The 225,871-nt window shown below is 61.6% G+C and carries 222 protein-coding genes and 1 pseudogene (2 of these 223 cut by a window edge); 115 read left to right on the top strand and 108 right to left on the bottom strand.

The features are described from left to right. Positions 1-334, top strand: the 3' end of a protein-coding gene (gene gltX / locus FJQ55_RS17610) for a glutamate--tRNA ligase (RefSeq protein ID WP_140830293.1). It extends 1,124 nt beyond the left edge of the window; the window shows 334 of its 1,458 coding nt (coding positions 1,125-1,458); its start codon lies off the left edge, out of view; it ends in the stop codon at positions 332-334. A 169-nt stretch (positions 335-503) separates the two neighbouring features. Continuing rightward, positions 504-2,000, top strand: a complete 1,497-nt coding sequence (gene lysS / locus FJQ55_RS17615; RefSeq protein ID WP_140830295.1) for a lysine--tRNA ligase — start codon at positions 504-506, stop codon at positions 1,998-2,000. Between the two features lie 164 nt (positions 2,001-2,164). On the opposite strand, the gene FJQ55_RS17620 is transcribed toward lysS, so the two are convergent. Further along, positions 2,165-3,844: a hypothetical protein gene (locus FJQ55_RS17620; RefSeq protein WP_140830297.1), complete on the bottom strand. Its 1,680-nt coding sequence runs from the start codon at positions 3,842-3,844 to the stop codon at positions 2,165-2,167. A 234-nt stretch (positions 3,845-4,078) separates the two neighbouring features. On the opposite strand from FJQ55_RS17620, the gene FJQ55_RS17625 reads away from it, so the two are divergent. From FJQ55_RS17625 to arsA, 5 genes are all read left to right on the top strand, one after another. After that, positions 4,079-4,966, top strand: coding sequence for a metal ABC transporter substrate-binding protein (locus tag FJQ55_RS17625; RefSeq protein ID WP_140830299.1), 888 nt, complete (start codon positions 4,079-4,081; stop codon positions 4,964-4,966). A 2-nt stretch (positions 4,967-4,968) separates the two neighbouring features. Continuing rightward, positions 4,969-5,862 (top strand): manganese/iron ABC transporter ATP-binding protein, encoded by an 894-nt coding sequence (locus FJQ55_RS17630; RefSeq protein ID WP_140830906.1) that lies wholly within the window; start codon positions 4,969-4,971, stop codon positions 5,860-5,862. Next, the gene (locus tag FJQ55_RS17635; protein WP_140830301.1) at positions 5,843-6,748 is read left to right on the top strand and encodes a metal ABC transporter permease; all 906 of its coding nucleotides are present in this window, start codon (positions 5,843-5,845) and stop codon (positions 6,746-6,748) included. Before FJQ55_RS17630 ends, FJQ55_RS17635 begins: the two co-directional genes overlap by 20 nt. After that, positions 6,745-7,605, top strand: a complete 861-nt coding sequence (locus FJQ55_RS17640) for a metal ABC transporter permease (protein ID WP_140830303.1) — start codon at positions 6,745-6,747, stop codon at positions 7,603-7,605. The genes FJQ55_RS17635 and FJQ55_RS17640 overlap by 4 nt, the downstream gene beginning before the upstream one ends. Before the next feature lie 80 nt (positions 7,606-7,685). Beyond that, a complete protein-coding gene (gene arsA, locus FJQ55_RS17645) occupies positions 7,686-9,455 on the top strand; it encodes an arsenical pump-driving ATPase (RefSeq protein WP_140830305.1) in 1,770 nt (589 codons plus the stop codon). Between the two features lie 19 nt (positions 9,456-9,474). Here arsA and FJQ55_RS17650 read toward each other — a convergent pair whose 3' ends face one another. Next, on the bottom strand, positions 9,475-10,371 hold the full coding sequence (locus tag FJQ55_RS17650) for a DMT family transporter (RefSeq protein WP_140830307.1): 897 nt from the start codon (positions 10,369-10,371) through the stop codon (positions 9,475-9,477). A gap of 174 nt (positions 10,372-10,545) precedes the next feature. Between FJQ55_RS17650 and FJQ55_RS17655 the strand changes: the two genes are divergently transcribed. From FJQ55_RS17655 to FJQ55_RS17685, 7 genes are all read left to right on the top strand, one after another. Next, on the top strand, positions 10,546-11,454 hold the full coding sequence (locus FJQ55_RS17655) for a LysR family transcriptional regulator (protein ID WP_062281390.1): 909 nt from the start codon (positions 10,546-10,548) through the stop codon (positions 11,452-11,454). Positions 11,455-11,740: 286 nt separating this feature from the next. After that, entirely contained in the window at positions 11,741-12,901 is a 1,161-nt protein-coding gene (locus FJQ55_RS17660; protein WP_140830310.1) for an ABC transporter substrate-binding protein, read from the top strand. Positions 12,902-13,098: 197 nt separating this feature from the next. Beyond that, positions 13,099-14,088 carry an ABC transporter ATP-binding protein gene (locus FJQ55_RS17665; protein ID WP_140830311.1) on the top strand — a complete coding sequence of 330 codons (990 nt, stop codon included), beginning with the start codon at positions 13,099-13,101 and terminating at the stop codon, positions 14,086-14,088. Continuing rightward, complete coding sequence (locus FJQ55_RS17670; RefSeq protein ID WP_140830314.1) at positions 14,085-15,035, top strand: ABC transporter permease; 951 nt, start codon at positions 14,085-14,087, stop codon at positions 15,033-15,035. Before FJQ55_RS17665 ends, FJQ55_RS17670 begins: the two co-directional genes overlap by 4 nt. Continuing rightward, entirely contained in the window at positions 15,025-15,840 is an 816-nt protein-coding gene (locus tag FJQ55_RS17675; protein WP_140830316.1) for an ABC transporter permease, read from the top strand. The genes FJQ55_RS17670 and FJQ55_RS17675 overlap by 11 nt, the downstream gene beginning before the upstream one ends. A 37-nt stretch (positions 15,841-15,877) precedes the next feature. Further along, positions 15,878-17,302, top strand: a complete 1,425-nt coding sequence (locus tag FJQ55_RS17680) for a gamma-aminobutyraldehyde dehydrogenase (RefSeq protein WP_140830318.1) — start codon at positions 15,878-15,880, stop codon at positions 17,300-17,302. Positions 17,303-17,432: 130 nt separating this feature from the next. Further along, positions 17,433-17,873: an SH3 domain-containing protein gene (locus FJQ55_RS17685; protein ID WP_246085184.1), complete on the top strand. Its 441-nt coding sequence runs from the start codon at positions 17,433-17,435 to the stop codon at positions 17,871-17,873. A gap of 37 nt (positions 17,874-17,910) precedes the next feature. Here the strand turns inward: FJQ55_RS17685 and FJQ55_RS17690 are convergent, their stop codons facing one another. Beyond that, positions 17,911-18,303 (bottom strand): GFA family protein, encoded by a 393-nt coding sequence (locus FJQ55_RS17690; RefSeq protein ID WP_140830320.1) that lies wholly within the window; start codon positions 18,301-18,303, stop codon positions 17,911-17,913. Between the two features lie 198 nt (positions 18,304-18,501). Between FJQ55_RS17690 and FJQ55_RS17695 the strand changes: the two genes are divergently transcribed. Further along, positions 18,502-20,742: a mechanosensitive ion channel family protein gene (locus FJQ55_RS17695; RefSeq protein ID WP_161596996.1), complete on the top strand. Its 2,241-nt coding sequence runs from the start codon at positions 18,502-18,504 to the stop codon at positions 20,740-20,742. A 67-nt stretch (positions 20,743-20,809) separates the two neighbouring features. Here the strand turns inward: FJQ55_RS17695 and tal are convergent, their stop codons facing one another. Beyond that, complete coding sequence (gene tal, locus FJQ55_RS17700; RefSeq protein ID WP_140830325.1) at positions 20,810-21,766, bottom strand: transaldolase; 957 nt, start codon at positions 21,764-21,766, stop codon at positions 20,810-20,812. 175 nt (positions 21,767-21,941) lie between these two features. On the opposite strand from tal, the gene FJQ55_RS17705 reads away from it, so the two are divergent. After that, positions 21,942-22,943: a sugar-binding transcriptional regulator gene (locus FJQ55_RS17705; protein ID WP_140830327.1), complete on the top strand. Its 1,002-nt coding sequence runs from the start codon at positions 21,942-21,944 to the stop codon at positions 22,941-22,943. Between the two features lie 113 nt (positions 22,944-23,056). On the opposite strand, the gene FJQ55_RS17710 is transcribed toward FJQ55_RS17705, so the two are convergent. The 4 genes from FJQ55_RS17710 to FJQ55_RS17725 form a co-directional block, all read right to left on the bottom strand. Then, positions 23,057-23,296 carry a hypothetical protein gene (locus FJQ55_RS17710; RefSeq protein WP_246085185.1) on the bottom strand — a complete coding sequence of 80 codons (240 nt, stop codon included), beginning with the start codon at positions 23,294-23,296 and terminating at the stop codon, positions 23,057-23,059. Continuing rightward, positions 23,289-23,588 carry a ribbon-helix-helix domain-containing protein gene (locus FJQ55_RS17715; protein WP_140830329.1) on the bottom strand — a complete coding sequence of 100 codons (300 nt, stop codon included), beginning with the start codon at positions 23,586-23,588 and terminating at the stop codon, positions 23,289-23,291. Before FJQ55_RS17715 ends, FJQ55_RS17710 begins: the two co-directional genes overlap by 8 nt. 44 nt (positions 23,589-23,632) lie before the next feature. After that, on the bottom strand, positions 23,633-24,517 hold the full coding sequence (locus FJQ55_RS17720) for a methylated-DNA--[protein]-cysteine S-methyltransferase (RefSeq protein WP_140830331.1): 885 nt from the start codon (positions 24,515-24,517) through the stop codon (positions 23,633-23,635). An 81-nt stretch (positions 24,518-24,598) separates the two neighbouring features. Then, positions 24,599-25,093: a DUF2244 domain-containing protein gene (locus tag FJQ55_RS17725; RefSeq protein ID WP_140830333.1), complete on the bottom strand. Its 495-nt coding sequence runs from the start codon at positions 25,091-25,093 to the stop codon at positions 24,599-24,601. A 25-nt stretch (positions 25,094-25,118) separates the two neighbouring features. Here FJQ55_RS17725 and nth point away from each other — a divergent pair, with 25 nt between their 5' ends. After that, complete coding sequence (gene nth / locus FJQ55_RS17730; protein ID WP_140830334.1) at positions 25,119-25,913, top strand: endonuclease III; 795 nt, start codon at positions 25,119-25,121, stop codon at positions 25,911-25,913. On the opposite strand, the gene FJQ55_RS17735 is transcribed toward nth, so the two are convergent. Continuing rightward, positions 25,902-26,615, bottom strand: coding sequence for a sulfate transporter family protein (locus tag FJQ55_RS17735; RefSeq protein WP_140830336.1), 714 nt, complete (start codon positions 26,613-26,615; stop codon positions 25,902-25,904). The two genes, nth and FJQ55_RS17735, sit on opposite strands and share 12 nt — an antisense overlap. 76 nt (positions 26,616-26,691) lie before the next feature. Beyond that, entirely contained in the window at positions 26,692-27,480 is a 789-nt protein-coding gene (locus FJQ55_RS17740; protein WP_140830338.1) for a carbon-nitrogen hydrolase family protein, read from the bottom strand. Positions 27,481-27,685: 205 nt separating this feature from the next. Between FJQ55_RS17740 and FJQ55_RS17745 the strand changes: the two genes are divergently transcribed. Both FJQ55_RS17745 and FJQ55_RS17750 read left to right on the top strand, forming a co-directional pair. Beyond that, complete coding sequence (locus FJQ55_RS17745; RefSeq protein ID WP_140830340.1) at positions 27,686-29,635, top strand: AI-2E family transporter; 1,950 nt, start codon at positions 27,686-27,688, stop codon at positions 29,633-29,635. A 118-nt stretch (positions 29,636-29,753) separates the two neighbouring features. Continuing rightward, on the top strand, positions 29,754-30,236 hold the full coding sequence (locus FJQ55_RS17750; RefSeq protein ID WP_140830342.1) for a hypothetical protein: 483 nt from the start codon (positions 29,754-29,756) through the stop codon (positions 30,234-30,236). A 100-nt stretch (positions 30,237-30,336) separates the two neighbouring features. On the opposite strand, the gene FJQ55_RS17755 is transcribed toward FJQ55_RS17750, so the two are convergent. Next, positions 30,337-31,026, bottom strand: a complete 690-nt coding sequence (locus tag FJQ55_RS17755) for a phosphatase PAP2 family protein (RefSeq protein WP_140830344.1) — start codon at positions 31,024-31,026, stop codon at positions 30,337-30,339. Between the two features lie 264 nt (positions 31,027-31,290). On the opposite strand from FJQ55_RS17755, the gene FJQ55_RS17760 reads away from it, so the two are divergent. From FJQ55_RS17760 to FJQ55_RS17775, 4 genes are all read left to right on the top strand, one after another. Beyond that, the gene (locus FJQ55_RS17760; protein WP_140830347.1) at positions 31,291-32,292 is read left to right on the top strand and encodes a P1 family peptidase; all 1,002 of its coding nucleotides are present in this window, start codon (positions 31,291-31,293) and stop codon (positions 32,290-32,292) included. Between the two features lie 386 nt (positions 32,293-32,678). Then, positions 32,679-34,061, top strand: a complete 1,383-nt coding sequence (locus tag FJQ55_RS17765; RefSeq protein ID WP_208758224.1) for a bifunctional enoyl-CoA hydratase/phosphate acetyltransferase — start codon at positions 32,679-32,681, stop codon at positions 34,059-34,061. Further along, positions 34,058-35,233, top strand: coding sequence for an acetate/propionate family kinase (locus tag FJQ55_RS17770; protein WP_140830349.1), 1,176 nt, complete (start codon positions 34,058-34,060; stop codon positions 35,231-35,233). Before FJQ55_RS17765 ends, FJQ55_RS17770 begins: the two co-directional genes overlap by 4 nt. A gap of 79 nt (positions 35,234-35,312) precedes the next feature. Further along, positions 35,313-36,506 (top strand): alpha-D-ribose 1-methylphosphonate 5-triphosphate diphosphatase, encoded by a 1,194-nt coding sequence (locus tag FJQ55_RS17775; RefSeq protein ID WP_140830352.1) that lies wholly within the window; start codon positions 35,313-35,315, stop codon positions 36,504-36,506. 6 nt (positions 36,507-36,512) lie between these two features. Here FJQ55_RS17775 and FJQ55_RS17780 read toward each other — a convergent pair whose 3' ends face one another. The 7 genes from FJQ55_RS17780 to FJQ55_RS17810 all read right to left on the bottom strand — a co-directional run bounded on the left by FJQ55_RS17780 (position 36,513) and on the right by FJQ55_RS17810 (position 44,458). After that, positions 36,513-37,262: an ABC transporter ATP-binding protein gene (locus FJQ55_RS17780; RefSeq protein ID WP_140830354.1), complete on the bottom strand. Its 750-nt coding sequence runs from the start codon at positions 37,260-37,262 to the stop codon at positions 36,513-36,515. Then, entirely contained in the window at positions 37,259-38,092 is an 834-nt protein-coding gene (locus FJQ55_RS17785; RefSeq protein WP_140830357.1) for an ABC transporter ATP-binding protein, read from the bottom strand. The genes FJQ55_RS17780 and FJQ55_RS17785 overlap by 4 nt, the downstream gene beginning before the upstream one ends. Then, a complete protein-coding gene (locus tag FJQ55_RS17790) occupies positions 38,089-39,021 on the bottom strand; it encodes an ABC transporter permease (protein WP_140830359.1) in 933 nt (310 codons plus the stop codon). Before FJQ55_RS17790 ends, FJQ55_RS17785 begins: the two co-directional genes overlap by 4 nt. Next, entirely contained in the window at positions 39,018-40,085 is a 1,068-nt protein-coding gene (locus tag FJQ55_RS17795; RefSeq protein ID WP_140830361.1) for an ABC transporter permease, read from the bottom strand. The genes FJQ55_RS17790 and FJQ55_RS17795 overlap by 4 nt, the downstream gene beginning before the upstream one ends. 6 nt (positions 40,086-40,091) lie before the next feature. Next, positions 40,092-41,729, bottom strand: a complete 1,638-nt coding sequence (locus tag FJQ55_RS17800; protein WP_140830363.1) for an ABC transporter substrate-binding protein — start codon at positions 41,727-41,729, stop codon at positions 40,092-40,094. A gap of 45 nt (positions 41,730-41,774) precedes the next feature. Then, positions 41,775-42,827 (bottom strand): dipeptidase, encoded by a 1,053-nt coding sequence (locus tag FJQ55_RS17805; RefSeq protein WP_140830365.1) that lies wholly within the window; start codon positions 42,825-42,827, stop codon positions 41,775-41,777. Positions 42,828-42,967: 140 nt separating this feature from the next. After that, a complete protein-coding gene (locus FJQ55_RS17810) occupies positions 42,968-44,458 on the bottom strand; it encodes an amidase (protein ID WP_246085186.1) in 1,491 nt (496 codons plus the stop codon). A gap of 391 nt (positions 44,459-44,849) precedes the next feature. On the opposite strand from FJQ55_RS17810, the gene FJQ55_RS17815 reads away from it, so the two are divergent. From FJQ55_RS17815 to FJQ55_RS17850, 8 genes are all read left to right on the top strand, one after another. Next, positions 44,850-45,950 carry an ABC transporter ATP-binding protein gene (locus tag FJQ55_RS17815; protein ID WP_140830368.1) on the top strand — a complete coding sequence of 367 codons (1,101 nt, stop codon included), beginning with the start codon at positions 44,850-44,852 and terminating at the stop codon, positions 45,948-45,950. A 2-nt stretch (positions 45,951-45,952) separates the two neighbouring features. After that, on the top strand, positions 45,953-46,876 hold the full coding sequence (locus FJQ55_RS17820; protein ID WP_140830370.1) for an ABC transporter permease: 924 nt from the start codon (positions 45,953-45,955) through the stop codon (positions 46,874-46,876). Further along, on the top strand, positions 46,869-47,678 hold the full coding sequence (locus FJQ55_RS17825; RefSeq protein ID WP_140830372.1) for an ABC transporter permease: 810 nt from the start codon (positions 46,869-46,871) through the stop codon (positions 47,676-47,678). The genes FJQ55_RS17820 and FJQ55_RS17825 overlap by 8 nt, the downstream gene beginning before the upstream one ends. 35 nt (positions 47,679-47,713) lie before the next feature. Beyond that, positions 47,714-48,748 (top strand): ABC transporter substrate-binding protein, encoded by a 1,035-nt coding sequence (locus tag FJQ55_RS17830; protein WP_140830910.1) that lies wholly within the window; start codon positions 47,714-47,716, stop codon positions 48,746-48,748. A 72-nt stretch (positions 48,749-48,820) separates the two neighbouring features. Further along, positions 48,821-50,002 (top strand): serine hydrolase domain-containing protein, encoded by a 1,182-nt coding sequence (locus FJQ55_RS17835; protein WP_140830375.1) that lies wholly within the window; start codon positions 48,821-48,823, stop codon positions 50,000-50,002. Positions 50,003-50,027: 25 nt separating this feature from the next. Continuing rightward, entirely contained in the window at positions 50,028-51,710 is a 1,683-nt protein-coding gene (locus FJQ55_RS17840) for an amidohydrolase (RefSeq protein ID WP_140830377.1), read from the top strand. Positions 51,711-51,735: 25 nt separating this feature from the next. Next, the gene (locus tag FJQ55_RS17845) at positions 51,736-53,409 is read left to right on the top strand and encodes an amidohydrolase (protein ID WP_140830380.1); all 1,674 of its coding nucleotides are present in this window, start codon (positions 51,736-51,738) and stop codon (positions 53,407-53,409) included. 5 nt (positions 53,410-53,414) lie between these two features. Continuing rightward, a complete protein-coding gene (locus tag FJQ55_RS17850) occupies positions 53,415-54,092 on the top strand; it encodes a TetR/AcrR family transcriptional regulator (RefSeq protein WP_140830382.1) in 678 nt (225 codons plus the stop codon). Here the strand turns inward: FJQ55_RS17850 and FJQ55_RS17855 are convergent. Both FJQ55_RS17855 and FJQ55_RS17860 read right to left on the bottom strand, forming a co-directional pair. Then, positions 54,089-54,928, bottom strand: coding sequence for an amidohydrolase family protein (locus tag FJQ55_RS17855; protein WP_140830384.1), 840 nt, complete (start codon positions 54,926-54,928; stop codon positions 54,089-54,091). The genes FJQ55_RS17850 and FJQ55_RS17855 overlap by 4 nt on opposite strands. A gap of 39 nt (positions 54,929-54,967) precedes the next feature. Then, on the bottom strand, positions 54,968-55,765 hold the full coding sequence (locus FJQ55_RS17860; RefSeq protein WP_140830387.1) for an IclR family transcriptional regulator: 798 nt from the start codon (positions 55,763-55,765) through the stop codon (positions 54,968-54,970). A 211-nt stretch (positions 55,766-55,976) separates the two neighbouring features. Here FJQ55_RS17860 and FJQ55_RS17865 point away from each other — a divergent pair, with 211 nt between their 5' ends. The 4 genes from FJQ55_RS17865 to FJQ55_RS17880 all read left to right on the top strand — a co-directional run bounded on the left by FJQ55_RS17865 (position 55,977) and on the right by FJQ55_RS17880 (position 58,282). Then, positions 55,977-56,705, top strand: coding sequence for an SDR family oxidoreductase (locus FJQ55_RS17865; RefSeq protein ID WP_140830389.1), 729 nt, complete (start codon positions 55,977-55,979; stop codon positions 56,703-56,705). Between the two features lie 21 nt (positions 56,706-56,726). After that, on the top strand, positions 56,727-57,569 hold the full coding sequence (locus FJQ55_RS17870) for a fumarylacetoacetate hydrolase family protein (RefSeq protein ID WP_140830391.1): 843 nt from the start codon (positions 56,727-56,729) through the stop codon (positions 57,567-57,569). 159 nt (positions 57,570-57,728) lie between these two features. Beyond that, positions 57,729-58,001, top strand: a complete 273-nt coding sequence (locus FJQ55_RS17875; RefSeq protein WP_140830393.1) for a CopG family ribbon-helix-helix protein — start codon at positions 57,729-57,731, stop codon at positions 57,999-58,001. Continuing rightward, entirely contained in the window at positions 57,989-58,282 is a 294-nt protein-coding gene (locus tag FJQ55_RS17880; protein ID WP_140830395.1) for a type II toxin-antitoxin system RelE/ParE family toxin, read from the top strand. Before FJQ55_RS17875 ends, FJQ55_RS17880 begins: the two co-directional genes overlap by 13 nt. 72 nt (positions 58,283-58,354) lie before the next feature. Here the strand turns inward: FJQ55_RS17880 and FJQ55_RS17885 are convergent, their stop codons facing one another. The 4 genes from FJQ55_RS17885 to FJQ55_RS17900 all read right to left on the bottom strand — a co-directional run bounded on the left by FJQ55_RS17885 (position 58,355) and on the right by FJQ55_RS17900 (position 62,074). After that, positions 58,355-58,636 carry a helix-turn-helix domain-containing protein gene (locus tag FJQ55_RS17885; RefSeq protein WP_140830397.1) on the bottom strand — a complete coding sequence of 94 codons (282 nt, stop codon included), beginning with the start codon at positions 58,634-58,636 and terminating at the stop codon, positions 58,355-58,357. After that, on the bottom strand, positions 58,633-58,956 hold the full coding sequence (locus FJQ55_RS17890; protein ID WP_140830400.1) for a type II toxin-antitoxin system RelE/ParE family toxin: 324 nt from the start codon (positions 58,954-58,956) through the stop codon (positions 58,633-58,635). The genes FJQ55_RS17885 and FJQ55_RS17890 overlap by 4 nt, the downstream gene beginning before the upstream one ends. 91 nt (positions 58,957-59,047) lie before the next feature. After that, complete coding sequence (locus FJQ55_RS17895; protein WP_140830402.1) at positions 59,048-60,481, bottom strand: NAD(P)(+) transhydrogenase (Re/Si-specific) subunit beta; 1,434 nt, start codon at positions 60,479-60,481, stop codon at positions 59,048-59,050. Positions 60,482-60,502: 21 nt separating this feature from the next. Beyond that, on the bottom strand, positions 60,503-62,074 hold the full coding sequence (locus tag FJQ55_RS17900; RefSeq protein ID WP_140830911.1) for a Re/Si-specific NAD(P)(+) transhydrogenase subunit alpha: 1,572 nt from the start codon (positions 62,072-62,074) through the stop codon (positions 60,503-60,505). A gap of 261 nt (positions 62,075-62,335) precedes the next feature. Between FJQ55_RS17900 and FJQ55_RS17905 the strand changes: the two genes are divergently transcribed. Then, entirely contained in the window at positions 62,336-62,500 is a 165-nt protein-coding gene (locus FJQ55_RS17905; RefSeq protein WP_140830404.1) for a DUF1328 domain-containing protein, read from the top strand. Positions 62,501-62,571: 71 nt separating this feature from the next. On the opposite strand, the gene FJQ55_RS17910 is transcribed toward FJQ55_RS17905, so the two are convergent. Beyond that, entirely contained in the window at positions 62,572-63,327 is a 756-nt protein-coding gene (locus tag FJQ55_RS17910; RefSeq protein WP_140830406.1) for a Crp/Fnr family transcriptional regulator, read from the bottom strand. Positions 63,328-63,443: 116 nt separating this feature from the next. Here FJQ55_RS17910 and FJQ55_RS17915 point away from each other — a divergent pair, with 116 nt between their 5' ends. After that, complete coding sequence (locus FJQ55_RS17915; RefSeq protein ID WP_140830409.1) at positions 63,444-63,839, top strand: response regulator; 396 nt, start codon at positions 63,444-63,446, stop codon at positions 63,837-63,839. Here the strand turns inward: FJQ55_RS17915 and FJQ55_RS17920 are convergent. Both FJQ55_RS17920 and FJQ55_RS17925 read right to left on the bottom strand, forming a co-directional pair. Then, entirely contained in the window at positions 63,807-64,373 is a 567-nt protein-coding gene (locus FJQ55_RS17920; protein ID WP_062280489.1) for an RNA polymerase sigma factor, read from the bottom strand. The two genes, FJQ55_RS17915 and FJQ55_RS17920, sit on opposite strands and share 33 nt — an antisense overlap. Then, positions 64,370-64,531, bottom strand: a complete 162-nt coding sequence (locus tag FJQ55_RS17925; RefSeq protein ID WP_244474746.1) for a NepR family anti-sigma factor — start codon at positions 64,529-64,531, stop codon at positions 64,370-64,372. The genes FJQ55_RS17920 and FJQ55_RS17925 overlap by 4 nt, the downstream gene beginning before the upstream one ends. 217 nt (positions 64,532-64,748) lie before the next feature. Here FJQ55_RS17925 and FJQ55_RS17930 point away from each other — a divergent pair, with 217 nt between their 5' ends. Further along, positions 64,749-64,913 (top strand): DUF1328 domain-containing protein, encoded by a 165-nt coding sequence (locus FJQ55_RS17930; RefSeq protein ID WP_082511077.1) that lies wholly within the window; start codon positions 64,749-64,751, stop codon positions 64,911-64,913. Between the two features lie 91 nt (positions 64,914-65,004). On the opposite strand, the gene FJQ55_RS17935 is transcribed toward FJQ55_RS17930, so the two are convergent. The 5 genes from FJQ55_RS17935 to FJQ55_RS17955 all read right to left on the bottom strand — a co-directional run bounded on the left by FJQ55_RS17935 (position 65,005) and on the right by FJQ55_RS17955 (position 68,654). Next, entirely contained in the window at positions 65,005-65,229 is a 225-nt protein-coding gene (locus FJQ55_RS17935; RefSeq protein WP_140830414.1) for a hypothetical protein, read from the bottom strand. Continuing rightward, positions 65,226-65,552, bottom strand: a complete 327-nt coding sequence (locus FJQ55_RS17940) for a hypothetical protein (protein WP_246085187.1) — start codon at positions 65,550-65,552, stop codon at positions 65,226-65,228. The genes FJQ55_RS17935 and FJQ55_RS17940 overlap by 4 nt, the downstream gene beginning before the upstream one ends. A gap of 96 nt (positions 65,553-65,648) precedes the next feature. After that, on the bottom strand, positions 65,649-66,734 hold the full coding sequence (locus FJQ55_RS17945) for a zinc-binding metallopeptidase family protein (protein ID WP_140830416.1): 1,086 nt from the start codon (positions 66,732-66,734) through the stop codon (positions 65,649-65,651). A 45-nt stretch (positions 66,735-66,779) separates the two neighbouring features. Further along, complete coding sequence (locus FJQ55_RS17950; protein ID WP_140830418.1) at positions 66,780-67,772, bottom strand: sensor histidine kinase; 993 nt, start codon at positions 67,770-67,772, stop codon at positions 66,780-66,782. A gap of 87 nt (positions 67,773-67,859) precedes the next feature. Continuing rightward, on the bottom strand, positions 67,860-68,654 hold the full coding sequence (locus FJQ55_RS17955; protein ID WP_062280503.1) for a response regulator: 795 nt from the start codon (positions 68,652-68,654) through the stop codon (positions 67,860-67,862). A gap of 159 nt (positions 68,655-68,813) precedes the next feature. On the opposite strand from FJQ55_RS17955, the gene FJQ55_RS17960 reads away from it, so the two are divergent. Continuing rightward, complete coding sequence (locus FJQ55_RS17960; protein ID WP_140830421.1) at positions 68,814-69,005, top strand: NepR family anti-sigma factor; 192 nt, start codon at positions 68,814-68,816, stop codon at positions 69,003-69,005. A 53-nt stretch (positions 69,006-69,058) separates the two neighbouring features. On the opposite strand, the gene FJQ55_RS17965 is transcribed toward FJQ55_RS17960, so the two are convergent. Together FJQ55_RS17965 and FJQ55_RS17970 are read right to left on the bottom strand one after the other, a co-directional pair. Beyond that, positions 69,059-69,505, bottom strand: a complete 447-nt coding sequence (locus tag FJQ55_RS17965) for a hypothetical protein (protein WP_140830423.1) — start codon at positions 69,503-69,505, stop codon at positions 69,059-69,061. Positions 69,506-69,507: 2 nt separating this feature from the next. After that, complete coding sequence (locus FJQ55_RS17970) at positions 69,508-69,873, bottom strand: ElaB/YgaM/YqjD family protein (protein WP_140830426.1); 366 nt, start codon at positions 69,871-69,873, stop codon at positions 69,508-69,510. Positions 69,874-70,110: 237 nt separating this feature from the next. On the opposite strand from FJQ55_RS17970, the gene FJQ55_RS17975 reads away from it, so the two are divergent. Next, the gene (locus tag FJQ55_RS17975) at positions 70,111-70,308 is read left to right on the top strand and encodes a CsbD family protein (RefSeq protein ID WP_140830429.1); all 198 of its coding nucleotides are present in this window, start codon (positions 70,111-70,113) and stop codon (positions 70,306-70,308) included. Positions 70,309-70,375: 67 nt separating this feature from the next. Here FJQ55_RS17975 and FJQ55_RS17980 read toward each other — a convergent pair whose 3' ends face one another. After that, a complete protein-coding gene (locus FJQ55_RS17980) occupies positions 70,376-71,233 on the bottom strand; it encodes an aromatic ring-hydroxylating oxygenase subunit alpha (RefSeq protein WP_140830431.1) in 858 nt (285 codons plus the stop codon). A gap of 116 nt (positions 71,234-71,349) precedes the next feature. Between FJQ55_RS17980 and FJQ55_RS17985 the strand changes: the two genes are divergently transcribed. The 5 genes from FJQ55_RS17985 (at position 71,350) to FJQ55_RS18005 (ending at position 75,087) form a co-directional block, all read left to right on the top strand. Continuing rightward, complete coding sequence (locus FJQ55_RS17985; RefSeq protein ID WP_140830434.1) at positions 71,350-71,631, top strand: hypothetical protein; 282 nt, start codon at positions 71,350-71,352, stop codon at positions 71,629-71,631. Further along, the gene (locus FJQ55_RS17990) at positions 71,628-72,299 is read left to right on the top strand and encodes a Rieske (2Fe-2S) protein (protein WP_140830436.1); all 672 of its coding nucleotides are present in this window, start codon (positions 71,628-71,630) and stop codon (positions 72,297-72,299) included. The genes FJQ55_RS17985 and FJQ55_RS17990 overlap by 4 nt, the downstream gene beginning before the upstream one ends. Beyond that, a complete protein-coding gene (locus FJQ55_RS17995) occupies positions 72,299-72,925 on the top strand; it encodes a glutathione S-transferase family protein (RefSeq protein WP_140830439.1) in 627 nt (208 codons plus the stop codon). Before FJQ55_RS17990 ends, FJQ55_RS17995 begins: the two co-directional genes overlap by 1 nt. Before the next feature lie 59 nt (positions 72,926-72,984). After that, positions 72,985-73,941, top strand: coding sequence for a D-2-hydroxyacid dehydrogenase (locus FJQ55_RS18000; protein WP_140830441.1), 957 nt, complete (start codon positions 72,985-72,987; stop codon positions 73,939-73,941). A 72-nt stretch (positions 73,942-74,013) separates the two neighbouring features. Continuing rightward, positions 74,014-75,087: an enoyl-CoA hydratase/isomerase family protein gene (locus FJQ55_RS18005; RefSeq protein ID WP_140830444.1), complete on the top strand. Its 1,074-nt coding sequence runs from the start codon at positions 74,014-74,016 to the stop codon at positions 75,085-75,087. 18 nt (positions 75,088-75,105) lie between these two features. Here the strand turns inward: FJQ55_RS18005 and FJQ55_RS18010 are convergent, their stop codons facing one another. From FJQ55_RS18010 to FJQ55_RS18020, 3 genes are read right to left on the bottom strand one after another with little or no spacing between them, the layout of a single operon-like run. Beyond that, a complete protein-coding gene (locus tag FJQ55_RS18010) occupies positions 75,106-75,522 on the bottom strand; it encodes a GFA family protein (protein ID WP_140830446.1) in 417 nt (138 codons plus the stop codon). A gap of 45 nt (positions 75,523-75,567) precedes the next feature. Continuing rightward, positions 75,568-76,032: an SRPBCC family protein gene (locus FJQ55_RS18015; RefSeq protein WP_140830449.1), complete on the bottom strand. Its 465-nt coding sequence runs from the start codon at positions 76,030-76,032 to the stop codon at positions 75,568-75,570. Continuing rightward, positions 76,029-76,358 (bottom strand): ArsR/SmtB family transcription factor, encoded by a 330-nt coding sequence (locus tag FJQ55_RS18020; protein WP_140830451.1) that lies wholly within the window; start codon positions 76,356-76,358, stop codon positions 76,029-76,031. Before FJQ55_RS18020 ends, FJQ55_RS18015 begins: the two co-directional genes overlap by 4 nt. 361 nt (positions 76,359-76,719) lie before the next feature. Between FJQ55_RS18020 and FJQ55_RS18030 the strand changes: the two genes are divergently transcribed. Then, the gene (locus FJQ55_RS18030; RefSeq protein ID WP_140830454.1) at positions 76,720-77,418 is read left to right on the top strand and encodes an AbiV family abortive infection protein; all 699 of its coding nucleotides are present in this window, start codon (positions 76,720-76,722) and stop codon (positions 77,416-77,418) included. Positions 77,419-77,513: 95 nt separating this feature from the next. Here the strand turns inward: FJQ55_RS18030 and FJQ55_RS18035 are convergent, their stop codons facing one another. Further along, positions 77,514-78,923 (bottom strand): helix-turn-helix domain-containing protein, encoded by a 1,410-nt coding sequence (locus FJQ55_RS18035; protein WP_140830456.1) that lies wholly within the window; start codon positions 78,921-78,923, stop codon positions 77,514-77,516. Positions 78,924-79,054: 131 nt separating this feature from the next. On the opposite strand from FJQ55_RS18035, the gene FJQ55_RS18040 reads away from it, so the two are divergent. The 7 genes from FJQ55_RS18040 (at position 79,055) to FJQ55_RS18070 (ending at position 84,936) form a co-directional block, all read left to right on the top strand. Then, a complete protein-coding gene (locus tag FJQ55_RS18040; protein ID WP_140830457.1) occupies positions 79,055-80,587 on the top strand; it encodes an acyl-CoA carboxylase subunit beta in 1,533 nt (510 codons plus the stop codon). 107 nt (positions 80,588-80,694) lie between these two features. Next, on the top strand, positions 80,695-81,606 hold the full coding sequence (yghU, locus tag FJQ55_RS18045; RefSeq protein WP_140830460.1) for a glutathione-dependent disulfide-bond oxidoreductase: 912 nt from the start codon (positions 80,695-80,697) through the stop codon (positions 81,604-81,606). A 12-nt stretch (positions 81,607-81,618) separates the two neighbouring features. Next, positions 81,619-81,996 (top strand): hypothetical protein, encoded by a 378-nt coding sequence (locus tag FJQ55_RS18050; RefSeq protein ID WP_140830462.1) that lies wholly within the window; start codon positions 81,619-81,621, stop codon positions 81,994-81,996. A 22-nt stretch (positions 81,997-82,018) separates the two neighbouring features. Then, the gene (locus FJQ55_RS18055) at positions 82,019-82,414 is read left to right on the top strand and encodes a hypothetical protein (RefSeq protein WP_425467550.1); all 396 of its coding nucleotides are present in this window, start codon (positions 82,019-82,021) and stop codon (positions 82,412-82,414) included. A gap of 5 nt (positions 82,415-82,419) precedes the next feature. Next, on the top strand, positions 82,420-82,656 hold the full coding sequence (locus FJQ55_RS18060) for a DUF4160 domain-containing protein (RefSeq protein WP_140830466.1): 237 nt from the start codon (positions 82,420-82,422) through the stop codon (positions 82,654-82,656). After that, the gene (locus FJQ55_RS18065; protein ID WP_140830468.1) at positions 82,637-82,921 is read left to right on the top strand and encodes a DUF2442 domain-containing protein; all 285 of its coding nucleotides are present in this window, start codon (positions 82,637-82,639) and stop codon (positions 82,919-82,921) included. The genes FJQ55_RS18060 and FJQ55_RS18065 overlap by 20 nt, the downstream gene beginning before the upstream one ends. A 5-nt stretch (positions 82,922-82,926) precedes the next feature. Then, the gene (locus FJQ55_RS18070) at positions 82,927-84,936 is read left to right on the top strand and encodes an acetyl-CoA carboxylase biotin carboxylase subunit (protein WP_140830470.1); all 2,010 of its coding nucleotides are present in this window, start codon (positions 82,927-82,929) and stop codon (positions 84,934-84,936) included. Positions 84,937-85,217: 281 nt separating this feature from the next. Here the strand turns inward: FJQ55_RS18070 and FJQ55_RS18075 are convergent, their stop codons facing one another. Continuing rightward, positions 85,218-85,559, bottom strand: coding sequence for a type II toxin-antitoxin system RelE/ParE family toxin (locus tag FJQ55_RS18075; RefSeq protein ID WP_140830472.1), 342 nt, complete (start codon positions 85,557-85,559; stop codon positions 85,218-85,220). After that, the gene (locus tag FJQ55_RS18080; protein WP_140830475.1) at positions 85,549-85,818 is read right to left on the bottom strand and encodes a ribbon-helix-helix domain-containing protein; all 270 of its coding nucleotides are present in this window, start codon (positions 85,816-85,818) and stop codon (positions 85,549-85,551) included. Before FJQ55_RS18080 ends, FJQ55_RS18075 begins: the two co-directional genes overlap by 11 nt. A gap of 112 nt (positions 85,819-85,930) precedes the next feature. Between FJQ55_RS18080 and scpA the strand changes: the two genes are divergently transcribed. Beyond that, complete coding sequence (gene scpA / locus FJQ55_RS18085) at positions 85,931-88,066, top strand: methylmalonyl-CoA mutase (protein ID WP_140830477.1); 2,136 nt, start codon at positions 85,931-85,933, stop codon at positions 88,064-88,066. 22 nt (positions 88,067-88,088) lie between these two features. Beyond that, a complete protein-coding gene (locus FJQ55_RS18090; protein ID WP_140830480.1) occupies positions 88,089-89,684 on the top strand; it encodes a GMC family oxidoreductase in 1,596 nt (531 codons plus the stop codon). A 9-nt stretch (positions 89,685-89,693) separates the two neighbouring features. Here FJQ55_RS18090 and FJQ55_RS18095 read toward each other — a convergent pair whose 3' ends face one another. From FJQ55_RS18095 to speB, 7 genes are all read right to left on the bottom strand, one after another. Next, positions 89,694-90,494: an ABC transporter permease gene (locus FJQ55_RS18095; RefSeq protein WP_140830482.1), complete on the bottom strand. Its 801-nt coding sequence runs from the start codon at positions 90,492-90,494 to the stop codon at positions 89,694-89,696. Next, a complete protein-coding gene (locus FJQ55_RS18100) occupies positions 90,491-91,345 on the bottom strand; it encodes an ABC transporter permease (RefSeq protein WP_140830484.1) in 855 nt (284 codons plus the stop codon). Before FJQ55_RS18100 ends, FJQ55_RS18095 begins: the two co-directional genes overlap by 4 nt. Next, positions 91,342-92,376: an ABC transporter ATP-binding protein gene (locus FJQ55_RS18105; RefSeq protein WP_140830486.1), complete on the bottom strand. Its 1,035-nt coding sequence runs from the start codon at positions 92,374-92,376 to the stop codon at positions 91,342-91,344. The genes FJQ55_RS18100 and FJQ55_RS18105 overlap by 4 nt, the downstream gene beginning before the upstream one ends. A 25-nt stretch (positions 92,377-92,401) precedes the next feature. After that, the gene (locus FJQ55_RS18110) at positions 92,402-92,836 is read right to left on the bottom strand and encodes a type II toxin-antitoxin system VapC family toxin (protein ID WP_140830489.1); all 435 of its coding nucleotides are present in this window, start codon (positions 92,834-92,836) and stop codon (positions 92,402-92,404) included. Then, complete coding sequence (locus FJQ55_RS18115; RefSeq protein WP_140830491.1) at positions 92,833-93,078, bottom strand: type II toxin-antitoxin system Phd/YefM family antitoxin; 246 nt, start codon at positions 93,076-93,078, stop codon at positions 92,833-92,835. Before FJQ55_RS18115 ends, FJQ55_RS18110 begins: the two co-directional genes overlap by 4 nt. 158 nt (positions 93,079-93,236) lie before the next feature. Beyond that, positions 93,237-94,247, bottom strand: a complete 1,011-nt coding sequence (locus FJQ55_RS18120; protein WP_246085202.1) for an ABC transporter substrate-binding protein — start codon at positions 94,245-94,247, stop codon at positions 93,237-93,239. A 167-nt stretch (positions 94,248-94,414) separates the two neighbouring features. Next, entirely contained in the window at positions 94,415-95,470 is a 1,056-nt protein-coding gene (gene speB, locus FJQ55_RS18125; protein ID WP_140830496.1) for an agmatinase, read from the bottom strand. Positions 95,471-95,633: 163 nt separating this feature from the next. Between speB and FJQ55_RS18130 the strand changes: the two genes are divergently transcribed. The 3 genes from FJQ55_RS18130 to FJQ55_RS18140 are packed head-to-tail and all read left to right on the top strand — an operon-like array spanning position 95,634 to position 99,031. Continuing rightward, the gene (locus FJQ55_RS18130) at positions 95,634-96,614 is read left to right on the top strand and encodes a LysR substrate-binding domain-containing protein (RefSeq protein ID WP_140830498.1); all 981 of its coding nucleotides are present in this window, start codon (positions 95,634-95,636) and stop codon (positions 96,612-96,614) included. Positions 96,615-96,634: 20 nt separating this feature from the next. Further along, entirely contained in the window at positions 96,635-97,810 is a 1,176-nt protein-coding gene (locus tag FJQ55_RS18135) for an aminotransferase (RefSeq protein WP_140830501.1), read from the top strand. Positions 97,811-97,816: 6 nt separating this feature from the next. Beyond that, complete coding sequence (locus FJQ55_RS18140) at positions 97,817-99,031, top strand: TIGR03862 family flavoprotein (RefSeq protein WP_140830503.1); 1,215 nt, start codon at positions 97,817-97,819, stop codon at positions 99,029-99,031. Positions 99,032-99,034: 3 nt separating this feature from the next. Here the strand turns inward: FJQ55_RS18140 and FJQ55_RS18145 are convergent, their stop codons facing one another. The 7 genes from FJQ55_RS18145 to FJQ55_RS18175 all read right to left on the bottom strand — a co-directional run bounded on the left by FJQ55_RS18145 (position 99,035) and on the right by FJQ55_RS18175 (position 106,570). Continuing rightward, a complete protein-coding gene (locus FJQ55_RS18145) occupies positions 99,035-99,565 on the bottom strand; it encodes a DUF3833 family protein (protein WP_140830506.1) in 531 nt (176 codons plus the stop codon). A gap of 114 nt (positions 99,566-99,679) precedes the next feature. Next, on the bottom strand, positions 99,680-100,489 hold the full coding sequence (gene iolB / locus FJQ55_RS18150; protein ID WP_140830508.1) for a 5-deoxy-glucuronate isomerase: 810 nt from the start codon (positions 100,487-100,489) through the stop codon (positions 99,680-99,682). A 128-nt stretch (positions 100,490-100,617) separates the two neighbouring features. Then, a complete protein-coding gene (locus FJQ55_RS18155) occupies positions 100,618-100,884 on the bottom strand; it encodes a hypothetical protein (protein WP_140830510.1) in 267 nt (88 codons plus the stop codon). Between the two features lie 105 nt (positions 100,885-100,989). After that, positions 100,990-101,883: a myo-inosose-2 dehydratase gene (gene iolE, locus FJQ55_RS18160; protein WP_140830513.1), complete on the bottom strand. Its 894-nt coding sequence runs from the start codon at positions 101,881-101,883 to the stop codon at positions 100,990-100,992. A gap of 2 nt (positions 101,884-101,885) precedes the next feature. Beyond that, positions 101,886-103,706: a 3D-(3,5/4)-trihydroxycyclohexane-1,2-dione acylhydrolase (decyclizing) gene (gene iolD / locus FJQ55_RS18165; protein WP_140830515.1), complete on the bottom strand. Its 1,821-nt coding sequence runs from the start codon at positions 103,704-103,706 to the stop codon at positions 101,886-101,888. Beyond that, the gene (locus FJQ55_RS18170; RefSeq protein WP_140830517.1) at positions 103,703-105,631 is read right to left on the bottom strand and encodes a bifunctional 5-dehydro-2-deoxygluconokinase/5-dehydro-2-deoxyphosphogluconate aldolase; all 1,929 of its coding nucleotides are present in this window, start codon (positions 105,629-105,631) and stop codon (positions 103,703-103,705) included. The genes iolD and FJQ55_RS18170 overlap by 4 nt, the downstream gene beginning before the upstream one ends. Before the next feature lie 120 nt (positions 105,632-105,751). Continuing rightward, positions 105,752-106,570, bottom strand: a complete 819-nt coding sequence (locus FJQ55_RS18175; RefSeq protein ID WP_140830520.1) for a MurR/RpiR family transcriptional regulator — start codon at positions 106,568-106,570, stop codon at positions 105,752-105,754. A gap of 187 nt (positions 106,571-106,757) precedes the next feature. Between FJQ55_RS18175 and iolG the strand changes: the two genes are divergently transcribed. Continuing rightward, positions 106,758-107,753 carry an inositol 2-dehydrogenase gene (iolG, locus tag FJQ55_RS18180; protein ID WP_140830522.1) on the top strand — a complete coding sequence of 332 codons (996 nt, stop codon included), beginning with the start codon at positions 106,758-106,760 and terminating at the stop codon, positions 107,751-107,753. A gap of 92 nt (positions 107,754-107,845) precedes the next feature. Here the strand turns inward: iolG and FJQ55_RS18185 are convergent, their stop codons facing one another. The 6 genes from FJQ55_RS18185 to FJQ55_RS18210 are packed head-to-tail and all read right to left on the bottom strand — an operon-like array spanning position 107,846 to position 113,912. Beyond that, positions 107,846-108,901, bottom strand: a complete 1,056-nt coding sequence (locus tag FJQ55_RS18185) for a Gfo/Idh/MocA family protein (protein WP_140830525.1) — start codon at positions 108,899-108,901, stop codon at positions 107,846-107,848. After that, the gene (locus FJQ55_RS18190; protein WP_140830527.1) at positions 108,898-109,683 is read right to left on the bottom strand and encodes a ThuA domain-containing protein; all 786 of its coding nucleotides are present in this window, start codon (positions 109,681-109,683) and stop codon (positions 108,898-108,900) included. Before FJQ55_RS18190 ends, FJQ55_RS18185 begins: the two co-directional genes overlap by 4 nt. Before the next feature lie 57 nt (positions 109,684-109,740). Beyond that, a complete protein-coding gene (locus FJQ55_RS18195) occupies positions 109,741-110,766 on the bottom strand; it encodes an ABC transporter ATP-binding protein (RefSeq protein ID WP_140830530.1) in 1,026 nt (341 codons plus the stop codon). 12 nt (positions 110,767-110,778) lie between these two features. Beyond that, the gene (locus FJQ55_RS18200; RefSeq protein WP_208758225.1) at positions 110,779-111,606 is read right to left on the bottom strand and encodes a carbohydrate ABC transporter permease; all 828 of its coding nucleotides are present in this window, start codon (positions 111,604-111,606) and stop codon (positions 110,779-110,781) included. Next, a complete protein-coding gene (locus FJQ55_RS18205) occupies positions 111,606-112,592 on the bottom strand; it encodes a carbohydrate ABC transporter permease (RefSeq protein ID WP_140830534.1) in 987 nt (328 codons plus the stop codon). Before FJQ55_RS18205 ends, FJQ55_RS18200 begins: the two co-directional genes overlap by 1 nt. A 60-nt stretch (positions 112,593-112,652) precedes the next feature. Next, the gene (locus tag FJQ55_RS18210; RefSeq protein WP_140830536.1) at positions 112,653-113,912 is read right to left on the bottom strand and encodes an ABC transporter substrate-binding protein; all 1,260 of its coding nucleotides are present in this window, start codon (positions 113,910-113,912) and stop codon (positions 112,653-112,655) included. A gap of 343 nt (positions 113,913-114,255) precedes the next feature. On the opposite strand from FJQ55_RS18210, the gene FJQ55_RS18215 reads away from it, so the two are divergent. From FJQ55_RS18215 to FJQ55_RS18230, 4 genes and pseudogenes are all read left to right on the top strand, one after another. Continuing rightward, on the top strand, positions 114,256-115,284 hold the full coding sequence (locus tag FJQ55_RS18215) for a substrate-binding domain-containing protein (protein ID WP_140830538.1): 1,029 nt from the start codon (positions 114,256-114,258) through the stop codon (positions 115,282-115,284). Next, positions 115,281-116,138, top strand: a complete 858-nt coding sequence (locus FJQ55_RS18220) for a PfkB family carbohydrate kinase (protein ID WP_140830541.1) — start codon at positions 115,281-115,283, stop codon at positions 116,136-116,138. Before FJQ55_RS18215 ends, FJQ55_RS18220 begins: the two co-directional genes overlap by 4 nt. Before the next feature lie 74 nt (positions 116,139-116,212). Continuing rightward, positions 116,213-116,515, top strand: a complete 303-nt coding sequence (locus FJQ55_RS18225; protein ID WP_140830543.1) for a DUF982 domain-containing protein — start codon at positions 116,213-116,215, stop codon at positions 116,513-116,515. Between the two features lie 21 nt (positions 116,516-116,536). Further along, a pseudogene (locus FJQ55_RS18230) lies at positions 116,537-117,126 on the top strand (cysteine hydrolase family protein). Between the two features lie 5 nt (positions 117,127-117,131). On the opposite strand, the gene treY reads toward FJQ55_RS18230, so the two are convergent. Together treY and FJQ55_RS18240 are read right to left on the bottom strand one after the other, a co-directional pair. Continuing rightward, on the bottom strand, positions 117,132-119,789 hold the full coding sequence (gene treY / locus FJQ55_RS18235; RefSeq protein ID WP_140830545.1) for a malto-oligosyltrehalose synthase: 2,658 nt from the start codon (positions 119,787-119,789) through the stop codon (positions 117,132-117,134). A gap of 75 nt (positions 119,790-119,864) precedes the next feature. Continuing rightward, positions 119,865-120,137 (bottom strand): usg protein, encoded by a 273-nt coding sequence (locus tag FJQ55_RS18240; protein ID WP_140830548.1) that lies wholly within the window; start codon positions 120,135-120,137, stop codon positions 119,865-119,867. A 266-nt stretch (positions 120,138-120,403) separates the two neighbouring features. Between FJQ55_RS18240 and groES the strand changes: the two genes are divergently transcribed. Together groES and groL are read left to right on the top strand one after the other, a co-directional pair. After that, complete coding sequence (gene groES, locus FJQ55_RS18245; RefSeq protein WP_140830551.1) at positions 120,404-120,718, top strand: co-chaperone GroES; 315 nt, start codon at positions 120,404-120,406, stop codon at positions 120,716-120,718. A 37-nt stretch (positions 120,719-120,755) separates the two neighbouring features. Then, complete coding sequence (groL, locus tag FJQ55_RS18250; RefSeq protein WP_140830554.1) at positions 120,756-122,381, top strand: chaperonin GroEL; 1,626 nt, start codon at positions 120,756-120,758, stop codon at positions 122,379-122,381. A 71-nt stretch (positions 122,382-122,452) separates the two neighbouring features. Here the strand turns inward: groL and FJQ55_RS18255 are convergent, their stop codons facing one another. After that, positions 122,453-123,142 carry an EAL domain-containing protein gene (locus FJQ55_RS18255; RefSeq protein WP_140830556.1) on the bottom strand — a complete coding sequence of 230 codons (690 nt, stop codon included), beginning with the start codon at positions 123,140-123,142 and terminating at the stop codon, positions 122,453-122,455. A gap of 271 nt (positions 123,143-123,413) precedes the next feature. Between FJQ55_RS18255 and FJQ55_RS18260 the strand changes: the two genes are divergently transcribed. Continuing rightward, positions 123,414-123,632 (top strand): hypothetical protein, encoded by a 219-nt coding sequence (locus FJQ55_RS18260; protein WP_140830559.1) that lies wholly within the window; start codon positions 123,414-123,416, stop codon positions 123,630-123,632. 101 nt (positions 123,633-123,733) lie between these two features. Here FJQ55_RS18260 and FJQ55_RS18265 read toward each other — a convergent pair whose 3' ends face one another. The 3 genes from FJQ55_RS18265 to FJQ55_RS18275 form a co-directional block, all read right to left on the bottom strand. Then, complete coding sequence (locus tag FJQ55_RS18265; RefSeq protein WP_140830561.1) at positions 123,734-125,254, bottom strand: tripartite tricarboxylate transporter permease; 1,521 nt, start codon at positions 125,252-125,254, stop codon at positions 123,734-123,736. A 29-nt stretch (positions 125,255-125,283) separates the two neighbouring features. Continuing rightward, positions 125,284-125,742, bottom strand: coding sequence for a tripartite tricarboxylate transporter TctB family protein (locus FJQ55_RS18270; RefSeq protein ID WP_140830564.1), 459 nt, complete (start codon positions 125,740-125,742; stop codon positions 125,284-125,286). A 161-nt stretch (positions 125,743-125,903) separates the two neighbouring features. Continuing rightward, positions 125,904-126,878 (bottom strand): Bug family tripartite tricarboxylate transporter substrate binding protein, encoded by a 975-nt coding sequence (locus FJQ55_RS18275; protein ID WP_246085188.1) that lies wholly within the window; start codon positions 126,876-126,878, stop codon positions 125,904-125,906. A 259-nt stretch (positions 126,879-127,137) separates the two neighbouring features. On the opposite strand from FJQ55_RS18275, the gene FJQ55_RS18280 reads away from it, so the two are divergent. The 3 genes from FJQ55_RS18280 to FJQ55_RS18290 all read left to right on the top strand — a co-directional run bounded on the left by FJQ55_RS18280 (position 127,138) and on the right by FJQ55_RS18290 (position 130,287). Next, complete coding sequence (locus tag FJQ55_RS18280) at positions 127,138-127,815, top strand: response regulator transcription factor (RefSeq protein ID WP_140830566.1); 678 nt, start codon at positions 127,138-127,140, stop codon at positions 127,813-127,815. A 67-nt stretch (positions 127,816-127,882) separates the two neighbouring features. Next, positions 127,883-129,193, top strand: coding sequence for a sensor histidine kinase (locus tag FJQ55_RS18285; protein WP_425467556.1), 1,311 nt, complete (start codon positions 127,883-127,885; stop codon positions 129,191-129,193). Further along, positions 129,190-130,287 carry an ABC transporter substrate-binding protein gene (locus FJQ55_RS18290; RefSeq protein ID WP_246085189.1) on the top strand — a complete coding sequence of 366 codons (1,098 nt, stop codon included), beginning with the start codon at positions 129,190-129,192 and terminating at the stop codon, positions 130,285-130,287. Before FJQ55_RS18285 ends, FJQ55_RS18290 begins: the two co-directional genes overlap by 4 nt. Positions 130,288-130,358: 71 nt before the next feature. Here FJQ55_RS18290 and FJQ55_RS18295 read toward each other — a convergent pair whose 3' ends face one another. The 3 genes from FJQ55_RS18295 to FJQ55_RS18305 all read right to left on the bottom strand — a co-directional run bounded on the left by FJQ55_RS18295 (position 130,359) and on the right by FJQ55_RS18305 (position 137,150). Continuing rightward, the gene (locus tag FJQ55_RS18295) at positions 130,359-132,899 is read right to left on the bottom strand and encodes a methyl-accepting chemotaxis protein (protein ID WP_140830571.1); all 2,541 of its coding nucleotides are present in this window, start codon (positions 132,897-132,899) and stop codon (positions 130,359-130,361) included. Positions 132,900-133,117: 218 nt separating this feature from the next. Then, positions 133,118-135,541, bottom strand: a complete 2,424-nt coding sequence (locus FJQ55_RS18300) for a YbcC family protein (RefSeq protein ID WP_140830574.1) — start codon at positions 135,539-135,541, stop codon at positions 133,118-133,120. 4 nt (positions 135,542-135,545) lie between these two features. Then, positions 135,546-137,150 (bottom strand): proton-conducting transporter transmembrane domain-containing protein, encoded by a 1,605-nt coding sequence (locus tag FJQ55_RS18305; RefSeq protein ID WP_140830577.1) that lies wholly within the window; start codon positions 137,148-137,150, stop codon positions 135,546-135,548. Between the two features lie 122 nt (positions 137,151-137,272). Between FJQ55_RS18305 and FJQ55_RS18310 the strand changes: the two genes are divergently transcribed. From FJQ55_RS18310 to FJQ55_RS18330, 5 genes are all read left to right on the top strand, one after another. Further along, entirely contained in the window at positions 137,273-138,178 is a 906-nt protein-coding gene (locus FJQ55_RS18310) for a LysR family transcriptional regulator (protein ID WP_140830580.1), read from the top strand. A 45-nt stretch (positions 138,179-138,223) separates the two neighbouring features. Beyond that, a complete protein-coding gene (locus FJQ55_RS18315; RefSeq protein WP_140830583.1) occupies positions 138,224-139,216 on the top strand; it encodes an NAD(P)/FAD-dependent oxidoreductase in 993 nt (330 codons plus the stop codon). Between the two features lie 4 nt (positions 139,217-139,220). Next, positions 139,221-139,652 (top strand): DUF3429 domain-containing protein, encoded by a 432-nt coding sequence (locus FJQ55_RS18320; RefSeq protein WP_140830586.1) that lies wholly within the window; start codon positions 139,221-139,223, stop codon positions 139,650-139,652. A gap of 88 nt (positions 139,653-139,740) precedes the next feature. Further along, entirely contained in the window at positions 139,741-140,367 is a 627-nt protein-coding gene (locus FJQ55_RS18325) for a sigma-70 family RNA polymerase sigma factor (protein ID WP_140830588.1), read from the top strand. Next, on the top strand, positions 140,364-140,558 hold the full coding sequence (locus FJQ55_RS18330; RefSeq protein WP_140830591.1) for a zf-HC2 domain-containing protein: 195 nt from the start codon (positions 140,364-140,366) through the stop codon (positions 140,556-140,558). Before FJQ55_RS18325 ends, FJQ55_RS18330 begins: the two co-directional genes overlap by 4 nt. Here the strand turns inward: FJQ55_RS18330 and FJQ55_RS18335 are convergent, their stop codons facing one another. The 5 genes from FJQ55_RS18335 to pcaD are packed head-to-tail and all read right to left on the bottom strand — an operon-like array spanning position 140,559 to position 144,209. Next, positions 140,559-141,608 (bottom strand): 3-carboxy-cis,cis-muconate cycloisomerase, encoded by a 1,050-nt coding sequence (locus FJQ55_RS18335; protein WP_140830593.1) that lies wholly within the window; start codon positions 141,606-141,608, stop codon positions 140,559-140,561. It lies immediately after the preceding gene. A 20-nt stretch (positions 141,609-141,628) separates the two neighbouring features. Further along, on the bottom strand, positions 141,629-142,243 hold the full coding sequence (gene pcaG, locus FJQ55_RS18340) for a protocatechuate 3,4-dioxygenase subunit alpha (protein ID WP_140830595.1): 615 nt from the start codon (positions 142,241-142,243) through the stop codon (positions 141,629-141,631). After that, positions 142,243-142,992 (bottom strand): protocatechuate 3,4-dioxygenase subunit beta, encoded by a 750-nt coding sequence (pcaH, locus tag FJQ55_RS18345; protein ID WP_140830598.1) that lies wholly within the window; start codon positions 142,990-142,992, stop codon positions 142,243-142,245. The genes pcaG and pcaH overlap by 1 nt, the downstream gene beginning before the upstream one ends. Next, positions 142,985-143,404, bottom strand: a complete 420-nt coding sequence (gene pcaC, locus FJQ55_RS18350) for a 4-carboxymuconolactone decarboxylase (RefSeq protein ID WP_140830600.1) — start codon at positions 143,402-143,404, stop codon at positions 142,985-142,987. The genes pcaH and pcaC overlap by 8 nt, the downstream gene beginning before the upstream one ends. Further along, the gene (gene pcaD, locus FJQ55_RS18355) at positions 143,397-144,209 is read right to left on the bottom strand and encodes a 3-oxoadipate enol-lactonase (protein ID WP_140830603.1); all 813 of its coding nucleotides are present in this window, start codon (positions 144,207-144,209) and stop codon (positions 143,397-143,399) included. The genes pcaC and pcaD overlap by 8 nt, the downstream gene beginning before the upstream one ends. A gap of 96 nt (positions 144,210-144,305) precedes the next feature. Between pcaD and pcaQ the strand changes: the two genes are divergently transcribed. After that, positions 144,306-145,229 carry a pca operon transcription factor PcaQ gene (gene pcaQ, locus FJQ55_RS18360; protein ID WP_140830605.1) on the top strand — a complete coding sequence of 308 codons (924 nt, stop codon included), beginning with the start codon at positions 144,306-144,308 and terminating at the stop codon, positions 145,227-145,229. Positions 145,230-145,235: 6 nt separating this feature from the next. Here the strand turns inward: pcaQ and FJQ55_RS18365 are convergent, their stop codons facing one another. Beyond that, positions 145,236-145,997 carry an IclR family transcriptional regulator gene (locus FJQ55_RS18365; RefSeq protein ID WP_425467551.1) on the bottom strand — a complete coding sequence of 254 codons (762 nt, stop codon included), beginning with the start codon at positions 145,995-145,997 and terminating at the stop codon, positions 145,236-145,238. Between the two features lie 130 nt (positions 145,998-146,127). On the opposite strand from FJQ55_RS18365, the gene FJQ55_RS18370 reads away from it, so the two are divergent. The 3 genes from FJQ55_RS18370 to pcaF are packed head-to-tail and all read left to right on the top strand — an operon-like array spanning position 146,128 to position 148,751. Then, on the top strand, positions 146,128-146,835 hold the full coding sequence (locus FJQ55_RS18370; protein WP_140830608.1) for a 3-oxoacid CoA-transferase subunit A: 708 nt from the start codon (positions 146,128-146,130) through the stop codon (positions 146,833-146,835). After that, on the top strand, positions 146,832-147,533 hold the full coding sequence (locus tag FJQ55_RS18375) for a 3-oxoacid CoA-transferase subunit B (protein ID WP_140830610.1): 702 nt from the start codon (positions 146,832-146,834) through the stop codon (positions 147,531-147,533). Before FJQ55_RS18370 ends, FJQ55_RS18375 begins: the two co-directional genes overlap by 4 nt. 12 nt (positions 147,534-147,545) lie before the next feature. Then, positions 147,546-148,751, top strand: coding sequence for a 3-oxoadipyl-CoA thiolase (gene pcaF, locus FJQ55_RS18380; RefSeq protein WP_140830613.1), 1,206 nt, complete (start codon positions 147,546-147,548; stop codon positions 148,749-148,751). Positions 148,752-148,790: 39 nt separating this feature from the next. Here pcaF and FJQ55_RS18385 read toward each other — a convergent pair whose 3' ends face one another. Next, positions 148,791-149,393 (bottom strand): DUF922 domain-containing Zn-dependent protease, encoded by a 603-nt coding sequence (locus FJQ55_RS18385; RefSeq protein ID WP_140830615.1) that lies wholly within the window; start codon positions 149,391-149,393, stop codon positions 148,791-148,793. Between the two features lie 167 nt (positions 149,394-149,560). Between FJQ55_RS18385 and FJQ55_RS18390 the strand changes: the two genes are divergently transcribed. Beyond that, positions 149,561-151,573, top strand: a complete 2,013-nt coding sequence (locus FJQ55_RS18390) for a putative bifunctional diguanylate cyclase/phosphodiesterase (protein ID WP_161596997.1) — start codon at positions 149,561-149,563, stop codon at positions 151,571-151,573. A gap of 3 nt (positions 151,574-151,576) precedes the next feature. On the opposite strand, the gene FJQ55_RS18395 is transcribed toward FJQ55_RS18390, so the two are convergent. From FJQ55_RS18395 to FJQ55_RS18425, 7 genes are read right to left on the bottom strand one after another with little or no spacing between them, the layout of a single operon-like run. Beyond that, positions 151,577-152,323 carry a copper homeostasis protein CutC gene (locus FJQ55_RS18395; protein ID WP_140830619.1) on the bottom strand — a complete coding sequence of 249 codons (747 nt, stop codon included), beginning with the start codon at positions 152,321-152,323 and terminating at the stop codon, positions 151,577-151,579. After that, positions 152,320-153,543, bottom strand: coding sequence for an MFS transporter (locus FJQ55_RS18400; RefSeq protein ID WP_140830922.1), 1,224 nt, complete (start codon positions 153,541-153,543; stop codon positions 152,320-152,322). Before FJQ55_RS18400 ends, FJQ55_RS18395 begins: the two co-directional genes overlap by 4 nt. A gap of 56 nt (positions 153,544-153,599) precedes the next feature. Then, a complete protein-coding gene (locus tag FJQ55_RS18405) occupies positions 153,600-155,045 on the bottom strand; it encodes a M81 family metallopeptidase (protein WP_140830621.1) in 1,446 nt (481 codons plus the stop codon). Positions 155,046-155,057: 12 nt separating this feature from the next. Further along, entirely contained in the window at positions 155,058-156,989 is a 1,932-nt protein-coding gene (locus FJQ55_RS18410) for a beta-N-acetylhexosaminidase (RefSeq protein ID WP_140830622.1), read from the bottom strand. Positions 156,990-157,013: 24 nt separating this feature from the next. Further along, positions 157,014-157,790, bottom strand: a complete 777-nt coding sequence (locus FJQ55_RS18415; RefSeq protein WP_140830624.1) for an SDR family oxidoreductase — start codon at positions 157,788-157,790, stop codon at positions 157,014-157,016. A gap of 46 nt (positions 157,791-157,836) precedes the next feature. Beyond that, on the bottom strand, positions 157,837-158,700 hold the full coding sequence (locus FJQ55_RS18420) for a MurR/RpiR family transcriptional regulator (RefSeq protein ID WP_140830625.1): 864 nt from the start codon (positions 158,698-158,700) through the stop codon (positions 157,837-157,839). Positions 158,701-158,716: 16 nt separating this feature from the next. After that, positions 158,717-159,103 carry a RidA family protein gene (locus FJQ55_RS18425; RefSeq protein ID WP_062280737.1) on the bottom strand — a complete coding sequence of 129 codons (387 nt, stop codon included), beginning with the start codon at positions 159,101-159,103 and terminating at the stop codon, positions 158,717-158,719. A gap of 112 nt (positions 159,104-159,215) precedes the next feature. Between FJQ55_RS18425 and FJQ55_RS18430 the strand changes: the two genes are divergently transcribed. Genes FJQ55_RS18430 through FJQ55_RS18445 form a run of 4 tightly spaced genes read left to right on the top strand, consistent with a single transcriptional unit; the run spans position 159,216 to position 162,809 of the window. Then, complete coding sequence (locus FJQ55_RS18430; protein WP_140830627.1) at positions 159,216-159,707, top strand: hypothetical protein; 492 nt, start codon at positions 159,216-159,218, stop codon at positions 159,705-159,707. Between the two features lie 35 nt (positions 159,708-159,742). Continuing rightward, positions 159,743-161,224: a M81 family metallopeptidase gene (locus tag FJQ55_RS18435; RefSeq protein WP_140830629.1), complete on the top strand. Its 1,482-nt coding sequence runs from the start codon at positions 159,743-159,745 to the stop codon at positions 161,222-161,224. After that, positions 161,224-162,324, top strand: coding sequence for a D-TA family PLP-dependent enzyme (locus tag FJQ55_RS18440; RefSeq protein WP_140830631.1), 1,101 nt, complete (start codon positions 161,224-161,226; stop codon positions 162,322-162,324). The genes FJQ55_RS18435 and FJQ55_RS18440 overlap by 1 nt, the downstream gene beginning before the upstream one ends. Positions 162,325-162,374: 50 nt before the next feature. After that, the gene (locus FJQ55_RS18445; RefSeq protein WP_140830633.1) at positions 162,375-162,809 is read left to right on the top strand and encodes a GFA family protein; all 435 of its coding nucleotides are present in this window, start codon (positions 162,375-162,377) and stop codon (positions 162,807-162,809) included. Positions 162,810-162,882: 73 nt separating this feature from the next. Here FJQ55_RS18445 and FJQ55_RS18450 read toward each other — a convergent pair whose 3' ends face one another. The 5 genes from FJQ55_RS18450 to FJQ55_RS18470 form a co-directional block, all read right to left on the bottom strand. Beyond that, a complete protein-coding gene (locus FJQ55_RS18450; RefSeq protein ID WP_140830635.1) occupies positions 162,883-164,013 on the bottom strand; it encodes an ABC transporter ATP-binding protein in 1,131 nt (376 codons plus the stop codon). 101 nt (positions 164,014-164,114) lie between these two features. Then, positions 164,115-165,317: an ABC transporter substrate-binding protein gene (locus FJQ55_RS18455; protein WP_425467557.1), complete on the bottom strand. Its 1,203-nt coding sequence runs from the start codon at positions 165,315-165,317 to the stop codon at positions 164,115-164,117. Positions 165,318-165,397: 80 nt separating this feature from the next. After that, positions 165,398-166,258: a carbohydrate ABC transporter permease gene (locus FJQ55_RS18460; RefSeq protein WP_140830640.1), complete on the bottom strand. Its 861-nt coding sequence runs from the start codon at positions 166,256-166,258 to the stop codon at positions 165,398-165,400. Further along, complete coding sequence (locus tag FJQ55_RS18465) at positions 166,255-167,139, bottom strand: carbohydrate ABC transporter permease (RefSeq protein WP_140830643.1); 885 nt, start codon at positions 167,137-167,139, stop codon at positions 166,255-166,257. The genes FJQ55_RS18460 and FJQ55_RS18465 overlap by 4 nt, the downstream gene beginning before the upstream one ends. Positions 167,140-167,151: 12 nt before the next feature. Continuing rightward, positions 167,152-168,333: a Gfo/Idh/MocA family protein gene (locus tag FJQ55_RS18470; RefSeq protein ID WP_140830646.1), complete on the bottom strand. Its 1,182-nt coding sequence runs from the start codon at positions 168,331-168,333 to the stop codon at positions 167,152-167,154. Between the two features lie 480 nt (positions 168,334-168,813). Between FJQ55_RS18470 and FJQ55_RS18475 the strand changes: the two genes are divergently transcribed. Genes FJQ55_RS18475 through FJQ55_RS18495 form a run of 5 tightly spaced genes read left to right on the top strand, consistent with a single transcriptional unit; the run spans position 168,814 to position 173,259 of the window. After that, positions 168,814-169,581 carry a GntR family transcriptional regulator gene (locus FJQ55_RS18475; protein ID WP_140830648.1) on the top strand — a complete coding sequence of 256 codons (768 nt, stop codon included), beginning with the start codon at positions 168,814-168,816 and terminating at the stop codon, positions 169,579-169,581. A 40-nt stretch (positions 169,582-169,621) separates the two neighbouring features. Beyond that, positions 169,622-170,644, top strand: a complete 1,023-nt coding sequence (locus FJQ55_RS18480; protein ID WP_140830650.1) for an SIS domain-containing protein — start codon at positions 169,622-169,624, stop codon at positions 170,642-170,644. Continuing rightward, positions 170,641-171,825, top strand: a complete 1,185-nt coding sequence (gene nagA, locus FJQ55_RS18485; RefSeq protein WP_140830653.1) for an N-acetylglucosamine-6-phosphate deacetylase — start codon at positions 170,641-170,643, stop codon at positions 171,823-171,825. The genes FJQ55_RS18480 and nagA overlap by 4 nt, the downstream gene beginning before the upstream one ends. Further along, positions 171,822-172,757: an ROK family protein gene (locus tag FJQ55_RS18490; RefSeq protein WP_140830656.1), complete on the top strand. Its 936-nt coding sequence runs from the start codon at positions 171,822-171,824 to the stop codon at positions 172,755-172,757. The genes nagA and FJQ55_RS18490 overlap by 4 nt, the downstream gene beginning before the upstream one ends. Before the next feature lie 13 nt (positions 172,758-172,770). Then, positions 172,771-173,259, top strand: coding sequence for a GNAT family N-acetyltransferase (locus FJQ55_RS18495; RefSeq protein WP_140830924.1), 489 nt, complete (start codon positions 172,771-172,773; stop codon positions 173,257-173,259). Positions 173,260-173,262: 3 nt separating this feature from the next. On the opposite strand, the gene FJQ55_RS18500 is transcribed toward FJQ55_RS18495, so the two are convergent. The 6 genes from FJQ55_RS18500 to FJQ55_RS18525 all read right to left on the bottom strand — a co-directional run bounded on the left by FJQ55_RS18500 (position 173,263) and on the right by FJQ55_RS18525 (position 179,209). Further along, positions 173,263-174,108: a GNAT family N-acetyltransferase gene (locus FJQ55_RS18500; protein WP_342781723.1), complete on the bottom strand. Its 846-nt coding sequence runs from the start codon at positions 174,106-174,108 to the stop codon at positions 173,263-173,265. Positions 174,109-174,110: 2 nt separating this feature from the next. Beyond that, a complete protein-coding gene (locus tag FJQ55_RS18505) occupies positions 174,111-174,854 on the bottom strand; it encodes an aspartate/glutamate racemase family protein (RefSeq protein ID WP_140830661.1) in 744 nt (247 codons plus the stop codon). A 5-nt stretch (positions 174,855-174,859) separates the two neighbouring features. Beyond that, positions 174,860-175,678, bottom strand: coding sequence for an ABC transporter permease (locus tag FJQ55_RS18510; protein WP_140830663.1), 819 nt, complete (start codon positions 175,676-175,678; stop codon positions 174,860-174,862). Position 175,679: 1 nt separating this feature from the next. Then, complete coding sequence (locus FJQ55_RS18515) at positions 175,680-176,585, bottom strand: ABC transporter permease (protein ID WP_140830666.1); 906 nt, start codon at positions 176,583-176,585, stop codon at positions 175,680-175,682. A gap of 219 nt (positions 176,586-176,804) precedes the next feature. Then, entirely contained in the window at positions 176,805-178,091 is a 1,287-nt protein-coding gene (locus FJQ55_RS18520; RefSeq protein ID WP_140830668.1) for an ABC transporter substrate-binding protein, read from the bottom strand. 29 nt (positions 178,092-178,120) lie between these two features. Further along, positions 178,121-179,209 carry an ABC transporter ATP-binding protein gene (locus FJQ55_RS18525; protein WP_140830670.1) on the bottom strand — a complete coding sequence of 363 codons (1,089 nt, stop codon included), beginning with the start codon at positions 179,207-179,209 and terminating at the stop codon, positions 178,121-178,123. Positions 179,210-179,466: 257 nt separating this feature from the next. Between FJQ55_RS18525 and FJQ55_RS18530 the strand changes: the two genes are divergently transcribed. Next, positions 179,467-180,180 carry a GntR family transcriptional regulator gene (locus FJQ55_RS18530; RefSeq protein WP_140830673.1) on the top strand — a complete coding sequence of 238 codons (714 nt, stop codon included), beginning with the start codon at positions 179,467-179,469 and terminating at the stop codon, positions 180,178-180,180. 41 nt (positions 180,181-180,221) lie between these two features. Here the strand turns inward: FJQ55_RS18530 and FJQ55_RS18535 are convergent, their stop codons facing one another. From FJQ55_RS18535 to ytfQ, 5 genes are all read right to left on the bottom strand, one after another. Continuing rightward, positions 180,222-180,956 carry a FadR/GntR family transcriptional regulator gene (locus FJQ55_RS18535; protein WP_140830675.1) on the bottom strand — a complete coding sequence of 245 codons (735 nt, stop codon included), beginning with the start codon at positions 180,954-180,956 and terminating at the stop codon, positions 180,222-180,224. Further along, positions 180,953-181,933 (bottom strand): galactofuranose ABC transporter, permease protein YjfF, encoded by a 981-nt coding sequence (yjfF, locus tag FJQ55_RS18540; protein ID WP_140830678.1) that lies wholly within the window; start codon positions 181,931-181,933, stop codon positions 180,953-180,955. The genes FJQ55_RS18535 and yjfF overlap by 4 nt, the downstream gene beginning before the upstream one ends. Continuing rightward, positions 181,930-182,961 (bottom strand): ABC transporter permease, encoded by a 1,032-nt coding sequence (locus FJQ55_RS18545; RefSeq protein ID WP_140830680.1) that lies wholly within the window; start codon positions 182,959-182,961, stop codon positions 181,930-181,932. The genes yjfF and FJQ55_RS18545 overlap by 4 nt, the downstream gene beginning before the upstream one ends. Beyond that, a complete protein-coding gene (locus FJQ55_RS18550; RefSeq protein ID WP_140830683.1) occupies positions 182,958-184,481 on the bottom strand; it encodes a sugar ABC transporter ATP-binding protein in 1,524 nt (507 codons plus the stop codon). The genes FJQ55_RS18545 and FJQ55_RS18550 overlap by 4 nt, the downstream gene beginning before the upstream one ends. 105 nt (positions 184,482-184,586) lie before the next feature. Continuing rightward, a complete protein-coding gene (ytfQ, locus tag FJQ55_RS18555; protein WP_140830686.1) occupies positions 184,587-185,549 on the bottom strand; it encodes a galactofuranose ABC transporter, galactofuranose-binding protein YtfQ in 963 nt (320 codons plus the stop codon). 337 nt (positions 185,550-185,886) lie between these two features. On the opposite strand from ytfQ, the gene FJQ55_RS18560 reads away from it, so the two are divergent. The 14 genes from FJQ55_RS18560 to FJQ55_RS18625 all read left to right on the top strand — a co-directional run bounded on the left by FJQ55_RS18560 (position 185,887) and on the right by FJQ55_RS18625 (position 204,360). Beyond that, positions 185,887-186,612: a ParA family protein gene (locus FJQ55_RS18560; protein WP_140830688.1), complete on the top strand. Its 726-nt coding sequence runs from the start codon at positions 185,887-185,889 to the stop codon at positions 186,610-186,612. A 643-nt stretch (positions 186,613-187,255) separates the two neighbouring features. Next, a complete protein-coding gene (locus FJQ55_RS18565) occupies positions 187,256-187,900 on the top strand; it encodes a helix-turn-helix transcriptional regulator (RefSeq protein WP_140830691.1) in 645 nt (214 codons plus the stop codon). A gap of 241 nt (positions 187,901-188,141) precedes the next feature. After that, positions 188,142-189,461: a nucleotide sugar dehydrogenase gene (locus FJQ55_RS18570; protein ID WP_140830693.1), complete on the top strand. Its 1,320-nt coding sequence runs from the start codon at positions 188,142-188,144 to the stop codon at positions 189,459-189,461. 11 nt (positions 189,462-189,472) lie between these two features. Further along, entirely contained in the window at positions 189,473-190,948 is a 1,476-nt protein-coding gene (locus FJQ55_RS18575; protein WP_140830695.1) for a glycosyltransferase, read from the top strand. Between the two features lie 18 nt (positions 190,949-190,966). Next, positions 190,967-192,088, top strand: coding sequence for an HlyD family secretion protein (locus FJQ55_RS18580; RefSeq protein ID WP_140830697.1), 1,122 nt, complete (start codon positions 190,967-190,969; stop codon positions 192,086-192,088). 56 nt (positions 192,089-192,144) lie between these two features. Further along, the gene (locus FJQ55_RS18585; protein ID WP_140830699.1) at positions 192,145-193,557 is read left to right on the top strand and encodes a mannose-1-phosphate guanylyltransferase; all 1,413 of its coding nucleotides are present in this window, start codon (positions 192,145-192,147) and stop codon (positions 193,555-193,557) included. 9 nt (positions 193,558-193,566) lie between these two features. Continuing rightward, positions 193,567-195,087: a right-handed parallel beta-helix repeat-containing protein gene (locus tag FJQ55_RS18590; protein ID WP_140830700.1), complete on the top strand. Its 1,521-nt coding sequence runs from the start codon at positions 193,567-193,569 to the stop codon at positions 195,085-195,087. Positions 195,088-195,090: 3 nt separating this feature from the next. Continuing rightward, the gene (locus FJQ55_RS18595; protein WP_140830702.1) at positions 195,091-196,539 is read left to right on the top strand and encodes an MBOAT family O-acyltransferase; all 1,449 of its coding nucleotides are present in this window, start codon (positions 195,091-195,093) and stop codon (positions 196,537-196,539) included. 13 nt (positions 196,540-196,552) lie between these two features. Next, positions 196,553-197,698, top strand: coding sequence for an alginate O-acetyltransferase (locus tag FJQ55_RS18600; RefSeq protein WP_140830704.1), 1,146 nt, complete (start codon positions 196,553-196,555; stop codon positions 197,696-197,698). After that, the gene (locus tag FJQ55_RS18605; RefSeq protein WP_246085190.1) at positions 197,691-198,476 is read left to right on the top strand and encodes a hypothetical protein; all 786 of its coding nucleotides are present in this window, start codon (positions 197,691-197,693) and stop codon (positions 198,474-198,476) included. The genes FJQ55_RS18600 and FJQ55_RS18605 overlap by 8 nt, the downstream gene beginning before the upstream one ends. Next, positions 198,473-199,858 (top strand): alginate O-acetyltransferase AlgX-related protein, encoded by a 1,386-nt coding sequence (locus FJQ55_RS18610; RefSeq protein WP_140830706.1) that lies wholly within the window; start codon positions 198,473-198,475, stop codon positions 199,856-199,858. Before FJQ55_RS18605 ends, FJQ55_RS18610 begins: the two co-directional genes overlap by 4 nt. Beyond that, entirely contained in the window at positions 199,855-200,490 is a 636-nt protein-coding gene (locus FJQ55_RS18615; RefSeq protein WP_140830708.1) for an alginate O-acetyltransferase AlgF, read from the top strand. Before FJQ55_RS18610 ends, FJQ55_RS18615 begins: the two co-directional genes overlap by 4 nt. A gap of 29 nt (positions 200,491-200,519) precedes the next feature. Continuing rightward, positions 200,520-203,267 carry a tetratricopeptide repeat protein gene (locus FJQ55_RS18620; RefSeq protein ID WP_140830709.1) on the top strand — a complete coding sequence of 916 codons (2,748 nt, stop codon included), beginning with the start codon at positions 200,520-200,522 and terminating at the stop codon, positions 203,265-203,267. Positions 203,268-203,271: 4 nt separating this feature from the next. Further along, positions 203,272-204,360, top strand: coding sequence for an alginate lyase family protein (locus tag FJQ55_RS18625; RefSeq protein ID WP_246085191.1), 1,089 nt, complete (start codon positions 203,272-203,274; stop codon positions 204,358-204,360). A gap of 9 nt (positions 204,361-204,369) precedes the next feature. Here FJQ55_RS18625 and FJQ55_RS18630 read toward each other — a convergent pair whose 3' ends face one another. The 6 genes from FJQ55_RS18630 to FJQ55_RS18655 all read right to left on the bottom strand — a co-directional run bounded on the left by FJQ55_RS18630 (position 204,370) and on the right by FJQ55_RS18655 (position 209,348). Next, complete coding sequence (locus FJQ55_RS18630) at positions 204,370-204,597, bottom strand: hypothetical protein (RefSeq protein WP_140830711.1); 228 nt, start codon at positions 204,595-204,597, stop codon at positions 204,370-204,372. Positions 204,598-204,825: 228 nt separating this feature from the next. After that, positions 204,826-205,296 (bottom strand): chemotaxis protein CheW, encoded by a 471-nt coding sequence (locus tag FJQ55_RS18635; protein ID WP_062280871.1) that lies wholly within the window; start codon positions 205,294-205,296, stop codon positions 204,826-204,828. 185 nt (positions 205,297-205,481) lie between these two features. After that, complete coding sequence (locus FJQ55_RS18640) at positions 205,482-206,387, bottom strand: MarR family transcriptional regulator (RefSeq protein ID WP_140830713.1); 906 nt, start codon at positions 206,385-206,387, stop codon at positions 205,482-205,484. 128 nt (positions 206,388-206,515) lie between these two features. Further along, positions 206,516-207,496, bottom strand: coding sequence for a PDR/VanB family oxidoreductase (locus FJQ55_RS18645; protein WP_140830715.1), 981 nt, complete (start codon positions 207,494-207,496; stop codon positions 206,516-206,518). Between the two features lie 48 nt (positions 207,497-207,544). Further along, on the bottom strand, positions 207,545-208,288 hold the full coding sequence (locus FJQ55_RS18650; RefSeq protein WP_140830717.1) for a GntR family transcriptional regulator: 744 nt from the start codon (positions 208,286-208,288) through the stop codon (positions 207,545-207,547). Position 208,289: 1 nt separating this feature from the next. Beyond that, the gene (locus tag FJQ55_RS18655) at positions 208,290-209,348 is read right to left on the bottom strand and encodes an aromatic ring-hydroxylating dioxygenase subunit alpha (RefSeq protein WP_140830719.1); all 1,059 of its coding nucleotides are present in this window, start codon (positions 209,346-209,348) and stop codon (positions 208,290-208,292) included. A gap of 225 nt (positions 209,349-209,573) precedes the next feature. On the opposite strand from FJQ55_RS18655, the gene FJQ55_RS18660 reads away from it, so the two are divergent. The 10 genes from FJQ55_RS18660 (at position 209,574) to FJQ55_RS23355 (ending at position 221,315) form a co-directional block, all read left to right on the top strand. After that, the gene (locus tag FJQ55_RS18660; protein WP_208758226.1) at positions 209,574-209,891 is read left to right on the top strand and encodes an ArsR/SmtB family transcription factor; all 318 of its coding nucleotides are present in this window, start codon (positions 209,574-209,576) and stop codon (positions 209,889-209,891) included. Positions 209,892-210,000: 109 nt separating this feature from the next. Beyond that, the gene (locus tag FJQ55_RS18665) at positions 210,001-210,201 is read left to right on the top strand and encodes a YgaP family membrane protein (protein WP_140830724.1); all 201 of its coding nucleotides are present in this window, start codon (positions 210,001-210,003) and stop codon (positions 210,199-210,201) included. Positions 210,202-210,211: 10 nt separating this feature from the next. Further along, positions 210,212-211,189: an efflux RND transporter periplasmic adaptor subunit gene (locus tag FJQ55_RS18670; protein ID WP_140830726.1), complete on the top strand. Its 978-nt coding sequence runs from the start codon at positions 210,212-210,214 to the stop codon at positions 211,187-211,189. 50 nt (positions 211,190-211,239) lie between these two features. Next, a complete protein-coding gene (locus tag FJQ55_RS18675) occupies positions 211,240-214,431 on the top strand; it encodes an efflux RND transporter permease subunit (protein WP_140830931.1) in 3,192 nt (1,063 codons plus the stop codon). A 162-nt stretch (positions 214,432-214,593) separates the two neighbouring features. Beyond that, on the top strand, positions 214,594-215,631 hold the full coding sequence (gene bchI, locus FJQ55_RS18680) for a magnesium chelatase ATPase subunit I (RefSeq protein ID WP_140830729.1): 1,038 nt from the start codon (positions 214,594-214,596) through the stop codon (positions 215,629-215,631). After that, entirely contained in the window at positions 215,624-217,516 is a 1,893-nt protein-coding gene (locus FJQ55_RS18685) for a VWA domain-containing protein (RefSeq protein ID WP_161596998.1), read from the top strand. The genes bchI and FJQ55_RS18685 overlap by 8 nt, the downstream gene beginning before the upstream one ends. Beyond that, positions 217,513-218,421 (top strand): alpha/beta fold hydrolase BchO, encoded by a 909-nt coding sequence (gene bchO / locus FJQ55_RS18690; protein WP_140830733.1) that lies wholly within the window; start codon positions 217,513-217,515, stop codon positions 218,419-218,421. The genes FJQ55_RS18685 and bchO overlap by 4 nt, the downstream gene beginning before the upstream one ends. Beyond that, positions 218,418-219,986, top strand: a complete 1,569-nt coding sequence (locus FJQ55_RS18695; RefSeq protein WP_140830736.1) for a phytoene desaturase — start codon at positions 218,418-218,420, stop codon at positions 219,984-219,986. Before bchO ends, FJQ55_RS18695 begins: the two co-directional genes overlap by 4 nt. Further along, the gene (locus FJQ55_RS18700) at positions 219,983-221,155 is read left to right on the top strand and encodes a phytoene/squalene synthase family protein (RefSeq protein ID WP_140830738.1); all 1,173 of its coding nucleotides are present in this window, start codon (positions 219,983-219,985) and stop codon (positions 221,153-221,155) included. The genes FJQ55_RS18695 and FJQ55_RS18700 overlap by 4 nt, the downstream gene beginning before the upstream one ends. A 13-nt stretch (positions 221,156-221,168) precedes the next feature. Next, positions 221,169-221,315 (top strand): hypothetical protein, encoded by a 147-nt coding sequence (locus tag FJQ55_RS23355; RefSeq protein ID WP_161596999.1) that lies wholly within the window; start codon positions 221,169-221,171, stop codon positions 221,313-221,315. A 43-nt stretch (positions 221,316-221,358) separates the two neighbouring features. On the opposite strand, the gene FJQ55_RS18705 is transcribed toward FJQ55_RS23355, so the two are convergent. Both FJQ55_RS18705 and crtD read right to left on the bottom strand, forming a co-directional pair. Continuing rightward, entirely contained in the window at positions 221,359-222,090 is a 732-nt protein-coding gene (locus FJQ55_RS18705) for a carotenoid 1,2-hydratase (protein WP_246085192.1), read from the bottom strand. A 116-nt stretch (positions 222,091-222,206) separates the two neighbouring features. Next, the gene (crtD, locus tag FJQ55_RS18710) at positions 222,207-223,790 is read right to left on the bottom strand and encodes a 1-hydroxycarotenoid 3,4-desaturase CrtD (RefSeq protein WP_281285507.1); all 1,584 of its coding nucleotides are present in this window, start codon (positions 223,788-223,790) and stop codon (positions 222,207-222,209) included. Positions 223,791-223,898: 108 nt separating this feature from the next. Here crtD and FJQ55_RS18715 point away from each other — a divergent pair, with 108 nt between their 5' ends. Continuing rightward, positions 223,899-224,768 carry a polyprenyl synthetase family protein gene (locus FJQ55_RS18715; protein ID WP_140830742.1) on the top strand — a complete coding sequence of 290 codons (870 nt, stop codon included), beginning with the start codon at positions 223,899-223,901 and terminating at the stop codon, positions 224,766-224,768. Between the two features lie 5 nt (positions 224,769-224,773). Next, on the top strand, positions 224,774-225,871 hold the 5' portion of the coding sequence (locus FJQ55_RS18720; protein ID WP_140830744.1) for a methyltransferase. 96 nt of this gene lie beyond the right edge of the window; the window shows 1,098 of its 1,194 coding nt (coding positions 1-1,098); the start codon lies at positions 224,774-224,776; the stop codon falls past the right edge of the window.

Genomic DNA, 225,871 nt, shown 5'->3' on the forward strand with positions numbered 1-225,871 from the left:
GCTCGCCAACGACGTCGGCCTGACGCCTGCCTCCTTCGGCGGGTTGAAGACCAGCCCGACTGAGACGCTCGAAATCGTCACCACCGTCCAGGCGGATCTCGAAAAGATCCTCGAATGGAACGTCACGACCATCGAGGAAGAGCTGCGCGCGATCTCCGAGCGCATGGGCAAGAAGCTCCGCGTCGTCACCCCGCCGCTTTTCGTCGCCGTCTCCGGTAGCCAGCGTTCGCTTCCGCTGTTTGACTCGATGGCGCTGCTCGGCCGCTCTGTCGTGCGCCAGCGGTTGAAGGTGGCGATCCAGGTGCTGACCGCGATGGTAGGTGCACAGAACTGAGGGAAAGCCCCTCCCCCTTGTGGGGAGGGGTTGGGGAGGGGTTTTTCCCCGAGCAAGACGCCTCCCCTCCCCGTCGCTTCGCTCCGACCCTCCCCACAAGGGGGAGGGTTGACCGAGCCAGCCGCACCAGCGAACTGAAACGAACATAGCCGCAAAAGGCATTCACACGATGACCGAACAGAAGACCGAAACCGCCCTCTCCTCCGACCCGACCGAGGTCCGCCGCCAGAAGCTGGACCAGCTGCGCAAGACCGTGGGCGACGTCTATCCGGCGCATTTCCACCGCACGCTGACCAACGCGGAATTCGCGGAAAAATATGCCGGTCTCGAGCCGGATCAGGAGTCGGAAGACATCGTCACGGTCGCCGGTCGCGTCTATTCCTCACGCAATTCCGGCATGTTCATGGACATCCATGACGCCTCGGGCAAGATCCAGATCTTCTCCCACAAGGACACGACGCCGGAGGAAGCCCGCGCGCTTCTGCCGATGATCGACCTCGGCGACATCATCGGCGTCAAGGGCCAGGTCCGCCGCACCAAGCGTGGCGAGCTGACGATCAACGCCCATGAAATCACCATGCTGACCAAGACGCTTCTCCCGATGCCGGAGAAGTATCACGGTCTCTCCGACATCGAGCTGCGCTACCGCAAGCGCCACCTCGACATCCTGACCAACGAGGATTCCAAGCTCCGCTTCCTCCAGCGCTCGAAGATCATCTCGGGTCTGCGCCGTTTCATGGAGAGCGAAGGCTTTCTTGAAGTCGAGACGCCGATGCTGCAGACGGTCTATGGCGGCGCCACCGCCGATCCGTTCAAGACGTTCCACAACACACTGAAGATGGACATGTATCTGCGCATCGCGCCGGAACTGTTCTTGAAGCGCACCCTGGTGTCGGGCCTGGCCGACAAGGTGTTCGAGGTCAACCGCAACTTCCGTAACGAAGGTGTGTCGACCCGCCACAATCCCGAATTCACCATGATGGAATGCTACTGGGCCTATGCCGACTACGAGGATGTCATGGGCCTCGTCGAGCGGCTGTTCGAGACACTGGCCGTCTCGATCCACGGCACGCCGGAAGTGACCTTCGGCGACAAGCAGATCTCCTTCAAGGGCCCGTTCAAGCGCGTGCCCATGCCCGACGCCGTCAAGGAAGCAACCGGCATCGACTTCTTGAGCATGAAGACTGACGAGGAAGCCCGCACCGCCGCAAAGGCCGCCGGCTTTGCCGTCGAGAAGGACTGGACCTGGGGCGAATGCCTGGCCTTCATCTTCGAAGAGAAGGTCGAGGGCACGCTGATCCAGCCGAGCCATGTCACGCATTTCCCCAAGGACATCTCGCCTTTCGCCAAGGAAGTGCCGGGCGAGCCGCGCCTCGTCGAACGTTTCGAGACCTATTGCAACGCCTGGGAAGTCGGCAACGCCTTCTCCGAACTGAACGACCCGGAAGAGCAGCGCAAGCGCATGGTCGAGCAGCTCGAACAGGCCCATTCGCGCGGCGAAAAGGACAAGCAGCTGGACGACGAATTCCTCGATGCCATCGACCAGGGCATGCCGCCCGCCGGCGGCCTCGGCATCGGCGTCGACCGCCTGATCATGCTCTTGACCAACGCCCCGTCGATCCGCGACGTCATCCTCTTCCCGGCCCGCCGCAACAAGGCGGATTGAGGTTTACTGCAGACGCGACGATTACAAACCCTCCGACACAGCCGGAGGGTTTTTGCTGCCGAGATGCGAATGAGCAACGGGCGCGCTGTCGAGGCCTTGATTGAGGCGCCACCTCGGGGCGGCGCGGCGCACGGACAGATTGACGGGGCTTTATCGCCCGGCCATCAATGTCCTGCCTTGGCTTCCTCACCCGGAATGATCTTTTTCGGGGGCAGCACAGCTTCATCCTCGTTCGGTGCATTTTGCCCTTCGGCAGCATGAGCCGCATCGGCGGATCCGGCAGTGGCCTCGTGGTCGCCAGCCGCACCATGCTCTTCCGGTGCGGGCGCCGGCTCAGCGGAGGAGCCCTGAGGCTCGATCGGCTGCGACCGCATCTTTTCCAGCCAGGCCGCGCCATGGTCCTCGCCGGACCCCGCTGGTGTTTCGGCAGGAGTTGCTTCGCCCTCGCCGCTTGCGGCAGCCTCTTCGCCGCCCAATCCGACCATGCTCTTCAGCGATGAGAACCAGCCACCGCCCTCGGCCGGAGCCTCGGCTGCTGCCGCATCATGGGCCGGTTCTTCGGGCGCAGCCGTATCATGGCCATTCACCGGGGCATCGGATGTCTCGACGACAGGCGCATCGGTCTCATGGGTTGCTGCTTCCGGTATTTGTTCTTCCATGACTGGAGCGTCATGACCATCGACGGAGTCATGGCCCGTGGCATCATGGCCTTTGGCCTCCGTTTCATTCGAAGCCGGAGCGTGGTCAGAAACGGTATCGCCATGGGCCGCCGGCGCTGCGGGGTGCTCCGCTTCCGGGAGCGCCGCACTGTCTTCCGCCGGCGCAGCATGGCCTTCGCTATCGCCGTGACCAGCAGCAGTTGGATCACCATGGGCATCACCTTCGCCACCATGAGCAGCGGCTTCCGCTTCGCCATGCCCTTCAGCAGGCGTCTCTCCGTGCCCGGCATCCGCCGCACCATGGGCCTCGGCCTGAGCTTCATCGCCGCCAAGCCCGACCATGCCCATCAGCGAGGCCATCCAGCCCTTGCTTTGGCCACCGCCATGCTCGGCAACGGGTGCCTGTTCGCCGTGCTCACCAGCCGGTGAGTCACCATGGCCTTCGGCCGGCGCCTCACCGTGACCTTCGGCCTCGCCATGGCCTTCGGCAGGTGCTTCCCCGTGTCCTTCTGCTTCGCCGTGCCCGCCGGCCTCGCCGTGACCTTCGCTCTTCTTCTTGCCATGAGCATCGGCTTTGCCCTCGCCATGGCCGCCTTCGGCACCTTCCGGCACCACGACTTCGGGCTTCACGCAATCGGTGCTGTCGTCGAGCTTGGCGAGCAACGCCTGCACGTCGTTCTCGCTCATATCGACACGTTCGCCGAAATACTGTCCGTTCGCCGCGGCCAGACCATCGGCATAACGCGCGGTCAGAACCCGCGCCGGCGTCGCCTCCGGAACGCGGGAGGGATCGGGAACGTAAATGACATCGGCGCCCACCGCCCGTCCACGCATCTCCGCGCGGTCCTTCGGGCCATTGGTGTCCAGCACCACCACCTGCACGAGGTCGGCCTTCTTGGCCTCCTGCACGAGTTTCGCCACCCGCAATGCGGTCTTGACGCGCGACAACCCGTCGCCCGGTTCATTGGTGGTGACATATTTGCGGATCCAGAACCGATCCTTCTTTTTGATCTCGACAACCTGCACTTCGGTGCATTCGAGACCGTTCAGTTCGGCATAGGAGGGGCCAAGCAGCGTGTCGGCGCCGATATAGACGGCAGCACCGCCCGTGCCACCGCACAGGACAAGTACGCCGCCCACGATCAGCACGAGTTTTCGCGACAGGTGAAGCTTCGGCACCTTCACGCTTGCAACTCCGCCATCACACCAACCTCGATCTTTACGCAATACTGTGGGCGAGCATAGGCGAGGCTTCTTGCGGAACCTTTAATCGACCCGTTCCATTTTGCGGCGACGCGAAAAAGCGTCCGACACACTCTCACGCGACCTCTTTTTGCAAATGATTTGCAAATGCATTGACAACGGCCGGGCGCGCTATAGATTTTAATAGGAATGACTTGCAAGAACGGGATGCCACTGATGTTGCTGAAGCTTGCCCGCCATCTTTTTGTCCTCGCCCTGCTGCTGCCGGGCGCAGCTGTTGCCGCAGACAAGCCGAAGGTGGTGACCACCTTCACCGTGATCGCGGACATTGCCCGCAATGTTGCGGGCGACGCGGCCGACGTCGAAAGCATCACCAAGCCCGGAGCCGAGATCCACGGCTACCAGCCGACACCCCGCGACATCCTCAAGGCCCGCGATGCCAATATGGTGCTGCGAAACGGCCTCTATCTCGAAGCCTGGTTCGAAAAGTTCCTCGCCAATCTCGGCGATGTGCCAACGGTGACTGTCAGCGACGGCGTCGAGCCAATCGCCATCGGTGGCGGTGCTTATGAGGGTAAGCCGAACCCGCATGCCTGGATGTCGCCGGACAATGCGCTGATCTATGTCGAAAACATCCGCAAGGCGCTGACCGATATCGACCCCGGCAATGCCGCAGTCTACGCCGCCAATGCAAAGACCTACTCGGATAAAATCCGCGCCGAGATCGAGCCGCTGAAGGCAGAGATTGCAGCGGTGCCGGAAAACCAGCGCTGGCTGGTCACCAGCGAGGGGGCCTTCTCCTATCTCGCACGCGATCTCGGTCTGAAGGAACTCTATCTCTGGCCGATCAATGCCGACAGCCAGGGTACGCCCCAGCAGGTGAAAGCCGTGGTCGATGCCGTCATCGCCAACAAGATCCCCGTCGTTTTCTCGGAAAGCACCGTTTCCGACAAACCCGCCAAGCAGGTGGCGGCGGAAACCGGGGCGGCCTATGGCGGCGTGCTCTACGTAGACTCCCTGAGCGAGGCCGATGGCCCGGTCCCCACCTACCTCGACCTCCTGAAGGTCACGGTATCGACAATCGCGAAGGGCCTTGCCGGATGATCATGGGATCGCGCGACAGAAGATCTCACCGTGGCGCCCCCTCGGGCATCACCGCAAGCGACGTGACCGTCACCTACCGCAACGGCCACACGGCACTGCGCCATGCGAGCTTCGAGATCCCGCCCGGAACGATCAACGCCTTGGTCGGCGTCAATGGCGCCGGCAAGTCGACCCTGTTCAAGGCGATCATGGGCTTCGTGCCGGTCGCGAGTGGCGAGATCCGCGTGCTCGGCATGAGCGTCAAGGAAGCCCTGAAGCGGAACCTGATCGCCTATGTGCCCCAGGCCGAGGAGGTCGACTGGAATTTCCCGGTTCTCGTCGAAGACGTGGTGATGATGGGCCGCTATGGCCATATGAACTTCCTGCGCATACCCTCCAAACACGATCACGCGCTGGTCGATGCAGCACTGGCACGTGTCGGGATGAGCGACTACCGCAAGCGCCAGATCGGCGAACTCTCCGGCGGCCAGCGCAAACGCGTCTTCCTCGCCCGGGCCCTCGCCCAGGAAGGCCAGGTGATCCTGCTCGACGAACCCTTCACCGGCGTCGACGTGACGACTGAAGAGCAGATCATCGGCCTGATGAAGGACCTGCGCGCCGAAGGCCGCGTCATGCTGGTCTCGACCCACAACCTCGGCAGCGTCCCGGACTTTTGTGACCGCACCATCTTCGTCAAGGGCACGGTCATTGCGGCCGGCAGGACAGAGGACACCTTCACAGAAGAAAACCTCAAGGCCGCTTTCGGCGGCGCGTTGCGCCACTTCGTCTTGTCGGGTACGGATCTGCACGAGGACGAGGATGGCCGCGAGGTCAAGGTCATCACCGATGACGAACGCCCCTTCGTCATCTATGGCACGCCCAAGCCAGGAGTGCGCGATGCTCGCGACCTTGGCTGAGCCGTTCACCTATGACTATATGCGCAACGCCATCCTGGTCAGCGCGCTGGTCGGTGGCGTCTGCGGGTTTCTCTCCGCCTATCTCATGTTGAAGGGCTGGTCGCTGATCGGCGATGCACTCTCCCACGCGATCGTGCCCGGCGTCGCCGGCGCCTATATGCTGGGTTTTCCCTTTGCCTTCGGCGCCTTCCTGTCCGGCGGGCTTGCGGCCATCGCGATCCTCTTCCTCAACCAGCGCACCAAGCTCAAGGAAGATGCGATCATCGGACTGATCTTCACCTCCTTCTTCGGCCTCGGCCTGTTCATGGTGTCGATCTCGCCCGTCTCGATCGACATCAAGACCATCGTGCTCGGCAACATCCTCGCCATCACCCCGGCGGACACGCTTCAACTGGTCCTGATCGGCGGCATTAGCCTCGTCGTGCTGGCGCTGAAGTGGAAGGACCTGATGGTCACCTTCTTCGATGAAAGCCATGCCCGCTCGATCGGGCTCAAACCAGAGCGGCTGAAGGTGATCTTCTTCACACTGCTCGCCGCCTCGACGGTGGCCGCCATGCAGACCGTCGGCGCCTTTCTCGTCGTCGCCATGGTCGTCACCCCCGGCGCCACGGCCTACCTGCTGACCGATCGCTTCCAGCGCGTGATCTTGCTGGCCCTCGGCATAGGCGCTGGAACGAGCTTCGTCGGTGCCTATGCCAGCTACTTTCTCGACGGCGCCACCGGCGGCATCATCGTCGTCCTGCAGACCGCGATCTTCCTGACGGCTTTTCTCTTCGCCCCCAAGCATGGCCTGCTGGCCGCCCGTGGCCGCGCGAGACACGCGCTCGAGCCGATCGGCAACGAGACGGCAGAGCCGGAACACCGGTCGAAGGAACTGCCCGCATGAGCGAAACCCTAGACCTGGCGCTCCTTCCCTTCCAACTGCCCTTCATGCAGACGGCCTTCGTCGTCACCCTGATGATCGCCATACCCATGGCGCTGCTCTCCTGCCTGCTGGTGCTCAAAGGCTGGTCGCTGATGGGTGACGCCGTCTCTCATGCCGTCCTGCCCGGTGTTGTGATCGCCTATATCGTCGGCATTCCACTCGCCATCGGCGCCTTCGCCGCGGGTCTCTTCTGCGCACTCCTCACCGGCTTCATCAAGGAGAACAGCCGCATCAAGGAAGACACGGTGCTCGGCATCGTCTTTTCCGGTATGTTCGGTCTCGGGCTGGTGCTCTATGTGCAGGTCGAGAGTTCGGTCCATCTGGACCACATCCTGTTCGGCGACATGCTGGGTGTTCTGCCCTCCGATCTCGTCGAAACCGGCGTGATCGCCCTTTTTGCCACACTCTTCCTCACCATCCTGCGCAAGGACCTGCTCGCCCACGCCTTCGACCCGCAGCATGCCCAGGCGATCGGCCTCTCGGTCCGCCTGCTGCATTACGGCCAGTTGACGGTGTTGTCGCTCCTTGTCGTCGGCGCGCTGAAGGCTGTCGGCATCATACTGTCGGTTGCCATGCTCGTCGCCCCGGGCGCCATCGCCTTCCTGGTGACGAAGCGGTTCGCCACCATGCTGGTAACCGCCGTGGCCGTGGCCGTTACCGCATCGCTGACCGGCATCTATCTGAGCTTCTTCATCGACAGCGCGCCTGCGCCGACGATCGTGCTGATCATGAGCGGCATCTTCGTTTGCGCCTTTCTGCGCACGCTCTGGCAGGCCCGTGGCGTAAACCGCATCGCGGCAGCGGAAGCGGACGGTTAGCTTCCACCCACTTGCCTTGGATCAAGTACCGTGCCGAAATTGACGACTAAGCTATCCTCCGCAATCAGAGGACAGCGAACATGTCGACGTTGAAACTGCTGAACCGCCCGACCCGCCACCTGTTCTTCACCGGCAAAGGTGGCGTCGGCAAAACCTCGCTCAGCTGCGCAACCGCCATTGCACTCGCCGACCAGGGCCTGAAGATTCTGCTGGTCAGCACCGACCCCGCCTCCAATCTCGACGAAATGCTCGGTGTCACTCTCGGCAGCGATCCGGCGCCCGTCCCCGGCGTATCCGGCCTGTTTGCGATGAACATCGATCCCGAAGCCGCCGCCGAGGATTATCGCCTGCGCGTGCTGGATCAGATGGCACCAGACACAACGGACAAGGAGCGCACCTCCGTGCGCGAGCAACTGTCCGGCGCCTGCACCACCGAGATCGCCGCCTTCGACGAATTTGTCGGTCTGCTCGCCGATGACCAGCCACAGTTCGACCACATCATCTTCGACACCGCCCCGACGGGCCACACCCTGCGGCTCCTGAGCCTGCCCAAGGCCTGGACCGGATTTCTGGAGACGAACGAACGTGGTGCCTCCTGCCTTGGGCCGCATTCCGGGCTGAAGATGCAGGAAGACCGCTTTCGCACGGCGCTCGAATGCCTGGGTGATCCCGCCCGCACGACCATCGTGCTGGTGACCCGCGCCGATCGCGGTGCCATCCGGGAGGCCGCTCGCACGGCCGGCGAATTGTCAGAACTCGGACTGTCCAACCAGATGCTCGCCATAAACGGCCGCTTCACGCCATCGGATCCGAACGACCAAGTGGCCACGGCCTTTGCGGCAGAACAGACAAAGGCGCTGGCCGAGATGCCGCCCGCCCTTTCGGCCTTGCCTCGCGACGACGTGCCTCTCAAACCCTTCGACATGGTCGGCCTCGACGCGCTGCGCGGGCTGCTGTCGCAAAGCGCTTCCATCCCTGCCGTCGATCCAGCCGACGAGACATTCGCTACCCCCGAGCTTCCCCGCCTCTCAACGTTCATCGACGAGATCGCCGCAAGCGGCAAGGGCCTGGTGATGGTCATGGGCAAGGGCGGCGTCGGCAAGACCACGGTCGCCGCAGTCGTCGCCGTCGGGCTCGCCGCGCGCGGACACAGCGTACACCTCACCACGACAGATCCGGCGGCACACCTGTCCTTCGTCGTGGGCGCAGGCGCGATGCCTGGCCTGACCGTCGACCGCATAGACCCCGAGGCAGAGACCGCGCGTTACATCGACAAGATCATGGCGACCAAGGGCCACGATCTCGATGAGGCGGGCCGCGCCCTGCTGCGCGAAGACCTTGCCTCGCCCTGCACCGAAGAAGTCGCCGTCTTCCACGCCTTCTCCCGCGTCGTCGGTGAAGCCCGTTCGAGCTTTGTCGTCATCGACACGGCGCCGACAGGCCACACACTGTTGCTGCTCGATGCGACAGGCGCCTATCACCGCCAGATGACGCGCCATCTCGATGACAACGCCCCCGGCCGCATGGTGACCCCGCTGATGCGCCTGCAGGATCCCACCTATACGCGGGTGCTGCTTGTCACATTGCCGGAAAGGACACCGGTCTCGGAAGCATCCGCCCTGCAGGACGACCTGCGCCGCGCCGGCATCGCGCCCCATGGCTGGGTGGTCAACAAGTCGATGGCGATCACAGGCACGCGCGACCCGCTCTTGCGCGCCCGCATCAGAGGCGAAAAGGCGCAGATCGAACGGGTGACGCGCGATTGTGCCGAGCGGATCTATGCCCTGGACTTCCGCCCCGTTGCGCCCGTGGGCCTGGAGGAACTTCGCCGGATCGCCGAAGAAGGGTGAGTATCCGGCTGCGACGCGCTCAGGCCCTTGCATCCTCTTCCGCTCGCTTCACGCGGCGCGAGACGACCCATTCCCGCCAGACCGTGAAGAGCCCGGCCCCGACGACGATCGTCGCGCCCACCACCGTGTTCCAGCGCAGGACTTCACCGAAGACGGTCACCGCGATGACGGCACCCAGCACGAGCTGCCAGTAGGAGATCGGCTGAACGACGACCGCATCGAGGTTTTCATAAGCCTTGATGAGCGCCAGGTGACCGATGATGCCCGTGCAGCAGAGGCAACCCATCCACACCCAGTCCATGGCCGAAAACGGGATCCAGAAAAACGGGCCGAGGATATTGGCACCGATGAAGCCGACGATGGCGAGATAGAAGAAGCTGGTCGAGGGCCCATCCTCGCGGCTGACAAGACGCGTCGCGATAGCATAGACCGCCCCCAGCACGGCACAGATCAGCGGCAACACGACATAGATGTTGAAACCGTCCGCTCCCGGCGACAGCATGATCAGCACGCCGACGAGACCGGCCGAGATCGCGGTCCACCGCCGCCAGCCCACCTTTTCGCCGAGGATCGGCATCGACAAGAGCGCCACGAAGATCGGCCCTGCGGCAAAGATCGCCTGGCTCTTGGCCAAGCCGACATGCGTGAAGGCGACAATCGAGATCAGGATCTGCGAGAACAGCAACAGACCTCGGAGAATCTGCAGGAAGGGACGCCGGGTGTTGATCGCGGTTCTCAGGCCGCCGTTCGAGCGCAGCGCTAGGAACAGCGCAAAGGCGACAAAGGCCCAGTACCGTACCATCGCGACCTGGACCGGCGAATAATCACCGCCGAGATGTTTGGAAAGGCCGTCCTGGATGGCGAAGACGGAAAAGGCGAGAAACGTGAAGCTATAGCCGAGCGGCGTCGATTTCATAATGGGGAACTGGAGCCTGGAAAGAAGACGAATCCGTGGAGAACCAACGGCGCGGGCCTTTGATCCTACACCCCCGGAAATGTTTGGCCAGACCGCGTTTGCACGGCTGCCATGCAGTCTGACAACTGCGCAAGCTGCCTTGCCCGCCGCAGCCTCTCCGTGCTTGAGTAGCGCATGGCCTTCACATTCCGTCAGCTGCAATATTTCGTCGCCGTCGCCGAGCAGGGTTCCGTCACCCGCGCGGCGCAGAACCTCTCCATTTCGCAGTCTTCGGTCACCGAGGCGATCAAGGAACTGGAGGGCGATCTGGGCGTGGAACTCTTCGAGCGCCACCCGCGCGGCCTGTCGATCACCTATAACGGCCACCAGTTCCTCCGCCATGCGACGAAGATTTTGGCCACCGTCTCGGATGCCCGCCATGTGTTTGCCGAAACGAAGAGCAATACCGGTGGCACGCTCAACATCGGCGTTACCTCGCTTGTCGCCGGCTACGTGCTCTCGGATCTCCTCGCCCGCTACCGCCGCGCTTGCCCTGGCGTGGAGGTTTCGGCTATCGAGGACAACGGGTCTTATCTCGAACACCTGCTGATCGGCGGCGAACTGGATGTCGCCGTCATGGTCATCTCCAACCTGCGCGACCGCATGGCGCTGCAGGCGGAAATCCTGGAAACCTCGCCCTACCGCCTCTGGCTCCCCATCGGCCACCCACTGGTCTCCGCCGACATCATCTCAATTGCCGACATCACGAAAGAACCGCTGATCATGCTGACGGTGGACGAAATCGAGGAGAACACCGGCAAGCTCCTTTCGGCACTCGGCGCACGCCCGCATGTCGCCTTCCGCACCCGCTCTGTCGAAGCCGTCCGCAGCCTGGTCGCCACCGGCGCCGGCGTGGCGCTGTTGCCCGATCTCGTCTACCGCCCCTGGTCGCTGGAAGGCGACCGCATCGAAAGCCGCGACGTGTCCGGTGCTCTGCCGGTGGTGCAAGTCGGCATGGTCTGGCGCAAGGGCTCCAGCCTGCCCCAGGCGGCAAGGGACTTTGTGGGGATCGCGGAAGCGAGCCGCAGTGGGCGGGTGCGGTAATCTTCATCGTAGCGATTGCCCCCTTATCCGGCTGCCGCCACCTTCTCCCCGTGAACGGGGAGAAGGCCGCCGGGGCCGCCTATTTGCCCCCTTCTCCCCGCCTGCGGGGAGCAGGTCCCGGCAGGGGATGAGGGGCATACCCACCTACCAGGAAAAGCCCAACCCATCGGAAAAACCGATATCACCATTCTGACGAATGAATTTGCGAATGCGGTTAATTCACGGCAACCTTCTGGCCGGGAACAATGGCCGCAAAAGCGCGGCCGCACACACGGGAGACCTCGCGATGAAATCGATTCTGAAGTCTTGTACTGTCCTCGCCTCTGTACTGAGCCTGACGACCGCCGCTGTCGCTCAAGAACCGCTGAAGGAACTCGGCCCCGGCGAAGGCGCCCTCTCCATCGTCGCCTGGGCCGGCTATATCGAGCGCGGCGAAACCGACAAGGCTTATGACTGGGTCACCGACTTCGAAAAGTCCACCGGCTGCAAGGTCTCGGTAAAGACCGCCGCCACATCCGATGAAATGGTCGCCCTGATGAACGAAGGCGGCTTCGACCTCGTCACCGCCTCGGGCGATGCGTCGCTCCGCCTCGTGGCCGGCAAGCGCGTCCAGCCGATCAATACCGCCCTCATCCCCTCCTGGAGCACCATCGACGAGCGCCTGCAGAACGCCCCCTGGCACACCAAGGACGGCGTGCATTACGGGACGCCTTACGTCTGGGGCGCCAACGTCCTGATGTACAACACCGAAGCCTTCAAGGGCGAAGCCCCGAAGAGCTGGAAAGTCGTTTTCGAGGAAATGACCCTGCCCGACGGCAAGTCCAACAAGGGCCGCGTCCAGGCCTATGACGGCCCCATCTATGTGGCCGATGCCGCCCTCTACCTGATGGCGCACAAGCCGGAACTCGGCATCAAGGACCCCTACGAACTGAACGAAGAGCAGTACAAGGCCGCCCTCGACCTGCTGCGCGGCCAGCGCCAGTTGGTCGGCCGCTACTGGCACGACGCGATGATCCAGATCGACGACTTCAAGAACGAAGGCGTGGTCGCCTCCGGCTCCTGGCCCTTCCAGGTCAACCTGATGAAGGCCGAAGGCGCCAAGATCGACTCGACCTTCCCCGAGGAAGGCGTGACCGGCTGGGCCGACACGACCATGCTGCATGTCGACAGCGAGCACCCCAACTGCGCTTATATGTGGATGGAGCACTCGCTCTCGCCCAAGGTCCAGGGTGACGTATCCGCCTGGTTCGGCACGGTTCCCTCCGTGCCCGCCGCCTGCAAAGGCAATGCGCTCTACGGCGATGAGGGTTGCAAGACCAACGGCTACGAACACTTCGACCAGATCAAGTTCTGGCGCACGCCGACCTCCAAATGCGAAAGCCAGGGCGAATGCGTCCCCTATCACCGCTGGGTCTCCGACTATATCGGCGTGATCGGCGGACGGTAATCTCGTAACCGGGGCATTTGCCCCTCACCCTTCCCCTCTCCCCGTAAACGGGGAGAGGGGACTTGCCCCGAACCCACCGCTTTGCCTGCTGCCTGCCGACGCTCTGCGAGGCCGGCGGAAGTGTGCCCTTCTCCCCGCCTGCGGGGAGAAGGTGCCGGCAGGCGGATGAGGGGCCACAAAGCAACTCTGGAGCCCCCATGACCGCAGCCGTCTCCTTCTCGAAGGTCTCGCGCCATTTCGGCAGCGTCAAAGCCGTCGACAGCGTCGATCTCACCGTGGCACCCGGCGAATTCTTCGCCATGCTCGGCCCCTCGGGCTCCGGCAAGACGACCTGCCTGCGGCTGATTGCCGGCTTCGAGCAGCCCACCGATGGCCACATCGAGATCTTCGGCGAAACTGCCGAGGGCGTGCCGCCCTATCGCCGCAACGTCAACACGGTCTTCCAGGACTATGCCCTCTTTCCGCACTTGAACATTCTCGACAACGTCGCCTATGGCCTGATGGTCAAGGGTGTCGCCAAGGCCGAACGCCACCGCGAAGCCGAAAAGGCGCTCGAACTGGTCAAGCTCCCCGGCTATGGTGCCCGCAAGCCCGGCCAGCTCTCAGGCGGTCAGCGTCAGCGCGTGGCGCTGGCCAGAGCGCTCGTCAACAAGCCGAAAGTGCTGCTGCTCGATGAACCGCTCGGGGCACTCGACTTGAAGCTGCGCGAACAGATGCAGGAAGAACTGAAGAGCCTGCAGCGCGCGCTCGGCATCACCTTCGTCTTCGTCACCCACGACCAGGGCGAAGCGCTCTCCATGGCCGACCGGGTCGCCGTGTTCAACGACGGGAAAATTGTCCAGGCTGGCGCTCCCGAAGAAATCTACAACCGTCCCAGAACGCGTTTCGTCGCGGATTTCGTCGGCTCGTCGAATGTGATTTCGCCCGCAGACATGAAGGCGCTCGGCGGCGAGGCGCGTTGGACGAGCCTGCGCCCCGAAGCCATCCGGATCGCGAGCGACGGCGGCGTGCCGGCCCTCGTCCGCTCGACGAGCTTCCTCGGCGCGGCCACCCGCCTCTTCGTCAATGCCGGTGCCACGGCACTTTCGGTGACGATCCCGGCCGGCCAGCCGGTGCCGAAACCGGGTGAAACCGTCGGCCTCACCTGGGCACCCACCGATGCCCACATCATGGAGGACGAGGCATGACTGCGCCGGCCTCCACCGTCATCCTCGATGGCCGTCAGGGCCTGATGGGGCGGCTCTCGGATCTGTTCTGGCGGCGTCCCAACCTGCTGCTGGTCCTGATGCTGGTGCCGCCCCTGCTCTGGCTCGGCATCATCTATGTCGGCTCGCTCCTGGCGCTGCTGCTGCAGAGTTTCTTCTCGATCGACGAATTCTCCGGCCTGATCAATTACGAGTTCACGCTCTCGACCTATGGCCAGCTGCTGCAGCCGGCAAACTTCGACGTCATCCTGCGCACCCTGCTGATGGCTACCGCCGTGACCATCGCGTCCATTGGGTTAGCCTTTCCGATCGCCTATTACGCCGCCCGCTATGCCCAGGGCAAATGGAAGGCGATCTTTTATCTTGGCATCATGCTGCCGCTCTGGTCGAGCTATCTCGTCAAGGTATACGCCTGGAAGCTCATCCTCGCCAAGGAGGGCATCCTCACCTGGATCTTCGAAAAGCTGCACCTGACCTGGCTGCTCGACGCCATCCTGGCGATCCCGGTGATCGGCGGCAGCTCCCTGTCGATCAGCTATATCGGCACCTTCATCGTCTTCTGCTATGTCTGGCTGCCCTTCATGATCCTGCCGATCCAGGCCTCGCTGGAGCGCGTGCCCGGCAATCTGATCGAAGCCTCCGGCGATCTCGGCGCCGATGCCCGCCAGACTTTCCGCCACGTGCTTCTGCCGCTGTCGCTGCCGGGCATCGTCGCCGGCTCGATCTTCACCTTTTCGCTGACGCTCGGCGACTACATCATTCCGCAGATCGTCGGCACCTCGCGCCTCTTCATCGGCCAGGCCGTCTATGCCCAGCAGGGTACGGCCGGCAACATCCCGCTTGCCGCCGCCTTCTCGGTCGTTCCGATCGTCATCATGGGCATCTATCTTTCCATCGCCAAACGCCTGGGGGCTTTCGATGCGCTCTGACCGCTCCCAATCGGCAGGCCTGCCGCTGAAAATCGCCGCCGGCCTCGGCCTCGCCTTCCTGCATCTGCCGATCCTGCTGATCTTCGTCTATGCCTTCACGACGGAGGAAAAGAGCTTTCAGTTCCCGCCGCCGGGCTTTACCACCAAATGGTTCGCCGTTGCCTGGAACCGTCCGGACATCTGGGAAGCGCTCAGCCTGTCGGTCCGCGTCGCGAGCATCGCGACGCTGATCGCGCTCGTGCTCGGCACGCTGGCCGCCGCCGCTGTCGCCCGTACCAAATTCTTCGGCCGTGAAGTGATCTCGCTGCTCGTCATCCTGCCGATCGCACTTCCCGGCATCATCACCGGCATTGCGCTGCGTTCCGCCTTCTCGCTCGCCGAGATCCCGTTCTCGGTCTGGACGATCATCCTCGGCCACGCCACCTTCTGCGTCGTGGTCGTGTACAACAACGCCGTCGCCCGTTTTCGCCGCACCTCTGGCTCGTTGATCGAAGCCTCGATGGATCTCGGCGCCGATGGCTTCCAGACCTTCCGCCATGTGATCCTGCCGAACATCGCAACGGCCCTTCTCGCCGGCGGCATGCTGGCGTTTGCGCTGTCGTTCGACGAAGTCATCGTCACGACCTTCACCGCCGGCCAGCAGACGACACTGCCGATCTGGATGCTGGAAGAGCTGATCCGCCCACGCCAGCGCCCGGTGACCAATGTGGTAGCCATGGTCGTGGTGATCGTGACATTCCTGCCAATCCTGGCAGCCTATTATCTGACCCGTGATACCGACCAGGTGGCCGGCAGCGGCAAGTAGCCCCAGACAGACCATCGAGACAATGAGGGAGAACGACATGGACACCCAGATGCTGATCGGCTCGAAATTCGAAGCCGGCACCGAGACGGACGAGAAGATCCTGAACCCGAAGACCGGCGACGTGATCGTCGACCTCCCGGAGGCGTCCCTCGCCCAGGTCGATGCCGCCGTCGACGCCGCCGACAAGGCCTTCGACAGCTGGTCCTCGACCACACCCGGCCAGCGCTCGGCCTATCTGCTCGCCATCGCTGATGCGATCGAAAAGGATGCGGCCGGCTTTGCGGCTCTCGAAAGCCTGAACTGCGGCAAGCCGATCAATGCCGTCCTCAACGACGAGATCCCTGCGATCGTCGACTGCTACCGGTTCTTCGCCGGTGCCATCCGCACGCTGCATGCGCCGGCCTCCGGCGAATACCTGCCGGGCTTCACTTCGATGATCCGCCGCGACGCCGTCGGCATCATCGGCTCGATCGCGCCGTGGAACTACCCGCTGATGATGATGGCCTGGAAGCTCGCGCCGGCGCTTGCCGGCGGCAACACCATCGTCTTCAAGCCGTCCGAGCAGACCCCGCTCTCGGCCCTGAAGCTCGCCCGCACCATGGCGGAAATCCTGCCGGAAGGCGTGGTCAATGTCGTCCTGGGCCGCGGTGAAAGTGTCGGCAATGCGCTGATCAACCACCCGAAGGTCGCCATGGTGTCGATCACCGGCGATATCGCCACCGGCAAGAAAGTGCTGACAGCTGCCGCCAAGACCGTCAAGCGCACGCATCTGGAACTCGGTGGCAAGGCCCCTGTCATCATCCATGACGACGCCGACATCGAGGCCGCCGTCTTGGCCATCCGCACCTTCGGTTATTACAATGCCGGCCAGGACTGCACCGCCGCCTGCCGTATCTATGCCTCGGACAAGATTTACGACCGCTTCGTCGCGGATCTCGCGAGCGCCGTCTCCACCATCAAGTTCAACCAGGCTGACGATGCCGACAACGAAATCGGCCCGCTGATTTCCAAGCGCCAGCGCGACCGTGTCGAAAGCTTCGTCACCCGCGCGGCCGAGCATAAACACATGGAAATCGTCGCCGGCGGCAAGCTCGGCTCCGACAAGGGCTTCTTCTACACCCCGACCGTCATTGCCGGCGCCACCCAGGACGACGAAATCGTCCGCCGCGAAGTCTTCGGCCCCGTCGTCTCCGTCACCCGCTTCACGGAGGCCGAACAGGCCGTCGCTTGGGCCAATGACAGCGACTACGGCCTTGCCTCTTCCGTCTGGACCAAGGACATCTCCCGCGCCATGCAGACCGCCGCCAAGCTGCGCTACGGCTGCACCTGGATCAACACCCACTTCATGCTCTGCAACGAAATGCCTCATGGCGGCATGAAGCAGTCGGGTTATGGTAAGGACATGTCGATCTACGCGCTGGAAGACTACACGGCCGTCCGCCACGTGATGATCGCGCATTAAGTTTCCGTCAGGCGTATGCCCAAGGTTGGGCCCCTGTCCTCTGAGCGCGGAAGATTACCCTGACACGGCAAACCGGTGGCGGTGAAGCGTCGCCACCGGTATCATGGCCCGGCAAATCACGGAGCCATGCATGCGGCATAAACTGATCACGACACTCCTGGCCACCACCTTGGGGATGGCCTTCGCTGGTCCGACCGCGCATGCCCAGCAACCGCAAGTCATTCCCGCGCCCGCAATCGGGGGCAACGCACCCTTGATGGACGCCTATCTCTGGCATGTGCGCGGTCTGCCGCCCGGCCAGCGCCTCGCCGTCTATTCGGGCGCTGGCCCGAAGTTTCGGGTCATCTATGCCCTCGACGAGGGAACCCCGATCGAGCGGCTCTCCTGCAAGGACAGCCGGGGTGGCTACTGGTGCCGCATTGCGACTGTGGACCGCCCGCGTATCTCCGGTTGGGTCGATGGCCGCTTCCTTCTGGAAGAGACCGGATTTGCTCCTCCGCAGGAAGAGCGCAATGCACCGCTGGAGCCGGAAATCCTGATCGACCCGCTCGAGAAGCCACGGCGGCGTTGAACGCCTCTCCTCATGCGGTAGCACCAGCGCGTCTTGGTCAGTCTTCCCGCCGATCTTCGCTCGGCCGATCCTGCGCATAATGGTGTTCGACCGCAAACGCCGGTAGCCAGGCCTCGCGGCGGATCGTCCAGAGTTCGTAGGTCGGGCGGAAGACATCGATGGCATCGAGTGAGCCGAGATTGACCTCGACTTCGTCATCACTTCGGCTGAAGACCGAAGAACCGCAGCCGACACAGAAATGACGGCCGCGATAGTCGCGCGTCTCCCCGGTGACGCAAACCTGGGCTTCCGGATAGATCGCCGAGGCATGAAACAGCGCGCCGTGATGCTTGCGGCAATCAAGACAGTGGCAGACCCCGACACGATAGGGCTCACCCTCGGCTTCGATCCTCACGCTGCCGCAGAGACACCCTCCCGTGATCATAGCCATAACTTGTCTCCCTTGAGTTCCTCCCGGTCCGGCGTGAACCGAGCATGGAACAGCGACAGCTGCTCTCCCGTGTCAAACTTTGCAAACGATAAATTTGTTGCGCCTGAGACCACCTGGCAAGCGTTGTGTTTTTCCCTGAACCTGATGCATCATGTTCCATGGCAGCGCTCGCTGTTTCAGCCAGGGGCATTTATCGGAATGAGTTTCTTCTTGAGAGCGGCGAAGACCGCCCAATCGCTGGCAGCGGTTTGTCAAAGAATTGCGGTCGCAACGGGTTTGTGTTTCATCTTTGCATCTTCAGTCCTTGCCCAGACGCCGGCGCCGTCTCCCGTCACCATCATCGTCAAGCCCGGCCAGGCGGCTTTGGATATTGACGCCGCCATCAAAGCTGCCGAGCAGGCCGGACGGCAGGTCATTCTTCAGGTGGAGACTGATCCGCAGGCAGCCGGTTCGACCAATGCACCTCCCACACAGTCAACACCAGCAAACCCGGCGCCCCCCACAACTCCAGTGGTTGCCATGGACGGCATGTGGATGTTCGGTGATCTCATCACTTCATTCCAACTGGGGATACAGCGGGCCATTGACGGCTTCACCGGTCTTCCCGCCGCATTCCAGTCGAGCTGGCAGATCCTGAAGGCCGAGGAACAGGGACCTTCGCGAGCCGGACTCGCGGCCCTTTTGTCCTCGCTAGCAGGGCTCATCACCGCCTATCTCTTGCGCATGGCCCTTGCACGGCTTTCTCGAAGGTTTCATCCGAAGCACGCGTTTTACATCGCATCGCTGCGACTAGTCTTCGACGCGATCGCCATTCTCACCTTCGTCGCTGTTTCCTATCTTGTGCTGCAGCAGATCGCCGTCACGCGCACCTTCACCAGACAGGTGGCCGGCGCCTTCATCGCCATTTTCACCGGCGGGCTCATCTACGCGGCGGCGGGACGATTTCTGTTCAAGTCGAATGGCGACGCCCGCCCTCCGCTACTCGACATCGCCCGACCACACTGGCACTTCCGCATGCTTCTCGCTTATGGGCTTCTGAATTCCTTCATCGCCAACTCGGTCCGGCTCGCCGATGTCCGGATGGTCGATACGGAAGCGGCAGATAGCTGGCTGTTCCTGACAGTCTCGATCCTGACAATCCTGAAGCTCTGGTGGTTCATAGCCGGTCGCAGAGACATCGCCAATGTCTTCACCGGCAAGGAGGGCGGCCATATCCGCCGGGTCGTGGGCAATCTTCTCGCCGACTTCTACATCGTCTCCGCCATCCTCATCTGGTTTGTTGGCCTGCTGGTCGCGGGCACCGCCCAGAACACGGTCTGGGCAAAGGCGGCGGGCACGACGCAGTTTCTGATGATCATGATCCCGGTCCTGGATCGCGCCATCGTCACCCTGCTGTCTACCATGGCAAAAAAGCGGGAAGAGCAGCACGGCCGGGATTTCATCGGTATCGTTCTGCGGAGCCTGGGGACCCCGCTTGCCGGCGCCGTCTGGCTGCTGGGCCTGCACACCGTCGTCCAACTCTGGCAGCCCCTGACAATGGGGGCGTCCTCGCTGATCACCGTCTGGATGATATGGCTGGAAAGACTGGCCTTCGCGCTCATCGTCAGCTGGACGATCTGTAGTTTCCTGCTGCGCTACTTCGATGCCGTGGCACCGACCAATGCGCCGGTAATTCCTGGACAGGAGGACGAAGTGAAGGTCGAGACGAGCCGCATCAGCACCATCCTTCCGGTGGTCCGCAACCTGATCCTCGGTGCCGTCGTCGCGATTGCCGGCCTGGTCATCGTCTCGACCGCCGGCGTTGACGTGGCGCCGCTGCTGGCCGGCTTTGGCGTGCTGGGTCTTGCGCTGTCCTTCGGTTCGCAAACCTTGGTGAAGGACGTGGTGTCTGGCATCTTCTTCCTCGCCGAAGACGCCTTTCGCATTGGGGAATACATCGACACCGGAAAGCTGGTTGGAACGGTCGAACAGATCTCGCTCCGTTCCGTCCGGCTTCGCCACCACAACGGGCCGATCCACACTGTTCCGTTCGGCCAGATCAGTTCGGTAACCAACTTCAGTCGTGATTGGGGCACCATTAAATTCGAGCTGCGCTTCGAACGCGACGCCGATTTGGAAGTGATCCGCAAGATCGCCAAGAAAGTTGGCCTAAGCCTTCTAGACCATCCCGAATTCGGTGACACCTTCCTCGTGCCCGTCAAGATGCAGGGCATCCATGACGTGAATGAGACCTCGATGGTGGTCCGCTTCAAGTTTACCGCCCGGCCCGGCAAGCCCAGCTTCATCAAGCGGGAAGCAATGAAACTGTTGATGGCAGCATTCAAGGAAGCGGGTCTGCCGCTGGCATCGAATGCTGTCGTGGTGCGCTCAGGCAGCGGTCACATGACGGAAGCCGGCGGCGCCGCCGCAACCGTAATCCCGCTGCAGACCACAGGCTGATGAACGAAGAAGGCCGCAGCATGCGCTGCGGCCTTCTGGAAAGCGTGAAAGGCAGGGCCTTATCAGATCAGGCCGCGAGCGCCTTGGCGATCTGGCCTCGAAGCGTATCCATATCCTTGGCAAAGCCGCGAATACCTTCCGCCAGCTTCTCGGTCGCCATGGCATCTTGATTCATCGCCCAGCGGAAGGACTTTTCGTCGAGCGATACCAGCGGCTCCGCCTTCACCGTGTCGGGCGACAGAGCACGGGCGAGCGTCCCCTGGTCCGCATTCAGCTCGTCGAGCAGCTGCGGGCTGATGGTCAGGCGGTCGCAACCGGCCAGCGCTTCGATTTCGCCGGCATTGCGGAACGAGGCGCCCATGACGATCGTGCCGATGCCATTGGCCTTGTAGTAGTTGTAGATCGAACGGACCGAGACGACGCCCGGATCGGTCTCGGAGGTGTAGTCCTCACCCGTCGACTTCTTGTACCAGTCCAGAATTCGGCCGACGAAGGGCGAGATCAGGAAGACCTTGGCTTCCGCGCAGGCTATGGCCTGGGCCTTGGAGAAGAGCAGCGTCAGATTGCAATCGATGCCTTCCTTCTGCAGCACCTCGGCAGCGCGGATGCCTTCCCATGTCGAGGCGAGCTTGATCAGGATACGATCCTTTTCGATACCGCGTTCCTTGTAGCCCGCGACGATCTGGTGCGCCTTTTCGACCGAGGCCTTGGTGTCGAAGGAGAGGTCAGCGTCAACTTCGGTCGACACACGACCGGGCACGAGCTCGGCGAGTGCTGCACCGACGGAGATGGCCATGCGGTCGGCAATAGCACCGATCACGGCCTCGTCCTGCCCGCCCTTGGCCTTGCCCCAGGTGATCGCCTCCTGGAAGGCATCCTTGAACGCATCCGTGCCGAGCGCTTTCAGCACGATGGAGGGGTTGGTGGTGCAATCCACCGGCTTCAGGCGCCGGACGGCCTCGATGTCACCGGTATCGGCGACCACGGTCGTCATGGAACGAAGCTGTTCGAGTTTCGAAGTCATCAGGTCATCCTTCGGCTGGCGAAAAGAGTTGGCGACCGCCATCGAAACGCCGGTCGTGATAGCCCGGACTATCGCCACTGGGCGACGACAAAGTCAAGACATATGTCCTTTGAATTTGACATAAGTATCAACCCAACGGATAGTAAGGGCCGCAGTTCCCACATCGAGAGAAATCTTGGCGAAACTCAGACGCGATACCCATTCGAGCTATACCGACGCGAGCGCACTCCGCATCCGCGCCGCCTGGCTCTATTACAACGAGGGCCTGACGCAGAAGGACGTCGCAGACCGGCTCGGCATCAGCCGTTCGACCGTCATCCGCATGCTGGAAGAGGCAAGAAAGCGCGCCGAAGTGCAGATCTGGATCAGCGACGGTGTCGCAGACTGCGTCGATCTCGCGGTTCGTCTGGAAAAGGCCTATGGCCTCGATGAGGCGGTTGTCGTTCCCTCGCCCGATAGTGAGCAGGCAGACGCCATCGCCAAGGCGGTGGGCCTTGCGCTCGGCCAGTTCCTCACCGAAGCCATCACTGACGACATGACCATCGGCGTCGGCTGGGGCCGCACCATGACCGCATCTCTGTCAGGCTTTCGCCCGCCCCGGCGGGAAAACTGCAAGGTGGTCTCGCTGCTTGGCGGCATCGTCGCCGTACGCCAGACCAATCCCATCGACTACACCTGGCGACTGGCAAGCCAGCTTGGCGCCGAATGCTATATGTTCCTCGCCCCTTTGCTTGTGGATTCCGTAGCCACCAAGCGCGCACTGATAGAGGAATGCGGCCTGAAGACGATCTACGACCTTGCTGAAAATCTCGACCTCGCCATCGTCTCCTGTGGCGATATCGGCCCGCATTCCACCTCGCTCTCGGAAGGTTTCATCAGCCACCAGGCACTTATGGAACTGGTCAAGGTGGGCTGTGTCTGCGACACCATGTTCAATTTCCTGGATGCAGAGGGAAATTCGGTCGCTCACCCAATCAACGAGCGGGTCATGTCGGTCGATCTGGACACGCTGAAGAAGGCGAAACACATCGTCCTTTCTTCGGGCGGCGCGCATCGTGCCAAGGCCATTCGCGCGACGATAAGGCGGATCGGGTGTAATACGCTGATTACGGATGAAGGCGCTGCGCGGGAATTGTTGAGTTTGGCGACGGTTCAAGACGCCTATTCGTCGCCATAAGTATGCGGCAAATTGCGCTCGACCTCCATCGCATCGTGCAGGATGCGACCCACCCCGATCAGTTGGGGCAGGGCATGTCGAAAGAGTATGAAGTGTCGCGGCCGGCGGACAATTCAGGTTGAATGACGAGCCCTATCGCGGCTGTTTCGCAGATGGTAGCTATGGATACCAGATCCGAGCTCAGGCCGTGTCACGACGCCACGTCGCAAGGTCGACATAGCGAGATCCGAGAGCGCTGTGACAAGCAGAAACTCGTAGCGGAGCAGTGCGTCGCCACCAAAGTCAGCATAGGTTCTCGTCAGGTTATCGAGAATGTCGGCTTCGGCTTCGGTCGAAAGCCGGACTTCAACCATCGTCCCTCGCGCGGTTGCCCACGTCTTGGGCAGCCTTCCAGCCTATCCTAGCAATGTGGTCAGCCCGCTTTTCGACCGGAACGTCGTTGAACCGCCCTTGGTCCAGGTCGGCGAAGCCTAGATCGGCCGCTTGTCGCAAAGCTTGAAGTTTATCAGCGTCACCCGCGGCCTTCTCCTCAACGAGCCGAAGGCCTTCGCGAAGGACATCATTTGCATCATCGAAACGTCCGGATTCCGCCAGGCTAACGATCCGGCGGCTGATGTCGTCTGGGAGGTGTACCGTGTTGCGCATGGCTCATCCTCTCACAGAAGCAGCAATCAGAAGAGCGCCGTACTTTAAACCTTGCCCGCCTCCCAGCCGAGCATGGCCCGCTTGCGGGTTAGGCCCCAATGATAGCCGGTCAGAGCGCCGCTCTTGCCCAGCGCCCGGTGGCACGGCACGACAAACGAGATCGGGTTGCGGCCGACGGCCGCTCCCACCGCGCGGCTGGCGGTAGGCTGACCGATCTTGTGGGCGATGTCGGAATAGGTGACCGCCTTGCCGAGCGGGATCTGCAGAAGGCTTTCCCAGACGCGGATCTCGAAATCAGAGCCGATCAACACAACCCGCAGAGGCTCATCCGCCGACCAGCGCTCCGGGTGGAAGACGCGCGCGGCATAGGGTGTCGTCGCCCCGATGTCCTCGACGTAATGCGCATTCGGCCAACGCTGCGCCATATCATCGAAACACAACCCCTCGCGCCCGACATCGGCAAAGGCGAGACCCGCCAATCCGCGATCGGTGATCATCACAAGTGCGAGGCCGAAGGGGGAAGGATGGAAGCCATAACGTATGGTCAGCCCCGCCCCCCGAGCCTTCCACTCGCCGGGGCTCATGGCCTCATGGGTGACGAACAGGTCATGCAGGCGCCCGGGGCCCGACAGGCCGAGTTCCAGCGAGGTCTCCAAGAGCGGCAGTTCCTCGCGACCCAGCAAGCGCTTGGCATGATCGAGCGTCACGGCCTGCAGGAAAGCCTTGGGGGAAAGGCCCGCCCAGCGCGTGAACGTCTTTTGCAACTGCGTTGGCGATTGTCCGAGCCGCTCGGCGATGAGCTCCAGAGAGGGCTGGCTCTGATAGTCGAGCGTCAGCATCTCGATCACTTGCCGCACGGTCTCGTAGTCGGAGCCATCGGGCGTGATGTCGGTGGTCTGTGAAAGATCGATCTGGCGGGCGAAGGTCATGACGAAATCCTCAATGTGAACAGGACTTCACCACGGATAGTGACCCCTTGCCACCCGTTTCTTGCGGAACCGACCGCTCACTCAGATGCGCTGCTTGGCCGTCGCCAGTGCCCCCTTGAAGGCTTTGGAAAAACTCTCGCGATCATCGGGATTGAGGAAGGAGCCGATATCGGTGACACGTCCCTCCCCTGCAACACGCATCGCCGTGATGCCGAATTCTTCGTGACGGTGGACGAAAAAACGAGCCCAGAGCGTTTTGAAGCGGTGCTCGGTCATTCGCCCGGCGGGCGTGAATTTGCGGATCGACAGGCTGGTGCGCGAAACGGTGACCTCTTCGCGAGCGCGAGCTGCACGATAGTTGAGCCAGAAGGCACCGTAGAGCAACAGAAAGTCGAGACCGAAAAACAGGCCGATCGGCCAGGCCCCCGTCGCCATGAAGAACATTGCATGCACCAGACAGACCGTGCCGGTGATGGCAAACAGCACGCGAAAACCCTTGCGGCCGAGCGACCGGTAGGGCGTCAGTTCCGCTGCGAAAATCGGCTGATCCGCCGCCTGCTCGACATTGCCTTCCATGATCGCACCCGACTATAGATTTTGCATGACCGATCCGAAGCCGAAATCCAGCACCGAAACCTTGAAAAAGTCAAATCCGTCGACCCGTCGCAAGCAGGCGACACGCCGCCGCACGGCCTATACGCGCGCCGAACTGGAAGAGATCTTCCGCCGCTTCTCGATCCAGCGACCGGAACCCAAAGGCGAGCTGGAACACGTCAACCCGTTCACGCTGGTGGTCGCCGTGGCGCTTTCCGCCCAGGCCACCGACGCTGGCGTAAATAAGGCGACGCGGGCGCTGTTCAAGGTCGCTGACACCCCGGAAAAGATGCTGGCTCTAGGAGAGGAAAAAGTCCGTGACTACATCAAGACCATCGGGCTTTACCGCAACAAGGCAAAGAATGTCATCGCGCTCAGCCAGAAGCTGGTGGATGACTTCGGAAGCGTCGTGCCACGCACCCGCGAGGAACTGGTGACGCTGCCGGGCGTCGGCCGCAAGACCGCCAACGTGGTTTTGTCCATGGCCTTCGGCATCCCGACCATGGCCGTCGACACGCATATTTTCCGCATTGGCAACCGCATCAGGCTCGCACCCGGGAAGACGCCGGACGAGATCGAGGACATCCTGATGCGGATCATCCCCGAGCAATATCTCTTCCATGCCCATCACTGGCTGATCCTGCACGGCCGCTACTGTTGCAAGGCGCGTCGCCCCGAATGCGAACATTGCGTCATCGCCGACATCTGCAAGTCACCGGAAAAGACGGTGGATGTGCCGGCTCCGCTGGTCGAGCTTCCGCCGCAGGCCATCAGCACTGCCGAGGAAACGTCAGCGTTGTAAGGCCCGATCCCTTGCCGTCAGCGCCTTGTGCAGATGCACCATCAGACCGGCCGCGAAGAGCGGCGTCAGAAGATTGAGGATCGGCACTGCCAGGAAGGCGGCAATTACGAGCCCCGCCATGAAGACTGTGCCGGAATGGCGAGAGCGCAGCAGCTTCGCCTCCTCCACCGAGCGGAAGCGCATGGCAGCAAATTCGAAGAATTCCCGGCCGAGCAGATAGCCGTTGACCAGGAAGAAGGCGAGAATGTTGACGCCGGGAATGAATAGCAGCATCAGCGCGATCATGTTGCCGACGATCACCACGCCGAAAAACTTGATCGAAGCGACGATCGCTTCACCCATCGGCATGGCCCGGCCTGGAGGGTCGTTTGGATAATCGCGCTTCTCGACCACTTCGGCGACATCGTCGAGGAAGAGACCGGCGATGATCGCGGTCACCGGCGAGAGCAGCAACGCAAGGCCGAGCGCGAGTCCGATGCTGGCAAGGATGCCGAAGACGAAGGTCAGCCACCCCGCCCAGGCTGGCAGATCGGGCACAAAGCCTTCGATGAACGGCATGACGAAGGCGATGAAGCTCTCGCGCAAACCGAACCACAGACCGATCAGCACGAGCACAGTCAGACCCAGCGTCTTCCAGAACACGGAGCGCGTTTCCGGCGCAAAGAGATTGCGCGCAGACAGCGCAGCGGCATCAAGTATCATCAGGGCCTCCTTCGACTTCAGGCCTTGATGTAGGTTCAACGGGTGTCCCCTGCAATCGGCGCGGTCGCGATGTGATTTAACCGAGCTGGTAGAGCGCCGGTCGGCGATCGGCAAAGTAAGGGTTCTGCGCCTTGGCTTCGGCGTAGGCCGTCGTATCGACGTCCGCCACCAGCAGCGTCTCATGCATGCCGGCCCGCGCCAGTTCATCACCGTCCGGCGCCAGGATCACGGAGCGTCCGCCATAGGACAGATCGTTCTCCTTGCCGCAGAGATCGGCATAGACGAGGAAGACACCATTCTCAAAAGCCCGTGCCGGCACCACGGTATCGGCAATCCGCCGGCTGATGATCCCTTCCGGCAACGCGGTCGGAACGATCACCATTTCAGCGCCCGCCAGCGCCAGCGTGCGCACGTTTTCGGGGAATTCGACGTCGTAGCAGATCAGCATGCCGGCCTTGATGCCGCCGATATCAAACACATGCGGCGCCTCGTCTCCCGGCACAAAGGCCGCGCGCTCGCCGTCGCCATAGAGATGGCTCTTGCGATAGAATTCAGCCGTCCCGTCCGGCCGCACAAGCACTGCGGAGTTGAACACGCGATTGCCGTCCCGTTCCGGAAAGCCGGCACAGATGGCAAGTCCGCAATCGGCCGCGATCTCGGTCAAGGCGCCAACGATAGCCCCGTCCCGCCCCTCGGCAAGCTCCTCGAAGGCTGCCCCCTGAGCGTAACCACTGGTGCAGAGTTCCGGCGTCACCAGCAGTTCCGCACCCATCTCTGCTGCCGCCATTGCTGCCTGAGCGATTTTTCCGATGTTGCCAGGCACGTCGCCCGGGATCGGCTGCATTTGGTAGAGGGAAATCAACATGCTGACACCTGTCGAACAGAGGAAGTTTGCAAGATCCGAACCCTTTGGATAGCCCAGACTAGCGGCAACTCCAAGGCATGCTCGGCTCACCTTGGCCTAGGTGTCGTGACGGTGGATCAAAAATCGCTTGGAACCGTTATCGTGCAGGCATCGACTTTGCCTGTCGGTATGGTCGACATGCGGTGGGCGCGGGGACAGGAAAACCATGCAAAACACAAAGGCGGGCAGCCTTGAATCGCTCGGCATTCCGAACCGCGCGCCCGATCCGGCGACAAACACAAGGTTCACCGGTCGCACGATCCTCATCCTGATCGGTGTAGCCGTCATCCTTAAGGTGGGTCAGGAGATCCTGGTACCGCTGGCGCTGGCCTTGCTGTTGACCTTCGCGCTCGCCCCCATCGTGTCCTTCCTGCGCAAACGCTCGGTGCCGAAGATAGTCGCGGTGATCTTCGCCGTCGTGTCCGCATTCTCCGCCATCGCACTCTTCAGTTTCATCGTCGCCACCCAGGTTACGAACCTTGCCTCGAACATCCCGACCTACCAGCGTAACATCGTCGAGAAGGTGCAGGCCCTGAGGGACGCCGGCTCGGGCAGTGGCGTGATCGAACATCTGAGCCGTGTGGCGGAACGTGTCGGATCCGAGCTGCAGATCAATGCCACTGCGGAAAGAGAACGCCCTGATGTCCCGCCGTCGGTCGATCGTGATCCGATGCCGGTCGAGATCATCACGCGGACCAATCCGATCCGAACCCTCGGCAATCTGATCCTCCCGCTGATCAGTCCGTTCGCCACAGCCGGCCTTGTGGTCGTGCTGGTGGTTTTCATGCTGCTTGAGCGCGAGGACCTGCGTGACCGTTTCATCCGGCTGGTCGGCCTCGGCGACCTGCACCGCACCACCGCGGCGCTTCAGGACGCCGGCCGTCGCGTCGGAAAATATCTGCTGATGCAGCTTGTGGTGAACACGCTTTATGCCATCCCCATCACACTCGGCCTCTGGATCCTCGGCATCCCCAACGCCATCCTTTGGGGTCTTCTCACGCTGGTCTTTCGCTTCGTCCCCTATATCGGACCGGTCGTCGGCATGGTGCTGCCGCTGTTCCTGGCGCTGGCCATTGCGCCGGGCTGGTCGCTGGTGCTGTGGGTGGCCGCGCTCTTTGCCACCATCGAGCTGATCAGCAACAACGTCATCGAGCCCTGGCTCTACGGCTCCCACACGGGCCTGTCGCCGCTGGCAATCATCATTTCGGCAATCTTCTGGTCCTGGTTGTGGGGACCGCTCGGCCTGATGCTGTCGACCCCACTGACGGTATGCCTTGTGGTCCTCGGCCGGCACGTGCCGCAATTTGCCTTTCTCGACGTCTTGCTGGGCAATGAAGCCGTGCTTGAACCGCATGAAAAGCTTTACCAGCGCCTGCTCGCCGGTGATCCGAGCGAAGCCACCGACAATGCCGAGGAATATCTGGAGGACGAATACCTGGCAGACTATTATGAGAAGGTCGGACTGCCGGCCCTGCTTCTGGCAGAACTCGACCGGCAGCGAGGCGTGATGACGGACCGCCAGTTGCACATGTTCTCTGCCAATTGTCGCGCCCTGGTCGACAACCTCTCTGACATTGCGGAGGAAGAAGAAAACGAGGAAAGCCCGAGCCTCGCCGCAAGCGATGGGTCGGATGCGGACGGATCGGGGGCAATTCCAAGCGGAAAAGGTCGCTCTGTTTTATGCCTCGGCGGACGCGGCGAGATGGACGACGCCGCTGCTGCCATGCTCGGGCAGGTTCTCGAAGTCGAGGGCGCTTCGGTCAGAACCGGCAGCCACGGCGATCTCATTGCTCGGGCAACCATGCCGCCCCGGATGGAAGGCGTCGACACGGTGGTCGTCGCCTTCCTCAACGGCAACTCCAAAGCTCATGCGCGCCTGAGCGTTCGTCGTATCAAGCGCCTGAGAGCGGATCTGCGGGTCGGCATCATGATCCCGCTCGCCAATGGTCTCGACAATCCCCGCATCGAACCCGCCGAGATCGGGGCGGATTTCGTCTGCGAGACCTTGTCTCGAACCATCGAGCAAGCTCTCACGGCAGCTCCTCCCGTGTTGCTGCAGATCCCGCCGCGCAAGGCGTCTCGCCCACGCGCGCGGCTCGTCAAGGCAGCCGTCTGACAACAAAGCTCGAATTTCGCACGATGGAGATGCTGCAATCGCCGCATCTCCGTTGTCTTTCGGCGCAAGAACCTTATCTTGAGCCTATGACATCACCTTTTTCGACGGCAACCACCTGATGGTCTGGGTCGCAGCCGCGCTGGCACTGGTCGCTATCCTTCTCCTGCGCAACCGCGTTGTCGCCATTGGATTGGCGGTGTTAATCGCGATCACCCTCGGCATCATCTGGTTCTTCACGGAGGAAAACTCCGAACGTGAGAGGAATGAGGCCGCCGCCATCTCGGTGCAGGCGGTAGCCGACCCCAAGACTTGCGTCGATCCTGCGCTTCCCGTCGCAGTCACCTTTACCAACAATGCCGACAAGGCAATCACGCGGCTGTCTTTCGACCTGATCGGCATGCCGCGAGGCCAGACGACAACTGCCTATCGTGGGTACCTCAGAGACGACCAGATCGTTCCCTCGAGGCAGACGGTAACCCGCTGTTACGCCCTGCTCTTCCATGGCTTCGCTCATCCGCGACCGGCGATCATTGATGCCACGAAATATGATTGGAACGCCCGGATCTCATTGCTCGAATTCGGCAACGGCCCTGCCTCCTGAAGTGTTTCGGGTATCAGGTCGAGGGCTGAGAGGCAGCTATCCCTCACGTCCCCTTTGCTTCAGTCGCGATCTCAATGCCAGCTCGACGAAGGACTGAACCCTACCGTCCGAGCAGCCACCGCGCTGCAAACCAGCTACCGCAGGCCCAGACCATGCCGGCCGCCCAGCCGCCAACAACATCAGTCGGGTAATGCACGCCGAGATAGATGCGGCTGAGGCCGATCAGCAGCGTCAGGAGCACGGCAACGATGGGGAAGAAGTAGCGCAGCGCTGGCTGCTCCTCAATGCGGGACAGCATGGCGCCGAGCGTCAGGTAGGTGATGGCCGACAACATCGCATGGCCGCTCGGAAAACTCATGTCGGTGACCTCGACGAGATGCTGCACCACCTCCGGCCGCGGCCTGGCAATGCCGATCTTCATGGCGCTGCTCAAGCCCCAGCCGCCAAGGATCGAGGCAGTCACGAAGATAGCCGTGCGAAACTTGCGGCGCAGCGCGAGATACACGACGACCAGGGTCACGAGCAACGTCAGCACGGTCACACCGCCGAGTGCGGTGATATCGACCATCATCTTGGTGAGCCAGGCCGGTCCGACGGGCATGCCGAGATCTGTCGTGTCGCGCAGCATCAAAAGCACGCCCTCGTCGAAGGCCCGCGTCTCGCCCTCCAGCACCTCGCCCGTCAGCTCGAAGAGAAAATAGGCGACCAGCGCGGCAACCAGTGCCGTCATCCAGACCCGCCTTTCCGTCGAAGAAGCGATACGCGTGATATGGTGCTTGATACGCTGCATGGGCGAGTTCCTGATCGAGACTATGTCGGCTACATCGCGTCGGAGGGCGGCGGCGTCAACCACCGGGCAAAAGTCAAATGTGGGCGGATCGGAGTTGTTCCATATACTTATCGAAGCTTCCTTTGTGCAGGAAGGTGAAGTGCCGCTCGGGCGAGCGCGCGGCTTTTGCCAGCGTAATCCGTCTGTCCACAACGTGACCAAAGCCACCTTGATCTTCTCCTCCACCCCCGCCACTCTCCGCCCACCCATCCGGAGACACACCCCATGCCCCACGGCCCCCTCAACCTGCTGACCGATGTCCAAGGCCTCTCCGTCGGCCACGCAACCGATCGTGCACTCGGCTCGGGCGTGACCGTGATCGTCTTCGACGAACCGGCGACAGCCTCAGGCACGGTGCTCGGCGGCGCGCCGGGGGGACGCGACGTGACGCTGCTTGATCCCGCAATGACGGTGCAACAGGTCGATGCCTTCGTGCTCTCGGGCGGCTCGGCCTTCGGGCTCGATGCGGCAGGCGGCGTGCAGTCGGGTCTCAGGGCAGCCGGGCGCGGCTTTGCCGTCGGCTCAGTACGCGTGCCGATCGTGCCACAGGCGATCCTGATGGATCTGCTGAATGGCGGCGACAAGGATTGGGGCCTGCATGCGCCCTATCGCGACCTCGGCTACGAGGCCTATGCGAACGCCACCAAAGGCGCCTTCCCACTCGGCACAGTGGGCGCCGGCACCGGTGCCACCACGGCCAATTTCAAGGGCGGCATCGGCTCCGCCAGCGCCATATCGTCATCAGGTCACACGATAGCAGCACTGCTGGCCGTCAATGCCATGGGCTCGGTGACCGTGGGCGACGGGCCGCATTTCTGGGCAGCCCCCTTCGAGGAGGGACAGGAATTCGGCGGTCTTGGCCAGCCGAGCCGCGTCACCGCCGAGGACCGGGCCATGCGCATCAAGGGCCTCCGCCTGACCGCGACGACCATTGGCGCCGTGGTCACCGACTGCGCGCTCTCCAAAGCCGAACTGCACCGCCTGTCGATCGCCGCCCATGATGGTTTGGCCCGCGCCGTGCTGCCGGCGCATCTGCCATTCGACGGCGACACCATGTTTGCCGCGTCGACGGGCAAGCGTGAGAGCAATGGTGTCGCGGACCTGATGGAACTCTGCCACCTGGCAACGCTGGTGACGGCGCGTGCCATTGCGCGCGGGGTGTTCGAGGCGGTGGCGTTGCCTTACGCTGATGCGCAGCCGGCCTGGCGGGATCAGTGGGTAAGATAAGCGCTAAGCTTTGTCCGCTTGGTACCCCCCCTCTGCCCTGCCGGGCATCTCCCCTCAAGGGGGAGATCGGATAACCGCATCGCTTCAACCCGCCGCCACGTGCCGGTCATCTGAAAGAAGGTCTGGTTTTTAGCTAGGCACAGCACCGGCTGGCAATCTCTCCCCTTGAGGGGGAGATGTCGGCGTAGCCGACAAAGGGGGTGTCGCGCGGCAAACGAACAAACGGATTATGCGCCCCCTAAGAGCCTCCACTTTCGCCTCATCCAGCCTTGACCCAAGTCAAGGACAACCCGCCCTCCACCACTGAGATTGTTCGCCAAGCCTGGTCACGTCTTTGACGCAGACCGGCTGCAGGATGATACGGATCGGGGGAGGACGGTTCGACAATGGAAGACGAAAGCGACATGGAAAGACCCGTTCTCACCAACCGTACCTTTGACGAACTGAAGCTTGGCGATGCGGCGAGCCTCACCCGCACCATCGGCCCGGACGATATTGAACTCTTCGCCGCCCTCTCCGGCGACAGCAATCCGGTGCCGCTCGGCCAGTCGCTGATCCCGGCGGGCATGATCTCGGCCGTGCTCGACACCCGCCTGCCCGGCCCCGGCACGGTTTACCTCGGCCAGGATCTGGAATTCTGGAAGGAGATCGCAACCGGCGACCGGATCACCGCGACGGTGACGCTGATGAAGAAAGAAAGCGACGGCCGCACGCTGGTCTTCGACACGCGGTGTGTGAACCAGAATGGCGAGCCGGTGCTGGCCGGCAAGGCCCGTGTGCGGGCACCCACCGAGCGCATCAGCTGGTCGGAAAACCTGCCCCCTGATGTTTCCCTGCAGCGCCATGACCGCTTCGATGCCATCGTCGCTGAGGCCCGCAGCCTGCCGATGGTCAAGACCGCCCTTGCCCACCCCTGCTCGTCGGAAGCGATTGAAGCCGCTGTCGAAATTCGCGACGAAGGTCTGCTTGAGCCGATCCTGATCGGCCCCGAGGCAAAGATTCGCGCGGCTGCCGAAAAGGCCGGCATCTCCATCGCTGGGCTTGAAATCCTACACACCGAACACAGCCATGCAGCGGCGGCCCTTGCCGTCGAACTCGCGGTTGCCGGCAAGGTCGGCTCCGTGATGAAGGGCAGCCTGCACTCGGACGAACTGCTGGGTGCCGTCGTCGGCAGCGGCTCGGGCCTTCGCACCGAACGCCGCGTCAGCCATGTTTATGTCATGGACGTGCCGGCCTATTCGAAACTCCTGATCGTGACCGATGCCGCCATCAACATCGCTCCCACCCTCGAACACAAGCGCGACATCTGCCAGAACGCGATCGACCTGATGCACATGCTCGGCGTACCTGAGCCCAAGGTCGCGGTGCTTGCGGCCGTCGAGACGGTCAATGACAAGATGCCGGCGACGCTGGAAGCGGCAGCTCTGACCGTCATGGCGGCCCGTGGCCAGATCCGGGGTGCCAGGGTCGACGGCCCGCTCGCCTTCGACAACGCGATCAGCATGGAGGCCGCCCGCACCAAGGGCATCATCTCCCCCGTGGCCGGCGATGCCGATATCCTGCTGGTGCCGGATCTGGAAGCCGGCAACATGCTCGCCAAGCAACTGCTCTATTTCGCCAATGCCGATGCCGCAGGCCTCGTTCTCGGCGCCCGTGTGCCTGTGATCCTCACCAGCCGTTCGGACAGCCTGCGTGTGCGCATTGCCTCGGCCGCGCTTGCCAAACTCGTCGCCGCCAAAAAGGCCGCATCCCTGGGACCTCTGGCATGAGCCAGAAACTGCTGCTTACCTTCAATGCCGGCTCTTCAACGGTAAAGATCGGCATTTTCGACCGCGAGGCCGGCTTCGCCAGGCGCATCGGCAAGGGCGTCATCGACTTCCGCGCCGAGCCGTTGACCTTCCACCTGATCGAAGGCCCGGCCATCTTCGACGTACCGCTGGTGGCTAAGACCGACGACCTGCTGCACGACGTGCTGGAAGAGGTCTTCGACTGGCTTGCCGAACATTACGATCTAAATGCCGTGTCCGCCGTTGGCCACCGCGTCGTGCATGGCGGCGACCTGTTTGACGACGCGGTAAAGGTCGACGAAGAGAGCCTAGCAGGCATCGAAAGCCTCGTGACGCTCGCTCCGCTGCACCAGCCGCAGAACCTGCGCCTGATCAGGGCGATTGCGGAGCTGAAGCCCGGCCTGCCACAGACCGCCTCGTTCGACACCGCCTTTCACCGCACCCAGCCCGATGTCGTCAGACGCTTCGCCATCCCGCGCGACTGGTTCGACAAGGGCGTGAAGCGCTACGGCTTTCACGGACTGTCCTACACCTATATCGCCCGCGCCCTGAAAACATTGGAACCAGAAACCGCCGGAGGCCGCGCAATCGTTGCCCATCTTGGTTCCGGCGCCAGCCTTTGCGCGCTTGACCATGGCGTGAGCCGCGACACCTCCATGGGCTTTTCCACCATCGACGGCGTGCCCATGGCGACCCGCTCCGGTGCCATCGATCCCGGCGTGTTCTTCCATCTCGTCGAGGCGCATGGTCTGAGCGTGAAAGCGGTCGAGGACATGATCTACAAGCAGTCCGGCCTGCTGGGCTTGTCCGGCATCAGCGCCGACAGCCGCGTCCTGCTGGAGACACCCTCGAAGGAAGCCTGCGAGGCGCTCGATGTGTTCACGTTCCGCATCGCCGGAGAAGTGGCGCGGCTCGCCGCCTCGCTCGGTGGCCTCGAGACCCTCGTCTTCACGGCCGGGATCGGCGAGAACCAGCCTGCCATCCGCCGCTCGGTGGTCGAGCGGCTGCGTTTCCTGGGCACGCTGCTGGACAGCGATAAAAACGACCGGAACGACGCCGTCATTTCGCCCGAGGAATGCCGGGTGAAGGTCCGCGTCATTGCCACGGACGAGGAGCAGGTGATCGCAGACGACTGTCTGAGGCTCGTCGGCTGACACCATCCCCGAGCGCTGACACCAAAGCGTCATGAAACAGGCTTAGAGACGCCTCGACGAAACGGATGGAGGCGCGACCATGCTGAGACAGACGGATGCGACGGGAGAAGCCCAGAATTCGGCTGGCGGCAACCGGCTCATCCTCTCCGACGCCCGTGTCGTCACGCCAGACCATGTGCTGCATGGCTCGGTGGTGATCGAGGATGGCCGCATTGCGGAAATTCACGAAGGACCGTCAAGACATCGGGAAGCGGTTGATTTTCGCGGCGACTATCTCCTGCCCGGCCTCGTCGATATACACACAGACCATTTCGAGAAACATCTCTATCCCCGCGCCCATGTGCGCTGGGATTTCATACGCGCAGCACTTGCCCACGACGCCCAGATCATTGGCGGCGGCGTCACCACCGTTTTCGACAGCCTCTGCGTCGGTGCCACCACCGACAATCCGGAACGCGCCGAGATCCTGAAACCGATGATCGAGGCACTGGAACAGGCGCAAGGCGCTGGCATGTTCAGGGCCGAGCATCTCGTCCACCTGCGCTGTGAACTGACGGACCCGGTGGCGCCGCAACTCACCGCCGAACATATCGACCGGCAGATCGTCCGCGTCCTCTCGGTGATGGAGCATCTGCCCGGCATTCGCCAGAGCCGCGACATCGAGGCCTATGTCGTCAGAGCCTGCAAATCGACCGGCGAAAGCCCAGACCGTGTGCGCGAAAAAATCAAGGTTCTCGTGGCCGAGAAGAGCCATATCGCCGCGATGACCCGGCCTGACATCGTGGCGCTTGCCCGCGCTCGTTCCATACCCCTGATGAGCCACGACGACACCGATGTGGCCCATATCGAAGCGGGCGTGGCCGAAGGCGTCTCGATTTCCGAGTTTCCGTGTTCGATCGAGGCCGCAGAGGCCGCACGCCATGCCGGCATGAAGATCGTGGCCGGCGCGCCGAACCTCGTGAGGGGTGGCTCCCAGTCCGGCAACATCGCCGTGCGCGACTTGTTGGCGACAAGACTCGTCGACATCCTGGCGTCGGATTACGTGCCACGCTCGATGCTCGATGCCGCCTTCATGATTTCAGCCGATCCCGGTCTCGACTATGATCTGCCGAGCGCGGTTGCCCTCGTCACCCGCAGCCCCGCGCTCGCCGGCAATCTCCCGGATCGCGGCGCTATACAGACGGGGCTGAAGGCCGACATCATCCGCGTCGACCTGCAGGACGGTCATCCCTTCTTGAAATCCGCCTGGCGCTCAGGCCATCGCGTCGCCTGATCACCGTCAGACGCTCCGAAAGCCTTCACTCGCCGTCATTAGCTGGCGGGTGTAATCGGTCGAGAAATCGCCGTCGCGCAATTGCTCGACACTCAGCGTTTCGACGATTTTGCCGGATTTCATCACAGCCAGATGCTCGCACATGTGGGTGATCACCGCGAGATCGTGGCTGACCATCACAAAGGTAAGCCCGCGATCCTTGCGCACCTGTTCGAGCAGGTTGAGGATTTCCGCCTGGATCGAGGCATCGAGCGCCGAAGTCGGCTCGTCGAGCAAGAGCACCTTCGGCTCGAGGATCAGCGCACGGGCAATCGCAATGCGCTGGCGCTGGCCGCCGGACAGCTGGTGCGAGAAACGGAAGCGGAAGCCGGCGCCAAGACCCACTTCGTCCAGTGCGCGTGCAATGCGTGCCTCGGCATCGGCAAAGCCATGGATGGTCAGCGGCTCGCGCAACAGCCGGTCCACCGTCTGGCGCGGATGCAGCGAACCATAGGGGTCCTGGAAGACCATCTGCACCTGGCGATAGAATTCCTTGTCCCGTTTGCGGCCCTCATAGAGCCTGCCATTGACCGACAGGATGCCACTGCTGAAGGAATTCAGCCCGGCGACCGCGCGCAGCAGCGTCGACTTCCCCGAGCCGGATTCCCCGACAATGCCGAAGGAGGCGCCGTCTTCCACGTCCACGCTGACGCTGTCCAGCGCCCGGTAGCCGTCGAAGCTGACGACCATGTCTTTGATGGCAAGAACCAGCCTCATAGCTTCCACTCCGCCTGGCGCGAAAGGACCGGCAGAGGATGACGGTCGGCGGCGATCTGCGGGAGGCATTCGAGAAGCCCTCTCGTATAGGGATGTTGCGCCTCGCGAAGGCGCGTCGCCTCGATTTCCTCAACCACCCGGCCGGCATACATCACCAGCACGCGGTCGCAGAAGGACGAGACCAATCTCAGGTCGTGGCTGATGAAGATGAGGCCCATGCCACGATCCCGGACGAGCGCATCGAGGATGGCGAGCACTTCGAGCTGGACCGTCACATCGAGGGCCGAGGTCGGCTCGTCGGCGATCAGCAGCTCAGGCCCGCAGATCAGCATCATCGCGATCATCACGCGCTGCCCCATGCCGCCGGAAACTTCGTGCGGATAGAGATCGAAGACGCGTTCCGGATTGCGAATCTGCACGGCTTCGAGCATGGCGAGCGCCCGTTTGCGCGCCTCGCTGGACGACACCTTTTCATGGGTGCGAAGCGTTTCCATAATCTGGCGCCCGACGGTCATGACGGGATTCAACGAGTATTTCGGATCCTGCAGGATCATCGCCAACTGCTTCCCGCGCAGCGAACGGCGACGGGCGGGGCTCGCTTTCAGAAGATCGGTGTCGCCGAACTGCAGCCGGTCGGCCGTGATCCTGGCCTGCGGCGAGGTCAGACCCATGATGGCCCGCCCCGTCTGCGACTTGCCGGACCCGGATTCGCCGACGATGCCGAGCCGCTCGCGCCCGAGCGTGAAGGAAACGCCGCGCACGGCCTCGACGAGGCCAGTGCGGGTCGGGAAGCTGACGCGGAGATTGTCTACCGTCAGAAGCGCGCTCATTGACCGGCCTCCTTCGGATCGAGCGCATCGCGCAGCCCGTCACCCAGCAGGTTAAAGCCGAGCGAGACGATGAGGATGGCAAAGCCCGGCATGGCCGCGACCCACCACTGGTCGAGAATGAAGCGACGGCCCGACGCAATCATGGCACCCCATTCCGGCAGCGGCGGTTGTGCGCCCAGACCAAGGAAGCCGAGGCCTGCAGCCGTCAGGATGATGCCGGCCATATCCAGCGTCACGCGCACGATGACCGAGGACAGACACAGCGGCACGATATGCGATAGCACGATCCGGAGCGGCGAGGCGCCCATCAATTGCACCGCCGCGATGAAATCCGAGTTGCGGAAGGTCAGCGTCTCGGCCCGCGCGATACGGGCGTAGGGCGGCCAGGAGGTGATGGCGATGGCGAGAACCGCATTCTCGATCCCGGGTCCGAGGGCCGCGACGAGTGCCAGTGCCAGGACCAGCTTCGGGAAGGCCAGGAAGATGTCAGTAATCCGCATCAGCACGGCATCGACCCAACCACCGGCATAGCCGGCGACCGTGCCGACGATCAGCCCGACGGGTGCGGCGATGACCGCGACAAGCGCCACGACGAAGAGGGTGAGTCGTGATCCGTGGATCAGGCGCGAGAGAATATCCCGGCCCTGATCGTCGGTGCCAAGCAGATAACCGGCGCTGCCGGGGGGCAGAAGGCGGGCATTGCGCAGGTCCCCCTGAACCGGCGAGTGCGGCGCCAGCACGTCGGCAAAGGCAGCGACGAACAGCAGGGCGAGCAGGATCCCAAGCCCCGCCAGCGCCAGCCGGTTTTCGGCAAAGCGCTGCCAGATGATATAGGCCCGGCCACAACGTGCCTGCAGACGGGATTGCGGCCGGTCGGAGGTGAGCCAGCCTTTCCAGCTTTGGTCGGAAGCGGAGACGGGTGTGGTCATCGGCTGCGCGTCCTCGGATCCAGCGTACGATAGAGAATATCCGACAAGAGATTGATGCCGATGAAGACGGATCCGATCACGATCGTCCCGCCGAGCACGGCGTTCAAGTCGGCATTCTGTAGCGAATTGGTGATGTAGAGGCCGAGCCCCGGCCAGGAGAAGATCGTCTCTGTTAGTACCGAGCCTTCGAGAAGGCCGGCATAGGACAGCGCGATGACGGTCACCAGCGGCACGGCGGCATTGCGCAGCGCATGGAACCAGATGATCCGCGTTTCGCTCAGCCCCTTGGCACGAGCGGCGACGATATATTCCTGTGCCAGTTCGTTGAGCATGAAGGAACGCGTCATGCGGCTGATATAGGCCATGGAGAAATAGCCCAGCAGACCGCCGGGCAGAATGATGTGGCGGAACAGATCCCAAAGCACATCCCATTGCCGCTGCATGGCCGCATCGATCAGGAAAAAGCCGGTGACGGGCGTGAAACTGTATTCGTAGACGATGTCGACGCGGCCGGGATAGGCGACCCAGTTGAGCTTGGCATAGAAGAGCAGCAGCGCCAAAAGGCCGAGCCAGAAGATCGGCACGGAATAGCCGATCAGCCCGACGACGCGCACGATCTGGTCGGCAAGAGAACCCCGCTTGACCGCAGCCAGCACCCCGAGTGGCACGCCAAGCACGGCCCCGATAATGGTGCCGACCGTTGCGAGTTCGATGGTTGCCGGGAAGACGCGAGCGATGTCCTTCATCACGGGATTGGTGGTGAGAACGGACACCCCGAAATCTCCCGACAGCGCCTGGCGGACATAGATGATGAACTGCTGCCAGAGCGGCAGATTGAGCCCGAGCTGTTCACGCACACGCTCCACGACATGCGCCGGCGCACGGTCTCCAACGATTGCGAGCGCGGGGTCGATCGGCACGACGCGGCCGATGAAAAAGGTCACGGCAAGAAGGCCGAGATAGGTGGTCACCACCGTCAACAGAAATTTGCCGACGGCGATGGCGATCGCGGAGGCGCGCTGCGACGCGCGCCTCCGGTCGACCTGATTATCCACGGAGGTCAAGGACGACTATTCCTTGGAGACCGTGTTGACATAGTTGGTGTCGAAGCTCGGGCCGAGCTTGTAGTTCTGCACCTTGCTCGAATAGCCGGCAATTTCCGTCTGCTGGAAGATCACCACGAATGGGCCGGAAGCGAGTACCTGCTTCTGCAGGTCTTCATAGATGGCCGCACGCTTGGCGGTGTCCTTTTCGAGCAACGCAGCCGCCGTCTTGGCCGACAGTTCCTTCGGGTCCCAGGCATTGCGCCAGGCGAGCGTCTTGTTGGTGCCCTCGTCGGAGTTGTCAGGATTGAAGGTGAAGGTCTCGGCGTTCGAATTCGGGTCGAAATAGTCCGATCCCCACTGGCCGATATAGATGTCATGCTGGCGCGCACGATACTTGGTCAGCGTCTGCTTGCCGTCGCCCGGGATGATTTCCAGCTTGATGCCGGCCTGGGCGAGCGTCTGCTGGACGTTTTCGGCAATACCGGTCACGGGCTGCGTGTTGCGCACGTCCATGGTGACGGTGAAGCCGTCAGGCAGACCGGCCTTGGCCAGCAGTTCCTTCGCCTTGGCAACGTCGAGCTTGTAGGGGTTCTCTTCGAGCGCGCCGAGCTGGCCGGACGGCAGGAAGGTCTGGTGGATCGAGCCGATGCCCTTGATCAGGGTCTCACCCAGCGCGTCATAGTCAACGAGGTACTTGAAGGCCTCGATGACCTCGGGCTTGGCGAGGTTCGGGTTCTTCTGGTTGAGGCTGAAATAGTAGAGCGTACCCTTCGGGGCCGACGTGGTGGCAATGCCGTCCTTCTTGGCAACGGCGTCGAAATCGTTCGGGTCGAGGTTGCGCGCGACGTCGATGTCACCGTTTTCAAGCGCCAGGCGCTGGCCGGAGCTTTCCTTCATGTAGCGATAGATGACGCGCGCGAGCTTGGCCTTTTCGCCATAGTAGTTGTCGTTGCGCTCCAGCACCACCACTTCATTGGCGCGCCATTCGCGGATCTTGAACGGGCCGGAGCCGGCATAGCCGGTCTTCAGGAACTCGTTGCCGAAATCGGTGTCGTATTTGTATTCCTCGCTCGGCGTGACCGGCTTGGCATTTTCCATCACCAGCTTCTTGTCGACGACGGAGGCGACCGTCGCGGTTAGAACGTTGAGAACGAAGCTCGGTGCATAGGGCTTGTCGACGGTCAGTACAAAAGTGGACTCGTCGGCAGCCTTGGCCTTTTCCGTTACGTTGTCGCCGGTCAGGCCGAACTGGGTGAGCAGGAAGGCAGGCGACTTGTCGAGCTTGATGACGCGCTCAAAGGAGAAAGCGACGTCTTCGGCGGTGATCGGATTGCCCGACGCGAAGGTGAGGTTCGGCTTCAGCTTGAAGGTATAGGTGAGGCCATCCTCGGAAACATCCCAGCTTTCCGCAATGTCGCTGACGATCTTCGACGTATCGGCCGGATCGAGCGCCACCAGCTTGCTGTACGTGTTGGCCGTCACTTCGGCCGTCGAGATTTCGAAGGCTTCGCCCGGATCAAGCGAGATGATGTCGTCGATCGCCCAGGCCTGGACGAGTGTGTCGGCCGGGGTCGCCGCATAGGCCTGCGGCGCTGCCGCGACCGTGAGCACCAGCATGGCGCTGGTCGCCAGAAGTTTGAGGCGCTTGTCGAACATTGTCATCGTAACGGTTCCCTTCTTGGTTTTTATGGACAGGCAAGTATGAACTTATTCGTGCCAGGCGGAAGCCAGCACGCGCAGCCAGTTGTCGCGGCAGATCTTGCGCAGGTCGTCGGCACTGTAGCCCGCAGTCCGGAGCGCTTCGACCAGACGCTGGTTGCCGGCGGCATCCGCAATGGCAGCCGGGATCGTGGCGCCATCGAAATCAGAGCCCAGAGCCACACAATCGATCCCCATGCGCTCGACCAGATAATCAATGTGCCGGACCATCAGCGAGAGCGGCGTGTCGGCGTTGTCGCGCCCATCGGGCCGCAGCATGGTAACGGCGTAGTTCAGCCCCACGAGACCGCGGCTTTCACGGATCGCGTCGAGCTGCTTGTCGGTCAGGTTGCGGGCAACTGGGGTCAGCGCGTGCACGTTGGAATGGCTGGCAATCAGCGGCTGGTCACTGAGCTTGGTCACGTCCCAGAAGCCCTGTTCGGTGATATGCGCGAGATCGATCAGGATGCCGAGCTTGTTGCAGCGGCGAACCAGTTCGCGACCGAGATCGGTGAGACCGGGGCCGGTATCCGGCGAACTCGGAAAGGCGAAGGGCACGCCGTGGCCGAAGATGTTGTGACGACTCCAGACGGGACCGAGGGAGCGCAGGCCCGCCGCGTAAAAGACCTCAAGCGCATCGAGATTGGCGTCAATCGCCTCGCAACCTTCCATATGCAGAACGGCAGCAAACCCACCATCGGCCATGACCTGGCGGATCTGGGTGGTGCTCTGGCACAACGTCCATGCCCGCGCCTGATCCAGCTGATGCGCGATGGAGATCATCTCCAGCGCGATGTCGAGCGAGAACGGGCGTTCCAGTGGCGGATCGAGCGGCGTTGTATAATGGCCGTTCGCATCCGGCTCTTTCAGGACGAAATCATGCGGCGATGGAACGTAGACGGCGCAGAGGCCGCCGCCCAATCCGCCACGCTTGGCACGCGGGCCGTCGATGTGGCCACTGCTGGTGCCGTTGATGAATTCGCGGACCGGATCCGTGCCGTCCTTTCGCCCGCGCCAGAGGCGAAGGAGAACGTCGTTGTGGCCATCGAAGATCAAGTCCATGAAAATGAATTCCGTAACTCTGTTTCGTCAAGGAGGGTCATCCAGTCCCCGAGACCGGGGACTGGATCGCATAAACAGTGGCTTGGCCATCATTTAAATCGTAGGACCAAATCCCCTCTGCATTCAAGGGTGAAAAAAATTTACTCCATGCCAACCTGCGCGATGGCTGGCATCTGCCCAAGCCAATCGGTCGCAGCCTCATAGGCGGCAGCTACAGAAAGCACCTTCGCATCCGTGCGCGGCGGTCCGATCAACTGGAATCCGTTCGGTAGACCACTTTCCGAAAAGCCGGCCGGCAAGGCTGCGACCGGAAGCCCCGCCATGCTCGGCCCGATCACCACCTCCATCCAGCGATGGTAGGTATCCATGTGCCGCCCGGCAATGTCGCGCGGCCACGGGATGTCGGCATCGAAGGGAAAAACCTGGGCAGCCGGCGCCACCAGATAGTCGAAGCGCTCGAAAAGCTTCAGCATTACCTGATACCAGGCCGTGCGCACGGCCGATGCCTCGTAGACGTCGGCCGAGGTGACGCGCAAGCCGGATCGGACCTCATAGAGGATCTCAGGTTTCAGCGACCCTCGCCGAGCGGGATCTTCGTAACTGTCGCGCATGCTGCCGGCGGTGAGGACACTGCGTAGCGTGGTCCACGCCCACCACAGCCGCTCCATGTCGAAGTTCGGCACCGCCGGCTCGACCACAAAACCCATGCGCGCAAAGACGCCCAGCGCCTTTTCCGTCAACGCCAGAACACCATGCTCAAAGGGCAGATGACAAGAGAAGTCGCCGAGCCAGCCGATCCGACCGCCCGGGGCGGCAATCGTAGGATCAATGGCGACGGGTGCACTCTCGAATGAGGTTGGATCTCGCAAATCGAAGCCCGACTGGATGTTGAGAAGCAACACGACATCTTCGACGCTGCGGCCCATCGGGCCAAGCGTCGCGAGTTGGTTGAGATAGGCATCGCGTCCCGGGAGTGCCGGGATGCGCCCGAAGCTCGGCCGAAAGCCGACGACATTGTTGAAAGCAGCCGGATTGCGAAGCGACCCCATCATGTCGCTGCCATCGGCAACCGGCACGAGCCGGGCCGCGAGCGCTGCCCCTGCCCCGCCGCTCGATCCACCGGCCGAGCGCGCCAGATCGTAGGGATTGCGAGTGACGCCGAAGACGGGATTGTAACTGTGCGAGCCGAAGCCCCATTCCGGCGTATTGGTCTTGCCGATGATGATCGCACCCGCCGCCCGGATGCGCTCCACCTGAATATCATCGAAATCCGCTACGAAATCGCGGTAGAGCGGCGAGCCGTAGGTGCAGCGGATGCCCTTGACCTCGCTCAGATCCTTGATGGCGATCGGCACCCCATGGAGCGGCCCAAGCACCCGCCCTTCAGCCCGTTCGCGGTCGCGCAGCCGGGCCTCGGCCAGCAGTTCGTCATCAGGTCGAAGGCTCACCAGAGCGTTGATCTGCGGATTGATCCGGGCGATGCGCGCCAGGTACGCGGCCATCAACGCCTCGCCCGAGAAAGAGCCGCTTTGCAGAGCGGCGGAAAGCGCGGCAACGCCGAGACGGGTGGGATCGGTCACGGGAAACTCCGGATCAGCGAAGGGGATGGCGCGGGCGCGCGATCTGGTCATCCAACGATGGGACCCGAGAGCAAGCCCTGTCAAGCGCCGGGCCAAGCGCCTGCCGCAGCCCTGCCATGCGGCCGGAACAAAATGTCTGACTGTGCAAAATAAAAATGGTCAACCGACCAATTTAGAGGCAACATGCTCCAAAATCAGGTGCGCGATCCCGGCCGCTCGCGACACCGAAGACAAAGGGAACACCGGTCGGAAGTAAGGGCGTCAGCGGGAATCCGGGATTTGCGGACTATTTCCCCGGCCCGAAAGGGAGAGGCTTCGCATGCAATTGAGCTGGCACACGACTTGCGTGACGAAAGTGACGTCATGCGAGCGGCTGGGGCACCCGTCGCTCTTGGTTCGAGCTGAAACACATCACGCATAAACGAACGCCAGGGGGCACCACTTGAGTTCCGCATCTGATAAGGCAGCCATCGAGATCCGCGGCGTCAGCCGCGTCTACGGATCCGGGCACGACAAGGTCACCGCGCTCGACGGGATATTCCTCACCATCAAAGAAAACGAGTTCTTCACGCTGCTGGGACCCTCCGGTTGCGGCAAGACCACGCTGCTGCGGTTGATCGCCGGCTTCGATTTTCCGACGACGGGCGAGATCCTGCTCTACGGCGAGGATATAGCGCCGCTTCCGCCCTTCAAGCGGCCGGTCAATACGGTCTTCCAGTCCTACGCGCTCTTCCCGCACATGACGGTCGCCGAAAACATCGGATTCGGCCTCAAGATGCTCGGCAAGCCGGCAGCGGAGATCAAATCACGTGTCGACGAGATGCTGGAACTCGTCCACATGACCAAGATGCGTGACCGGCAGGTCAGCCAGATTTCCGGCGGCCAGCAGCAGCGGGTGGCGCTTGCCCGCGCACTGGCCCCGAAGCCGAAGGTTCTCTTGCTCGACGAACCACTGTCGGCGCTCGACTATAAACTCCGCAAGGAAATGCAGATCGAGCTGAAGCGCGTGCAGGCCGAAACCGGCATCACCTTCATCTTCGTGACCCATGACCAGGAAGAAGCGCTCACGATGTCCGACCGCATCGCGGTCATGTCGACCGGGAGTCTCCGCCAGGTCGGCTCGCCATGGGACATATACGACCGTCCGGCCGAGCGCTTCGTCGCCGATTTCATCGGCGAGACGAACTTCCTCGAGGTCGAAGTGGCTTCGGTTACCGGCGACCGGGCGAGCGTGCGCATGCGGTCTGGCCGCGAGATTCCCGCCACCTTCCCAGACAAGACCACGCCCTCGGGCAAGGTCACCATCGTGATCCGCCCGGAACACGCCGAGATCGTTGCACCGTCACCGGAGGCCACGCTCACCGGAACCATCGAGAGCGTGGTCTATCTCGGCACCGATACGAACATCAACGTGCGCCTGGAGGGGGGCTCCCTCTTCACCGTCCGCCAGCAGAACAGCCGCAGCGGCGTCTCTTCCTATGCGGAAGGCCAAACGGTCGGCATTCTCGTCAGCGACGACGTCGCGCAGATCCTGAAGGATTGACCATGAGCGCGATCCAGACGGCCCCCGAACATGCCAAATCGCGCGACATCCGAAACCGCTGGCTCCTGAGCTTCCCGGCCCTCCTCATCATCTTTGTCGCCGCCATTGGCCCGCTCTTCGTGATGCTGGTCTATTCATTCCTTGCCAAGGGCGATTACGGCGATGTGAAGCCCTGGGAATTCTCCACCGAAGGCTGGTTTTCGGTCTTCTTCGAGCGAGACATCTTCGATGATACGTTCGGACTCGCGAGCGCCCATCTGTCGATCATCTGGCGGTCGCTGAAGCTCTCCTTCTACACGACCATCCTCACCTTGATCCTCGGCTTCCCCACCGCCTATTTCATCGCGACGCGGCCGCAGAAGACCCGCGAAATCTGGGTCTTCCTGATCACAATCCCGTTCTGGACCAACTTGCTGATCCGCACCTTTGCCATGCAGCAGGTCATCCGCAACGAAGGCATCGTCAACAATCTCTTGACGTGGCTCGGCGTCATCAAGAGCCCGCTGCAGATCATCTACACCGATACGGCGACCCTCTTGGGCATGGCCTATGTCTACCTGCCGCTGATGGTGCTGCCACTGTATGCTTCGATCGAGAAACTCGACTTCCGTCTGGTCGAGGCCGGATATGATCTCTATGCCAGCCGCTTGCAGGTGCTGTGGCGCATCGTCATCCCGCTGGTGAAGCCCGGCCTGATCGCCGGTTCCATCCTCGTCTTCATCCCCTCGCTTGGTGCTTATGTCATTCCCCGCGTGCTCGGCGGCGGCAAGAACATGATGCTCGGAAACCTGATCGAGATGCAATTCGGCGCCGGCCGCAACTGGCCGCTGGGTGCTGCCATGTCTATCACGCTGATGATCCTGGTCACGCTGGCCCTGGTCTTCTATGTCCGCAATGCCTCGAAGTCGGGAGCCGGCCATGTCTAATCGCCGTTTCGACATCCAGAGCCAGCCCGGCTTCGGCCTGATCGCAATGATCACCTTCTTCGCGCTCTACCTGCCGATCGCAGCCCTCGTCGCGTATTCCTTCAATGCGAGCGACAGCCTTTCCGTCTGGGGCGGCTTCTCGTTCCGCTGGTTCGTCGCCGCCTCGCACAATCTCGCCGTCCAGGATGCGGCGATCCGCTCGCTGATCATTGCGCTTTGGGCGGCGGGCCTTGCTACCATCACCGCCACCATGGCAGCGCTGGCCACCACGCGCACGGAAGGCTATCGCGGCCTGACGCTGAAATACGCCGCGATCAACCAGCCACTGATGGTCCCGGAAATCGTCACCGCCGTGGCCCTCTTGATCGTCTTCTCGCGGATCAAGGTCTGGACCGGTTATTCCGGCCTCGGCTACCTGATCGCAGCCCATACCGCGTTTTGCATTCCCTTCGCATACCTGCCCATCCGGGCACGGTTGGAGAGTATGGACCTGACGCTCGAAAGAGCCGCGGCCGATCTCTATGCAACACCCTGGCGCGCCTTCCGCTATGTGACGCTGCCGCTTCTGCGTCCCGCCATCATTGCCGGCTTCATGCTCGCCTTCGTCATTTCGCTCGATGACGTCGTCATCACCGAATTCGTCAAATCCGGCGGGCAGGACACTTTGCCAACCTACATGCTCGGCCAGATCCGCCGGGAAACGACACCCGAAATCAACGCGATCGCCAGCATCTTCCTGGCGCTGTCGACCGTGCTGATCGTGGTCTTCTTCTTCATCAACCGGCGCAAGCCGCAAGCCTGACATCAATCAAAAACAGAGAGGAACGGAGAATGACAATGAAATGGATGAGCACGACGGCGATCGCCACGCTCACGCTGCTGACCGTTGCCGGCGCCGCATCGGCCGCAGGTGAACTCAACATCTACAACTGGGGCGACTATACCAGCCCCGAACTGATCAAGAAGTTCGAAGAGCAGTTCGACGTCAAGGTAACGATCACCGACTACGATTCCAACGACACGGCACTCGCCAAGGTTCGCGCCGGTGGCCATGGCTTCGACATCGTCGTACCCTCCGCCAACTACATGCCGATCTGGATCAACGAGGGCCTGCTGCTCGAATCCCGTCCCGACCAGATGGAAAATTTCAAGAATGTCGACGCCCGCTGGGTCGATGTCGCGTGGGATCCGGGCCGCCACTATTCCGTTCCGTGGCAGTGGGGCGTGACCGGCATCGGCGTCAACACCAAGTTCTACAAGGGTGACATCAACACCTCCGCCATCTTCCTCGATCCGCCGGAAGAACTGGTCGGCAAGCTCAACGTCACGCCGGAAATGAACGACGTGCTCTTCGCCACGATCAAATATTTCGGCGGCAGCTGGTGCACGACCGACAAGGACCTCCTGCGCAAGGTGCGTGACAAGCTGGTCGAAGCCAAGGCCAAGTGGCTCGCCATGGATTACAGCGTCACCGATAAGCTGCCCACGGGCGACTACGCCGGCGTCTACTACTGGAACGGCGCCATCATGCGCTCGCGCCTGCAGAACCCGGAGGTCAAGTTCGGCTATCCGAAGGAAGGCTATCCGGTCTTCATGGATAGTGCCGCGATCCTCAAGGACGCCAAGAACGTCGACAACGCCAAGGCCTTCCTGAACTTCATCATGGCCCCGGAAAATGCGGCCATGCTGTCAAATTTCGCCAAATATGCGAACGGCATCAAGGGCTCGGAAGAGTTCATGGACGCCGCCATGAAGGATGCGCCAGAACTCGTCGCGCCACCTGAACTGGAAAAGGCCGGGGAATTCCTGCTCACCTGCGAGCCGGACGTTCAGCAACTTTACTCGAAGATCTGGACCGAAGTTCAGAAGTAACGCCGACCTAACAGCAAGACCTGACATGAACGGGAGAGCTCTACCGGCTCTCCCGCACGGGAGCCTTTTGCCATGACCACCCGCTTCCAGGCGAACTACGGCTTTGAACGCTCGGATGTGACGCTCGCCACCTGGCGAACGGCGCCCTATAGCCGCTGGAGCTTTAGCCATGCGGACGAGATCGTTCCGAGTGCCCTGATCCCGGCAACCGTCGAAAGACCTGAGAGACCGGTGGACGCGACGGATCTCCTGTCGCGCAGCTTGAGTGATGGCCTTGCCGGGAAGCCGTCGATCGGCGCGTTTCTCGATTACGCCCATACCGATGCCTTCGTGCTGATGAAGAGGGGCGCGGTCGTCGCCGAGCATTACGCCCCGCAGTCGGACATCAACCAGCGCCACATCGTCTTTTCGATCAGCAAGTCGCTGACGGCTCTCGTCATCGCCACGCTGGAAAACGATGGACTGATGGACCCGCAGGCACCGGTCACCAGCCTGTTGCCGGAAGCCGCAGGCTCGGCTTACGGCGACTGCACCATCCGCGACGTGCTCGACATGCGCGTCAGCCTTGCCTTCGACGAGGCCTATCTCAACACCGACGGCGCCTATGCCCGCTATCGTCGGGCAACGCTCTGGAACCCGGCCGTCGCGGGCCAGCCGGCAGAGACGCTGCTATCCTTCCTGCTGACCCTTAAGAAGGCGGACCACGCCCATGGCGGTCCGCACTTCTACGCCTCACCCAATTCCGACCTGCTCGGCATCCTGATCGAACGCGCCACCGGCGAACGCTATGCAGACGTCATGTCGGAGCGCCTTTGGAAGCCGCTCGGCGCCTATCATCATGCGAGCATTACCGTCGACGCCGAAGGCTCGGCGCGGGCTGCAGGCGGCATTTCGGTCACCGCCCGCGACCTTGCCCGTGTCGGCGAAATGCTGCGCCAGGACGGCATGGTCGACGGCAAGCGTATCGTTCCCAAGGTCTGGATTGGCGACATGCTGACGGCGGGCGATCATCAGGCCTGGGTCGATGGCCATCCCAATTTCTTCCCGAATGGCCGCTATCGCAGCCAGTGGTACCAGTCCGGCGAAGCCGACGGCGCATTCGCAGCGATCGGGATCCACGGCCAATGGCTCTATGTCGACCCCTCGACCGAAACCGTGGTCGTCAAGCTCTCCTCGCAACCCAATCCGCTCGACGACGAGCTGAAACACGACAACTTCGCCTTCTTCCGCGCGCTCTCAGCGCTGGATCTCTAACGCATTTCTCCTAATGGAAAAGACCATGTCCCAGACCGCAGACCTGATCATCACCAATGCCCGTGTCCTCACCATGGATACGGATCACCCGACGGCCGAAGCCGTCGCTGTGGCCGGCAACCGCATCTTCGCAGTCGGCACGACATCCGAGGTCGAAGCCTTGGCAGGCCCCGCCACCCGCAAGCTCGATGCCGCGGGCGCCACCGTCATGCCCGGATTCAACGAAGCCCATATGCACATCTTCCCCGGTTCGGTGTCGCTGCGCCAGCTGAACCTGCATGGCATCCAAGGCTTCGAGGCGCTCAAGGCCGCCATTCTCGACTATGCGGAAAAGAACCCCGACGAGCCGCTGCTGATGGGCTTTTCTGCCGACTATTCGATCATCTCGCTGACCGAGCCCTGCACCCGCCATCACCTAGACGCCATCCTGCCCGACCGCCCATTTATGATGTTTGCGCCTGATCACCACACCGCCTGGGCCAACACTGCGGCCTTGAAAAAAGCCGGCATCCTCAAGGGCAAGGACGTCGGCGTCGGCAACGAGATCGTCATGGGAGAGGATGGCCTGGCAAACGGCGAACTTCGCGAGGGCAATGCTTTCGGCCCGGTCTCGGCGCTGGCGTCAACTGGCGGGCGCGAAGAGCTCGGCATGGTTACCGGCATGGACCCGGAAAACGTAACTGCAGAGCAGTTCGCGCTCGACCGCGCCATCCTGAAGGCCGGTCTCGATTACTGCGCCTCCTGGGGCGTAACCTCGATCCAGAATTTCGACGGCAACCACTACCAGCTCCGCCTGATGCGCGATCTTGAGCTGTCTGGCGAGCTCTCCTGCCGCATCCGCATTCCCTATCACATGAAGAATTTCATGGCGCTTTCGGATCTCGACAAAGCTGCAAGCTGGAAGGCGGAATTTGCCACCGACATGTTGCGCGGCGATTTCGTCAAGGTCTTCATGGACGGCGTCATCGACAGCCAGACGGCCTATATGCTCGACGGCTACGGCGACCGCCCCGGCTACACCTATGAGCCGCTGTTCACGCCGGAAGCCTTCAACGCGATCGCGACCAAGGCGGACGCGCTCGGCCTGCAGGTTGCCGTGCATGCCATCGGCAGTGCCGCGATCCGCCAGACGCTCGACGGCTATGAGACCGCCCTGAAGGCGAATGGCAAGAAGGACAACCGCCACCGCATCGAACATATCGAGGTGATCCACCCCGACGACATCCCACGCTTTGCCACCCTTGGCGTGGTCGCCTCCATGCAGCCGGTCCACTATCCCGGCGGCACATGCTTCCCCGCCGAGCCGACGACGGCCAAGATTGGCGAAGACCGCTGGGCCTATTCCTATGCCTGGCGCACGATGAAGAACGCAGGCGCCACGGTCGTCTTTGCCTCGGACTGGCCTGTCTCCCCCGTCTCGCCCTTCCAATGCATCCAGGACGCCGTCACCCGCAAGCCGTGGAAAGACGGGCTGCCCGATGAGCGCTTCACGCTGCAGGAATCGCTGGAGGCCTACACATCAATCGGTGCCTGGGTTGAATTCATGGAAGATCGCAAAGGCAAGCTGAAGCAAGGTTTCCTCGCCGACATCGTCATCCTCAATACCGATATCGAAGCCGTGGCACTCGACCAGATCATGGAGACGGTGCGCGCCGCAGTGACCATCTGCGACGGCAAGATCACCTATAAGGCACAAGAGCAGGCCTGAGAGCCGGCAGCAGAGGAAACGTCCGATGACCGCGACAGCAGACATCATCATCTTCAACGGCCGCGTCCGCACCATGGACGACAGCCGCCCCGAGGCCCAGGCCGTGGCGCTGGCGGGCAACCGCATCCTGGCCGTCGGCACAGATGCCGAGATTGCCACCCTCGCCGGCACCTCCACCCGCCGTATAGATGCCAAGGGCGGCACGGTCATGCCGGGCTTCAACGAGGCCCACATGCACATCTTCGGCGGCTCGGTGGCGCTCGGCGAACTCTCGCTCTTCGGCGTCAAGGGCTTCGACGCGTTGTCGGCGGCCGTGACGGCCTATGCCGCCGAGAACCCGGATCTGCCGCTGCTGGTCGGCCAGTCGACCGATTACACCATCCTCTCCGAAGAAGAGCGTGTCACGCGCCATCATCTCGACCGGATCATCTCCGACCGTCCCCTGCTGCTCGTCGCCCCAGATCGCCATACCGGCTGGGCGAATACCATAGCGCTGAAAATGGCCGGCATCCTGGAAGGTCGTGATGTCGGCGTCGGGAATGAGATCGTCATGGGCGAAGACGGCCTCGCCACCGGCGAACTGCGTGAAACGAACGCCATGCGCCCCGTTGCCACGATGAGCATCACCGGCGGGCGCGAAGGCCTCGGCGTCGGGACGGGCGGCGAACCCGATGAGGTAACGGCGGAGGAACGCGCACGCGACATCGCTGTCCTGAAGAACGGCCTCGCCTACTGCGCCTCGCTCGGCATCACCTCTTTCCAGAACATGGACGGCAACCTCTACCAGCTCGAGATGCTGCAGGAGATCGAAGAGACCGAAGGTCTGCCGGTGCGCGTGCGCATGCCCTTCCACATGAAGAATTTCATGCCGCTTTCCGACCTTACAGACAAGGCGGCCGCCTGGCGGGCGCGCTTCGACAGCGACAAGCTGCGCTGCAACTTCGTCAAATTGTTCATGGACGGCGTTACCGAAGGCGAGACCGCCGTCTTCGTCGATGACTATGCCCATAAGCCCGGTTGGAAGGGCGAACCGCTCTTTTCCGCTCAGCACTTCAATCAGGTCGCCATAGAAGCCAACAGACTCGGCCTTCCCGTCGCCGTCCACGCCATCGGCGACGGGGCGGTGCGAATGGTGCTCGACGGCTACCAGGCATCGATTGACGCCAATGGCCCGCGCGACAACCGCAACCGCATCGAACATATCGAGGTGGTTCATCCCGACGACATCAAGCGATTTGCAACGACCGGCACTGTCGCCTCGATGCAGCCGACCCATCCGCCGGGCTCCGCCGGCCTGCCGCTCGAACCCTATCTCACCTTCATCGGCCGAGAGCGCTGGCCTTATGCCTTTGCCTGGAAGACCCTGGTCGATGCCGGTGCAAAGATCGTCTTTGCCACAGACTGGCCGGTCTCGCCGCTGCCGCCGCTCCACTGCATCCACGACGCCATGACGCGTAGAGCCTGGGCCGACGACATGCCGGATCACCGCCTGAGCCTCGACGAAACGCTCGCCGCCTATACCAAGACCAGCGCATGGGTGGAGTTCATGGAGGACCGCAAGGGCATGCTAAAGCCGGGCTATTACGCCGACGTCGTCGTCCTGTCGGGTGACATCGCGTCTGTTGAGAGCGAAGCTATCGCCCGCCTGAACGTTGTTCTGACTGTCTGCGACGGCAGGATCACCCACGAGATAGAATAGAAGCGATGGGCACAGCGAAGACAGAGACCGTTGAGAGAGCCAGGCCCGCAGGCGTAAAACTGGCGGCGGGCGCGACGCGCAAGGGCGTGGAAACGCGCAATCGCATCATCAAGGGTGCGCGGGAAGCTTTGGAGCAAGGGGGAATGGAAGCGCTGACCACGCGCCGCATTGCTGCTTCCGCCAAGGTCAAGCTGGCAACGCTGCATTACTACTTCGACAGCAAGGAAGGCCTTCTCCTCGCGGTCCTCGAAGACCTGATCGCCGATATGGAAGAAGCCTATCGCCAGGACGTGGCCCTGCCCAAGGCGCCCGAGGATCGGGTCGAGGCGCTGATCAGGGCCAGCTGGCGCTATATCCAGCGCACCCGCGACAAGCAGATCGCCCAGACGGAACTGACGCTCTATGCATTACGCACCAAAGGCTCCGAGTGGCTCGCCGCCCGCCAGTACAACGCCTATATCGATTTCTACGGCCATCTCGTCTTCGAGGATGACAAGGATGATGAACTGCGCCGCATCGGGCGTTCAGTGGCGCGCCAGATGCTGATCGGCATAGACGGCATCATCCTCCAGAGCTACGCCCTGCAGGATCTCTCAGCCTCCAATGACGACATCGAAGCCCTGATTATTGCCATGCGAGGCTACTTCCGCCGTCTGATGGCCGAGCGCGAAAAGGGCCGCTAATCCAGCTGCCAGATGCGCTTGGCATTTTTCGAGAAGAGCTTCTCCTTTTCCTCGACGGTGCAGCCATGAAGGAGCGCCTGCGTCGTCGCGACCCAGGTGGAGAGCCCACCCCCCAGCGTGCAGACAGGCCAGTCGGAGCCCCAGATCGCACGATTAAACCCAAAGGTTCCGATCGTATGCTCGAAATAGGGTTTCAGGTCTTCCAGGGTCCAATTGTCGAGATCGCCATAGGCGGGGATACCAGAGATCTTGACACGAACATTGTCTCGTTTCGCGATCTCGGAAATGCCTGTTTTCCAGCTCGCATAGCCATGCCCCTTGATATCCGGAACACCGCAGTGGTCGAGGATGAAGGTAACGTCAGGCGCTAGGTCGAGCAGCGCCTTTGCCTTGTCGATCTGGTGCGGCAACATGCAGAGGTCAAAGGTGAGGCCAGTGCCCGACAGACGCTTGATATTCTCGCGAAACAGCGCGCCCTCCGAGACATCATCGGGCACGACATGGAGCACCCGGCGGAAGCCTTTGACGAAGGGGTTGGCCCGCTGCATTTCGAGATAAGCGGCAAAGCCCGGATCTTCGGGTCGGCAGGCGGCGATCACGCCGCGAAGCAGGCTGCTTTCTTCGCGTGACAGATTTTGCACCATCTGGGTTTCAGCTGAGATGTCCGTAACCGCGACATCCACCTCCATATGAAGCACCGAGGAGATGCCGAGCCGCCTCGCCTCGCGACTATAGCGCTCATAGGTGAAATCTGCGTCGAGCGCCGGTTCACTCTTCAGCCAGGGATAGGTCAGCCGGTCACGGTAAATCAGGTGGAGATGGGTATCGATAATCATGAAGGGCCCCTCCCAAGGCCGTGAAGTGAAAGTCTCTGCTCAGTCTGCTGCGGAATCGGCACCAAGACCCGCGCCGGCAAGATCTGACAGACGCCGTGCGGTGTCGCAAAGGCTGGCGATCGTGGTGGTGACATCAGCGGCCCCAGGCGTATTGATAAGTGCGATATAGGGGACCGTCAGGGCTCCAATCGCGCTGCCATCGGCGCTGACGATCGGCGCTGAAAGGTTGATTACACCGGGTGTCTGGGCGCTTGGCATCATCTCGTAGCCGCGCTGACGGATCTCTTCCAGCCGCGCTTCGAAGGCCTCGGTCATGCGTCCGTCCGGACCGCCGCTTCCGACATGCTCTGCGACCATCATCGCACGCAAATCCGGACTACGGAAGGCGAGGAGCACATGGCCCGAGCCTGTATCGAACAGACCCATGCGAGACCCGACACGGATAGAGATGCCCCAATATCCCGGCGCCTCCTGCTGAGCGATCACCACCGGATGGCCCCGGTCGTAGACAACAATATGATTGGCTTGCTGGGTCTTCTCCCCGAGTTCGCGCATCAACGGCGTGGCGAAGGAGGAAAGCCTTCGTGTCGGCGCATGCATCTGCGCAAGCCCGAACAGCTTCAGCGTCAGCATGTAGCGGTCGCCTTCCAGCCGGGAGACATAACCGCGCCGAACCAGCCGGTCGAGCATTCGATAGAATTCGTTCGGGCTGCGGTCGAGCCGTTTCGCGATCTCGGCCTGCGTCAGACCGCCGTCCACGCCGGCTAGCAGCTCGAGGATATCGAGCCCCTTGTCGAGCGCCGGAGCGCGGTACCGATCCGGGTCAGCCTCAGTCACTCTTTCATCTCCATATCAGCCACAAGCTGATGATATATGAATAATGATTTTCTATATGAATGATGCTCGCATTATGCCAGCTTTTATGCAAGTCATAGGATCAAGTGGCGACGAAGGATGGACTCGCCACAACGGGACGGCCGGTCGTCAGCATTGACACTGTTCACACGCTTTTGCCGGCAACGCCTGAAGACCTGGAGGAGTGGGAGTCATGAACCTGAAAAACAAGCATGTGCTGGTAACCGCCGCCGGCCAGGGTATCGGTCGCGCCAGCGCGATTGCCTTTGCCCGCGCCGGTGCAACGGTTGTCGCAACCGACATCAACACAGAGGCTTTAGCGACACTTGATGCCGAAGACGGCATCATCACCCGCAAGCTCGACGTGCTGAACGACGAGGCGGTCAGGGCCGTGGTCGCAGAGACCGGTCCCTTCGACGTGCTCTTCAACTGCGCCGGGGTCGTGCATGGCGGCACCGTTCTGGACATGGCCGACAAGGACCTCGACTTCGCCTTCGACCTCAATGTCCGCGCCATGATCCGCACCATCCGGGCAGTTCTTCCATCCATGCTGGAGCGCGGCGACGGCGCGATCATCAACATGGCCTCGGTGGCAAGCTCGATCAAAGGCGTGCCCAACCGCTTCGCCTATACCGTGACCAAGGCCGCCGTCATCGGCTTGACCAAGTCGGTAGCCGCCGATTACGTGACACAAGGCATCCGCTGCAACGCGATCTGCCCTGGCACCGTCGAGAGCCCGTCGCTGCAGGACCGCATGCGCGCCCAGGGCGACTACGACGCCGCCCGCGCCGCCTTCATTGCCCGCCAACCCATGGGGCGCCTTGGCACCCCGGAAGAAATTGCCGACCTCGCCGTCTACATCGCCGGCGCCACCTATACCTCGGGCCAGGCCTTCGCCATCGATGGCGGTTGGACCATCTAATTCTCAGGAAGGAATAAAATCATGAAACTCATGCGCGTCGGCCCGCTGGGCCAGGAAAAGCCCGCGATCCTCGACAAGGACGGCAAGGTCCGTGACCTCTCTGGCCATGTGGCCGACATCGGCGGTGCGGCCATCTCGCCGGAAGGCCTCGCCAAGATCGCCGCCATCGATCCGGCCTCGCTGCCGGAAATCGCAGTCGACCGCATCGGCGCCTGCGTTGCCGGCACCGGCAAGTTCATCTGCATTGGCCTGAACTATTCCGACCATGCCGCCGAAACGGGTGCTGCCGTGCCGCCGGAACCGGTCATCTTCATGAAGGCGACCTCGGCCATCTGCGGCCCGAACGACGACGTTCTGATCCCGCGCACTTCGGAAAAGACCGACTGGGAAGTCGAGCTCGGCGTCGTGATCGGCAAGACCGCGAAATACGTCTCGGAAGCCGACGCCATGGACTATGTCGCCGGCTACTGCGTCAGCCACGACGTCTCGGAACGCGCCTTTCAGACGGAGCGCGCGGGCCAGTGGACCAAGGGCAAGTCCTGCGACACCTTCGGCCCGATCGGCCCCTGGCTCGTCACCAAGGATGAAATCGCAGATCCGCAAAACCTGAAGATGTGGCTCTCGGTCAACGGGAAGACGATGCAGGACGGCTCGTCCAAGACCATGGTCTACGGCGTCGCCCACCTCGTTTCCTATCTCAGCCAGTTCATGAGCCTTCATCCCGGCGATGTCATTTCGACCGGCACGCCTCCTGGCGTCGGCCTCGGCATGAAGCCGCCGCAGTTTTTGAAGGCCGGCGACGTGGTCGAGCTCGGCATTGAGGGGCTTGGCACGCAGAAGCAGACATTCAAGGCGGATGTCTGAGGCCATCGCCTAGCCCGGTTATTGACCCCGCCCTTGTGGCGGGGTTTTACGTGCACCGCCATGCGTGGGGCCAGATATCTGTGGCGCTTGTCCATGTAGACTTGTCCAGGCCCTCCCACTATCTTGTCAGCAGGTATCACCCGGTAGTCTGGAGCGACCATGGCGACCTCGCTGAAAATCGATGACGCATTGAAAGAGCGGGTGCAGCAACTGGCCAACGAGCGCAAACGCTCGGCGCATGGACTGATGCTGGAAGCGATTGAGCAATATGTGGAGCGGGAAGAGGCGCGTGAAAGCTTCACGCGCGAGGCACTGGCATCCTGGACCGCTTACAAGGAAACGGGTCGCCACCTGACGCTTGACGAGGTGAGCGACTGGCTCGAAACCTGGGGCACAACTGACGAGAAGCCGGTGTCAGAGTGCCACGAGTAATCGTTACGGAAGGAGCGGCGATTGGCTTGGAACGATGCCGCCGCTTCCTTGAGGCGAAGTCGGCGGAGGCAGCTCAGAAAGCAGCCAAGCAAATCAATCGACAATTCAGGCTGCTGGCGACCCAACCGGACATCGGAAGACCAATGCAACGCACGCCCGAGCTCCGGGAATTGAGCATTCCGTTTGGCAATTCAGGCTATGTCGCGCTCTATCGACACGAAATTCCGCGAGACACTGTCTATATTCTCGCTTTCCGCCACCAACGGGAAGCGGGGTACTGAAGGCACGACAATCCGTGCCTTGCAAGCCGAGGAAGCCAAAACTGGCTTCAGCCCGTCAAAGGCGATCCAGAGCTAGGCCGCATCCTTCACCCGGATCTCGATCTCAAGCCGCGCCGCCGCAGCGATATTCACCAATGCATCGAGTGAAAACTTCGCAAGCTTCCCACGCAGCAGATCGTTGGTACGCGGACGCGTCAGCTTAAGCCGCTTTGCAGCCTCATCCTGCGAGAGCCCCCACCCCAGAACAGCCTTGCGGATCTCGAAGAGCAAAGCGGAACGCGCCTTGAGATTGGCCGCTTCCTGCTCGGTATCACCCAGGGCGTCCCAAACACTGCCGTAAACTTCTTCGCTCATGGTTCCTGCTTCCATCGCTTCAGCCTCCGTATGGCCAGCTCAATATCTTTCTTCGGTGTCGCCTGCGTCTTCTTCTGGAAGGCATGCAGCACCAGGACCCGGTCCTCAAGCGTTGCCAGATAGACGACGCGAAACGCGCCTGACGCTTCTCTAATCCTGATCTCTCGGACACCGGGTCCAATGGTCGGCATGGGCTTCCAGTCCTCAGGATCTTCGCCCCGTTGAACCAGTTCCAACTGCCAGCCCGCATCGATCCGGGCGCCTTCGGGAAACGCGCAAACATCGGCTCTGCTACTTCCCAGCCACTGGATCAGCTTCATATTGGCAATGTATCAAAACAGATACACAAGATCCAACAAAAAAGCCGGGCGTCTCCACCCGGCTTCTTCATTCATAAGTGCGGCAACCGCCTTACTTGATCAACGGCAGAATACTGTCGATCGACTTCTTCGCGTCGCCGTAGAACATCCGCGTGTTCTCCTTGTAGAATAGCGGGTTCTCGATGCCGGAATAGCCGGTGCCCTGGCCGCGCTTGGAGACGAAGACCTGCTTGGCCTTCCACACTTCCAGAACCGGCATGCCGGCGATGGGCGAGTTCGGGTCTTCCTGGGCGGCCGGGTTAACGATGTCGTTCGAGCCGATGACGATCGCCACATCCGTTTCGGGAAAGTCCTCGTTGATCTCGTCCATTTCCAGAACGATGTCGTAGGGCACCTTGGCCTCGGCCAGCAACACGTTCATGTGGCCCGGCAGACGGCCCGCGACCGGGTGGATGGCAAAGCGCACGGTCTTGCCTGCGGCGCGCAGCTTGCGGGTCAGTTCCGAGACAGACTGCTGTGCCTGGGCAACAGCCATACCGTAGCCTGGGATGATGATGACCGAGTCTGCATCATTCAGCGCATTGGCGACACCTTCGCCATCGATCGCGATCTGTTCGCCGGTTACTTCCATCTGCGGCCCGGTCGAGCCGCCAAAGCCGCCGAGGATGACCGAGATGAAGCTGCGGTTCATCGCCTTGCACATGATATAGGAGAGGATCGCACCCGAAGAGCCGACCAGCGCGCCGACGACGATCAGAAGATCGTTCGACAGCGAAAAACCGATGGCGGCTGCCGCCCAGCCGGAATAGCTGTTCAGCATCGAAACGACGACCGGCATGTCGGCACCGCCGATACCCATGATCAGGTGATAGCCGATGAAGAAGGCCAAGAGCGTCATCAGGATGAGCGTCCAGACGCCCGCCCCGCCGACATAGAGGAAGAGCAGGACGAGCGAGCCCAGCGCTGCACCGGCATTCAGCAGATGCCCGCCCGGCAGTTTCGTTGCCTTGCCGTCGACCCTGCCAGCAAGTTTGCCGAAGGCGATGACCGAACCGGTGAAGGTTACGGCACCGATGAAGACGCCGAGGAAGATTTCGACCCTGAGGATGGTCAGTTCGACCGGCGTCTTGTGCGCGAGAATGGCGGCAAAGCCTGTGAGCGCCGAGCGGGCCGCCTCATCCAGGCCAGCGACGTCGACGGCTTCGATATGGGCGTTGAAACCGATGAAGACGGCGGCGAGGCCCACCAGCGAATGCATGGCGGCAACGAGTTGCGGCATCTCGGTCATCTGAACGCGCTTAGCCACGACCCAGCCGATTGCGCCACCGATCGCGATCATCACGACCGAGACGAACCAGTTGCCGGCACCGGGGCCGTAAAGCGTCGCGACGACCGCGAGCCCCATGCCGACGATACCGTACCAGACGGCGCGCTTGGCGCTTTCCTGGCCCGAGAGGCCGCCGAGCGACAGGATGAAGAGAACGGCTGCGACGACATAGGCCGCTGTGGTGAATCCGTATTCCATGAGTGTGTCCCCTCCCCTAACTCAAGACTTCTGGAACATGGCGAGCATGCGCCGGGTGACCATGAAGCCACCGAAGATGTTGATGCCGGCCATCAGGACCGACAGCGCGGCGAGGATGATCACCAGGAAGTTGCCCGATCCGATCTGCATCAGGGCACCCAGAATGATGATCGAGGAGATGGCATTGGTGATCGCCATCAACGGCGTGTGCAGCGAATGGCTGACATTCCAGATGACCTGGAAGCCGACGAAGCAGGCAAGCACGAAGACGATGAAATGGCTCATGAAGCTGGCGGGTGCATAAAGACCGGCAAGCAGGATCAGCGCGCCGCCGGCGGCGAGAAGAGCCACCTGATTGCGGGTCTGCGTCTTGAAGGCGGCGATTTCCTGCGCCCGCTTTTCCTCGGGCGTCAGCTCCTTCACCTTTTCCTTGGGCTTGGCTGCCGCGATGGCCTGGATCTTCGGCGGCGGCGGCGGATAGGTGATCTCACCGTCCTTGGTGACGGTCGCGCCGCGGATGACGTCGTCTTCCATGTTGTGCACGACGACGCCGTCCTTGGCCGGCGTCAGGTCCGTCATCATGTGGCGGATATTGGTGGCATAGAGCGTCGACGACTGCGCGGCCATGCGGCTCGGGAAGTCGGTGTAGCCGACGATGGTCACGCCGTTGTCGGAGACGATTTTCTGGTCCGCGACGGTCAGATCGCAATTGCCGCCACGCTCGGCGGCGAGGTCGACGACGACGGAGCCGGGCTTCATCGCGGCGACCATGTCGGCGAGCCAGAGCTTCGGCGCGTCACGGCCCGGGATCAGCGCTGTGGTGATGACGATATCGATCTCGGGCGCCAGCTCGCGGAACTTGGCGAGCTGCTTTTCGCGGAATTCCGGCGACGAGGGAGCGGCATAGCCACCGGTCGCGGCGCCATCCTGGGTCGCTTCGAATTCGAGGAAGACGAATTCGGCACCCATGCTCTCGATCTGTTCGGCGACTTCGGGGCGCACGTCGAAGGCATAGGTGATCGCGCCGAGCGAAACACTCGTTCCGATCGCCGCAAGTCCGGCGACGCCGGCGCCGATGACCAGTACCTTGGCCGGCGGGATCTTGCCCGCGGCGGTCACCTGACCGGTGAAGAAGCGGCCGAAATTGTTGCCGGCCTCGATCACCGCGCGATAACCGGCGATATTGGCCATAGACGACAGGGCGTCCATCTTCTGGGCACGCGAAATTCGCGGCACCATGTCCATGGCCACGACCGTTGCGCCCTTGGCCTTCGCCTGCTCGAGCAGGGCGGTGTTCTGCGCGGGGTAGAAGAAGGAGATCAGCGTCTTGCCGGGGCCGAGCCGGTCGACCTCGGTCGTCTCCGGCGGACGCACCTTGGCGATGATGTCGGCCGTCTCGTAGAGCGCGGCGGCCGTCTCTACCACCGTCACGCCGGCGGCGCGGTAAGCGTCATCCGAAAGACCGGCAGCCTTGCCGGCGCCCGCTTCAATCAAACACTCGTATCCGAGCTTCTGCAGTTGAGCGGCGCTGTCGGGCGTCATCCCGACACGCGCTTCGCCTGCGTAAATCTCCTTCGGCGATCCGATCTTCAATCCCATCTCCCTCGATCCTCACTCCAACACATTCAATCCCGCGGCAAAAAGCAGGGGACTCTCCGCAGCGGACACGAGCAGAAGCGGGCCCGCCTGTCCAGTCCGCATTCCGCGCCAAGTGTCCGGTTCTGCAGCGGCAGAAGAACTTAAAACGATTTTTGTTGCACCGCATCCAATGCGAGCGGTGGTTGGATCCGTCAGTGGAACAATTGCGGCAGCTCGCCTGTTTCTCGCGTGGAACACACCTGAAGGGAGAACCCCATGCTGCACTGGATCCTGATTTTCCTCCTGATCGCCGCCGTCGCCAGCCTTCTCGGTTTTCGCGGCGTCGCTGGCGCATCCGCCGGCATCGCCAAGATCCTCATCTTCGTCGTGCTGATCATCATCATCATCGCCCTGTTCACAGGCGTGATCGTCGTCGCCTGAGCAGGAACAATCACGTCAAGACAAAGGGCCCGCCCGGTGGTGCGAGCCCTTCATTTTTGAGGATGGCCCGGTCAGATGAAGGGGCGGATGCGCGCGTCGCCCGGCGTCCAACCCGCGATCGCCCGCAGGCCTTCAGGGTCCATCACCTCACAGCCGCGATCGCGCCAGCGAATCAGCTCCCGATCAGCCAGCTTCTTCAGCGTCTTGTTGGTATGCACGATGGAAAGGCCAAGCGTGTCGGCAAAATGCATCTGCGTCACTGGAATGTGCCGGCGGTTGTCGTCCAGCAGTCCCGCCAGGGTCCCGCGATCGAACAGAAACGCCAGCAGGTAGGACGCGCGCTCCAGCGCCGATCGTCGTCCAATGCTGAGAAGATGCTCGTCGAGGATGACCTCTTCACGCGCGGCGAGCCAGGTCAGGTCGAAACCCAATCCCGCGTGGCGCTCGAAAAGCGAGAACAACCTGCTGCGCTCGAATACGCAGAGTGTCATCGGTGTCAGTGCCTCGACCGAATGCTGCATCTCGTCCATGACGGCGCCCTGCAGCCCCACCATGTCGCCTGGAACGACGTAATTGAGAATCTGCCGCCGCCCGTCTTCGAGGATCTTGTAGCGGAAGCCCCAGCCCGACAGCACCGTATAGAGGTGCGCGCTGCGCGCGCCCTCGACCAGCACCGTCGTGCCGGGGTCAGCCTGGAGCTCGCCTCGCTTGAATTGCGCGACGAAATCAAGCTCCTCATTGGTGAAGGGGCGAAATTGGCCTATGCTGCGCAAGGGGCATTCATAACAACTGACGCGAACCGGATTTTGGCGCGGTTCCGATACCATGGGGGACCTCGAACTATGGTCGCTCTGATCACCATGGAACAAAGCCACCGACATGTCTTATTTAAATGACGGGCACTCTACCCCGGACCATAAAGCGGTCCACACAAGGAACTTTCATGCCCACATCACCTCTGCGCATCCTGATCGCGGAAAATCAGTACCTGATCGCTATGGAAGTCGAGCGCATCCTTTGCGAGATGATAGCCTGCGAGGTGACGATCACGCCGCTCCTACGCATGGAGCAGGACCTTTCCGCGACCGCCTACGACGTCGTCATCCTCGACGCTGCCGGCAGCGATGAGATCAACATGGCAAGAGCCGAAGCGATCCGCGCCACAGGCGCCGAGCCGGTGTTCCTGTCGTCCTACGGTTACCATCCCGGACAAAATACCGGCGCTTCCTCCTATCCGATTGTTGCAAAGCCACCTCTGCCGGAGCCGCTGGCCGCCGCTGTCGAGCAGGCGGCCAGCCAACGAGGCTCAGACGGCAAAGGCTTTCTTGATGACCGCTGAACTGTTCGCATCGGGCCCGTAGTCCCCCTCACCGCTCACGCCCAGGATCTCCTGAAGCTTGTTGCGGGCGCGGTTGATACGACTCTTGATGGTGCCAACGGCACAGCCGCAGATTTCGGCTGCTTCTTCATAGGCGAAGCCCGAGGCGCCGACCAGAATGATGGCTTCGCGCTGGTCACTCGGCAACTGGTCCAGAGCGCGCTTGAAATCCTGCAGGTCGAGCGAGCCATATTGCTGGGGATGCGTCGAAAGCTGCGACGTGAAGATGCCATCCGTGTCGGAGACTTCGCGGCCACGCTTGCGCATTTGCGAATAGAACTCGTTGCGCAGAATGGTGAACAGCCAGGCCTTCATATTGGTGCCTGGCTCGAAATGATCCTGCTTCGCCCAAGCCTTCATGATGGTATCCTGGACCAGGTCATCTGCCACATGGTGGCGCCCGGTCAATGACACGGCGAATGCTCGCAGGTTTGGCAGCGCCGCCAGAAGGTCGCGCTTGAACGAGTGGTCAGTCGACTTGGCGTCAACGGTCATCGAGCGACTTCCCTGTTTTGGATGCCTTCCTCTGCACGGCGCTCTGCCATATCCAGACGTTCAAGCAGTTCGAGGAACCGTTGCGGAATCCCCTCTTCCTGGACCGACTGGTAGAATTCGCGCAACTGGGCCGACACGCCGGGATGAAAGGCAGCCATTCCAGGCAGCCCCTCCGACACTGTCACTTTCTTGGAGTTATCTGTCATGTGGTCCAACGGGTTTGAGCGATTGTCGGCAGGTAACGCGCATCGCGCAACTATGTTCCGACAAAAATCAGTTATTTCGTCGGCCCTCGCAATTGTGAACGAACGCGAGCGAGATGGAACAAAGGTCGAGTGGGAACGTTGTGCCGACGTCGCAACAGGAGAAACCCCTATGCTCTACTACGCTCTTGTCTTTCTCGTCGTCGCCCTGATCGCGGGCGTTCTTGGATTTGGTGGTATTGCAGGCGCATCCGCTGGTATTGCCAAGATCCTTTTCGCCATCTTCATCATTCTCTTCCTCGTCTCGCTTGCAATGCGCCTGTTCCGGCAGGCCTGATCGCAAAACACGAGAGAAAAGAGGAGGCCGCTGCCCAGGGCACGGCCTCCTCTTTCACTTTTCGCGCGGCGAAAAAATGTGGAGTAGAGCCCTAGACCAAGATCTTCAACAGCAGCACAACCGCCACAGCGGCCAGAGCAGCGATCATCAGCGTGGTGAAGCGCCCGTAGACCGGTGGGACCTGAGATTCAAGATCGCGGTCGAGACCTGCTTCTTGAGCGATCGCTCTATTACGTGCATCGACCGTCTGCGTGCCGGTAGATGGATCGTCCCGAGTCGCCGGACGGGAATTTCCTGCCGGATCAAACTTGCTCATCGGACATCCTGAAAACGTTCGACCGGTACCGGAATGCGCGTCGGCATGACCAAGGCCTGCGCCTCGACAGGACGAGCGACGGGAGCGGTCTCGTTAAGAGCAACAAGCTTGGCAGGATCGATCTCCTGACGGATGGTCTTGCCGGCCACCAGATCAGAACTCACCGGCACGCAATCACCATAGACCAATTTGGTCATTGTTCTCGCATGGGCCAATTCTTTGCTGAGGGCCGCAAAGCAGGCGTCGTCGTTCTGGTAAGAAATAACGGCGACCGGCTCTTCCAGACACGTCGCATCCTGCGGGTGGCAGGCGACGATGATCATTAGGGCTGCCATACTGTTCATGACCGGTCTCCACGTTACTGAAATGTTAACGCGAGATAACGGTCGAATGTTCCGGTAAACGTTGAGATCTAAGGCTCAGGAAGGAATGGCAAGCGCCGAGGAGCGGATCAGAGAGTGGATATATCTGAGCTTGTCGAAGACCGGCTCTGACAGCACAAAGGGATAGAGGTCCGGCTGGCCCATGCTGCGGTTGATGCTGTTGATGGCAAGTGTCAACGGCACCCATGCACGGATCAGCGATTCGATCGTCCCGCTGCCGTAACTGTCGAAGGTGCGCCGAAGTTCGATTCCGACCGCATCCGTCTCCACATCCGGATTGGTTCGCAACCCGAATGCGTCTGCCGTATCGAGCGCGTCCACGATGTGGAAATAATGCGCGAACGTCTCCGCGAAGTCTTCCCAGGGATGGCTTGCCGCATAGGCGGAAATGAAGCTCTGCTCCCAGCCGAGACCAGGGCCCTCGGCATAATGCCGCTCCAGGGCCCCGCCGTAATCGAGCCGTTCGTCGCCGAAGACGCGGCGAAAATCTTCGAAAGCGCCGCGATCGCGCACGAGGACGTTCCAGTAGTAATGGGCAACCTCGTGGCGGAAGTGCCCAAGCAGGGTGCGGAACGGCTCACCAAGCGCTACCCGCCGCGCTTCCCGTTCCGGATCCGACGCCTCGGCGATGTTGAGCGTGATAAGCCCCTCCGCATGCCCGGTCAGCACATGCCCCTCCTCACCCTCCGCTTCCGGATCATCGGCGAGGAAAGCAAAGCCTAAGCCGGTCTCCGGATCCTCCGTGCGGGTCACGAGAGGCAGGCGGAAGCGCAGAAGCGAGTAGAAGAGACCGCGCTTGGCAAGCTCGATCTTTTGCCAGTTCAACTGGTTATCGGGCAGCGTGAGATCGGGAATGGTGACATTGTGGCGGCACGCGACACAGAAGCCCGATGGGTCGCCGTCATCGACCAGCCAGTTGCAGCCTCCAATGGCGGAATTGGCACAAGGCATGACGGCCCCAATCGCCGATTGACCAAACGTGAGAATGGGCGTGCCTTCGGGATCGAGCGCGATCATCTCAAGCGCCGCTGGCCGGAAGGCAAGGCGGGCGCCACAGGTGACGCATCCCGTGTTTTCGAAGTGGACGACATTCGTGCAGTTGCTGCAGGTAAACAGGCGCATGGGAGATCTCACAGGTGAGCAAGGCGCCGCGATGGCGAGGGAACGTCAGTCGAAGGTCTCGAGCGGGAAGGTCAGCTCGTATCGCACAAGGCCATTTTTCAGTTCATGCCAGGCTTGGCCATTGACCGATGAAGGCACGACCCGCTCAAGCACCGTGCTGCCGAACCGGCTTGCCTTGACGTCCTTAGTGTCATCCTGGCCGGCAAATGGCTCCTTCCAGGTGATGGCAACGACTGGGCCATCCGGTAACTCATGACGCCGGCACGACACTTCGATCGGCAGACGCCGCTGCAGGAAATCGCCATGGCTTACGGCATTCACCACCAGCTCGTGCAGCGCCAGACCAATGTGAAGAGACGCGTTCGGCGTCAGCAGCACATCGTCGCCTGACACCTGCACGAGTTCCGCATTTTCCTGGACATACCGCTCGACCTGCTGCTTTAGCAAATCCCGGAAATAAGCACCCCGCCAGCTGGAATCGGTAATCAGATCCTGCGACTGGGATAGCGCATGCAATCGACCACGGAACTTGCCGAGGAACATCTGCAAAGTCCCGGAATACCGGGCGGTTTGAGATGCGATACTCTGGATGATGGCGAGCAGGTTTTTCGACCGGTGGCTGACCTCGCGCAACAAGGCGCGCAGAAGCCTCTCCCGGCGCCGGTCTTCGGTCCGATCAATGACGACGGTGATGAGGTGGAGGTCATGATCGTCCATCTCCACCAACCGGCAGCGGAACTCGAAGAAGGTGTCGTCACCTGCTTCGATTTCCAGCTCCGCCCGGTCACCGGGCCGAGAGAGACCTGCCTTCATCTCGGCCAGTCGCTCGCCGATCTCCTTGCCGAACACCGAATCGTCAGTGGGCGGCGTTCCCGGCTTCAGCTTCCAACGCGGCGGCAGCGTCGTGATGCAGACATAGGTCCCATCCCGATCCTGCAGAATGAGGCTCGCACCCATGTCGATCAGTGCGGTTATGAAGAACTCACGCAGCTGATCCTCGCCGCGCTGAGGTTCAAACCATGTCAACCGATGTACCAAGTGAAATGCTCCGCCGTTTGTCGGCACTTCGGCTTGCTGCGGCTCGCATGAACCGCAGACTGGCCGAACTCTATGTGATCGCGCGCCTTATGCCTGTTCCGCTACCCGTTCGTTGAAAAATAATGCCTGGCTGATGAGTGCCTTGACCATGTCCGGGTTAAACGGCTTCGTGACGAGAAAGGCGGGCTCCGGCCGTTCGCCGGTCAGAAGTCGTTCCGGGAAGGCCGTGATGAAGATGACCGGGATGGTGTCTACTTTGAGAATGTCGTTGACCGCGTCGATACCGGAGCTGCCATCGGCGAGCTGGATATCGGCGAGAACCATTTTTGGGTTGGTCCGCTTGTAGAGGTCGACGGCTTCGGCATGCGTGCGGGCGATACCGGTGACCCTGTGGCCGAGATCTTCGACCATCTGCTCGATATCGAGCGCGATCAGAGGCTCGTCCTCGATGATCATGATATCCGTCGCCACCTGGCGGGAGATTTCCATGGAGGCCTCATTGAACAGAGCATTGAATTCGGCTTCCGTCACGCGCAGCACGCTGGCTGCTTCGGACGTCGAGAAACCTTCCACGGTGATGAGCAGGAAGGCGTGACGCGCGCGTGTCGGCACAGTCGCCAGATTGGCTGCCGCCCGCTTTTCCCATGCAAAGGGCGAAACGATCTGCGGCAGCTCGACCTTGGTGGAATCATAGATCGTCACGAACAGCCGGTAGAGCGCCACACGATCGTCTCCCGTGTCAGGAAAGATAGAGATGTCAGCGATCAATGCCTCCAGAACCGCTGCGACATAAGCGTCCCCAGATGTCTGCGAACCGGTGACGGCGCGAGCATATCGCCGCAGGTAAGGAAGGTGGACGGCGACACGGGCAGTAAGGGACATGCAGTTCTCCAATCGAAGTGGAATAAGGTGCGGACTCGGCTGAAAACGCGCCATTCAAAAAAGAGTTCCGCCTGTCGGAACTTTTTTGCATGATCAAACTTAACAGGCTAATCGTGATAGACACAATCTCGAACCGCGAAACAATGGAACGTGAAGAACATGGCTGGCACCCCTCCGGACAGACCGGAAAAATCGAAAACACGCTCCGACACACAGCGCCAGAATGCCAATGCCCTCATCGCCACCAAACTTCGCGGTTACTACGACGGCATCATTGAAGAAGGCACACCCACCCATCTGCTAGACCTGCTTGAACGCCTCCAAGAGGCGGAAATAAAAGCAAAGAAATAAGCGCCAACGAGAAAGGACCAGACCGCTGGGTCTGATCCTTCATGATTTGGCGCTCAGTCGCGGTAGTCGCGACCGGAATTTTGCATGCGGGTCACGCCGTAGACGAGCGCCGCGATCGTTGCCGCGCCGAGAAGTGAACGCCCCTTGATCAGGGCCGGCACGCCAGCCAGTAGCTGAAGCGTCATCGGATCGGGGAGCCTGGCCTTGGCTGCTCTTTGGCGTGCTTCTGCCTTCAACTCGGTCCGATGGTTCTTCGCCTGGATTACGGCGATGACGATGAGTGCGCAGACACCCGTGACGCCGGCAATGATGAGTGCAGCCAAGGGCCCACCGAGCATTTCGGCAAGATAAAGACCGGCTGCAATGAGAAGCCCCACATAGGCCGTCAGCCCCAGGACCGCGACCACCGCCCCACCGACGAGAAGTCGGGTGAAGCGGCGGGCGGTCGGCTTAACCTTACCAAAGGCGAGGACGCCAATTTGCTGAAACAATGGCAGCATGATCAGCGCCGGCTGAGCAGGGCGAGTACGTAGCCGACACCTGCAGCCATGGCCAGCGACTGCAGCGGCTTGGCGCGCACATACGCCTCCAGATCTTCTTCGGCGTTTGCAATCGTTTCGCGGGCGCTATCCATATACTGCTGCGAGGTCTCGCCAGCCTGACGGATCTTGCCGCTGCTGAAGGAGGCGACCGTCTGCGTCAGGGCAGCAATGTCGCTGCGAAGGTTCGCAATCTCAGCCTGGACATCGCTTCCGGTTGCCGGCGAATTTGCGCTGGAGCTCGCCGAGGCGGCAGCATCGATGCGATCGGCAATCTCGTCTGCGCCGCTCTTGATCTTGTTGTTCGAAGCGCTCGGTACCTGAGCCATGATTGCTCTCCATTGATTGATTGATCATCGGGTTCGCTTCCAGAACGCCAGACAATCGAGAGTGTTCCATCAGGACCTCAATTCTTGGAAGCGACCATTCCCTCGTCCGACCCCATGGCCACGGCTCATCCCGACGCGGAAGAAGAAGATGATGATGATGGAACTTCCGATGCGAGTTCTCGTTTCCGGACCCGAGGACACCGAGCCTCGACCAACACCAGACACGGGAGATATCCGATGAATTGGAATCAGATCGAAGGCAATTGGGAGCAGTTCAAGGGCAAGGCCCAGAGCCAGTGGGGCAAGCTGACCGGTGACGATCTCGACGTCATCGCCGGCAAGCGCAAGGAACTGTCGGGCAAGATCCAGGCTGCCTATGGCAAGACCCAGGAAGAAGCCGATCGCGAGATCGACGACTGGATGACCCGCAACTAAGACCACTAGGTTTTAGGATACCAGAAACCCGGAAGCCCCCCGCTTCCGGGTTTTTTGTTGCCGGACGTCAGGCGGCCACCGTCGTCGCCCCGTAGGTCACGCCCTTTTCCTTCAGCCAGCGGCGATAGGCGATCGACGAGGCATCCGCCCGGGTCGGGATTTCCTTGCGCGGCTCGAGCGGCAGAAGCGCCGGTCGCTGGTTTTCCAGAATGATCCGGTCCTGCAGGAAGATCATCTGCTGGAAATGGATGAGTTCCGTCGTCGTCGAGACATCGTCGATCAGATACATGATCGGATGCGCCCGGCAGCGGCCGGGATCGAGCGGCTGGACCAAGAGCCCGATGACATCCCAGCGATTGGCCGCATTCGGACAGGTCTTGTAGAGGATCGTCGTGAACGGCGTCATCACCCGGTACATGTATTGCGTGGTGATGCCATCAGTCGCAGACAGCGCGGCCTGTGGCTGGAAGAAGGTGCAGTTGGTCGCCCAGACCTCGTCTTCCTCGCGCCGGATCTCGACGTCGTAGCTCTGCACTTCCGTATGCGGCTCGGCGCCTAAAACATCCGTATGCACGAAGGGGAAATGCGCCATGTCGAGAAAATTCTCGACGATGCGAAGTCCTGATGCCTTCACGGTAACGACACCGCAGGGCACATAGCGGCGATCAGGCTCGTCGGCCTCCGGCAGCGGGAAAATCTCGCGCTCGGGCTCACCCAGCGTCGCCCAGAGAAAACCGAAGCGATGGCGCAGCGGCAGCGGCTCGGCGCGCCCCTCGGCAAAGACCTCGATCGCCCCATCCGCCTGCTTGACGACGGTGAGATCCGTCCCGAGCAACCGGTTCTGCGATCGGCCCACCGGGATCACCGCCTCGGTATCGAGAACATACCACTGATCAAGCGACGCCTTGTCGATACCGTTCTGCATAGTCTGTCTTTCCTCTGGAGCATGGGAGAAACCGCTTGAAACCCGATCGCGCCCGCCGCTAGATTGCCCAAAAATTAGAGCGCGCACAATTGCAAGGCAACACTGATCCCCACCCGATGACGGCGAAAGCCGACCAGATGACCGTCGGCTTCACCTTTTCCGGAATGCTGGAGCCTGAGGGCTTCATCGCGTTCGCCGAACATCGCGCGGCCCGCCTGTCACTCGGCCTGAACATTGCCTCCTGCGACAGGGACCGCTGTCGCCTGACGCTGTCGGGCCCGGATGCCCTGATCGACGCCTTCGAAATGGCGGTCAGCCTCGGCCCCTATGACAGTATCGTGCTCGACGTGACGAGATTTCAAACCGACGAAGACCTGCCCGCAAAGGCCGCATCATGACATCAGCCTCTCCCTGGATCCCCGTTGCTCTTTCCGCCGACATCGAAGCCGGCACCTCTGCCGGAACGCTCGTCAACGCCGAGGAGCGCGTCGTCTGGCGTGACGACAAGGGCGCGATCCATGTCTGGGAGGATCGCTGTCCGCATCGCGGCATGCGCATGAGCTTCGGCTTCGTGCGCGGCGACCACATCGCCTGCCTCTATCACGGCTGGCGCTACGATACGTCAGGGCAATGTCGCTACATTCCGGCCCATCCGGATCTCGACGTGCCCCAGACTATCAAGGTTCCGACCTTCGCCGCAACCGAACGCGCCGGCATCGTCTGGATGGCACCGGAAGGGGCGGATGCGGCTGAGCTTTCGGCACTTCATGAGGCAGCCGAACCAGTTCGCAGCCTCTTCCTCGACATGACGGCAGAAGCGGCTCTTTCGGCGGTAACGACAGCACTGCCGGAAGGCTACAGCGTGAACGCAACCTCGGCCGCAACAGTGACCCTGCAAGGAAACGGCACGACCGTGCTGATCGCCGCTCAGCCCCGTGACGCCGAGCGCACCGCACTCCACATGACCGTCACCGGCGAAATCTCGACCACCACCCGCCGCAGCCTCGCGCTCTGGGCCACGGACCTGCGCAACCGCCTCGAAGGCCAGATGGTGGAGGCAGCGTGATGATCAGGCTCTACGATTACCATCTCGACGAAAACGGCTTCCGCGTCCGCCTTCTTCTATCCATGCTCGGCCTCTCCTTCGAGACGGTCGCCATTGACAAGGCGCCGGGGCGCGAGCAGGAAAAGCCGCATATGCTGGCGCTCAACCCGACCGGCACGCTGCCGATCCTTGAAGACGGCGATGTCAGGCTCTTCGGCACGGCTGCGATCCTCGCTTATCTCGTCCGGGCCCATGCGCCTGACAGCGCCTGGCTGCCGACCGACGCAGCGGACTTCGGCCGCGTCCAACAATGGCTCGGCTTCTCCACCCGCGAGTTGAAACCCGCCGTCGACGCCCGCGAGGCGGCACTCTTCACCTCCGAGGGCGCAAGTGAAGCAGACCTGAACGCAGCCCGCAAAGCCTTCCGCATCATGAACGACCACATGACGCTGCGGCAGATCGAAGGCTTGGACTGGTTCGTCGGCAACAGCCCGACGCTGGCCGACCTGGCCCTCCTGCCGAGCTTTGCGCTGTCGCGTGACTGCGGCATCGACCATGACGAATACCCGGCCCTTCGCCGCTGGCTGCGCCGTTTCCGCGCACTTCCTGGCTTCATCACCATGCCCGGCGTACCGGATTATCACTGACCTGCCTTGCTGGCCGAAAGCCGCTCGGCTAGGTCAATTGCAACGCAGGGAGGTCCGCCATGATCCGCATCGTCTTTCTCGACCGGGACACGCTGTCGCCGGAAACCTTGGTCCGCGCGCCCGCCGTGCCGCATGAGATGGTGGTCCATGCCCGCACCGCCCCGCATGAAGTGGCTGAACGCATCCGCGACGCCGATGTGGTGATCACCAACAAGGCCCCGGTCCGCGCCGAAGCCCTTGCTGGCGCCACGAAGCTCAAGCTGATCGCCGTCTCCGCCACCGGCACCGATATCGTCGATCTCGTGGAGGCCAAGGCGCGTGGCATCGCCGTCTGCAATATCAGGAACTACGCCAAACACACGGTGCCCGAACACACCTTCGCGCTGATGCTGGCGCTGCGCCGCTCGATCCTGCCCTATCGCCAGTCGGCCATCGAGGGCCGCTGGCAGCAGGCCGCGCAATTCTGCTATTTCGATTACCCCATCGCAGATCTCGGCGGCTCGACGCTCGGCATCATCGGCCATGGCACGCTTGGCCAATCGGTGGGCAAGATCGCCGAGGCCTTCGGCATGACGGTGCTCGCCGCCGGTCGTCGCGGCGCGACCGGGCTGAAACCCGGCCAGACCGCCTTCGATGAAGTGTTGAAACGCTCTGACGTGATCACCCTGCACTGCCCGCTGACACCGGAAACGCGCGGCGTGATCGGTGCGCGCGAATTCGCCCTGATGGAACGCAAGCCGCTGCTGATCAACACCGGCCGCGGCGGCCTCGTCGATGAACTGGCACTCGAAAAGGCCCTCGATGCCGGCCAGATCTCCGGCGCCGGCTTCGATGTCACCGATGGCGAACCGCCCGTCGCAGACAGCCCGATGATGCGGATCGCGTCACGCGAAAACGTCATCCTCACCCCGCATGTTGCCTGGGCAAGCCGCGAGGCGATCCAGACGCTGGCCGACCAGCTGATCGAGAACATCGAGCTCTTTCTTTTGGGCAAGCCGCGCAATCTCGTGACCTGATCCTGCCATCGCAGCCCTTGCCCTTTCGCCACGACGCATATCTAACTCTCTCAAAAGACAAGGGAGGACGGGATGCGTTATCTGGAGGCGTACTATCAGGGCGCGGAAATCCTGACAGCAAAAAAGGGCGCAATCGGCCTGATCGCGCTCAACCGGCCACGGGTGCTGAACAGCCTCTCCCACGACATGATCCTGGATTTCGGCAAGGCGCTCGATGCCTTCGAGGCCGACCCGCAAGTGGCAGCCGTCCTCGTCACCGGCGAGGGCGAACGTGGGCTTTGCGCCGGCGGCGACATCAGGATGTTCTATGAAAGCGGCAAGGCTGGCGATGGCAAGGCCTCCCACTTCCTCAAGGCCGAATACCGCCTGAACGCCCGTATCGCCCGCTTCAAAAAGCCCTATGTCGTCGTGATGGACGGCATCACCATGGGCGGCGGCGTTGGAGTCTCCAGCCATGGCAGCCACCGCATCGTCACCGAAACCACGAAACTCGCCATGCCCGAAACCGGCATCGGCTTCTTCCCCGATATCGGCGCCACCTGGCTGCTCTCCCGCGCATCCGGCGAACTCGGCACCTGGATGGGGCTATCAGGCGAGGCGGTGAACGGCGCGGATGCCATCACCGCCGGCTTTGCCGACTGGTACGTTCCGCAGGACCGTGTAGCCGAACTCCTGGAGCGGATCGCCGCCCTCCCCGCCCCGGCGCTGGGCCAATCGATCGCCTCGACGATCCGCGATTACACGGTGGACGGCCCGAAGGGCATCTTCTCCGAAGGCCGAGACATGATCGACCGCTGCTTCGCCTTCGACACGGTCGAGGAGATCATCGCCGCCCTCGACAAGGAACAGAGCGACCTCGCCGCCAAGACGCTCATCGCCATGCGCGCCAAGTCCCCGACCAGTCTGAAGGTGACGCTCAGGATGCTGCGCGAGGCCCGCCACTCCAGGGACCTCGAAACTTGCCTCGAACGCGAATTCGCGGGCACGCTGCAGGTCGTGAAGGTGCCCGACTTCTACGAAGGCATCCGGGCTGCGATCATCGACAAGGACAGGAACCCGAAATGGTCCCCGGCGACGCTGGAGGATGTGGCGCCTGACAGTGTCGAGGCGTTTTTTGTGGCGCGGGATGAGCGGTTGTTCGACTAGCCGACAGCTGCCGGCACTTTAAGAACTCGGCGGCATGCGCTCGAAGCTCGTCAGCGTTGGATCAATGCAATCCCAGGATTGCGCCGCGACTGTCCAGGTGACGAATTGCGGCGCATAGCGCGCAGGCTCATCGAGACTTGCAGCTCTGGCAATGAAGATCGCCGGCACATCCGGAAAGGTCATATAGACGGGCGAGCCGCAGGTGGGGCAGAAGGCCTTGCGTTTCAAAGTGCCTCCATCGCCGATCATGTCGAAGGTGCGTGCTTCACCGGTCACCACCACCTCGGCACCGGCAAAGACCATATGCGAGGCATGACCCGTGCCGCTTGCGCGCTGGCATTGCCGGCACTGGCAATCGACCATCGCGACCGGTTCGCCGGTCACTTCATAACGCACGGCTTCGCAGGCGCATCCGCCACGAAAGGGCTTGGACATCGCTGTACTCCTAGTTTGATGACGCAGTTTGCGTAGGGCCACGCCCTAATCGGGTTGCCGGATTGTCGCTTCGAGGCGTGGCACGACCACCTTCCAGCCGTCTCCCATATTGCGGAAGGCGACCTCGTTCTTCGGAAGCTCGAAACCGGAATGGACCAATCGAACACGCGTGCCCTCTGCCACCGGCTCCAGCGTCCAGGTCACGACCGTATCCAGCTTCGATCCATAGCCCGTGTTGGAGGCATCGCCGCCGCGCCAGGCATGGGAAAAACGCCGATATTCAACCACCTCCAGCACTTCGCAGTGGATGGTGCCGTCCCAGGCACCCGCCGGCTTGGTCTGGTAGGTAAAGCGATTGCCGACAACCGGCTCGAAACCTCTAGGCTCCATCAACCAGCGCGCCATGATCTCCCCCGTGGTCAGGGCACGCCAGATCACCTCCGGCGCATGCGGGAAAACCTCGTCGACGACGATCTGCTGTCGGGAAGAAACGTGCGCGGCGTCGGTCATGGGTCGATGTCCTTGAGAAGGGTGCGAAGGTTGCCGAAGCGTTCTCGCCAGAAGATGCCGTAGTGGCTCATCCAGTCGAACAGGGGTTCGAGACCTTCCGGCCGGACACGGTAAAAGGTGCTCCGCCCTTCCGGACGCTCGACGACGAGCCCGGCCTGCTTCAACGTCTTGAGATGTTGGGAGATCGCGCCTTGCGTGACCCCGCTGCCCCGCGTTAGCTCGACCACGGAGATTTCATTCGTAGCGGCAATGCGCTCATAAATGCCCCGCCGGGTGGGATCGGCAAGTGCGCGCATGACGGTGTTGACGGCTGCTGTTTCGATCATGGAAAATCATTAGCGCGGACTATTCGATGAGTCAACGCTAATGATTTTCATTGGCCCTTGCGGAAAGACATGAAGACATTCCACGCGGCGATCATTGACAAGGATAGGAACCCGAAAGGGTCGCCGGCAACACTGGAGGATGTGGCGCCGGAGAGTGTTGAGACGTTTTTTGGGGAAAGGGATGAGCGGTTGTTTGGGTAGGGGCTGAGAGGCCTAGAGTTCGCGACCGACTGATGCGAATCCATGTACTGGCGAACGGCAGCTTTGAGCTGAGCCAATTGATCGACGCCTAAGAAGAGCTCGGCCGAGGTCGTACAGCCGCCACTTGCAGAATGTCCTCGATTCGACATACGAGTAGACAATGGAGTCCAATCTCACTCAATACAAAGGACCGCTAACGCCAGCCCAAGCATCCGAGGGCATATCCCTGGCACGAGCAAATGCGGCACGGCTAATTGCCGATGCGCAATTGCTAGTGGAGAACAACAGGTACGCCTCCGCCACTGCATTGGCGATCTTAGCTATTGAGGAACTCGGCAAGGTCCAGGCTATCAAGATAATCGTGCGACAAAGCGATGCAAAGAAGCTGAAAGAGGCTTGGCGAGATTATAGAAATCACAGGGCCAAGAATGTTCAATGGATACTTCCCAAGCTTGCTGCAGAGGGGGCAAGAACGTTCACTGAAGTGCGGTCGGCGGCTGATCCGGGAGGCGATCACACGGCCATGCTGGACAACGTAAAGCAGTTATCTTTTTACACAGACTCATACGGCAGCGCCGGTCGGTGGAGTGAACCGAGTGAGGCTATTGATCCCAAATTAGCAATCTCCATTCTCGCCACCGCTCAGATCCTTAATCGTCAAACGCAGACCACGGAAAGAGAGCTTGAGCTTTGGACTACTGTTGTAGGTCCACATTATGGCAAGCCGACCATGATCGAAGCACTACTTGATTTTCAGAAGCAGGTTTTCAACGAAGGACTAAGTGCGACGTCAGCAGAAGAAATGGAATCCTTCATCACAGGAAGACCCGTCGGGGCGCAGACGTCTGTGTCTGACTGATGCATAAGTTCAAGTCGAGGCAATCGGCGGGTTTCTGATGGCAGCTTGGGCCGAATGCAGCCGGCGATGTGCCCTGCCCCAACCACAGCCCCCCCTCACTCAATCTCATACGGCATCGGGTTCCGCACCCGATGATCCACCACCAGCTTCCGTTTCAGCGGCGGCACGGCGCGGCTGGTGCATTTGATACGCTCGCAGATGCGGCAGGAGATGCCGATGGGGTCGAAGGCGCCGCGGTTGGAGAGGTCGAGGTCGTCGGCATAGACGAAGGCGCCGGCATAGGAGATCTCGCAGCCAAGCGCCAAGGCGTAACGCGGGCTCGCCGCGCGGAAGCCGGCGGAGCCTTTTGACACTTGCGTCGCGATGCAGAGATAGCGCACGCCATCGGGCGTTTCCGCCATCTGGCGAATGATCCGCCCCGGCGTCTCGAAGGCCTGATGGGCATTCCACAGCGGACAGGCCGCGCCAAAGCGGGCGAATTGCAGGCGGGCCGCACTGTGCCGCTTGGTGATATTGCCGGCCCGGTCGATGCGGGCAAAGAAGATCGGCACGCCTTTCAGGCCCGGCCGCTGCAGGGTCGAGAGACGGTGGCAGACCTGTTCGAGCGAAGCCTCGAAACGGGCGGCGAGCAGCTCGATGTCGTGGCGAAGGTCGCGGGCGGCGGTGAGGAAACTGCGATAGGGCAGGATCAGCGCGCCGGCGAAATAGTTGTAGAGACCCATGCGACAGATCTCGACCGCCTCTTCGCTGCGGAAATTCGCCTGTTTCAGCACATGATCGATCTTGGTGGCGGCGGCGAGCTGGGCGATCTGGATGGCAATCTGGAAATCGCGGGTGGGGGCAGAGGCATAACGACTGACGGTCAGGATCCGCCCGACCGGATCGAAGCGGCGGATGGCCTCGTCGCCCGCCTCGCCGCGCACCACGCGCACGCCGTGGCGCGCTTCGAGATGGCCTGAAAGGGCCGCGTAATTCTCCCCCTCCCCGAGCTTCAGCTCTGTCGCCAGCTGCTCGGCGGCAAGGTCGAGATCGTGGATGTAATTGTCGACGAAATGGAAGAAGTCGCGCACCTCGTCATAGGGCGTCACCTCCTGGCTGGGGGCCGCACCCAGCCGGTCGTCGAGGCTCGCCAGCTGCTCGTTGCCGCGCCTGTAGGCCTGGTGGGCAGCAATCAGCGCATGGGCAAAACCCGGCGCGTTCTGCGTGACCAGCTTTAATTCCTGCAGGCTCGGCGAATAGGTCTCGAACAAGGGATCGGAAAGCGCCTCCGTGAGCGCCGACATCAGCCGGTCGTTCTGCCCCGAGGAAAGCTCGGTGATGTCGATACCGAATTTTTCCGCCAGCGACAGCAGCACAGATGCCGAGACCGGGCGCTGGTTGTTTTCGATCTGGTTGAGATAGCTGGTGGAAATGCCGATCCTATCGGCAAACTGCGCCTGGGTGGCCCCGTTTGCCTGGCGGATGTCGCGGACCTTGCGGCCGATGAAGAGTTTCCCGATGGCCATTTCGCAAATTCGCAATTTTCAATTTGCAAATTCATAAATCCACAGATGCACCTGTTCAACCGTTTTCTTCTGCGGCACAGTGGAATAGGTGTCACAAGGCTTGAAGCCATCAAGACCATTCGGGAGGAAGCATGTCGACGATCCTGGACCAGCTCGAAGCGCGCCGCGCGGAGGCCCGCCTCGGCGGCGGCGAAAAGCGCATTGCCACCCAGCACGGCAAGGGCAAGCTGACCGCCCGCGAGCGCATTGAGGTCCTGCTCGACGAAGGCTCCTTCGAAGAATACGACATGTATGTCACCCATCGCGCCGTCGATTTCGGCATGGCAGACCAGAAGGTGCCGGGCGATGGCGTGGTCACCGGCTGGGGCACGATCAACGGCCGCCAGGTCTATGTCTTCTCCCAGGATTTCACCGTGCTCGGCGGTTCGCTGTCGGAAACCCATGCCCAGAAGATCTGCAAGATCATGGACATGGCGATGAAGGTCGGCGCGCCCGTGATCGGCCTCAACGATTCCGGCGGCGCCCGCATCCAGGAAGGTGTCGCTTCGCTTGCCGGTTATGCCGACGTCTTCAAGCGCAATGTCGATGCGTCAGGCGTGATCCCGCAGATCTCCGTGATCATGGGCCCCTGCGCCGGTGGTGCGGTCTATTCGCCCGCCATGACCGATTTCATCTTCATGGTGCGCGACAGCTCCTACATGTTCGTCACCGGCCCCGATGTCGTGAAGACCGTCACCAACGAGATCGTCACGGCGGAAGAGCTCGGCGGCGCCTCCACGCACACGAAGAAATCCTCCGTCGCCGATGGCGCCTATGAGAACGACATCGAAGCTCTGGAACAGGTCCGCCTACTCTTCGACTTCCTGCCGCTCAACAACCGCGAAAAGCCTCCGGTCCGCCCCTTCCATGACGATCCGGCCCGCATCGAAATGCGGCTGGACACGCTGATCCCTGACAGCTCCAACAAGCCCTACGACATGAAGGAGCTGATCTACGCGCTGGCAGACGAAGGCGATTTCTTCGAGATCCAGGAAGCCTTTGCGAAGAACATCATCACCGGCTTCATCCGCATGGAAGGCCAGACGGTCGGCGTCGTCGCCAACCAACCGATGGTGCTCGCCGGCTGCCTCGACATCGATTCATCGCGCAAGGCCGCCCGCTTCGTCCGCTTCTGCGACGCCTTCTCGATCCCGATCCTGACGCTGGTCGACGTGCCCGGCTTCCTGCCCGGCACCGCCCAGGAATATGGCGGGGTCATCAAACATGGCGCAAAACTCCTCTTCGCCTACAGCCAGGCAACCGTGCCGATGGTGACCCTCATCACCCGCAAGGCCTATGGCGGCGCCTACGACGTCATGGCCTCCAAACATATCGGCGCCGACGTCAACTATGCCTGGCCAACCGCCGAAATCGCCGTGATGGGCGCCAAGGGCGCCGCCGAAATCCTCTATCGCTCGGAACTCGGCGATGCCGAAAAGATCGCCGAGCGAACGAAGGAGTACGAAGTCAACTTCGCCAACCCCTTCAAGGCCGCAGAGCGCGGCTTCATCGACGAAGTGATCATGCCGCATTCCTCGCGCCGCCGGATTGCCAAGGCCTTTGCGAGCCTCCGGAACAAGCAGGTCGGCACGCATTGGAAGAAGCACGACACAATCCCGTTGTGAGGAGCGGCCCCTTATAACTGCGGAATCAGAGTGGGCAAGGACAACATGGAAGGCCTATATAACTCTCGGCGCGCCCGAGGCGCTTCACCGAGAAAGGATCCGATTTCATGACCGACGAAAAATTCCCGCCAGAAAAGAACCTGCCCGCCGGCTACGTGCCGCCAAAGGTCTGGACCTGGGAGCCTGGCAATGGCGGTCAGTTCGCCAGCATCAACCGTCCGACGGCAGGTGCGCAGACGGACGTGGAGCTGAAGGTCGGCAAACATCCGCTGCAGCTTTATTCTCTCGCCACCCCGAACGGCCAGAAGGTGACGATCCTGCTCGAAGAGCTGCTGGCCGCCGGCCACACCGGCGCCGAATACGATGCGTGGTTGATCAATATCGGCAAGGGCGACCAGTTCGGCTCTGGTTTTGTCGGTGTGAACCCGAACTCCAAGATCCCCGCACTGGCAGACCATGCCCCTGTTGATGGCGGGAAGCCGATCCGGCTGTTCGAGTCAGCCTCGATCATGACTTATCTGGCGGAAAAATTCGGCGCCTTCCTGCCGACCGACCCGCGCGCCCGCGCCGAAACGCTCAACTGGCTGTTCTGGCAGATGGGCTCCGCCCCCTTCGTCGGCGGCGGCTTCGGGCACTTCTTCTCCTATGCACCCGTCAAGATCCAGTATGCGATCGACCGCTACGCCATGGAGACCAAGCGCCAGCTCGACGTCCTGAACCGTCAGCTCGCGGAGACCGAATTCGTCGCCGGCAAGGACTACACCATCGCCGATATGGCCATCTGGCCCTGGTATGGACGCCTGGCGCTCGACCAGTCCTATCCGGATGCCGGGACCTTCCTGTCGACCCATGAATACACCCATGTCGTACGGTGGGCGAAGCAACTTGCCGAGCGTCCGGCTTTGAAGCGCGGTGTCATGGTCAACAAGACCTCGGGTCCGCTCTCCGAACAGTTGCACGAACGTCACGACGCCGCGGACTTCGACACGAAGACCCAGGACAAGCTGACCCAGGCTTGAGAGGAGACCACGATGGCCAGACCGCCCGAAATGACCAAGCATCGCGGCTTCCCCTCGGGGCTGCCGGGCCATGGCCATCACTTCACCATCCGTCGCGCCAATGAAAAGGGCGCGACACCGCTGAAACCCCTGCAGCGTCTTGCCCGCCCCGGCACCATCGAACAGAAGGTCGACGCGGCCTTCCTTCATGCGCTCTGGCACCATTTTGGGCCAGAGCCCTTCGAGCGTGGCAACCTCGATGCCGGACGGCTGAACCTCCTGTTCGGTCGCGAGGTCGTGCCGGCGGAAAGTCCCTTCGACCCGACCTCCTACGATGCCCTGCTCAGGATCGACGAGAAGGTCGCGCGCAAGAACTTTCCGGAATCCTTCGAAGACGTGTTCGAGGTCTGATGCCATGGCCAAGGATCCGCTCATGCCGAAGCACCAGGGCTTCCCGCCGGGTCTGCCGGGAACGCAGTGGCAATACACGATCCGCCGGCCGAACCCCAAGGTGACGCCGGTGACAAACTGGCCGCGCCACCGCACCATGGACCAGACGGTGGCGCTGGCCGACCTCGGCTTCATCCAGGCGCTCTGGCAGTTCTTCGGCACCGAACCTTTCGAGCGCGGCAATCTCGACGGCGAACGCCTTTGCCGGCTGTTCGGACGCGAGCTGATTGCCGCTGAACGCGGCTTCGATCCGCAATCCTACTTTGCCAAGCTGAAGCTCAATGAACCGCTGGCACGGAAGAATTTTCCGGAAGCCTTTGGCGAGGTGAAGAACGAGCAGAGCGTGGCGAAGGGATTGAAGAAACAGGCGCGGGATTAGCGGAGATGCCGACACTCCTTCTCTGGAAAGGACATCGTTTTCTTTTCTACTCGAAGGAGATCGGCGAGCCGCCACATATCCACGTCCTGAAGGACGGAAAGCAGTTGAAAGTGTGGTTGCGGGATCTCCGTGTCGCCCGCAACGCAGGCTTCGCGGCCCATGAGGTGATTGCTATCCTCAAGGTTGTCGCGGAACACCGGCAGGGTTTCGAGGAGGCGTGGAATGACCACTTTGGACATTGATGAGCGGCAACTGCAAGTCCGCTCCGTGGACGTCACGGACGACAGCATCATCTTCGACATGATCGATGGACGCAGGATCGTGGCGCCGCTCTGGTGGTATCCGCGCCTCGCCAAGGCCTCTCCCGAGCAGCGTGCCAAGGGCGAAGTTCTCCCCTTTGGTGACGCCGTCGGCTGGGAAGAGATCGACGAATATATCAGCGCCAAGGCGCTCATCATCGGAGGCGCCGCTCCCGGCGCCGTCCCACCTGCTCAAGCTGCCGAGTGACAACAATGATCCAGAAAATCCTCATCGCTAACAGGGGCGAAATCGCCTGCCGGGTCATCAAGACCGCGAAGAAGCTCGGCATCAAGACCGTCGCCGTCTATTCCGATGCCGATCGCAACGCGCTGCATGTCGAGATGGCCGATGAGGCGGTGCATATCGGCCCGGCGCCGTCGAACCAGTCCTATATCGTCATCGACAAGATCCTTGATGCCATCAAGCAGACCGGAGCAGACGCCGTCCATCCCGGCTACGGCTTCCTGTCGGAAAACGAGGCCTTTGCCGAAGCGCTGGAAAAGGCAGGCGTCACCTTCATCGGCCCGCCTGTGGGCGCAATCCAGGCCATGGGCGACAAGATCACCTCGAAGAAGCTGGCCGCCGAAGCCGGTGTTTCGACCGTGCCCGGGCATATGGGCCTGATCGCCGATGCCGACGAGGCGGTGAAGATCTCCGATCAGATCGGCTATCCCGTGATGATCAAGGCCTCGGCCGGCGGCGGCGGCAAGGGCATGCGCATTGCGTGGAATGCCGAAGAAGCCCGCGAAGGCTTCCAGTCATCGAAGAACGAGGCGAAGAACTCCTTCGGCGACGACCGCATCTTCATCGAGAAATTCGTCACCGAGCCGCGCCATATCGAAATCCAGGTGCTCGGCGACAAGCACGGAACCGTGCTTTATCTCGGCGAGCGCGAATGCTCGATCCAGCGGCGAAACCAGAAGGTCATCGAAGAGGCTCCCTCGCCCTTCCTCGATGCCGCCACCCGCAAGGCCATGGGCGAACAGGCAGTCGCCTTGGCAAAAGCCGTCGGTTACCATTCGGCCGGCACCGTCGAATTCATCGTCGATGGCGAAGAGAACAAGTTCTACTTCCTCGAGATGAACACCCGCCTGCAGGTCGAACATCCCGTCACCGAGCTGGTGACCGGTCTCGATCTCGTCGAGCAGATGATCCGCGTGGCGGCGGGCGAGAAACTTAGCTTCGGCCAGGACGACGTGAAGCTGAACGGCTGGGCCATCGAGAGCCGTCTCTACGCCGAAGACCCCTATCGCAACTTCCTGCCCTCGATCGGCCGCCTCACCCGCTACCGCCCGCCGGCAGAGGGCACGACCGCAGAAGGCACCGTAGTCCGCAACGACACCGGCGTCTTCGAAGGCGGCGAAATCTCGATGTATTACGACCCGATGATCGCCAAGCTCTGCACCTGGGCGCCGGATCGTCTGACCGCCATCGATGCGATGAGCGAAGCGCTCGACAGTTTCGAGGTCGAAGGCATTGGCCACAACCTGCCCTTTCTCTCGGCGGTGATGAACCAGGAGCGCTTCCGCTCCGGCAAGATCACCACGGCCTATATCGCCGAGGAGTTCAGGGACGGCTTCACCGGCGTCACGCCGGATGCCGCGTCCGCCGAAAAGCTCGCGGCGGTCGCTGCCGTCATCCATCATCGCCTGCAGGCGCGCGCTATCCAGATTTCGGGAACGATCGGCAACCACACCCGCAAGCTCGGCAAGGATTGGGTCGTCAATCTGGCCGGTAGCGACCACGCGCTGGCCGTCACCGAAGGCACCGGCAACACGCGTGTCTCGCTCGCCTCCGGCACAGAGCTGGTGCTCGCGACAGACTGGCAACCAGGACAGACACTGGCAACCGTGGACATCGGCGGAGAGACGCTTGCGGTGAAGGTCGACCTCAAGGGACCCGCCATACGGCTTCGCTGGCGCGGCATGGATTTAACCGCCCGCGTCCGCTCGCCGCGTGTTGCGGCGCTTGCCAAACTGATGCCCGAAAAACTGCCGCCAGATACCTCCAAGATGCTGCTCTGCCCCATGCCGGGCGTCATCACCGGGGTTGCGGTCAAGGAAGGCGAGACCGTGGAAGCCGGCCAGGCGCTCGCCACCGTCGAGGCGATGAAGATGGAAAACATCCTGAAGGCCGAACGCCGCGGCACCGTGAAGAAGATCGTCGTTAAGCCGGGCCAGAGCCTGGCGGTTGATGAACTGATCATGGAGTTCGAAGGGTGAGACGTGCGGGCTGGCTGCTGTCGGTGATACCCCCCTCTGTCGGCTCCGCCGACATCTCCCCCACAAGGGGGGAGAGTGGCCGCTCGCGTTGCGCCTGCCTCACAAATTCAGCGTCGATGGCGGGACGGCAGGTCGGGCCCACCCGGCTCTCCCCCCTTGTGGGGGGTGAGGCATGGCCGGCGAAGCCGGGCAATCGATCCAGTGAATCGATTGCAATGCCGAACGCCGGCAGGACAGAGGGGGGTATCCGCGCGACACGTCAGCAGACGATTCAAAACCGCCTAGGACAGGCGCTTCAGCATATGCCGCTGATGATCCTGTCCGCCGAAGAAGACGGCAATGACTTGAATGGTCTGCGTCGCCTCGTAAACGTCGAAATAGATGACTGCGCGGTTTTTGGTGACGTGACGCAGACCGTCGCCAATCTCCTTCGACAATGTCCCCTGATAGGGCGCTTTCCCAAGGCCAAAGATATCGCGGCGGATTCGGCGAACGCGTTCGGATGCTTGATCAAAGGCATCTTCGAGAGGTTCACCCAACTGGGTGTAGGACTGAACAAGATGATCGAAGATCTGATTGAGATCGATCTCGCTTTCTTCCGAAAGTTCGACCTCAAAGACCATACTCAGCCTTCTTTGCCGCAATCATCGCCTCGATCCGCTCATGGCTTTCAGCCTCAGAGAGAAATGGCCCCTTGCGCCGACGCTGAATTAGCGACCGCAACGCCTCGACATCCTCTTCCCGCATCTCCGTCTCTTCGCGCACCAGATCAAGCCCTCGCTCGACGACAGCTGCGAGGCTCGGGAAGTGGCCGTCCTCGACCAGCTTGCGGGCGAATTCTTCCTGCTGCGGCGAGAGCGAGACAGAGGCTTTCACGGTCATGGCAAGGCGCTCCGGTTGAGCCTCAAAGAATAGCCCCGACCGGAAACCCCGTCAAACTGAGCTCCCTCGGCGAAACGCCGAACCGCGCAGCCTTCAGATAAGGATCGCATCGATGACCAAGAAAACCATCGCCGACTGGCAGGCGCTTGCCGAGAAGGAATTGAAGCGTCCGGCCGAGAGCCTTGTCTGGAACACGCCGGAGGGCATTCCGGTGAAGCCGCTTTATACGGCAGAGGATATTGCTGGCATCGACCATCTCGACAGCCTGCCGGGTTTTGCCCCCTTCGTGCGAGGCCCGCGTGCCACCATGTATGCCGGCCGCCCCTGGACCATCCGGCAATATGCCGGTTTCTCGACGGCGGAGGAGAGCAATGCCTTCTACCGCAAGGCGCTTCTTGCCGGTCAGCAGGGCGTCTCCGTCGCCTTCGACCTTGCCACCCATCGCGGTTATGACTCGGATCACCCGCGTGTAGAGGGCGATGTCGGGAAGGCGGGTGTGGCGATCGACTCGGTCGAGGACATGAAGATCCTGTTCGACGGCATTCCGTTGCAGGACATCTCCGTCTCGATGACGATGAACGGTGCGGTCATCCCAATCCTGGCGAACTTCATTGCTACGGGTGAGGAGCAAGGGGTATCGCGCGAAAAACTGTCTGGGACCATCCAGAACGACATCCTCAAGGAGTTCATGGTCCGCAACACCTATATCTATCCGCCCGAGCCCTCGATGCGGATCATCGCCGACATCATCGAATACACGGCGAAGGAAATGCCGAAGTTCAACTCGATCTCGATCTCCGGTTATCACATGCAGGAAGCGGGTGCCACGCTGGTGCAGGAGCTTGCCTTCACCCTGGCCGACGGGCGCGAATATGTCCGCGCGGCCATCGCCAAGGGCCTCAATGTCGACGAGTTTGCCGGCCGCCTCTCCTTCTTCTTTGCCATCGGCATGAACTTCTTCATGGAGGCCGCCAAGCTGCGCGCCGCACGCCTGCTCTGGACCCGCATCATGCAGGAATTCGAGCCGAAGAAGGCGTCCTCCCTGATGCTGCGCACCCATTGCCAGACTTCGGGCGTGTCGCTGGCCGAACAGGACCCCTACAACAACATCATCCGCACCGCCTTTGAAGCCATGTCGGCAGCGCTCGGCGGCACGCAGTCGCTGCACACCAATTCCTTTGACGAGGCGATTGCCCTGCCGACGGAATTTTCCGCCCGCATCGCCCGCAACACCCAGCTGATCCTGCAGAACGAAACGGGCGTGACCAAGGTCGTAGATCCGCTCGCCGGCTCCTATTACGTGGAGAGCCTGACCAACGAACTGGCGGAAAAAGCCTGGGCGCTGATCGAGGAGGTCGAAAGCCTGGGTGGCATGACCAAGGCTGTCGATGACGGCCTGCCGAAGCGCCTGATCGAGGAAGCCGCGACCCGCCGCCAGGCCGCCATCGACCGGGGCGAGGAGGTGATCGTCGGGGTCAACAAGTTCCGTCTGGAAAATGAAGAACCGATCGACATCCTCGAAATCGACAACACCGCCGTTCGCCTGTCGCAGATCAGGCGCATCGAACAGACGCGCCGGCAGCGTGACCCGAAGCGGGTGGAAACCACACTCGCCCGCCTTACCGAAATCGCCCGCACAGGCGTGGGTAACCTGCTCGAAGCCGCCGTCGACGCCGCCCGCGCTCGCGCGACCGTCGGCGAGATCTCGGATGCCATGCGCGCCGTTTTCGGCGATCACGTTGCCGTGCCCGAAGTCGTGCATGACATCTATGGCAAGGCCTATGAGGGTGATCCGGAAATGGAGACGCTGACGACCCGCCTCAAGGACTATGGCAAGGCGGCCTCCAAGCCACGTATCCTGATCGCCAAGCTCGGCCAGGATGGCCATGACCGGGGTGCCAAGGTGATCGCGTCGGCCTTTGGCGATATCGGCTTCGATGTCGTGGCAGGCCCGCTCTTCCAGACGCCGGAGGAAGCCGCAGACCTCGCCGTCGCCAACAAGGTGCAGGTCGTCGGCATGTCGTCGCTTGCAGCCGGCCACAAGACGCTTGCCCCGCAGCTGGTCGAAGCACTGAAGGCGAAGGGCGCGCACGACGTGATCGTCGTCGTCGGCGGCGTCATTCCGCGCCAGGATTATGACTTCCTGCTGGAGCATGGCGTCTCCGCCGTCTTCGGCCCGGGCACGAATGTCATGGACGCCGCGCGCTCCGTGCTTGACCTCCTGGAAGGTCGCCTGCGAAACAGTTGAGGCTGACGGCTCGGGGAGGAGCATGGAGACCTACGATTACATCGTCATCGGTGCCGGCACTGCCGGCTGCCTGCTCGCCAACCGGCTCTCCGCCGATCCCACACGCCGTGTGCTGCTTCTGGAAGCCGGCGGCAGCGACAACTATCACTGGATCCATATCCCGGTCGGTTATCTCTACTGCATCAACAACCCGCGCACCGACTGGTGCTTCAAGACGGAGGCCGAGCCGGGCCTGAACGGTCGCGCCATCGGCTATCCGCGCGGCAAGGTGCTTGGCGGCTGCTCCTCGATCAACGGCATGATCTATATGCGCGGACAGGCGCGCGACTACGACCAGTGGCGCCAGATGGGTTGTGAAGGCTGGGGCTGGGATGACGTGCTGCCCCTCTTCAAGAAGACGGAAGATTTTCACCGAGGATCCGACGACAAACATGGCGCCGGTGGCGAATGGCGGGTGGAGAAGGCCAGGCTTCGCTGGGACGTGCTGGAAGCCTTTCGCGAGGCGGCCAAACAGGCGGGCATTCCGGAGACCGACGACTTCAATCGCGGCGACAATGAAGGATCCGGCTTTTTCGAGGTCAATCAGCGCTCCGGCATCCGCTGGAACACGGCGAAGGCCTTTCTGAAGCCGATCCGGCACCGGAAGAACCTGACCATCCTCACCCGCGCCCATGTCAAGCGGCTGACCATCGAAGACGACCGCGTGACCGGCGCCGAGGTGCATCATGACGGCGAACTGAAGCGCTTCGCCGCCCGCCGCGAGGTGGTGCTGTCAGCCGGTGCCATCGGCTCGCCGCAGATCCTCGAACTCTCCGGTATTGGTCGTGGAGATGTCCTGCAAAATGCTGGCGTCGAAACCGTTCGCGAGGTGCCGGCCGTCGGCGAAAACCTGCAGGACCACCTGCAGCTCCGCCTCGTCTTCAAGGTCAAGGGCGTGCCGACGCTGAACGAACGCGCCTCCAGCCTCTACGGCAAAGCGATGATCGGGCTGGAATACGCTCTGCGCCGCTCAGGCCCGATGTCCATGGCGCCGAGCCAGCTCGGCATCTTCACCCGCTCCGGCCCGGATAAGGAAACCGCCGACCTCGAATACCATGTCCAGCCGGTCTCACTCGACAAATTCGGCGATCCCGTTCATCCCTTCCCGGCGATGACGGCGAGTGTCTGCAATCTGAGACCCGAAAGCCGGGGCTCGGTGCATATTGCGGGGCCGGACTTCGCCGCCCAGCCGAAAATCGCGCCGAACTACCTCTCGACGCCGGGTGACCGCGACGTCGCTGTGCGCTCAATCCGCCTCACCCGCCGCATCGCGTCCCAGCCCGCCTTCGCCCGCTATCACCCGGAGGAGTACCGCCCCGGACCTGATCTCGAAAGCGATGCGGAGCTAGAAAAGGCGGCTGGCGATATCGGCACCACGATCTTCCACCCTGTCGGCACCTGCCGCATGGGGGCGGATCCGGACAGCGTCGTCGATCCGCGCCTCCGGCTGCGCGCCTTGAAGGGCCTGCGCATTGCCGATGCCTCGGTGATGCCGACCATCACCTCGGGCAACACCAATTCGCCGACCCTGATGATTGCCGAAAAGGCGGCCGCGATGATCCTTGAGGATCACCGCTGACGCCATTCATCAGCTTCGGTCGTCTGCATTCGCCCCGAGCAGCTTCGGCAGATCGCCGAAGCGGGCAACCAGACCGAAGACGGTGGCAGCCACCGCCACGAACAGGATCGTCACCGAGGCCATGACCGGCGTATAGCCGTAGCGCAGCGCGTTGAAGATCTTGATCGGCAGCGTCTCCATCACGAAACCGACCGTCATATAAGCGACGATGTATTCGTTGAGCGAGAGCACGAAGGCGAAGGCATAACCGGAGACGAGATAGGGCGCGATCAGCGGCAGAACGACCGTGCGGAAGATGGTCCGGTCATCGGCACCCATGGTGGCCGCCGCCTCGACCAACGAGCGGTCGATTGCCGAAAAACCGAGCGACAGCGTCACCAGAGGCAGCGTGACGAAGAAGATTGCGTGGCTGATGACCGCCGTCCAGGGCTGGCCGTAGAAGCCGGTCGCAGCCCAGAAAGTGAGTAAGCCCAGCGCCGTAATGACCGGCGGCAGCGTGAACGGCGCAATGCCGAGCAGCTGGAACACCTGCGCCCAGGGCGCAAGACGCCGCCACAGGAACCAGGCGAGCGGCAGGGCGATGGCAACCGCAAGAGCGGCTGCACAGAGCGCGAGAATGACAGAGGCGAACAGAGCCGCCCGCCAGCCGGGATCGGTGAAGATCGCGCCGTACCAAGACAGCGAAAAACCCTGCGGCGGGAAGTTCAGGCTCTGCTTGGCATTCACCGAAACCCCGGCGACCACGGCGATGGGCGCGGCGAGAAAGATGCCGATGAGGGTGAAGTAGAGACGGGTCAGAGCCTTGTTCATGCTGCCTCTCCCTTGCGGCCGATCAGCAGCGTCAGGGCCACCATGCCGAGCGTGACCAGCACGAGGAACACGGCCATGGCGGCGGCGAACGGCATGTTGGACTGGTAGATCGCCTGGTCGGTGATGAGCACGGACAGCGTCCAATGCGAGGGGCGACCGAGGATCTGCGGCAAGAGATAGGAGCCAAGCGCGAAGATGAAGACCATGATCAGCGTCGCAATCAGCGTGTTGCGCAGCGCCGGCACGACCACGGTAAAGAAGGCTTTGATCGGCGAGGCCCCGAGCGTACGCGCCGCTTCGGTGAGCGTCGGGTCGAGCCGCACGAGAGCAGGATAAAGCACCAGCACCGTATAGGGCAGCGCCTGATAGGCCATGCCGGTCAACACCGCGCCAAAATTCGGCATGAGCGCCACAGGCTTTTCCATGAGACCGATCATGACCAGCAGGTTGGTGATGCCGGCGGTGCGGGAAAACAGCGTGGACCAGGCAAAGCCGATGATGACTTCGGAAAGAGACAAGATTGAAAGGAGCGCCACCAGCCACAGCACCTGCGCCTTACGCGACATGCGCGCCAGCAGATAGGTGAAGGGCAGAGCCAGCGTCACGCAGACAACGGCAACCGCTATTGCAAGACCAAGCGAAAAGCTGAGCACGCCCCCGAAGAAGAACGACAGGAAGCGGGCGTAGTTGTCGAAGACGAAATCCGGCGAATAGAAACCGGTCGGATCGCGCTTGAAGAAGGAGACGGCGATCATCGTCGCAAAGGGCACGACGAAGAACAGGATCAGCATGCCCGCCGGAAACGCGAGCGGCGCATAGTCGAGCGCGGTTTTTGGAGGTTCGCGTCTCATGCCGACAGCACCACGGCGGTTTCGGGATCGATGACGATGCCGACATCCTGGCCGACGGTAACAACTGGCCGCTCGCGCGGGGTCGAGACGGCGACGACTTCGGTGCCGGAGACATCGAGGAAGGTTTCGATCGTGCCGCCGAGATCGCGGATGAAGGTGACCTTGCCGGTGATGCGGCCTTCGCCGGGGGCTCCGAGCTTAACATCCTCCGGGCGAACCGAGAGGCTGGCCTGCCCCTGCCCTGCCGGCGCCGAGATGCCGGCGACGCTATGGCCCAGCACAAGCGCCGATCCCCCCTGCGCCGTCAGCGGCAGGAGGTTGGTCGAACCGATGAAATCGGCAACAAAGCGATCGGCCGGCTTGCGATAGATCTCGATCGGGCTCGCCGCCTGACGGATCTTGCCGCCGCTCATCACGACGACCGTATCCGCCATGGTCATCGCCTCGCGCTGATCGTGGGTAACGACAATGGTGGTGATGCCGAGCTGCTGTTGCAGCTTGCGCAACTCCACCTGCATCGCTTCGCGCAGCTTGGCATCGAGGGCCGACAGAGGCTCGTCGAGCAGGAACAGCTTCGGGGAGATGGCGAGCGCTCGGGCAATCGCGACACGCTGCCGCTGGCCGCCGGAAAGCTTGTGCACCGGACGGTCGGCATATCCGGTGAGGTGGATCATCGCGAGCAGCTCGTCCACCCGCTTCACCTGCTCCTCAGGGCCGATGCCACGGATGCGCAAGGGATAGGCGATGTTCTCACCAACAGTCAGATGCGGAAACAGCGCCAGCGATTGAAAGACCATGCCAAGCTCGCGCTTGTGCGTCGGCACCTGGGTAATGTCCTTGCCATCGAGAACGATCGCACCATCCGTCGGACTGTCGAGGCCGGCAATCATCCGGAGCAGTGTGGTCTTGCCGCAGCCGGAGGGGCCGAGCAGGCAGACGAAGGTGCCATGCGGCACCGAGAGCTGGACATTGTCGACCGCCGTGAACGGACCGAACTGCTTGGTGATGGAATTGAGGGCGAGGCCGGACATAGGCTTCCAATCGGACGAGTGTTGTTCAAAACGGTGCGAGACAGTCGACGCCCAAGGGCTCGAAGTCTCTTGTGTTGGCGGTCACGACTGTGAGGCCGTGGGTTTGGGCGGTCGCGGCGATGAGGATGTCGGCGAGCTGGCCGTTGTGACCGCGTGAGCGCATAGCCCCATCAAGGGTTCCGGCGGCAAGCGCCGTTTCCGTATCAACGACCAGAATGCTGTCCGCATACTGCTCGATGAGCCTTTGCAGCCAGAGGTGCAATTGCCGCGCCCGAGTGGGGTTACCATTCTTGACCAGTTCGAGCTTCGTTGCACCCTTCTGTATTTCAAGCACAGTGATCGTCGATAAATAAAGAGATTTTTCCCCAAAGCGCTGCCGCAACCAGTCTTCGAACGCCTCCGAGGCTCTTCCGTCGTAAAGCAGCGAGACCGCATTTGTGTCGAGCAGATATCCCTTCAAAGATCCACGTCCCGGCTCGGCGAAGGATTTCGCTCAAAGACCATTCCAGGTTCAGGGAAAGTTTTGAGGAAATCGACCAGATTGGGTCTCCGCGATTGGTCCTGCGTTTCATCGCTTTCAACTGCCATCAGCGTCGCCACCGGCTTGCCATCCCGCGTAATGGTCACACTGCCGCCCTTGATCACCTCGTCCACCAGCTCGGAAAGATCGGTATTCACATCGCGCACGCTGACCGTTGCCATGAGATTGTCTCCGCTGAGATGCCTTCGGCGATACTATCACGTGCCCTAAGATGCCGCAAAAGCCTACTGCAAATGCCCCTCACCCTAACTTCTCCCCGCTTGCGGGGAGAAGGTGCCCGGCAGGGCGGATGAGGGGCAATGCCGCCCCTCGAGCAAAATCAACCGACGATCAGCTCGGTCCACTTCTGGTTCAGCCAGTCGGACTTCGTCTGGTAGAGATCATAACGCGGCGTGATCGGCTCGATATCGGACGAGACCGCAGCAAACTCTTCGGCCGTCAGGTCAAGAAGCTCGCGCTTCACCGTCGGGGCCGTGCCGACCTTGCGCGACAGGGTCGCCTGGATCGACGGCTGGCACATGTAGTCGATGAAGATGTGTGCTTCCTCGGTCTTCGTTGACGCGCGCGACAGCGCCCAGCAACCCGAGTCCTGGATGCCGCCTTCCTTCGGGAAGGTCGAACGAACAGGCTGGCCGTCGGCTGCGGCGAGACCCGTTACGTCGTGGTAATACTGGCCCATCGGGATTTCGCCCGACTTCAGCGACTGTTCGAACTGGGCTTCGTCACGATACCAGAGGCGCACGTTCGGCTTCACTTCGGCAAGCTTGTCGAAAGCCTTGAGAATACCCTCTTCCGTATCAAGTGCATTGGTGCCGCCGAAATAGGTCTTCGCCGTGACCTCAAGCAGGAAGGAGTTGGAGACGAGGGCGAGCAGGCCGAGCTTGTCGGCGTTTGCCGGATCCCACAGCGCTTCCCACGAGGTCGGCGCCTCCTTGTAGACATCGGTATTGGTGACCAGCGTGATGTACCAGGCAACGGCACCAACGCCAGCGACGCGGCCATCCGGATACTTGTTGACGAAACGGTCGATCAGACCCGAGGCGTTCTTGATCTTCGCCATGTCGATCGGCGCCCAGAGCTCGGTCGCCTGACCCTTCAGCATGGCGACCTGCGACATCATCGAAAGGTCGGCAGGAGCCTGTCCCGCTTTGGCGGCCTGTTCCAGCTGCACGAGCCAGGCTTCACCGGTCGGTTCGGCAATGGATTCAACCGCAATGCCGGTTGCCTTGGTGAATTCCGGGAAGATGTTCTTGTCGAAGCTGTCCTTGAAGTAGCCGCCATAGACGCCGATCTTGATCGACTTGTCCTGGGCGCGCAGGATCGACGGCATGGCAAGCGCGCCAGCAATGGCGGCCGAGCCGGCAAGCACGCCGCGGCGGCTGACGGAAGTGGAGAGAATGTCTTTCATGGTCCTGTTCCCTTGTTGTGGTTGAGGCGTTCTCGCCCGTTCGTCTTTATCGTGTGACCGGACGGCAAAGCCCTCCGGGATAAGCGCCCTCAGCGGGCCTTGATGGCCGGACTGTAGACCATCAAGCTGAGGATTTCGAAGAGGATTTGTGCGCCGACATGCGCCGTATTGTGGTTCGCATCGTATTGCGGCGCGACTTCGACGACGTCGCCGCCGATAAGATTGACTCCCTTGAAGCCACGGATCAATTCCAAGGCCTCACGTGAGGTGAGACCACCGACTTCAGGCGTCCCGGTACCCGGCGCCACGCTCGGATCGAGGCTGTCGATGTCGAAGGAGAGATAAGTCGGGCCGTCGCCGATCACGGCCTTGGCCTTTTCGATGATCGCCGGGATGCCGAGACCATTGATCTCTTCGGCATGAATGACGGTCATGCCAGACTCGTATGAGAACTCCCACAGATATTCGGCCGGCCCGCGAATACCGATCTGGATCGTGCGCGTCGGATCGAGCACGCCGTCGAGCACGGCATTGCGGAAGGGTCCTCCATGATGGAATTTCGTCTGGTCGAAGGCGCCGCCGGTATCGCAATGGGCGTCGATGTGGATCATGCCGACAGGGCCATGCTTCTTCGCGATCGCCTTCATGATCGGATGGGTGATCGAATGGTCCCCCCCCACGGACAGCGGCAGCACGCCTTGGGCGACCAGCTTGGTGTGATAGGCCTCAATGTCCTCATGGCTCATCTCCAGGCGATAGCGACTAGAGAACGGAACGTCGCCGATATCGGCCACCTTGAGATCGAAGACCGGCGCGCATTCGAGCACATGATTGTAGGGCCCGATGCGATCGATGGCGCGCAGGGCGCGAGGCCCGAAGCGCGAGCCAGGGCGGTTCGTGACGCCGAGATCCATCGGCACACCGACGATTGCAACATCGAGATCGCTGACATCAGGATTGCGTTGGTCTACCTGTCGATAGGGAGCCGAGACAAAAGTCGGCACACCGGCATAGGGCGCGGCGCGAGTGCCGTTCGAGAAAATCTTTTCGCCGACCTTGGCGAACTTCGGATCGAAGATCTCGCCGGCCTTGTCGTTCCCGTATTTCTCGCGCAGCGCCTGAAGGCGCTTCTCATCGAAAGGCATGTCTCGTTCCCTGTTGGTGAACGACCACATAATGATCGTCCATTTTTGCGGCACCCTGCGCGCCTGCCATTATTGTGGGCATTAACCTGCAACGCACTTGGAAAATCAATTCACGATGTTATAGCAATCGATGTGAGAAAAATTCACGGAGCCCAAACCCGCTATGGCGAGCCGCCTGCCACCGCTCAACCCCCTGCGCGCCTTCGAGGCGGCGGCACGTCGTGGCTCGATCTCGGCTGCCGCGCGGGAATTGAGCGTGACCCACGGCGCCATCTCGCATCAGATCAAGACCCTTGAAGAGACACTGAGAACGGTGCTTTTCGAGCGCGGTGGCAAGCGGCTAAAACTGACGCCGCAGGGCGCCCTTCTGCTGCCCGCCGTCACCCAGGCCTTTGACGGCATTGCGGCGGCAACCGCGTTGATGAACCGCCCCTCGACCAGCGGCAGCCTGCGCATTTCCTGCGTACCGGCGCTACTCTCGCTCTGGCTCGTACCCCGCCTCGGCTCCTTCGTCGATCGTTATCCCGAAATCAGCCTGACGCTCACCTCCAGCAACGATTCCAGCCTGATCTATTCCCCCGACATCGACATCGCGATCCTCTATGGCCCGGGCGGTTGGAAGGACTGCTGGACACGGCTCTGGAGCACGTTCGATCTCTTTCCCGTCGTCAGCCCGACCCTGCTCAACACGCGTCCGCTGCGCTCTGTCCGGGATCTGCGCGACCACGTGTTATTGCATGGTGATGACGGCCGGGAATGGCGAAGCTGGCTCGCCGCTGCCGACCAGCTGGACATGCCGAAAGCCCGCGAACACTTCATGGGAGATGCACGCCTTTCGACCGAAGCCGCCCGCCATGGCCAGGGCGTGGCGCTCGGTGACAGCATTACAGCCTCCAGCCTGATTGCCGCCGGCGAACTGGTGATCCCTTTCGACCTCGCCGTGCCCGCACCGGATGCGTTCTACGTTGCCGCCCGCAACGACGTGCGCGCCGCTCCCATTGCCAAGGTCTTCATCGACTGGATCTTCGACATGATTGAGACGGAACGGGCCGCCCAGCCCCGTCCGGCGAGCCGTTCGACGGGTCGTGGCCTGCCATCCGCCCGCAAGCGCAACACCAATGCCATGCTCTGGGAAGAGAGCTGATAACACCGAGGAAAACTGCCATGCCCGCCGCCCCTTTCAACCCGCTCGTTGCAGACCTCTCGGCCCCGCCGGTGCCATCCGTCTTCGCCTGGGCACGCGCGTATGACGGTGCCAATGGCCCGATGATCGATCTGAGCCAGGCCGTCCCCGGCTATCCACCGCATCCCGATCTCTTCGGCTGGCTGGCCGAGGCCGCATCCGCCCGAGCCAATGCCGGCTACGGCCTAATCGAGGGCGAGGCACCCTTGCGCGCGGCCTATGCCGCAGAGGTGGCTGCCGTATACGGCGCCGCGGTCAAGGCTGAGAACATTCATATTACCGCCGGCTGTAACCAGGCCTTCATGGCAACGGTGCAGGCAATCGCGGCGAGCGGCGACGCGGTGGCACTGACCGCTCCCTTCTACTTTAACCAGGAAACCACGCTGGCGATGATGGGCATCCGCCGCGAACTGATCCCGCTCGATCCCGCAACCGGCTTTGTCCCCACGATGGAGGGCATCCAGGCGGCTCTGGCCAAGGGCGTGAAGGCCGTGGCGCTGGTCTCCCCCAACAACCCGACGGGCGCCATCTATCCGGCGGACCTGCTGCGCCAGGCGTTCGAGGCATGCCGCAAGGCGGGTGCCTTCCTGATCCTGGACGAGACCTATCGCGACTTTTTGCCCGGCGGCGATCGTCCACATGACCTGCTCTCGATTCCGGGCTGGGACGAGAACCTCATCCTGCTCTACTCCTTCTCCAAATCCTTCTGCATCCCCGGTCATCGCCTCGGCGCAATCACCGCCGGTCCGCGCGCCGTCTCCGAAATCGCCAAAGTCATGGACAATCTGCAGATCTGCGCGCCTCGCGCACCCCAGGCGGCCGTCGCCAAGGCGATCCCAGCACTCAAGGCCTGGCGCGAGGACAACCGCATCGAGATCCTAAAGCGCGTTGAGACGCTTAAAGACGTGATGGCAAAACTTCCCGCCTGGAAGATGGAGTCTCTTGGCGCCTATTTCGCCTTCATCCGCCATCCCTTTGCGGGCCAGGACTCCGCTTTTGTCGCGGAAAGGCTGGCAAAGAAGGCGGGCGTGCTATGTATCCCCGGCGCCTATTTCGGTGACGACTGCCAGGACTACCTGCGCTTTGCCTTTGCCAATGCCGATAGCGCAACAATCGAAGGTCTGGTCGCCCGCCTCTCGACCTTCACCCTGGACTGACCGGACATGACGAAAAGCGTGGCGATCATCGGCGGCGGCCCGGCGGGGCTGATGGCGGCGGAACATCTCGCCGGCAAGGGCCACTGCGTGACCGTCTACGACGCCATGCCGACGGTCGGACGCAAGTTTCTTCTCGCCGGCAAGTCTGGCCTCAACATCACCCATGCCGAGGACTATGCCCGTTTCGTCACCCGCTATGGCGGGGCGAACGATCGGCTGCGCCCGGTGCTCGACCTGATGACGCCGGAGGCCATCCGCGACTGGGCAGCGGGCCTCGGCACGGAAACCTTTGTCGGCTCTTCCGGCCGTGTCTTCCCAAAGGTGATGAAAGCCTCGCCGCTGTTGCGCTCCTGGCTGAAGCGGCTGGAAGGCATGGGCGTGACCATCCTCACCCGCCATCGGTGGACTGGTTTCGACGGTGATGCCCTGCTTTTCGAAACTCCGGAGGGTCAGAAGCACATCACTGCCGACGCCACATTGCTCGCGCTCGGCGGCGCCAGCTGGCCGAAGCTCGGCTCGGATGCCGCCTGGGAGCCGCTGCTGGAAGCCGAAGGCATCGTTATCACACCGCTCCGCCCGGCCAATTGCGGCTTCGACTGCGATTTTTCCGAAGGCTTCGACACGCGTTTCCCTGGCCAGCCGATCAAGTCGGTCAAGGCCACCTCGGCAGCCGGCACCACCCAGGGCGAATTCGTCATCAGCCGGGGCGGCATCGAAGGCAGCCTGATCTATGCCCATTCGGCAGCGCTCCGAGACGCGCTTGACCGGGACGGCCAGGCCGCGCTGATCCTCGATCTGGCACCGGGACGAACCATCGAAAGGCTTGCCGCCGACCTTGCCCGACCAGATCGCAAGGCGAGCTTTTCGACACGGTTGAAGAAGGCCGCCAATCTCGACGGCGTAAAGATCGCCCTGCTGCGGGAAGTCGATCCCTCGGCCACCCAGCGTGACGCGGCTAGCCTCGCGAGCCTCATCAAGGCTCTGCCGCTTGACGTCAAACGCCCGCGCCCGATCGCCGAGGCGATCTCCACCGCAGGCGGGATCGCCCTCGACGGGATCGACGATGGCTTCATGCTGAAAGGACACCCCGGCACCTTCGTGGCCGGCGAAATGCTCGACTGGGAAGCTCCAACAGGCGGATATTTGCTGACCGCCTGCTTTGCGACCGGCATTGCCGCCGCCAACGGCATAGAGCGCTGGCTTCAGCGGTCACAGGGTTGAGGCCTAGCGGCTCGCCGTCTTGTGCGAATAACCCGGCTTGCGGAACTCGACGGTGGTCTTGGCGACCGGGATGCCGAACTTGGTGACGAGCGCCGTGTTCAACACCGTACCGTCCTGGCGCAGCACCATCTTGTCCCAGAAACGCACCTTGTTGCCCTGGGTCTCGGGGCTGAGATAGACGAGGTAGTTGAAGCGCGCGACGGCACCATTGAGCCGCACGGTCGTCTCGCCGATCACGTCCTCGCGGGTGCCGCTATAGGTGGTCGGGCTGGTCTTGGTGAACCGCCAGGTCTTGCGGTCCTTGGTGCCGTCGTCGAAAACGAAGTCTTCGCGCAGCGTCAGCGTCTTGCCGTCCCATTTTCCGGTCAGATCGACGGTGAAGGTCCGCTTCACGCCATTGATGGCACTGAACGAACCGACCGCCTCGGTGCGGCCGGCGAAATAGTCTTCAAAGGTAAACTTGTCTGCTGCCTGTCCGGCGGACGGCAGCAGGCTCAGGGCGAGCCCGACAAGGGCAAGGCTGAACTTCGGCATCGGAGCGTCTCCATCGTTGGCGCGTTTGTGCAGCCACTACGGAGAGGATCAGCAAGCGGATTTGGAATTGTTCCAGAAAACGCTTTCGTGAAGACGAAAGCGTTTTCCAGGGGCTTACTTGCTGTCGCGCTGGTAGATCCAGTCGTGATCCGGATGGTTCTGGAAGCGCCATTTGCGCAAGGGACCGGCCATGACGTTAAGATAATACATCTCGTAGCCATGCGGCACGCCGCAAGGATGGTGCCCCTTCGGCACCAGAACCACGTCACCATCCGACACCGCCATGGTTTCGTCCAGCGAGCCGTCTTCGGTAAACACGCGCTGGAAGCCGAAGCCCTGGGCCGGATTGAGGCGGTGATAATAGGTCTCCTCGAGATAGGTCATCTCGGGGAAATTGTCCTCGTCATGCCGATGCGGCGGATAGGACGACCAATTGCCCGAGGGCGTGAAGACTTCCGTCACCAGCAGGCTGTCGGCGACATCCCGGTCTTCCATGGCGATCGGATAGATATGCCTTGTATTGGCACCCTTGCCGCGCTCGACGAACGAAATCCCCTCAGGCCCGATCTGCTGTGCCTCGCGACCGGGCATGGCGGGCGCCGTGCAGACCGCAAGCACGCAGTCGGTCGTCGCGACGGCAGACCAGTCGGCACCCGCCGGCACATAGACGCAATGCGGCGGTGTCTTCTCGAAGACCGACATGCGCTGACCGAGTTCGCCAAAATCCTTGCCGGAACCGCTGATCTTCGCCTTGCCCTCGACGAGAACCAGGATGACTTCCGTCTCGCCGGTCTGCTCGGCAGCGCTTTCACCTGTCTTCAGGCGGTAGAGCCCGAAGCCGACATAACCCCAGCCGGCGCTGGCAGGCGTGATGTCATGCACCTTGCCGGATGTGCCCGTAGGCTTGCGCAACAGATCGGCCATGTCTCGTCTCCCAAATATTCGGCGTCTAGAGCATTTCCGGCGAAAACGGAGCCGTCTTCAATGCTCTATCTCTTGGTTTTCACGCAATTCCGGACGCAAAACCGCTTCGCACTTTTGCTGGAATTGCTCTAGTCCGCGTCAGCCCGTTCGGCTTCGGCGGCAATCCGCGCCCGTTCGGCCTCTGCCTTCGCTTCGGCCTTTTTCATTGTGTTTTCATACATGAACAGCAGTTCGTAACCGGCGTAGAGACCGGTGACAGCAAAGATCATCGCCCAGCCGGTCGCACCGTTCGAATACTCCACCCCGGCCCAGGCCAGCGGCAGCACCGTGCAGAGAATACGGATCCACAGCGGCTTGAAGAAGGGATGGGTCGGATCGAGGATCTGGAACTTCAAGGCTTTGCTCCCGGCAGTCTTGTGAATGGGTCGCCTGCAATAGAGCCCAAATCCATGTGCTGTCAAAACACGGGGCTTAGATAAGTCCCCGCCCCGGCTTGCATATCAGATCAGGCCGGCTTCCTTGGCAAAGCCCTTGAGCGACTTCAGGCCGAGGCTCTGATACTCGAAGGGATTGCGCACATCCGGGTCCTGCTCGGCCTCGATGACGATCCAGCCTTCATAACCATGCTCGGCCGCGATCTTCAGCACCGGCGGGAAGTTCACGCCGCCTTCGCTATCGCCGGGAACGGTGAACACGCCGCGACGCACACCTTCGAGGAAGGAGAGCTTCTCGCTCCGCACCTGATCGGCGATGACGGGACGAACATTCTTCGCGTGGATATGACCGACGCGGTGCATGTATTTTTTCGCAACCGCTTCCGGATTACCGCCGCCGAAATAGCAATGGCCGGTGTCGAGCAGCAGCTTGGCATGCGGACCGGTGTGCTCCATGAGTTTGTCGATCTCGGCTTCGGTCTCGACGACCGTCCCCATGTGGTGGTGATAGACCAGCGAGATGCCTTGGGAAGCCGAGAATTCGGCCAGCGCCTCGACGCCGGCACCGAACTTTGCCCATTCGGCATCGGACAGAACCGGGCGGTCGGCAAGCGCCACATCATCGGCGCCATGAATGGCGTTCGAGGTTTCACAGACGATGATGACCTTGCAGCCCATGGCCTTCAGCACATCGAGGAAGGGCTGCATGGCAGCCTTTTCTTCCTCGATCGTGTTGGTGAGCAGGTTCAGCGAATGCCAGCCGGAGACGAATTTCAGGCCGCGCGGCTCGAGCACCGACTTCAATCCAGCCGGATCGGTCGGCAGCTTGTGGCCCTTTTCGATGCCGTCGAAACCGATCTTGGCGGTTTCGTCCAGGCACTGTTCGAGGCTGATATGGGCACCGAGACGGCGGTCATCATCGTTCGACCAGGCGATCGGGTTGGTTCCGAAAAGGATCATGATCAGGTTCTTTCCTTCAGAGCCGCTTCATAGGCAGTGCGGGCTTGATTGACTTCGGCGCGGGCGGAAACTTCCGGCACCGCGACATCCCACCAGTAGCCGCCGGCTCCGGTGGTCGGATAAGGATCGGTGTCGATGACGATCACCGTCGTCTCGGTCGCCGCGCGGGCGGCATCGAGGGCTGTTTCCAGCTCCGCAATCGACGACACCTTGTGCGACCGCGCCCCCATCGATGCCGCATGGGCGGCAAAATCGATGGCGATGGGGCTGACATTCGAATGAGCATAGAGGTTGTTGAACTGCGCGCCCCCGGTGCCCATCTGCAGCCGGTTGATACAGCCGTAACCGCGGTTATCGGTGATCACGACGGTGATCTTGACGCCCATGCCGACAGCCGTTGCCAGCTCGGAATTCATCATCATGTAGGAGCCGTCGCCGACCATGACGATGACGTCGCGGTCCGGTTCCGCCATCTTGATGCCGAGACCGCCGGCGATCTCGTAGCCCATGCAGGAGAAGCCGTATTCCATGTGATAGGAGAGCGGCAGCTTCGACTTCCACAGCTGATGCAGTTCCCCCGGCATGGTGCCGGCCGCGCACATGACGACCGTATTGTCGCGCGAGGCGCGCTGCACGGCGCCGATCACCTGCATGTCGGTCGGCAGGGCATTGCTGTCGACGGGCGCAGCCGTTACGGCATCCGCCTTGGCAAACCAGGAGGCCTTGAGACCGGCATCCGGTGCGGCGAACGTGTGATCGCCAAGGGCTGCCGAGAGCCTTTTAAGCCCGATCTTGGCATCCGCCACCAACGGGATCGCATCATGCTTGGCGCTGTCGTAAGGCTGCACGTTCAGCGCCAGGATCTTCCGATTGGGGTTCTTGAACAGCGCCCAGGACCCCGTGGTGAAATCCTGGAAACGCGTGCCGACGCCGATGACGAGGTCGGCCTTTTCCGAGACAACATTGGCGCTTTCGGCACCGGTGACACCGACAGGGCCGAAATTCAGGCCATGGTCCCAGGCCAGTGCCGACTTGCCGGCCTGCGTCTCGACGACGGGGATCTGGTGCTTCTCGACGAACGCCTTGAGGGTGTCGGTAGCACCCGAAAAATGCACGCCGCCACCGGCGACGATGACAGGGTTCTTCGCCGCCTTCAGCGCCGCAACCGCTGCTTCGAATTCAAAGACGTCAGGCTCCGGACGACGGAAGCGCCAGGTTTTCTTGGCAAAGAAGCTCTCCGGATAATCATAGGCCTCGGCTTGCACGTCCTGGCAGAAGGCAAGCGTGACCGGGCCGCAATCGGCGGGATCGGTCAGCGTGCGCATGGCGCGTGGCAGGGCAGTCAGCAGCTGTTCCGGTCGCATGATGCGGTCGAAATAGCGCGAGACAGGACGGAAGCAGTCGTTGGCCGACATCGTTCCGTCGCCGAAGTCCTCGATCTGCTGCAGAACCGGATCGGGGCCACGATTTGCAAAGACATCGCCGGGGATGAAGAGCACCGGCAGGCGGTTGACATGGGCGAGTGCCGCCGCCGTCACCATGTTGAGCGCGCCGGGGCCGATGGAGGAGGTCACCGCCATGGCGCGGCGACGGCCGAGCTGCTTGGCATAGGCGATCGCCGCATGCGCCATCGACTGCTCGTTCTGGCCGCGATAGGTCGGCAACTCCTCGCGGATGCCGTAGAGCGCTTCGCCGATGCCGGCCACATTGCCGTGACCGAAGATCGCCCAAACGCCTGCGATATAGGGAACACCATCCTCGTTAAGCTGGTTGGCGAGGTAACGCACCATCGCCTGGGCGGCGGTCAGCCGGATCGTCTTCATGCTTTTCCTCCCTTGGCGGAAACCGCCTTCTGCCGCGCAGCGTCCCAGATCGCACAGAGGCTCTGGTAACGCGCGGCCATATCCTCCACGGCAGCGGCATCGCTCAGCGAACCGGCAAGCCACTTGCGCGCGGCATCGCCGAAGATGGTGCGGCCGACGGCGAAACCCTTGACCAGATCAAAGCCGGCGGCAAGCTGGAAACTTGCCTCGAGCTCCGCCTGCGGCGCATCGAGACCGAGCACCACGATGCCGCGCGTATAGGGATCATTGCGCTCGATCGCGTTGCAGGCATTGGCCCAGGACGCCGTCGTCTTCATCGGCTCCAGCTTCCACCAGTCGGGATAGACGCCGATTTCGTAGAAACGCTCGATGATCTTGGCGGTGGTCTCCTCGTCACAGGCGTCGACCTTGGAGGGGATGACCTCCAGCAGGAACTCCAAGCGATTGCGGCGCGCCGCATGGAAGAGCCTGAGCACCGTCTGCTCCTGCTCGGCCTTCATCTCTGCGGTATCGTCAGGATGATAGAAGGTGAGCACCTTGACGACATGATCGATGGGCCATTCGACAAGACCGCCGAAATCGGGGCCGATCTCCGGTTCCAGCGTCAGCGGGCGCGAACCCGGCCATTCGACGGGACGGCCGATCCAGAGACCCGTGCCGGCGGCGCGGTAAAGCGCATCGCGACCCAACCGGCTGTCGCAGAGCAGGCCGTAACCGGCCTTGCCATCGGACACTTTGAGGGCGGCATCCAGGCAGAGGTTCTTGAACGCACCGATCCGATGCTCCGAAACGCCGGCCTCTTTGGCCATTGCTTCGAGCTGCATGCGGTGGTCGAAGGCAAAGACCCGCATGGTCGACCAGTCACCCTTGCGGTTGGTCGACCAGTGCACTTGCTCGAGGGCCGCATCCTTGCGCAACGCCTTGTTCTTGATGCCGACTTTAAAGAAATACTGCAGCTCTTCCCAGCTCGGATAGGCCGGCGTGCAGCCGTGGCGGGAGACGGCGAAGGCGCCGCAGGCATTGGCAAACTTCAGCGAGGTCGGCCAGTCTTCGCCGGTCAGCCAGCCCTTGAGCAGGCCGGACATGAAGCCGTCGCCGGCGCCGAGAACATTGAAGACCTCGATCGGGAAACCTTCGCCGGTCTGCCCCTCGTCGAGACTGTCGGGAATGGCATCCTCGAACACGACGGCGCCCAACGGCCCGCGCTTGCAAACGAGCGTCGCCGGCGAAACCTGGCGCACGGCGCGCAGCGCCTCGATCGTATCGGTAGAACCACCGGCAATATGGAACTCCTCTTCCGTGCCGACGATCAGGTTGAACAGATGCAGGGTCGACTGCAGCTTGCGCGTGACCTTCTCGGATTCAACGAAGCGGCTTTCGCCATCGCCATGACCGGCCAGGCCCCAGAGGTTCGGGCGGTAATCGATATCGAGTGCGGTGAGCCCGCCATATTCCCGCGAGATCGCCAGCGCCTTCAGCACTGCCTGCTCGGTACGGGGATTGGACAGATGTGTGCCGGTGACGCAGACGCAGCGCGCTTCCGCGACAAAATCCGGATCGATATCGTCTTCCGACAGCGCCATGTCGGCGCAGTTCTCGCGGTAGAAGATCAGCGGAAACTGGTGTTCGTCCCGGATACCGAGCAGCACCAGAGCGGTCAGGCGCTCCTTGTCCGTCTTCACGCCGCGCACATCGACACCCTCGCGCACCAGCTGCTCGCGGATGAAGCGCCCCATATGCTCATCGCCAACGCGGGTGATCAGCGCCGACTTCAGCCCAAGACGCGCGGTGCCGGCTGCAATATTGGTCGGCGAACCACCGATATATTTGTTGAAGGAGGCCATATCCTCCAGCCGACCACCGACCTGGGCCCCGTAAAGGTCCACGGACGAGCGGCCGATCGTGATCAGATCGAGCGAAGCCAAATTGTCCTCCCTGCTGCGGGATCTAGCTGCCCCGCTCTCCACCGGCCATTCCATGGAATGGAACGGCCACTCTTCAAAATGGACTATAAATTCTATTTCTCAGAATTTCAATACGGACGTTCAATCTTCCTGCCGCGCCGTTCCCACAGCAACAGACAGTGTAATGGCGAGACAAAGCGTCGCGGAGAGCGACCTGAAGGCACCGAAATCCACTTCCGAGACCGACAGCAAAGTAGCATTCATTCGCCGGAGCGGACTGACGACCGTATCGGTGACGGCAACCACCGGAATGCCCCTGCTCGCGACATCTTCGACCAGATCCAGCGTCTCGGCGGAATAAGGCGAGAATGTCACGGCGAGCAGCGCGTCGCCCTCTCGGATCGCATGGTGATTGTCGAGGCGCCCGACAACGCTGTGCAGCATGGCCGGCACGCCCATCTTCTCGAAGGCATAGGCCATGTAGCTCGCCACCGGAAAGGAGCGGCGAAGGCCAATGATATGGATCATCCGCGCCTTGGAGAGCAACTCGACAGCCACCTCAAGCGCCTGCGGATCCACGGTTTTGACGAGATTCTCCAGCGACATACGGCCGGCCTCGACAAATTCCGCCAGAAGCGCCGAGGGCGTACCCTCCTGCATCTCGCGCAGGTGCTGCAGCCGAGTGGAATAATCCGGCCAGCCCCCGACAAAGCTCTCGCGAAAGAGCTTCTGCATCTCGGAAAAGCCGGTGAAACCCATGATCTGGCAAAAGCGCATGAAGGCCGAGGGCTGTACGCCCGCCCCTTCCGCCATCTCCGCCACGGTCGACACCGCAATCCGATCCTTGTTGGCAGCCACATAGTCGGCACACTGCTTCAGGCGCTTCGGCAGCGTGCTCGACACCTCCAGCAGCCGGTCCTCGAAGGCCTTGATCGTCTGTGGCCCGACACTCTCGTTCATCCTGCCCCCGTTTGCCTGAACTTCGCTTGACATGAACAGTGTCACGATCTAGCAAAATAGAACATATATTCCAAATCAGCGCATTTGCCAGCGCGAAATGGAACAGAGACAGGGCGCGCCCGCGAGCGCCTGACAATACAACAATCGCCTCGTCTGCGAATTAGACCGGGCACAGGGAGGAATGATCATGGTCACGAGACTGGCCCTTCTGGGCGCCGGCCGTATCGGCAAGGTTCACGCAAAAGCTATTGCCGAAGACAAGCGCGCCAAGCTGGTCGCCGTTGCCGACGCCTTTGCCGACGCCGCCAACGCCATTGCCGCCCAGACCGGCTGCGCGGTGAAGACGATCGAGGAGATCGAAGCCGACAAGGATATCGACGCCGTCATCATCTGCACGCCGACCAACACCCATGCCGACCTGATCGAGCGCTTCGCCAAGGCCGGCAAGGCGATCTTCTGCGAAAAGCCGATCGATCTGGACGTCGCACGCGCCAAGGCCTGCTTGGAGACTGTCCGCGCCGTCGGCGGCAAGGTCATGCTCGGCTTCAACCGCCGCTTCGACCCGCATTTCCAGGCCGTGCGCAAGGAAATCGACAAGGGCTCGATCGGCAAGGTCGAGATGGTGACGATCACCAGCCGCGACCCGGGCGCACCGCCGGCCGAATACATCAAGGTCTCCGGCGGCATCTTCCGCGACATGACCATCCATGACTTCGACATGGCCCGCTTCCTGCTCGGCGAAGAGATCGAAACGGTCCAGGCTTCGGCTTCGGTTCTGGTCGATCCCAAGATCGGCGAACTCGGCGATTACGACAGCGCGTCCTTGATCCTGACGACGAAGAGTGGCCGCCAGGCGATCATCTCCAACTCGCGCCGCGCATCTTATGGCTACGACCAGCGTATCGAAGTGCATGGCTCGCTGGGGTCGGTCTCGGCCGAGAACCAGCGCCCGGTCTCGATCGAAGTCGCCAACAAAGACGGTTACACCCGTCCGCCGCTGCACGACTTCTTCATGACCCGCTATACGGCAGCTTACGCGGCTGAAATCTCCGCTTTCATCGACGCGCTCGACAACGGCACGCCGATGGCGCCGTCTGCCGAAGACGGCCTGATCGCGCTCGCCCTCGCTGACGCCGCTGTGAAGTCGGCCAAAGACAAGTCCGCCGTAACCGTCAGCTACTGACGGAAAGAGCTCCCGCGCTGCCGCAAGGTGGCGCAGAATGGAAACGCCGCCCGAACCTCCTCGGGCGGCGTTTTCGTTCGAACCTGCATATGTCAGACGACGAGTTCCCGACGCTCCACTTCGGTGAGCATGGCGAGATCGAGGATCTTCTGCAGGTTCGCCGCATGCCGGAAGCTCGGCTCCTGCGTGTAGCCGGACTGGATGGCGGCGATGAACTTCTGATAGTTCGTCTGCACCGGATCGACCTCGATTTCACGCCAGACAGCCTTTTCCACATCCTCCTGCAGACAGGCACGCAGCTTCGAACCGTCGAGACGATGGATGACCTCCAGCGCGCCCTTGTCGCCGTGGACCCGGAGCCTGAGCTCATTCAGGTGGCCGGTAGCCCAACGGCTCGCATGGATCACACCCATGGCGCCGTTGGTGAACTCGGCGGTCATGGTGAAGCTGTCGTTTGCATCGAGATCGTATTCGCCGATCTTGTTGCCCGGCGCCTTCTCGAAAGCCTTCATCCGTGCGAAGACATGATCGATCTCGGTGACTGCGCCATAACCGACGAAGTCGAGGATGTGGATGCCGACATCGCCGAGCACGCCGTTCGAGCCGTGTTTGGTCGACAGCCGCCAGAGCCACTGGCTCTCGGTCGCCCAGTCACCCCAGGCCTTGGACACCAGCCAACTTTGGAGATAGGAGGCCTCGATGTGGCGGACCTTTCCGATCTCGCCGGCGAGCACCATCTGGCGGGCCTTCTGCACCTGCGCCACGTTGCGATAGGTGAGGTTGACCATATTGACGAGACCGGAGGCTTCCGCAGCAGTCGCCATCTCGTCAGCCTTGGCATAGCTCTCGGCCAGCGGCTTTTCGCACATCACATGTTTGCCGGCGGCAAGCAGTTGCAGCGTCGTGGCATAATGGATGCGATCGGGCGTCACATTGGTGACCGCATCGAACTCGCCCCAGGCGATTGCCTCTTCCAGGCTGGTGAAGGTATTGGGAATGTCATGCCGTGCGGCGAAGGCGCGAACCTTCGCCAGATCGACATCGACGGCTGCCACGAGCTGAACGTCAGTGATGGTGGAGAAATTCATGGCATGGGTATTGGCCATGCCGCCGGTGCCAAGCACCAGAAGCCGGATAGGACTGCTCATTTGTAGCCTTCCTCGCCGGCCTGGTGGAGACGCGGGCCGCGCTCGGTGATCGGCTCGAGCGCCTTTTCGACCGGGACGTTCGGTGCATCATGCACGGCGCCGTAGCGCGGCATCGGGTTGTAGGCCCATTTCACGCCGTTGCGGATGACCTGCTGTACGGTCGCGTCGTGATAGGTCGGATAGGTTTCGTGGCCGGGGCGGAAGTAGAAGATATTGCCGGCACCACGCTTCCAGGTCAGACCCGAGCGGAAGATTTCACCGCCGGCAAACCACGAGATGAACACAGTTTCCAGCGGTTCGGGAACCGAGAAGAACTCGCCGTACATTTCTTCGTTTTCGAGCACGAAATTCTCTGGAATGCCGGCCGCGATCGGATGGCCGGGATTGACCGTCCAGATCCGCTCGCGCTCGCCCGCCTCACGCCATTTCAGCGCGCAAGGCGTGCCCATCAGCCGCTTGAAGGGCTTGGAAAAATGGCCGGAATGCAGGACCAGCAGACCCATGCCTTCCCAAACGCGCTTGGCAACGCGCTCGACGATTTCGTCGTCCACTGCGCCATGCGCCTTGTGGCCCCACCAGACCAGCACATCCGTCTCAGCCAGTCGCTCGACCGACAGGCCATGCTCTGGCTCCTGCAGGGTTGCGGTGGTCGCCTCGATCTCGTTGTCTGTGTTGAGAGCCGCTGCAATCGTCGAATGCATGCCATCGGGATAAATCCCTCGGACGATAGCATTCTCTCGTTCATGTACGTTTTCACCCCAGACAACCGTTCTGATCGTCATCTGACTTCTCCTTGAGTCTCGACCCTCCGCCATGGAGGACCGTATTTCATCATGCGCTCAGGCGGCGCCTTTCATCAGGCCGCGGCCGATGGCGCGGCCATCGCGGTCGAAACGGTGCAGTTCTTGCTCGATGGGCGAGAGTGCGACGGTCTCGCCGGGTTTCAGCGTCGCCGTGCCTTCCTGCCGCACCACGATCGGCTCGGACGTGCCGATGTCGACATAGACATAGCTGTCCGATCCGAGCATTTCGGAATGCACGACAGAACCCCGCCAGCGCCCATCTTGTTCAATCGAAAGATGCTCGGCGCGGATGCCGATGGTATGGGCACCCATTTCATCGGAAAAGCGCCCGTCGAGGAAATTCATCTTCGGCGAGCCGATGAAACCGGCGACGAAAAGCGAATTCGGGCTCTCGTACAGTTCGAGCGGTGTACCCACCTGCTCCACCACGCCGTCGCGCAACACGCAGATCCGGTCGGCGAGCGTCATGGCTTCCACCTGATCGTGAGTCACGTAGATCATCGTCGTGTTGTGCATGCTGCGGTGAAGTTTGGCGATTTCGAGACGGGTCGCAACGCGCAGCGCGGCATCGAGGTTGGACAGCGGTTCATCGAACAGAAACACGCGAGGATCGCGAACGATCGCGCGACCGATCGCCACACGCTGGCGCTGGCCGCCTGAAAGCTGCCGTGGAAGCCGCTCCAGATATGGGGTCAACTGAAGCATCTCGGCAGCCTCCCGCACGCGCCGGTCCCGCTCCGCCTTGTCATGGCCGGCAAGCTTCATGCCAAAGGCCATGTTATTGAACACCGTCATATGCGGATAGAGCGCATAGGACTGGAAGACCATCGCGATTCCGCGTTTCGCAGGCGGCAACTGGTTCATCACCTCGCCATCGAAGGCGAGCGTGCCAGCCGAAATGTCCTCAAGACCGGCAATCAGCCGCAGCAGGGTGGACTTGCCGCAACCCGACGGGCCGACAAAGACCATGAACTCGCCGGAGCGGATCTCCATGTCGACGCCCTTGATGACCTCGAGGGCCCCAAACGACTTGCGGATGTTGGAAAGCTGGATTTGGGCCATGGGGTTATCCTCCTATCCCTTGACGCCGCCGGCGGTGAGGCCGGAAATGATGCGCCGCTGGAAGATCAGAACCAGTATGACCAGCGGTACGGTGACGATGACCGAGGCGGCCATGATGCTGCCCCAGGGGATTTCGAACTGGCTGTCTCCGGAGAGCAGCGCGATGGCGACCGGCACGGTGCGCTGCGTGTTCGACGACGTGAAAGTGAGCGCGAAAAGGAACTCGTTCCACGCGGTGATAAAGGCGAGCAGGCCTGTCGTCACCAGAGCCGGCCACATCAGCGGCATGAAGACCTGCGTGATGATCACCCAGGAAGAAGCCCCGTCGACGATCGCTGCCTCCTCGATTTCAACAGGTAGGTCCCGCATGAAGGTGGTGAGCACCCAGACGGTGAACGGCAGCGTGAAGATCATATAGGAAAAGATCAGCGCGATCGGCGTGTTGAAGATCCCCATCCAGCGAATGAGTTCGAACAGGCCGGCGAGCACGGCGATCTGCGGGAACATCGAGACTGCGAGGATGGTGAGCAGCAGCAGCCCCCGCCCGCGAAACCGCACACGGGCAAGCGCGTAAGAGGCGGTAACCGCCAGGAACAGCGACAGCACCACCACCACGGTGGCCACCAGGAGGGAATTGCCAAGGCTGCGCACGAAACTGCCACGCGACAGCACGCTTTCGTAATTGCCGAACGTCACGCTCTTCGGCCAGTAACTGATGTCGAACAGCGCGCTGCCGGGTTTGAGGCTGGTGATGATGGCGTAGTAGAACGGGAAGACCGCAATAATCACGATCACCGCCACGAGCAGGTAGAAGGCGGATTGTTTGACGACCGTCGGCATCAGCGATCCCCTCCCGACAGGTTGACGCGTCCGAAGACGATGTAGAGCACCGTGATCGACGCGATGATCAGGAAGAGCATCGTCGACGCGGCCGCCCCATAGGCGAACTTGTCGAATTCGAACAGGTTCTCGCGCGCCATGACCGACATCGTCTTGGTCTGTGAATTGTTCGGCGTCAGCACATAGATCAGGTCGAAGATGCGCAGCGCATCGAGCATGCGGAAGATGATGGCGACCATCAGTGCCGGCCGGATGAGCGGCAGCGTGATCCTGAGAAACACCTTGACCGGATGCACCCCATCGATCTTCGCCGCCTCATAGATGTCCTGCGGCACCATCTGCAGGCCCGCGAGGATGAGCAGAGCCATGAACGGCGTTGTCTTCCAGACGTCGACGATCAGCACCGCGACCATCGCCGTCTCCGGATTGGCCGTCCAGGCGATCTTCTGGCTGATCAGGCCCAGATTGAGGAAGATGTCGTTCAAGATGCCGAACTGGTCGTTGAGCATCCAGGCCCACATCTTGGCAGACACGATCGTCGGTATCGCCCAGGGGATCAGGATGGCGGCACGGACCAGGCCGCGCCCGGGAAACTTGGCGTTCAGGACCAAGGCGACGACGAGGCCAAGCACCGTCTCGATCGAAACGGAAAGCAGGGTAAAACGCAAGGTATTCGCCACCGCACCCCACCAGGCCGGATCGACCAGCAACCCGCGCCAGACGGTGCGGCCGCTCTGCAAGGTGATCCAGGTCAGGTAGTTATTGAACCCGATGAACTCGGCACCGGAGAGGTTATTGAGGGTGGCGTTTGTGAAACTGAAATAGATGGTCCTGACCAGCGGCCAACCGGCCACCATGGCAAGCACGATCAAGGTCGGGGCGAGGAAGATCCAGGCGGATCGGGTGCGCTGTGCGCTGAGATCCGAGCCAGCGGCGGCTCTCCCCGCCCTTGGCTGCACGGCTCTCTCAACGGGCATGTCGGTCATGGGCAGTCCTCCCTGAAAGCGGTGAACGCCGGGCAACGTGAAGGCCGCCCGGCACCGAAATCACCAGCCATTGCCCATGAGTTCGTTGAGCTCGACCTCAAGGAGTTCGAGATTTTCCGCTGCGGTTCCCGACCCAGACAGCGTGTTGTGGACCGCACTCCAGAAGCGCGACGACACCTCGTTGTACTTCACCTTGGTCGTCGCTGACGGACGCGGCACGGCATCCTGGAAGATCGGCTTCCACTGCGGCATGAAGGGCTGGGCAGCCGCTACATCGGGATCGTCATAAAGCGCCGAGCGGGTCGGCAGGTTCGACAATTCGATGGCACGACGCTTCTGCACCTCGGCAGAGGTCAGGAACTTGACGAGTTCAATCGAGGCTTCCTGTTCTTCGGAATATTTCGACACCGCCAGATTCCAGCCACCAAGCGTTGAGGACGGCTTGTCGCCGGCTGCTGCAACCGGGAGCGTCGTTACGTCGAACTTGCCCTTGACCGCGCTGTCGTCGCCATTGCCGAGCGCAAAGGCATAAGGCCAGTTGCGCATGAAGACGGCATTGCCGGTCTGCCAGACGCCACGAGATTCCTCTTCCTGATAGGCCAGCACGCCGGGCGGGGAGATCGTGCCGATCCAGGATTTGGCCTGCTCGAGAGCGGCAGCGGCTTTCTCGTTATTCACCGAGATCGTGCCATCGGTCTCGACGATCTGCCCGCCGCCCGAAGACTTGATCCATTCCAGCGCATTGCAGGTCAAACCTTCATACGCATTCGCCTGGAAGACATAACCCCAGAGGTCCTTCTGCCCCGCCTCGCGCTCCTTGTCCTGAATCTCCTTGGCGACCGCCGCCATGTCGGCCCAGGTCTTCGGCACCTCTCTGCCGTATTTCTCCAGAAGATCCTTGCGGTAGAACAGTGCCGGTGCGTCGGTATACATCGGCATGGCGACAAGGCGGCCATCGGCCGTCTGGGACTCGATGATCGAGGGGAAAAAGTCGTTGATCGCATCTCCCGCCGCCGGCTTCAGATCAATGAACTGATCAGCAAGTTGAGGCGCCCAGACGACGTCCGTCTGGTAGACGTCGACATCCTTGTTGCCTGCGGCAAGCCACAGCCGGTACTGGGCGAACTGCTCCGAACTGGAGGGCGGCATGGTGACGAGCGAGATCTTGTGACCGCTCTTTTCCTCGAACTCGGTGAACAGCTTGCGCAGGAAGTCGAGATTCTTGCCGGTGGAATTGGCAGCGATCGAAATTTCGGCCGCCTGGACGGACCCGCACAGCGCGGTTGCCGCAATGAGTGCGGCGCTCAACAATGTCTTCATCGATATCTCCTCCCGAGAAACCAAAGACGTTTACGGCCTCCACAATAAAATTGAAAACGCTTTGGTTCCGGAAGACTGGCAAAAAACGAAAACCGAGTCAAATCATGTTCCATGTTTCCGCGTTCGGAGATTGCAAGCCAATGATAATAAGAAGATTTTTCGGAGTTGCGCTGGGTTCGTAGTGGAAAAGGCGCGGCAGACAGCAGCCCAGAAACGCTATCAACGAGCAGAAATTGTAATCGCTTTAAATCCCGAATAGGAAATCTTGCCAGAGGCCGCGCAGCCATGGGATAAGCACAGGAGGGATGCCAACAGGGATCTCGCGCAAGGACGCCAGCCACGCATGAAGCTCAAGGATTTCGCCCAGCACATCGGTCTGTCGCCGACAACCGTCAGCCGTGCCTTGAGCGGCTATCCGGAAGTCAGCGAGGCGACCCGCACAAGGGTGGCCAAAGAAGCTGCGCGGCTCGGCTATCGCCCGAACATCAATGCCGTGCGCCTGGCGACCGGCCGCGCCGGGGCGATCGGGGTCGTGATGAGCCGTGCCGGCGAATACCAGTTTTCCGAATTTCTGAGCGGCATGGCCGAGCGACTGAGTCCCGAAGACATCGATATCCTGATCACCCCGATGGCCGAGCAGGACAGCCGCGACGAGTTGCAACTCTACCGCCGGCTTGCCGAGAGCCGCCGTGTCGATGCCGTCGTCATCCACTCACCCCGCCCCAAGGACCCCCGAATTACGCTGCTCCACGAGTTGAAGCTGCCCTTCATCGTGCACGGCCGCTCTGCAACCGACGTGCCCCATGCCTGGCTCGACATCGACAACGAAGGCGCAATCTGTCGGGCGACCGAGCATTTGCTTGATCTCGGCCACCGCCGCATCGCCATGATCAACGGTCGAGAGGGACTGACGTTTACCCAGCATCGCGAGAAGGGCTACAGGTCGGCGCTGAGCGAACGCGGCGTTCCCTATGATGCCAAACTGGTGACCCACGGCAATTTTACCGACGAGATCGGTTTCCGCGTGGCTCGCGCCGCTCTTGAGCAGCGCCCGCGCCCGACTGCTTTCGTCGCCGGATCGATGATGAGCGCGCTCGGCGTCTACCGCGCCGCCCGCTCGATGAACCTCGTTGTCGGGCGCGACATCTCAGTCATCGCCCATGACGACGTCTTTCCTTATCTGACGGCGGAAAACATGGCCCCGTCGCTATCGACTACCCGCTCCTCGATCCGCGCTGCCGGCACCCGCATTGCCGACCTCCTGCTTCAGATGTTGGCCGGCCGCGAAGCGACAGACATTTCTGAACTCTGGCCGGTGGAACTGATCCTCCGCGAGTCCAGCCGCCCAGTTGCCAGGGAAGTGAGCGAATGAAGGACGGGAGTGAAGGGCGCATCGTCGTTATCGGCCATGTCAATCACGACCGCATCTGGCGGCTGACCGAACCCTTGCGTGCCGGTGGCCGTATCCTGTGGAGCAGCAGAAATACCCGGCTGGGTGGCGGCGGATATTTTACCGCGCGACGGCTGCGCGACCTCGGCCATCCCGTCGCGATCCTATCGAACCTGATGACCGATGATCACGGCGACCGGGCGATGGCAGATCTCGACGCGCTAGGCTTCGACACCTCGTTGATGACACGGTTGCCGGGCGATACCGACTTCGCCGACATCCTGCTCGACCCGATGGGAGAGCGCACGATCCTGTCGAACGAGCGCCGCCTGTCGCGCGAATTCGTACTCACAGCGCCGGTTTCGGATGCTACATTCTACGTCAACGCGCCCATCCTGCCAGACACGATCCTCACCGCACTGCATCAGGCGCGGCTGGTCGTTTCGCAACTGCCGCTGCGCCGTGCAGCGCCGCGCCCCGCAGATATCATGATCGGCTCCAAGGCCGATGTGCCCGCAAAGAGCATCAACGATTGCTGGTCGTTGGCGAGCGCACTTGCCGACGGCCGACTCCGTCATCTCGTGATGACGGACGGGCCACAAGCGATCTCCATCTATGACGGCACACGGGAAATCACGGTTGCAATCGAACAGCAGGTCGCCGTCCGCGACACGATCGGCGCAGGCGACAGCTTCAGCGGCGGACTGATTCACGCCTTGCTGTCCGGGATCGAAATCGTTGAAGCAGCGCGGATTGCTGCAGTTTTGACCGCCCAATGGCTCGCCAGCCGAGAACAGCAAACGGTCGCGATGACAACAGAAAAAACAGCGCTATAGCCAACTTTATTTGAGCGCCTTTCCGGAACCGCCCGCGAGCTCAGTGAGTTTGTGGGTACCGAACGGAGGAAGGCATGAACGAGTATCATTTCATCTGGAACCGGCCTGTTGAGCTGGAACTGCCTTGTGGCCTCACGCGACGCTTTCAGAATGCCTACGACGCGCTGGATTTTCTTGATGCCGAGTGGCCGACGCGCCGCGGGCCAGCCTATGAGCGCGCGATCCGCCTCTGCCAGAACGCCTTGCGCGGCGCACGGGCGGCAGAACTCGCCCGTGCCGCCTTCATCGCAGCGGCCGAGGAAGCCGGAATGCGCCTGGCAAGCGATCCCGGGCGTTTGGTCAGTTTCCTGCCACAGCGTCGCCAGGCCGTCGCCTGAGGCGACAACGACGACGTCGCCATGCACTTGGGAGAATGGAGACATATCTGTGTCGACGTCCAGGACATGTTTGCCCGCGACACCCCATGGCACGTACCGTGGATGAAGAAGGCGCTCCCGGCGATCGTCTCGATTGCTGAGGCAAGCCCGAGACGCACACTCTTCACCCGTTTTATTCCACCACCGACGGCAGACGCTGCCGTTGGCGCCTGGAAGGATTACTATCGACGCTGGTGGATGATGACCGGTGAGCCCTGCCCGACGAAATGGTCCAATTAATCCCGGAACTCAAAGCTCTCGTTCCGCCCGCAAGGGTGATCGATAAACCGGTTTACTCGCCTTGGCTCGACCAGACCCTGGCACGCCTTCTCGTCCGGGAGCATGTCGAAACTCTTGTTATCACCGGCGGCGAAACGGATGTCTGCGTCATGGCAACCGTGCTCGGCGCCATCGACCACGGCTTTCGGGTCGTTCTGGTAACCGATGCCGTATGTTCAGGCCTGGATGAGACGCATGACGCCTCACTCGCTCTACTTTCCAAGCCTTTTTCCGCGCAGATGACCACGCTGTCCACCGACGAGCTTCTCGCAGTCATTGCCGACCAAAGGTAAGCGGGTTAGCCCCGCTCCCCGGCTAATACCGCCACGGTCTGGCCTTCCAGCACGTTGCTGATCAGGATCCTCTTGGACACCGGCGAAACCTGGTCCGCCAGTGCGTCCCGCCACGTCATCTCGGCCAGTTCACCCGGAAGGGAAACGGACGTATCCGCCCAGAATTCAGCGGGGCCCAGCCCAGTGGCATCCGCCAACATCGCCAGAGGCAGCCGGCAGGCGATGGTAATGACTGCCTCGGAACCTGCTTGGCGTGCAAACGCAACGATGTGGTGGCTCTTGGCGCCGTCCACCTCAAGCGGGAGATAGCCTCCCTCCGCGAAAAGCCGCGGGTGCCGGTTGCGAAGGCGAAGCGCCCGGCCCACCAAAGCCTGCTTGACCCAGCCCGAAGCCAGGGCCTGCGGATCGGAAAAGGCAACCGGAGCACTCGGCTCGAACTGCGCCAGTGTTTCGAAAGGCGGAGGTCGGCGATTATCGGGATCAACAAAGCTGAGGTCGATCCCCTCACTGCCCTGGTAGACATCGGGAATACCGGGCGCCGTCAGTTTCACGACCGTCTGAGTGAGCCCGTTGATCAGGCCGGCGACGATAATCGGCTGGATGCGAGAAACGAAAGTCTCGACAAACGCGTGATGGTCGAGCAAGAGCCCGCGCACATAGTCGGTGACGGCACGCTCGTATTCCTCATCAACTGCATTCCAGTCGCTCCGAAGCTTCGCCTCGCGCAGCGACTTCTCCATGAAAGCTGAGAGTCGGTCAGCGAAATCGGCAAGCCCTTCGCGGTCATCGGCTGTCAGATCCACAGGCCAGTGGGCGATCAGCGCCTGGAAGATCATCCACTCGATTTCCGGCTCAGGCGCTGGTCCCTCGCTCAAGGTCTTGACCAAAGGCCGGGCGAGTTGCCGCCATGTGTGGATGAGAGGGCCCATAGCTTCGGCGTCTTCGGCGAAGGCGAACAGCCGGGCCCGCGCATCCTCGCCTCGCTTGGTGTCATGGGTGGACGATGCAGAAAGCCCGTGCGGCTGCTCCTTTGCCCGGCGCGCCATCTCCTGATGGAAATGGGCAAGCCCCTCATCCGGCGGCTCCAATTCTCCGCCCACTTCATTGAGCGCGAGGAATTCGCCATGGCGGAAGAAAAGCGTATCTTCAAGCGACTTGGCCATCAGCGGGCCGGTCAACTGCTGGAATCGCCGCCGCAGAACGGCCTCCCCCTCTCCTGCGGATGTGGCCTCCCCTTCGCCCTTCAGCAGTGCCACGATACGGCCAGCCGCCTGCCTCTCCTCCTCCGACAAATTGCGTGAAGCCTCGAGCAAAACCTCGTCGAGGAGAGCGGCATCCCCGGCTGATAGGCCATTGTCGCTGCCATATGTCCTGTAGCGTGGAAAGGCGAGGAGCAGTTCCTCAAGAGCCACCTGCACAAGCGGCTTGGGAAGACCAGTCAGTCGAGCTGCCTCGCGGCGCAGCGCTCCGACCTCGCCTGCGAAATTCACGCGGATCATCTGCCGCTTGGCGGCGCGCATCTCGAGCAGGATATCGGATGGCCCTCCGCTGACCTGCTCATAGGCCTTTCGAACGGCGCGAAAGCCATCCCCTTCCAGAAGTACGGGCACCTGGGCGGCGATGAACTCGTAACCAGTGGTGCCCTCTACCGGCCAGTCCTCGGGAAGGCTTTCGCCCGGCGCAAGGATCTTCTCCACCACGAGGTAGACGTCGGGCCCGATGGCTGCGCGCAATTTCGCAAGATAGGTCGCAGGATCTGCCAGTCCATCGACATGATCGATCCGCAGGCCTTGGACAATATCGTCGCAGACTAGGTCGAGCACGGTCTGATGCACGTCCTCGAACACGGCCTGATCCTCGACCCGCAAGCCGACCAGCCCGGCGATTTCGAAAAAGCGGCGATAATTCAGCCCCTCCGCAGCCTCGGTGTAATGCATCAAGCGCCAAGGCTGGAGGCTGTGCAGGAAGACCAGAAAGTCGGCATCGCGGGCCCGCGCAGCAAGCGCCCGCAGCAGAGGTTCGCAGTCGCCGCCGTTGCACAACGTCAGAACCTTTTCATGAAAGTCCGCGGCATTCTCAGCCTTCGCCGCTCGGCCGAGTTCCGCAAGCCGGGTGGCCATCGGGTCCGTCGCTTCGCTCAGTACGGCAGGATAGGTGGTAGGCGCCAGCGGATAGAGGCTGTCGAAATATTTGAGCGCCAGCCCCCCTTCGCTCCGGTCGAGCGCCAGGGAAAAGCCCCCTTCCATCACCACCTGCTCGAAGCTCGCCCCGAGAAAGGGCAGCGTCAGCTTCTGGTTCCAGTCGATATCGAAGTGGCGGGCATAGGGACTGGCCTCGCCCCAGGTAACGACGCTGCGCCACCACGGGTTTTCAAGGCTGGCCGCCATATGGTTCGGGACGATGTCCAGGATCAGGCCGAGGCCTTCTGCTTTCAAAGCCCGGGACAATCGCTCCAGCCCATCCATGCCGCCGAGGACGGGATCAATGAGGTTGGCGTCCGTGACGTCATAACCATGCGTCGAACCCTTTGTGGCAGCAAAGATCGGCGAGGCATAGAGATGGCTGATGCCGAGCCGTTTCAGATAGGGCACGAGTCCAATGGCACGATCGAAGTCCATCCCGTCGCGAAACTGCAGACGGTAGGTCGAGACGGGAATGGGCATGCTGACATCCTCGGGAGAAACTTTGGGCGACGCTGCGTAACGCCGCCAACCCCGGGTTGTTCCCAGCAGATCGCCTTAGTGCAGCTTGATCTCGCCGTCCACCTTGCGCCACTCGTTCGGCCCAATCAGCCGTTTGTGGCTGAAGCGCACGGAGTGCAGGTCGCCATCGAGATTGGTCCGCCAGAAATCGAGAAACTTCGTCATCTGCGGGAAATCAGGCGCCAGATCGTAATCCTGCCAGAGGAAGGTCTGCAGAACGGAGCGAAAGTCGGGCAGCCGGTAAAGGATGTGTGCGGTGGTGAGGCCGTATCCCTCCATCTGGAGAGTAAAGTCTTTGGATGATGTCATGCGTTTCCCTCATGTCGTTGACGATAAAAAGTTTGACAAAACTGCGTGAAATGGCAAGAGGGTCGCAAAAATTGTGATGATAAATCAGGCTGTTAGCAGCAAACCTACGAGAGTGCTGATTTTTTTCATCAGCCCCTCTTGAAACAAAAAATCGGAAAAACCAGATCATCGCGCGCCGGATGCCTCACATGGGTCCGGCGACCCGTCCGGACCCCATCCGGTCCGGCCTTTGGGGACGTTCAATTTTGTTTGTCCAGGAGGAAAACATGAAGTTCCGTCCGCTGCACGACCGCATCGTCGTCCGCCGCGTTTCGTCCGAGGAGAAGACCAAGGGCGGCATCATCATTCCCGACACTGCCAAAGAAAAGCCGCAGGAAGGCGAAGTCATCGCCGTCGGCCCCGGCGCTCGCAACGACCAGGGCCAGATCGTCGCGCTCGACGTGAAGGTCGGCGATCGCGTTCTCTTCGGCAAATGGTCCGGCACTGAGATCAAGATCGACGGCGAAGAGCTGCTGATCATGAAGGAAGCCGACGTCATGGGCATCATCGAAGTCCAGGCCGCAGAAAAGAAAGCCGCCTGAGAACTATCAGTCATCATTTGCCTTTGAGGAGTGAACCATGGCTGCAAAAGAAGTGAAATTCCACACCGATGCCCGCGAAAAAATGCTTCGCGGCGTCGATATCCTCGCCAATGCCGTGAAGGTGACGCTGGGTCCCAAGGGCCGCAACGTCGTCATCGACAAGTCCTTCGGCGCGCCCCGCATCACCAAGGACGGCGTCTCGGTCGCCAAGGAAATCGAGCTTGAGGACAAGTTCGAGAACATGGGCGCGCAGATGCTGCGCGAAGTGGCCTCCAAGACCAATGACCTTGCCGGTGACGGCACCACGACCGCAACCGTTCTGGCCCAGGCCATCGTCAAGGAAGGCGCCAAGGCCGTGGCCTCCGGCCTCAACCCGATGGACCTCAAGCGCGGCGTCGATCTCGCCGTTGAAGCCGTTGTGGCCGAACTGAAGGCGAATGCCCGCAAGATCTCCAACAATGCGGAGATCGCCCAGGTCGGCACCATCTCCGCCAATGGCGACACCGAAATCGGCCGTTACCTGGCCGAAGCGATGGAGAAGGTCGGCAATGACGGCGTGATCACCGTCGAGGAGGCAAAGACGGCCGAGACTGAACTCGAAGTGGTCGAGGGCATGCAGTTCGACCGCGGTTACCTCAGCCCTTACTTCGTCACCAATCAGGAGAAGATGCGCGTCGAACTCGACGAGCCCTATATCCTGATCCACGAGAAGAAGCTGTCGAACCTGCAGGCCCTGCTTCCTGTTCTCGAAGCTGTCGTCCAGTCCGGCAAGCCGCTGGTTATCATCGCCGAAGACGTCGAAGGCGAAGCGCTCGCCACCCTCGTCGTCAACAAGCTGCGCGGTGGCCTGAAAGTTGCAGCCGTCAAGGCTCCGGGCTTCGGCGATCGCCGCAAGGCCATGCTCGAGGACATCGCGATCCTCACCGGCGGTACGGTCATTTCCGAAGACCTCGGCATCAAGCTCGAGAACGTCACCCTCAACATGCTGGGCCGTTCCAAGAAGGTGTCGATTGAGAAGGAAAACACCACGATCATCAACGGCGCCGGCTCCAAGACGGAGATCGATGGTCGCGTGGCCCAGATCAAGGCGCAGATCGAGGAGACCTCCTCCGACTACGACCGCGAAAAGCTGCAAGAGCGCCTGGCAAAGCTTGCTGGCGGCGTCGCCGTCATCCGCGTCGGCGGCTCGACCGAAGTCGAGGTGAAGGAGAAGAAGGACCGCGTCGACGACGCCCTGCATGCGACCCGTGCGGCCGTCGAGGAAGGCATCCTGCCCGGCGGTGGCGTTGCCTTGCTCCGCTCGGTCAAGGCGCTCGAGAACCTGAAGGCCCCGAACGACGACCAGCGCGTCGGCATCGACATCATCCGCCGCGCCATCGAAGCCCCGGTTCGTCAGATCGCCGAAAATGCCGGTGCCGAAGGCTCGATCATCGTCGGCAAGCTGCGCGAGAAGGCTGAATTCGCCTATGGCTGGAACGCCCAGACCGGCGAATATGGCGACCTCTTCGCCCAGGGCGTCATCGACCCGGCCAAGGTGGTGCGCACCGCGCTGCAGGACGCAGCCTCCGTTGCAGGCCTCCTCATCACCACCGAAGCGATGATCGCCGAGAAGCCGAAGAAGGAAGCAACCCCGGCCATGCCGGCAGGCGGCATGGACTTCTAAGGCCAGGAAGAACGGAATACGGGAGGGCCGCTCTCTTGGGCGGCCCTTTTTTCTGGTGGATGGCAGGGACCTCAGGCGGCCAGCGAAATTGGGCTTAGACCTTCAAACGTCGGACGGGCAAGGTAATAACCCTGTATGAGATTGACGCCGAGATCCGTCAGCACCTCCATCTCGTCCGCCGTCTCAACGCCCTCGCAAACGACGGTGACGCCAAGATCATGCAGCATGGCAAGGGTGTGGCGCACGACCACCTGCTTAATGCTATCGGTATCGATGCCACGGATCAGATCCATGTCGAGCTTCACCAGATCAGGCTGGAACCGCGTTAGCAGGTTTAAACCCGAATAGCCCGCTCCAAAATCGTCGATCGCCGTCTTGAAGCCGATTTCGCGATAGCTCCGCAGAATGTTGAGGATGTGATCGGTGTCGAGCTTCTCGACCTCGGTGAATTCAAAAATGATCCGGTCCAGCGGAAAGTCCGTCCGACGGGCAGTCTCAAGGGTCTGGCGGATGCAGGCACGCGGCTCGTAGACCGCATTTGGCATGAAGTTGATCGAGAGATGCGGCATATCCGTCCGCGGGAAGAGGCGGCTCGCCAGTTCGATCGCCCGCACCCGGCATTGCTGGTCGAAAGCATAGCGGTTGTCGGGATCGATGAGGGAGAGCACGCCATAGGCACCGCTGCCATCCGCGCCCCGAACCAGGGCCTCATGAGCAAAGACCTGCCTCGACCGCATGTCGACAATGGGCTGGAAGGCCATCGAAAAATCGCGTTCGAACTTCGCTCCGCCTCGGCAACCCTGACACGACACCTGAACACTCCTTCAATACCGGTTTCGAGAAAAACACGTGTCGCTTAAGGAAGGTTGAAGGCGCTACGCAAGTACTTCCAAATTTTGCAACCCTCCGCGACGGCTTGTGCGTGATCTTTTTTGGGCATCGCTTCATTAGTTCGTTTTATTCAAATATGCTTGATTTCGTAGCCGATTCGAGACGGCTGCGGGGCTAAATGACTTAGCTGGGGATGCGGACATGACTGACCATACGGAAATCGAGACCTGGGCAATGGTGCGGGCGCAGCAGATCGTCATGCAACAGGGGGCGAACCTGGTGGTTGCAGCCCAAAGGCTGGATCACAGGAAAACCACTGCCAATACCTACGCCCTGAGGGCGGCAATCATGAAATCGCTGGTCGAAGCCCTCTCCTCCCCTCCGGCTGGAATGCTCAGCCAGATGCAGGCGGGGGAGTAACCCGGTTCCAAACGATAGACGCCGCGCCTGCGAGGCAGAATACGGCGTCTTCTCCTTGGGAGGATCGGTAAGGGGCCCGCAGAGGCTGCCGGCTTTAGTTTTTATTGGGCAGACGCTTCGGCGGCTGCAAGCTGCCGGCGGCGCTTGGCCCGCCAGCCAAGCAGAGCAGGCAAAACAGCGACAGCAATTGCGAGTGCCCACAACACCAGCGAAATCTTGCTCTGGAACAGGATGGAGATATCTCCGCCGCTGATCGCCAAGGCATTGCGCAGATTGACCTCCATCACCTTGCCCAGAACGAAGCCGAGAATGATCGGCGCCATATCGAAGCCTGCCTTGCGCAACAGCCAGCCCGCAAGACCGATCGCCAGCATCAGGTAGATCGCGAAGATCGATGCATGCGTTGAGTAAACGCCGATGACCGAGAGCACGAGAATACCGGGCACCAGGATCCAGTTCGGCATGGTCAACACGCGGGCGAAGATGTTCACCAGTGGCAGGTTGAGCGCGAGCAGGATGAAGTTGCCGACGAACAGCGAGGCGACGAGACCCCCGACGATTTCCGGCCGTTCGACGAGAAGCATCGGGCCGGGCTGGATGTTGTAAAGCATCAGCGCGCCCATCATGACGGCCGTCGTGCCGGATCCCGGAACACCCAGCGTCAACATTGGCACGAAAGCGCCTGCAGCCGTTGCATTGTTGGCCGCTTCTGGAGCTGCAAGGCCCCGCACATCACCGTGGCCGAACGTTCCTTCGGTGTCGGAGATCCTCTTTTCTGTCGTGTACGAGACGGCACTGGAGACCGATGCCCCAGTTCCCGGCAGTACGCCGACAATGAAGCCGATGAAGGAGCCGCGCAATGTGGCGCCCATGCTCTTCACCACATCCGACATCCGGGCCGTCATGCGGCCGAGCTCGCGGATCACGGTGACGCCATTGGTCTGGTGCTCCAGGATCAGCATCGCTTCGGAGATCGAGAAGAGACCGATGACCAGGGTCACGAACTCGATGCCATCGCCGAGTTCCGGTTCGTTGAAGGTGAAGCGATAGGCGCCGGAAGTGGCATCTAGACCGACGGTGGCAAGCATGAGGCCAAGCACGCAGCCAATCAGGGTCTTGGTGGGCTGGGAGCCGACCATCGAACCGAGGGTCGCGAACGCGAACACCATCAGCACGAAGTATTCGGCAGGGCCAAAGCCGATAGCGAGGCCAGAGAGCAGCGGCGCGAAAAAGGCGAGGCCGATGACACCAATGATCCCGCCGATGAAGGAGGCGATACCGGACAGCGCCAGCGCTTCGCCGGCGCGTCCCTGCTTCGCCATCGGATAGCCGTCCATCGCCGTCATCACGGCACCGGCATCTCCCGGCACGTTGAGCAGGATGGACGAGATGCGGCCGCCATATTCGGCACCGCAATAGACCGAGGCGAGGAGGATCATCGTGCTTTCGGCGGGCAAGCCCATCGAGTAGGCGATCGGCATCAAAAGCGCGATGCCGTTGATCGGGCCGATGGCCGGCAGCGCACCGACCAGGGTGCCGATGAAGCAGCCGATGAAACCGATCAGCAGGTTCTGCCAGGTGAGGGCAATGCCGAAGCCATGCCAGAGATATTCGAAGCTCATGAAACGATCCTTTCAGGTCCTGGCGACGGTCAGCCGAAAATCGCGCCGGTCGGCAGATAGACCTCGAGCAAGAAGGAGAAGATGAACCACCAGAGGGCGGCATGAACGACACCGCCGATCAGCGACAGTTTGAGCGGCGCGCCAAAGATCCAGCCGGTGACGGTAGTCAGGAGAAAGATCGCCGCGGCAAAGCCCAGCGGTTCCATCAGCGCCACGCTGACGATCAGTGCGACGGGAACGGCGAGCACCCGAACGAGCGACTGCCCGGTCGGGAAACCTTCTGCCGAACCCGGAAACTTCAGATAGAGGAGCGCGAGCAAGCCGAGCAGGACCGAAAGCATTACCGGCACGACACGTGGCCCGAGCGGATCCGAGGAGAAGGCATATTCGATCATGCTGCCGCCAATGCCATAGGCGGCCGCAAGCAAGAGCAGGACCAGCGCACTGATGCGTCCGATCAACTGATGGGTTCTCGTGTTTTCCGACATGTGTGATCTCCTGACTTGAAAGCAAGCCCGGTCCCACGGACGTATCCAGGGGCTTCAAGCCTTCAGCCTCGGCTGCGACAGATTGAATTTTGAAGCGTTAAGCCGCCCCGAAGTGAGGCGAGCAGAGCGATGCGGCCCTTAAGGACCGCATCGCATCGGGATCAGAAGCCGGCTTCTTTCGCCAGGATCTTGAACTTCGCGACGTCGCTCTTGACGCGGTCATCGAAGTCCTTGCCGACCAGCGTGAACTCGAACAGGCCGCGCGTCTCGCGTTCCTTGGCGAATTCCGGTGTCTTGCTCATGGCGTCGAAGGCATTGACCCACCAGTCGTAGTCGGCGTCGGAAACGTCCTTGCCGACATAGAAGCCGCGCCACACCGGCCACTCGATGTCGAAGCCCTGCTCCTTTGCCGTCGGGATATCCTTCAACTCACCCGGCAGCCGCTCTGGCGACATGACGGCGAGGATGCGGACCTTGCCGGCAAGGTGGTGCTTGCCCATTTCCGCAGCGTCGCCGGAACCCACCTGCACATGGCCTCCTTCGAGGGCTGTCAGCACAGCGCCACCGCCTTCAAGGGCGACGTAACGCATCGTCTTCGGATCCTGCTCGGCAGCCTTGGCGATCAACGAACCCTTCATCCAGTCCTGCGACCCCACTGCACCGCCGCCGGCAATCGCAAAAGTCGTCGGATCGGCTTTGTAGGCGGCGACCAGGTCGGCCATCGTCTTATAGGGCGAGTCGGCATTGACCACGATCACGCCGAAGTCCGCGCCCAACGCACCGAGCCAGCGGACGGCACTTTCGTCATACTGGCCGAACTTGCCCTGAGCGATCAGCAGCGCTGAGCCGGAGGATGCGGCCGTAATCAGGTTCGGATCGGTGGCACGCTTGGAGATGACGTGGTTGTAGGCAACGGCGCCGACGCCGCCTTCCATGTAGGTGACCGCCATCGGCTCCTTGATCTGCTTGGTCTCGAGCAGGGCATTGGCCGCAAGGCGGCAGGTCAGGTCGAAGCCACCGCCCGGCTTGGCGCCGGCGAGGCATTCAGGCTTGGTCGGCTCGGCCATGGCTGAGGTCGCGGCAGCAAGCCCGATCAGGGCCGCACCGGCCAGGAATTTCATCGTGTTGCGGATCATCATTCTCTCCCGAATGTCTGAGCTTTCCTCGGACAATCCCCGCGCAAGGCAACGGAAGAACCGCACGCGAATGATCATCCGCATGGTCCTCAAGGCGATGGCGTTGGGATCCTCCCCAAATGCCGGCAAGAGCTTCCTCCTCGCGCCGGCCGGACATTGATAGGCCTCAATCCTGTCACGATCCTGTCAAACCCGTTAACCGCGTGACAGCACGACCGGCACCGCTTGATCGCCGTCTCCAGACATGCGACCGTCGGCCATGCGCATTCTGCTCGTGGAAGACACGCTCGATGTCGGCGAGGCCATCAGCCGCCGCTTTGAAACCATCGGCCACACGGTCGATTGGCAGACGGACGGCCGTGCCTCCTCGGAAATCCTCGATTTCACAGAATATGATCTGGTCATCCTCGACGTGATGCTGCCGGGCCTGGACGGCTTCTCGATTCTCAAACGCCTTCGACAGAACAAGAATCCGGTACCGGTGCTGGTCCTCACTGCCCGCTCTGAGATCGATGATCGGGTAGGGGCGCTCGATCTCGGCGCCGACGACTACCTCGTCAAACCCTTCGATTTTCGCGAACTGGAGGCACGTGCGCGTGTCCTGATGCGCCGTAGCAGTGGCGGTGAGGCGACCAATATCATTGTCTGCGGCGACGTGCTGCTCGATCGCTCGCAGCGCTCGGTGCGCGTCGGCAAGCGCGAGGTACAGTTGAAGCGTCGCGAAATGACGCTGCTTGAAATTCTGGCAAGCCGTCCGGGGCGCATCTTCAGCAAGGAGCAACTGCTCGACCAGTTGTTCGGCTTCGAGGAAGCGGCGGGCCCAAATGCCATCGAACTTTACGTCGGCCGTCTGCGCAAGAAGCTGGAGGGTGCCAAGGCCCGGATTGTGACCGTGCGCGGCATGGGCTATCAACTGGTGTCCGATGCAGAGGACTAAACCCTCCCTCTTTTCGCGGCTCGTCCTGCGTGTCGCCCTGGTTCTCGCCGGAGGCGCTGCTGTGCTGATGACAGCCGCATGGCTTTATGCGCGGGCAGCAGCCGACGAAGCCTATGATCGGCTCTTGCAAGGCGCGGCGATCCAGATCCTCGACAGTCTCGTCATCGAGGACGGCAAGATCGCCGTCAACCTGCCCCCTAGCGCCTTCGAATTGCTGGGGCTCGCCCCGCGCGATCGCATCTTCTACCGCGTCATCGCGCCGGACGGAAAGACGCTCACCGGCTATGACGATCTCGCTGCCAGCACCGACAAGGAACACAGCTTGAACGGTCTACTGTTGGAAACGAGCCGCTACCGCGGCCAGCCGGTGCGCCTTGTCCAGACCAGCCGCGCGATCTCCGATCCGAGCATTGGTGGCTGGGCGCATGTCTTGATCGCCCAGACCACCGAGGCCCGGCAGGCACTCACGACGGAGCTCACCACCCGGGCCCTGATCCTGGTGATGATCATGAGCCTGCTGGCGCTCGCCGGTACCGTGCTTGCAGTCCGGTATTCGCTGCGCCCGCTGGATGCCCTCGGCGCGACCCTTCGCCGACGCGATTCCCAGGATCTGACGCCGCTGGCCGTGGACGTGCCGCGCGAATTGGCGCCCTTCGTCGACTCCATCAATCACTTCATGCGCCGGCTGGACGAGCGTCTGAAACTTCTACAGCGCTTCATCGCCGACAGTGCGCACCAGATCCGCACCCCGCTTACCGCCCTCTCCGCCCAAGTGAGCCTGATCGACGAAGAGGCGCTATCGGAAGCAAACCGCCGCCACCTGAGCCGTGTGCGCAACCGCACCACCGAACTCGCGCGCTTCACCACGCAACTGCTCAACCACGCCATGGTGATTCATCGCTTCGATTCCGCACAGCTCTCGCCGCTCGATCTCACGGACGTCGCCCGCAAGGCTTTCCGGGCGGCTGTGCCGATCACCATCGATCCGGATACTGTCGTGTCTTTTGAAGCGCCCGACGAAACGCTGACGATCCTCGGCGACGGACTGAGCCTGCGAGAGGCCATCGTCAACATTATCGACAATTCGCTGCGCCACGGAACGTTGTCGAAGCTCGAGGTCCGGGTGACCAAACGCGGCGACTTCGGTCTCGTCGAGGTCGAGGATGACGGCCCCGGCATTCCGCCGGCGGACTGGTCGCATGTCACCCAACGCTTCGTGTCATCCAAATCGGGCGAAGGCAGTTCCGGTCTCGGTTTCGCCATTGCCTCGGAAGTCGCCGGTGCATTGCGGGGGGCGCTGTCCTTTCGCGAGAAGACACCGGACCGCGGCTTCACCGTCGTCCTCGAACTGCCCCTGCTGCGGAGGGAAAACGCATGATGGCGGCCCGCTTCCTGACGTCTCTTCTGCTTCTGGGCGTAAGCCTTCTGTCGGGCCCGAACGCAGCACGAGCCCTCGAGGGTGAACGTGTCGTATTTCCCGCCCTTGCTCCCGAACAGGCGCGTCTTGTCGTCAACGGGGCGACCGATGCCGACGCAATGAAGCCTCTGATCCTCGACTTCCAGCAACTGGCGCCGGAGGTGACGGTCGAGTTCAACGACTACGTCACCAACGACCTGTTTCGCGAGGCCGAGGCCGCCTGCCGCAACAACGCGGCCTATGGCGACCTCTTGCTCTCTTCCTCTGTCGACCAACTGGTGAAGCTTGCCAATGACGGCTGTGCGCAGGATCATAGATCGCAGGAAACCGAACGGGTCGCCTCGTGGGCAAACTGGCGCGATGAAGTCTTCGGCTTCACCTTCGAGCCTGCCGTCATCGTGTATGACGGCAGACGTGTGCCTCCCGAGGATGTGCCCCGCTCTCATGTGGAGATTGCCGAACTCCTGCGCGCCAAGCCGGACCTTTATCGCAACCGCATCGGCACCTATGACGTCCGCGTCTCCGGCATCGGCTATCTGCTCGCCTTTCACGACGCGCTTCAGGCGCCGACCACCTATGGCCGCCTGCTGGAAAGCTTCAGCCGCGCCGACGTCGTCACACGCTGCTGCAACAGCGAGGTCCTGGGGGAGATCGCCAATGGCCGGCTGCGTATCGCCTATAACGTGCTCGGCTCCTATGCCTATGCCGCGTCACGGCGCAATCCGGATCTGCGCGTGGTGATTCCGCGTGATTATGCGCTGATCCTGTCGCGCGGCGCGCTCATCCCGGAACAGGCACCCAATCCCGGTCTCGCAAAACGTTTTCTCGACTATCTCCTGTCACCGCGCGGACAGAAGGTGGCCCGCGAGAAAGCCTTCTTCTTCTCCGAAGATGCACCACTGCCACCCGATGTCGACGGCCCCATGTCGCTGATCGAATCCGGCATCGGACGCCCGATCCGCATCGGACCGGCTTTGCTGGCCGCGCAAGACCAGGCAACCCGTGACCGCTTCATCGCCAACTGGTCGTCGCTCTTCTCGCCCACACCACCCTGATCCCGCAACGAAATAGCCGCCGGCGATGTCCCGCCGGCGGCTTTGAACTTGGCTGATCCTTGTGTCGCGGATCAGGCGGCGCGGTGATGGGGCGCGCTTACCCGTGCACGGCCTTCCGGCGCCAGCTTGAACTGGTTGACCAGTTGCATCAGCGCATCCGCCTCGTCCGCCAGCTGGCGGGTGGCGGCATTCGTCTCCTCGACCATGGCGGCATTGCGCTGGGTCATCTGGTCCATCTCATTGACCGAGGAATTGACCTCGCCGAGCGCATTCGACTGATCGCGGCTTGCCCTAGCGATGACAGAGACGCGTTCCGCAACTGTGATGATGTTCGCCGAGATTTCGGCCAAAACCGATCCGGTCTGCTGGACCAATTTGGAACCCGACGACACCTCGGTGCTGGACTTGTGGATCAGGTCCTTGATCTGCTGGGCAGCTCCGGCGGAGCGCTGTGCAAGCTCGCGCACTTCCTGCGCGACAACCGCAAACCCCTTGCCTGCTTCACCGGCACGCGCCGCCTCGATGCCGGCATTGAGCGCGAGCAGATTGGTCTGGAAGGCGATCTCATCGATGACATCGATGATCTGTACGATCTGGCCCGACGCATCCTCGATCCGTCCCATGGCGTCAATCGCGCTCGCGACAACTACGGACGAGGTATCAGCCCGACCCTTGGTGTCGGCCACGATCGCATTCGCCTGTTCGGCTTGTTCCGCCGACTGCTTGACGGTCACCGTGATCTCGTCGACGGCAGCCGCGGTCTCTTCGAGCGATGCCGCCTGCTGCTCCGTGCGCTTGGCAAGCTGGTCGGCCGCACTGCTCATTTCGGCGGCATTGCGCTGGATCATGTAGGTATTCGAGCGGATCTGCGTCATCGTATCCTGCAGATGCTCCAGCGACTGATTGAAGTCGGTGCGCAGCTGCTCGAGACGACCGTTGAACGGCGTATCGATGGTTTCGGAGATGTCCCCCTTGGCCAACCGGCCGAGACCGGCTGCAAGTGCATTGACGGCGAAGTTGATCTGCCGGTCGATCTCCTGCTTTTCGAGATCGTTGCGGCGACGTTCTTCCTCGGCCTCAGCCCGTTCGGCTTCGCTGCGGCTCTCGATTTCGATCTTGGAGAGGGCGTTCTGCTTGAACACGCCGAGTGCACGGGCCATTTCGCCGATCTCGTCGACGCGGCTCTCGCCGTTGATCTTGGTATCCAGGCCACCTTCTGCCAGACGGCGCATGGCACCCGTGATCTGGCCGATCGGACCCTTGAAGGTCAGGACAAGACCGATACCAGCAAAGATCGAGATCAGGATGCCGATGCCGGTCGCGCCAATCGAAATGGAGTTGGCATCGCGACGTTCTTCGCCGGCCGACACCTTCTGCATTTCCGCAAAGGTGGTGAGCTGCTTCCAGATCACGTTGAGGTCGGAACCAGCCTGATCGTAGCTCGCCTTGCGCGCCTGGCTGACCTTGACGAGTTCGACGCTGGCACCGGCCATGGTCTCGATCGCAGGCGTCAGCTCTTCCTTGACCTGCATGAAGATCGGCTGGTCGGCAGCGCTGGTACCCAGCATATCGAGCGAGGCCTTGAGGGCCTTGAACTGCTGGTCGAGCAGCGCGCGGTTGTCATCAGTCGGCTCCAGCAGGAAGCGGGCCATCATGATCTGCAGACCGTAACCCGCCGACATCAGCTGGCGACCGTCATTGATGACAGCCTGCGCCTTGGCGAGCGGAGCGTCGAGTTCACCGAACTTGATCGTCGCGTCCTTCATCTTCTGCTGGGCGGCAAGGCCCAGATAGGAATTCAGCTGTGTGAAATTGCGCAGCGTCCCCTGCAGTTCCGTGATCACCGCATCGGAGCGATCATTAGCATCGAGGACCGCCTTCAACTGTCCGGCAATCTTGTCCAGCGTCTTCGCTGCAGACTTGTTCGCCTGGGGCAAAATATTGGCCAGCATCTGCTGCCGCGACACGATTTCGGGAAGACGGGCCGAAATGACGGCAAATTTCTCGTCCGGTGTCTTCGCCTTGGTAAAGGCCGAATTCGTTTCGCTGAGGAACGTCCCCGAGCTGCGGATACCTTCTGCGTCGCGCAGCATCGACTTGGCGGCCGCGTCATCAGCCTGAACGGCCTTTTCCATGTCGGTCATCGCGGCGGTGATCTTGTCCTGCGAATCCACGACCTGCGCATTGCCCTTTTGCAGCGATGCAACCAGCGCGGATTCGGATTCGTGCAGCCGCCACAACTCGTCGGTGCGGGCGACGACGGTATCGACCAGCGCACGAGCCTGCTCGAGTTCGGAACGGCCGTCAGCATCTGCGGATAGTTGCGACAATGTCGTCTGGAGATCCTGCTGCTGCTGCTTCAGGCGCGTCGTCACATCATCGCGCGACTGCGGGGTCGTGTTTTCCAGGAAGTCGGTCATGGAAGCGGAGACATCACGGAACCCGCTGAGCGACTGCAGCACGCTGTTCGAAATCTCGATCCGGCCTTGCAGGAGACCCGAGGCATAGAGGCCCGTGAAGCCGACGGCCGAAATGCTCACGACAAAGGGCAGGATGAAAATCAGAACCTTGGTCTGGATGTTGAAACGGGACAGGATGCGGTCGATGAACACGTTCTAATTCTCCTCGGACACTGCGGGCGAAGGCCGGCGCGCGCCTTAATCAATCCTCTAAGAATGAATGGGGAAAACTAACATCGACTTAATTAGCACCCCCGGAATTCGCTACGCATATGCAGCAAAGTCGTGATGGGGCTGTCACAGAAACCGACTGCCGAAGAACCACGCCCCGCAGTCATCGTCATGATCGAGTTGAGGAAAGCGCCCGTAGGTTAGGGCGCCACTGCGGCTCGCGCGGGCGGCGAAACCGGCACATCCATGCCGTCTGGCGAAGCGACCCAGCGGCTATCTCCGGCATAACGCCAAGCCATGCGGCCCTGCTCGTCAAGGGCGTAAAGATGAAGCCAGGTGTTGTCGAACAGTGCCCGCACCCCATCGTGCCGTTGAAGGATCGCGGCAATCGCTTCCCTGGGCGCTTCGACGGCCACAGTCAGACGCAGCGGTTCGTGCAGATAGGCAGCACCGTCATGTACCGATTGCCACGGCAGGCCCGCCCGCAGCTTGCCGCCATTCCCTTCCAGAACGCCGATGCCACCGACGACATTGTGCAACAGCTTGTTGCCGGCGCCGAAGAGTGAAGGTGCGACGGTCGAGCCGAAATACTGGAGGCTGATCCAGCTCGCAACAACCACGGGAGCCGTGAGGATCAGTTCGAGGACCTTGAAGCCCTCGTCCTGTCGCCAGACGTAGTCATGCAGGAAGGCCCGGCCATCGAGTGCCTTTCCTTGTGTACGCGACCGGGGTGCGGCGATGAAGGCGCTGCAGCCGGCAAGCCCCAGTTCCGGCCGCACCTGCGACCAGTCGCTGCTGCGCGAAGCCAACGATTGTGCGGAAGCGCCAGCGAGCTTGACCGCGCGCTCGGCCCGCGCCAATTGACCCGACTGCTCCAGCCAACGGCGGATCTTGTGAAGGTCGCTAGCATCCACCTCTGTCTCTAGATCTCCGTGGAAGACCGTGACCGCATCCGTTGTGGTGTCGTGCAGCCCGGCCAGAAAGACCGTATCCGCCGGGATGTTGAGCCCCTTCTGCCCGAGCCTTTGCCGCACCGCCGGATCGTTCAGAAGGCTCGCGAGCAGCCGCGCATTCACATCTCCCGCATGGCCGCCACAGGCACCGCAATGCAGGGCGCTGGCAAAGGGGTTGTTGACGACATTGGCCCCGTGACCGGCAAGCAGGACGAAGCGGGCGAAGCCTTTGGTGAGCGACATGGCCCGCAACACGGTTTCGGCCGCAGCCGCCCGTGCTTCGATGTCGAGATGGGGCGAGAAGCGGGGGGCAGTATTGTCATACCCTTTTCCCTTGCCGAAGCCGAGCCCGTCGCGCAGGAGCTTGGTCACATAGACCGGGCCCATCGCCTCGACAAAGGCGAAGGACGATACGGCAGCGAGTTTGAACCGACCCCAGGCCCGGATCGCCCGGGCGCTAAAGCGTGCCTGCCGATCAGCTTCGTCATCTGTGTCAACAGCCGTGCAGCTGAAAACCGAGGGCTTGAGCAGCACTGGAAGCCGATGCTCGGCAACATCGGAGGCAAAGCCGCGATGGCTGACACCGAGCCCGAAGAAACCGGCAAAACCAAGTGTCCGGATGCTTGGATCCACGCTTTCCAAACCCCGGCGGAAGACTTCCGAGCGGACGTCGATGCAGAATGCCGCCTGCAAGAATGGCCGCACTTCGGCCGCGGGCGTGGACGAGGCCGGCACCGACAGCATCTGCCCGAGACGCCGCTGCGCGGCCCGTTCCGCCGCCAGCTGCAAGACACCATCGATCACAGTTGTCTGGTCCGCGGAAACCGGTGCGCAATGCGCCCGCCGGATGCTGCGCCAGTCGTTTTCGATGCCCGGTTGGTAGAGTGCATAGAGCGCCTCTTCAAAAACCAGCCGAACGGCCAGCAATTCGAGCACCGTCGTCTCTGTCCGCCCCTCCAGTTCCGCCTTCCACTGCAGGTGACGGGCATGTTGGGCCCAGCCGCCAAGACCGAGAAGCAATTGGTGAAAATAAGTGCCCGGATCGCGACCGAACCCGAGCCGGACAGCCGCCCGTTCGATCGCGCCCTGCGCCGTCTCCGGCGTCTCGGTGACGAACGCGCCGAAACCGGTCAGGCCGCAGATTTCGGGCGTGAGGTCATGAGTCGCGAAGGCGCGCCAGGCGGCATAGAGCCCATTGCGTGTTGAGGCAGCCCACAGTGCCTGTCCTTCGTCGAAGAAACCTGCGGCAAAATTACCGATGCGATCGGCGATCACGGCCGGCCAGTCCTGACCCGAATGGCGCGCCGCAAGCTCGGCCACCGTCGGCAGCGGTTGCAGCGGCCCCGTGTCTTCGGCGATGGCTGCCTTGAGTGCCGCCAGATCAAGCCCGCAACGGCTTGCCGAAATCGCGGACAGAAAATCGTCATCCGAAATTTCGCCAGCGGCGATCTTCTCGCGGTAATGCTTGCGGGGCAGTGCCAGCCGCACGCCACCGATCCGCTCGAGACGCGATGAAGTTGTCTCAAGGCTTTCGCCAATCTGGGCAAGGAAGGGATTGACGGCAACCGTGGCCGTCAGCGGCCAGGCAGGCGGGATGGCGCGGACAGCCTGTTCAGCCGCCTGTGCAAGAGCCTCGCCATGCAGGGTATCGACGGTGGTGAGATCGTTCATCGGTTCACTCCTGGACATGGGCGGTGGAAGGGGTGGCAAGGGAAGAAAAGCCGCCGGCTCTCGATCGTGGGACCTTCCAGCCCCCGAGCAACCGATCGAACAGCGCGTTGACATACAAGCCGTTGGATAAATGCACCCGCAGCCCGGCGGCAGCCGGATGATAGGCCCAGAGCGGGAAGAGCGCCTGGGCCACAGCAACCACGCCGAAGGTCACGACCGCGAGCACCATCAGTGTCCATTCGAGCGGCCCTGGCTGTGGGGTCGCCGGAAGGGTGCCGGCCATCAGCTGGTCGGCGCCGCGCTGCAGGGCGAAATAGGCGGTGGCAGCCGAGACGGAATAGAGCGAGGTCCGCCAGGTCAGCGCCCAAGGGGCCGCGTCCGCCAGACCCTGCGCGATCAGATAGGCCGTACCGAAGATCAGGATGGCGCCGAGCGCAAGCGCCTGGGGCGGCTTGTCGGAGAAGCCGAAGAGCACGCCAATCACCGCGTAGATGGCGAGGGCGAGAAGGAAGGCCCGGCGAACGGCACGAACATTCGGAATGGTAACCGGTCCAGGCCGCCGCGCCGAGGCTACCGTCTCGACCTGAGAGCCCGAGGCAAGGAAGGCATGGGCCTTGTAGAGCGAGTGGGCAACAATGTGGAGAAGCGCGATCGGGAAGAGTGCCAGCCCGCATTGCAGGATCATGAAGCCCATCTGCGCGACCGTTGACCAAGCGAGCGAAGTTTTGACCGCCGATTGCGTCAGCATGACGAGGCTTCCGAACAGCGCTGTGAAGCCCCCGACCATGACCAGCACCGCGAGTACCCCGGGCGCCTGCAGCATAACGTCGGCAAAGCGGATGAGAAGGAAACCGCCCGCATTGACCACGCCGGCATGCAGCAGTGCAGAGACCGGCGTCGGTGTCTCCATAACTTCCGTCAGCCAGCCATGGGTGGGAAATTGCGCCGACTTGAGCAGGGCAGCGAGCGCCAGAAGGCCGGCAGCGGCGATCACCATGGGCTCGGTGGCGCCTTCGCGGGCAGTGGTGAGGATGAGGGATATGTCACCCGTCCCGAACGAAAGCCAAAGCAGCACAACCGCGCCGATCAGGGCGATATCACCCGTGCGCGAGACCACGAACTTCTTGCGTGCCGCCCGCTGCGCCGCGACCCGCTCCGGATAGAAGAGCAGCAGTTGGTGGAGGAGGAGACTGGTCGCGACCCAGCCGACGACAAGCTGCGCCAGCGTGCCTGCCTGAACAAGGAAAAGGACGGCGGCTAGGGTCGCGGTCATCCAGCCGGTAAAGGCGCCTTGCCGGGCTTCACCGTCCAGGAAGGTGTTCGCATAGCGCAAGACCAGCCAGCCGATGAAGGATACCAGTCCCAGCATCACCAGGCTGCCGAGATCGACGCGAGACGCGAAGGTGAAAAAGCCGAGGCCGAGGACCGGGCTGGTCCCGGGTCCGAACTGCCAGAGCACGATCGCCGACGCGAGGGCGACCAGGAAACTCCCAAACGCTGCGGCCTCTGCTGTCTGAAGGGCGGTGCGCGGACGCAAACTCGGCTTGAGGAAACTGATCGCGGACGCGATCAGCAGCAGCAACGGGGCGAGAAGAGGCAAAGCGTACATCACGGGGGCATCTCCGGTCTGGCGGCTCGGTAGCCGGCTGGAAACTTCACGGACCAGTTACCAGTCGGTGATCCCCAATAAAAATTCATTGTTTCTGAAAATTCGTTCTATTAAATAGAACTATGTCGGAGCTGAACTATCACCACCTGCGCTACTTTCGCGCCGTTGCCCATGATGGCAACCTGACCCGCACCGCAGAGCGGCTGAACCTGTCGCAATCGGCTTTGTCGATCCAGATCAAGAACCTGGAGGAACGGCTGGGCCATCCCCTTTTCGAGCGACGGGGCCGCCAGCTCTATCTCACCGAGGCCGGCCGCATCGCCCTCGACCATGCCGATACGATCTTCTCTGCCGGCGAAGAGCTGGTGGAGACCCTCAAGGAGACCGGCCGTACCCGCCGCGCCATCCGCATCGGCGCGCTCGCCACCCTATCGCGCAACTTCCAGATGGAATTCCTCCGCCCGATCCTCGGCCGTTCCGATGTCGACATGATCCTGCGCTCCGGCAGCACCAGCGAACTGCTGGGGGCGCTCGAAAGCCTCAATCTGGATGTTGTCCTGCTCAACCAGGCGCCGATGGCAGATACGGTGACGCCCTTTGTCGCTCAGCATGTCTATCAGCAGCGCGTGAGCCTGATTGGCCGACCGGACTACGGACAAGAAGGCTCGGATCTCGCCGCCCTGCTCACCCGCCATCCGGTCATCCTGCCGACGCTCGAGAGCGGCGTGCGCTCGCAGTTCGAGGCCTTGGTCGAGCGGCTCGGGATCGTGCCGCAGGTGGCCGCGGAAGTGGACGACATGGCGATGATGCGTCTTCTGGCCCGTGAAGGAGCAGGCCTGGCCGTTCTGCCTCCAATCGTGGTCAAGGGCGAGCTGGAGAATGGCAGCCTCGTGGAATTCGATGCGCTGCCCGGCATGATCGAGAACTTCTATGCAGTCACCACCCGACGCCGTTTCCCCAACCCGCTCGTTCGCCCTCTGCTTGAAGCGAGCCAGGCGTCCCGATCCGAAAGTGACCGTTCCGCGTAGTGCTGCCATGACAGCAGAGACAGATGAGACTGGAGAGGGGACAGCGTGCCAAAATCCATCGCCATTATCGGCGCAGGTATTGCAGGGCTGACACTCGGCAAGCGGCTTCAGACGCAGGCAAACGTCACGATCTTCGAGAAGAGCCGAGGCCTCGGTGGGCGCATGGCCAGTCGCCGACGCGAGAACTACGCCTTCGATCACGGCGCCCAGTATTTCACGGCCCGGTCAGAGCGGTTCAGGACGTTGGTAATCGAAGCCATGGTTGCGGGCAGCCTGGCAGAATGGCCAACCGCGGTCCCGAAGCTCACCGGCCCCGGCCATCTTGCAACTGACGCGAGGACCGGTGAGGCCCGTTACGTGGGCGCACCCGCCATGACCGGTCTAGCCAATCACATGGCTCGTGGACTGGAGATCCGAAGGGAAACCACCATCGGCTCCCTCGTTTCGGAAGAAAACGGCTGGCAGTTGCGGGATCAGGATCAGCGCGACCTCGGACGCTTCGATTTGGTGATGTCGACCGCGCCTGCCCCACAGACCGCCCGTCTTCTGCCTCAGGCCTTCAGCGGTCAAGCAGCTCTGGTCCAGGCCCGCCTGAGCGGCTGTTTCACTTTGATGGTCGGCCTTGAATTTGCACCACAGCTGGGGTTTGAGGCGGCCCGCATCGACGACGAAATCCTGAGCTTCATGGCCGTCAACTCGACAAAACCCGGCAGACCCAGGAAACCCGCCCTGGTAGTGCACAGCCGCAATGACTGGGCCGAGGCGAACCTTGAGAGCGACCAGAGCGCCGTGACCGAGCAGATGCTTGCGGCACTCGAAAGCAGAACCGGCGTGAATTTTCGACAAGCGCCCTGGATAGACCTGCACCGCTGGCCCTTTGCCAATGTGGAACAGCCGGCGGGTGAGCCTTTCCTCTTTGATCCCGCGCTCTGCCTCGGTGCCTGCGGTGACTGGTGTATCGGCAACCGAGTCGAAGCAGCATTTCAGAGCGCTTCAGCGCTCGCCGATCTCCTGACCAAGATTCTTGCAGAGGGTTGATACCATGTACCAAAACCAGAGACTTTCCAGCCTGCTGACCTACGCCGGAGCTCTCCCGTTCTGGGCTCTGGCCCTCGGCCAATTCGCAGGTCTCGACCCTGTCTGGGCCTCTAGCGCCTTCATAGCCTATGGCACCGGCATTGCCTGTTTCATGGCCGGCACGATCTGGAGTCAGGCCCAGATCAAGCAGGCCAGGGGCGACGCATTCTTGCTGTTCAGCAATGCGGCGGCACTGGCCGCCATCGCAGCCCTCTTGCTTCATCACGTCATGCCGCTGCTCGCGTTAATCCTGCATTCGGCGCTCTTCATTGTCCTCTTTTTCGCCGACCAACGCATCCATCGTGACGGTGACCAACCGCGCTGGTATCTCGCCCTGCGACGCAATGTGACGGTGCTCGTCGTGATCGCTTATGGGGCTGCGACCCTGGCGATGTAATTTCTCTGTACCGCCTGTAAGAAGTGACCTGCTTCTGCGACTATGCGCTTGTCGGCCGTATGAGCCATCAGGGGTTTGAGGACGGGGCATGCAGGAACAGGTCGAAACCATGCACAGGTCCGATGGACAGGCAGCTGCCTTCCTCGCGGACGGGATCTATATCGGTGAACTGCGCGAACGCATGCTGAAATTCGCCGTCCTGCAATTGTCCGATCCGCAGATGGCAGAAGACGCAGTACAGGAAGCCCTCGCCGGAGCCTTGCGCAATTCCGCGGCCTTTGCCGGCCGCTCCGCTTTTCGGACCTGGGTGTTCGCCATCCTGCGCAACAAGATCGCCGACCAGTTGCGTCACAAGAAGCGAGCCGCAAACCTCATCTCGATCCCGCTCGGTATGAATGAAGAAGACGAGACCGGCTATTTCGATGCCAGAGGTCATTGGTCGGTGGAACACCAGCCAAGTCACTGGGGCAATCCGGAGGCCGATCTGCTCGGCAAGGATTTCTGGCGTGTCTTCGAGACCTGTCTCGATCATCTGCCGCCGGATCAGGGCCGCGTCTTCATGATGCGCGAATTCGTCGAACTGGAAACCAGCGAGATCTGCGCGGAACTCGCCATCACCATCACAAATCTCCACGTATTGATGCACCGGGCCCGCTTGCGGCTCCGCAATTGCCTCGAGGGACACTGGTTTGCACCGAAGGAGACGATGACATGATCAAATGCGAGGACGCGACCAGGCTCGCATCGGATCGGCTCGACCGAAAACTCTCTATGCGCGAGGGACTTGCCTTGCGACTGCACCTTCTCGGCTGCGACGGCTGTACGCAGTTCAGCCGGCAGATGATCGCGATCCGCCGGATCAGTCGAACCTACGTCGAAACCGATGGCAGGAGCCGCGAAGACTGATCACGCCTCGCCAAGCCGCTCGACAGAGCCGAAAAGATCACCGGCGATGCGGGTCGACGCACCGGCGGCAATCGCCATTTGCGGCAGCAGCATCCATTCGAGTGTCCAGGCCGCCCCTGACCGCTCCTGCTCATGCACCATCGACTGGTAAAGCCCCGAGATCTGGACGGCATTGAAACGAGCGAGCGTCACCAGCACTTCGGCCTTCACCGGATTGCGCTTGTGCGGCATGGCTGAGGACGCGCCGCCGCCGCCCAGAATGGCCGCTCCCGCATCGGCCATCAGCGCCAGGTCCTGTCCTGTCTTGCCGAGACTGCCAGTGATGCGGGCTAAAAGCCCGCCAAGCTCGGTGATGAGGCCGCGCTGGCTATGCCACTGTGACCGATCGGCAAGGCCGAGTTCTGCCGCGAGCCGTGCCCGCACGGGCACCGACAATGTTCCCAGCTTTTCAAGAGTGCCGGCCGCACCGCCGAACTGAACCGGAAGCCCCGTCGCGGCAAACGCCGCGATTGCCTCACGGAGGTCGATCAGCGGCAAACGCCAAGCTGCGATCCGGTCGGCAACCGTGATCTCGATCGCCGCCTGCATACGCGTTTTACCCATCAATGGTTGCGCGCCAAACCGCGCTTCCAAGGCATCGAGCGCACCGATGATGTTAGCAAGCCGTCGCAATAGGATACGCAAGACTTCGGTCAGCCGCAGCATGAGGCAGCTGTCGATCGCATCCTGGCTGGTCGCGCCGAAATGCAGATGGGATGCTTCTTCACCCACAGCCGCCCGCCACTGCCGCACGAGATCCGGGATGACGACGCCATCCCGCGCGGTCGCCTGATTCAGTGCGTCGAAATCGGCTACAAAGTGCTCAGCAAGACCGGCAATCGCCTCGGCCGCCGCCTCCGGGATCAGCCCCACCTCGGCTTCAGCCTTGGCGAGCGCCACCTCAAAGGCGAGCATTGCCTGAAGTTCGGCGGCAGCGGAAAACTGCCCCGCCACCTCCTGATCACCCAGAAGGCCGGAGAGGATCGGATGATCGAAGGCGGATGCTGTCATGGGATCTCGCAAAAACGGTCTCAAATGTCGAAGAAGACCGTTTCCTTCTCTCCTTGCAGGTGAATGTCGAAGTGATAGGTCGAACCGTCCCGCTGCGCAATCAGCGTGGGCACCCGCACCTTGTGCTCGATGCGCGCCAAGATCGGATCTTCGGCATTCGCCGCCTCTTCGTCGCCGAAATAGAGGCGCGTGTTGAGCCCGAGATTGATGCCACGCGCCACAATCCAGAATGAGATATGCGGCGCCATCAGCCGACCGTCGTTAAACGGGACGCGACCCGGTTTGATCGTCTCGAACAGATATTCGCCGGTCGAGAGATCGCAGGGGCAGCGCCCCCAGCCGGTGAAGTGCGGATCGGCACTGCCGCGCGTTTCGGAGGGGCTGTTGTAGAGCCCGCTCGCGTCCGCCTGCCAGATTTCGATCAGCGCATCCCTGAGCGGCGTGCCGGACCCGTCGATGACGTGTCCGGTGATCGTGATCCGTTCGCCACGGGTCTTTTCATTGACCATCGTAGTGCCGAGATCGACGGGATAGACGCCCGGTATTTCGGCGAAGTTGGGCGTCAGCCCGATATGCACATAGGGACCAGCCGTCTGCGACGCGCTTTCCTTGAGGTAGCCGAGAGACTGGACCATCAGTTCCCCTCCATCCGGTTTTCGAACAGGGTCGAGCGACGACCGCGCAGCACGATGTCGAACTTATAGGCTCGCGCATCCATTGGGATCGTCGCCGACCAGTCCAGCGCCGCCACCAGTTGCTCGATTGCGGTGCGATCCGGGATGGTCAACACGATCGGACACTTCCAGATCATCGGATCGCCCTCGAAATACATCTGCGTGATCAGGCGCTGGGCAAAGCCGTGGCCGAAGATCGAGAAGTGGATATGCGCCGGGCGCCAGTCATTGACGCCGTTCGGCCAGGGATACGGGCCAGGTTTAATGGTGCGAAAGGCATAATAGCCGTTGTCGTCGGTCACGGTGCGGCCGCAACCGCCGAAATTCGGGTCGAGGGCTGCCAGATAGCTTTCCTTCTTGTGGCGATAGCGGCCTCCGGCATTGGCCTGCCAGAACTCGACCAAAGCCCCCGGCACCGGACGCGCGCGCTCGTCGAGTACGCGGCCATGCACGATGATCCGCTCGCCGATCGCGCTCTCGCCGGGTTTGGCGAAATTGTGGATCAGGTCGTTGTCGAGTTCACCCAGCATGGAATGACCGAAGACCGGGCCGGTAATTTCAGACTTGGTGCCATCCAGCGACAAAAGCGCCTTTTGCGGAGACCTGAGGACGGAGGTCTTGTAGGTCGGCGTATAGGCCGGTGGATGCCAGGCACGATCACGGGGAAAAAAGGCCCCGGTCTCCGGCTTGCCGTTCGGAAAATCACTCATGGCTTCCTCCCCCGGATCGTCCCGCATCCAGTTCTTCAAAGACGTGCTTGGCAATCTTGAACGCCCGGTTCGCTGCCGGCACACCAGCATAGATGGCAACATGCAGCAAGGATTCGCAGATGTCGTCGCGGCTGGCGCCCGTATTGGCGGTCGCCCGCACATGCATGGCAACTTCCTCGTCATGGCCAAGCGCTGCCAGAAGCGCGATAGTAATCATCGAGCGCTCGCGCTTGCTGATGGTTTGCCGTGACCACACCGTGCCCCAGGCGCCTTCCGTGATCATTTCCTGGAAAGGCTGGTCGAAATCGGTCGCCGCAGACGAGGCACGGTCGACATGGGCGTCGCCGAGCACGGAACGCCGCGTGTTCATCCCTTGCCGATAGCGCTCGGAAGGACTGCAGGCATCAGCCATGAGGTTGGTCTCCTGAAACGAGAGGCGAGAGGAAGGCCTCTATGACAGCGTTGAGCGCCTCCGGCTGCTCGACGCACGGGATATGGCCGGCATCCTTGATGACTTCGTAGCGGGCCGAAGGAATGAGCTTCGCAAGCGACAGCACCAGATCGGGTGGGGTTGCACCATCCTGATCACCGACGACGCAGAGGGTCGGCACGCTGATCTTCGTGGCAGCGACGGTGAAATCGGCGTCGCGGATGGCGGCGCAGGTGCCGGTATAGCCGGCCACCGGCTGGCGCAGCATCATGTTGCGATAGCCCGGAAAGGCCGGATTGTCAGGCTCGCGGAACGAAGGCGTGAACCAGCGTTCCATCACGCCATCGACGATGCCCTCAAGCCCGCTCTCGTTGATTGCATTGATGCGGCTCGCCCACATTTCGAAGGTGCCGATCTTGTGGGCCGTATCGCAGAGGATCAGCGCCCGCACGAGATCGGGCCGGCGCGCATAAAGCCCCTGCGCGATCAGCCCACCCACCGACAGACCGCAGATCACCGCCTGCCGCACATCGAGATGCTCAAGCAGACCGATGAGATCATCGACATGGTCATCAATCGAATAAGGCGTCTGACCGACGTCAGACAGGCCGTGGCCGCGCTTGTCATAGGTAAGCAGCGGATAGTCGCCGGCGAGCCGGACGAGCACGTCCCGCCAGATGCGGAAATCGGTGCCCAGCGAATTGATGAAGACGATAACCGGACGCTGCGCGGGCCCACCAATGACCTGGTAATGCAGCGTGACACCGTTGAGCTGAACGAATTGCACGAATTTTCCCTCCACTGACCCATATTGCTTAGGCAGTTTGGTTAGGTAAAATGATGTTTTCGGCGCAATCCTTAACTGGAGGGTTATGGTTTTACTATGGTCGACAACAGGATCAAGTTTCGCCATCTGCAAACCTTCGTCGAGGTGGCACGGCAGAAAAGCGTGATGAAGGCAGCCGGCGTTCTCAACATCAGCCAACCGGCTGTGACCAAGACGATCCGTGAACTGGAGGAGGTTCTGGGTGTCGGCGTCTTCGAACGCGACGGCCGCGGCATCCGCATCACCCGTTATGGGGAGGCCTTCTTGAAGCATGCGGGTGCGGCCCTGACAGCCCTTCGCCAGGGTTTCGATTCCGTCTCCCATGCACTTCACGCAGATGCCCCCCCAATCCGCGTCGGCGCTTTGCCGACGGTTTCGACCCGGATCATGCCGCAGGCGATGAGCCAGTTCCTGCGTGAAGACATTCCTGCCCGCATCAAGATCGTGACCGGCGAAAATGCGGTTCTGCTGGAACAGCTTCGCGTAGGTGATCTCGATCTGGTGGTCGGGCGCCTGGCGGCACCTGAGCAGATGGCAGGTTTCTCCTTCGAGCATCTTTACTCGGAACAGGTCATATTCTGCGTGCGCGCCGGCCATCCGCTGCTGGTCCAGGGGCCGGGTGTGTTTACCCAGTTGGAGCGCTATCCGGTGCTCATGCCGACGCGCGCCTCGATCATCAGACCATTTGTCGAGCGCTACCTGATCGCCAACGGTATTTCGGCGCTCCCGACCCAGATCGAGACGGTATCCGACAGCTTCGGTCGTGCCTTCGTCCGCGCAACGGACGCGATCTGGATCATCTCGGCTGGTGTCGTGGCGACGGATCTGGCCGACGGCACGCTCGCCGCGCTCCCGATCGATACCAGCGAGACCAAGGGACCTGTCGGCCTGACCGTGAGGTCTGACTCCGTGCCTTCCATGCCGCTCACCTTGCTGATGCGCACGATCCGCGATGTGGCAGCCGCGATTCCCCCCGCCTGACCTGCACTAATGTAGCAGGGGTCGCAAGCCGGCCTGCACCTCTCGTAAGGCGTCAAGACAATGTGCCGGTAATGCCTCAGCCGGCAGAATGGCCGCAGGCGCCCCGACATTGATGGCCGCCACCACTCTGCCCCTTGCATTGCTGACGGGAACGGCAATCGAGCACAGCCCCATCTCCAGTTCCTGGTCGATCACCGCGTAACCCTGGGCCCGCACGCGACCAATCTCCGCCATGAGGTCCTGCGGGTCGGTCCGCGTCAAAGGCGTATGCGCCTTGATCGGCGAGGCAGCGAGAATGGTCGAGACTTCGGCATCGGGAAGAGATGCGAGCATCACTCTGCCCATGGAGGCGCTGTAGGCCGGTAGTCGCGATCCGGGCATCAGGTTGATGGACATCACCCGTTTCTGGGCAGCCCGCGCGATATACACGATCTCCGTGCCATCCAGTACCGAGGCAGACGCGCTCTGCCCCAACTGCTCCGATAGCCGATCGAGAAACGGCTGCACGAGCGTCGGCAACGGTGTCGCCGACAGCCAGGCATGGCCGAGCCGGAGAACCTTGGGCGTGAGCGCGAAGAACTTGCCGTCGTAATCCGCATAGCCAAGCTGGGCGAGCGTGAGCAGGCAGCGTCGGGCCGTTGCCCGATCGAGCCCGCTGATCTCGGCTGCCTCCGCAATGCTGAGCCGCTGTCGCTCAAGCCCAAACGCCTCGATCACGCGCAGTCCTTTGGCGAACCCGCCCATTAAATCCCGCTCTCCGATCGTCATGCTTCAACTCATTTCGTGCGATAATCGAACAAATATGAAATATCGCACAATACACTTGCTGTCGATGGGCGACGGGACCTATCTGTCAGGTTAGGAGGCGGGCGACCGCGCTCAGGAAACGGGAGTTCCCATGGACAAGACAATTGGAAGCCTGGCGGATGCCGTGGCCGGGATCGGCGATGGCGCAACCGTCATGATCGGCGGCTTCGGCGGCTCCGGCGCGCCGATCGAGCTCATTCATGCCCTGATCGACAAAGGCCCGAAGAACCTGACGGTCATCAACAACAATGCCGGCAACGGCCGCATCGGCATCGCCGCAATGATCGATGCGGGTCTCGTGAAGAAGATGATCTGCTCCTTCCCGCGCTCCTCCGATCCGCGCGCTTTCACTGACCGTTACCTCGCCGGTGAGATCGAGCTGGAACTGGTGCCGCAAGGCACGCTGGCCGAGCGCATCCGCGCCGGCGGCGCCGGCATTCCCGCCTTTTACACCCCGACCGGCTTCGGCACGGAATTGGCCGAGGGCAAGGTGATCGCCGAGTTCGATGGCCGCAAATACGTCCAGGAACGCTGGCTGAAAGCCGACTTCGCCATCGTCAAGGCGCATCTCGGCGACACCATGGGCAACCTGACCTACCGGATGGCAGGCCGCAACTTCAATCCGCTGATGTGCATGGCCGCCGCCAAGACCATCGCCCAGGTTTCGAAGATCGTGAAGCCCGGCGAGATCGACCCCGAGCAGGTGATCACCCCCGGCATCTTCGTCGATGGCGTCGTTGAAGTCGCCAACCCGCAACAGGAAGAAGAGCTCATCCGAGCCGGAGTGGCCTACGCATGACCGAGACACCTGCAATCGACACCCGCGAAGACATCAAGCTCTCCAACGCCCAGATCGCCTGGCGCGCCGCTCAGGACATCGCCGACGGCGCCTATGTTAACCTCGGCATCGGCTTCCCTGAAATGGTCGCCAAGTTCCAGCCGGAAGGGCGACAGGCCATCTTCCACACCGAAAACGGCGTGCTGAACTTCGGCGAGGCACCGCCTGCCGGCGAAGAAGACTGGGACCTGATCAATGCCGGCAAGAAGGCGATTACGCTGAAGCCGGGTTCCGCCTTCTTCCACCATGCCGACAGCTTCGCCATGGTCCGCGGCGGCCATCTGGATGTCGCGATCCTCGGCGCCTATCAGGTGGCGGAAAACGGCGACCTCGCCAACTGGCGCGTCGGCTCCAAGGGCGTACCCGCCGTCGGCGGCGCGATGGACCTCGTGCATGGCGCAAAGCAGGTCGTCGTCATCACAGAACACGTCACCAAGGACGGCAAGCCCAAGCTCGTCGAGCGCTGCAGCTTCCCGCTGACCGGCGTCGGCTGCATCACCCGCGTCTATACGAGCCATGCCGTGATCGACATCATCGATGGCAAATTCGTCGTACGCGAGAAACTCGCCGCCATGACGATGGACGAGCTGCAGGCGATGACCGGCGCCAAGCTGCATACCGCCGGCCCGGTTGCCGACCTCGTCGTGCCCGCGCTGTAAGGAGTACAAGCCATGATCGAAGCCTATATCTGCGATTACATCCGCACACCCATCGGCCGTTTCGGCGGCTCGCTCTCCTCCGTCCGCGCCGATGATCTCGGCGCCGTGCCGCTAAAGGCGCTGATGGAGCGCCATGCCGGCATCGACTGGGAAGCCATCGAGGACGTCATCTACGGCTGCGCCAACCAGGCCGGCGAAGACAACCGCAACGTCGCCCGGATGTCCGCTCTACTCGCCGGCCTGCCCGTCTCCGTGACCGGCACCACGATCAACCGCCTCTGCGGCTCCGGCATGGATGCCGTGATCACAACCGCCCGCGCGATCAAGTCCGGCGAGGCCGAGCTGATGATCGCAGGCGGCGTCGAAAGCATGAGCCGCGCACCCTTCGTCTTGCCGAAGGCCGAGACGGCCTTCTCGCGCAATGCCGAGATCTACGACACCACGATCGGCTGGCGCTTCGTCAATCCGCTGATGAAAAAGCAATACGGCGTCGATTCCATGCCGGAGACCGGCGACAACGTGGCGATCGACTTCAAGGTCTCGCGCGAGGATCAGGATGCCTTTGCCGTGCGCAGCCAGGCCAAGGCGGCGGAAGCGCAGGCCAATGGCCGGCTGGCGAAGGAAATCGTGGCGGTCACCGTCCCCCAGCGCAAGGGTGACCCAATGATCGTCGACCGCGACGAGCACCCGCGCGCGACCTCGGTCGAGGCGCTGGCTAAGCTGAAGCCGATCAACAAGATGGAAGGCGCCACTGTCACCGCCGGCAATGCCTCCGGCGTCAATGACGGGGCCGCCGCCCTGATCATCGCTTCGGAAGCGGCAGTGAAGAAATATGGCCTTACCCCCATCGCCCGCATCCTGGGCGGTGCGACAGCGGGTGTCCCGCCGCGCATCATGGGCTTCGGCCCGGCCCCGGCCTCGAAGAAGCTGCTCGCCCGCCTCGGCCTCACGCAGCAGCAGATCGACGTGATCGAACTGAACGAGGCCTTTGCAAGCCAGGGCATCGCCACGCTCCGCGATCTCGGCATTGCCGACGACGACCCGCGCGTCAACCGCAATGGCGGCGCGATCGCGCTTGGCCATCCGCTCGGCATGTCGGGCGCCCGCATCGCCGGAACAGCGGCACTGGAGCTCAAGGAAACAGGCGGGCGCTATGCCCTCTCCACCATGTGCATCGGCGTCGGCCAGGGCATCGCGATCGCCCTGGAACGGGTTTGACATCAGAGTGAAGGCGCCCACACGGGCGCCTTTTTCGTCTCAGGGATTGACGAAGGCGAGGATCAGCTGATGCACGGCTCCCCCGGGTGACATCTCCACCCGGTCATATTCACTGTGACGGGCGCCGTGGGCATCGGAGATCGGCTTCAACTGCGCCTGCAATGCCGCTCTGACCTTCTTGCAACCGGGATCGTTTTCGTCGCGCAGTCCCACGGATATGTCCTGGATCTGCTGTGTCAGGTCACGCATGAAGACCCCATGCAGCTTCTCGTGCTTGACGATGCCGGCAAAGAACCTGTCCCACTTAGCCTGCACATCGGCAGGGAGCGCACCCGCCGGCTTCGGCAGCGTATAGGTGATGATCAGCTTAGGCTTGGCCGAGGCGAGAACGCAGGCAGCGCCCTGCTGCTGATAGTCACGCTGCCATGTCAGCTTGAACGTCGTATGGGCGATCGTCCGTCCGCCACCCAGCAGAGGCCCCCGCTCCCCGATGGATTGGTAGAGCGCCATCGGGGAATTTCCGCGGATTTTATAATACTCGGTTCTCTCAATCGGTTCCCAGCTCTGAGCAGCCACGGGAAGCGGCGAGAGCGCGATGATGCAAAGGGCGAGACGGGCATACGGCGAGGTCAAGGCAGACATCTCCTGCAGGAACGGTTCTCCCCAATAGCCGCCCAGACGCACGGCTTCAATGTCTAGCTATGAGACGCCGTGCTGGACATTCAGAGGATTTGCGGACCGGACTTTCCGCAATTTTAACTGTCGCTGATGTAAGGACTTACCGGGGCACGACAGGAGGAATGCGCAGCGTGACCAGTCCAGGATACAAGAGCCGACTTTCCGAAGCGGCCGGCTGGGTTGCTCGTCTCCTGGCGGTGCCGAACGACAACCCTGTCTTGACGGCGGCCCAGTACGAGGCATTCTCGAAACAGGTGCCCCTCCTTTATTTCATTCTGGCCACCAACATGATCTCGCTGTCCTGGACCCACCAGGGCACGGCGCCCGATCGGCTTGTCGTCTATTTCCCTGCCGTGCTGACGCTGCTTTTTACCTTGCGCTCCGTGCTCTGGCTGCGGGGACGCAAACGTCAGCGCACGCCGGCTGAAGCATATCGGCAGTTGCGCGCCACAAATTTCCTGTCTTTCCCTATCGCCGTCATCTGCACAGCCTGGTCAATCGCACTGCTGCCCTATGGCGACGCCTATCAAAACGCCCATGTGGCCTTCTTCATGGCGATCACCGTCATCGGCTGCATCTTCTGCCTGATGCACCTGCGCTCCGCCGCCCTGATCGTCACGGTCACGGTGAACCTGCCATTCTTGGTCGTGATGTGTCTAAGTGGCGAACCGACCTTCATCGCAACGGGCGTCAACGTCATCCTGGTGACGATGGCGATGATCATCATCCTGCTCGGCCATTACAGAGACTTCCGGCAGTTACACGCATCACGCCAGGTCCTGCTGATCCAGCAGGACGCCTTGCAGGAGCAGAACAAGGCGATGCAGGCCCTGTCCGACGAAAACCTCCGGCTCGCCAACCTCGACAGCCTCACGCTGCTCGCCAATCGCCGCAGCTTCTTTCAGATGGTGGAGACGGCCTTCCGCCGTGCAAGCGAAGATGGCCAGCGCCTCGCCGTCGGCGTCATCGATCTGGACGGCTTTAAACCCGTCAACGACATGTATGGGCATGCGGCGGGCGACAAGGTGCTGATCGAGATCGGTACACGACTGGCCACGCTCTGCAACGACAACCTCTCAGTCTACCGGCTGGGCGGCGACGAGTTCGGCCTCCTTCTCCAGGGCGACGCGCAGGCGGATGTGATGGCGCTGGGACAGACGGTCTGCGACCGCATCGCCGAACGCATCAATATCGGTAGCGGCATGGTGCAGGTGACCGGCTCGGTCGGTTTCGCCATTTATCCCGACGTCGGCAGCACCGGACAGGAAATCTATGAGCTCGCCGATTATGCCCTCTACACCGCCAAGCGGACGCACCGCGCGGGCACCGTCATTTTCAATGCGGTGCAGGCCAACGAACTGAACCGCCAGAAGATCGTTGAAGAGGCTCTCGTTGCCGCAGACCTCGAAAGGGAGCTTTCGCTGGTTTACCAGCCGATCACCTGTGTCGGCACGCGCCGCTGCATTGGCTTCGAGGCGCTCGCCCGCTGGCAGAGCCCGCGCATAGGTCGCGTCTCGCCCGCAGAATTCATTCCCGTCGCCGAGCACAATGGCCGCATCACCATGATGACTCGGCTCCTGCTGAGCCAAGCACTGGCAGCCGCGAGACAATGGCCGGACGACGTCTATCTCTCATTCAACCTCTCACCGCATGACCTAACGTCACCCGAGAGCACACTTCGCATCGTTGCCATCGTCCTGAAGAGCGGCTTCGACCCGCGACGGATCAACTTCGAGATTACCGAGACCGCGGTCATGCATGACTTTGAACAGGCAAGTGCTTCGATCCAGATGCTGCGGGAACTCGGCTGCGGCATCGCGCTTGATGACTTCGGCACTGGCTATTCCAGCCTCAACCACGTTCACAAGCTTCCGCTGACGAAGATCAAGATCGACGGCAGCTTCGTGCGGGACATTCACACCCGCCGCACCAGCTTCAAGATCGTCAAGTCCGTGCTTGCTCTCTGTGCGGAAATGGAATTGCAGGCGATCGTCGAGGGCGTGGAGACGGAAGAGGAACTTCGCATTCTGGAAGGACTGGGGGTTGAGGCCGTCCAAGGCTTCTATTTCGGCAAGCCCATGGAGGCGACGGCCACAATCGCGGTGCTTTCTCCTCCGATGCTTGAAGCAGCCGCAGCATCCTGACCTTTAAGAGAATTGCTGAAGCGTCGTTTTCAGCGCCCGCACGGTCGCCTCGTCAGTGTGGCGCATCTCATCACCGGCAAAACCGAACTCGACCAGTCTAGGATCGGTCGCCCGCGGCTGACTGCTCGATGCATGCACCTCGCGAACGCCGGGGATGGAGAGGAAACGCTCCACATTCTGCGGACGCACGCCGCCGCCGGGCATGATGGAAATGCGGCCGTCAGCGAGCATACTGAGATGCGTCAGCCTCTCGATACCGTCTTCGGCATGGCGGGCACCGCCGGAGGTCAGAATGCGGGAAAAACCAAGTTCGATGGCAAGATCGAGCGCAGCTTCGAAATCGCCCACGACATCGAAGGCTCGGTGCAGCGTAAGATCCAGGTCCGAAGCCGCCGCCACCAGACGCTCCAGCACCGGACGGTCAAGGATGTCGGGCGACTGCGTCGCGCCGATCACCACCCCGGCCAACCCCGCGACCCGCGCGGCCTCGATGTCAGCGATCATGACGGCGATGTCATCCTCGCTGTAGACGAAGTCACCGATCCGCGGCCGGATCAGGGCATAAACGGGAATAGGTGCACGGGCCGCAAGGGCCATAAAACCATGGGAGGGCGTGAGGCCACCGGAGCCGAGCGCGGAGCAGAGTTCGATCCGGTCCGCCCCACCCTTCACCGCTGCTGCCAGACCGGATGCGTCATCGACACAGATTTCGAGAAGAGGTGATCTGGTCTGGTTTTCGCTCAGCTTCATGCGCCTCCCCCTTGCGCAATCTCCGTCCGACCCGGTCTGTCGAGGACCCATAGGAGAACGACGCCGGTAAGACCGGCCACCGCCGAAAGAATGGCGGTACCGGCATAGTCGCTGATGGCGGTGCCAAGTGCAAACATCAGCGAGCTCAGCCCGCCACTGACGAAGATGTTGACGGCAATCAGCGAACTGCCGAGACCGGCCCGATCGGAAATGAGGTTTTGCAGATAGGTAATCGGGATCGCGATAATGCCGGCTGCACCCAGACCGCTGATCAGGGTCAGCATGTAGACGTCCATCGGATGGTCGGCGAGGCCCAGGAAGACAAGATACGCGCAATAGATGGTTGCCGCGATCGACATGGTCAGCACGGTCGATGTCCGTGCCTCCACCCATCCCCAAAACAGGATAAAGATGATCTCGAGGAATGCGACGATACCGACGATCACGCCGACATCAGCCGGTGTCCCCCCAGCCTTGCCCGTCAGGATAAGCGGCAGGACAGTGCCGTTCATATGCAGCATAGCCGAGATGAGAGACACGGCGAACAACCGCGTGAGAACGCTACTGGAGCCAATTTGAAGAACAGAGCGGAAGAAGGAGGTGTGGACTCGCCCCTCCTCCTGGGGCGGTGGATTGCGCTCGATACCGAAGATGAAGAGTAGAAGACAGACGCCGCAGGCAAGACTCGCGAGCAAAAACGCCGGCAACATGCTTGGACCGCCTGCAAGCAGCGCGCCCACGATACCGGGAACAAGCACCCAGGAGGCAGACAGCACGGCCCGGATGGCGGAATTCACCGCGATCAGTTCGCGCACCGGCATGCCCACCGAGATCGCCTTGACGTTGGCGAAGATCAGCGAGTTGATAGAGCCGAAAACGGGAATGAACAGGAGCGCGGCCACACAGAACATGAGCTGCGTCGGCACCAGATAAACGAGCCCGAACCCGACAATGCCGAAGATCGCGGCAAGGATCATTGGGGAGCGGAAGTGTCCGAGACGGTCGGCGATGATGCCTGCTGTCACTGCGGCGCTCACATTGACCACGGCCGCAGCAAAACTCAGTACCGAATAAAGCGCATCCGACAGGCCGAGTTCCCGGATTCCGATCAGCGACATGTAGGGAGACGTCGCCGCGCCAGTGAAGCCAAAGAAAAAGATCGCGATCGCGCTGACCCGGATGGGCGCGTGTCGAAAGACGAGCGAGAGGGATGACAGCATCGGCATGAACGATCGGGCTGGAGGTCGCGCCGCCGGACAGCGGCGCGTGTGAGGTGCTACTTCGCAGGGAATCGCTGGGAGAACTCCACCTTCGGCGTATAGCTGAAATCCTTGACGAAGGGATAGCTTGGCTGATGGCGGCGCTGGCTCTTGAGGTTCTCGATGTCCTGATTGATGACACCATCGGTGAGCGCCATCAGGTTGGGATTGGCGATCGGCGCAAGCTCCGGCGAAAGATAACCGGACTTGACCACCAGCAGTTGCACCTTGGCCGGATCGAGCCCGAGCCGCGTGAAGTCGGCGATGTTGTGATAGGGCCGACGGCGCGCGGCCAGCACCAGCGTGATCCCGCCGGTCTGCACCACCGCCTGGCGCTCCGCAGCATCGTTTCCAGCGTCCAGAAGCACGACCTTGCCCTGGAAGCTGACGGAGGCGCTGGCGGGATCGAGAGAGCCGCCGACAGTCAAGGAAAGCGTGGCGCCCTCGCCCGCAGCGAAGCATGCCTCAAGCGCCGGCCTGTCGGTGATGCCGGCGATCAGCACATCCTTGAAGTCGCGCGCGATCAGTGCAGCCAGAACATCGGCCCGGTCCCCGACGCCACCACCGGTCGGGTTGTCGCCGGAATCGGCCAGAATGATCGGGCGTGTCTCGGTACGCTCGGCAATGTCCAGCATGTCGGCAAGCGGGCCTGTCACCGGGCCGAACTGGAAGTCATCCCGGGCATCCCAATAGGACTGGGCGATGGCTGCAGTCACCGTCTCGGCGGCAGCCCTGTCGACGGCAGTGACAACTGCACAGGCCGTGCCACGGGGTTCGTCGGCCCAGACATATCCGACCATAAGATTGGCATCCCAAATGCCCGCCACGGCATCATGCTCCGGCAGCTTGAGATAGAGGCTCTTCGCAGGCTCGTCCTCGGTCGAGGTGCGCTCACCCGGCAAGAGCACCGGCACCGGCGCCCAGGCAACGCCAGGCTTTTCACCTGTCTTCAGCGCCCGAACCAGCATCGACCATGCCCGCACCATCGTTTCCCGCACGTCGATATGAGGGGCGGTGCGGTAGCCTGCAAAGATGTCGAGTTGGTCGACGATCCTCTGGGTAACATTGCCATGCAGGTCATAACTGGCCGATACGATCACGTCAGGCCCCACGACGGCCCGCGCCGCGGAGATCCAGTCGCCTTCCGCATCGTCCATGCCCTCGACATTCATCGCGCCATGCATGGCGAGATAAAGGCCGTCGAGAGGAAGTGCCTCCTCGAGACGCTCCAGAAACTCCGCCTTGAACCCCTCATATGTCGATCGCGACACCGGCCCACCGGGAACGGCACGCGCATGCAGCAGCGGCATGTGCTCGACACCGTCCGCTTCGAGGAAGCTGAAGTATTCGTGCGCCAGAAGATCTTTTCCGCGCAGCACGCGAAAGTCCTCCGGCTGCATCAGCACAGGCGACGAGGTGGAGCATTCGGTATGAATGCCGCCAACGGCAATACGAAGCGTCATGGTTTCAGATCCTCAGTAGCGCGGGCTCAAAGGTGCGATGGCGGCAAACCGCAACCAGTCCTTCTTGTCCTTCGGCGTCCACGCGGCCTCGGCGATGGCCGGAAGGCGTGGGAAGACGAGATGGTTGAAATAGTCGCGAGTAAGAAAGTGTTCGCACCAGATGCAGGCCTGGACGCCGCGCATGCGGGCGGCCAACTCCGCCGGGAACTCGGCGACCGCCTCGTAGGTATAGGTATGATGCGGCGGCACGGTGCCGGCCCAGCTCGCGCCCGGCTCCTGGAAGGCTTCGTCCTGCACCATGTCGAGATAATAGGCCTGGCCGGGCGTCATGACGACATCATAGCCTGCCCTGGCAAGCTCCAGCCCGACCTCGGGCTTCTGCCAGGCCATTAGCAATGTGCCCTCAGGATCGACCCCACCGCCATGGCTGACCTCGTCCCAACCGGCAAGCTTGCGGCCGCGCTCGGCAAGCATGCCCTGGATACGCTTCATGAAATAGCTCTGGAGGCCAAAGGTGCCCTCGATGCCCTCGCGCTCCATCAGGGCCTTGGCGAGCGGCGATGCCATCCATGTGTTGGACGCCACCTCATCACCACCGATATGGATCAGCTTGGACGGGAAGAGCTCGACCATTTCATCGAACACCTTGCCGAGAAACTCGTAGGTATAATCGATTGCCGGGTTGAGCGCATTGTTGGGATAGCCCTGCACCGACCGATAGCTGTCGGGCGCTTCCTGGCCGTCGATCAGGTCTGGGAGTGCCACCAGGGTTGCCGTGCTGTGGCCGGGAATGTCGATCTCCGGCACCACCTCGACCTGCAAGGCGCCGGCATGGGCGACAATACCGCGCACGTCGTCCTGGGTGTAGAAACCGCCGACCGGATCGACGCCATTGCCGAGCTGCGGGAGAAGCGGTTCGTCCGGCCCGCGCAGGACGCCCAGCGTCGTCAGCTGCGGGAAGGCCTTGATCTCCAGACGCCAGGCCTCGTCGTCGGACAGATGCCAATGGAAGGTGTTCATCCGGAACCAAGCGAGCACATCGATCAGCCGCTTGACGTCATCGACAGGGAAGAACTGCCTGGACACATCAAGATGGCAACCGCGCCAGTCATAGCGTGGCTTGTCCGAGATCGTACCAGAAGAGGGGAAGCGGAAAACGGCCGGCTTGGTGCGGGCGCCGTGCAGCATCTGGGCAAGAACCGTCAGGCCATATTGGAGGCCGGCAACATCGCTATAAGCGAAGTTGATGCTCTCCCCGACGAAGGACAGTGCATAGGCGGACGCATCGAGCGCAGCATCGACCTTGAAGGTGATCGCCCGCCCTTCATGCACCTTCGCCAGAGACAGCGGCGCATGGCCGACCGGGAACAGCCGGCAGAACAGCCGCAAGACATTCTCGACGGCACGCAACTCGACGATCGAGCTGCCATCTGCCGGAAAAAGCGCAACGGGAAAGTCGGTACCGGCCACAATGTCGGCCTTGGCAGGCCAGGGAAGCATAGCGAAGGGCTCCGCCGCATGACCTTCGGGCAACAGTGCCGGGGGCGGCACACTATGGGCACCCGACAGCATCAGATCCGCCACGGCAACGGCCGCATGCTGGCCGGTGCAGAGCGTCAGATAGGCCGACTTTGCACCGTCGGTGCGATGCTTGGCCGGACGCCAGAGCCCACCGACATGGAACTGCCAGGAGGCACCCGGTTCGAGCACGAAGCCATGGGGCGGCGCGAACTGATGGAAGTTGGCGTTGCGCTTCAGGAAGACGGCATTGCCGATCACAGGCTCCTGGAAGTCCTTGACGCGGGTAAGCGAAGTATAAGCGAGTTTGAAATCGGAGATCGCAGCATCCGACAGGTTGACCAGCGTGAAGACGAAAGCGCCGCAGGGATCGCCATCGACCGGGTGCCATGTATTTTCAAGACGAAACTGGACGGCTGTCGCCATGGTCATGCTCCTCGCTTATAAAAATCAATAATTGTCGGATTGCGAAAAGGTTCGCGCGAGTTCGGCCTGCCCGGCGGTCAAACCGCAATCGACGGGAAGGCACACGCCGGTGATGGCGGCGGCCTGATCGCTGGCTAGGAAGAACACCGCATTGGCGACATCCTCGGCCGTCGCGATCCGGCGCAGCGCATACCAGCGCTTGGCTTCTTCGAAGACTTGCGGATTGGCGGCGGCACGCGCCTCCCAGGCCTGCGTCCGCACCGTACCGGGCGCGACGGCATTCGCACGGATACCGAACTTGCCGTATTCCACGGCGATGAGCTTGGTGAGGTGGATCAGCCCTGCCTTGGCGGCGCTATAGGCCGGATGGCCGAATACGGCCATGCCGTTCACCGAGGAAATGTTGATGAGCGAGCCCTGGGCCGCTTTGAGCGGCGCCTCGAAGGCGCGAAAGCAGAGATACGGCGCCTCAAGATTGAGCGCATTATCCTTGCGCCAGATGTCGCCATCGGTATCCCCGAGGCTCACGGCCCGCGCAGCACCGGCATTGTTGACTAGTGTCTGCACAACGCCCAATTCCGCGACACGGGCAGCGCTGCGGTCGAGATCAGCCTCACTGGTCACGTCACAGGCAATGGCTACGAAACGATCGGCCGGACCGAGCCTGGACGCAGCCTCTGCAGCGGCGGCACCATCCAGATCAAGCAGCACGACGACATCATGATTGTCGGCGAGCCGCTTTGCGATCGCCCGACCGATATCTCCGGCCGCTCCCGTCACCACCGCAACCGAGGACGTCACGAGAGAACTCCGGCCAGACGAGGGGTGCGGGTGATCGGCATGAGGATCAGTCTCCAAGAAGTTGCCGGTCGTCACCATCGCGATGTTCGACCAGTTGTTGCTTGATATGGCGTAGCGTCACCAGCGACTGTTTGCGGTTGCGATAGGCGACGAGGCTGGCAATAGCGTCGACCACGGCCAGATAGGCAAAGCGCGTCGAGGTCGGGCGGAAGATGTTGTCACCCTCCGGCAAATCGATCCCGATCACCAATTCGGCGGCGTCCGCGACCAGGCTCTCGCTCTGCGTGAGTGCAATGGTCGTAATGCCGTTCTCGCGGGCAAGCGCGAAGCACTTTACCAGTTCCGCATTGCGCCCCGAAAACGACGAGCCGATCAATACATCGTTGGGCCGGGCCGCCGCCGTCAACATCAGTTGCATGGCATGGTCACTGGAAGCCGTGACCCGCGAGCCGAGACGAAAGAGCCGGTTCTGGATCTCGCTCGATATCATCGAGGAATTGCCACCAGAGCCGAAGGCATAGACCATCTCAGCCCGCGAAAGCCGGTCGGCCACCTTGTCGAGAACGACGGCATCGAGCGACCGGTGGAGCATGAACAGCGCGTTCTGCGCCTTGGTGATCACATCGGTCGCGACATCTGCCGGATCTGTACTCTTTGTTTCCGGATTGAGATAGCGCACGCCGACATAAGCCGTGCGCGCCAGATTGACCTTGAAGTCCGCAAAGCTCTGGCAGCCCAGCCGCCGGCAAAAACGTGTCACCGTCGGCGGCGACACCTCGGCTCTTTCGGCAAGTTCGATGATCGAGGCATTGACAGCGAAATCGAAGGAATTGACCAGGATATCCGCGATGCGTTGCTCGGAGGCAGAAAACTGCCCCGCTTCGTCCTGTATGCGCGCGAAGATATCCAATGCCGTAACCCCTCAGCTATTTCGAGGGTTTGTAAGCTATGCAGTCAATCTCGACCTTGCAATCGACCATCATCGAAGCCTGAACGCAGGCCCGCGCCGGCGGATGCTCACCGAAATACTGCTGATAAATCTTGTTGAAGGTCCAGAAATCGCGGGGATCGTCGAGCCACACGCCACAGCGGACCACATGCTCGACCCCGTAGCCGGCTTCCTCAAGGATGGCGAGGACGTTAGCGATCGTCTTGTGGGTCTGCTCGATGATCCCTCCGGGAATGATCTCACCATCTTCCATGGCGACCTGACCGGAGACGTGAAGCCAACCATCGGCCTCAACCGCTCGCGCGAACGGCAGCCGCTGGCCGCCCGCACCCGCCTTTTCCGCACCATAACGCTTGATCGTCATCAGGCCCTCTCATGCAAATTATTTTCTTCGATCGTTGACAAACCACCATAGAAAACGGATTTTGACCAGACAAAAACGGCGATCATGAAAAGAATTTAAAAACGGGGGCGAAATGCGCGATCCTTTTCTCAATCCATTTCCGGCAACAGACACGGCTCGCCACATGATCTGGGAGATGCTGGTGCCGCGCGACATCGACGCCTTCCTGGCGGCAGACTGGAGCATGGTGGCGGGCGATTTCGTTGAGGAAGGCTTCATTGGCATCAGCGGCAATCGCGATCCCAACCCCGACAACTGGCGCCTCGCATTTCCCAATCTCGCAGCCTATCGCGACGAATGGCTGAAACAGGCCAAGGACTTTGCAGCCCAGACCTATGGTGAGGATCCGCGCGCGGCAATCTTCACCACGACCAACTTGGAAGATATCGAAATCTCAGGCGAGACAGCACTGGTGCGCAAAAAGTTCGACGGCGGCATCAAGAAGGCTGACGGTACACTAGACGTCATGCGCTGGCAGACACTCTATTATTGCCGCCTGCACGAGGGCCGCTGGAAAATCTCCGGCTTTACCGGCTATCTGCCCAATCCGATGGGCACGCTGTAAAGAGCGGCTCGTCCATCACACCCGGAGGTCGACCCTTGCGCATCTTCACCGCCGCGCTTGCAACGGAAACCAATACCTTCTCCCCGATCTGCATCGACCGACGGGCATTCGAGGAATCGCTCTACGCGCCACCCGGCCAGCATCCGGCGACCCCGACACTCTGCACGGCGCCGATCACCGTCGGCCGCAAGGTGTGTGCGGAAAAGGGCTGGACCCTGATCGAGGGCACGGCGACCTGGGCAGATCCGGCGGGGCTGGTCAACCGCCAGACCTTTGAGAGCCTGCGGGACGAAATCCTCGACCAGTTGAAGGCGGCCATGCCGGTGGATGCCGTCGTGCTTGGCCTGCATGGCGCCATGGTCGCCGACGGATACATTGACCCGGAAGGGGATTTGCTGTCCCGCATCCGCGGAATCGTCGGCCCTGACGTCCTGCTTTGCGCCGAACTCGATCCGCATAGTCATTTGACGGCGAAGCGCGTGGCAGCCGCCGATTTTTTCGTCGTGTTCAAGGAATTCCCCCATACCGATTTCGTCGATCGTGCAGAAGATCTCTGGCGCATCGCGGTCGACACCCTGGAAGGTCGGGTGAAGCCGGTCATGTCCGTGTTCGACTGCCGGATGATCGATGTATTCCCGACATCGCGCGAGCCGATGCGCAGCTTTGTTGACAGGCTTATGGCCATCGAAGCAGAAGATCCTGAGGTCCTCTCGCTCTCCGTCATCCACGGTTTCATGGCTGGCGACGTGCCGGAAATGGGGACGAAAACCATCGCCGTAACCGATGGCAAGAAGGATAAGGGAGAGGCGCTAGCCCGCGAACTCGGCCTCGACCTCTTTGCCAAGCGCGGCACCTTCATGATGCCGCAGATCGACGAGAAGGCGGCGCTCGACCAGGCTCTGGCAATCGAGACGGGGCCGGTTGTGATTGCCGACATGTGGGACAATCCCGGAGGCGGCACGGCGGGGGATGCAACGGTGATCCTGGAGGAAATGCTGGCGCGTGGCGTGACCAACGCCGCCATCGGCATGATCTGGGATCCGATCGCCGTGCAGATCTGCATGGCCGCCGGTGAAGGCGCCGAGATCCCGCTGCGTTTCGGGGCCAAATCCGCGCCCGGCACCGGCCATCCGGTCGACGGATTGGTCAAGGTGATGAAGGTCGTACCCAGTGCGGAAATGCGCTTCGGCGACAGCATCGCCCCCTTCGGCGATGCTGCTCACATTCATCTCGCCGGCATCGACATCGTCCTGTCGAGCGTACGCGTTCAGAGCTACGACCCCTCGCTGTTCACCGCACTCGCTATCGATCCGACGCAAAAGCACCTGCTGGTGATCAAGTCGACCAACCATTTCTACGCGGCTTTCTCCAAGATCGCTTCTGAGATCCTTTACTGCGCCGCCGGCACGCCTTATCCCAACAATCCGGCGAAGACGGCCTATCGCCATGTCCGCCGCGATATATGGCCGATCATGGCCAATCCGCATGACGCCCCTGAAGACAGCGAGGCTGCCTGATGACCCATTCCCGGCCTGCCCCCCGTCCTGAGATCGGCCAGCCAATCCTGGAACTCTCGACGCCGCTGCCGCTGATCGACGAGACGAAGCTCGCCTTCAATATCGCACGCGTTCAGTCCTACATGGACCAACACGGCCTCGCCTTTCGCCCGCATATCAAGACGCATAAGATCCCCGCCGTGGCCACCCAGCAAGTCGCAGCCGGCGCCCGCGGCATCAACTGCCAGAAGATCACCGAGGCCGAAGTCTTCGCCGATGCCGGATTCGAGGACCTGCTGATCACCTTCAACATTCTGGGTGCGGAAAAGCACAGTCGGCTCGTAGCCTTGAACACGCGCATATCCGGCCTGAAGGTCGTGGCTGACAGTGACACCACGGTTCGCGGCCTTTCCTGCGCCTTTTCCCAGTCGCGCCCGCTCACCGTTCTTGTGGAATGTGACACGGGCGGCGGCCGCTGCGGTGTGCAGACGCCGGAAGCGGCCATCGCACTTGCCGAGACTATCGCGGCTGCACCGGGCCTCAGCTTCGGCGGCATCCTCACCTATCCCAAGGCCAACACCGAAGAGGACGTCGAAGCCTTCTTTGCCGCCGTCATCGCGGGCCTCTCTGCCCGCGGCATCCCCTGCCCCATCGTCTCGAACGGCGGCACACCGAGCCTGTTTTCCGCCCACAAGGTCCCGTCTGCGACCGAACACAGAGCCGGCACCTATGTCTACAACGACCGCGCCATGGCACGCGCTGGCCATTGCAACCTGGATGACTGCGCCATGCACGTCCTCGCAACCGTCGTGTCGCGTCCGAGCCTGGACCGTGCCATTCTCGATGCAGGCTCCAAGGCGCTGACCTCCGACCTACTCGGCTTTTCCGATTACGGAATGATCGTGGAGTATCCGGACGCCGTCATCACCGGGCTCTCGGAAGAACATGGCACGGTCGACCTGTCCAAGGTGACCGGCCGGCGACCTGAAATCGGAGATAAGGTTCGCCTCATCCCGAACCACACCTGCGTCGTCTCGAACCTCTTCAATCTCATGACCTTCCATCGCAATGGCATCGTTACCCGCGTGGAAGAGGTCGCGGGTCGAGGGCTGGTCTGGTAGCCTTGCAGCTCGCACACGTCTACGCTTGATTGGACCGCGGGAGGATGATCATGGACGAGGAGAACAGAGCTGCAAAAAAAGTCCGGCTGCGCGGCGGCTGCATGTGCGGTGCCGTGGCCTATATGGTCTTGGATAACTTTCTCTACGCAATCAATTGCCACTGCTCGAAATGCCGTCGTACCACCGGCGCGGCATTCAAGCCGATTGCCGGCGTCGCGGTTGAGGATTTCGAGGTAACGGAGGGAAGGGAAGACCTCTTCCGCCACGGAAATCCCGACGGGATATACGACATGCATTGCCGAACCTGCGGCTCACTCGTCTATTCCTGGATCGCCGAGAACGGCACTGTGAAAGTGCACATACCGATGGGCACCTTGAACGACGCGCCGTCTATGAAGCCAACGATGCATATCTTCGTCGGTTCAAAGGCGCCCTGGTACGATATTCTCGACGATCTACCGCAATTCGACGGTTTCCCGGAGTAACGCACACTGTTTTCCGCCCACAAAAAAGGTCCGCCCGAGGGCGGACCAGGCTTGGCCTTGGCCGGGAGGAGGCTTATTCGGCAGCGGTAACCGACGCCGGAAGATCAAGCGTGCGCCAGTCGATCCGACGCTCCAGCGCCTGGCCGTCGGCATTGAAAAGGTGGCAATCCGCCGCCATGATGCCTGTCGTCATTGGCTGCTCGGCTCTGACCGGCGCCGAGCCCGGCAGGAGGGCGCAGTAGGGCTCGCCATTTGGAAGCACCGCATAGGCAATCGTGTTGATACCCAGCCGCTCGATAACAGACGGAGTGACCATGATGTTGATGTCGCCGTCGCTAAGGCGCGTATGCTCAGGCCGGATGCCGAGCGTCAGTGTCTTGCCGACGAGATCGGCACGGCCATCAACGGGGATGAGCGCCGTCTGGCCTTCATAAGAAATAGTCACGCCGACAGCGTCGACACCAACACAGGTGACGGGGACGAAATTCATCTTGGGATTGCCGATAAAGCCGGCCACGAAGGTATTCTGCGGCTTGTGATAGAGCTCAAGCGGCGCGCCGACTTGGGCGATATTGCCAGCGTTCAGCACAACGATGCGATCGGCCATGGTCATGGCCTCGATCTGGTCGTGGGTCACGTAAATCATCGTTGCCTGCAGGTCGCGGTGCAGCTTGGTGAGCTCGATGCGCATGTCGGCACGCAATGCCGCGTCGAGGTTCGATAGAGGCTCGTCGAACAGAAAGATCTTCGGTTCGCGCACGATGGCGCGGCCAATCGCAACACGCTGGCGCTGGCCGCCGGAGAGCATGCCCGGGCGCTGTTGCAGGCGCTGGTCGAGCTGGAGGATCTTGGCAACCGCCCCGACCTTCTCGCGGATCGTCTCCTCGGGCAGTCCTTCGACCCGAAGCGGAAATGCGATGTTCTCGAAGACGGACATATGCGGATAGAGCGCATAGGACTGAAACACCATCGCGATGCCGCGCTCGACCGGCGGCTTGTCATTCACCCGCTCGGCATCAATGACGATGTCGCCGTCGGTGGTGTCATCGAGACCCGCGATCATCCGCAACAGCGTGGACTTGCCACAGCCCGAGGGACCGACAAAGACAACGAACTCGCCATCCTGAACTTCGAGATCGACGCCCTTAATCACCTCGAAATGTCCGAACGACTTGCGCACCTTTTTGAGAAATAGCTGTCCCACGACTTCTGTCCCCGCGTGCCGGCCTGTCAACGCGACCGGCTGATCATTTCAGATGAAATCCGCGGGCCGAACCCGGCCCGCGGAGCCTCGGTTGTCCGAGATTACTTGTACTGCTCGAGTTCGCCCGCAGCCTTCTTGAGGGCAGCCTCCGGCTCGGCCTTGCCGGTGACAACTGACTGGACCATCTCGATCATGACGTTCTGGAAGCCCTTGTAGTCGGTGAAGAGCGGCTCCGGACCACCATAGGCGATACCGTCGATGAACGGCTTCCAGAAGGGCTCGTTGGCGACGAACTGGTCAACGACAGCGCCCGGGCGCAGCGGGGTGAGGCCTGCGCCTCCCTGCAGCTCGTATTCATGCTGGATATCGGTCGAGGTGATGTACTTGGCGAATTCGGTCGCCTTTTCCTCGACGCCAGAGCCCTTGAAGATGGCAAGGCTGTCGGTGATGAGGAGCGTGCCTTCACCCTTGGCCGACGGGCCCTTCGGCAGCGGTGCAACACCCCAGTTGATCTTGGTGTCTTTGAGGCGATAGGCGGCGCCCGAGCCGGCCTGGATCATGCCGACCTTGCCATCAAGGAAGATGGCGCGGATTTCGTTCTGCTCATAGGCAGTCGCACCCTCGACGGAGTAAGGCGTGATGTCCTTGTAGGCCTGCAGAGCCGCGAGGACTTCCGGGCTGTCGATGACGATCTTGTCGCCGTCGATGACCTTGCCGTTGTTGGTGTAAACCCAGTGCATGAACTGGTGCATGGTGTTGTCGAAGGTCTTGGCCGGCAGGCCGTAACCGGCAGTCCCAGTCTTTTCCTTGATCTGCTTGGCGAAGGCGATTTCTTCAGCCCAGGTCTTCGGCGGGGTTTCCGGGTCGAGGCCGGCAGCCTTGAATAGGTCCTTGTTCCAGTAGAGCGCCTTGGTCGAGAAGGCGACCGGAACGCCCCACTGCGTGTCTTCGAACGTGACAGTGTCGACGATGTTCGGATAGTAGGAGGCCTTTTCCTCGTCCGTCATCGGAACCGGAACAATCAGATCGTTCTGGGCAAATTCCTTCAGCGTACGCGAGCCGACATAGGCCATTGCAACCGGCGTGCCGGCGACGGCGAGCGTGGTCGCCTTGTCCTGGCACTGTTCCCAGCCGACGACTTCCGGCTTCACCTTCCAGCCTTCGTTCTTGCCTTCCCATTCCTTGATGTACTTCTCGTGGATCGGGTCGATCTTGTCGCCGCAATAGATCCAGGAGATTTCCTGGTCGGCAGCCAGCGTGGTGAGCGCCGAGCTCGCAAGCAGGACAAAAGAGCCTGCAAGCATGGTCAGTTTCTTCGTCATCGGTAGTTCCCCTTTGTTGACAGGTTGAAAGCGTCCGGTTGGCCCGAATTATGGTTGGCAGCTCATTTGATCGCCCCGGCGGTCAGGCCGCTGACGAGATATCGCTGCAGGAAGAAGATCACGATCATCGCCGGCGCAATGCCGACGAAGCTTGCGGCCATCAACTCGTTCCAGATGACTTCCTGACGGCCGAAATAGGCGAAAAGTCCGATCGGCAACGGCATGTATTCCGTCTTGGAGTTGAAGGTGAGTGCGAAGATGAACTGCTGGGCATAGGCGCCGATAAAGGTCGTGATCGCGACGACGGCGATGCCCGGCGTGGCGAGCGGCAGGACCACACGCCGGAAAGTGTAGAAATAGCCGGCGCCATCGACATAGGCCGCCTCTTCCAGCTCGCGCGGAATGCGCATCATGTATGTGCGCAGAAGCCAGATGGCGGAAGGGATGAGGAAGGCAACCCCCGGCACGATCATGGCGAAATAGGTGTTGAGCACGCCAAGCGACCGCATGAGCCGGAAGAGCGGGATCAGCAGAACGGCGCCCGAGAACATGTTGACGGCAAGGAAGGCACCGAGCAGCTGGCCGCTGCCCTTGAATTCGAAACGGGCGAATGCATAGGAGGCCGGCACCACCAGAAGGAGTACGATGACAGTCGCCACCGTGGAGATGAAGAATGAGTTGAAGATGTAGCGGGCAAAGCCGGGAACACTCACCCACATCGTCCGATAGGCTTCGAACGAGCCGTTTTCCGGCCAGAAGCGATAGGGCGAGGAAAACAACTGGCTGAGTGGCTTGAGCGACACCAGGAAACCTTCGACGAAGGGCGCTAGCACGAAGGTCAGGAACACGGCGATGCCCGCATATATACCGATCAGTTCGTACCACTTGTAGCGGTTGATCAGGGCTGTCTTGTCGTAGCTCATCGGGCGTGCTCCTGGGAAAGCCGGCTCGTCACGCGGAAATAGGCAAAGCAGAAGATCGACAGGAAGATGCAGATCAGCACGGCACGTGCAGCGCCTTCCCCGTATTTCTTCGACCCGATCGCTGTGTGATAGGTGTCGATGATCATCGTCGTCGTCTCGCCGCTCGGGCCGCCGCGTGTCAGGATCCAGATGATGTCGAAGGAGTTGAAGGTCGCGATCAAAGACAGCATCGACATGGTGATCATGGCGGGCAGGATGAGCGGCAGTGTGATGCGGCGAAAGCGGTAACCGCGTCCAGCGCCATCGGTCCAGGCGGCCTCATAGAGGTCCTGCGGAATCGCCTGCATGGCCGCCAGCATGTACAGCGTGACCATCGGCACGCCGATCCAGACATCGGTGAAAATCGTCGCCCAAAAGGCAGTCGAGCCATAGGCCAGGAAGGCAACGGGACCATCGACCACGCCCATGCGCTGGAGCATACCGGAAATCATGCCGAACTGGCCGTTATACATCCAGCCCCACATGAAGATGCCGATCGCCATCGGCACGATCCAGGGCGGCATGGTTAGCACGCGAAACAGCGTGCGGCCGGGCACGGCAGAGTTCAGCATCGCGGCACCGAACGTACCGATGATCATCTTGATCGACACCGAGAAGAAGGTCCAAATGAAAGTGCGGACGATGACGGTGCCGAAGGTGTCGTTAAAGATCTTCTCGTAGTTCACCCAGCCGACCCAGTTGGTCGTCTTCTTGAGTGAGGCGTCCGTGAACGAGAGAATGAAGGTTTCGACCAGCGGATAGGCGACGATAACTGCAATATAGAGAAGGGCCGGCGCAATCAGCAGCCAGGCAAAGAGGATAGCGCTACGGCGAGCTTGCATCCGACCGCTCCCTTAAGCCGAACGCGCCTGGACGGCACCGGGCGCACCATGCAGGCACGCGTCGAACTTCTCCCAAACAGGTTGAAGATCGACGACCTTGCGCCCGAAGCGAGCCTCGTCCATAGCAAGTGCCAGGATGCCGGCTTCAAGTGCATCGACGGCCGAAACCGGCTGCTTGGCGCCGATCTGCACAAAAGCGATGACGTCTTCCGCCATCTGCTCGTCGGCACCGTAATGCTGCGACAGGGCCGACGGCGCGGAATAAGTGTTGGCGACGACCTTCTCGTTGGTGCGGGCATCGTGCACATCCATGAAGCCGCGCACGAAATCGCCTTCGGCCATGCCCTTGGAGCCGATCACGCAGAAACGGCGGAATTCGTCCGGCACGTTGAGATTGGTGTGGAAGGTCATCGACACCCCGTTCTCGTATTCCACGATCGCGGTCTGGTAATCGATGATATCGCCGTCGCTGTCGAAGACCTTGTCGGAGCCTTCCCAGCCGCTCGGCTTGCGGTGATAGACTTCCATGTCGTTGATGCCGGAATTCTGCGGAGCGTTCGCCGGGATGAAGCTCTTGCGCCCGCCGAAGCTTGCCACGAAACGCGGCCGCGCACCGACCACGCCGTTGTAGAGGTCGAGGTCATGGCAGCACTTCTCCAGCATGAAACCGCCGGCATAACGACCGTAGCGGCGCCAGTCGCGCATGAAGAATGCACCGTGATACGGTTGAATGTGCTCCGACGCCTCGATCGAAACGACGTCACCCAGACGCCCTTCGGCTTGGGCCTTGCGCAGGTCGCGGTAAAGCGGCGAGTAACGCAGGACGAGACCGACCAGAAGACGATCATGGCCATAGGTGTGCAGCAAGGAGGCAAGCGCAAAACTTTCCTCGACACTGGTGACGATCGGCTTTTCGGTAAAGACGGTGAGACCGGCTTCCAGGCCGAGACGGATATGATTGAGATGCATGTGGTTTGGCGATCCGATCATCAGGAGATCGAACCCGCCTGCGGCAATCAATGCTTCCGGTGTCGTATGGGCCACGCCTGCGGAAATGCCGTTCTCGGCCAAAGTCGCCATCCCAGCGGGCGCCGGATCCACATAACCGACGATCTCGAAGCTCGGATCGAGCTCACGGAACACCCGACCCAAATATCCAAGACGGAATCCGAGTCCGATTATGGCGACCTTCATGACATTCCCCTGCTTTCGTAATTATTTTTCGCAGACTGCGTCAAAAAACCGTCATCGTCAACAGATCAAGCAAAATACTGCCCGATCGTGAAAATGATTTTCACGAGACCGCGAACCAGACGACGGAGGCGCTCAAGGCAACCCCTTCCACCGCCACACCTGAATTGGCGTAGGCGGCAGTAAGCGCTTCACAAGCACTCCCGCGTCCGTTCATTAATTTTACAATACCAAACAAAGGCCAATCGTAAAGCCAATTTCGTGCAGATCCGGCGGAAACCGTGCAAACGCTTGGTATTTCAGACGAAATTGTTAATTTTCACCCGATTTTTATGCTTGAAGCAAAACCATTTGCGGAATAGGTTTTGAGTTGGTATGGTTTTGGCCAACGAGATTACGGGACCATACCATGCCGAACATCATCCGAGCATCCGGCAATTCGAGCCGTCTGCCCTTTGGCAGAAGCCGAGGCGGGTGCGCGGCATGAACGGGACACTGCCTCTAAGCGAACTGCAATCCATGCGCGGCGGCCCGCTTTATGTGAAGCTGCGGATGATGATCGAGGAGGCTGTTGCCTCAGGCCGCCTGAAGCATGGCGACGCGCTTCCGGCAGAACGCGATATTGCCGATGCTGCCGACATCAGCCGCGTCACGGTACGCAAGGCAATTGACGAACTGGTGAGCGAGGGCCTGCTCGTCCGCCGGCGCGGCTCCGGCACCTTTGTCGTAAAGCCAGTGCAGCGCATGCAGCAGCCGCTCAGCCAGTTGACCTCCTTCACCGAAGACATGCGCAGACGTGGCATGGTGGCCGGTTCCCGCTGGCTCGGGCGCGGCCTGTTCTATCCGACGGCCGAGGAAACCATGATGTTGGGCCTGGCCGGGGGTGCCCGCGTCTCTCGCCTTGATCGTCTGCGAACAGCCAACGACATGCCGATCGCCCTCGAACGCACCAGCCTTCCGGACGATCTGCTGCCCGACCCGGATGCGGTGGAAAACTCGCTTTATCTGCACCTGCTGGAAAGCAATATCCGCCCCGTACGTGCTAATCAGCGGATTTCTGCCGTCCTCCTCAAGGATGAGGAAACCAAGCTGCTCGGGGTCCCTCCGGGGTCTGCGGCGCTGTCGGTACAGCGGATTGCCTATCTCGAAACCGGGCGCGTCATGGAAATGTCGACGGCCCTTTACCGTAGCGATGCCTACGACCTCGTGGCCGAACTCAGCATCGGCGCGCCGATGAAGCCACAGACCTGACGCTCCAAAGATAGACGAGCGCGCAACCGAAAGCGAACTTATGACGACGAAAATGCGAGAGGAAATCGACGAGATACCGGCCGCCGCCGCTCGTCTTCTGGATACATCCTCTTCGGTAATTACCCATTGCGCACAAACCCTTCTCGATAAGGACCCCTCTGTGGTCGTCACCGTCGCCCGCGGCTCTTCCGATCACGCCGCCTTCTTCCTGAAATATGCGATCGAACTGCAGCTGGGGCTTCCTGTCGCCTCGCTTGGTCCCTCGCTCGCCTCGATATATGAGCGGCCTATGAAGCTCGGCAACGCCGCAGCCTTCGCCGTGTCGCAGTCGGGCGCAAGCCCTGACATTGTTGCGATGGCGAAAGGTGCGCGCGACGGCGGGGCGACCACGATCAGCCTCGTCAACACGCTGCCATCACCTCTGGCCGAGGCCGCAACGCATGCCGTCGATATCATGGCAGGTCCGGAAATTGCGGTCGCAGCGACGAAATCCTTCGTGAACTCGATCGTTGCCGGCCTTGCTATCATCGCGGCGTGGACACGTGACGCTGATCTCGAACGGGCCGTGGCCACCCTCCCCGACCATTTCGCCAAGGCACTTGGACTGGATTGGAGCCCCCTGCTGCAGCCGCTGGAAACAGCCGACTCGCTCTATATGCTCGGCCGTGGTCCGGCCCTGGCGATTGCCGCCGAAGCCGCCCTCAAATGCAAGGAAACCTGCGAACTCCATGCCGAGGCCTATTCCTCCGCAGAGGTGCTGCATGGGCCGGTTTCGATCGTTGGCCGAGACTTCCCTGTCGTAGGCTTCGCTGCGCGCGACAAGGCCGAAGCCTCCATCGTCCAGACAATCTCGAAGCTGGCCGCAGGGAATGCCGCCTGCTTCATAACATCGGACTTTGGCACGGGCGGACATCGACTGCCCTTCGTTGCCACCGGCCATCCGATCACGGATGCGCTGGCACTGATCGTGCCGTATTATGGCTTCATAGAAGCTCTGTCGCGCGCCCGGGGTTTCAACCCGGACAAGCCCGTCGCGCTGAAAAAGGTGACCGAGACTCAATGAAACCAGCCTTTGCCGTTACCGCTCGCCGCATCTTTGACGGCAACCGCATGCATGCCGACTCCGCTCTGGTCGTGGAGGGGGACAAGATCCTTTCGATCGTCTCCCAGGCAGAACTGCCGGCCGGCATGCCTCGATCCGGCACGCCAGTCTCGCTGATAACGCCTGGCTTTATCGACCTGCAGGTCAATGGCGGCGGCGGCACCCTGTTCAATAACGATCCGACCGAGACCGGTATCCGCACGATCTGCCAGGCCCATGCCCGTTTTGGCACGACAGCCTTGATGGTCACCTTCATCACCGACCGTCCGGAACTGAAGCGGATGGCGATCACCGCTGGCGCGGAAGCTGAAGCCCACAGCCTGCCCGGCTATCTCGGCCTACATCTCGAGGGCCCGCATCTGTCGGTCGCCCGCAAAGGGACCCACGACCCGGCCCTCATTCGCCCAATGACGGAGGACGATCTCGCTTATCTCGAAGGCGTGGCCTGCAGCTTTGGCCTTTCCATGATAACCGTCGCCCCGGAAAGCGTGACGCCGGAGCAGGTGAAGCGCCTCAAGGCCGCCGGTTACCGCGTCAGCCTTGGCCACACCGACACGCAGAGCGCCAATGTCACGACTTATGTCGAGGCAGGTGCCAGCATGGTCACCCATCTGTTCAATGCCATGAGCCAGCTTGGCAATCGCGAGCCGGGTCTCGTCGGTGCGGCCTTGACATCCCCTGCCCTGCATTGCGGCCTGATCGCCGACGGTTTCCATGTCGATCCGGTCAGCATGCGGGTGGCGCTGGCTGCCAAGCAGGGTCCGGCGCACATTTTCCTGGTGACGGACGCCATGTCGACCATCGGCTCTGATGAGACGAGCTTCGACCTGAACGGCCGAACCGTCTACCGCCGCGACGGCCGTCTGACGCTTGCCGACGGAACACTGGCCGGCGCCGATATCGACATGCTCTCCTGCATCCGCTTCGTCCATCAAAGGCTGGGCTCGCCCCTCGACGAAGCCCTGCGCATGGCAACGGTCTACCCGGCGGAAGCGGTGGGTGCGGCCGATCGCGGCACTCTGGAACGCGGCAAGCGCGCCGATTTCGTCTTGCTGGACGAGGCACTCGACCTCCGCTCCACCTGGATCGGCGGAAGCTGTGTCTACGAAACCGCTTCGCTGCAAGACAGGGCCACAGCATGATCGTGTGCTTCGACATCGGCGGCACCGCGATCAAGGGTGCGGTCGCATATTCGGCCGACGACATTCGGCCCTTCCTGCGCCAGCCGACGCCACTGCATGATTTCGAGGCCTTCGTCGCCACGCTGGCTGCCGTTATCACCGAGGCGGAAACACAGGCCGGCAAGCGCCCTGACTGTGTTGCACTGTCAATCGCCGGCGTCATCGATCCCGACACGGCTAAGGCCGTCGTCGCCAATATACCTTGCGTCCACGGCAGGCTGTTGCAGGCAGACCTGGAACGAGCCCTTGGGCTTCCCGTCGTCATCGCCAACGATGCGGACTGCTTCGTTCTGGCCGAGGCTGGCATCGGTGCTGCCCGTGGCCACCGCGTCGTCTTCGGCATCATCCTCGGCACGGGTGTCGGCGGCGGTCTCGTCATCGACGGCAAGCTGATCAACAGCGCCGGCGGATTTGCCGGCGAATGGGGCCACGGCCCTGTCCAGGCCAACGAAGCCGGCACCCCGCCGGTCCGTGTCCCCCGCTTCCAATGCGGCTGCGGCCAGGTCGGCTGCATCGATGCTGTCTGTAGCGCCCGTGGTCTGGAAAAGCTGCACCGAGAACTGCATGGCGAAATAAAAACGAGCGAGGACATCCTCGCCGACTGGCAGACTGGCGACGCAACCGCCGCCCGGACCCTCGACGTCTATATTGACATCCTGACCGACGCTCTCTCTCTCGTCGTGAATGTCACGGGAACAACGATCTTGCCTGTTGGCGGCGGATTGTCCAATGTGCCGGCCCTGATTTCGGCTATCGACGTGGCGCTGCGCCGCCGCATCCTGCGCAAGTTTGCCCATCCGATCGTTGTGCCTGCCACATGCCGTGTCGAACCCGGCCTGATCGGCGCTGCTATTCTCGGCCTCGGATTTGCGGCAGAGCATCGGGAGACGTGACTTGGCAACAGATATGCTGGTGAAGCTCTACGACCTGCAGGCCGACCCCGTGCTCGACACGCGCATGGCAGAGCAGGGCATCACCTTGCGCCGGGCGCTGGTTCCCGAACTGACGGCAATCTGCGACTGGATCCGGCCACGCTTCGGCGCCGGCTGGGCCGACGAGGCGACGGCCGCCATCATGCGTCAGCCAGTGACCTGCTGGATTGCCCATCAGTGCGACAGCCTGCTCGGTTTCGCCTGTCACGAGGCCACCATGAAGGGCTTCTTCGGACCAACAGGGGTCGATGAAAGAGCCCGTGGCAAAGGTGTAGGTCACGCGCTTCTGCTGCGCACTTTGCTCGACATGCGCGAGCAGGGTTATGGCTATGCCGTGATCGGTGGCGCCGGTCCTATCGATTTCTATCGGCGAAGTGTCGGCGCAATCCCGATCGAAGACTCGTCGCCTGGCATTTATCGCGGCATGCTGCCCACGGCCGCGCCCTCAGGCGTGTCGGAGTGAGGCTCAGCCAAGCTCCAGGGTGGTAATTGCATAGACACCGGCCTTGTGCAGAGAGGGCGGTGCTCCGCGGTACATCCGCGTCGTCTTGAAGCCGGGTTTGAACCCCATACGTTCCAGCAGATAACGGAACCCCTGCTGATAATCAGGCACGTCCAGATGGATCTCCGCACCACCGAGATTTGCGAGGCAAACCTTGAGCAAATCCTCGGCTGTGCGTCCATCCATGGCAAAAAGTGGCCCAATCTTGAGACCACGGCGACAGGGCCGCACCACCGTATAGCCAGCGACCGCACCCTGCCGGCGGCAGACAAAGGCGCGCCGTGGCGACTGAAGCCAAGCGGTGAGAAAGCCCTCGCGCGCCTCTGGAAAGAAGCCTTGATCGAAGGGGAGGATATCGGCGACATCGGCAGCGCCGACAGCGTGGCAAGTGGCATCAGCCTTGGACAAACCCGGCATGCGCTCGATGCTCCAGCGCACCGTGTCATAGGCCGGCTCAAAGCCCATGCGAGCATAGTTCCCCTGTTGCTCGACGACGCCGTCTAGACCGATCACGCGACCGCCGAGATGCGCCATACCGGCATCCCACACCAGCCGCCCGAGGCCCCGCCCTCGAAGATCCGGATGACAGATATAGAGGCCGATGAACCCGAAGCCGGACCCGTAGCGCACGGCCGAAATGCCGGCTGCAAACCGCCCTTCAACGAAACAGCCGATGAAACCAGCAGGGTCTGCCGTGCGGAAAGCTGAGGCATCGCCATGTCCCGGATTCCAGCCCTCCAGCGCGGCCCAGCCAATGAGTTCCTCGACCTCGGCAGCCGATAGCAGGCGGATCTCCGGAGCTCCGGCCATACTCATACGCCCATGGCTTCGGGCGAGAAGCGAGCGAGGTCACCACGATAAAGCTTGTGGATCGGCGTCGCATAAGCACCGCGCTTGGCGGTTGAGAGCCCCAGCGCCACCAACGCTTCCGCCTGCTTCACGGCCGCCGCAACACCGTCGACGACGGGAACGCCGAATTCCAGCCTCAGCGCCGCCGTGAGATCCGCCATGCCGGCACAGCCGAGCACGATCGCTTCCGCCTTGTCGTCCTTCAGCGCCGCCGAGATTTCACTGCGCAGCCGGTCGCGGGCATTCGAATTCGGGTCTTCCAGCGAAAGTACCGGCACATCCGCCGCCCGCACCCTGCAGCGGCCGCCCATGCCGTAGCGGTGTACGAGATGTTCGACCGGCAACCGCGACCGCTCCATGGTCGTCACGATCGAGAAACGCTGGGCGATGAAGGCGGTGGCGGAGACGGCCGCCTCGCAGATACCGATGACGGGGATAGACGCAAGAGCGCGGGCGGCATCGAGACCGGTATCGTCGAAACAGGCGATCACGATCGCATCTGCGCCCTCGCGCTCGGCCCGGGCGATCTCAACGAGAAGCCCGGGAATGGCGAAGACCTCGTCGTAATAGCCTTCGATCGAAACCGGCCCCATCGACGAGGTGATCGCATCGATCTCGGTATCCGCATGGGCCACCCGTCGCGCGGCATCCGCAATGGTCGCGGTCATGCTGGCGGTTGTGTTCGGATTGATGACGGCAATTTTCATGCAACTCAGCCCTGGCTTCTGCGGCGGTTCATCGCAACGATGAGGCCGAGCGTGCCGCCAATGACCAGCAGCGAAAACAGCGTGGTGACCGTACCTAGCGCATAGAGCACCGGCGTCGTCACGTTGGTCGTCATGCCGTAGATCTCGAGCGGCAGCGTATTGTAGGTCCCCGAGGTCATCAGCGTGCGGGCAAACTCGTCATAGGATAGCGTGAAGCCGAACAGCCCGACCCCGATCAAGGGCGGCGCGATCATCGGCAGGACGACATGGCGGAATGTCTGCCAGGACGTCGCGCCAAGGTCGCGGGCGGCCTCTTCGTAAGCCGGCGAGAAGCGGTTGAAGATCGCAAACATGATCAAGACGCCGAAGGGCAGCGTCCAGGTCAGATGCGCGCCGAAGCCCGAGGAATACCAGGCGGGCTGCAGGCCGAACTGGCTGAACAACACGCCGATGCCGAGCGAGATGATGATCGACGGCACCACGAGGCTTGCGACCGAGAGATAGAAAAGCGGCGTTGCCCCGATAAACTTGCGGCGAAAGGCAAGTCCCGCCAAGAGCGAAACGACGACGGTGACGATCATGACCATAAGTCCGAGCGCGAAGGAGCGGCGGAAGGAACCGCCGAAATCACCCACCGCCTGGGTCTCGAACAGATTTGCAAACCAGTGCAGGGACACACCATTGAGCGGGAAGGTCAGACCGCCATTCGGCCCCTGGAAGGACAGAATGACGATCGCGGACAGCGGCCCATAGAGGAAGAGCACGAAGAGCGCGAAGAAGGCGGCGAGAATGTAGAATTCGCGGGGACGCTTGTCGGAATGCATCTTAGAGTTCCTTCCGGATATCGACGACGCGCAGGATCGCCGCGACCATCAGCAGGACCAGGATCAGGAGCACCACGGCATTGGCGGCAGCGGCCGGGTATTGCAGCAGCGACATCTGGTTCTTCATCATCAGTGCAACGGAAGCGCTCTGGCCGCCAGACATGACCTGCACCGTGGAGAAATCCGCCATCACCAGTGTCACGACGAAAATGGTCCCGATCGCCATGCCGGGCTTGGAGAGCGGCAGGATGACATTAGTCAGGATCTGCCAGCCGCTGGCGCCTGCATCGCGCGCGGCTTCGAGTAGCGAACGGTCGATACGCATCATCGTGTTGAAGATCGGGGTCACCATGAACAGCGTGTAGAGATGCACCATGGCAAGCACGACGGCGAAATCCGAATAGAGCAGCCACTCGATGGGCTGCGGAATGATCCCGGCATTCACCAGCGCCGAATTGATCAGCCCGTTGCGGCCGAGGACCGGGATCCAGGAGATCATGCGGATGATGTTGGATGTCAGGAATGGCACGGTGCAGACAAGAAAGAGCACGCTCTGCATCGCGGATGTCCGCACATGGAAGGCGAGGAAATAAGCGACCCAAAAACCAACGAAGAGCGTGATTGCCCAGACGATGACGGCGAACTTCAAGGTGTTGAGATAGGTCTTCCAGGTCACCCACGAGCCCAGCGTCTCAGTATAATTGAAAGTGACGAAGTCGGGATACATCTGGGCAAAGTCGTAGTCCCAGAAGGACACGGTCCCGATCATCAGGATCGGCAGAAGCAGAAACGCCCCCAGGATCAGCGCCAGCGGCGTCGCCTGCAGATAGGAGACAAGCGCGAGTGGCACGCGGATCACGCGCTTCGGCTTCGGCTCGCCGACGCCCAGAAATCGGACTTCCACCATGATGTTACGTCTCCTGTCGCTCGATCAGCATTCCGCATGTGAAGATGTCCCTCATCCCCCTGCCGGGACCTTCTCCCCGCAAGCGGGGAGAAAGGAGCATATACCTCCCCCTTGAGGGGGGAGGTCGCGGCGAAGCCGCGGGTGGGGGTGATCCACGAGAAGCGTACACCCCACCCCGGCGCGATGCGCCGACCCTCCCCCTCAAGCGAGGGTAAGACATCAAGCCGCGATGAACTCGTTCCAGCGGCGGACCATGTAGCGGTCCTCGTCCATGACGGAGTTCCAGCAGGCGACCTTGCCCATCCGCTCTTCGAAGGAGCCGCCGTCGCGAACTGCACCGGCCTTTTCCATCACCTTGCCTTCCGGAGAGAGGATGTCGCCGGCCGCCGGCTTACCTTCGATCCAGTAGCCCCATTCGTCGGCAGACATGAATTCCTTCGCGGTTTCCATGCAGGCGGAGTAGTAGCCCTGGCGGTTCAGATAGCCGCCGACCCAGCCGGACGTGTACCAGTTGATGTATTCATAGGCCGCGTCGAGCTGCGCGCCGGAAAGGTGTGAGGCGAGACCCAGACCGCCGCCCCAGGAGCGATAGCCTTCCTTGAGCGGCTGGTATTTGCAGGCGATGCCCTTCGAGCGGACGGCGGCAACGGCCGGCGACCACATCGATTGGATGACGACTTCGCCCGAGGCCATCAGGTTAACGGACTCGTCGAACGACTTCCAGAAGGCGCGGAACTGGCCGTCCTGCTTGGCCTTGATGAGGAAATCGATCGTTGTGTCGATCTCGGCCTTCGTCATGTTGCCCTTGTCGGCATATTTGATGATGCCCATGGCTTCGCAGATCATCGCCGCATCCATGATGCCGATCGACGGAATGTTGAGGATCGAGGTCTTGCCCTTGAAGGCCGGGTCCATGATGTCGGCCCAGGTGGTGATCTCGCGACCGACCAGATCCGGACGGATGCCGAGCGTGTCGGCATTGTAGATGGTCGGCATCATGGTGAAGAGCTCGGTCTCGCCCGAGGCGAAGGTCTTGGCATCCTTGCTTTCGACATAACCGACAGTATGCGGCGCAGTCCCCTGCGCGATCACGCTGTCGGGCAGCAGCTTGCCGGTTTTGAAGAGTGGCACGACCTTGTCGTAATACTTGAGCTTCTTCGTTTCCATCGGCTGGATCACGCCGGTCGGATAGACCTTCTTGAGGATCCAGTATTCGATGTCGGCAATGTCATAGGAGTTCGGCTGGGTCACGGCACGCTGGGCAGCAGCGTCGGAATCGGTCGCGGTCATCTCGAGCGTGATGCCGAGGTCCTTCTTGCACTGCTCGGCGATCGCATTGATGTTCGACACGCCCGTGCCGAACTGGCGGAGCGTAATGTTCGATTGAGCCCAGATGGTCGGGAAGCCGGTAATAGCGCCCGAACCAGCGGCGAGGCCGGCCGCGGCCGATGCGGTTTTCAAGAATGTACGGCGCGAAACGCCCTTGGGAGTCTTCTTGGCAGTCATGCTGTTCTCCTGGTTTTCTTGGTTTGGTTTCACTTCTCGACGCGTCCGAGGACGATCGAATCCTGTTTGTCCCATGACAGGGTCACGCCCTCGCCAACCTTGACCGGCGACGCGAAAAAGGCCGCGTCGCTGAGCACGGCGGTGAACTCATCGGTAAAGGCCGTGGTGACCGTCAGCTTCACCTTGGCGCCGAGATATTCGACGTTGGAGACGATGCCGTCGAAGCCGAGCCCATCGACCGTCGTCGAACCGATGCGCACATGGTCGGTGCGAATGGCAATCTCTGCAGTGTCCTGCTCGACGGACGCCGTCCCGCCTGCATAGAAGCGCCCGCCCCCGACCACCTCGATGAACAGCCCGTCGACGGTGCGCTCGACGATGCGACCGGAAAGCACGTTGTGGTCACCCATGAAGCGGGCGACGAAAGCCGTGGCGGGTTTCTCGAACACCGTCCGCGGCGTCGCCGCCTGCTCGATGCGCCCCTCGTTCATCACGACGATGAGATCGGCGAGCGCCATCGCCTCTTCCTGGCTATGGGTCACATGCACGAAGGTGATGCCGAGCGTGGTCTGTAGCTTCTTGAGTTCCGCCCGCATGCGGATCTTGAGGAAGGGATCAAGTGCCGAGAGCGGCTCGTCGAGCAGCAGCGCTTCCGGCTTGGTGATCAGTGCGCGGGCAAGCGCTACGCGCTGCTGCTGCCCACCGGACAGTTGCGCCGGCCGACGGCTCGCATAGGGCTCAAGCTGCATCAGCTTCAGCATCTCCAACGCCTCGCGGCGGCGGGTCTCCTTGTCGACGCCCTTCATCTTCAGACTGAAGGCAACATTGTCGACAAGATCGAGATGCGGGAAGAGCGCATAGGACTGGAACATCATCGCCGTGCCGCGGCTCGCTGGCGGCAGATCCGTGACATTGGCGTTGCCGAAGATCACGTCGCCGGACGATACACTTTCATGGCCCGCGATCATCCGAAGCGTCGACGTCTTACCACAACCGGAGGGGCCGAGCAGGCAGCAATAGGTGCCGGCCGGAACCTTGAGACTGATGGCATGCACGGCCGTGGCAGTCCCATACACCTTGGAGACGGCTGCAAGTTCGATCTCAGCGGCTTTCGTCATGACGGCTCCTTCTGCTGCCATGAAGAATGCATAAGCCGTGCCAAGTGCGCTCCCATCTGCCAAACCCTTGAATTGTCGGGGGCAGCCTTCTGCGCCGCTTGCGGAATGTGCAACATGCACGAATGCATGCACACGAATTAATCGATTGCAGCCAATATCAAAGGTAGATTGTATGCAATGTTGTGATGCAATATTTGGCCACGGGCTTCCCCTCGCCCCACATGCTGGCTAAAAGGAAGAACGACACGGATGGATAAATGAACGCGAAGAGCTCGCTGCGCCGACATCTCGACCCGAACCAGGAAGATCGCGCTCGCGCGATCCGGGACGCGTTGCGCGATGCGATAGTTGACAGGCGTCTGGCCCCGGGCACCAAGCTCTCGGAAGCCGAGGTTGGCACGCTGTTCGATGTCAGCCGCACGGTGGTGCGCGATGCGCTGCAGATGCTGGCCTTCGAAGGACTTGTGCGCACCGAGCGCAATCGCGGCGCCTTCGTCTCCAATCCGAGCACCGAAGAGGCCCGCCAGGTCTTTGCCTCACGTCGCCTTATCGAATCCGGCATCATTACCGCTGCAGCCGAGCGCATTACACCGGATGAGATCGCCGCTTTCCGCGAGCATCTGAAGGAAGAGGCCCGCTACCGCGCCGAACGCGGTGCCTCGGCCCGCCGCGCGGAGATAAAGGCATCTGGCGATTTTCATCTGATGCTGGCCAAGGTCGCCGGCAACCAGGTGCTGGAAAAGTTTATGGGCGAACTGGTGGCGCGGTCCTCGCTGGTCATCGCGCTCTATGGCCGGACCGGCATCTCAAGTTGCGGTCATGACGAACATGACGAGATTCTCAATGCGCTGGAGCGAAGTGATGTGGCAGAGGCGACACGTCTGATGCTGCATCACATCGACCATATCGAGGCTGATCTTGACCTCTCGGTTGCGGAAACACGTACGCTGAAAGATGCGTTGGAACTTTAGGCAAAAGCCGGAGCAGCGAGGCCTGAGCGCCCGCGATCAGGTTAACTGCGAAGCGCGATCTGCCGGTCATGCTCGATCGTCTCCAGCATGGCCGTACGTGTTCCAGCCTCGTCTCCATATTCGATCCGTTCCACCAGCATCTTGTGCTTGTCCAGAATCGCGACGAGCACCTCTTCCTCCGGCGTATCCACCAGCCGCTGATAGGCGAAGGCATGCGCAAGTTCGATGACGCCGTAGAGCGCCCGGATAAAAGGATTGTGTGCAGCGTCGGCGACGATGCGATGCAATTCGAAGTCGGCGAGCGCAAAGTTCTGCGGCGAGGTCAACGACGTTTCCATCTGCCGGATCCAGTAGAGCATGAGACGGATCTGGTCTGCAGTCCGCCGCCGCGCAACTTCGGCGGCCGCAATCGGCTCAAGCGAACGGCGTACTTCGTGCAGGCCCGAGAGAAATTCGGCATCCGGCGGCGCATCCAGATGCCAGGCCAGCACCTGCGGATCATAAAGGTTCCAGCGGCTTTTCTTGGCGACCTTGGTGCCCACTTTCGGCCTGGCCTCAAGCAGCCCCTTGGCTTCCAGCGTCTTCAGCGCCTCGCGCAGCACCGTGCGCGACACCTCGAAATCGGCCATCAGTTCGGCATCGTTCGGCAGTGTGGTCCCGATCGGATAGCGGCCGGAGATCACCCCGGCCCCGATTTCATTGATCACATGCGAATGGAAGTTACGCGCCGTCGACCGCCCGGACAGGGAGCGAAGAAGGCTCCCCGGCTCACTCATGCAGGGCCCTTCTTCAGGCGGGGCCGCCCGGTCTGTGCGTTGAAGACCAGCTTCTGGAGAAGGATGAACATGAACAGCAGGAACCCGATGGCGATTTTGGTCCACCAGCTGGAGAGCGTACCGTCGAAGACGATGTAGGTCTGGACGAGGCCCTGCAGCATGACCCCGATCAGGGTTCCGAAGATGAACCCGTAACCGCCTGTCAACAGGGTTCCGCCTATCACCACGGCTGCAATCGAGTCAAGTTCGATACCAACAGCCGCCAGCGGGTACCCGGCCGACGTATAGAGCGAATAGACGATGCCTGAGAGGCCACCGAGGAAGGACGAGAGCGCATAGATCGCGATGGTGACGCGTCCAGTCGGCACACCCATCAGCGAGGCGGACGTCGCATTGCCACCCAGCGCATAGACATAGGATCCGAAGCGCGTCTTGTGGGCGATCAGGCCGAAGACGAGGAAGGTGCCGAGCATCAGGAGGCCGATGGCGCTGAGGCGCCCACCACCCGGCAGCTTGTAATAAAGGCTGGAGATCGTGCGATAGAACTCATGGTCGATCGGGATCGAATCCTGGGTCAGCACCGAGGCTAGGCCGCGTGCCAGGAACATGCCAGCCAACGTCACGATGAAGGGCGGCACCTGCAGGAAGTGGATGACGGCCCCCATGCTGGCGCCAAACAGGGCGGCAAGCACCAGCACGATGGCAAAGACCGCCAGCGGATGCATACCGAACCAGGAGATCAGGATCGCCGTGATGACGCCCATCAACCCGATGACCGCACCGACCGACAGGTCGATACCTCCGGACAGGATGACGAAGGTCGCTCCAACGGCTGCAATCCCGAGAAAGGCGTTGTCGGTCAGAAAATTGCCGAACACGCGGGTCGACCACATGCCGGGATACTGGAAGATGCAGATGGCATAGGCGATGATGAAGATGACGGTGGTGGCGGCAAGCGGCCTGTAACGCGGATTCATCGTGTCTGCCCCGAAGTCTGTACGGTCGTCTGGCTCAATCCCTGTCGCGGACCGAATTTGCGGCCAAGCACCTGAGCGATGCGGGCGGATTGGAGCACCAGGATAATGATGATCATGCCGGCCTTGACGATCAGGTTGAATTCCGGCGGAAAGCCCGAGACGAGCACGCCTGTGTTCATCGCCTGAATGATGATCGCGCCAAGTACCGACATCGGGATCGAGAAGCGCCCGCCGAGCAGAGAAGTGCCGCCGATGACGACCGCAAGAATGGCGTCGAGTTCGAGCCACAGACCGGCATTATTGGCGTCTGCGCCCCGAATGTCGGCCGCAGCGATAATGCCGGCCGTCGCAGCGCAGAAGCCGCCAAAGGCATAGATGGACAGGATCACCACCTTGCTGCGCAACCCGGTATAATTGGCCGCCGAAAGATTGGTGCCGATCGCCTCGATGAAGAGGCCGATGGCCGTACGCCGCATAACGAGATGGGCCATGATCATCAGCACGATGGCAATGACAGCCGGCATGGGCAGACCGAGAAGGTTGCCGGTGCCGACGAAGATCAGAGGCGGATCGGAGAAGGTGACGATTGATCCTTCGGTGATCAGCTGCGCCACCCCGCGCCCCGCCACCATCAGTACGAGCGTGGCGACGAAGGGCTGGATGCCGAGATAGGCGACGAGCAGGCCATTCCACAATCCGCAGATCAGCCCGAAGGAAAGAGCAGCAAACAACGTCACGATCAGGGGCTGGCCGGCGACCGCGCAGGTCGCGGCAACCGCACCCGCGACCGCCATGACGGCGCCGACGGAGAGGTCGACACCCTTGGTCGCGATGATCGCCGTCATGCCGATCGCCAGGATCGCCACCGGTGCACCACGATTAATCACGTCAATCAGGCTGCCGAACAGCCGGCCGTCCTTCCAGGTAACGTCAAAGAACCCCGGGAAAACGAGCCAGTTGAAGAACAGCACGCCGGCGAGCGCCAGCAGCTGTGGGGAAATGATGCGGGAAAGATGCAGTCTCTTCATGCTTCGGCCTCCGCCGGTTGGGCGGCAATGGTCTGGACGATGACTCCAGGCGTTATGTCGGCGCCATGCAGCTCGGCAACCATCTGACGATCGCGCATAACAACGACGCGCGAGGAATAGCTGACGATCTCGTCGAGTTCGGACGAAATGACCACGAGCGCCAGTCCGTCTTCGCGAAGCCGGCTGATCATGCGGACGATTTCGGCATGCGCGCCCACATCGATACCGCGGGTCGGCTCATCAAGGATCAGGAAACGCGGGTCGGTGGCGAGCCATCGGGCAAGGATCACCTTCTGCTGGTTGCCGCCGGACAACAGCTTGACCGGCAGCTCGGCCGAGGCCGTGCGGATATCGAGTGCCTCGATGAAATTGCCGGCGATCTCCAGCTGTTCGTCGCGGTTGAGCGCCTTGAACCAGCCGAGCCGGGCCTGCATGGCGATCACGATATTCTCGCGCACCGAGAGATCACCGAAGATCCCATCGATCTTGCGGTCTTCGGGGCAGAAGCCGAAACCAAGCTCGACGGCTTCGCGCGGGTTGCGCACCTGGCGGGACTTGCCGTCTATCTCGAGCGCTCCGCTGTCGGCTTGGTCGATGCCGAACATCAACCGCGCCATTTCGGTGCGACCGGAGCCCAAGAGACCGGCGACGCCGACAACTTCGCCACGATGAATCTTGAGGTCGAATGGCCGGACCGTGTTGGTCAGGCCAAAACCGTTGAACTGCATCAGCGTTTCGCCGACTTCCGCCTCTTCGCCGAGCACGTCGGGATGGTGGAAAGCAAGATCCTTGCCGAGCATCATGCGGACCAGGCTCGTGCGATCAAGCGACGCGATGGATTCGGTGCCGACGAGTTTGCCGTTGCGCAAGACGGTCACCCGGTCGGAAAGCTCGAAAACCTGATCGAGGAAATGGGTGATGAAGACGATGGCGAGGCCCCGGTCCCGGAGCTGCCGGACGATGCCGAAAAGTTTCTCGACCTCGGACCGGTCAAGGCTGGCGGTCGGCTCGTCGAGAATGAGCACCTTGCCTGACAATTCCACTGCCCGCGCGATCGCAATGATCTGCTGCACGGCCACGGAGAACGTCGAGAGCTCGGCCCGCACGTCGATATCCAAACCGTAGGTGGACAGGATGTCGCGGGATTCGCGCTCCATTCGACGCTTGTCGACGAGGCCAAAGCGATTGGTCGGCTGCCGACCGATGAAAAGATTATCGACCACTGTCATGTTCGGCAGGAGATTGACCTCCTGATAAACCGTGCCAATGCCAAGTGTCTGGGCCTGCTGGGGCGTGGTGAAATTGACCGCTTCGCCATCGACCATGATGGTTCCACCGTCCGGAATATAGGCGCCGGTGAGGATCTTGATGAGCGTGGATTTACCGGCACCGTTTTCACCGAGCAGAGCGTGTATCTCACCGCGATGAAACGCGATGTCGACCTTGTCCAGTGCGGTATGATTGCCAAACGTTTTGACTATGCCCGCAGCTGCGAGCACGATGGATGGATTGTCGGTCATATGCCTCTTTCCCCTCTCCCGCGAAGCTATCTCCGAACGCGGTCCGGAGGAAGCGGCAACGACCCCGCCACCACAAAATGACGGGGTCGCTCCGGGAGGGTTACCTTAGTAACCGAGGCCCTTGCGGTTGTCGTATTCACCCTGCGGATTGTCGGCAGGGGTGTACAGCTTGGATTCCGTGATGATGAACTTCTCGGGCTCCTTGCCGTCCTTGAGATAGGCGTCGAGCGCATCGAAGGCAGGACCAGCCATGTTCGGCGTCAGTTCGACAGTCGCGTTAGCTTCACCGGCAACCATGGCGGCGAAGATATCCGGAACCGCGTCGATCGAAACGACGAGAATGTCCTTGCCCGGCTGCAGACCGGCATCCTTGATCGCCTGGATGCCACCGACGGCCATGTCGTCGTTGTGGGCATACATCGCGCAGATGTCCTTGCCGCCGTTTTCGGCCTTCAGGAAGCCTTCCATGACCTCCTTGCCCTTCGCGCGGGTGAAGTCACCGGTCTGGCTGCGGGCAATGGTGATGTTTGCCTTGCCGGCTATGGCTTCTTCAAAGCCCTTCTTGCGATTGATCGCAGGCGTCGAACCGACGGTACCCTGCAGCTCGACCACCTTGCACGGCTTTTCGCCAACCGTCTTGACCAGCCACTCGCCGGCAACACGGCCTTCCTTGACCTGGTCGGATGCGACCGAAGTCAGGTAGAGATCCTGCGGGGCGTCAACGCCGCGGTCGAGCAGAATGACCGGGATCTTGGCTTCCTTGGCTTCCGTCAGAACGTCTTCCCAGCCGGTTGCGACGACGGGGGCAACGAGGATGGCGTCAACGCCCTGAGCGATGAAGCCGCGGATTGCCTTGATCTGGTTTTCCTGCTTCTGCTGCGCGTCGGCAAACTTAAGCGTGATGCCGCGCTTTTCGGCCTCCAGCTTGGTGACGGATGTTTCAGCCGCGCGCCAACCGGATTCAGAACCGATCTGCGAAAAGCCCACGGTCAGATCCTTAGCCATTACAGCAGTGCAGCTAAGAGCAATCACGCTCGCGCTGAGCACGAGCTTGCGTACAATATTCATGATGTCCTCCCTAAGAAAGACACCGCCTCCACGGTGTCTGTCATTATGCATAGGCAAGAGTTTGCAGCCTGTAAAGATCAAAAGTACTATTATATGTTGTGCACCGCAACATGAACTGCTTCATGGTCCTTGAAGACCCGCTGACCTTAGCAACCGTAAACAGCGCGGCGGCGATTGGTCTTCTAAGCTTGCGGTGCATGGCTTCTGACGTTTCGCAACGCGCCTCCCAAAAATATCGTAATAGCTCGTTAACCTTATTTAGCTATTTCTGCAGACGCACGATGCCTGTGCCCGGGAGAGCAATTCGAGCTCGATCTTCACGCAGCAGGACCAGTCGATGGCAGTTATCACCTTCGCCAATACCAAGGGCGGCGCCGGCAAGACGACAGCAGCGCTTCTTCTTGTGACCGAACTCCTTCATCGCAAATACCGGGTCTGCGTCATCGACGCCGATCCGCAACGTTGGTTCTCGCGCTGGTATGAAGGCGCATCGCTGCTTCCCAATTTCACGATCGAGACCTACGTCTCCACGTCGACGATCCACAAAATCATCCACGAGCGCCGCAGTCAGTGGGACTTCGTCATCGTCGACCTGCCTGGCATCCAATCGCCGCTCCTCGCGTCTGCCGTCGGGCTGTCGGACCACGTCCTCGTCCCGATCCAGGGCTCGAGCATGGACGCCCAAGGTGGCGCACAGGTCCTCGACATGCTGCGCTATCTCGACCGCAAAGCCGGGATCTGCATACCCCACTCCGTCGTCCTGTCCCGGGTCAACCCAATGATTACCACACGATCGATGCAGGCGGTGAAACGCCTGCTGACGCAGCAGGAAATCCATGTTCTCGACACGCCGATTGCCGAAAGAGCGGCCTTCCGCGAAATGTTCGACCTCAGCCGCCCCCTACGCCGCCTTGATGACCTTCCTGGCCGTAACGTCCAGAAGGCGGTTACCAACGCGTCCGATTATGCCGATGACGTCCTCGCCCTAGTAGCGCCCGGTCTCGCCAGCAAATCAGGCCCTCTGAGCAACCGAACATATACACCCATCGAAACGGCTGCGTGAACAGCGCCGAAGCGGTGGAACTTTACCGTCGCCAATTGGTTGGATGCCGAGCCTAGGAGCGATCTTCGGCCGGCAGAGCCCGCCGTTCATATTGCGACATAAATGTCGCTGCTGCATTTCTGCCCGATAACACCGGTAACGTTCCTCTTGAGGACCACCGGCTTAAGTCGATGTGTTCGCCACATCATCAAAGGGGTAGCAGTATGACGAAAGACCGCAGGCAGCCGCAGCAACGCACCATATTGTCGCCATATTTGCTGCGACTTCCGCTCCGTCCACAGGCCGAATTGTCATCCCCAAGTCCTTTGATTTTCATCCCAGAGCCGAGAGAAATGGTTCAATTTGAGACTGTTTATGGGTACTCAGGGTTGAAAATGCGAGATAGAACACGTTTTGCACGGCCGAGAAATCGGTTGGCAAGATGTTGTTCGCACTTCAGCTTTTCAATCGATTGTGATGCACGACGTGGCCCAAAAATGCTGCACAACAACAATTTGCCTAGAATTTTCGCGGCGGCGCAACATCTTGACACCTCAGGCGTTCTCTCGGAACATCGGGTCACAAGCTAGTGAACGACAAACCTCACGCTGAGGCTAAGAGCGTTTCAGAGAATTTGTGGCATTGTCGGAAGATTGGAGCTGCAATGGAGAACACTGGCAAAATCCGGGTTCTAGTGTTGGACGAAAATCCCGTCTTGGTCGATGGGCTGAATTTCCTCGTCAACTCGACACGGCAACTGGCGGCACTCGCCTTGACCAATCGGGACCAACGACTGCAAGACGCCGTCAAGCGGCTTGAACCCGACGTCATCGTGGCAGACCCCGTTCATCTGGATCGGACGCTGGAAGACTGCGAGATGCAACTGCAGGATCTGCGGGCGCGGGCTAAGCTGATCGCCTATTGCGACATCCGCGATTCACTTCCAGGCGAGAGCTATGTAACCCGCGGCTACAGTGGTGTAGTCACGAAGTCGGTCGCAAGCCCCCGGCTATTGAGGGCCATCAAGAGCGTACATGCCGGGGACGTGGTCATCGATGAAGCAGTGCTTGCCATCTCGGATCCGCCGCCGAACGCTCTCGCCACCGGCTCGCGCAAACTGTCCATGAAGGAGGAATTCGTCCTCCGCCATGTGGCGCTCGGCAAAGCAATGAAGGAGATTGCAGCCGACATCCAGCTGAGCGCCAAGACGGTTGAGACATACAAATATAGAGCCACAAAAAAACTCGATCTGCGGACGAGATCAGATATAGTTAGCTACGCCATGAGCGTTGGTTGGCTTCAGCATTAATATATATGACATTTATACTACAGGAGCCGCGGTCAATCGATCGCGGCTTATTTTTTGGGCTAAATTCTAATATTTATGCATTCTGACAATTTGCTGACTTTGTCAGGAAAAATCCTGACATCACTCCAGTTTTCCTGACTTTGATCTCGGACCGAGACCTGCCAATCCTAGCGCCGACATTAACAGGTGTTAACCAAAGGCGGGTCCGTGAGCGGGCCTGCCTCCAGGACAAGAGGCAGAAATGGCTAGGATCAGCGTTTTCGGAATCGGATATGTCGGCGTGGTGGCAGCCGCCTGCCTGGCAAAGGACGGACATGAAGTAGTGGCTGTTGATATCGACCCCGCAAAGGTCGACACGATCAATCGCGGCAAGACGCCCATCGTTGAGAAAGGCCTGGAGCCACTGATCGAGATGACGGTGGCAAGCGGCAAGCTTCGCGCCACGCTCGACATCGATGAGGCCATCGCTGCGACCGATTTGTCCTTCGTCTGCGTCGGCACGCCAAGCGCTCCAGACGGTTCCGTTGGCCTGACCTATGTGATCAAGGCGTGCGAAGCCATCGGCGCGGCAATCGCCCGCAAGGACGGCTTCCACTCCGTAGTGGTCCGATCCACCATCGTACCGGGCACCATGGACAAGGTCTGCATCCCCGCGCTGGAAGCTGCAACAGGCATGATCGCCGGGAAAGACTTCGGCGTGGGTTACTACCCGGAATTCCTGCGCGAAAGCACAGCGATCGAAGATTACTACGATCCGGGCCTGATCGTCTTCGGTGCAATCGATGAAAAGACGGACGCTATACTGCACGAGATCAACTCGGGTCTTCCCTGCGTCTGCCACTCTGTACCGCTCGCGACCGCCGAGATGATCAAATACACCAGCAACTCCTGGCGCGCGGTCAAAGTGACCTTTGCCAACGAGATCGGCAATATCGCCAAGGCTTGTGGCGTTGACGGCCAGCAGGTGATGAAGATCCTGTGCTCGGACCTCAAGGTCAACATCTCCCCCTACTTCATGCGCCCGGGCTTCGCCTTCGGCGGCTCGTGCCTCCCCAAGGACGTGCGTGCGCTTCGCCACCTGGCCAAGGAAGCCCATGTCGAAAGCGCGCTGCTCGACGCGGTTCTCGAAGCCAACGAAGCCCAGATCGACCGCGCCGAAACCATGGTCTCCCAGATGGGCGGCCAGACGATCGGCATGGTCGGCATCAGCTTCAAGACCGGCACGGACGACCTGCGCGAGAGCCCGCTCGCAAGCCTCGCATCGCGCCTGATCGACAAAGGTTACGATCTCAAGATCTACGACCCCTTCGTTCAGCAGGCCTATGCAGAGGGCATGAGTGGCGCCGGGCGCGGTAATGATACCGCAATCGACCTGAAGAACCGCCTGGTCGAGGAGCTGAACGACCTGATCGACACCTCTGACGTGATCCTGGTCGGCAATCACTATGCCGAAGCCATGCCGGCCTTGCAGAAGTCGAGCGACACGATCCCCATGGTCGACCTTCTGCGCATCAGCCCCGGCATCCGCTCGTCGGGAACCTACCAGGGTATTTGCTGGTAAGGAGCGCCCCGATGCTGGCCCACGTCATCTATCTCCTGTCCATGACGATCCTCGCACTCAGCGTGCCGCATCCGACCGTCAACGCGGTTTCCGGTACTCTGATCACCGTTGGTCTTATTGGAGCCTGGCGTTATGCCTGGGCCGGGATCAACCTGGCGCGGGCCGCCTATTTCCTCAACTTCGCCTATCCCCGGCGGCGGCGTCTCGCAGCCGAGGCCTATACCGCTCGCGGCCTCAAGGATCACGCCTATTTCCTCGTGACGACCTACAAGATCGCCCCGGAAATCTCGACGCGCGTCTACCGCTCCATTTTCGAGGCCGCCTACAACGCAGCTGGCGGAGCGACCATCGTCGCTTCGATTGTCGACGAAGCCGATGCCCGGCTTATCCGCCGGGTGATGGAATCGGTTGCCGCTCGCCATCCCGGCAGCAATGCCATGGTCGGCCTGAAGATCGACAAGATCGCAGGCACCGGCAAGCGCGATGCGCTGGCAACCTCCTTGCGCTCGATCGCCAAGCTGAACCCAGGTCGCAATGATATCGTCGTCTTCGTCGATGGAGACAGCTGCGTGCCGATCGATGTTGTCGACCGCAGCTTGCCTTTCTTCACCGATCCCAGCGTCGGCGCCGTGACCACGGACGAGCTTAGCGACACGCAAGGGGGACGCCTGTTCCGCGACTGGTTTGACCTGCGCTTCTCCCAGCGCCACGTCATGATGTCGTCGATGTCGCTGAGCGAGCGCGTTCTGACCCTGACGGGCCGCATGTCGATTTTCCGTGCCAGCCTTGCCACCGACCCCGGCTTCGTCGAGCTCGTGCGCCACGACTTCATCGACCATTGGCGTCTCGGCCGGGTGAACTTCCTCACCGGCGATGACAAGTCGACCTGGTTCTGGCTTCTGCAGCGCGGCTACAAGATGCTCTATCTGCCGGATCTCTGCACGCTGTCGATCGAGACGCAGCCTTACCCCAGCTTCTTCGGTTCGGCGATCGTGTTGATGACCCGCTGGTTCGGCAACATGCTACGCACCAATGGCCGGGCGCTTGCCCTGCCCGCCTCGCAGATCGGCTACTTCACCTGGTGGTCCGTCTTCGACCAGGCGCTGTCCATCTGGACGACGCTTGCAGGTCCCGCCAGCATCCTGCTCGCCGCCGCCTTCGTCAGCCCCTGGATCCTGCCCATCTACTTCGCCTGGGTCATGTTCACCCGCTACAGCTTCTGCACCATCATCATGGCGTTCCGCGGCCGCAGCTTCCCCGTCACCTTCCCCTTCCTGCTCTATTTCAGCCAGGTCGGCGGGGCCGTGGTCAAAAGCTTCATCCTCTTCCGCCTCGACCGCCAGAAATGGACTCGCCAGACCACTTCCGGTGCCGGCAAGCCCGTCCCCGTCGGCCAGCGCTGGCGCGCCCTCAGCTCCACCTACATGCACTGCCTTGCCCTCGGATGGCTCATCCTCGGCGTGGCCTATGTCGGCAATATCATCTAACCGCGAAAGATCGAGATCATGGACATCGATACGAAAGCCGCCCGCGACCCCGCTTCCAAGCCTCTTGCGCAGCAGCCCAGCAATTTCCCGGTCCTGCTGGACAATGGAACCGAGCACCCGAAGACCAATATTCCCTTCGCCGCCATCATCGACGGGCGTCATTTCAGCGGCCAGAGCATCTCGCTTGTCTCGGCTACGGTCTCCGGCCTGGCCGGCCCCGAGCTTGAGGGGAAGGAACGTATCGCTGTCCTTCGTTTCGATTTCGACGGCTATACCGTCTCCCTGCAAGTCGATGTCCGCATCAATCGCACCCATGCGGAAACCGGCGAATTGCGCCTCGATTTCCTGGAACCAACCGGCGAGCATCTGCCGACGCTCCGCTACCTTTTGAACAGCTACATCGCGGGCGACATCACCTCGCTCGACGGCATCATCAGCCTGCGCGAACGGGCAGCCGTCGCAGGTGGCAAAAAGCAGACCGGCCCAGCCACCTTGGGCAACTTCATCGGCCGCACGGTGAAGGTGGTAGCGACAGTCGCGCTCAGCCTGACGCTCGCTGTCGTTGCCGCCAAGCTGGTCTACGAACGGGTCTTTTCCAAGGAAGTGCAGCAACTGGCCGTCCTCTCCACCGGAGGCCAGGCCCTTCGAGCCGTAGCGAGCGGCCAGATCTCCTATCTCAACCTCGGCGCCAAGCGCGGCGAAGTTCTCTACACGCTGCAGTCGATCTCGGGCACCACACTCAGCATCAATATGCCCTGCGACTGCAAGGTACTGCCGATGAATGCCGGTGAAGGCTCGACGGTCATGGCCGGCGACACCATCGTCGAAATCATCGACCGGGCAACCGCTCCGGTGGTTCAGGCCGTCGTGACCTCAGAGCAGGCAAAACAGCTGGTCGCCGGCGACATCGCCGAACTCAGCCTTGCTGACGGCCAGGTGGCTTTCGGCACGCTCGCCCGTGACGCTCAGGCACTGAAGCCGGTCGGCAACCAGGGTGAGGTCAGAGCCCTGATCGCCCCCCAGGCCGATCTCGGTGAGGCGGCCATCGGTGCGCCGGTCTCAGTCCGCATCATCAACAAGCACATCTTCGCCGTAAGGCAGAAGGTCGCTCAGTGGTTCGACACCAAGTCGACAAACTGATCGGCCCGTCGAGGCAGACTATCCGCAATCACTCCAACGAGTTTTCAGGAGCAGCCATGCAAGACGTTCACCCACTCATTCTCTGCGGCGGCATCGGCACGAGGTTATGGCCTCTTTCGCGGACGGAGCATCCCAAGCAGTTCCAGCGCATCGACGGCAATTCGGAAACGACGTTTTTCCACGCCACCGTCGAACGCCACCGCGCCCCCGGTTTCGCCGACCCGATCGTTGCTGTCAGCAGCGCCCATGTCGCGACCGTCCTGCAGCAGCTGGACGATATCAAATGCTCGGCGCGCGTCATTGCGGAGCCGATCTCCCGCAACACCGGCCCCGCCGTTCTTGCGGCAGCGCTGACGCTCGCCAAGACCGATCCGGCCTCGCTGATCTGCGTCATCCCCTCTGACCACATCGTCAAGGGTGACCTGCCGGCCAACGTCCTGGCTGCCCGCAAGGCGGCAGAGCAAGGCCATATCGTGCTCTTCGGCGTCCCCCCGGAATATCCGGAAACCGGCTACGGCTACATCGTCGACGGTGGCGAACTGGAAGAGCTGACCTGCGCCCGCAAGGTCTCGAGCTTCATCGAAAAACCACCGGTCGAAGTCGCGACCGCGTTGATTGATGCCGGCGGTGCCTATTGGGCCTCTGGCATCAGCCTCTTCAGGGCCGATGTGCTTATCGAGGAATTCAAGCGTCTCGACCCGACCACCTATGATGCGGTCAAGTCCTCGCTGGAGCTCGCCCGCCAGTCGGAATACGCCATCTATCTGAATGCCGAGGCGCTGATCCCGGCAGCCAATCTGCCGACCGAATCCATCGTGTTCGAACACTCCCCGCGCACCGTGATCGCGCCACTGCTTGTTGCCTGGAGCGATGTCGGAGCATGGAACGCGCTGCACCACATTGCCGAGAAGGATGACGAGGGCAACGTGCTGAGCGGCGACGTGATCAGCATCGACACCCGCAATTCCTATGTCCGCGCCTCCGGCAAGCTGGTCGCGGTCGTGGGCATGGACGACGTGGTCGTTGTCGATACCGATGACGCGCTTCTGATCACCACCCGTGACAAGGCTCAGCAGGTCAAGCAGATCGTCAAGAAGCTCGAAACGATCAAACGCCGCGAGCTCGCACAGCACATGCGCAACCAGATGTCCTGGGGCGAAGTTCGCCGCGTCCAGAGCGGCCCCGGCTATGAGCTGCGGATGATGACCCTGCGTCCCGGCACCATGCTTCCCATGACCGAAAACCCGGTGGCGCACCGCATGGTAACGGTTACCGCCGGTTCTGGACTGCTGAAGACCGGCGCTGTGACCCGGCCCCTGCGTGTGGGTGACAATTTCGAAGTCGCCGCAGGCCATAACGCCGTCATCTATTGCGGCCCGGAAGTCGAAATGCAGCTGGTCGAAGTGGTTTGCGAGGTCGCCGAGGAAACCGTCGACGCTCCGGTCGCTCTGCAACTCGTCCATAGCTGAGGAAAACCGATGCGAAAGGGCCTTCCCATTCTCCTGGCGCTCATGATGGCGTCGACCGCTGTCGGCGCCCGCGCCGAAAGCATCGGGCACGCGGATCTCGCGCGTCTCAACGAGACGGTGGGCGCGATCGGTCGTCGTCTGGCCGATCCGGATGCCCGCAAGTCAGACGCGAGTTCGCTTCTGAATGGTCGTCTGGCCGGCATCGGCGCCAAGAGGCAATGGCAGGCTCCGACCTTCGACACCCTCGCGGGAAAGCCGACGCTGCACACGATACCGGTTGATTTCATGCTGGCGCAATTGCGCCTGCAGACCGGGGGCAAGTTTGCCCCAAATGCCCACAAGGCGATCGCGAACGGAGCAGCGCCTGCGCTCTTCATTCGCGGTGGCGCCATGTCGCTCGATGAACTGGCGAAGCTGGCCGCCGAACAGCATCCGGGCGCCATCGAGCGGCGGGGTGATGCCTTTATCGCACATTGGCCGATCGTCATCTGGTCTGATGCTGGTCTCGTTCTGAGCGAAGGTCAGCAACTGGAACTGTCTACCGGCGAAGGCGCATTCGTGCTAAATTCCGGGCTCTTCACCATCGACCGGGCAAGCCTGAGCTCGACCCCGGAGAAGAATACCATCCTGCCCGAATTCCGGCCCTTTCTCGCAACGGCGATGACCGGCGCTGTTCAGGCCCGCGAAGCGCGCTTCTCCAATCTCGGCTATGGCGAGACAGGCGTAACAAGCGGTCTTTCTATCATCGGAGCGGCGCTTTACCCCGCGAAGATGCGCTCAAGCTTCAGCGACAGTAGCTTCGTCGGGCTAAACTCCATGAGCCTCGAAAATGCCCGCGACATCGCCATCGTCGGCAATCGTTTCCAGGACATGCTGGGGCCAGCCATCGCCATGAGCGGTGTCACGAACAGCCAGATCCTCGGCAATGTGATGATGGGCACCAAAATGGCGCAGGCTATCGACGTGCAGAACCGCACCTCTGACGTCGAGATCATCGGCAATGTGGTTCTCAACAATCGCGGCAGCGGCATCTTTGTTGCGAATGAAACCAGCGATGTGACCATCGAGTCGAACCTTCTCTCGGGCAACGGCCGCGGGGGCGTCTCCGTCGTGCGCAGCGCCTGCATCGACATCTCCCACAATGTCATTGTTTCCAATGCCCAGGTCGGCATCAAGATCCGGGCAAGCGATGCGCTCAGCCTCTCCGGCAACGATCTGATCGCCAATGCCGGCGCGGGTATCTCGGTCATCGACCAGCAGAAAGACTCGCTGATATCCGTGGCAGACAACGCCTTCTCGGCCAACAAATCCGGCCTCTATGGCGGTTCCGCCAGCGAAGTGGCGCTGAATGCCAATGATTTCGCCGGCCAGTCACCCATCCTGCTCGACGGCGAATTCGCCAGTTACGTGCCGGAACTTCTCCGCATGTCCTCCTCGCCCGAGGGTGCGCCACAAGCTTTCACCATCCACCCCAACGCAACGTCGACAACCGGGCGCGCGTCCCGGCCCGACTGCAAGACTGGGAGCTAGTTCATGGTCTTCTCCTCCGAGACTTTCCTCTTCCTCTTTTTACCCTTGTTCCTGTCGGCCTATTACCTGACGCCGGAACGCCTGCGGTCATGGACGATCCTCATCGGCTCCTACATCTTCTACTGCTGGTGGCGCGCCGACTTCCTGCTGCTTTTCATCGCCGTCACAGCCTGGGCCTATGGCTGCGGCCTGTTGATCGATCGATGGGAAGGCCAGGCCCGCGCCAAGACGACGCTCGTCATCGGCGTCATCGGCTGCCTGATCGTGCTCGGCATCTTCAAGTACCTGAACTTCTTCATGGACAGTTTCGCGGCTCTGATCGGCACGACGCCGGAAGAGCTCGGTTACCACTGGCAACTGATCCTGCCGATCGGCGTATCCTTCTACGTCTTTCACGCCATCGGCTACATCGTCGACGTCTACCGCAAGGATACGCCGGCAACGCGCAGCTTCGTCGACTTCGCCGCCTTCATGGCCCTCTTCCCGCACATGATCGCCGGCCCGGTGCTGCGCTTCCGCGACCTGACCGACCAGTTCATCAAGCGCGAGCATTCGCTGCCGATCTTCACGTCCGGCCTCTACATCTTCACCATCGGTCTCGCCAAGAAGGTGCTGATCGCCGACACAGTCGCCCCGATTGCTGATCAGGCCTTCTCAATGGCCAATCCGACGGCCGTCGAATCCTGGCTCGGCGCCATCGCCTACATGCTGCAGCTCTATTTCGACTTCTCCGGCTATTCCGACATGGCGATCGGTCTGGCGCTTATGATGGGCTTCCGCTTCAAGCAGAATTTCAACACGCCCTATCTCAGCCTGTCGATCACCGAATTCTGGCAGCGCTGGCACATCAGCCTCTCTACCTGGCTGCGCGACTATCTCTACATCCCGCTCGGCGGCAATCGCAAAGGCTCCGCCCGCACCTATGTGAACCTCTTCCTGGTGATGCTGCTGGGTGGCCTCTGGCATGGTGCTGCTTGGACCTACGTTATCTGGGGTGCCTGGCACGGTGGCTGGCTGGCGGTCGAACGCTACACCGGCTGGGCCAAGAAGGCACCGCCGCGCCTGATTTCCCTGCCGTTCACCCTGCTGCTGGTACTGATCGGCTGGGTAATGTTCCGGGCGGCAAGTGTCGAGGGAGCGTTTACGGTCTATGGCGGCATGCTTGGTCTGAACGGGATCGCGCCCGGCATCGAATTCCTGGCCAACGTCACCCGCGAAAACATTCTCTTCCTGGTCCTGGCGATCCTCGCAGTCTGCGGCGAGCCCTATTTCAAGAAGCTGACCGATGCCGAAATCTCGGCGGAAGCGCACGGCTTCGAGGTGACCGGCAACGGCATCGCCGTCGCCCGCCCCTCGCTCGCCTATCCGATCGCCATGAGCCTGCTTCTCGTGGTCACGGTCGCCCGGCTTTCCGAGCAATCGGTCTCGCCCTTCCTCTACTTCCAGTTCTGACGGGAGATTGAACATGGCCAACCTTCGCCAGCATACCGCAACCCTGCTGCTACCGACGGTCTTCTTCGGTTACGCGATCTATGCCAACTCGACCATGCTCTTCGCCCCACCGGCGGATGCTAAGGGAGGCAAGATCAACGATCTGTCGCTCTCCTATGTTATTGACGGCGAGGCGACCCGGGATCTCGACGCGCTCTACAAGAGTGAACTGCCGCACCGCGATCCCGCCGTCGGCGTGATCGGCAATGCCCGCTATGCATTGCTCAATTCCGGCCGCAAGGGCGTTATCGTCGGCGACGAGGGCTGGTTCTTCACTGGCGAAGAGTTCAAGCGCGTAAAGCCCGCCGACATCGACAGCGCCGTCGCGAAGATCGACGAAGTCAGGGCAAAGCTGGCAGAAGCCGGCGTCCAGTTGGTCATGGTCCCGCTGCCGGCAAAGTCCGACGTTTATGCCGAGCACCTGCCGGAAGTCATGCGTTCCGACGCAATGCAAGTCGCCTATTCGGACTTCTCAACTGCCTTGAAGGCAAAGGGTATGACTGTTGTCGATACCCGGGAAGCCATGCTTGCCGCCAAGCCGTTCGGCGAGCTCTTCCTGAAGTCCGACACGCACTGGACACCCACCGGTGCAAAGATTACCGCCGAGGCCGTCCAGTCGACGATACAGAAATCCGGAATCTCGCTGCCGTCCGCAACGGTTACGGAAAGCTGGGAGGCACCGGTCGACATATGGGGTGACTTGACCACCTACATCACCTCGCCGGCATATGCGCCGCGTGTTGGTCTCAAGCAGGAGAACATCCCGATCTACCGCACGGCGGTAAACGCTGATGCAGCCGGCGCTGATCTATTCGGCACGGAGACGAAAGTCCCGGTCATGCTGGTCGGCACCAGCTACAGCGCCAATGAAAACTGGTCCTTCGTCGATTTCCTGCGCCAGTCGCTGACAGCTGATGTGGTCAATGTCGCGAAAGAGGGCCTGGGTCCTGGTGTGCCGATGATGGATCTTCTCGCAGGCACGGCGCTTGAAGATACCCAGCCGGACGTTGTCGTCTGGGAGTTCCCCATTCGCTACCTCGGCACGTCGACCCTGTGGGAGCGCAAGGGCCAGAGTGGTGGCGGCGGCCATCACGGCGGCGTGGGAGACAGCAATGTCTGATCGCGCCCAGAAACGCCCGTTCCGCAGCACCATGCTCCTGGCCTTGTTTGGCGGCCTGCTCGTCGCAGCCGCTCCGGCAGAAGCGGTCACACCTTTGTTTCCGTCGAAAAAGATCGAAAAGGTGAAGCCGGTCCGGAAGAAGACCATGGGTCCTGCCTCGCATCTGCCGCTCGCGCTGCAGGCGACGCGCAAGAACCTGCTCGCTGGAAAGCGCGTGACCTATCGACAGCTCCAGGCGCTGGCCGATGCCGGTGATGGCGTCGGCGCCTTCAAGCTAGCGGAACGGATCCAGAGCCAGGGCAATCCGAAGCTGGCCTCCGATGCGCTCCACTATTATTCGCTCGCTGCCTTCGACGGTCGTGGCTACGCCGTGCGTCACATGTTGAACATCCTGGCCGACGACCAGGTGCAATTGTCGCCATCGCATCTGTCAAGCGCCGAGGCCGCACTTCGAAGCCAGGCCAAGAAGGGAAACGAGATCGCTGTCGAGGGGCTCATCAAGTTCTACAGCCAGGGCCGCCCTTTTGGTGAAAAGCGTGGCGAACTGGAAGCGCTGCTCGCGTCCGGCGCCGGCAAGAAGAACGGCGACACCGCCTTTCGCATGGCAGTGATGCTGCTGTCCCAACCCAGCCGAACGCCTGAACAGACCGAGCAGGCCGCCCGCTATCTCGGCATCGCCCGCGACAAGGGCAGCGTCGGAATGAAGGCAGCAGCGAGCAATCTGCTTGCGCAACTGACTGAGCCGGCCACCGGCACCAACGCGGAGGTTCAACAATGACCAGAACACGCAAAAACGCCTATCTCTTCGGCACGGCCCTGTCCGTGCTGAGCCTCGGCATGTCGATTGATGCTTTCGCAGCCAGTCTCGAAACAACGGGCAAGGAAGCCGGGACCGTCGAATCCGGTTTCGGTTGCAGCGGGTTGGAAGACGTGTCCGAACTCCAGATGATCGAGGGCAAGGATGGCATGTTCTTCCGTATCCTCGCCGACATGCGCTTGCAGCACGCCTTCACCGACCAGACGGTGGACCATCTGGCAGCTATGGCGAAGGCGCTTGAAAAGAGCGGCACGACGCTGATCTATGTCCCGCTCCCGACCAAATCGCAGGTTCTGCCAGAACTGGTTCCGGCCCGCGCCTCGCTCTACGGCTTCGACGCCAACATTGCTGCTGAAATCTACGACGACGTCGTGCGCCGCCTGGAGGCCAAGGGCGTCGCATCAGTAGATATCGCTACACCGATGCGGCAGAACAACAAGAACCAGTTCGGCGAGTACGCCTTCTTCCAGGCCGACTTCCACTGGACTGCTCATGGCGCCGGCATCGCGGCAAAGGCGATCGCTGACAAGATGAAAGCGCTTCCGGCCTATGAAGGTATCAAGCCGGTGGGCTTCACCATGCAGGAGATCAAGCCAGAGCCGGAATTTTCCAGCATGCGCGAACTGCTGCAAAAGCACTGCATATCAAATGTCCCGACGGTAACGGCCCACGCTTATGAAGCGGTGCGCGAAGAGGCGAGCGCCGATGCCGGCTCCATGGATATCTTCGGCGGCGGTGACGAGGCCACCATTGCCCTGATCGGCACCAGTTACTCCGATAAGCCGATCAGCAATTTTGCCGGCTATCTCGAACACTGGACCGGCATCCCGGTCGACAACTATTCGATATCGGGCGGCAACCAGTTCGGCTCGATCCTCTCCTACATCACCTCGCGTGAATTCCAGGAGCAGCGTCCGCGCTTCATGATCTGGGAAAACCCGATCTACAACAATCTCGGCCAGTATGGAGCAGCTCCCTGGGCTGAGATTGTCGCAGCATCGCTCGGCGACTGCGGTAAGACCTTGGACGTCAAACCGGTAGACGAAAAGACCGTGGCCGGCGACCTGTCATCGCTGAAGCTCTCCGGCGACGACGTTCTGCTCGCCGATATCGGCAGCGATGTCAGCCGAAACGTCACCTTCACCTTCACCGGCGCGGACGGCACCGTCCGCACGCGCTCCATGGAACGCGGCGATCGCTTGCGGGCGACCGGTCGCTACTTCCTCTCACTTGGCGGGATCCCGGCTGATGCATTCGGCAAGGTTTCCGTCTCATTCGATGCCCCGGTCGGCGATACGACCGCCCTTTCGGTCTGCAAGACCAAAACAGGAGAACAATCATGAAGACCTTCAACACCTCCGTCCTGGCTCTCGCTTCGATTGCAACGACGCTCGCCTTCGGCGCGCCCGCATCTGCTGACGATGGCGGACTCTATGCCAAGCCCCTGGATCCGAACTCGGCCTTCGTCCGTGTTATTGCCCCCGGCGCGTCGAGTGCCACCGTCAGCTCCAGCTCGTTCAACCAGCTTTCCGACGGCGTCTCCCCTTATGTCGCTGTTGCCCCCGGTGACATTCCGGTCACCGCCAGCGGTGGCCAGGGCAGCGTCAAGGCGGCAGCCGGCAAGTTCTACTCCGCCATCCTCACCGACAGCGGTCTTGTCACCATCGAGGACGACATGACCAAGAACCCGTCCAAGGCGACGCTCAGCCTCTACAATCTGACAGAAAAGGCCGACATCGATCTTTTCGTACCGCAGGCTGGCGCCGAAGCAGTCTCCGACGTGGATAGCGGTGCTTCGAAGTCCGTGGCGCTCCGAGCCCCGCTGAATGTCGATCTCGTCGTACGCGAGGGGGACAAGGAGATCGCCAAGCTCGACAAGATCGAGTTCAAGCGGCTCGCCGGGGTCACCGTCGTCGTCACAGGCACAGGCGACAAGGTCGATGCCGTCGCCGTGCCCAGCACCATTTCTCGCTAATTCGTAAAGACAGGTTCCGGAGGTTTATCATGACGATTGCAAGACTGGCGAAATCGCTGCTGATGGCAGGCGTGATGACGATAACCGCCGGAACGCCTGGGAGAAGTGAGCCCATCGACGTCCGGTTCACGCCGCCGGACGTCGCACTACCAAAGGCGCCGATCTGCAGCGCGCCCGTGCGCGATGAGGACATGATCGCCGACTGGACCGCATGGGATCGCAAAAAGCTTCCCAAGCGGGAAGTCTACACCATCACGCGAGACATGAACCGGTTGCGCGACGTCGACGCCCGCCGCTTCGAACCGATCATCACGCGCGTCCAGGAACTGCTGCCGACGGTCAAGCCCAGCTATGGCGAGAAGGACGCCCTGTTCGACAAGGTCAAGCTGATGATCGCCATGGGACAGAGTGACCAGGTGAGCAAAGATGGTCTGGTGCAGAAGCTGCTGGACATGGGCGGCCACCCCGCCGGGTCACTGAACACGCTGGCTGATCTCCTAATTGACGGAAAAGGCATCGCCGCAGACCGCAAGGCAGGCCTGAAGCTGAAGGTCGAAGCTGCTTATGGCGGAAATTCCGACGCGATTCTTGACCTTGCCCGGATGAGCAAGGACGGCGAACAGATCGAAGGCTGGCAAATTGAGCCGGAACTAGCCGTCAACATGGCGTTCGGCACGCTTGTTGGGGTACTCGACGAAGGGATCTGCGATCGCATCGGCCGCGTTGCGCGCGAATATGACGGTGGCGAGATCGTCGTTCAGGACCCGAGCCTGAGCCTGGCCTGGTATCGCTTCGCCGCCGACCTTGGCGATACGACTGCCGCCTGGAAAGTGGCGGAATACAATCTTCTCAGCGAGAAGGTCGTCAAGGACAACGATGTTCTCGTCAAGTATCTGAAGATGGCGGCTGATGGCGGCAACATGTCCGCGATCCTGGAAATGGGTCGTCTCTATGCCGAAGGTGCACTTGTGCCGCAGGACCGGAAGAAGGCCTTTGCCTACTTCCAGGCCGCGGAAAAGCAGGGGAACCAAGCCGGCCTGATCAAGCAGGCGCAGTTGCTGGAGCAGACAAAAGATACTTCGCCGAAGGATGCGGCAGCCTATGAGGAACTCCTGCACAAGCTGATCGACCGGGATGATCCTCCAGCCTGGGCTTTCACCCGCCTTGCCCGCGTCATCCAGGCACGGGACGGTCTTTGGAAATCGGCGTCCGCCGTCCGCCCGCTTCTTGAGGAAGCGGTAAAGCGCGGCGATATCGAAGGCGGCATCGACCTTGCCGAACTTCTCGTGCGAACGGATCTGAAGCCGGCAACGATTGCCCGTTCTGCCGATCTGCTCACCAACGCGACCCATATCAACGGCGACATCAATGCCATTGCCAAGCTCCAGCGCGTCTACCTCTGCGTCGACCCGGCCGGCCCCGATTTCGCGTCGGCCGACTACTGGGCCAACATCGAGGCGGGCGCCGGCAACAAGACGCTGGACCTCGCCCCCGACCAGATCGACCAGTTGCCCGCCCTGAAGGATCCGCTCGTCATTGCCGCGATCCAGACCCAGGCGCTCTACGGTCGCGCGAGTGCGCTGGCGCTCTATCAGCGTTACCTGAAGGGTGCCGGCTATTCCGATCAGGTTCTGAAATTCTGGGCAGAACGCGCCGAAGTTCGTCGTGGCGCGACCGTCGAGGCTGCCCTGCTCGAGTTCAAGCAAAACCTCGAAAAGGGGCAGGTCAACGAAGCAAGACGAACGATCCAGATGTCCGGTGAAGGCATGACGGTGGATGCCGGACTGAGTTTTGCCCGCTTCCTCGTCAAGAATTATTCGAACGATGCGGAAAGCATGGAACTTGCCCGCGAAATCCTCGCTCCTCTTGCCGAAAGCGGCTCGGGCCGTGCGGTTAAACTGCTCGAGGAGGTCAGTGGGTCAGATCTCAATCCACTGTCCTCGCCGCTCGATAACTATGCCGAAATCATGCGGGACCGCGGCGACATGGCCGCCCAGCTTCTGCTTGCGGAAAACGCCAAGAGCGATGCCGACCGCAAGCTCTACTATGACCGGGCGATCAGCACGCAGCGTTGCGACTACGACGACAGCATGGCGCTGGCGGAGTTCGCTCTGCGTCACGAGCCTGAGGACACCCAGCATTGGTTGAACATCGCCTCGCACATTGCCGGTGACGATTCCTGGCGCAAGGTGAAAATCGGCGACATGTATATGGCACTGAAGACGCCGGAAACGGAGAACACCGCCCTCAAACTCTATGCCGAAGCGCGTGAGGGTGGCGAAGCCGCAGCCTTCTACCGCCTCGTCAAACACTACGCCGACAATACCGGCAAGGCTTACGATCCGAACAAAGCGAGCGACATCTTCGTTGATCTGGTGGCCCGTTCCGAGCCGGAAACGGTAACAGACAAGCTGGTCATGCTGTCGAACATGAAGCCCGAAATCCGCCGCATCGTCTCGCAGCGCATCGACATCAAGGATCTCTATCGCAAATCGGCTGAACTCGGCCAACCAGTTGCCATGCGAGAATTGGCAAAAATCCTGCGTGACGACCCGAAGGACAGCAAGGCCGTATTTGCGTCGTTCGATTGGCTGAAAAAAGCCGCGGAAGCAGGAGACGGTGAGGCCATGTTCCTCCTGTCGCAGGCCTATGCCTACGGCTCGGGAACGAAGCCGGCACTGGATGCCGCACAACACTGGATGGCCAAGGCCGCAGAGGCTGGCTATCCGCAGGCAGCCTACGTGCTGAAGCTCAACAAGTCAGGAACGGAGGGTTGATCATTTGACCTATTGCAATCGAACCAGGCTTGCCCTGATCGCGACAACGTCGCTCCTCCTCGTCGGCACCGTCATTGGCGGTGCCTCCAAAGCCGAGGCTGCACAACAGACGTGTTTCACCGCGCCGAAACCCGTGATGAGCCTGGGCTTCGGCAGCCGGTATGAGGCAGCATCGAAGTCTCGCTCGGACCTCGACGAAGAATCGGACGCGAAAGTCACCAAGGCACTGAAACCGATCGACGAGTTCATCCAGGATCTGGCCAAGCAGATCACCAAGGCCGGTTCCGAGAAGGATCTGGTCACACGACGGCTGTACCAACGCTGTGTGATCGAGAACGTTTACACATGGGCCAAGGCCGATGCCTTGAACGACATGCGCACTGCGAACGCCAAGCTGTCTATCCCCTCCCGCGTTGGCGGCATCGCGATTGCTTATGCCGAAGCACGTAATCAGGTACCGGGACTGGGCGACAAGCAGCGGACCATCGAAGCCTGGCTTCTCAAGCGCGCACGCGAGACGGTCTATTTCTTCGACAACGAGGCCACCAAAGGCGCATCCCGCAATAATCTCCGTGCCTGGGCAAGCCTCGGCGTGGGCGAAGTCGGCATCCTGACGGAAGACCGTGCGCTGGTGGACTGGGCTCTCATGAGCAACAAGACCATGATCGAAGGCGCCTCGGGCGACGGCAGCATCCCGCTGGAGATGAACCGGATGCAATATGCCCTGCACTATCAGTTGCACGCCATGACACCGCTGGTCGCATCCGTCGCAAGGCTCTGCGATGCAGGTTACGGCAAGGGAAGCGCGGATTTTGGCAAGCTTGGATCGATGGCACGCTTTTCCGTAAATGCCGTGAAGGACCCCAAGATCGTCCAGAAGATCAATGGCAAGGCCCAGACGGTGAAGCCGGGACTGAAGACAAATGTCTCTTCGCTCGCCTGGCTGGAGCCTTACGTCGCTCTCAGCAATGATGTGAACTTGGAGAAGGAATTGTCCTCGCTACGTCCGCTGAGCAATTCGAAGCTCGGCGGAAACCAGACCGCGCTCTACGACGGGCGCCGGATCAGTTGCACCATAACGGCGCAGAACTAAAGCGCATCCTTATTCCGAGGAAAGCCGGATGCGGTGATTGATGAGCGGCGCCTCTGCGCGCCGAGTTTCGGCTGTCGATCGATTGGATTGACAGTCGTCCTTCCACTCGGCCACTTCAAGCGACACCAGCGTACGCACGGCGTCGGGCGAGAACGCACGACCATGCGTCCCGGCCAGAGCATCCTTGAGGCGCTCAAGCAGTTCTTCGGTCTGGTTATTCGGGGATTGCGTAGCCACGATATTCCTCCGCGATCATCCTGCGCCAAAGATGGGAATTGCGAAAGCGCTATACGAGGAGATTTGCGCCCGAAATCTTTAAAAAGTCGCAATTCTTCGTGAGCCCACCCCTGCTGAGGCGGCTCTTTTGTCGACGATGGCAAATGAAGTATGACGAAGAACGCTGAATAGCGTGGCATCTCGACGAGGGGCAGCAAAGGCTGGCGGACGTGCCGCCAGCCGGCAGAATCAGGCGGCCATGCCCCAGGAAGACGGGTCGTCTTCACCGAACATCCGCTCCAGGCTGAGGAAGCAGATCATGCTCTTGTCGTGCGCGATGATACCATCGGAGAAGGCAGCGCTCGGGCCGGTTGCCGCCGGCAGCGGCTGAAGCGTATTGCCAGCGACAGTGAGGATATCGGAGACGCCATCAACGAGCAGACCGACAGTCATGCCGTTGACTTCGGTCACCACCACCGCGCTACGTTCGGTTGCCTGGGCAGCCGGCATGCCGAGCTTCACAGCCAGATCAACGATTGGGATGACCGTTCCACGCAGGTTCATGACGCCAAGGACTTCGTAGGGAGAATGTGGAATCGGCGTGACCGGCGCCCAGCCGCGAATTTCGCGGATAGAGGTGGTCTTGACGCAGAACTCCTGCTGGTGAAGACGGAAAGCAATGATTTCGAGGGCATCTGCGGCATTCGACGTCGTGTTCATCTGGGGTCCTCCCGCGGGAAGCTGGGCGCGCTTCCCTGTCTATCGATGGCTCCGGCAACTCGACACACGGCCGGATGATTCTTGGTGGTGCACAACTGTGACCACTCTAATCACCAGCACTTAATGAATTTCTAAATTTGACCTCCAATACTGCAGCATTAGGGGAATTTCGGGAGTTGGCTCGCCTAGGCCAGCGCTTCGAGAGCAAGCGTTCGGAAATGGGACATCTGCCCGACACTCCAGGTGGAAAACTCGGTGACGAAGGCGTCTGACACCGATTGCACGACACCGGCGCGCGTAACGAATAGACCGCTCGATGCTGCATGCGCGAGAACATTGCCGACATGTTGACGCGAGACCTGGAAGCGTTGAGCAAGGACATCATAGCTGACCGGAAGGTCCCAGGACTGCTGTGAGCAGGTGGCAAGATAAGCGCCCATGACGGCACAGAGGATCAGGTAGCCGCTGTCTCTTCCGGTGAAGTCGACGATGGTGGCGAAGGGTGCAAACAGGACATCCTGTTCCTGATAACGCATCACCGAATGACCTACGAGCCGCGCCATCCTGTCTGGATCCGACCGGAACGTGTCTACCAGGGAAACACCTTCTGGCACGAGACGTTCAGAGGCCTCAAGAAAAGCCAGCGGCGACCGCGCCACCTCCTGGACCAGCGCCGGCGTTGCCCGCAACTGAACCGACCGCCGGTCGGAGGCATTGCGTTCCGCGATGACATAACCGCCGATCCGCAATCCGGCGATGAGATCGCTCACCTGACGCGGGCTGCCCGGCACGACGGCCTGGAGATCGGTCATACTGGGTGGAGGTCCGAGCCCCATGCGGAATCGCGTCTCAAGACCGATCAACATGTAGCAGGTGATGTACCGCATCTTCTGGGCGAAGATCTTATTCGCCGGCCAGCGGAAGGTGCTGGGTGCTGCCATGCTTCGGCAATAAGCCAGCATGGCATCGTTCAAGCCGGCCTGTTGCAAGAGCGTTACCGCCTGCTGCCAAACCGGCAAGGTCAGATACGGTTCGACGGTAGGATGGATTGGGCGGTGACCTTGACTCCTGACCGCCAGCGCATCGTGCATGAATCCACTCCCTGCATTTGAGAGAGGCATAACATGCCGATTCGCCGGCGGCGTCGACTGCGAGTTCTCGCAGTTTCACTCAAACAGGGTTGGCGATGGAACCCGGACGAGCATCGTTGCACGCCCTGTCAGGCCGCTTCCTCGCGTCGGTAACCCGTATCGATGACCACCGTTCCACCGCAGACCCGCGAGACGCAGGCACACATCTTGGCGGCCGAATGGCGCTCCTCGGTCGAAAAGAACACGTCGCGGTGGTCGATCGCGGCACTCGCCTCGACCACGCTGACGGCGCATAACCCGCACTCACCTCGGCGACAGTCGTAGACCATGTCGACACCGGCGTCCATCAGAGCATCGAGCATGCTTTCATCGGCCCGGACTCTGACGCGATGCCCGGTGCCGGCGACCTGCACCTCGAAAGGCTGTTCGATGTAGCGCCCGCTGTCACCGAAAACTTCGAACCTCAATCGGCTCATCGGTCGTCCACTCTCCTCCCAGAGTGTCCGTGCCGCCTCCAGCAACCCGTGCGGGCCGCAGATATAGACCTCACCCTCCGGGGGCAGAGCCTCGAACTCGGCTTTTAGGTCCAGCACCTGTCCCTCGTCCTGCAGCAATGTCCGCAGCCTGACGCCCGACAGATTTTCCAGCTCATCCAGAAACGGCATGTGGCCGCGGCTGCGGGCTGCATACAGCAGGTCGACCGACTTCCCTCGCCGAGCAAGAGCCTGAGCCATGCCGTAGATCGGCGTGATCCCGATACCGCCGGCAATGAGGAGATAATGCGAGGCGCGCCAGGAGAGTTCGAACCGGTTTTCCGGCTCGGTCATTTCCGTCTCATCGCCCGGCTGCAACTGCCACACGAAAGCCGAGCCGCCGCGGCTATTGGGATGCAGTTTCACCGCGATTTTCAGCGTGCCGGGCGCACTCGGGATGATCGTATAGGTCCGCAGTGCCGGTTCACCCCGGATGATGACCTTGATATTGGTGTGCGATCCCGGATCGAAACCGCTCCTCAAGCCCTCGACCGTAAAGGTCACGGCCCGCACATCCTCCGCCGGTGTCTCAATGGCGGTAACCACCGCCCGACGCCATTCCAGTCTCGACCGCATGAATCCTCCTCCTCCAAGTCTCTCAATCCACCGTCTCCGGAACGGCGGTCAGCCCGACATCAATGCCAGCGCGAGCACCTTGCCGCGCAGGTCCGGCTGTTCCTCCAGCACGAAATCTAGGTTCTGCCGTGCCAGGCGCGCATGCTCGCGGGCCAGCGCCTCCGCCCGCGCACCCTCCCGAAGCGCGATGGCCGACACGATCGCCTTATGTTGCGCCTGAGCGACCAGCAGGCTGCGGTGGAACGTCGGCACGCCCATCTCTGTGTTAACGAAGGCATTCGGACTGGCGAAAGGCAGACTCGTCATGCGCTCGATCTCCCTCCGCAGGACCTCGCTGCCGCAGAGATCGGCGAGCAAGGCATGGAACTCACCGTTCAAAGCCTCGTAGCGCTGAAAATCCATGGCGAGGGGATCGGTCGTCACCACGCCATCGAGCGTTTCGACGACGGCCGTGATGGCCTTCAGTTTTGTCGGCGCAACACCTCTTTCGGCAGCCAGTCTTGCGGCTGTGCCCTCGAGCACGCCGCGCAACTCAATCGCGTCAATGACATCCTGACGAGTGAACGACCGGACCGAATAGCCACCGGAGGGGATGAGTGCGACCAGCCCCTCCTGCTCGAGCTTCTGCAGGGCGGCCCGAAGCGGTGTGCGCGAGACCTTAAGCCTTGAAGCAAGTGCGACTTCCGACAACCGGTCGCCCGGCTCGATCTCGCCCTTCAGCACCAGATCGCGAAGACCTGATAGGGCCTTCAGCGTCTGCTGTTTCGGCGCCGTCTCAATCACTGGCACCATGTCACTCCGCCGCCGCGACATGCAGGCGCGCCGGCTCCTGTTCCGCCTCGATCATCCGATCGATCAGCTTTCGCGCCCACATCGAACCGGCGTCGATGTTGAGATTGTAGAACTGATGATCCGGATTGGCGTCGATTGCCCGCTGTTGCGCCTCCAGAACCTCCTCGTCCTCGCGGAAAACGCCGGCAACGCCCTCGCGCAGTTCATGGGTCCGTGTCTGGTTCCTCAGGTCGTAATTGCGGGCAAAAGCCCAGAAGTAGAGACAGGTCTTGTCCGTCGAAGGCGTGATCGTGTTGAGCACGTAACCGTTAACGCCCTTCGAGCGATCCCCCTGCGGCGCACCGCTCCCGGCTTCGGCCACACCGACATCGATTGTAACAGTGCAGGGCGCCTCGAAGCGGATGATCTGCCAACGATCGACCCGACCCGGCTTCCCATACTGCTTTCGCCAGAAGGGCGGCGGGTCGATGTCTTCCATCCAGCGGGTGATATAGGCGAAGCGATCGGAATGGCTGGCCTCGAAAGGCGCCTCTGCCACGGCGCGGTTGCCGATAGACGAGCCATGCACGAAGGTTTCATGCGTCAGATCCATCAGGTTGTCGACGACGAGGCGGTAGTCGCATTTCACCTCGATCAGTTTGCCGTCGGCAGCCCAATCCGGATCCTGGTTCCAATGCATGTCGGGAATGAGTGCGGGATCGGCAAGCGCCGGATCACCCGGCCAGATCCAGACGAAGCGATGCTTCTCTGCGATCGGATAGGATTTGACACAGGCCGACGGGTTGATGGTCTCCTGCGACGGCATGTAAACGCACCGCCCGGTCTCGTCATATTCGAGTCCGTGATAGCCACAGATAACGTTGTCGCCTTCGAGCCTGCCGAGCGACAAAGGCACCAGACGGTGCCAACAGGCATCCGCCAGCGCCACGGCGGCCCCATTTTCCTTGCGATAAAGCACAACAGGCTTGTTACAGATCGTACGAGCCAGCAACGAACGCTTTAGCTCGACGTCATAGGCCGCCGCGTACCAGGCATTCAAAGGGAATGTGGGTTTGGACATATCTGCTTCCTCCTCAGATAGGAGCAGTGAGCCACGATGTATACAGGATGTCAAATCCTACAGGAAATCTCCTGGATAAATCAGAGAAAATAGCCGCTTGACGAATATGCTGTATACATTGCGAGACGTTGGGAGATGTGCTTAGAGGCACCTCCTGGGCGCGAGAGCCCGTCGACAGATCCGCAAGGGCTTGAATATCCCGCAGTTGCCTTTATGTTCGTATCTATGAAGATAGATGCCGAATCCATGAAGAACGGCGCCGACATGGCGAGCGAACTGCTGAAGTCGCTCTCCAACAGATATCGGTTGCTCATTCTCTGCCGCCTCGCAGATGGTGAACATTCCGTGGGCCAGCTTGCCGAATTCCTCGGCATTCGCGACAGCACCGTGTCGCAGCATCTGGCCCTTCTGCGGCGGGAAAAGATCATTTCCGGACGGCGTGACGGGCAAACCATCTGGTATCGCATCGAGAGCGCACCGGCACGCGCCGTGATCGGCACACTCTACGAGAGCTTCTGCAAGACTGACACCTGCGCCGAGTGACGCTGCCCTATTTGCGCGCATGATCCACGGAACCACACAGGGCCAGCATTGACTTTCATTTGACCAGTATGTACGTAATCTCGTAGATACGAACTATTGGAGTATTTCTATGTCGATCGATCGCGCCGTTCTCGCCTTTGCAGGCTTCATGGTCCTGACATCCCTGCTTCTGACCCACTTTGTCCATTCAGGTTTCGTCTGGTTCACAGTCTTCATCGGGTTCAACCTGATTCAATCCGCCTTTACCGGCTTCTGCCCGGCAGCTGCTGTTTTTCGCAAGCTCGGCATCCGACCGGGTCCAGCCTTCTGAGGTATCACTCATGAATCGCACCGGGCGCGTCCTGCTGTCCCTCGTCCTCTCGGCCACCACGGTTGGCGTGGCCGAGGCGGCAGAGATCACGATTAAACCCGTCACCGTTCCGGAGATGAAGGCTGTCTTTGGCCAGATCCAGCCGCGCAACAGCGTGGCCGCCCGCGCCCGCTTGAGCGGCAGTCTCACGGCGGTTAAAGTGACAGAAGGGGACATCGTTCAGGCCGGCGACGTGATCGCCGAAATCAAGGACGACAAGCTCGACTTCCAGATCAAGGCGATCGATGCGCAACTGCTTGGGCTTCAGGCATCCCTGAAAGACGCCAGGGCCGAACTCGACCGCGCCGAGCGCCTGGTTCGCAGCGGTGCGACGAGCACGCAGCGCCTCGACCAGTTGCGCACCCAGGCGGACGTCATCGTCAACCAGATCGGCACGGCCGAAGCCCAGCGTTCGGTCATCGTGCAACAGGCCGCAGAAGGAGCGGTGATCGCTCCCGCGTCCGGACGGGTCGTTTCGGTCCCAGCCACCACCAGCGCCGTCATCATGACCGGTGAGACCATCGCTGAAGTCGCCGGCGGCGGCTTTTTCCTGCGTCTGGCCGTTCCCGAGCGCCATGCGGCAGATTTACGCCAGGGTTCGAAAATCCGCATCGATGCGGCCGGCAAGCCCCTGACCGGCACGCTGGCAAAGATCTATCCTCTGATCGAGGGCGGGCGAGTCACAGCCGATGTCGAAGTCGAAAACCTCGACACGCAGTTCGTCGGCGGTCGCGTGCTCGTGGAGGTGCCGGTTGGTGAGCGGCAGGCAATCCGGGTGCCTTCGACGGCCATCACCACCCATGCCGGCGTGGATTTCGTGACTGTCAAGGAGGGGGGCGGGACTGTGCAGCGCGCGGTCCTCGCCGGTGAACCCATGGGCGGCGAAGCAGAAACCACAGTCGAAATCCTCTCCGGGCTTGCCGAAGGCGACATCGTGGTGACCCCATGACCGATCCGATCAAGCATAATCCCGGCGCTCCCGCAGCCGACGACGCACCCATGACCGCTCTCGGCATCGCCGGCAACCTCACGCGCTTCTTCATTAGGTCACCGCTCACGCCCCTCTTTCTGATTGCAGCTTTGGCCTTCGGACTCGTCGCGCTCATGTCGCTGCCACGTGAGGAGGAGCCGCAAATTTCCGTGCCGATGGTCGACATCACCGTCCAGGCACCCGGCCTGAAAGCGGACGATGCAGAAAAGCTGATCACCGAACCACTCGAAACCATCGTCAAGAGCATCAACGGCGTCGAGCACATCTACTCGCGCTCAATGGACAATCGGGTCGTCGTCACCGCGCGCTTCCTCGTCGGCACCTCGCCTGATGCTGCAGTGCTGCGGGTTCACGACAAGGTCCGGGCCAATATGGACCGCATCCCCGTCGGCATCGCCGAGCCGAAGGTGGTCGGCCGTGGGATCGATGATGTGGCGATTGCAACCCTGACCTTTCAGCCGGTCTCCAGCGCGGGCGACAGGATTTCGTCCAACGACCTGACGCGGATCGCGCGGGAAGTGCGAAACGAGATCGCCAAGGTGGACAATGTTGGCCTCACCTACCTGGTCGGGGAAACGAGCGAAATTCTCCGAGTCTCGCCGCAGCCGGAGCGCCTGGCGCTCTATGGAATCACCCTGCAGCAACTCGCAGCCAAGGTAAGCGGCGCCAATTCCGCGATGCCGGCAGGTCAGGTTCGCGCCAACGGCCAGCAGATCGACATCATGGCTGGAGAAACACTGTCCACCCCAGCAGAGATCGGCAACCTGCTCCTCACCGCCAGAGACGGCCGGCCCGTTTATGTCCGGGACGTGGCGACGATCGCCTTTGCCACAGACACCAGCGACGCCCTCGTCGCCTCAGTCAGAAAGAGTGGGACGACGATCGAGAGGGTACCGGCCGTAACGCTCGCGATCGCGAAACGAGCAGGCGCGAATGCAGTCGTCGTCTCGGAAGCTGTCATGCAGCGTGTTGAGGCGCTGAAAGGCAAGCTGATCCCCGACGAAGTCGCTGTCGAAGTCACCCGCGACTATGGCGAGACGGCCAACGACAAGGCAAACGAGCTTCTCTACCACCTCGGCCTTGCGACAGTATCGATCATCGCACTGGTCTGGCTGGCGATCGGCCGTCGGGAAGCCCTGGTCGTGGCGATCGTCATTCCCATCACCATCCTCCTCACCCTCTTCGCGTCGTGGCTGATGGGTTACACCCTCAATCGCGTCTCGCTGTTCGCCCTGATCTTCTCGATCGGCATACTTGTCGACGATGCCATTGTGGTCATCGAGAACATCGCCCGCCACTGGGGCATGGGCGACCAACGCTCGCGTCGCCGCAGCGCGGTTGAAGCGGTCGCGGAGGTTGGCAACCCGACTATCGTCGCGACACTGACCGTGGTTGCAGCCCTGCTGCCGATGCTCTTCGTCTCGGGAATGATGGGGCCTTATATGAGCCCCATTCCCGCCAATGCTTCGGCGGCGATGGTTTTCTCATTCTTCGTCGCGGTTATCGTCACGCCCTGGCTGATGCTGAAGGTGGCTGGGAATCCGCCGCATCACGAACATGGCGCCGATCACGAAACCGGTGGTCGGCTGGGAGGGCTCTATGCGAGAGTGGCGAGGCCAATCCTCGCCAGCAAGACCCGCAGTTGGGCATTCCTCTCCGTGGTGGGCCTGCTCACGCTGGGTTCGCTGTCGCTGTTTTACACCAAGCATGTGACCGTCAAGCTTCTGCCTTTCGACAACAAGTCGGAACTGCAGGTGAGCATCGATCTTCCGGAAGGCTCGACCATGGAAGCAACGGACGCGGTTGCTCAAGCCGTCGCGCGCCTTGTGCTCGACCTGCCGGAGGTAACATCCGTACAAACCCATGCCGCGACGGCCGCCCCCTACAATTTCAACGGCCTCGTGCGACAGTCCTATATGCGCTCGGCATCCTATCAGGGTGACGTTGCCATCAACCTGACCCCCAAGGGCGACCGCGACCGCACCAGCCATGAGATCGCGCTGGAGATCCGCAACCGGATCAAGACGATCAAGATGCCCGACGGCACCAGCCTGAAGGTCGTTGAACCACCGCCGGGTCCGCCGGTCATGGCAACCCTGCTGGCCGAGATCTACGGCCCGACCCCATCCATTCGGCGTGCGGTTGCTGCCAAGGTGGAAACCGCTTTCCGTTCGGTGCCATTCATCGTCGACATCGACAATTCCTATGGCGTCGAGGCACCGCGCAAGCGCCTGACCGTCTCGACCGATGACGCGGAGTTTTACCGGGTCGAAGAAAGCGACGTGTTCGACACCATCTCCATCCTGAGCAACGGCAAGACAATCGGCTACTCCCATCGCGGCGATGGACATCCGCCGATCCCGATCCGTCTGGAGCGGCCGCGAAAGGACAAGGTGATCGATGAACGCTACCTGTCGACCCCGATGCCGGCCAATGTTCTTCCCGGCGACAGAGGTGTCGTCGAGCTGGGCGATGTCGTTCGTGTCACCGACGAGATGACCGAGCTGCCGATTTTTCGCCACAACGGCATGAATGCCGAAATGGTGACGGCAGAACTGGCAGGCAGCTTCGAAGCACCGCTCTACGGCATGCTCGCCGTCCAACAGGCGATCGATGCGCAGGACTGGACGGGTCTTCCCAAGCCCATCATCGCACTGCACGGCCAGCCCCAGACTGAAAACCAACCGGCGCTGCTGTGGGATGGCGAATGGGAGGTAACCTGGGTAACGTTCCGCGACATGGGAGCCGCCTTCATGGTCGCGTTGCTCGGGATCTACATCCTCGTCGTTGCCCAGTTTGGTTCCTTCAAGATCCCGCTGGTCATCCTGACGCCGGTGCCGCTGACCTTCATCGGCATCCTCGGCGGACACTGGCTGTTTGGAGCGCCCTTCTCCGCAACTTCGATGATCGGCTTCATCGCACTCGCCGGCATCATCGTGCGCAACTCCATCCTGCTCGTCGACTTCATCAGACACGCAGACCATGGAGATCGAAAGCTCACGGAGGTACTGATTGAGGCCGGCTCGGTGCGATTCAAGCCGATCCTCCTGACCGCGCTCGCCGCGATCATTGGGGCGGCGGTAATTCTCACCGATCCGATCTTCCAGGGTCTCGCCATCTCGCTTCTCTTCGGCCTGATCTCTTCGACCCTGCTTACGGTGCTGGTGATCCCCGCAATCTATCGTGTCTTGCGAACTTGACACAAGCCGATTGAGCAAAAGCGTCAGGACGCAGTCCTATCGCGCCCTGATCAGGTGCAAAGGCAGGTTGTTCAACGCCTCGATTTAATTTCATCCGACCCTCTTCAACAAGCCTCAAAAAAGTGTAAACATTAGTTGACACTCAAAGCTGAGGCAGATCCGTTGGCTCAACCGTTTCCGTTCGCCGCCATTGTTGCGCAAGAGGATATGAAAAAGGCCCTGCTGATGGCGGCCGTCGAGCCGCTGCTGGGTGGCGTGCTGATTTTTGGCGACCGGGGCACCGGCAAATCAACGGCTGTCCGGGCGCTTGCAGAACTTCTGCCGCGCATCGAAACCCGCACCGGTTGTCGCTACAACTGCCTTCCAGCCGAGCCACAAGCCGCCTGCCCAATCTGTTCTCCGGATGGCGACGGCAAACGCCCGCCGATCACAAAACGTCGTGCACCGATGATCGACTTGCCTCTTGGAGCAACCGAAGACCGGATCTGCGGCGCGCTCGACATCGAAAAGGCGTTGGTGGCAGGCGAAAAGCATTTTGAGCCGGGGCTGCTGGCAGCAGCCAATAGGGGCTTTCTGTACATTGATGAGGTCAACCTTCTCGAAGATCACCTTGTCGACCTCCTGCTCGATGCAGCCGCCTCCGGCGTCAATGTCGTGGAGCGCGAAGGCCTCAGCATCCGCCATGCCGCACGCTTCGTCCTCGTTGGCTCCGGCAATCCGGAAGAAGGCGATCTGCGCCCCCAATTGCTTGATCGCTTCGGCCTCTCTGTCGAAGTCCGCACCATCGAGGACCTCCCGCAGCGCATCGATGTCATCCGGCGACGGGATGCCTACGAGACCGATCCGGAGGCCTTCTGCAAGAGCTGGGCGAAGCGGGATGCCTCGATCGGCAACCGGGTTGTTGCCGCCCGCAGGATCCTACGCGACGTCGAGATCCCCGACCACGTCGTGATGCGGATGTCGCAGCTTTGCTTGCGCCTTGGCATTGACGGGATGCGCGGCGAACTGACTCTGATGCGCGCCTGCCGCGCGGCAGCAGCACTGTCCGGCAGCCGAACCGTCACCTGGAACGACGTCGCGGAGATCGCCCCCATGGTGCTGTGCCACCGCCTGCGCCGCGATCCACTCGACGATGCCGGTTCGACACCACGCATCGAGCGGGCGCTTGCAACTGTCGATGCCGGCTACGGCCATGGCTGAACTCGGCCCCCACGAAGCCTTTGATCTGGCGTTGGCGAAACACGGTGCCGAACAATGGGCCGATGCACTTCTTGCCGCAGACATACTTCGCTGGGGAGGCCACCGGATCGGCGGAATCTGGCTGACGGCGCGGGCCGGTGGCGTCAGGGACGCATTTCTCAATCATCTCGGATCGATAATTGGGTCACAGGATCGCTGGACACGCCTGCCACCGGGAAGTTCGCTCAGCAATCTCGTCGGCGGTGTCGATATCGCTGCCACCGCGGCACTGGGAACGCTGGTGCGCCAGCCCGGTCTCCTCTGGCGTGCGAGGACTAGCCTCCTGCTGATCCCGATGGCGGAACGCCTGGACCCCACGCTCGCGGCCATAGTCGGCACAGCCATGGACCGCCAGGCAGACGGCGGGATGTGCATTCTCGCGCTCGACGAGTCGATTGAAGACGACGACATCCTGCCGATTTCGATTGCCGATCGCCTCGCGCTGCGCGTTGACCTGCATGCTGTCGCCTGGCATCACGTGACGGAGACGTCCACGGCCGGAGCCGCATCGCTCGCGACATTACCCCGGTTTGCAATCGAAAACTGGACCTCGGTCACCATCAATGACGCGACCCTGACATCGCTTAGCGCCCTTGCGCAGTCTAGCCGTCACAGTTCGCTGCGCATCCTGCGCAACCTCGTTCAGGTGGCTAAAATTCTCGCCCATATCGACGGTCGGGATACGGTCAACGACACCGATGCGTTGACGGCGCTCCGCCTATGTCTGGGGCTACGACTTACCCCATCCTCGCAGGACCAGCCACCCGAACCGGACGGTGGCGAGCCTCCACCGCAGGCACAGGCAGGCGAGCAGGATCAGCCCGCGGCACCGACCGAAACACCGCGTGCCGAAGCACCACCCTCAGACAACACAGCCGAGCCTGCGCCTTCCCGCCTCGACGTCCTGACGGAACTGCTCGCGGCTGTGCAGGCGGGCTCCCTCTCGGGTAACCCGCTGCTTCTTTCCTCCGAGCGCCCGTCGCGTGAAAAGAGACGCTCCGGCAAGTCCGGCAGCGAACGCAAGAACGCCCGGCGCGGCCGTCCCTTCGGCCTCGGTCTTTCACCCCCCTATCCGGACGCACGCCCCGGCATCGTGGCAACGCTGCGTGCTGCAGCACCCTGGCAGAGGACGAGGGCAGCCCAACGAGCGCATATCGCAGCAACCGCCACTCTCACGGCGGCCGACGGCCTGCCGTCAGCGACGGTCCCACCCCCCGCCCCGCCGCGCGCCTACGTGACCCGCGACGATTTCCGCTATCAGCGCCTGCGTCATGCCGCCCCCTCCACCGCCATCTTCGTCGTCGACGCATCCGGCTCCACCGCGCTGGAGCGCCTGGGTGAAACCAAGGGTGCGATCGAACATCTGCTGGCGCGCTGTTACGTGAGGCGCGACGAGGTTGCGCTCATTGCCTTTCGCGGCACGAGCGCGGATGTCCTCCTGCCGCCGACCCGCTCGCTCGTCGCCGCCAAACGTAAACTCGCGGCCCTACCGGGTGGCGGTCCGACACCATTGGCGTCCGGTCTGCAGAAGGGACTTGAACTTGCACTTGCCGTGAGGCGACGCGGGAGCACGCCCATACTGGTGCTTTTGACCGACGGCAGCGGCAATGTTGCACTTGATGGAACGCCTGACCGCGCCCGCGCCGCGGAAGAATTGACGCGCCTTGCCCGTCTCTACAAGTCGAATGGGTTGAAGACCGTCTGCATCGATATCGCTCGGCGTCCGCGTGACAGCGTGGCCGCCCTTGCCCGCGCACTCGGAGCCGACCTGCACCTGCTGCGTCAAGCGGAAGCAAGGGGCCTGTCCGACCTTGTCGACACCTCGATGAGGGAGGCCAATCGATGAACCGCCGACGCGAATGGCTCGACTGGGAAACCGACGGACGCAACTGGCCGAACCGATCGGCGAGCCAGTTCATCAGCACTGCGGACTATCACTGGCATGTCCAGATCGCCGGTCCGCAAGACGCGCCGATGATCCTGATGCTGCATGGAACCGGTGCGGCCTCGCATTCCTGGCGCCAGTTCCTGCCGCGATTGTCGAAGCGTTTTCGCGTCGTCGCTCCCGACCTGCCCTGCCATGGCTTCACGCACCCGCGCGGTCATGCCGACCTCTCCCTGCCCGGCATGGTCCAGGCGCTGTCTGATCTGTTGGCGACGCTTCATCGGGGGCCGGCCGTTATTATCGGTCACTCCGCAGGGGCCGCGATCGCCGTCACTCTTGCCGCCAGACAAATGACGACCCTGCCCCGTCATGTCATCGGCATCAATGGCGCCTATCTCCCCATTCGTGGCAACGCGCTGTTTTCCCCCATGGCGAAGGCTCTGTTCGCCAATCCTTTTTCCGCCTCGATGTTCTCACTGCTGTCGCGCGTCACACCGCTCGGCGGCAACCTGCTCTCCGCCACCGGATCGCGGATCGACGAGGAGGGGAAGGCCATCTACTCGATGCTGCTCGGCTCGTCGGGCCATGTCCATGGCGCACTCGGCATGATGGCAGCCTGGGACCTCACCCGCTTCGACGCGACGCTGCGTCGCCTGGCATTTCCCATGACGTTGATCGCCGCCCGGGACGATCCCATGGTGCCGCCAGAGAATTCGAACCATGCGGCAAAGCTGGCAGAGGGTAGTCGCCTCGTCTCGAGCGCAAACGGCGGCCACCTCCTGCACGAGTGCCAGGCCGAGCGCGTGGTTGAGTGGATTGACAAGGCGATCGGCGAACAACGGCCGAACGGAGTGGATGCAGCATGAACATCTCCAGCCGCTTCCCTACACCCGCAAGACCACAGGCCGACACGCGCCCCCATGCCGCGATCATCGGCGCCGGCGTGGGAGGCCTGGCCACCGGCGCGCTCCTCGGCGCCAAGGGCTACCGCGTGACCATCCTCGACCCGCTCGACCAGCCGGGCGGACGAGCATACGCACATCGCCAGGACGGCTTCACCTTCGATGCCGGCCCCACCATCATCACGGCCCCCTGGCTGTTCGAAAACCTCTGGCGCGACTGTGGCGGCAAGCTTGAGGACGATGTCGACCTGAGACCGAACACGCCCTTTTACCAGGTGCGTTTCGACGACGGGACGATCTTTGACTATTCCGGTGACCAAGTCGCTATGGAGGCGCAGATCGCAGAAATTGAGCCGCGCGATGTCATGGGCTATCGCAGCTTTCTCGACGAAAGCCGCCGGATCTACGAAGTGGCCTTCGAGCAATTGGCCCACAAGCCCTTCCACAGCCTATTGTTCACCGCAAAGACCCTGGCACGTCTGGTGAAACTCGGCGGATACCGCTCGGTCTACTCCGTGGTCTCCAGTCATTTCCGCAGCGACAAACTCCGGACCCTGTTCTCCTTCCACCCGCTGCTGATCGGCGGCAATCCCTTCTCCGCGACCTCCTTCTATTGCCTGATCGCGCATCTGGAAGGCAAATACGGCGTGCACCACGCGGTCGGGGGAACGAACGCTCTCGTTCGGGGGATCGCCAGCCTGGTCACCCGCAATGGCGGGCAAATCCGGCTGGGTCAAACAGTCACCGAAATCGAGACGGAGGGACGCCGTGCCAGCGGCGTTCGCCTTGCCTCGGGTGAGCGCATCTCCGCCGACATCGTCATCTCCAATGCGGACCCGGCGACCACCTATGGCAAACTGCTCAAGACCTATCCGCGCCGCCGCTGGACAGACGTGAAGATTGACCGCGGCGATTATTCCATGAGCCTCTTCGTCTGGTACTTCGGCACGAACCGCCGCTATGACGAAGTCAAGCACCACACGATGATCTTCGGTCCTCGCTACAAGGGTCTACTGGACGACATCTTCCGCGAGCGTCGGCTGGCAGAGGATTTCAGCCTCTATCTGCACCGCCCTACTGCAAGTGATCCCAGCTTGGCACCAGAGGGCGGCGATGCCTTCTACGTGCTGAGCCCTGTGCCCAACCTCGCCGGAAACACAGACTGGGCAGTCGAAGCCGAACGCTATCGGCGGCGGATCGAAAAGCGGCTGGAAGAGACCATGCTTCCGGGCCTGTCGCGTCACATCGTCTCCTCATTGATCGCCACCCCCCTCGACTTCCGCGACCGCCTGCTTTCCTGGCAAGGAGCGGCCTTCGCGCTGGAACCGAAACTGCTTCAGAGTGCGTGGTTCCGGCCACACAATAAAAGCGAAGAACTGGACAATCTGTACCTCTGCGGTGCCGGAACGCATCCGGGTGCCGGTCTGCCCGGCGTCGTCTCGTCCGCTCGCATCGTGGCCGACCTCGTGCCGGCCCCTGCCACATTCGTGACAGGCGTTGAGGGTGCGACCAGAGGACAAGCGTCATGACGGCGTCCGAGATTTCGCTCCAGGTCGGCAGAGAAAGTGGGCACCTCGCCCGCCCGCTGGCCCGCCGACCGGTGATCCTGAATTATGGCTTTTCCGGCGAGGTGGAGGACGAAAAGGCCTGCTCCGCCGCCATCCGCCGTGGCTCCAAATCCTTTCATCTGGCCTCACTGATGTTACCGTCGCCTACCCGCCAGGCGGCCCGAGCGCTCTATGCTTTCTGCCGCCATTCCGACGATTTGATCGATGCCCCTCGCAGCGGTCATTCGGCGCTGCAGCGCCTGCGTCTGCGACTGGATCAGATCTATGCCGGCGACCCGGCGCCCTTTGCCTGTGACCGCGCCTTTGCCAGGGCCGTCGAAGAACATGGCATTCCCAAACCCGTGGTCGAGGCCCTGCTCGACGGCTTTGCAATGGATCTCGACGGTCGGCGCTATCAGACCCTTGACGAGTTGAAGAGTTATGCAACCTGTGTCGCCGCAAGTGTCGGCCTGATGATGGCCGCCGTCATGGGCGTCAGCGATCGTTTCGCCCTGGCGCGGGCAGCCGATCTCGGCCTTGCGATGCAACTTACCAATATCGCCCGCGACGTCGGCGAAGACGCGCGCAATGGTCGGCTCTATCTGCCGCTCGACTGGCTCTCCGATCACGGCATCGAGGCAGACGCCTTCCTGGGCGATCCGCGGTTCTCCCCGGCGCTCGGCGATGTTGTCCGAAAGTTGCTGCACGAAGCCGACCGCCATTACCGGTTGGGACATGCCGGCATCGCCTCTCTTCCGCCCGCCTGTCGGCACGCCATCCGGACTGCGGCCCTGGTCTATGAGGAAATCGGCACTGCAATCGCCGCAAACGGCTTCGACAGCATCACGCACCGGGCGCGAACAGCGCTTGGCCGTAAGCTGACGCTGCTGGTCAGGGCACGTCGTCCAGATTGCCGCCTGGCAATTGGCGGTCATGTCTCACTGCAATCCCCCGCAGACTCCGCCTCTGCAAGCTTGGTTTCCCTGGCGAGCGCAGCGGCGGCAACCGTTGCTCCGCGTCAGTTCGCCGAACAAACAGAGGGCACTGCTGGGAGGCTGACCGCAATCCTCCTGCGGCTCCAGACCCAGGCAAGAGAGGAGCGCGACCTTCGCCGCCTCGCGGCCCGGGAGAAGGCGGCGAGCCTTGCTTGAGCATTATTTCGGATTGATCGAAGCCCTCTTTGTCTTCGGACTGGCCGTTGCATTTTACATCTGGCAGATGCGCGACCTGAAGAAAGAGAATACCAAAGCGCGGAAGGCCGACAAGCATCGCCCGCCGGAGAACACCGACATCGCGGGCGGCGGCCCCTGAAACGATCTTGCCAACCTGATCGGAGGGCGTGCTGTCGCAAACTTCAACCACGGCGTGGCATCCGGAACGGCAGCATCAGGCGCACCAACGGCATCGACAGCCGACGACAATCCAGCGTCTCGTGCATCATCAGGAGCGTCTCTCCGTCCAAAACGGTTTCGACGAGCGAGCGGCGATAGAACGGGCTGTCCTCCAACCGCCGTACGAGTTCAGGAGATGACCCGTCCGCTACGGCGACCCCGCCCCCGACGCCCCAAAACCCGCGCGGCAAGGTCTGGCGTCGAGGTAGGTCGAATTCGTGCAGATCCCCTTCACGGGAAAAGCGCAAACCCAACCGTTGCTCACCACCGCCGACAGCCAAGGCATCGTAAGTCAGAACGGCGCCGCCATCAGCGGCAGCACCCCGGGCCCAATCCCATCCAATGAAATCCTGCTCAAGAGGACGGTCACCCCAATTCGTGTCACGATACCCCTCGCCCGACCATCCCCCATTTGAGAAGGCTCCGCCAGTCACTTCGACACGCGCAGACGGCATGCTCGGCGACCAATGATGGCGACCGTGATCGTCGAGGCGAAAGACGTGCGTCGGCAGAAATCGTGGCGTCAGGACCATCTGACCACGCATGCGTCTGGGCCAAAGCCGCTGGCCGGGCCAGGGCAGGAAAACTTCGTCGAACGAGATCCGCAAGTCACCATCCTCAAGCGAAAGGCTGCTTCTGCCGATCTGCAGGTGGTTGGCGCTGCGCGTCACCGCCGCCCGACTCCGTTCGGTCATTGCCCACGCATGTCCATCGGGTCCGTACAAAGCAACGTTAAAAGCGACATGGTTTTCGGGCTCCGCCCGTCCCGACCAGTGGTAATAGGGCGAGAAGACTGAGCCGACGAAGGCGATCACCGTGAAGGCGAATTGCCCGCAATCGCTGGTCCCGTCGGCATACCACCAGCGATAACCGCCCGCCGGGACATGCCCGCCGAATCCCTGTCCTGCTGGATCAAGGCTGCGGCCAGCATGCCCGATAGTGCCGCCATCGGTATGCCCGGTCCCGGATGCACGCTGCCGCCGGCCAGATAAAGGCCCGGCACCGGCCCCTGCGTGCCCGGGCGCTGGAACGAGGCCATCCATCCGTGCGACGGCATCCCGTAAAGTCCGCCCCCGCTGCCCGGATAAAGACGAGCGAAATCCTCCGGTGTCGTCAGATGCGGGATATCCGTGCTCTGCTGCAGTTCCAGCCCATTCCGCGCCAGACGGCGCTCCATCCCGGTGAGACATGTCTGGATCTCGCTTTCGTCGTAACGATGCCGGTCGCCGTTGGCCGGCAGGTTCATCAATGCGTAGATGCGCTCGGGTTTCCCAGGGGTCAGGGAGGCATCAGGTCGTCCGTCATCGCTTCGGTCCTGCGCGCAGAGATAGATGGTCGGGTCGGCAGGCGCCCGCCCCTCGCGAAAGAGTTCGTTGAATTCCCGCTCGTAGCCGTCGGAAAAGAACACAGAATGATGCGCAAGCGGAACACCTGAGGGTACGGCGAGGCTGCACCGGATGAGCGCGGAGAGCGAGCGGGCGGGTTTATGCGCCGGGCGAAGAGGTGTGCCGAGCAGCTTCGGCAGCCCGCCGATGTCACCGTTGTAAAGGACCTGCTTCGCCTCGATCCGCCGGCCACTTTGCGTCTCGACACCGGTAACCAACTTGCGAAGACCATCGATGGTAATGGCCACCGCAGGATCGCCGTACAGGAAGGTCACGCCAAGGCCTTGCGCGATCTCCGCCAGCTTCTGCGCCAACTTGTGCAGCCCGCCTTCAACCATCCACACCCCCTCCTGCTCGACATGCGCGACCAGCATCAGGGTCGCCGGCGCGGCAAAGGGCGAGGACCCGCAATAGGTGGCATAGCGGCCGAATAATTGGCACAGGCGCGGGTCGGCAAAATAGCTGGAGAGAGCCGACCACAGCGTCGAAAACGGCTTGATCGCCAGGAGATCACCCGGCCGGGATAGGCCGATACGGCGCGACAGGGAATAGGGGTTAGGTCGGGATGCCGCGATGAAGCTGTCCTTCAAAACCCGGTAAATCCGCTCACCATCCTCAGCAAAACGGCGGAAACCTTCCGCCTCGCCCATCCCGGCAAAATCACGGATCGCGCGACGACTTTCATCGACGTCGCCATAGAGATCGAGGCTGGCACCGCCAGTCCAGAAGTGACGCGCGAGAACCTTGGCCCGCTTCAGCGGAACCTCGTCCTCCAGCCTGCGTCCGCAGACCTGCATCAACTCCTCGAACACCCATTTCATCGTCAGAACGGTCGGACCAGCATCGAACGGACGACCACCGACATCAACCTGTCGCAGCTTGCCGCCTGGGCAAGACTGCGCCTCGATGACAGTCACCGAAACACCGGAAGCAGCCAGCCGCATTGCGGCAGCCAAACCACCGATCCCGGCTCCAATGATGGCGACGGTCTGTTTGTTGGCGTCGCTCAAGAATGTCTCCCGACTGCGTTGACTTCTGCATCACATGTGTCAATGTTTCTTTACACAATATAGCGTAACGAGATATTTACAACTGCGCAGGCCCGGAAGGTGACCCTCATGGATTTTCCTGATCGCATTGAAAGTGGAATGCAGCGAGCCCTGAGGTTTGCAACCGCCAACGGCTGCCCTCCCATTCTCGCCAAGGCGTTACGCCACGCCGTCTTTCCCGGGGGTGCCAGGATCAGGCCTCGCCTTTGCCTTGCCGTTGCCGCCGCCTGTGGCGACGGAGAGCCCAGCGTCGCCGATGCCGCGGCAACCGCGATCGAATTGCTTCACTGTGCCTCTCTGGTGCACGACGACATGCCCTGCTTCGACAACGCGATGATGAGACGCGGCCGAGCTAGCGTTCACGCCGAGTTCGGCGAGCAGATCGCGCTCCTGGCGGGCGACGGCCTAATCGTCACCGCGTTCGAGACGATCGCGCGCGAGACGCTGCAACGTCCGGATCTAACCGGACCGATCATCGCCACCATCGCCAAATCCGTCGGCGCGCCTTACGGCCTCGTCGCCGGCCAGGCCTGGGAGAGCGAACCGGAAATCAACATTGCCATCTATCATCGTGCCAAGACCGCATCGCTGTTCAGTGGCGCTGTCTCGACCGGCGCCATCGCCTCGGGCGGCAACCCGCTCGACTGGCTGGGCCTTGCAGATGCACTGGGTGCCGCCTACCAGGTTGCCGACGATCTTTACGATGCGGTTGGGCAGGACGACGGCGTCGGCAAGCCCGCAGGCCAGGACGGTCGCAACGCCAAGCCCAATATTGTCGCGACACTGGGCCTTGATGCCGCCCTGCAGCGGCTAAAGAACCTCGTTGGCGAAGCCGTCGATTGCGTGCCGGACTGCCCGGGCGCGGAAGCCTTCCGCACGATGATCCGGCAGGAAGCGACGCGGCTGATGCCCAAGACCCTGGCAACCAGCGCGGCCTGACGGCAATGGCCACGCAAGCGGAGCCGGGCGGCGCCGATACGAGTGCAAACTGGCGCGCCGACGGCGATAGCGATGGCAAGGCCCCACAACAGACGGTCGGCATGCGTTGGCGCCTCTGGCGCAACCGTCAGATTGCGTCGCCTCGCTTTCGCGGCCTGATGGCGCGTTTGCCACTGACGCGCTGGATCGCAAAGCGCAAGGCAAACCAGCTCTTCCGGTTGACGGCAGGGTTTGTCTACTCCCAGATTCTCCATGTCTGCGTGCAGTTGCGCGTTTTCGAACGGCTGGAAAACCAGATACTCTCCACCGAGCAGCTAGCAGCTTTTTGCCAGTTGAAAGTGAGCCGCATGCGGCTTCTGCTCGACCAGGCGGCCTGGCTGGGCCTCGTCATACAGCCAAAGCCCGACATCTGGATGCTCGATGACGCAGGCGCCGTTATCGCCTCCGACGCCGGCCTGCGCGCCATGATCCGCCATCACGACGTGCTGTACCGCGATCTGACCGACCCAGTCGCCCTTTGGCGCGCTGAGACATCAGAGACGGAGCTGCGGCAATACTGGGCTTATGTGCGCGGAGACGCACTGAGTGCAGTGACGCCCGAACAGGCGGCCCCCTATTCCCTTTTGATGCGCGAGAGCCAGGCGATGTTTGCCGATTGCGTCCTCGCATCCTACAATTTCGGCAGCCACGCTTCGCTGCTGGACGTCGGAGGCGGCGATGGCGCCTTTCTGTCAGCTGTCGGACGAAAGCACCCCAAGTTGCAACTTGCCCTCTTCGATCTGCCGGCCGTCACAGAGCGAGCAGGAAAGCATCTGACCGAAGCCGGCCTGGCGACCCGCAGCAGCATTTACGCCGGCGACTTCTCGACAGACGTGCTGCCTGGATCGGCCGACTGCGTCACGCTCCTGCGTATCCTGTGCGACCATGACGACGACAGGGTCACCACCATTCTCTCCAATTTGCACCGACATCTCGCACCGAACACGCGCCTCGTTGTGGCGGAAGCCATGGCCGGTCCTTCCGAGGGAGCACGCCTGGCATCAGGCTATTTCGGTGTCTACTTCCTCGCCATGGGATCGGGGCGCTGCCGATCCGCAGAAGAA

The organism is Rhizobium glycinendophyticum (assembly GCF_006443685.1).
Lineage (GTDB): Bacteria > Pseudomonadota > Alphaproteobacteria > Rhizobiales > Rhizobiaceae > Allorhizobium > Allorhizobium glycinendophyticum.

Excerpts from the sequence above, each read along its gene's own strand:
- lysS (WP_140830295.1), top strand. The coding sequence starts at position 504 with ATGACCGAACAGAAGACCGAAACCGCCCTCTCCTCCGACCCGACCGAG.
- FJQ55_RS17625 (WP_140830299.1), top strand. The coding sequence starts at position 4,079 with ATGTTGCTGAAGCTTGCCCGCCATCTTTTTGTCCTCGCCCTGCTGCTG.
- FJQ55_RS17630 (WP_140830906.1), top strand. The coding sequence starts at position 4,969 with ATGGGATCGCGCGACAGAAGATCTCACCGTGGCGCCCCCTCGGGCATC.
- FJQ55_RS17635 (WP_140830301.1), top strand. The coding sequence starts at position 5,843 with ATGCTCGCGACCTTGGCTGAGCCGTTCACCTATGACTATATGCGCAAC.
- FJQ55_RS17640 (WP_140830303.1), top strand. The coding sequence starts at position 6,745 with ATGAGCGAAACCCTAGACCTGGCGCTCCTTCCCTTCCAACTGCCCTTC.
- arsA (WP_140830305.1), top strand. The coding sequence starts at position 7,686 with ATGTCGACGTTGAAACTGCTGAACCGCCCGACCCGCCACCTGTTCTTC.
- FJQ55_RS17650 (WP_140830307.1), bottom strand. The coding sequence starts at position 10,371 with ATGAAATCGACGCCGCTCGGCTATAGCTTCACGTTTCTCGCCTTTTCC.
- FJQ55_RS17655 (WP_062281390.1), top strand. The coding sequence starts at position 10,546 with ATGGCCTTCACATTCCGTCAGCTGCAATATTTCGTCGCCGTCGCCGAG.
- FJQ55_RS17660 (WP_140830310.1), top strand. The coding sequence starts at position 11,741 with ATGAAATCGATTCTGAAGTCTTGTACTGTCCTCGCCTCTGTACTGAGC.
- FJQ55_RS17665 (WP_140830311.1), top strand. The coding sequence starts at position 13,099 with ATGACCGCAGCCGTCTCCTTCTCGAAGGTCTCGCGCCATTTCGGCAGC.
- FJQ55_RS17670 (WP_140830314.1), top strand. The coding sequence starts at position 14,085 with ATGACTGCGCCGGCCTCCACCGTCATCCTCGATGGCCGTCAGGGCCTG.
- FJQ55_RS17675 (WP_140830316.1), top strand. The coding sequence starts at position 15,025 with ATGCGCTCTGACCGCTCCCAATCGGCAGGCCTGCCGCTGAAAATCGCC.
- FJQ55_RS17680 (WP_140830318.1), top strand. The coding sequence starts at position 15,878 with ATGGACACCCAGATGCTGATCGGCTCGAAATTCGAAGCCGGCACCGAG.
- FJQ55_RS17685 (WP_246085184.1), top strand. The coding sequence starts at position 17,433 with ATGCGGCATAAACTGATCACGACACTCCTGGCCACCACCTTGGGGATG.
- FJQ55_RS17690 (WP_140830320.1), bottom strand. The coding sequence starts at position 18,303 with ATGGCTATGATCACGGGAGGGTGTCTCTGCGGCAGCGTGAGGATCGAA.
- FJQ55_RS17695 (WP_161596996.1), top strand. The coding sequence starts at position 18,502 with ATGAGTTTCTTCTTGAGAGCGGCGAAGACCGCCCAATCGCTGGCAGCG.
- tal (WP_140830325.1), bottom strand. The coding sequence starts at position 21,766 with ATGACTTCGAAACTCGAACAGCTTCGTTCCATGACGACCGTGGTCGCC.
- FJQ55_RS17710 (WP_246085185.1), bottom strand. The coding sequence starts at position 23,296 with ATGGTTGAAGTCCGGCTTTCGACCGAAGCCGAAGCCGACATTCTCGAT.
- FJQ55_RS17715 (WP_140830329.1), bottom strand. The coding sequence starts at position 23,588 with ATGCGCAACACGGTACACCTCCCAGACGACATCAGCCGCCGGATCGTT.
- FJQ55_RS17720 (WP_140830331.1), bottom strand. The coding sequence starts at position 24,517 with ATGACCTTCGCCCGCCAGATCGATCTTTCACAGACCACCGACATCACG.
- FJQ55_RS17725 (WP_140830333.1), bottom strand. The coding sequence starts at position 25,093 with ATGGAAGGCAATGTCGAGCAGGCGGCGGATCAGCCGATTTTCGCAGCG.
- nth (WP_140830334.1), top strand. The coding sequence starts at position 25,119 with ATGACCGATCCGAAGCCGAAATCCAGCACCGAAACCTTGAAAAAGTCA.
- FJQ55_RS17735 (WP_140830336.1), bottom strand. The coding sequence starts at position 26,615 with ATGATACTTGATGCCGCTGCGCTGTCTGCGCGCAATCTCTTTGCGCCG.
- FJQ55_RS17740 (WP_140830338.1), bottom strand. The coding sequence starts at position 27,480 with ATGTTGATTTCCCTCTACCAAATGCAGCCGATCCCGGGCGACGTGCCT.
- FJQ55_RS17745 (WP_140830340.1), top strand. The coding sequence starts at position 27,686 with ATGCAAAACACAAAGGCGGGCAGCCTTGAATCGCTCGGCATTCCGAAC.
- FJQ55_RS17750 (WP_140830342.1), top strand. The coding sequence starts at position 29,754 with ATGGTCTGGGTCGCAGCCGCGCTGGCACTGGTCGCTATCCTTCTCCTG.
- FJQ55_RS17755 (WP_140830344.1), bottom strand. The coding sequence starts at position 31,026 with ATGCAGCGTATCAAGCACCATATCACGCGTATCGCTTCTTCGACGGAA.
- FJQ55_RS17760 (WP_140830347.1), top strand. The coding sequence starts at position 31,291 with ATGCCCCACGGCCCCCTCAACCTGCTGACCGATGTCCAAGGCCTCTCC.
- FJQ55_RS17765 (WP_208758224.1), top strand. The coding sequence starts at position 32,679 with ATGGAAGACGAAAGCGACATGGAAAGACCCGTTCTCACCAACCGTACC.
- FJQ55_RS17770 (WP_140830349.1), top strand. The coding sequence starts at position 34,058 with ATGAGCCAGAAACTGCTGCTTACCTTCAATGCCGGCTCTTCAACGGTA.
- FJQ55_RS17775 (WP_140830352.1), top strand. The coding sequence starts at position 35,313 with ATGCTGAGACAGACGGATGCGACGGGAGAAGCCCAGAATTCGGCTGGC.
- FJQ55_RS17780 (WP_140830354.1), bottom strand. The coding sequence starts at position 37,262 with ATGAGGCTGGTTCTTGCCATCAAAGACATGGTCGTCAGCTTCGACGGC.
- FJQ55_RS17785 (WP_140830357.1), bottom strand. The coding sequence starts at position 38,092 with ATGAGCGCGCTTCTGACGGTAGACAATCTCCGCGTCAGCTTCCCGACC.
- FJQ55_RS17790 (WP_140830359.1), bottom strand. The coding sequence starts at position 39,021 with ATGACCACACCCGTCTCCGCTTCCGACCAAAGCTGGAAAGGCTGGCTC.
- FJQ55_RS17800 (WP_140830363.1), bottom strand. The coding sequence starts at position 41,729 with ATGACAATGTTCGACAAGCGCCTCAAACTTCTGGCGACCAGCGCCATG.
- FJQ55_RS17805 (WP_140830365.1), bottom strand. The coding sequence starts at position 42,827 with ATGGACTTGATCTTCGATGGCCACAACGACGTTCTCCTTCGCCTCTGG.
- FJQ55_RS17810 (WP_246085186.1), bottom strand. The coding sequence starts at position 44,458 with ATGACCAGATCGCGCGCCCGCGCCATCCCCTTCGCTGATCCGGAGTTT.
- FJQ55_RS17820 (WP_140830370.1), top strand. The coding sequence starts at position 45,953 with ATGAGCGCGATCCAGACGGCCCCCGAACATGCCAAATCGCGCGACATC.
- FJQ55_RS17825 (WP_140830372.1), top strand. The coding sequence starts at position 46,869 with ATGTCTAATCGCCGTTTCGACATCCAGAGCCAGCCCGGCTTCGGCCTG.
- FJQ55_RS17830 (WP_140830910.1), top strand. The coding sequence starts at position 47,714 with ATGAAATGGATGAGCACGACGGCGATCGCCACGCTCACGCTGCTGACC.
- FJQ55_RS17835 (WP_140830375.1), top strand. The coding sequence starts at position 48,821 with ATGACCACCCGCTTCCAGGCGAACTACGGCTTTGAACGCTCGGATGTG.
- FJQ55_RS17840 (WP_140830377.1), top strand. The coding sequence starts at position 50,028 with ATGTCCCAGACCGCAGACCTGATCATCACCAATGCCCGTGTCCTCACC.
- FJQ55_RS17845 (WP_140830380.1), top strand. The coding sequence starts at position 51,736 with ATGACCGCGACAGCAGACATCATCATCTTCAACGGCCGCGTCCGCACC.
- FJQ55_RS17850 (WP_140830382.1), top strand. The coding sequence starts at position 53,415 with ATGGGCACAGCGAAGACAGAGACCGTTGAGAGAGCCAGGCCCGCAGGC.
- FJQ55_RS17855 (WP_140830384.1), bottom strand. The coding sequence starts at position 54,928 with ATGATTATCGATACCCATCTCCACCTGATTTACCGTGACCGGCTGACC.
- FJQ55_RS17865 (WP_140830389.1), top strand. The coding sequence starts at position 55,977 with ATGAACCTGAAAAACAAGCATGTGCTGGTAACCGCCGCCGGCCAGGGT.
- FJQ55_RS17870 (WP_140830391.1), top strand. The coding sequence starts at position 56,727 with ATGAAACTCATGCGCGTCGGCCCGCTGGGCCAGGAAAAGCCCGCGATC.
- FJQ55_RS17875 (WP_140830393.1), top strand. The coding sequence starts at position 57,729 with ATGGCGACCTCGCTGAAAATCGATGACGCATTGAAAGAGCGGGTGCAG.
- FJQ55_RS17885 (WP_140830397.1), bottom strand. The coding sequence starts at position 58,636 with ATGAGCGAAGAAGTTTACGGCAGTGTTTGGGACGCCCTGGGTGATACC.
- FJQ55_RS17890 (WP_140830400.1), bottom strand. The coding sequence starts at position 58,956 with ATGAAGCTGATCCAGTGGCTGGGAAGTAGCAGAGCCGATGTTTGCGCG.
- FJQ55_RS17895 (WP_140830402.1), bottom strand. The coding sequence starts at position 60,481 with ATGGAATACGGATTCACCACAGCGGCCTATGTCGTCGCAGCCGTTCTC.
- FJQ55_RS17905 (WP_140830404.1), top strand. The coding sequence starts at position 62,336 with ATGCTGCACTGGATCCTGATTTTCCTCCTGATCGCCGCCGTCGCCAGC.
- FJQ55_RS17910 (WP_140830406.1), bottom strand. The coding sequence starts at position 63,327 with ATGGTATCGGAACCGCGCCAAAATCCGGTTCGCGTCAGTTGTTATGAA.
- FJQ55_RS17915 (WP_140830409.1), top strand. The coding sequence starts at position 63,444 with ATGCCCACATCACCTCTGCGCATCCTGATCGCGGAAAATCAGTACCTG.
- FJQ55_RS17920 (WP_062280489.1), bottom strand. The coding sequence starts at position 64,373 with ATGACCGTTGACGCCAAGTCGACTGACCACTCGTTCAAGCGCGACCTT.
- FJQ55_RS17925 (WP_244474746.1), bottom strand. The coding sequence starts at position 64,531 with ATGGCTGCCTTTCATCCCGGCGTGTCGGCCCAGTTGCGCGAATTCTAC.
- FJQ55_RS17930 (WP_082511077.1), top strand. The coding sequence starts at position 64,749 with ATGCTCTACTACGCTCTTGTCTTTCTCGTCGTCGCCCTGATCGCGGGC.
- FJQ55_RS17935 (WP_140830414.1), bottom strand. The coding sequence starts at position 65,229 with ATGAGCAAGTTTGATCCGGCAGGAAATTCCCGTCCGGCGACTCGGGAC.
- FJQ55_RS17940 (WP_246085187.1), bottom strand. The coding sequence starts at position 65,552 with ATGATCATCGTCGCCTGCCACCCGCAGGATGCGACGTGTCTGGAAGAG.
- FJQ55_RS17945 (WP_140830416.1), bottom strand. The coding sequence starts at position 66,734 with ATGCGCCTGTTTACCTGCAGCAACTGCACGAATGTCGTCCACTTCGAA.
- FJQ55_RS17955 (WP_062280503.1), bottom strand. The coding sequence starts at position 68,654 with ATGTCCCTTACTGCCCGTGTCGCCGTCCACCTTCCTTACCTGCGGCGA.
- FJQ55_RS17960 (WP_140830421.1), top strand. The coding sequence starts at position 68,814 with ATGGCTGGCACCCCTCCGGACAGACCGGAAAAATCGAAAACACGCTCC.
- FJQ55_RS17965 (WP_140830423.1), bottom strand. The coding sequence starts at position 69,505 with ATGCTGCCATTGTTTCAGCAAATTGGCGTCCTCGCCTTTGGTAAGGTT.
- FJQ55_RS17970 (WP_140830426.1), bottom strand. The coding sequence starts at position 69,873 with ATGGCTCAGGTACCGAGCGCTTCGAACAACAAGATCAAGAGCGGCGCA.
- FJQ55_RS17975 (WP_140830429.1), top strand. The coding sequence starts at position 70,111 with ATGAATTGGAATCAGATCGAAGGCAATTGGGAGCAGTTCAAGGGCAAG.
- FJQ55_RS17980 (WP_140830431.1), bottom strand. The coding sequence starts at position 71,233 with ATGCAGAACGGTATCGACAAGGCGTCGCTTGATCAGTGGTATGTTCTC.
- FJQ55_RS17985 (WP_140830434.1), top strand. The coding sequence starts at position 71,350 with ATGACGGCGAAAGCCGACCAGATGACCGTCGGCTTCACCTTTTCCGGA.
- FJQ55_RS17990 (WP_140830436.1), top strand. The coding sequence starts at position 71,628 with ATGACATCAGCCTCTCCCTGGATCCCCGTTGCTCTTTCCGCCGACATC.
- FJQ55_RS17995 (WP_140830439.1), top strand. The coding sequence starts at position 72,299 with ATGATCAGGCTCTACGATTACCATCTCGACGAAAACGGCTTCCGCGTC.
- FJQ55_RS18000 (WP_140830441.1), top strand. The coding sequence starts at position 72,985 with ATGATCCGCATCGTCTTTCTCGACCGGGACACGCTGTCGCCGGAAACC.
- FJQ55_RS18005 (WP_140830444.1), top strand. The coding sequence starts at position 74,014 with ATGCGTTATCTGGAGGCGTACTATCAGGGCGCGGAAATCCTGACAGCA.
- FJQ55_RS18010 (WP_140830446.1), bottom strand. The coding sequence starts at position 75,522 with ATGTCCAAGCCCTTTCGTGGCGGATGCGCCTGCGAAGCCGTGCGTTAT.
- FJQ55_RS18015 (WP_140830449.1), bottom strand. The coding sequence starts at position 76,032 with ATGACCGACGCCGCGCACGTTTCTTCCCGACAGCAGATCGTCGTCGAC.
- FJQ55_RS18020 (WP_140830451.1), bottom strand. The coding sequence starts at position 76,358 with ATGATCGAAACAGCAGCCGTCAACACCGTCATGCGCGCACTTGCCGAT.
- FJQ55_RS18030 (WP_140830454.1), top strand. The coding sequence starts at position 76,720 with ATGGAGTCCAATCTCACTCAATACAAAGGACCGCTAACGCCAGCCCAA.
- FJQ55_RS18035 (WP_140830456.1), bottom strand. The coding sequence starts at position 78,923 with ATGGCCATCGGGAAACTCTTCATCGGCCGCAAGGTCCGCGACATCCGC.
- FJQ55_RS18040 (WP_140830457.1), top strand. The coding sequence starts at position 79,055 with ATGTCGACGATCCTGGACCAGCTCGAAGCGCGCCGCGCGGAGGCCCGC.
- yghU (WP_140830460.1), top strand. The coding sequence starts at position 80,695 with ATGACCGACGAAAAATTCCCGCCAGAAAAGAACCTGCCCGCCGGCTAC.
- FJQ55_RS18050 (WP_140830462.1), top strand. The coding sequence starts at position 81,619 with ATGGCCAGACCGCCCGAAATGACCAAGCATCGCGGCTTCCCCTCGGGG.
- FJQ55_RS18055 (WP_425467550.1), top strand. The coding sequence starts at position 82,019 with ATGCCGAAGCACCAGGGCTTCCCGCCGGGTCTGCCGGGAACGCAGTGG.
- FJQ55_RS18060 (WP_140830466.1), top strand. The coding sequence starts at position 82,420 with ATGCCGACACTCCTTCTCTGGAAAGGACATCGTTTTCTTTTCTACTCG.
- FJQ55_RS18065 (WP_140830468.1), top strand. The coding sequence starts at position 82,637 with ATGACCACTTTGGACATTGATGAGCGGCAACTGCAAGTCCGCTCCGTG.
- FJQ55_RS18070 (WP_140830470.1), top strand. The coding sequence starts at position 82,927 with ATGATCCAGAAAATCCTCATCGCTAACAGGGGCGAAATCGCCTGCCGG.
- FJQ55_RS18075 (WP_140830472.1), bottom strand. The coding sequence starts at position 85,559 with ATGGTCTTTGAGGTCGAACTTTCGGAAGAAAGCGAGATCGATCTCAAT.
- FJQ55_RS18080 (WP_140830475.1), bottom strand. The coding sequence starts at position 85,818 with ATGACCGTGAAAGCCTCTGTCTCGCTCTCGCCGCAGCAGGAAGAATTC.
- scpA (WP_140830477.1), top strand. The coding sequence starts at position 85,931 with ATGACCAAGAAAACCATCGCCGACTGGCAGGCGCTTGCCGAGAAGGAA.
- FJQ55_RS18090 (WP_140830480.1), top strand. The coding sequence starts at position 88,089 with ATGGAGACCTACGATTACATCGTCATCGGTGCCGGCACTGCCGGCTGC.
- FJQ55_RS18095 (WP_140830482.1), bottom strand. The coding sequence starts at position 90,494 with ATGAACAAGGCTCTGACCCGTCTCTACTTCACCCTCATCGGCATCTTT.
- FJQ55_RS18100 (WP_140830484.1), bottom strand. The coding sequence starts at position 91,345 with ATGAGACGCGAACCTCCAAAAACCGCGCTCGACTATGCGCCGCTCGCG.
- FJQ55_RS18105 (WP_140830486.1), bottom strand. The coding sequence starts at position 92,376 with ATGTCCGGCCTCGCCCTCAATTCCATCACCAAGCAGTTCGGTCCGTTC.
- FJQ55_RS18115 (WP_140830491.1), bottom strand. The coding sequence starts at position 93,078 with ATGGCAACGGTCAGCGTGCGCGATGTGAATACCGATCTTTCCGAGCTG.
- FJQ55_RS18120 (WP_246085202.1), bottom strand. The coding sequence starts at position 94,247 with ATGCCGTCGATCCTGCGCGCCCAGGACAAGTCGATCAAGATCGGCGTC.
- speB (WP_140830496.1), bottom strand. The coding sequence starts at position 95,470 with ATGCCTTTCGATGAGAAGCGCCTTCAGGCGCTGCGCGAGAAATACGGG.
- FJQ55_RS18130 (WP_140830498.1), top strand. The coding sequence starts at position 95,634 with ATGGCGAGCCGCCTGCCACCGCTCAACCCCCTGCGCGCCTTCGAGGCG.
- FJQ55_RS18135 (WP_140830501.1), top strand. The coding sequence starts at position 96,635 with ATGCCCGCCGCCCCTTTCAACCCGCTCGTTGCAGACCTCTCGGCCCCG.
- FJQ55_RS18140 (WP_140830503.1), top strand. The coding sequence starts at position 97,817 with ATGACGAAAAGCGTGGCGATCATCGGCGGCGGCCCGGCGGGGCTGATG.
- FJQ55_RS18145 (WP_140830506.1), bottom strand. The coding sequence starts at position 99,565 with ATGCCGAAGTTCAGCCTTGCCCTTGTCGGGCTCGCCCTGAGCCTGCTG.
- iolB (WP_140830508.1), bottom strand. The coding sequence starts at position 100,489 with ATGGCCGATCTGTTGCGCAAGCCTACGGGCACATCCGGCAAGGTGCAT.
- iolE (WP_140830513.1), bottom strand. The coding sequence starts at position 101,883 with ATGATCCTTTTCGGAACCAACCCGATCGCCTGGTCGAACGATGATGAC.
- iolD (WP_140830515.1), bottom strand. The coding sequence starts at position 103,706 with ATGAAGACGATCCGGCTGACCGCCGCCCAGGCGATGGTGCGTTACCTC.
- FJQ55_RS18175 (WP_140830520.1), bottom strand. The coding sequence starts at position 106,570 with ATGAACGAGAGTGTCGGGCCACAGACGATCAAGGCCTTCGAGGACCGG.
- iolG (WP_140830522.1), top strand. The coding sequence starts at position 106,758 with ATGGTCACGAGACTGGCCCTTCTGGGCGCCGGCCGTATCGGCAAGGTT.
- FJQ55_RS18185 (WP_140830525.1), bottom strand. The coding sequence starts at position 108,901 with ATGAGCAGTCCTATCCGGCTTCTGGTGCTTGGCACCGGCGGCATGGCC.
- FJQ55_RS18190 (WP_140830527.1), bottom strand. The coding sequence starts at position 109,683 with ATGACGATCAGAACGGTTGTCTGGGGTGAAAACGTACATGAACGAGAG.
- FJQ55_RS18195 (WP_140830530.1), bottom strand. The coding sequence starts at position 110,766 with ATGGCCCAAATCCAGCTTTCCAACATCCGCAAGTCGTTTGGGGCCCTC.
- FJQ55_RS18200 (WP_208758225.1), bottom strand. The coding sequence starts at position 111,606 with ATGCCGACGGTCGTCAAACAATCCGCCTTCTACCTGCTCGTGGCGGTG.
- FJQ55_RS18205 (WP_140830534.1), bottom strand. The coding sequence starts at position 112,592 with ATGACCGACATGCCCGTTGAGAGAGCCGTGCAGCCAAGGGCGGGGAGA.
- FJQ55_RS18210 (WP_140830536.1), bottom strand. The coding sequence starts at position 113,912 with ATGAAGACATTGTTGAGCGCCGCACTCATTGCGGCAACCGCGCTGTGC.
- FJQ55_RS18215 (WP_140830538.1), top strand. The coding sequence starts at position 114,256 with ATGAAGCTCAAGGATTTCGCCCAGCACATCGGTCTGTCGCCGACAACC.
- FJQ55_RS18220 (WP_140830541.1), top strand. The coding sequence starts at position 115,281 with ATGAAGGACGGGAGTGAAGGGCGCATCGTCGTTATCGGCCATGTCAAT.
- FJQ55_RS18225 (WP_140830543.1), top strand. The coding sequence starts at position 116,213 with ATGAACGAGTATCATTTCATCTGGAACCGGCCTGTTGAGCTGGAACTG.
- treY (WP_140830545.1), bottom strand. The coding sequence starts at position 119,789 with ATGCCCATTCCCGTCTCGACCTACCGTCTGCAGTTTCGCGACGGGATG.
- FJQ55_RS18240 (WP_140830548.1), bottom strand. The coding sequence starts at position 120,137 with ATGACATCATCCAAAGACTTTACTCTCCAGATGGAGGGATACGGCCTC.
- groES (WP_140830551.1), top strand. The coding sequence starts at position 120,404 with ATGAAGTTCCGTCCGCTGCACGACCGCATCGTCGTCCGCCGCGTTTCG.
- groL (WP_140830554.1), top strand. The coding sequence starts at position 120,756 with ATGGCTGCAAAAGAAGTGAAATTCCACACCGATGCCCGCGAAAAAATG.
- FJQ55_RS18255 (WP_140830556.1), bottom strand. The coding sequence starts at position 123,142 with ATGGCCTTCCAGCCCATTGTCGACATGCGGTCGAGGCAGGTCTTTGCT.
- FJQ55_RS18260 (WP_140830559.1), top strand. The coding sequence starts at position 123,414 with ATGACTGACCATACGGAAATCGAGACCTGGGCAATGGTGCGGGCGCAG.
- FJQ55_RS18265 (WP_140830561.1), bottom strand. The coding sequence starts at position 125,254 with ATGAGCTTCGAATATCTCTGGCATGGCTTCGGCATTGCCCTCACCTGG.
- FJQ55_RS18270 (WP_140830564.1), bottom strand. The coding sequence starts at position 125,742 with ATGTCGGAAAACACGAGAACCCATCAGTTGATCGGACGCATCAGTGCG.
- FJQ55_RS18275 (WP_246085188.1), bottom strand. The coding sequence starts at position 126,878 with ATGATCCGCAACACGATGAAATTCCTGGCCGGTGCGGCCCTGATCGGG.
- FJQ55_RS18280 (WP_140830566.1), top strand. The coding sequence starts at position 127,138 with ATGCGCATTCTGCTCGTGGAAGACACGCTCGATGTCGGCGAGGCCATC.
- FJQ55_RS18285 (WP_425467556.1), top strand. The coding sequence starts at position 127,883 with ATGACAGCCGCATGGCTTTATGCGCGGGCAGCAGCCGACGAAGCCTAT.
- FJQ55_RS18290 (WP_246085189.1), top strand. The coding sequence starts at position 129,190 with ATGATGGCGGCCCGCTTCCTGACGTCTCTTCTGCTTCTGGGCGTAAGC.
- FJQ55_RS18300 (WP_140830574.1), bottom strand. The coding sequence starts at position 135,541 with ATGAACGATCTCACCACCGTCGATACCCTGCATGGCGAGGCTCTTGCA.
- FJQ55_RS18305 (WP_140830577.1), bottom strand. The coding sequence starts at position 137,150 with ATGTACGCTTTGCCTCTTCTCGCCCCGTTGCTGCTGCTGATCGCGTCC.
- FJQ55_RS18310 (WP_140830580.1), top strand. The coding sequence starts at position 137,273 with ATGTCGGAGCTGAACTATCACCACCTGCGCTACTTTCGCGCCGTTGCC.
- FJQ55_RS18320 (WP_140830586.1), top strand. The coding sequence starts at position 139,221 with ATGTACCAAAACCAGAGACTTTCCAGCCTGCTGACCTACGCCGGAGCT.
- FJQ55_RS18325 (WP_140830588.1), top strand. The coding sequence starts at position 139,741 with ATGCAGGAACAGGTCGAAACCATGCACAGGTCCGATGGACAGGCAGCT.
- FJQ55_RS18330 (WP_140830591.1), top strand. The coding sequence starts at position 140,364 with ATGATCAAATGCGAGGACGCGACCAGGCTCGCATCGGATCGGCTCGAC.
- FJQ55_RS18335 (WP_140830593.1), bottom strand. The coding sequence starts at position 141,608 with ATGACAGCATCCGCCTTCGATCATCCGATCCTCTCCGGCCTTCTGGGT.
- pcaG (WP_140830595.1), bottom strand. The coding sequence starts at position 142,243 with ATGGTCCAGTCTCTCGGCTACCTCAAGGAAAGCGCGTCGCAGACGGCT.
- pcaH (WP_140830598.1), bottom strand. The coding sequence starts at position 142,992 with ATGAGTGATTTTCCGAACGGCAAGCCGGAGACCGGGGCCTTTTTTCCC.
- pcaC (WP_140830600.1), bottom strand. The coding sequence starts at position 143,404 with ATGGCTGATGCCTGCAGTCCTTCCGAGCGCTATCGGCAAGGGATGAAC.
- pcaQ (WP_140830605.1), top strand. The coding sequence starts at position 144,306 with ATGGTCGACAACAGGATCAAGTTTCGCCATCTGCAAACCTTCGTCGAG.
- FJQ55_RS18365 (WP_425467551.1), bottom strand. The coding sequence starts at position 145,997 with ATGACGATCGGAGAGCGGGATTTAATGGGCGGGTTCGCCAAAGGACTG.
- FJQ55_RS18370 (WP_140830608.1), top strand. The coding sequence starts at position 146,128 with ATGGACAAGACAATTGGAAGCCTGGCGGATGCCGTGGCCGGGATCGGC.
- FJQ55_RS18375 (WP_140830610.1), top strand. The coding sequence starts at position 146,832 with ATGACCGAGACACCTGCAATCGACACCCGCGAAGACATCAAGCTCTCC.
- pcaF (WP_140830613.1), top strand. The coding sequence starts at position 147,546 with ATGATCGAAGCCTATATCTGCGATTACATCCGCACACCCATCGGCCGT.
- FJQ55_RS18385 (WP_140830615.1), bottom strand. The coding sequence starts at position 149,393 with ATGTCTGCCTTGACCTCGCCGTATGCCCGTCTCGCCCTTTGCATCATC.
- FJQ55_RS18395 (WP_140830619.1), bottom strand. The coding sequence starts at position 152,323 with ATGAAGCTGAGCGAAAACCAGACCAGATCACCTCTTCTCGAAATCTGT.
- FJQ55_RS18400 (WP_140830922.1), bottom strand. The coding sequence starts at position 153,543 with ATGCTGTCATCCCTCTCGCTCGTCTTTCGACACGCGCCCATCCGGGTC.
- FJQ55_RS18405 (WP_140830621.1), bottom strand. The coding sequence starts at position 155,045 with ATGACGCTTCGTATTGCCGTTGGCGGCATTCATACCGAATGCTCCACC.
- FJQ55_RS18410 (WP_140830622.1), bottom strand. The coding sequence starts at position 156,989 with ATGGCGACAGCCGTCCAGTTTCGTCTTGAAAATACATGGCACCCGGTC.
- FJQ55_RS18425 (WP_062280737.1), bottom strand. The coding sequence starts at position 159,103 with ATGACGATCAAGCGTTATGGTGCGGAAAAGGCGGGTGCGGGCGGCCAG.
- FJQ55_RS18430 (WP_140830627.1), top strand. The coding sequence starts at position 159,216 with ATGCGCGATCCTTTTCTCAATCCATTTCCGGCAACAGACACGGCTCGC.
- FJQ55_RS18440 (WP_140830631.1), top strand. The coding sequence starts at position 161,224 with ATGACCCATTCCCGGCCTGCCCCCCGTCCTGAGATCGGCCAGCCAATC.
- FJQ55_RS18445 (WP_140830633.1), top strand. The coding sequence starts at position 162,375 with ATGGACGAGGAGAACAGAGCTGCAAAAAAAGTCCGGCTGCGCGGCGGC.
- FJQ55_RS18455 (WP_425467557.1), bottom strand. The coding sequence starts at position 165,317 with ATGCTTGCAGGCTCTTTTGTCCTGCTTGCGAGCTCGGCGCTCACCACG.
- FJQ55_RS18460 (WP_140830640.1), bottom strand. The coding sequence starts at position 166,258 with ATGAGCTACGACAAGACAGCCCTGATCAACCGCTACAAGTGGTACGAA.
- FJQ55_RS18465 (WP_140830643.1), bottom strand. The coding sequence starts at position 167,139 with ATGCAAGCTCGCCGTAGCGCTATCCTCTTTGCCTGGCTGCTGATTGCG.
- FJQ55_RS18470 (WP_140830646.1), bottom strand. The coding sequence starts at position 168,333 with ATGAAGGTCGCCATAATCGGACTCGGATTCCGTCTTGGATATTTGGGT.
- FJQ55_RS18475 (WP_140830648.1), top strand. The coding sequence starts at position 168,814 with ATGAACGGGACACTGCCTCTAAGCGAACTGCAATCCATGCGCGGCGGC.
- FJQ55_RS18480 (WP_140830650.1), top strand. The coding sequence starts at position 169,622 with ATGACGACGAAAATGCGAGAGGAAATCGACGAGATACCGGCCGCCGCC.
- nagA (WP_140830653.1), top strand. The coding sequence starts at position 170,641 with ATGAAACCAGCCTTTGCCGTTACCGCTCGCCGCATCTTTGACGGCAAC.
- FJQ55_RS18490 (WP_140830656.1), top strand. The coding sequence starts at position 171,822 with ATGATCGTGTGCTTCGACATCGGCGGCACCGCGATCAAGGGTGCGGTC.
- FJQ55_RS18495 (WP_140830924.1), top strand. The coding sequence starts at position 172,771 with ATGCTGGTGAAGCTCTACGACCTGCAGGCCGACCCCGTGCTCGACACG.
- FJQ55_RS18500 (WP_342781723.1), bottom strand. The coding sequence starts at position 174,108 with ATGGCCGGAGCTCCGGAGATCCGCCTGCTATCGGCTGCCGAGGTCGAG.
- FJQ55_RS18505 (WP_140830661.1), bottom strand. The coding sequence starts at position 174,854 with ATGAAAATTGCCGTCATCAATCCGAACACAACCGCCAGCATGACCGCG.
- FJQ55_RS18510 (WP_140830663.1), bottom strand. The coding sequence starts at position 175,678 with ATGCATTCCGACAAGCGTCCCCGCGAATTCTACATTCTCGCCGCCTTC.
- FJQ55_RS18515 (WP_140830666.1), bottom strand. The coding sequence starts at position 176,585 with ATGGTGGAAGTCCGATTTCTGGGCGTCGGCGAGCCGAAGCCGAAGCGC.
- FJQ55_RS18520 (WP_140830668.1), bottom strand. The coding sequence starts at position 178,091 with ATGACTGCCAAGAAGACTCCCAAGGGCGTTTCGCGCCGTACATTCTTG.
- FJQ55_RS18525 (WP_140830670.1), bottom strand. The coding sequence starts at position 179,209 with ATGACGAAAGCCGCTGAGATCGAACTTGCAGCCGTCTCCAAGGTGTAT.
- FJQ55_RS18530 (WP_140830673.1), top strand. The coding sequence starts at position 179,467 with ATGAACGCGAAGAGCTCGCTGCGCCGACATCTCGACCCGAACCAGGAA.
- FJQ55_RS18535 (WP_140830675.1), bottom strand. The coding sequence starts at position 180,956 with ATGAGTGAGCCGGGGAGCCTTCTTCGCTCCCTGTCCGGGCGGTCGACG.
- yjfF (WP_140830678.1), bottom strand. The coding sequence starts at position 181,933 with ATGAATCCGCGTTACAGGCCGCTTGCCGCCACCACCGTCATCTTCATC.
- FJQ55_RS18545 (WP_140830680.1), bottom strand. The coding sequence starts at position 182,961 with ATGAAGAGACTGCATCTTTCCCGCATCATTTCCCCACAGCTGCTGGCG.
- FJQ55_RS18550 (WP_140830683.1), bottom strand. The coding sequence starts at position 184,481 with ATGACCGACAATCCATCCATCGTGCTCGCAGCTGCGGGCATAGTCAAA.
- ytfQ (WP_140830686.1), bottom strand. The coding sequence starts at position 185,549 with ATGAATATTGTACGCAAGCTCGTGCTCAGCGCGAGCGTGATTGCTCTT.
- FJQ55_RS18560 (WP_140830688.1), top strand. The coding sequence starts at position 185,887 with ATGGCAGTTATCACCTTCGCCAATACCAAGGGCGGCGCCGGCAAGACG.
- FJQ55_RS18565 (WP_140830691.1), top strand. The coding sequence starts at position 187,256 with ATGGAGAACACTGGCAAAATCCGGGTTCTAGTGTTGGACGAAAATCCC.
- FJQ55_RS18570 (WP_140830693.1), top strand. The coding sequence starts at position 188,142 with ATGGCTAGGATCAGCGTTTTCGGAATCGGATATGTCGGCGTGGTGGCA.
- FJQ55_RS18575 (WP_140830695.1), top strand. The coding sequence starts at position 189,473 with ATGCTGGCCCACGTCATCTATCTCCTGTCCATGACGATCCTCGCACTC.
- FJQ55_RS18580 (WP_140830697.1), top strand. The coding sequence starts at position 190,967 with ATGGACATCGATACGAAAGCCGCCCGCGACCCCGCTTCCAAGCCTCTT.
- FJQ55_RS18585 (WP_140830699.1), top strand. The coding sequence starts at position 192,145 with ATGCAAGACGTTCACCCACTCATTCTCTGCGGCGGCATCGGCACGAGG.
- FJQ55_RS18590 (WP_140830700.1), top strand. The coding sequence starts at position 193,567 with ATGCGAAAGGGCCTTCCCATTCTCCTGGCGCTCATGATGGCGTCGACC.
- FJQ55_RS18595 (WP_140830702.1), top strand. The coding sequence starts at position 195,091 with ATGGTCTTCTCCTCCGAGACTTTCCTCTTCCTCTTTTTACCCTTGTTC.
- FJQ55_RS18600 (WP_140830704.1), top strand. The coding sequence starts at position 196,553 with ATGGCCAACCTTCGCCAGCATACCGCAACCCTGCTGCTACCGACGGTC.
- FJQ55_RS18605 (WP_246085190.1), top strand. The coding sequence starts at position 197,691 with ATGTCTGATCGCGCCCAGAAACGCCCGTTCCGCAGCACCATGCTCCTG.
- FJQ55_RS18610 (WP_140830706.1), top strand. The coding sequence starts at position 198,473 with ATGACCAGAACACGCAAAAACGCCTATCTCTTCGGCACGGCCCTGTCC.
- FJQ55_RS18615 (WP_140830708.1), top strand. The coding sequence starts at position 199,855 with ATGAAGACCTTCAACACCTCCGTCCTGGCTCTCGCTTCGATTGCAACG.
- FJQ55_RS18620 (WP_140830709.1), top strand. The coding sequence starts at position 200,520 with ATGACGATTGCAAGACTGGCGAAATCGCTGCTGATGGCAGGCGTGATG.
- FJQ55_RS18635 (WP_062280871.1), bottom strand. The coding sequence starts at position 205,296 with ATGAACACGACGTCGAATGCCGCAGATGCCCTCGAAATCATTGCTTTC.
- FJQ55_RS18640 (WP_140830713.1), bottom strand. The coding sequence starts at position 206,387 with ATGCACGATGCGCTGGCGGTCAGGAGTCAAGGTCACCGCCCAATCCAT.
- FJQ55_RS18645 (WP_140830715.1), bottom strand. The coding sequence starts at position 207,496 with ATGCGGTCGAGACTGGAATGGCGTCGGGCGGTGGTTACCGCCATTGAG.
- FJQ55_RS18650 (WP_140830717.1), bottom strand. The coding sequence starts at position 208,288 with ATGGTGCCAGTGATTGAGACGGCGCCGAAACAGCAGACGCTGAAGGCC.
- FJQ55_RS18655 (WP_140830719.1), bottom strand. The coding sequence starts at position 209,348 with ATGTCCAAACCCACATTCCCTTTGAATGCCTGGTACGCGGCGGCCTAT.
- FJQ55_RS18660 (WP_208758226.1), top strand. The coding sequence starts at position 209,574 with ATGAAGATAGATGCCGAATCCATGAAGAACGGCGCCGACATGGCGAGC.
- FJQ55_RS18665 (WP_140830724.1), top strand. The coding sequence starts at position 210,001 with ATGTCGATCGATCGCGCCGTTCTCGCCTTTGCAGGCTTCATGGTCCTG.
- FJQ55_RS18670 (WP_140830726.1), top strand. The coding sequence starts at position 210,212 with ATGAATCGCACCGGGCGCGTCCTGCTGTCCCTCGTCCTCTCGGCCACC.
- FJQ55_RS18675 (WP_140830931.1), top strand. The coding sequence starts at position 211,240 with ATGACCGCTCTCGGCATCGCCGGCAACCTCACGCGCTTCTTCATTAGG.
- FJQ55_RS18685 (WP_161596998.1), top strand. The coding sequence starts at position 215,624 with ATGGCTGAACTCGGCCCCCACGAAGCCTTTGATCTGGCGTTGGCGAAA.
- bchO (WP_140830733.1), top strand. The coding sequence starts at position 217,513 with ATGAACCGCCGACGCGAATGGCTCGACTGGGAAACCGACGGACGCAAC.
- FJQ55_RS18695 (WP_140830736.1), top strand. The coding sequence starts at position 218,418 with ATGAACATCTCCAGCCGCTTCCCTACACCCGCAAGACCACAGGCCGAC.
- FJQ55_RS18700 (WP_140830738.1), top strand. The coding sequence starts at position 219,983 with ATGACGGCGTCCGAGATTTCGCTCCAGGTCGGCAGAGAAAGTGGGCAC.
- FJQ55_RS18705 (WP_246085192.1), bottom strand. The coding sequence starts at position 222,090 with ATGACCGAACGGAGTCGGGCGGCGGTGACGCGCAGCGCCAACCACCTG.
- FJQ55_RS18715 (WP_140830742.1), top strand. The coding sequence starts at position 223,899 with ATGGATTTTCCTGATCGCATTGAAAGTGGAATGCAGCGAGCCCTGAGG.